Source organism: Algoriella xinjiangensis, assembly GCF_900115015.1.
Classification (GTDB): Bacteria; Bacteroidota; Bacteroidia; order Flavobacteriales; family Weeksellaceae; genus Empedobacter; species Empedobacter xinjiangensis.
Genome location: NZ_FOUZ01000010.1, coordinates 1 through 167,651, shown reverse-complemented (window position 1 = coordinate 167,651; position 167,651 = coordinate 1). Strand labels below are relative to the sequence as shown.

Sequence of the window (167,651 nt, the reverse complement as noted above, 5' to 3'; positions counted from 1 at the left end):
GGTACTGCTATTGCGGGAGAGTAGGTCGTCGCCAGTTTTTATAAAGAGTCTCAAGATTTATTTCTTGAGACTTTTTTTATGGAGTAAAGTCAAGGGAAAGAGATTTAAGACTTATTACTCAAAACTTAACTTGTGTGTTCCTGAAACGAGTTCAGGATGACGGGAGGGAAATAGTAGATGGAGAGATTGTGATAAGATTCTTCGCTACGCTCGGAATGAAAAGGGATTATCTTAGTACTTTTCAATTTGATTAAGAATTGTTTTTGTAACTAATTTATAATCTCGATTAAAATGATGATTTCCGCCTAAATGAATGATATTTTTATGATGATTAATTTTATTGTAAGGATATTTTTCTCCATAATCACTTAAAATAATTGAAAGTTTGATTGGTGGTAATTGATTAATTGCAGGTATTGTTTGCCATTGACCTGAAACACTTTCAAAAATTAGATTTTTATAATAAATTTCAAAATCTGCAGATTCATAGGGATCCAAAAGAATAATATTTTCTATTCTATTCGTTGTGTTTTTTGGTAAATTGTTAATTATAAACGGTAATACATCAGAACCAAATGAGTAGCCGATAAAAATTATTTTTTGATTAGAATGATTTTTAAATATTTTCTCTAAATATTGTGAAATAACTTCAGCTGTATTCTTCGGATCTTGTTTGTTCCAATAATAAACTTTTGAATTTAAAGCATAAATATCATAACCATTTTGATGGAGATTTGTACATATTTTAGATGAAAATGGTCCAATTCCTGCATCACCACTTAAATAAAAAATAATTGGTAAATCATTGTTATTTTTCGTCCATATTTTAAGCGGTAAAGGAGTATTGATATCTACATCATCGCCTTTGGTTCTGATGATATAAAACCCAATTAATAGGATTAAAATTGAAAAAAATATAACCGCTTGTGTTTTCATCTTAAGGTTTCATAATTTTATTTAAGGCTTTCGGAAGCTGCATTAATTCGACATCATTTCCGTAAACAATGTATTTATTAGTCCAGTTATCAGCATATTTTTCTTTAAAATCGCGCATAGTTTGATATTGTTTAAAAGATCCAATTCGATGATATGCAAATTTCATAATTTCTTCGAGAATATTATTCGCTTTTGTAATACCTGCCATTGGTGTCATTCCAATATTTATATGCGATTTTTTTTCATTTTTTGCATGTTCTATCATCGTAATTATTACAGCATCCATACTACCGTTTGGTGCATCAATAGTGCGTCTAATCATGTCATACGTCAATTCATTTGGTGTATAATCAGTAATAATATTAAGGAAAGTTACAATTTTATGTTGTTCATCTTTTAATACAATAACAGTTTGATTTTCTATCAATTCACGATCAAATTTACCCTCTGCAAATACAATTTCTTTTTTCTCAAATTCATTCAGCCATTCGTTGCTAACACGTTCTAATTCATCTAATAATTGTTCTGATAATGGCGCTTTTATTATCTCTGTAGTGTAACCTTTTTTGGTTAAACTATTTAATGCATTTCGCATCGATTTTCGATCTTTCCCTTGTAAATTAAACTTCTCTACGTCAATTATACCTTCTTGTCCAATCAATAAATGTTGTTTTTTTAGTTTTTTAAAATGAATTAAATCTGATTCAGAAACGCGATAATAAGCTGTATTCAAGCCTTTTTGTTGACAATATTTTTCAAATTCTAGAATTACATTTTTTTTATCAGCATCATTTCCAACTACATTTTCTAAAGCAATAGCAAAATTTGAACCGATTCTGTACGAGATAAATGCAGTGTAATTTTCAGAAAAATAGAATGATTTATCGTCTAATAATTTGAAATAATCTAATGCAGAATTTCCAAATTGATTGGTAATATTTTGTGCCTTTTCTATGTTTTGAATATCATTTGTTGAATAATTTTTGGATCTAAAAAATGCTAGAATTAAGAGAATCCATGATATAAATCCAAAGAAATAATTGATGTCTTTAAAATCTTTTGCAAAATGAGTTCTCGGAACTAAATCATTTTCTTTGAATAACAGAAAGTTCTGAAAAGTATAATATAAAGCTTGTTTCCAAGAAAAATCTACTCCAAAATGTCTTTTATCAATAAAATAAAATGACAAAATATTGAAGGTTAATAATGCAACGAATCCAAATATAAAAAAGGAAAAACCTTGTTTTAAACGTTTATAATTTGTTTTTAAATGATATTGATTTCGAGAATAAACCAATAGAATTATCGTAAATAATGCAAAAGTAGCTTCTTCATAATCTAACGCTTTTAGTATATTTCCTAAAAAGGACAGAATTGCAAAAAATAATGCAAAAATCCATGCTGATTTTTAAACCTTTTATCAAATACGAAGAGGTGATAATTAGTGCGACACCAACAAATAATGTCATCAATTTTGATAGATGCATAAACTCGATTGGTAAATATATTTTTTCGAGATGAAGACGATATGCGAGTGGTGGAGTAATTACCGAGACAATATTGATGATTCCTAAACTAAATATCATCAGTGCAGGAAATATGCGTGCAAATAATTTTCGTCCTTTCCATAAAAAACTGATAATTCCTAAAAGTATCGGTAACCAAAATTCGAAAACGCGGTACAATAATGTTATGGCTAATCCTTGGTTTTGTGCGTATCCAAATTGTGTTAAAACATAAATCATTGCAAATTCTACAGCTCCTAAACCTCTTAAAAAAGGTGAAATTATCATTAATAAAACAGATATTGTATACCCAAGTGCAGCAGCTTCGAAGGTTGGATTTAAACCCAAAGCCAATATTGCAATGTAAACGTGTAAAATACCTGTAAACTCAATAAGAATTGATGTTAAAATGGTTAAATAATAATTTTTTTGATCAAAATTTAGTTCAAATATTGGATTAATTTCATAAATAATTGCGGGGAATTTTTTTTCTAAAAACTGATAAAATTTATTTTTTCTCCGAAATGATTGATCAAGAAAATAAATAGATAACAAAACACCACTTAAAATTGCAATAGAAAACCATGCATTATCAAAATTTTTATTAATTAAAATACTATACAATATAATAGGAAGACCAACTAGAAGTACAGTTAACAAGCCAACAAAACCATAAATAGAACTTGCTTGATAAACTTTAGTTTGCTCTAAATTTTTCTTTTTGATTTGATTCGGTAAATACGCTAACGAACTTATACCGCCAGCTGGAAGAAAAATACTAATCAAATTACGTTTTAAAAATAAATTTGTTGCATCCCAAAAAGATAAATGTAATCCGACAGCTTTAAAACTAAAAATATACATATAAGCTTGCAATGCGATAGTGAGAAATGTAATAATCGCTCCAAAAACTAACCAAAGTGGTTTTGCCGCAACAAGATTTGGAATTATCTGCGACATTTCTGCTCGTTCGCTTCTAAAGAAAAAGAAGGCTAAAAACAAAATTAAAATGGCTATAATCTGTTGCCAAGGTAATTTAGAGAAATTGGTTTTGGTTATAAAATTCATAGGTTTATTGGTTGTCTTAGGTTTATGAAATTTAATCTAAAAATTTAAAACAATTATTTTTATATTGTCTAACTATTTAGAAAACAAAAAAATGTTGAGTCAATTATCATTACGAAAAGCGGAAAACGCTGATGCAGATAGAATTTGGGAGATTTTGCAACAAGCAATTAATAAAAGAAAAGAGGAAGGAAGCGATCAGTGGCAAGATGGTTATCCAAATTTGGAAGTTGTGAAGGAAGATATTGCGAATAATTATGGTTATGTAATTCTAGAAAATGAACAACAAATAATTGGTTATGTTGCGATTATTGATGCCGTTGAGCCTGCTTATTTAGAGTTAGAAGGCAAATGGCTGACTGATGGTAAATACGCTGTTGTGCATAGATTAGCTGTTGCGCAAGATGTTGTGATTAAAGGTTTAGGAACTTGGACAATGCAAGAAGCAGAAAAAGTAGCGTTGTCAAAAGATATTAAAAGCATAAAAGTAGATACAAATTTTGATAATATTGGTATGTTACGTGTTTTTGAGAAACTTGGTTATTCGTATTGTGGCGAAGTTTTTTTTAGAGGCGGCGCACGAAAAGCATTCGAAAAAGTTTTAGAATAAATTACGAAAAACATGCAAAATCTACTTTATATTATTTGGGATGTTAACCCAGAAATTGTCAATATTGGTGGTTTTCCACTAAAATATTATGGCTTACTTTTTTGTATTGGCATCATATTATGCTACCAAATTCTGAAGTCGGTTTATAAAAACGAAGGATTATCAAATCAAGCACACGAAGCTCTTTTCTTTTATGGATTTTTCGGTATTTTGATTGGCGCACGTTTAGGACATTGTTTATTTTATGATTTTGAGTACTATAAAAACCATATTTTAGAAATTTTTATACCCTTTCAGCAAGATTTCGAAGGCAATTATCATTTCGTTGGTTACGCTGGTTTAGCTAGTCATGGCGGTGGAATTGGGCTGATATTGATGTTATTAATTTATTCGTTTAAATTCAAAATAAAGTTTCTAAAAGTTTTAGATATTGTTGCAATTGTAACGCCTTTGGGCGGCGCTTTTATTCGATTAGCAAATTTAATGAACTCAGAAATGATCGGTATTCCAACCATAAAACCATGGGCTTTTGTATTTCTGCAAATAGATAATTTACCGCGTCATCCAACACAATTATACGAAGCAATCTCCTATTTTATTATATTTTTTATCGTTTACTTTTTATACCGTAAAAAAATATTTTCTATTGGAACAGGATTCTATTTTGGTTTAACAATTTTATTAATTTTCGTGATGCGTTTCTTGATTGAATTTATAAAAATAGAACAAGTTGATTTTGAACAAGGAATGATAATTAATATGGGACAAATTCTGAGTATTCCTTTTATGATTATTGGATTATTTTTTGTCGTTAAAAATATATTAAACAAGAAATCAACTCATATTTCTACAATTTAATTTCTATGAAATCTATTTTTTCGTTATTCATTTTTTTTAGTTTTTATTCGGGAGTTTTTGCTCAAGATAACACAGATTTACGTCAAAAATTAACCGAAATTATCTCGAAACAAGATGCAGAAATAGGAATTTCATTAAGAATGATAGAGAATAATGATTCGCTAACAATCAATGGAAATTTAAATGCTCCGATGATGAGTGTTTTTAAATTTCATATTGCATTGGCTGTTTTAGATTTGGTTGATAAAGGAAAACTTTCGTTGAATCAGAAAATTTTTGTGCGTAAAACAGATTTACATGCTGATACTTGGAGCCCAATGCGGGACGATTATCCCGAAGGAAATGTTTATTTAACGCTAGATAAAATTCTTCGTTATACTGTTTCGGATAGTGACAATAATGGTTGTGATATTTTGATTGATTTAGTTGGAGGTACAAAAGCTATTCAAGATTATATAGATAAAATAGATGTGAAAGATTTTACAATAAAAGTAAATGAACAACAAATGTCGACTTGGGAAAATTGTTATTTAAATACGACTACACCAATTGCTATGACTGATTTATTGGTTGATTTTTATAAAGGTAAAATCTTAAAAAAGAAATCGACTAAATATTTGATTCAGTTAATGGAACAAAATTCACGAGGTACAACTTGGATGAAAGGTCAGTTACCAAAAAATACAGTGGTAGCGCATCGTACAGGAATTTCTAATCAAAATGACGCAGGTTTACGTGTTGCACATAATGATGTAGGAATTATTACTTTACCAAACGGAAAACATTTTGTTTTATCTATTTTTCAGAAGAATATAAAGAATCAAACACAAGAAATTTCTGCGCAAACAATGGCAGAATTAACAAAAGTGATTTGGGATTATTATCTCAATTAAAATTTTAAGGTTTAGAATAACTAGATTAATAAAAAGATTCCGAATTTGGAATCTTTTTTTATTAATTTGATAATATAGTAAGGGATAAAATGTATAAATTAATATTTAACCCTATTTTATTCTTGATTTTTTCTATAAAAAGTTATAAAATTTATTTTTAACCCTACTTTTGAAAGGGTTAAAAATAAATAAAATGAAAGTAGGGCTTAAATGGAAAGTTTCGTTCTTAATAATGTCACTCGTTGCAATTACAGGATTGTTTTGGCAAACTGATGTAGCTACAAGTCCGATAAAAGATTTTTTAAGCGAAGATAATATTGTGGGCTCTGACGTAGCTTGGATATTAGCTGCAGCAGGATTGGTATTGTTAATGACGCCTGGATTATCTTTTTTTTATGGCGGAATGGTTGGTAAAAAGAACGTGATTTCTACAATGCTACAAAGTTTTATTTCACTTGGAGTTATCTCTATTTTATGGGTAGTTGTTGGTTTTTCGTTGTCATTTGGCGAATCAATTGGTTTTAAGATCAATGGAGAACATTACGGTATTATAGGAAATCCACTTTCATATCCATTTTTTAAAAATGTTAGTGTTTTTCCGCACCATCAAATGGCTTCTACAATTCCATTTGTTTTATTTGCATTGTTTCAAATGAAATTTGCAGTAATAACTCCAGCTTTGGTTACGGGATCTTTTGCAGAAAGAGTTCGATTTATTTCGTATTTATTGTTCATGGTTTTATTCAGTTTATTCATTTACACACCTTTGTGTCACATGGTTTGGCATCCAGAAGGATTATTAAATAAATATTTTGGAGTAAAAGATTTTGCAGGAGGAACTGTTGTACACATGAGCGCAGGTTTTGCCGCATTAGCAGGTGCATTAGTAATCGGAAAAAGAAAAAAAGCAGAACATAAACCTGCAAATATTCCTTTCGTATTATTGGGTACAGGAATGTTGTGGTTCGGATGGTTCGGTTTTAATGCAGGTTCTGCATTAGCAGCTAACGCAACAGCGGCTTTGGCGTTTGGAACAACAACAATTGCATCTGCTTCGGGAATGATGACTTGGATATTTTTTGATCGTATCAATGGTCGAAAAGTATCGGCAATGGGTGCTTGTATTGGCGCGGTAGTTGGCTTAGTAGCAATAACACCTGCATGCGGATTTGTTAGTATTCCCGAAAGTATTTTTATAGGTTTTATAACTGCAATTGTATCAAATAGTTTGATGCATTGGAAACCTTTAAAGAAGATTGACGATACATTAGATGTTTTTGCTTGTCATGGTGTTGGTGGAATTATGGGAATGATTTTAACTGCAATTTTTGCACACGGAGAAAATGCAAGTTTACTTCATGGCGGATTTAATGTGTTTTTTCATCACATGATTGCGTTGGTATTAGTTTCTATTTTCGCTTTTTTTGGATCAATAATAATCTATTTTATTACAGATAAAATTATATCGTTGAGAGTAAGTGAAGAATCTGAAAATGAAGGTTTGGATAGTTCTCAACATGGTGAAAGTTTCAATTGGTGAGATTACTCACTAACCTACTAGACTATAAAAAGAAAGCCGACTATGACAAGTCGGCTTTTATATTTTGATTGATAATTTTTTACGCTTTAACCAATCCTGCTCTTTTTAATAAAGCATCTGGAGTTGGTTTGTGACCTCTAAAATTCTCGTACAATTCCATCGGTTCTATTGTTCCTCCGGAAGATAATAATTTGTGAAATTTTTGAGCTGTTTCTGGATTAAAAATTCCAGTTTCTTTAAAAAACTCAAATGCATCAGCATCCAAAACTTCTGCCCATTTGTACGAGTAATATCCAGAAGAATATCCGCCCTGAAAAATGTGAGAAAACGATGTACTTGTCATATTATTCTCAACCTCGGGATATAATTCCGTTGCTTTGAATGATTCTTTCTCGAAAGCTTGTAAATTATCAATTTCTTTCAGATTATTTGCATGATAAGCCATGTCTAATAATCCTAAACTTAATTGACGAACCGTTTGGTAACCTTCCATATAACTTGACGATTCTTTTACTTTTTCGATTAATTCTTGTGGAATAATTTCGCTTGTTTTATAATGTTTTGCAAACAATTTTAAAGCTTCGGGCTCGTAACAAAAATTTTCATAAAACTGAGAAGGCAATTCAACAAAATCCCAATACACATTAGTTCCTGCTAAACTTTCGTAAACTGTATTTGGCAACATACCATGTAAAGCATGTCCAAATTCGTGGAATAAAGTTGTAACTTCCTGAAAAGTCAGTAAAGAAGGTGTGTCTTTTGTAGGTTTTGTAAAATTACAAACAATAGAAATATGCGGACGCTTTGTAACTCCATTTACGTTAGATGCTTCTCTAAAACTTGTCATCCAAGCACCAGGACGTTTTCCTGCTCTCGGAAAAAAGTCGGCGTATAATAAACTTAAGAAATTTCCATCTTTGTCTAAAACCTCATACGTTATCACTTCATCGTTGTATTTATCAATGGTATTGATTTCTTTAAACGTTATACCATATAATTTTGTAGCGATATCAAAAGCACCTTGTGTTACATTTTCTAATTGAAAATATGGTTTTAATTCTTCTTCAGAAAGATTGAATTTTTTCTGTTTCAATTTCTCTGCATAATACGCATGATCCCAACGTTGCAATGTGTCTATTCCGTCAATTTCTTGTGCAAAATCACTCAATTCTTTGATTTCTTTTTCAGCAAAAGGTTTCGCTTTGACCAATAAATCATTCAAAAAATCTAAAACAGTTTCGGGTGTTTTTGCCATACGTTCTTCTAAAACATAAGCTGCATGCGTTTTATAACCTAAAATTTGAGCACGTTCGTGACGAAGTTTTACAATTTGCTTTACATTTTCTTCGTTGTTAAACTCGTTTTCCTGAAATGCTTTTACACTATTTGCCTTAAATAATTTCTCTCTTAACCCTCTATTTTCCGCATATTGCATAAACGGAATATAACTTGGCGCTTGCAAAGTAATTACCCAACCTTCGCTATTTTTTTGTTCAGCATCAGTTTTTGCTTGTTCAATAGCGTAAGATGGTAAACCTTTCAAATCATTTTCATTGGTAATGATTAATTGATAATTGTTAGTTTCAGCCAAAACATTTTGACCAAATTGCAACGAAAGCATTGACAATTGTTTATCAATTTCTCTTAATTTAGACTTTTCTTCGTCATTTAAATTTGCTCCATTACGAGAAAAACCTTTGTATTTTTTATCTAAAAGATAAGCTTGTTCCGCTGTTAAATTTAATTGCTCTTTTTGATTATATACTTTTTTAATACGCTCAAATAAAGCTTGATTTAATCGTACATCGTTTCCAAATTCAGACAATAATGGCGAAACTTCTTGCGCAATTTGTTGCATTTCGTCATTTGTTTCAGCAGAATTTAAATTGAAGAATATAGCAGAAATTCGACCAAGTTTTTCGCCCGAAAGTTCCATTGCTTCAATCGTATTTTCAAAAGTTGGCGCTTCTGGATTAGAAGTTATAGCGTCAACTTCATCTTTTGCTTCTTTTATAGCCACTATAAATGCAGGTTTATAATCTTCATTTTTTATTTTAGAAAAAGGCGCGCTTTCAAAAGGTGTTTCAAATTTTTCTAACAATGGATTACTCATATATGTTGTATTTTTTAATTAAAATGATTGTTGATTTATTCTCAAAATCTAATCCAAAGGTAACGAAACTGACAAATCGTCAAGAATTTGCTCGAATTAATTTTAACTTATTTTTCGTTATTTTTTACTCAATATTAATTTAGGAATACAGTATATTTATCGTCCAACAAATAGAAATCTTATGAAAAAATTAGTTTTAGCGTGTTTAGTTTTTGGCGCAACTTATCTTAATGCGCAAAATAAAGTATACGAGGGCGATGTTTATCAAGCTGGTGTTGATGAGACTTACAAAGCTGTTTTAACCATTACGAATGACAATCAGTATAAAATTGATTATCCAGATTCTAAATGCAGTGGTGTTTTGAAATTTGTAGAAGAAGATGATTTAGGTTTTCTGAAATTTCAAGAAAATATCACAAAAGGTAAAGAGTTTTGTGTAAATGGTTTAAATGTTTATTTGTACTATATGGATGCAGATAAAACGCAAGTTAATTTTAAAGCTGAAGCAACAGAAGCCGAAGATGATGAAATGAGAACGATTGGTGATTTGTACTTGAAACAAGATTAAAATTTAGTTAATTCTATAAAAATCTACAAAGCGATTTATTCGCAATAATTTTATGTTGACTACATTTGTTTAAAAGAAATAAAAATGAGTGTAGCCATCATATTTAATCAAAAACCGATAGACGATTGGTTTGATAAATTAGCCGAATTATTGCCAGAAACTAAAGTAGAGATTTATCCAGAAATAGAAAATCCGAACGATGTTGAGTTTATTGTAACGTGGAAACCGCACGTTGGTTATGTAAATGAATTTCCGAATCTGAAGGTTGTACAATCTGTTGGTGCGGGAATTGATCATTTGTTGCATACGCCAATTCCGTCTACAATTAACATTACACGAATTGTTGATTCTGCGCTGAAACACGATATGTTTGAGCATGTTTTGACATGTGTTTTAACTTCAATAAAAAATATTTTACCTTATTATAAAGCGCAATTAGAGAAAAATTGGCAGCCAACTTCGTACAAAACAATAGCAGAAACTACAGTAACAATTCTTGGTTTGGGCGAAATTGGAAATGACGTTGCTACAAAATTTGTGAATTTAGGTTTTACGGTGAAAGGTTGGTCGAATTCGTCAAAAAATATAGAAGGAGTTGAATCTTTTTCTGGTTTAAATGAATTAGAAAATGCAATTTCTCAAACAGATTTTATCATTAATATTTTACCATTAACAGCGCAAACTGAAGGTATTTTGAATGAACAGTTTTTTGAATTTTGTTCTGATAATACTGTTTTGATTAACGTTGGTCGTGGAGGACATTTGGTCGAAAATGACTTATTGACTGCAATCAAAAACAATAAAATAAAAGAAGCTTATTTAGACGTTTTTATAGAAGAGCCTTTGTCAGAAAATCATCCATTTTGGACGAATTCTCAAGTTTATGTTACGCCACATATTGCGAGTATGACGAATGCAAACACAGCTTTGGAGCAGGTTGCAGACAATTATAAACGAATGAAGAATGAAGAAACTTTGTTAAATCAAGTTTCCATGGAAAGAGGTTATTAGTATTGTTCTAAAAGACGCAGATAACGGAATAAAAGACGTATTTATTAACAATTAATTGAATATTTTTAAGTAAAATTGTATAGAATTTGATAGCCAAAAAATGAGTGATTATATACAGTTGTATTCGTTAAATGATATTTTAAGAACTTATAGAGAGCAAGTTTCGGATCGACGTTTGGCAATATTTGATATTGGTCCAGAAAATAATTACTATTTCGTACGACATAAACCCTATAAATTTTCGTCGCTTGGCTTGATTTTGATTACAGCTGGAACGTGCGAAATTGCGGTTAATTTAGAACCTAATTTGATTAAGCGTGATGATATTATGGTTGTTTTACCAGGGCAATTATTTGAGATTTTAGAACTTTCAGATGATTTTTCTGTTCAAGCAATTTTTATTGATTCGGAATTGATTATTGAAGCTGGATTTCATGTTAAATCAAATAATTTAGTTGAATTTTTATCGTCAAAGTATCCTAAGATTATTTCACTTGACAAGAAAATTGTACGTGATTTACGATATAATCTAAATAAGATTAGTAAGTATACGATTAAGAACGAAAATATTTTTGCAAAGGATTTGGTTTTACATCATTTTTCTATTTTGATGTACGAATTAGGAAACCATTACAATCAACTTGCAATGGCAAAAAATACGACTAAGGAAGTTAGAAAAGAAGAATTGGCAAAGCAATTTTTATATTTGGTTTCCACGCATTTTAAACGTCAACGCAATGTGCAATTTTATGCAGATGAAATGTTTATTAGTCGTAAACATTTAACCAAAATTATTGTAGAAGTTTTTAATAAATCGCCCAAACAAATTATTGCAGAAGCGATTATTTTAGAGGCAAAAGTATTGCTTAGAAATCCTAAATTTAGTGTTTCGGATGTTGTAACTGACTTAAATTTTGGAGATACATCTGTTTTTAGTAAGTTTTTTAAAAATTATGCGGGTATTTCTCCGAGTACTTTCAAAGGAAATAATTAAAAATCTGATTATCATTAAATATTAAAATAATTCTTCGATGCGTCTTTTTGACAACTTATTCCGTTTATTTAGCTAACCTATTACTTAAACATAGTAGACCTTTGTACTTCAAAATTTATTTAATCAAACCGCTGTTTTTAGAGGTATTCGTTAGATAATTTGATTGAGAAGAATTTTATGGAGGTAGATTTTAATAAAAAAATATATGCGCAAATAACTGCAATTGGTGGTTATGTGCCTGAAAATAAACGTACTAATTCTGATTTAGAGAAAATTACGGAAACTTCGGACGAATGGATTGTTAAGCGAACAGGAATCAAAGAACGTCGTATTTTAGAAGATGGTTTAGCAACTTCGGATATGGCTGTAAGCGCAATTCTTAATCTTATAGAAACTTACCAAAAAGACATACAAGATGTTGATGCTTTAATAGTTGCAACTTCTACGCCTGATATGTTGATGCCTGCAACGGCAAATATTATTTGTGATAAATTAGGGATAGAAAACGTTTGGGCTTTTGATATGAATGCCGCTTGTTCTGGCTTTTTATATGCTTTAGACATGGGGGCTTCGTTGATAGAAACAAAACGTTACAAAAATATTTTGGTAATTGGTGCAGACAAAATCAGTGCGTATGTTAATATTAATGATCGTTCTACAAATATTTTATTTGGAGATGGAGCAGGAGTTGTGTGGCTTGAACCAACAAACGAAGTGGCTATTTTAGATGCATTATTATTGAGCAACGGAACTGGTAAAGAATATTTGAATATTGAAGGTGGTGGATCTCTTCATCCAATTAGCGAGCAATTGTTGTTGGATGAAAAACGTTACATCAAACAAGACGGAAAAGTAGTGTTTAAAAATGCAATTCAATCGATGAGCGATACATGTTTGAATGTTTTAAGCCGAAATGATTATTCTGTAGATGATGTAAATTGGTTGGTTCCACATCAAGCAAATAAACGAATTATTGATGCTGTAGGAAATGAAATTAAAATTGAAGAAGGTAAAACTTTGGTCAATATTGAGCATTACGGAAATACAATTGCAGCAACAATACCACTATGTATTTGGGAAAATACATCAAAACTTAAAAAAGGAGATTTATTGATGTTGACTGCGTTTGGAGCTGGTTTCTCTTGGGGAGCAAGTTTATTACGTTGGACAATTTAATCGATCTAATCATATTTTTGTTCAGTAAGAGCAGCAAGCAATTGTTGCTCTTTTTTTGTGATTACATATCAATTTCGGTATCACAATTTTTACATTTCAACACATTTTTTTGATAAATAGGATAAACCCAAAATAAGAAAGATGTTAAAGTAGATATTAATCCTTTTGTACCTTTCGAAGATTTAAAATTGGTGTAAAAATCGTTACCACCACAAGTAGGACAAATAATTAATTCTTCGTTATCATTGGTATATTTTGTATTATTTATTTCTTCTAAAACAGACAATGCTCTTTCAGAATCAGTTTCTCTAATTTTTAGCTTAACACCACCAATAGCCTGCGCATAAAGCATATTTATACCAACTGAATGTTCATCAAATACAAACGATTCAATATCTTCACTTTCTAATTTTGATCGTAGTATATGTGCTTCAATTGGGCTATCAAAAACTTTAAGTGTAATTAATTCCATATAAATTTTTCTAAAAATGTTAAATAATCTCTGTTTATAGCTTAAATAAAGATAGTTATTTATAACTTAATAATTCAGAAAAATAATGATCTAAAATAAAGAATATGAAGAAAATAATCAATTGTTTTATCTTAATCTTTTTGTTTATGAATAGTTTAAATGCACAAAATTTGAAGACGGTTATCTATCAAGATGGACAACAAAAATTGAACGGAATGATAACTGATCATGTAGCAAAAAATTTATCAGGTGTATTAATTTTACCAGCTTGGAAAGGTATTGATAACGAAGCCAAACAAGCTGCAACAGATTTAGCAAAAGAAGGATATGTTGCTTTTATTGCTGATATTTATGGCGAAGGAAATATACCAACAGACAATGCTTCTGCTGCTAAAATTGCTGGAAAATATAAGTCTGATTTTGGTGCATATCAAAAACGAATTGATTTGGCTTTAAAAGAAATGATAAAAGCTGGTGTTAACCCAAATAAAATTGCAATTATTGGATATTGTTTTGGAGGAACTGGCGCTTTAGAAGCTGCTCGTGCGCAATTACCTGTACAAGGAGTTGTATCTATTCACGGTGGTTTAGCGAAAGATATTTCTCGAAAAAATATTCCTTTAAAAGCAAAAATTTTAATAGAACATCCTGCAAATGATGAATCTGTAAAACAAGAAGATATTGTTAATTTAACCAAAGAAATGGACGAAGGCAAAACCGATTGGCAGTTTATAACGTATGCAAATTCTAAACATACTTTTACAAATCCAGAATCTGCAGATTACAATAAAACAATGGCGGACAGATCTTGGCAACATACCTTATTGTTTCTAAAAGAAGTATTAAAATAAAAAAAAGAGCTTTACAAAAGCTCTTTTCTTATTTTATGAAAAATTGAATCATTTCGAACCAAAAATAGGACGTTATAAATCCAAAAATTATACTAATTCCTATAATCAAATTCGTCAATTTTGTGTTGAGTTTAAACTGTTCCGCAATAATACTTGACGTAACAAGCGTTGGCATTGCAGCTTCAAAAATTGTAATTTTAGCTACGTCGCCTTTTATTCCAATTATCAATGCTAAAAGCATTACGACAGCAGGAGCAATCATCAATTTGTACAACATTGACATAGATATTTGCGACCATAATTTTCTCCAACCATTAAATTTTAATTGTAAACCAACCGAAAATAAAGCCAATGGACCTACGGTTGCGGCAAGTTTGTCAAAAAATGGTTCGGCGGGTGTTAAATCAATAAATTGAGATAAAATTAAAGCGCCAATACATCCTAAAAATGGAGGAAAAGTGAATAATCTTTTCAATATAAATTTAACATCAATTGCTCCAGAACCGTTGCTTCCGCCTTTTAAAGCAGAAATAATTCCGATTGTAGATAAGCATAAAAACATGGTTTGGTCGCAGATAATTGCGATGCTCAAATATTGTTCGCCGTAAAATGCGCTGATTAATGGAAAACCGATGAAAGATGTGTTGCTGTAACCGCTTGCTAATTCTAACGAACGTCTTGAACGTTCGGAATATCCTTTGGCTTTGCTGTAAAATTTCATAAAAAATAAGCTTCCAATTGCTATCAAAAAAGTAGTTGCAACAGGAAAAAGCATTTCTTTTGACCATTCTACTTTTGGTAAATATTTAAAAGAAACTGCGGGTAATGCTAAATATAAAATCCACGTATTGATTCCTTTGTGGGCGTCGGGATGAATTGATTTTGTTGCTTTAAAAATCATTCCAGCAATTATACAAACTGCGATTAGAATAAAATTTACCATTTTGGTCTTATTTTGTGTGCAAAGTTACAACGCAACTGCCATTTTTGTTTAGGATATTCAATTAATATTGTTCGAAAAGTAAAAATAATTAGAATAGATTTTTTGATATCTTAAAATTTGTCAATTCGACATTTTTTCGAATCACTTTTTGAGAATTAACTACATCAAAACCATGCGATATAAAAAATGATTTTGCAGTTATACTAACATCAGCAAATAATTGGTTTTGGTTATTTTTTAGTGCAATTTTCTCTATTTTTACCAATAATTCCGAAGCAATTCCTTTTCGCTGAAAATTATGATGTACGTATAAAAAATCGATATAATTATGATTTTCTAAAGTAATAAAACCAACAATTTTAGTGTTTATTTCGGCGATTAAAACAATTTGATTCTCAAAAATAGAATGCCAACGTGCTTTATTTTCGACCGAAGAAGACCAAACTTCTCGTTGTTTTTCGGAGTAATCATTTTTACAAACAATATGAATGGTATCAAGAAACAACGTTTGCATTTCTACTAAATCATTTTGTGTTCCTTTTCGCAGTTTAATCATAGTTGTTAATCTCTAGTTGTTGATTGTTAAAAGTCAGCTTATATGTGTTATTTTCTACATTTATGATTGCTCGAAAAGGAGCTGATTTTATCTTAATTTCTGTCGGATACCACGTTTTTTTTATGTTATAATTTGGAAGAAGAATTTTACCTTCATCAGAACCATTTGTACCAAATGCGTCAAAATCTCCTTTCCAAAATTTAGAATTCGTTACATTTTCTATTTGTTGATTAATTTCTTCAATTTCTAAAGTCGGTAAACCAATTTCGCTAATTCCTAGAATAGATGAAGCATCAAAAGGTTGATTGCTTTCGTTATCCAAATTAGCGTGAATAATAATTTCTGCAAGATTATTTGATCCATCATAAAAATAAAATGATTTTGCATTCCACGCTTCAAAATTACTAAACACATTGTTATTTTCAGTTTCTAGAATTTCAACTTTATTTTTCATCCAATTATACGCATTTTGCAATTGATTTTTCGGAATCAAAAAACTGTAATGATAAATATTTTCTTGGTCAGAAGTAATAAATTTTAATTTTGTCCAACCAATTTGAACACTAAAATAATTTTCAGAATTTTCAATCAAATCAAGTTCTAAAATTTGAGTAAAAAACTGTTTGTTTTCGTTTAATTTATTGGTTTTTAGTTCTAATTCTATAATTTTCATATCTTTTTTTATTAAATGTAATCGAAAATTAACGTTAGATTTTTAGTTTGTAATTGATTTAAATAATGATACAATAGACGTTTTGATTACAATTCTTCAACTGTTTTATTTTGTGCAGCATAAACGCCAGAAAAACAAAGAATAACGGAAATGAATAATAAAAAATAGAATGAATAAGCCCATTGATTTGTGAGTTCGAATAATTTTCCGAAAATTGGAGGTCCAAAACCTGCTAATAAATAACCGATAGATTGCGACATTCCTGATAATTTGACAGCTGATATTGGCGATTTTGTGCGCATTGAGAAGAAAAGCATAACCAAACTAAATGCTAATCCGTTTGCAATTCCTAATAAAATAGCGGCTAAAACAACAAATTTTATATTGTAAAAATTGAGCAATAAAAATGCGATTATAAAGCATAAACTGATGAAATAAATCAATATTTTTTGATTTTTCATACGCGATGCGATAATTGGACCGACAAAAGTTATGGGCAACATGGCGAACTGAAGGTAAGATAATATCCAACCAGCATCTTCTTTTTTCATTCCATAACTTATCAAAATAATAGGTAGCCACGCAATTATACAATAATAAATTAGCGATTGTAAGCCCATAAAAAAGCTAATACTCCAAGCTATTTTTGACTTATAAATGTTAACTTCAGAAGTGTTAGATGATGTGTTTTTAGAAACAATATTTACCTTTTTTAGCAATTGAAAAATCCAAACAAGTAGTGTAATAAAGACGGGAATAATCCAAATTCCTAGCGAACCTTTCCATCCAATAGTTGTCCATTGTCCAATTTTTATACTAAAACCAGCAGCAAATGCGGCGGTTAAATTCATTCCAACCGAATATACGCCAGTCATCATTCCAACTTTTTTCGGAAATTCTTTTTTGATAAAAGCGGGCATTACAACATTTCCTATACAAATTCCAATTCCAACTAAAGCAGAACCAAAAAATAGAGAAAAAATACTGTCGTTAATTCTTAAATACAAACCAATAATTAGGAGAATTAAAGAAATGAAAACCAATTTTTCTATTCGGTATTTAATGGAAAATTTTCCGATTAAAACAGAAAAAGCTGCAAAAACGAAAAGAGGTATTGCAGTTAAAAAACCAGCTTCCGTTTTAGTTAAATGTAATTGAGAAGCAATTTCATCTAGCACAGGTCCAACCGCTGTTAATGGCGAACGTAAGTTACTTGCAACTAATATTATTCCTAAAACAGAAAGTGTAATACCAATATAATTTGATTTATTTTGAGCTGTATTATTTGTTTCATTTTGCATGATACAAAGATAATTGTGGTTATTTACATAAATTTGTCAATAATTACATTTAAAACGACAAAATGTACAATAGTCAAGAACATTCAATTTTAGATTCAATTCCAAAAAAATATTACGTTTGGTATGAAGATGATTGGAAGCATGAAGATGAATTTCATTCGCATCAACGTGCGCAATTGGCGTATGTAGCAGAAGGTTATCAGCATTTGTTTGTAGATGATGAGGTGTTTTTATTGCCTCAAAATCATGCTGTTTGGATACCGACAAATAAATTACACAAAACAAAAACAACTTTAGAATCAATTCGATTAATGACTATTTTCTTTGAATTGGAAGATGATAAAGAGGATTTTTATAATGAAGTCAGAATTTTTTCTGTGCCAACTGTACTCAAAGAAATGCTTTTTTACGCGAGTAAATGGAGTAAACAAGAAGAAGAAAAATTTGAAGAACAATTGTTTTTGAAAGCAATTTTATACGAAATGCCTTCTTTTTGGACAAGTTCTATGAAATTAGGATTAACTGTACCAAAAGATGATAGATTGTATGCAGTTTGTGTTTTTTTACAAGAAAATTTTTCGTCAACTATTTTGTTTGAAGAATTGGCGCAAAATTATTCGATGTCGTTACGAACAATGGAACGATTATTTAAGAAAGAAACAGGTTTAACGGCAAGTAAATATTTGCAATTAATACGAATAATTAGAAGCATTGAGTTTTTAGGCGAACAGAAGATTACAATTGCCGAAGTGGCTTATAAAGTAGGTTACAAAAGTTTACAAGCTTTTAGCAATAGTTTTTATCAGTTGTTACAAGTTCGCCCAAATGAATTTGTTAATTCAATAAAATCCTGATTATTTGATGCGCATCATTGTAACCAAAGAAGTTGCAGCATGCGTTTCTTTTCCAGAAATTTCGTCAACGGCAAAAATCTCGGTTCTAATTGCACTTATTTTTTTTCCACCTTTCAATACATACGCTTTCGATAGTAAAAAATCGCCAATTGCTGGGCGCAAATAATTTACTTTTAACTCAACCGTTACAACATAACAATCGTCTTCGTAATGGCTAACCGCGGCATAACCAGACGAAACATCAACCAAAGAAGCAATCATCGCACCATTAAACATACCATCTTTTCGCGTCATCATTTCTTGTTTTGGAATTTTAATCGAAACAAAATCGGTCTCAATTTCCATTAACGTAGCGTTATAAAACTTTAATGTTTCTGATCGATTAAAACTTGCTTCGACTAATTGTTTTTTTTCTGGCGTCATTTCGTAAAATTAAATAAAAAGTCTTAAATAGCTGGATTAACTAAATTTAATTCTGAAATAATTTGGTTGTTTTGATAAATAGAAACACTTTTTAAACCTCTATAATAATTGCCTTTATCTATTGTTACAAGATAATTTTTAGACGGAATAATTTTTAAAATTTCTTGATTTGGAAATTGTTGTTGACTATTTTTAAAACAGATAAAAACATCATTTTCTGTTAATTGCGAAATATCTTCTTGTGAAATAACCGTAATTAAATCTTTTGTCAAAAACAACTGATCAAAAATATAATCAAACGTTTTAAACTTTTTATTTTGAAGTTCTTGCGTATTGATTAAAAAACTTTTTAAACGATTAACAATTGGATAAAAATTACCAACTAATGGCGGTTTCGGGATATTGCGCTCAAACAAACAACCGTCTATTAAAGACAAAGGAAGTTTAATATTCAAATCATTTGTTTTTGAATTATACAAATGACGAAAATCTAAATTCCTAATTTTGAATTCTTCAATTATTTGATTTTCTAAATCTTTGTTTACAATAGGCAATTGAAGATTGATGAAATCAACAAATTTTTCATTAGAAATTGGCGCTAAATTTAGTTCAGAAATGTTCTGAGTCATACAATATAGTTAATAGTTAAACAAATATTGTACTTCGAAAATAGGGGAGTTTACGTTTGTTTTGGATGGATTCCCGTATTATTTTACCACCGTGGAGACTACTCTCGGTTGGTATCGCTTCTATTATTATAACGATTCGAAATACAGTGTAAATATAGAATTATTTTTTAAATTCGGAAAATTTTACAAAAAATTAAGATTTATTTAAGTCTTTTCCGAAAAATGTTTTATACATTTGATAGAAGAAAAAATCAAAAAATGAAATTTACGTGTTTATATATGATGTCGATTCGCAAACAGGTTTGGAATATCCAGACGTGGGAAGTCATGTATAATTAAAAGAGATTTTATTTTTTAATTTATTTATTTCCCCGTCGATTTGTTTCGATGGGGATTTTTTTTAGCAATAATCAAGTAGAACAACCAAAAATTTTAAAACAATGCAAAGTTTACAACAATTAACACTTCCGGTATGGCCGCTGGAAGACAACACAATTTTAGAACAAGTTTCAGTAACATTTCAAACATTTGGACTTCCATTAGGAACGGCTCCAGTTATTTTGATTAATCATTCTTTACAAGGAGATTCTGATTGTACGTATCATTGGGAAGGTGTTATGGGAAAAAACAAAGCAATTGATTTAAATGAATATACGGTTATTTGTATTGATATTCCAGGAAATGGTGTTTCCGAAACTATAAAGTACGATTATATACCACGCGACCAAATTACCGCCCGAGATGTTGCGGTGTTGTTTTGGTTGACGTTGTTTGAATTGGAAGTGCAAGAAGTTTTTGCGATTATTGGTGCAGATTTAGGTGGAGGAATTGCGTGGGAAATGGCTTGTTTATTTCCAAATAAAGTGCTAAATATTATTCCGATTGCGGCTAGTCCAAAAACAGATCAATGGTTGATAAAAGAACCAAATGCAAAAAATGAATATTTAAAATCGATTTTTTATTCAATTGATATTTCTAAAAATAGAGGTAATATTTTAGAAGTTTCTCAATTCATCAAATCAAATATTCATGTTATTTATGTAAAAGAAGGCAATGTTTTTAACAAAGCCGAATTAAGAAGATATTACACAAAACTAAATCAGCTTAAAAAATCTGTAAAGTTTTATGAGATAGAACAAATTGAAGACAATGCACTTTTAAAAGAGCAAATAGAGCAAGTTGAGAAAATAGTTGATGGAATTCTCGAGAAGGAATTTATCAATAATGTCGCATAATTTTAAAGCTTCCTATAACTAGGAAGCTTTTTTATTTAGAATAGAAGTACCTTTGCAAAAAATTACCTTTTTATGTTTGTCGCCATTCAACAAAAACTAAATTCGCACCCCGTTTATAACATCAATTTTATATTAATGTGTATGAGCACATTATTATTTGCCGCAAGTTTTAATATGATGATTCCTGAATTACCAGCTTATTTAAGCAGTTTGGGTGGAGCAGAATATAAAGGCTTTATTATCGCGTTGTTTACTTTAACGGCTGGTATTTCTAGACCTTTTAGCGGAAAATTGACCGATAAAATTGGTCGAGTTCCTATTATGGCAATAGGATCAATTGTGTGCTTTGTGTGTGGAATTTTATATCCAGTTTTAACATCTGTTTCAGGATTTTTATTTTTACGATTAATTCATGGTTTTTCAACAGGGTTTAAACCAACAGCAACAGCAGCTTATATTGCCGATATTATTCCGCGCGAACGTTGGGGCGAAGCACTTGGTTTACACGGTATTTGTTTTAGTATAGGAATGGCAATAGGACCAGCATTAGGAAGTACAATTACGTTATATTCGTCAATTAATACCATGTTTTTTACATCATCATTTTTTGCATTAATGTCAATTTTGATTTTGTTTAACATGAAAGAAACTTTAGTTAAGAAAGAAAAATTTAGAGTCGGATTATTAAAAATTTCTAGGAAAGATGTTTTTGCGAAAGAAGCTTTACCAGCAGCTTTAATCACATTTTTATCATATGTTGCGTATGGCGCAATTTTAACTTTAATACCTGATTGGACAGAATATTTAGGCTTTGAAAATAAAGGTGTATTTTTTATTGTTTTTACAATTTCATCGATGTTAGTGCGATTTTTTGCAGGAAAAATTTCAGATCAAAAAGGACGAGTTTTAGTCATAAAAATAGGATTAGCTTTATTGATTGTAGCCTTGATTTTATTAGGAAGCATACAATCAAAATTAGGATTGATTTTAGGTGGTTTGGTGTACGGAATTTCAGGAGGAATTCTTTCGCCTGCGCTTAATGCTTGGACAATAGATTTTAGTAAACCAGACGAACGTGGAAAAGCAATGGCTACGATGTATATTGCGATGGAAGCGGGAATTGGTCTCGGTGCTTTGTGTGCTGGTTGGTATTTTCAGGATTATTTAGATCGTGTTCCGATGGTTATTTATGTTTCGGCATTAATTTGTTTTATTGGAACAATTTATATGTTGAGGTTCAAAAATAAGCCGCAAACAATTTAATTTTAAAAGATGAAAGCAGAACTTTACGAAGTTATACAACATAAAATAGAAGAAAAAATTAACTATTTTAATCATTTGATTGAAGATTTACGTGCGTCAAATAATGATACAAAAAGTAGCATGGGCGATAAATACGAAACTTCGCGCGAAATGATGCAGCAAGAAATTACTCGAATTCAAAACCAATTGAATGATGTTTTGATTCAACAAGATATTTTCTCAAAGCTTAAAATTATTGATAATCCAATTGTAGGTTTGGGCAGTTATGTGGAAACTTCGATGGGTAATTTTTGTATTGCGTGTAGTTTTGGTGAGATAGAAAATAACGGTAAAAAAATATTTATTCTGTCTACACAAACACCTTTAGTTAAAGAATTGATTGGTAAATCAAAAAATGATTTGTTCGAAATAAATAACAAATCATTCCAAATACTTGATGTAAATTAGGTTTTATTATTCAAAAAAAAGATGGAAATAAATAATAAGCAAAGTAGAAGTGAGGAAATAACTGAGAATTATTTTAAATTTTTAGACCAACATATTGCTGATGTTATTTCGGGCAAAACAACTGATTTTCTAGAAATTAATCAAATTGCATCCGAATTGTTTATTTCTCATCAACATCTAACAGATACTATTCAGCAAACAACAAATCATCATCCTTGTTATTTTTATGATTATAAGATAATAGAAAAAGCAAAAGAATTATTGTTAGAGAATGAAAAATCGGTTGCAGAAATTGCCAAAATGTTAACCTATGATCCTTCTAATTTTTCTAAATTTTTCAAGAAATTTGTTGGATTAACTCCAGGACAATTTAAAAAAGAGAATAAAATTTAGCCTTTTCACAAAAAAACCGAAAAGTTCACCATATTATATTTTTTTCTCATTACTATTTTTGTTTTAATTAAATTTATGAATAGTAAAATATTGAAAACCAAATAAAATGGAAAGAAACAACTTAAACGGAAAAGTCGTATTAATAGCTGGAGGTGCTAAAAATTTAGGAGGCTTATTAAGCCGAGATTTTGCAGCAAAAGGTGCTAAAGTAGTTATTCATTACAATAGCGATAGTACAAAAGCAGATGCAGAAAATACATTGGCAGATATTGTAAATTCTGGTGGTGAAGCATTCACATTTCAGGCAGATTTAACAAAAGTAGGTAACATTAAACAACTTTTTGAGGAAGCCAAAAGTAAATTTGGAGGTGTAGATATCGCGATAAATACAGTTGGTATGGTTTTGAAAAAACCATTTCTTGATACGACTGAGGAAGAGTATGATACAATGTTTGATATTAATTCTAAAGTAGCATATTTCTTTATTCAAGAAGCAGGAAAGTCTTTAAATGATAATGGTAAAATTTGTACAATTGTTACTTCTCTTTTAGCTGCTTATACTGGTTTGTATTCTACTTACGCTGGTGCAAAAGCGCCTGTAGAGCATTTTACAAGAATGGCATCTAAAGAATTTGGAGATAGAGGAATATCTGTAACTGGAGTTGCGCCTGGTCCTATGGATACACCATTTTTTTATGGACAAGAAGAACCAGAGGCTGTTGCTTACCATAAATCTGCATCTGCACTTGGCGGTTTAACGGACATTAAAGATATTGCACCTTTGGTTGAGTTTTTAGTGACTGATGGTTGGTGGATTACTGGGCAAACAATATTTGCAAATGGAGGTTATACAACAAGATAAAATAATCTAACATAAATTAAAAAAGGACATCGTTGCGGGATGTCCTTTTTAATTGAAAAGTATGTAAGTATTAGAATTGTGCGGTTTCCGTACTTTCAGCCATAGCTGTAGTAGACGAAGCACCTTGTTGCACGGTATTTTGTACGTAATCGAAGTATTGAGTTCCTACAAATGATTGGTGTTTTACGGCTGCAAAACCTTCATGTTGTAAAGCAAACTCTCTTTCTTGTAATTCAGAGTAACCAGCCATTCCTCTTGCTTTGTAAGCGCGAGATAATTCGAACATAGACGTGTTCATTGCATGGAATCCTGCTAGTGTGATGAATTGAAATTTATAACCCATTTCTGCCAAATCTTCACGATATGTTTCCATTTGAGCAACAGTTAAATGTTTTGCCCAATTAAAAGATGGAGAACAGTTATAAGCTAACATTTGATTTGGATATTTTTCGCGTATTGCTTGTGCAAATTCTCTAGCCATTCCTAAATCTGGATTAGAAGTTTCCATCCAAATTAAATCTGCGTAAGGTGCATAGCTTAATGCACGATCAATACCTTGTTCAATTCCGTTTTTTACATTGTAAAAACCTTCAGAAGTTCTACTTCCAGGTATAATGAAACGTAAATCTCTTTCGTCAATATCAGAAGTAATTAAGTTAGCAGCTTCTGCATCAGTTCTTGCAACCAACAAAGTTGGCGTACCACAAACATCTGCAGCTAAACGTGCAGCAACTAATTTGTTGATCGCTTCTTGTGTTGGTACTAAAACTTTTCCTCCTAAATGACCACATTTTTTGGCAGATGATAATTGATCTTCAAAATGAACACCAGCAGCGCCAGCTTCTATCATTTGTTTCATCAATTCGTAAGCATTTAAATTTCCTCCAAAACCAGCTTCTGCATCAGCAACAATCGGAACCATATAATCAATTTCACCTTGACCAGTTACAGATTGTATTTCGTCTCGACGGCGCAATGCATTATTGATGCGTTTTACAACCATCGGAACCGAATTTGCAGGATATAATGATTGATCTGGATACATTTCTGCTGATAAATTAGCATCTGCAGCAACTTGCCATCCCGAAAGATAAATAGCATTTAAGCCAGCTTGTACTTCTTGTATTGCCTGATTTCCGTTTAATGCTCCTAAACCAGCCATGTATGGTTTGCTGTTTAAGCCTTCCCAAAGTTTTTTAGCGCCTAAAGTTGCCAAAGTGTAATCAATGTCCAAAGAACCTCTCAGTCTAATAACGTCTTCTGCCGTATAAGGACGAGTAACTTCTTTCCAGCGTGGATTAGTTTCCCAATCTTGCTGAATTTTCTGAATTCTGTCTTGGTTGCTCATAATTGTTTTTGTGTTTTGGTTTGAGTATGTGTTGTGTGTGTGTTTTGCTTTGGTTATAGGGCTTTTAAATATACTTATAGGCTTCTAATGTTAAAAATTCGGTAAACTTGTGCGATAAAACTAATTCATCAAAAATTTGAATTGCTTTTTCAAATTTTCCAGATTTGTAGTTTTCTTCTCCAACTAATTCTTTTATTTTGAGAACTTCTTCAGCTCTTATTTTTTTATATTTTTCGGTATTAAACTCGCATCCATTCTCTAAAGTAATGTTTTGATGTAGCCATTGCCAAACTTGTGTTCTCGAGATTTCTGCAGTTGCAGCATCTTCCATTAAATTGTATAATGCAGCCGCGCCTTTACCAGATAACCAACTTTCGATGTATAGAATTCCGACATTTATATTGTCACGAATTCCTTTTTCTGTCACCGTTCCTTTTGGTAATTCTAATAAAGCTTCGGCTGTTGTTACAACATCTTCTCGTTTATTATCAATTTGATTAGGTTGAGGCATGTATTTGTTAAAAATATCCAATGCAACAGAAACCAATGCTGGGTGTGCAACCCAAGTTCCGTCATGTCCATTTTTTACTTCGCGTAATTTATCATTCTTCACTTTCTCAAAAGCAGCATTGTTAGCTTCTTCATCATTTTTGATGGGAATTTGAGCTGCCATTCCGCCAATTGCATGAATGTTACGTTTATGACAACGCTGAATTACAGCCTGCGAATATGCAGCCATAAATGGAGAAGTCATGGTAACTTGAGAGCGATCTGGAACGATAAAATTTGGATGTTTTTTAAATTTCTTGATATAAGAAAATATATAATCCCAACGTCCGCAGTTAAGTCCTGCGATATGTTCTTTTAATTCGTAGATAATTTCATCTAACTGAAAAGAAGCTGTAATCGTTTCAATCAAAACTGTCGCTTTAATTGTTCCTTGCGGAATTCCTAAATAGTCTTGTGCAAAGACAAAAACATCATTCCACCAACGGGCTTCAAGGTGATGTTCTAATTTAGGAAGATAGAAATAAGGCCCACTTTGCTTGGATAGTAACGTGTGTGCATTATGGAAAAAATATAAACCAAAGTCAAATAGTGAGCCTGATATTTCTTGCTTATTGATTACAATATGCTTTTCATTTAAATGCAACCCTCTTGGTCTTACGATCAAGACAGCTGTTTTATTATTTAGTTGGTATGTTTTTCCTTTAGATTCTAAAGAAATTGTACCATTTACTGCGTCTTTTAAATTTTGTTGTCCTTGTAAGTTATTATCCCATGTCGGAGAATTACTATCTTCAAAGTCAGCCATAAATGTTTTAGCGCCAGAATTTAAAGCGTTTATTACCATTTTACGATCAACAGGACCAGTTATTTCAACACGTCTATCTTGTAAATCAGCAGGAATAGGAGCGGCTAGCCAATCACTATTTCTGATTTCTTTCGTTTCTGATAGAAAAGAAGGAAAATTTCCTAAATCAAAAAAGATTTGTCTTTCTTTTCTTTCAGCTAACAATTCAAGACGTTTGTCATTAAATTTTTTGTGCAAAGCAGTCAAAAATTCTACTGCTTCTTTTGTCAAAATGTCCGGATAACTATCCAGTACATGATGTGATAATTTTAATTCACTTGTAATAGTATCCATTTTTTGTGTTTTTGTTGTAATTTTGGTTTTGGTTATCAGCGGAAATTAACTTCCAGCGAACGTTCGCTAAATTATAAAAATTCGTTTACATTTACCAAACATTTTTAAAAAAATTATGCAAGAAGAATATATTAAATTAATTTTTGGATTGAAACTAAAACAAGTTAGAGCTTCTAAAGACTTGTCTTTGTTTAAGTTATCTAAGTTAACGGGGCTTTCAAAATCTTATTTAAATGAGATTGAAAAAGGTAAAAAATATCCAAAAACTGATAAGATTATTTTGCTTGCAGAAGCATTAGAGATACCTTATGATGAAATAGTTTCGTTGAAATTAGATAAAAATTTAGCGCCAATTGCCGAAATTTTACAATCAAATTTGTTGCAAGAAATTCCTTTGGAGCTTTTTGGAATAGAAGAAAGAGATTTGATTGAGATTATTTCGAATGCACCAATGAAAGTAAATGCATTTATTTCGACGTTAATTGAAATTGGAAATAATTACAATTTAACAAAAGAGAGTTTTTATTTGGCTTCGTTGCGCTCTTTTCAAGAAGCAAATGATAATTATTTTCCTGAAATAGAGCAATCGGCTAAAAGTTTTTTAAAAGAATATTTAGTGAATTCGGACGATTCTGTAACGAATGAAACGATGGAAGAAATTCTGAAAGAAGAGTATAATTATACAATTGTTTACAAAGATTTTAAGGATTTAGGTGCAGCAGAATTAGCCAAATTACGTTCGATATATATTAAAGAAAAACATTTGTTGTACATTAATTCGACAACAGATAATGATCAAAAACGATTTATTTTAGCAAAAGAATTGGGTTATAATTATTTAAATTTAACCAAAAGACTTTATACGTTTTCTTGGGCAAGTTTTGAGGAATTCGATCAATTATTAAATAATTTTTATGCGTCGTATTTTGCTGGAGCATTACTTTTGCCAGAAGATAAGTTACTAAAAGATATGCAGAATTTATTTGCATTAGAATCGCATGATTTGTCAAAATTTCAGGAAATATTAGGAAAGTATACCGAATCGCCCGAAACAGTTTATCAACGAATGACGAATTTGTTGCCAAAACATTTTAATATTCGCGATTTATTTTTCTTGCGTTTGTCTACAAAAGTTGGTTCAAATTCTTATAAATTAACAAAAGAATTACATCTTAATCAGCAACAATCGCCGCAAGCAAATGAAACTGAAGAGCATTATTGTCGTCGTTGGGTTTCGTTAAATGTTTTAAAAGAATTAGAAAATCAGAAAGATGATCATCACGAAATTTCGGCTCAAATTTCGATTTATCCGTTCAATAATAATCAAAAATATTATGTGATTTCGTCTGCAACAAAAGATCCGTTTAATCCAAATTATTTGAGAAGTGTAACGATTGGAGTTTTATATAAATCGGCACAACGAAAAATAAAATTTATGAATGATCCTCAAATTCCTGTTCGTGAAGTTGCGGTTACATGCGAAAATTGTGGAATGGAAAATTGCGCTGATCGAGCAGCAAAACCGTCACGTTTCGAGAAAAATATTCGTACTAAACGTTTAAACGTAATTATTAATGATTTTATAAAAGAAGAAAATAAAATTTAAATATAAAAAAAAAGCCGAATCATTGATTCGGCTTTTTTAGTGATATTATTTGTTATTTCAATTCCCAATCAGTTGCAAAAACCGCTTGTAATGCAGCAGTTTCTGTACGAAAACGTTGTTGTCCTAAGCTAATTCCAGTAAAATTATTTTCTTGTGCTAAAAGAATTTCATCTCGAGAAAAATCACCTTCAGGACCAATCATAATCAAAATATGTTGAGGTTTTGTCTGCAATACATTTTCGAAAGGCGTTCGTGTAATATCTGCCTCACAATGTGCAATACATTTGGTGAAATTTGTAAAATCTGTTTTAACAAAATCAGTAAATTTTGTCAAATCATTTACTTTTGGTAAATAGGCTTTTAACGATTGTTTTGTTGCAGATTGCACAATTTTTTCAATACGTTCTAGTTTTATGTTTTTTCGTTCAGAATGAAAACTTTGTAAAAAAGTAATCTCATCAATTCCAATTTCAGTTGCTTTTTCTAAGAAAAATTCTAAACGTTCCATTGTTTTTGTTGGAGCAATCGCAACGTGTAAATAATAATTTTTCTTTTCGAAATCTGTTTTTAAATCAATGATTTTTGCTTCAACAGCTTTTTTAGAAACAGAAACGACTTCGCATTCGGCCATGTTTCCTTTTCCGTCTGTTACATGAATTTTATCGCCTTCATTTCCACGTAAAACTTTTGCAAAATGATGACTTTCTTCTTCGCTTAAGATTGCTGAATCTTGGTTTATTTCTCCAAAAAATAATTTCATTAGATATGGTATTTAGCAACAGATTTTGCTGTATTTTCTGTAAATATTTCGCGGTCGTATTTTAACGATCCAACCATTGCAATCATCGCAGCATTGTCTGTTGTATAAGCAAATTTAGGGATAAAAGTTTTCCAGCCAAATGTAGTTTTTCCTTCTTTTAATCGTTGACGAATTTCCGAATTTGCCGAAACTCCACCTGCTATTGCAATTTGATTAATTCCAGTTTCTTCGGTTGCTTTTTTTACTTTTTCCATCAAAATATTTACGATAGTGTGTTGTATAGAAGCGCATAAATCATCAATATTTTCTTCGATAAAGTTTGGATTGATCTTCACTTCTTTCTGAATAAAATATAAAACGGATGTTTTAAATCCACTAAAACTAAAATTTAAACCGTCAACTCTTGGTTTCGCAAATTTGAATTTTTTAGGATTTCCAATTTTAGATTTTTGATCAATAATTGGACCTGCAGGATAAGGTAAATTTAGAATTTTACCTGCTTTATCAAAAGCTTCTCCAGCAGCGTCATCTATAGTTTCACCCAAAATTTCCATGTCAAAATAATCGTTTATTTTAACAATTTGCGTGTGTCCACCACTAACCGTTAAACATAAAAAAGGAAAAGTAGGTTTTTCATCGTTGGCATCTTCTATAAAATTTGCCAAAATATGTGCTTGCATGTGATTAACTTCAATCAATGGAATATTTAGAGATTGACTGAAAGATTTTGCAAAACTTCCGCCAACTAAAAGAGATCCCATCAATCCTGGACCACGCGTGTACGCAATTGCTTTTAGATTTTCTTTGGTGATATTTGCCTGTTTTAGGGCTTGATCTACTACGGGAACAATATTTTGTTGATGTGCTCTCGATGCTAATTCTGGTACTACGCCACCATATAACTCGTGAATTTTTTGGCTTGCAACAACATTAGAAATGATCTCATTTTCGCAAATGATTGCTGCGCCTGTATCATCACAAGAAGATTCTATGGCTAAAATGTAGTTTTTAACGCTCATAATTCCTTGTAGAATAAAATTTATAACTTATTTTTACACTGCAAATATCGTAAATTTAAACCATTGAAAATAGTCAGACGAATAGGAAGAATTATTTTGCCTTTGTTAATACTTGTTTTAACGCTTGTTTTAACGGTGGTAATTGCAATTCAAATTCCTGCTATTCAGACCAAAATAGCTCATTTCGCCTTAGAAAAATTAAATAAATCGTTGAACACAAAAATGAATGTCAAATCTGTTGATATTGATTTTTTTGGACGTATACATTTGTACGGTGTTACGATAAAAGATGATCATAATTATGATTTTCTGAAAGCTAAAGACTTGCAAACGACCATTAATGTTTGGACTTTGCTGCCAGGAATCAAAAAAGATCACATTGATTTGAGCGAAGTAAAATTAGTACAACCCGAAATTCGTGTAATTACGTATAAAAATGATTCGGTAAGTAATTTCGTGAAATTTATTAATGGTTTTAGTTCTGATAAGCCAAAAGATCCTAAAAAAATATTCAAACTTGATGGTGATTTTTTAATTGAAGAAGGTAAAGTTTCTATCGTTAATCAAAATTCGGGCAATGTTTGGTTAGATGCAAAACAAGTAAATATTGCGGTAAGTAAATTTAAATTGGTTGATTCTGATATCACTGGAAAATTAGAAAATTTTTGCTTCGTAGCCGAACGAAATAAAGAAACATACACAGTTCAGAACTTTACGGGAGATGTACACTATTCTAAAAAAGAAATTAGAGTAGGAAATTTAAATCTTCGTACAAATACATCTGTGCTTAATGGAAATCTTTTGTTGAGTTATAATCAACCGGCAGATATGTCCGATTTTAATAATAAAGTAAATTGGGATGTTTTCTTTGACCGTGGTTCTGTAATTAATTTTAAAGAGATAAGATATTTTACACCACTTTTCGATAAAAATTCTTCGGTTAATGTGTACGGAAAAGTAAACGGAACACTAAATAATTTGACGTTTACTGATTTTGAATTAAACGGTGGCGATAATTATGTTGGTGCATCGCGTTTGCAATTGCAAGATATGATGAATGGTTCTAAGCTTAGATTTAGTACTAAAAACGCAAAAATCAATACATCTTATCAAAAAGTAATTAATCTTTTACCAACGTTTGTTTCGAAGAAAATTCCGAATATGTTATCTCGTTTTGGAAACATGAATTATCGAGGTGATCTTTTGCTTAATCCGACCGATGTTAACATTAGTGGTTATGCCGTAACTGGTTTGGGCGATGCTGATGTACGAGCGCAATTGCGTAATTACAAAACGCCGAAGACCATGATTTATAAAGGAACTTTGGATGCTAAAAACCTTAATTTACGCCAAATTACACAAGCCAAAGATTTAGGTTTTGTAAGTGGTAAATTACGTTTTGATGGTAAAGGAACTGATCTTAAAACTATAAATTTAGATGTAGACGGAACTTTGCGTTATATGGATTTGATGGGAAAACGCTATCAAAATATTACGGTTGATGGTTTGGTTAAAAATTACCAGTTTAATGGTTTATTTGATATCAAAGATCCAAATTTGAATGCAAGCTTAAAGGGTAAAATTAATTTTAGTGGAAAACCGTATGACTTTGATTTTACATCAAATATTAGAAATGTAAACTTAGATTTTCTTGGGTTAACGAAAAACCTAGGAGCAGTAGTTCGCGGTGATGTTGTTGGTGATTTTAGATTGACAAATATCAACGATTTTAATGGAAATGTAGATATTAAAAACCTTTATTTCCGATCTAAAAAAGATACCTTAGAATTGGCTCATGTTAACGTGAATTCTCAGATAAATGGTGCGCATAAAATAATGACAGTCGATGTGCCAGATTATATGCGTGCGACTTTAGATGGACGTTTTAATGTGACTGAAATTGCAAATGTTATCAATAATTCGTTGGTTAATTTGGTGCCATCTTTCCGACACAAAAAAGTTTCGCCAAATCAATCTTTCGCATTTGATGTTTATGTACAACAAAATTTATTAAAATACATTGATCCATCAATTCAAATAGAACCAGAAACGACGATTAAAGGTTTTATTGATGGAAATAAAAATCAATTAGAAGCAAATTTAGATACGCCAGGAATAAAATATGCTGGAATACAATTGTTTCAGTCAAAAGTTAATCTAAATACAATTGCAGAAGTGCCAACGCTTAATGCAAAAATTGATAGTTTAAAAGTGAGTGGTGTAACGCTTAATGCGCTTAATATTAACTCGATTCCGAAAAATGATACGTTGGTTTTAACAACTGATTTTAATATCGGAAAGAAAAACCCGATTCTATTTAATCTAAATTTATTTCATACTGTACAAAATGACAACGATTTAATCTTCGGATTTTCGCCATCAACAATTCAAATTGATTCGACACGATGGACGATTAATCATATGAATGATGCAAACTCTAACCGAATGATTTTTAATAGAGTTAATAATTCATTAAAAGTTGAAGATTTTTCGTTAGAATCGGAAGAGCAATTTCTTAAAATTAGTGGTTTATATAAAAATAAGGAAGATTATGATTTTAATGCAGATTTTAATGATCTTCATTTAGAAAAAATTATTCCAAAAACATTACTTAATAACCTGAAAATTGTAGGTGTTGCAAACGGAAAAGTAAATGTAGTTCGTACCAAAGAAAAGCTAGAACCGACTTTAGAAGCTAAAATTGATAACCTTGGATTAAACGATTTTGAGCTTGGTAATTTAACCCTAAACGGAGGTTATAATGTTGCTGATAAAGTGTTTAATTTTGACATGAGTTTGCAGAAAGAGCAGATAGAATCATTGATTGCGCGAGGTGATATTATCAGTAAACCAACCGGTCCAGAGCTAAATGTTGATGCCAATTTAGATGATTTTCATATTGACTTTTTAGAAGGCTTCTTAAAAACCGTTTTCTCTAACATGCGCGGAACTTTATCGGGCGATGTTCACATTGATGGGCCAGTAGATTTACCAAATCTTAACGGAACTTTAGTGGCAAAAGATCTTGGGTTGAAAGTTAATTTTCTTGGAACTGATTATTTATTTGAAGGCGAAAATGATTTGTTTGTTTCTAAAAAGGGAAGTGGACAAGGAATTATTATGCTTAATGATATTAATTTTAAAGACACAGCGCATAATACAAAAGGAAAAGTGGATGGTGCGATACTTTTCAGAAACTTAAGTAAATGGGGTCTCAATTTACAATTTGACACGGATAATTTGTTGGTAATGAATACAAGTATTCGCGAAAACGAATTGTTTTATGGTAAAATATTTGCGAAAGGAGATGTTTCAATGTTTGGACCAGTAGAAGAATTAGAGATTTCTGGTGATGCGACAGTTGTAGGGAATTCTGAGTTAACAATTAACACAGGAAGTACAACAATTGAAGCCGAAAATCATTTGGTTCGTTTTGTGCCAGATCTTAAAAAGAAAGATGCAAACGGAAAAGACAACGTGCGCGCGCCAAAAGGAATGACGGTTGATGTAAATATAAATGCATATCCAAATGCAATGGTTAACCTAATTTTTGATGCGGCGACTAATGATAAGGCTTCGGCAAGAGGAACTGCAGAAAATCTTCGCTTTTTCTTAAACAATACAGGATTAAGTTTAACGGGTGTATATAATATAGAAAGTGGAACGTACGAGTTTAGACAAATTCCAGTTTTACCAAAAGATTTTAAAATTAAAAAAGGATCATCTGTGCAATTTGCAGGTAATCCATTAGATGCAACAATTAATATTGCGGCTGAGTATCAACGTTCTGTATCTAATGTTGGAGATTATTTAGGAATTGGTTTCTCTCAAATTTATGATGCGATTTTATCGATTAATATATCAGAAACACTTAAAAAACCAATTATTGACTTTGGATTATCTATTCCAAATGCAGGTTCGGATATTAATTCTCAGTTACAATCTAAATTTCGTGCAAATACCGAAGAACAAATGTTGCAGTTTAGCTACATTTTATTGACGGGTAAATTTGGAGATGCATCTGCTGTACAATCAGGTGTAACCAGTACAGCGGCAGATATTGGTCTTTCTACCATTGCAGGTATGTTGTCTTCTATTGCGAGCGATGTTGATATACAGATGGAATACGTTGGTGGGAGCGAGCAATCGCTTACAAATGATAAAATTAGAACGTCAGTTTCTTATCAAATCAATAATCGTTTAAGCGTAAAAGGTTCGTATGGTATTGCGGTTACAAATAACAGAAATGTACAAGAAACTTTTGATGGTAATTTTGATGTAACCTATGATATATCTAGAGTAAATAATGGTTCATTATTATTGAAAGCTTTTACAAAACCAACAACATTTGGTTTACTTCCTGGAATGAATAATAATCTGAATCAAAGTTTTGGTGTAGGAATTATGTACAACAAGAATTTTGACACATTCAGAGGATTTTTAGGATTAGAGGAGCGTCAAAATAAATCAAAAAATAAATCATCAGACTCAAAACAAATCTCGTTAGATTCTGTTCCGACTTATAAAATGCCAAAAGCTGAAGAAAAACGAATAGATTCTATTCGACAAAATTTAAAAGATTCTACAAAGGTTTCATATCAAAAAACTGAGGTTGCAAAACCAAAAAGTGCGCGCAGAGGTTTGGTGAGAATCAGATAAATAAAAAAGAGTTTATTGTGGTTAGACAATAAACTCGCGCAAACAAACAAAAGTGATTAGTTCTTTCTTTTTTGAACTATTATTACAACAAAAGTAAAATATTAAATAAATCATTAAAAAATATTTTGATGTTTGTTTGTATTATTTATATTTTTGCTAAAAATTAATTAGATTTTTTATTAAAATAATAATAATAGTCAAAAACTAAGAAAATGAATTACATAATTGATGATGTTGATAAGAAAATTTTGATGTATTTGATTGACAATACAAGAATGCCATTTACAGAAATAGCAAAAAAAATGAATGTTTCTGCTGGAACAATTCATGTACGTGTCAAAAAATTAGAGGAAGCGGGAATCATCAAAGGAACAACACTGATTACGGATTACGATAAAATGGGGTATCAGTTTGTTGCTTATGTAGGTTTATTGTTAACTAAGACAAATAAAACTCAAAAAGTTATCGACGAGTTGTACAAAATACCAAATGTTACGGTTGTACACGTGGTTTCGGGTAAATATAACATCTTCTGCAAAATTAGAGCAAGAGATACTTCTGATGCAAAAGAGGTTATTTATAAAATTGATCAAATTGATGACGTTTTAAGAACAGAATCGATGATTTCGTTAGAAGAATCATTTAATGATAAAAACAGATTGATGCATTCAATCTTTCACTGAACTTAAATTACGAATTTAATCATTCCACAAAATGACAGACGAAGAAAAAGCAAAATATTTTCAGGTCGCGCTGTGTTCAAGTCTCGTGCTTTTCGGGTTTGATGGAGAGGAGCTGAAAATATTGGTTTATAAAAAACTAAACGATCCTTTTAAAGGAGCATTGGTTTTACCTGGTAAATATATTGCGCCAACTGTAAGTAACGATCAGGCAATTCACGAATTGTTAATAGAGAAAATTGCTTACGACGAACATCAAACATATATAGAACAGTTAAAAGCTTTTACAAAAGTTTTTAGAAACCCATTAGGGCGTGTTGTTAATGTTGCGTATTATGCCTTGGTAAAATTGACGCCGCAAATACAAGAAAAAGTAAAATCGCAAGGAGGCGAATGGTATGCTTACGATAGAGTACCAGATTTAGCTTTTGATCATAATGAAATTGTTCAATACGCAAAAGAGCGTGTAAAGCGTCGTGTAAAGCGTCGCCCAGTTGGATTTAATTTATTAGGAGACGAATTTACAATTGCGCAATTACAAAGTTTATACGAAAAAGCATTGAATAGAGAATTGGATAAACGAAATTTTAGAAAGAAAATTTTTAACTCTAATTTAATTATCGAAACAGGAAATACAACCGATCCTAAGCAACATCGTAAAGTATCAAAACTATACCGTTTTGACGAAGAAAAATACGAAAAATTAAGCTTAAAAGGATACGATTTCCTTTTCTAAAAGAAAGAAGTTATGACAGATCAAATCAATACAAAAAGCGATAAAGAAAGAGAAGATATCTTTGATTCGGATGTTTTAATGTCAGATAATACAAAATCTGAAAAAATAAAACACCAAGGAAATGATAGATCATTCTTGTTCAAATCAATGATTTTTTTAATGATCTTTTTGATTTTGAGTATTCTTTATCGAGGTTACGAATTATTTGTTACCAACGATTATTTGTTTCGACAAATAATGAATGATGATGCACCAGCAATGCCAAAATGGTATCCAATTGCAACTATTGTTTTAGGATTATTAGCTTTAGTAGGTATTTTTATGGTAAATGCGTACAAAAAAGTAGGTGTTTACATGGTTGTAGCAACATTGTTTATTTCTGCAGCAATGCAGCCAGAATTTATGGCAGATGGAACACTTTTTACAATGTTTGCATTGTTTGTGTTTATCGGTTATGGTTTGGCAATTATTTATCCATATTGGTATAAATTCAAGTAATTATAATTATTTATTAAATAGAAAAATGGTTTCGATATTCGAAACCATTTTTTTTATTCTCAATTTCAAAAAGATTAAGCATCAAACCTATTCAACTTGAATATTTTAAGGTTAAATCATTCCCAAATTAACAAAAATAGTCGCTAAACAAAGCGAATATGAAAATTTAACGGCTATATTTGTAAGGTGTGGAAAAAATGTAAATAAAGTACAATATGGATTGTATTTCGGTATTTGATATGCTAAAAATCGGCGTAGGACCTTCAAGTTCGCATACTTTGGGACCTTGGCGCGCCGCAGAAGCTTTTCTAAAAGAATTAGAAGCAGCTTCTATATTTGATAAAATCTCGCGTGTACGTGTAGATTTATATGGATCTTTATCTTTGACAGGTAAAGGACATGCAACTGATTATGCGGTGATGTTGGGATTGAGTGGAGCAGATCCAGAATATATTCCAATTGACGATATTTCATCAATCATTAATACGATTAATGAAAAAGAACAATTAAATTTTGGAAATAAATTTTTAGTGAATTTTAACCCAAAAAGTGACATTGTTTTTAACCGCGAATTTTTACCATTTCATGCAAATGGTTTAACTTTTACAGCTTATTACGAATCAGAAGAATATTCTTCAACATTCTATTCAATAGGAGGAGGTTTTTTTACAAAAGAAGATGATTTGTCTTCTTCTTCAGATATCACGTGCGCTTTTCCGTTTTTGTTTAATACATCAACAGAATTACTTGCATTTTGTGACCAAGAAAATAAGACTATTTCTGAAATCATGTTCGAAAACGAGAAAACAATTCGAACAGAAGACGAAATTAGCTACGAATTAAAACGTATTTGGGAAACAATGTTAGAGTGTATGTACATTGGTTGTCATACAGAAGGCATATTACCAGGAGGTTTGAATGTTAAACGACGTGCATTCGAAATGCATAATAATTTAAAAGGTTCAACACCATATTCAACACCACAAGAATGGATCACTTCTATTCGTAAAACAAAAGTATATTTTCGTCAAATCCTGAAATGGGTTAGTTGTTTTGCTCTTGCTGTAAACGAGGTTAATGCTTCGTTGGGTAGAGTTGTAACTGCACCTACAAACGGAAGTGCTGGTGTAATACCTGCCGTTTTGATGTACTATTTGGTAATCGAAAATCATAAAGGAGGTCAAAAAGAAATCGAACAATTTTTAACAACTGCTGGTGTAATTGGTTCTATATTTAAAAAAGGAGCAACAATTTCGGCAGCAATGGGAGGTTGTCAAGCAGAAATTGGCGTTTCATCTGCAATGGCAGCAGCAGCTTTGTGCGAATTAATGGGCGGATCACCAGCTCAAGTTACAATAGCAGCAGAAATTGCAATGGAGCATCATTTAGGTTTAACATGTGATCCGATTGGTGGTTTGGTACAAATTCCTTGTATTGAGCGTAACGCTATGGGCGCAATAAAAGCTATAAATGCAGCAGAATTGGCATTAGATACAGATCCATTAACTGTAAAAGTGCCCTTAGATAAAGTCGTAAATACGATGTGGGAAACTGCAAAAGATATGAATAATAAGTACAAAGAAACTTCGGAAGGAGGTCTGGCTGTTGCAGTTAACATTGCCGACTGTTAGTAATGTATTTATTATCAATACAATAAATAATTGTATGTGTTTTGTAAGGATTATGAGAATGTGTTGTGTGTTTCAAAAATAATCCTTACATTTGCACAGCCTTTTAGAATTAAGGTACGGATGTTAAAGAATATTCATTTAGGGATTTTTTAGGCTGCTCAGCCATTTAATTTTATTCTTTCATATCTGTTGGTTATAATAATTTAAAAATAAAACCGTGGTATGAAACATTAAATGAATTTCATTATCTCGGTATCGTTATCTAACATGATTACATTCAAAGAATTAGGACTTCAAGAAGATATCCTAACTGCAATTGAGAAAATGGGATTCGTTACCCCATCTCCAATCCAAGAAAAAGCTATTCCTCAAATCCTTACATCTAAACAAGATGTAATTGCATTGGCGCAAACAGGAACAGGAAAAACAGCTGCTTTCGGGCTTCCAATCTTAAATAATTTATCTACAGAATCACAATCGGTACAGGCTATTATCTTATGCCCAACGCGTGAGCTTTGTTTACAAATTGCTAAAGAGATAGAAACGTTTGCTACAGATATGCGTGGAGTACGTGTACAAGCAGTTTACGGTGGTGCTGACATCACAAAACAAATTAGAGGTTTAAAAGATAATCCTCAAATCGTTGTAGGAACACCAGGTCGTACAATGGACTTAATTAAACGTAAAGCATTAAAAATTAATGACATTACGTGGACAGTTTTAGACGAAGCGGACGAAATGTTAAACATGGGATTCCGTGACGAAATCGATTCGATTTTAGAAACTACGCCAGAAGAAAAACAAACATTATTATTCTCAGCTACAATGCCTTCAGAGGTTCGTCGTATAGCTTCAGAATATATGCACGAGCCAGTTGAAATCGCTGTAAGTAAAATAAATACTGCATCTAAAAACATTGAACACCACGTTTACTTAGTGCGTTCATCAGATCGTTATTTAGCTTTAAAGCGTTTAGCTGATTATTATCCAAATATTTACGGTATCGTTTTCTGTAGAACACGTCGCGAAGCGAAAGATGTTGCAGATAAATTGATGCAAGATGGTTATAATGCAGATGCATTACATGGAGATTTATCACAATCACAACGTGATCACGTGATGGATAAATTCCGTAGCCAAAACATTCAAATCTTAGTTGCAACAGATGTTGCTGCTCGTGGAATTGATGTAAACGAATTAACTCACGTTATCAACTACAATTTACCAGATGATCCAGAAGTTTATGTACACCGTTCAGGACGTACAGGACGTGCAGGAAACAAAGGTATATCTATCATTATTTCAGGTGGACGTGAAGCACGTAAAATTAGAGATTTAGAAAAATTAATTGCTTCTAAAATAGATCCTAGAAACGTGCCAACAGGTGAAGAAATTTGCGAAAAACGTTTAATTTCTTTAATCGAAAAAATCGAGAATATCGAAGTTGATGAAGAATTAATTGAGCCATACATGGCAACAGTTAACGAAAAATTAGCAGAAATTGATCGTGATACATTATTAAAACGTTTCTTAACTGTTGAGTTTAATTCTTTCTTAGAATATTACAAAAACACAAAAGATATTACACCAGAAGGTGATCGTGGAGATAGAGGTGAAAGAGGAGATCGTCCTAACCGTCGTGGTGGTCGTGATTTCTCAAGATTCTTTATTAACATCGGTCAAAAACACAACTTACGTGTACCTAATTTAATTGGTTTAATTAACGAACAAACTCGTAACCGTAACATCGAAATCGGAAAAATTGAAATTTTACGTAATTTCTCTTTCTTCGAAGTAGATACACAATTCGAATCGTTAGTATTAGAGACTTTCAAAGATGCTCAACGTGATGGTGTTGATTTAGATGTACAAATTTCTAAACCAGAACCAGGACGTGGTGGAGATCGCGGAGGTAGCCGTGGTGGAGATCGTGGAGGAAACCGTGGTGGTGGAGACCGTGGAGGAAACCGTAGCGGTGGAGGTTTTAGAGAACGCAGAGAAGGAGATCGTGAAAGAAGCGGTGGTTACCGTGGTGGAGATCGTGACAATCGCGGTGGAGACCGTGATAACAGAGGCGGTGGAGATCGTGGAGGTTTCCGCGGTGGAGATCGTGATAGATCTGCAGGATCATCATCTGACCGTGATAGTAGAGGAGGAGATCGTGGTGGTTACCGCGGTGGAGACCGTAACAGAACGGGAAATTCAAGAAGAGGTAGAGATTAATAATTTCTCACTAAATAATATAAAAAAGGATGATTTTGATAAAATCATCCTTTTTTTATTTAATAAAGTATTGTCAAACATATTTTTTATTTATATTTATTTAAAACCACAAATAAATGACAATACAAGAATTATTTAATTCTATTCGATCAGCAATCGAACAAGAGAATTATGAGCAGTTAAAAGCAATTAAAATATTCAAACCTGAAAAATTTAATTGGGTTAGAGATATTTTTGAACCGCACAATGTTGCTCAATTAGGTCATCAAAATGCTTTGATTTGGAAATATAATGACAAAAGAGAAGATTATACTTTTAATGATTTGTCAGAAAAATACAATCAATTTTTAAATTATTTAAGAAAAAATGGAATAAAAGAAGGCGACAAAATGTTTTCTCAAGTTCCATTACTACCAATCACATGGATTGGATATTTAGCCGCAATAAAAGGCGGATTAATCATTATACCAGCCGCTACAACTTTAGAAGCACGTGATTTAGCTTTCAGATTCGAATCTTCTTTTCCCGAAGTTGCATTAGCAGATCAAGTAAATGCACCAAAAATAGATGAAGCTGAATCTAAATTTGATAAAAAAATCAAAATCAAATTAATTACTGAAGGCGAAAGAGAAGGTTGGGTAAACATCAATCAATTATGGAATGAATCGACTGAAGCCGAGGCTGCTGATACGCGACCAGATGATGATTTATTTTACTTTTTTACGTCTGGAACTACCGGAATGCCGAAGGTTGTGGTTCATACACATTTTACTTATCCGGTTGGTGGATTTACAACTTCGTCTTGGGTTTGTATGAAACCAGGCGATTTGCATTACAACATTTCTCAACCTGGTTGGGCAAAATTCTTTTGGAGCAGTTTTTTTGCACCGTGGAATATGGGCGCGACAATATTGGGTTATCATACAGATAAATTTAATTCGAAAGAGCAATTACAAACCATTCAAGATTTAGGAGTAACTACTTTTTGTGCGCCACCAACAGCTTTGCGTGTGTTGATTTTAGAAAATTTAAAACAATATAATTTTAAACTTAGACAATGTGTTGCCGCAGGAGAACCGCTTAATCCAGAAATAATTGATGTTTGGAAAGAAGGAACTGGAATTGTGATTCGCGATGGTTATGGACAATCAGAAACTACAGCTATGATTGCAAATTTACCCAACGATAAAATAAAATATGGATCAATGGGGAAACCTGCTTTTTTGTATGATATTGTGATTGCAGATGATGATGGAAACATTGTACCTGATTGCGAAGAAGGTAATATTTGCGTTGTTCATGATGAAAATACAATAGATGGTGTTTTCAAAACATATCTTATTCAGAAAGATAAAATGGCAAAAGTTTTTAAGCACGGATTATATTATACAGGCGACAAAGCGTACAAGGATGAAGATGGATATGTATGGTTTGTTGGGCGCGATGATGATGTGATAAAAGCATCTGATTTTAGAGTTGGACCTTTTGAAGTAGAAAGTGTTTTATTGGAACATGAAGCTATTATGGAAGCTGCTGTAGTGGCGAGTCCGCATGATTTGAGAAGTAATGCCGTAAAAGCATTTGTTATTTTAGCACCTGGTTTTGAAGCATCGGAAATGTTGGTAAATGATATTTTTAAGTACACAGAAGATCATTTGGCGCGTTATAAAATTCCTAGAATTATACAGTTTGTAGAAAGTTTACCAAAAACTATTTCGGGAAAAATACGTCGTGTAGAATTACGGAATCAAGAGGCGGTCGATAAGAAAAATAAGATACAAATACCAAACGAATATTTTCACGAGAAATATTAGTTTTCACTTAAAATTAAAAAAGCCTCGTAATTAACGAGGCTTTTTCTATTCAAATAATTTATAATTTCTCTTCAATGTATTCCTGAATTTTACTTGTAATTATAGGAACTGCAATCATTATTAATCCTGAAATAAGTATTTTTGTAACACCATTCATTGGATATTTTTCTGAAGCTTTTCCGCCAACCCAATGCAACGCGTTTTCTACTTTAGTAGCTGTAAATGAAGCATCCGACTTTAGATTTGTTACAAGGTTTACCGCCTTGTTAACTAACGAATTGTCATGCTTGTTTTCAGAAATTTTCATTTCCATTCTCAGCTTTTTTTTCGCCATTCTCAAATCTTCAAGATTTTTAATAGCAGACATTTCTTGTTTAATCTTCGTCTTGTTCATCTTCTTCGTCGTCATCGTGGTTAGACATGGCTTCCATTGCATTTTCTATGGCAATGTTTGTTAAAAATAATTTTAATTTTTTTCTAAACAAAACGCATAGAATCATCACCAGCAAATAAATTCCGGTTACAGTTAAGAACCCTAATCCTGTATCATTAAAATAACTTCCTAAAATAAAACCAAATGCTAAACTTCCTAATAATAATAAAAATAGAGCAAAAACTGCTATAATTAGTACATAAATTCCACTTGCTAACATGTTGCTTACAGAATCTATGAGATCATATTTAGTTAATGTGATTCTATTATTAATATAAGATTTTAGGTCGTTAAACATATAGATTGTTTTATTTCAAGAACAAATTTAGTTATAATTTTTAAGGATTATTGATTTAAATTTTAATTAAACTCCAACGTTTTCTTGGAATTCGTCTTTTAAATCTTCTTTTGTTTGATTTGCTTTTGATTTTAAATCTTTACCAGCTTCTTTTGCTTTCGCAACGAATTCGTCTTTTTGTTCAGCTAATTTAGATTTTACTTCTTCTAATTTAACTTCTAATTCTTTTTTCGTTTTTTTAGCTTTTTCAGAAAAATCATTAGCATATTTATCTAATTCTTTTTTGTATTTATCTGCTTCTTTTTTCAGTTTTTTGCGTGTATCTTTTCCAGATTCTGGCGCATATAATAAACCTACTACAGCTCCAATTGCTGTTCCTATTGCTAATCCTGCTAATAATTTAGTTGCATTATTTAATTTACTCATAATAAAGTTTTTTTTGAGATTAAACGTATTTATATTTACACCAATAAAAATACAAAAACAATACCAAAGATTCAAACCCGATTTAAAAATTACAATAAATGTTAGTATTATCAGAAAAATCTCAAAATATGCCTGCATCTCCAATTCGTAAATTGGTTCCTTACGCAGATGCAGCAAAACAAAGAGGTACGAAGGTTTATCATTTAAATATTGGTCAACCAGATATCGAATCGCCAAAAGCGGTTTTAGAAGGATTGAAAAATTTTCCGTCTAATATAATTTCATATACACATTCTGAAGGTACTTTGGAGTATCGTCAGGCATTAGCAGATTATTATAAAAATAGAGGTATAGATTTAACACCAGAAAATTTTATTGCAACTTTAGGTGGATCTGAAGCTTTGTTGTTTATTTTCGGAATTATTGCAAATCCAGGTGATGAAATCATTATTCCAGAACCTTTTTATGCAAATTACAACGGATTTACATGTGAAAACGATGTAAACATTGTTCCTGTTCCTTCTGGAATCGAAAATAATTTTTCGTTACCATCTATCGAAGAATTTGCGAAAAAAATTAGAGACAAAACTCGTGCTATTTTAATTTGTAATCCAGGTAATCCAACTGGATATGTTTATTCGAAAGAAGAATTAATACAATTAAAAGATTTAGTACTAAAACATGATATTTATTTAATTGCAGACGAAGTTTATGCAGAATATTTATATACAGAAGAAGAATTTACATCTGTATTAAGTTTTCCTGAACTAAAAAATAATGTAATTGTAATTGATTCAGAATCGAAACGTTTTTCTTTATGTGGAGCACGTTCTGGAGCATTAATTTCGCGTAACGAAGGTTTCTTAAAAGCAGCAATGTTATTTGCACAAGCGCGTTTAAGTCCTGTAGAAATTTCACAATACATTGCAACATTAGCACACAGAAATGTCGGAACTTATTTTGAAGATTGTCGTACAGAATATTTAAAACGTCGCAATACATTGGTTGCAGGTTTACAACAAATTCCAGGTGTTGTTTGTCCAAATCCAAAAGGAGCATTTTATTGTATGATTCAATTACCAGTAGATAATGCAGAGAAATTTGCAATTTGGTTGTTAGAATCTTTCAGTTCAAATGGAGAAACAGTAATGTTAGCGCCAGGAGCAGGATTTTATTCTACTCCAAATTCAGGAATACAAGAAGTTCGTTTGGCTTATGTTTTAAAAGAAGAAGATTTAGTTCGTTCTGTCGAATTATTGAAAGAAGCTTTAGAGCAATATCCAGGTACAATTAGATAATAACAGATTAAGAAGAAGATGGATATCATCGAAAATTATTCGTTAAAATTATATAACACTTTTGGAATAGAAGCCAAAGCAAAATATTTTGTAGATGTTTCTACGATTAATGATTTGCGCAAAGTGCTTGTATTTCGACGTCAAAAAGATTTACCAATCTTATTTATTGGTGGCGGAAGCAATATGCTTTTTGTAGATAATTTTCCAGGAATTGTTTTAAAATTAAATTTAAAAGGAATCGAAATTCTAAAAGAAGACAACGATTATGTTTATGTAAAATCGCAAGGAAGCGAAAATTGGCATCATTTTGTTGAATGGACTTTAGAACATGATTTCGGAGGATTAGAAAATTTATCTTTAATTCCGGGTAATGTTGGTACCGCTCCGATGCAAAATATTGGCGCTTACGGCGTAGAGGTAAAAGACTATATTGTAGAGGTACAAACGTTAGAATTGGAGACGGGTAACGAAAGAATCTTTACGAATGAAGAATGTCATTTTGGTTACCGCGAATCTATTTTCAAAAACGAATTGAGAGGTAAATACGTTTTGGTTGCGGTTACGTTTAAATTGACAAAGCAAAATCATCAACTTCATGTAGATTATGGCGCAATAAAAACTGAGTTAGATTCGGAGCAGATTATCAATCCAACTATTCAGGATATTAGCCGAGCTGTGATAAAAATTAGAGAAAGTAAATTACCAGATCCTTCTCAAATAGGAAATTCGGGTAGTTTTTTCAAAAATCCAGTTATTTCGAATGATGAGTTTGCTGAGATTGAAAAAAATCATCCACAAATTGCACATTACAAAACAGATAGTGGCATAAAATTAGCCGCAGGTTGGCTAATAGAGCAAGCTGGCTGGAAAGGTAAACGTTTTGGTGATGCGGGTGTTCACGACAAACAAGCTTTGGTTTTAGTGAATTACGGAAATGCAACCGGAAAAGAAATTTATGATTTATCCGAACAAATTATAGAGGATGTAAAAGCCAAATATGGCGTAACTCTGGAACGTGAAGTAAATATTATAAAATAAAAAAATCCCGCTAATTGGCGGGATTTTTTGTAACATATTGTATGATTTTTACAATTTCATCTAAACCATCAGTCAAAGCTGCGGGACCAGGTTGTAAAATTAATTCAGATTTTATTTCGAACAAAAAGTTGTTTTGAACGGCTTTTACTTGATCAAATCCCAAACGTTTTTTTACTTTTTCTGGTTTGAACATTTTTCCACACCACGAACCAATAATAACTTCTGGATTTCGGTCTATTACTTGTTCATCTAACAAAATTCTATCTTTTGCTAACGCTTTATTTTTAAGTTCGGGAAAAGCTAATCTTCCACCAGCTATTTCAATCAAATCATTAACCCAAGCGCTTCCAGAAATAATTGGTTCGTCCCATTCTTCAAAAAAAACAGTTGGTTGATAAGCTAAATTTTGAGCTTCTAATTTTATTTTATGGATACGATTTTGATAGTTTTCAATCAATTCAAATCCTTTTTCTTGGCAACCAATCAAAGATGTAAATTGTACAATCATATTCAGAATTTCTTCGACTGTATGATGATTAAAAATAAAAACGTTAATTCCACGTCGAATTAATTCTGCCGCAATATCAGCTTGTAAATCCGAATATCCAATCACCAAATCTGGTTGCAAAGCAATAATATCTTCAAATTTAGCATCTAAAAAAGTAGAGACTTTAGGCTTTTCTTTTCTGGCTTCGGGCGGACGATATGTAAAACCACTAATTCCGACCAAGCGATGTTGTTCGCCAATTGCGTATAAAATTTCGGTGCCTTCTTCTGTTAAACAAACTATTCGTTGCGGATATCGATGGATAAACATTGCTTATTTTTTTTATAAATATAAGCTTAGAAATTCAATTTCGAAAATGATATAATCAGATGAATGAGCTTTGATGGTATAAAATTTGTGACCTAAATCACAGGTGTATTTTGATAAAAGGACGGAAATTTGCATAAAGAATTTAAGAAAAATGAAAAACATATTTATTATAAACGGAGGTCAGAATTTTGCACATTCTGGCGGAGCATTCAATAAAACATTAACTGGTTGGACAGCAGATTTTTTTACAGCAAATGATTTTGATGTTCGAATATTTAATATAAACAATGAATTTGATGCAATTGCGGAAGTCGAAAACTTTAAGTGGGCAGATATTATTGTTTATAATACGCCGATTTGGTGGTTTCAAGTTCCAAATCGTTTAAAAAAATACATTGATGATGTTTTTACGGCAGGACACCAAAACGGAATGTATGCAAGTGATGGGCGTTCGCGCAAAAATCCTGCAATTAATTACGGTACTGGAGGTTTAATGCAAGGTAAAAAATACATTGTAAATTCTACTTGGAATGCGCCCGACACGGCTTTTACATTGCCTGGAGAGTTTTTTAATGAAACATCTGTAGATGATGGTATTTTATTTGGTTTTCACCACATGAATGCTTTTGTTGGAATGACTAAAATTCAAGGTTTTCACTTTCATGATTTAGAAAAAAATGCGACAGAAGAACGTATTGAGAATTATAGAAAAGAATACACAAAACATCTTGAATCAATTTTTGTAACCGAAGAAAATTTAGTAAAATGATCTATATAACTGCTATTGTAAAAAGTAAATCGGCTTATTTGGACGAAGTAAAATCTGTTTTAGAAAACATGGTTACCGAAACTAGAAAAGAAAAAGCTTGTATAAAATATGACTTGCACCAAGGTATTGAAGATAAAAATCAATTCGTGTTTTATGAAATTTGGGAGAATCAAGAAGGATTAAATCTTCATAATCAGCAACCATATATACAAGAATTTATATCGTTGCCTGCCGATTATTTAGAAGAAAAACCTTTGGTTCTTCTTACACAGAAAATTGAGAAATAAATTATGAAAATAATCGAATAAGAATCGTTTTGAGTTGTATTTTACTTTTAAGTATTAGTATTATTTATGCTCAACAAAAATCTAAACCAATGAAAGATAAAATTTTATTTGTAGTAACAAGTCACGAAGAGAAAGGAAATACGGGAGAAAAAACAGGTTATTTTTTAAGTGAAGTTTCACATCCATGGAAAGTGTTAACGGAAGCTGGATATGAAATAGATTTTGTTAGTCCTAAAGGTGGAAATCCTCCAGTTGATGGATTTGATTTGACAGATGAAGAAAATAAAGAGTTTTGGGAAAACGAATATTATCACAACAAAATTTCTAATACAATGAAGCCATCTGATGTGAAACCAGAGCAATACAAAGCAATTTTTTATGCTGGTGGACACGGTGCAGTTTGGGATTTACCAAATAATGAAGATATAGCAGCAATTGCAACCAAAATTTATGAAAAAAATGGTGTTGTTGCAGCTGTTTGTCATGGTCCAGCCGGATTGTTAAACATCAAATTAAGCAATGGTAAATACTTAATTGATGGTAAAAAAGTAAATGGATTTAGTAATGAAGAAGAAGAAATTGTGAAATTGACGAATGTTGTTCCTTTTCTTTTAGAAGATAAATTAAAATCACAAGGCGGAGTTTATGAAAAATCTGCTCCTTGGGAAATTCATGTTACGGTTGATCAGCGTTTAATAACAGGACAAAATCCGCAATCTGCCAAGGCAGTTGGGGAAGCAATGAAAGTTGCATTGAGTAAATAATTTTTTAAATATATTAATAATAGCGTATTTCATTTCTTAACTTTGAGAAATGGAATACGCTATTTTTTTACGTCAACATATTGAGGATATTGTAGCTTTAACTGATGAAGAATTTCAAACAATATTACCGTATTATTCGCCTGTAGAAGTAAATAAAAAGGAATTACTTATAGAAGCTGGACAAATTATTACGTCCGAATTTTTGGTTGTAAAAGGTTGTTTAAAAGCATTTACAGAGGATGAGCTTGGTAAAGAATATATCATTCAATTTGCAATGGAAAATTGGTGGATTTCGGATTATCCTGCATTAGTAAAAGAAACAAAAGGAAATGTTTGTGTACAAGCTTTAGAAGATTGTTTTGTATTAGAACTTAGTTTTGAAGACCGAAAAAAAATGTGCGAAGCTGTTCCTAAAATGTATATTTTTCATGGTGAAAAAGCATTTTCGGGTTATGTTGCATTACAAAAAAGAGTTTTATCGATGATGAAAAATTCAGCCAAAGAAAAATATGAGTTGTTATTGCATCAATATCCAGCACTTTTTCAGCGTGTTTCTAAAACCATGATTGCCCAATATCTTGGTGTTTCTAGAGAAACATTGAGTAGATTGACAAAGAAATAAATATTTAAATTTTAAAAATTTAAATCATTAAAAAAACGATACAACTTTATCGATTGTATCGTTTTTAAAATTGTTGTTATATAGTTATTTGTGTCCTAAATAAATTTGAAGACCTACAGCCAAACCTAATCCGTTTTGTGCTTCAGCATTTGCTAAATTAGATTTTGAGTAATTGTAACCTAACATACCTTCTAACGCAACATTTCTTGTGATAAAATGTGCATATCCAGCATTTACACCAAATCCAAAAGATGTGTCAGAAACACCACCAGATTTAGCTCCAGTTATACCAACTTCTCCTTGTCCAAAAAAGCGTCCCGTAGAACTTGCTCCTTCAGGGAAATAATAACGAGCAAAAGGCATTAATTTATATTGATAAATATTGTCGTGATCTTTTACCGTTTGTAAACCAAATCCAGTTGTTAAACCAACAGCAAATCCATCAGAAATAAAATATCCAGCTTGTGGGCTCAAGTTAATGTTAAAGTTTTCTCCTTCAAAAGAATATCCTAAAGAACCGATAGAACCACCAACTAACCAATTACCTTCTTTGATTGGCGTAGAACCAACATTTGCAGAAGTTTGAGGAGTTGTAACGTCTTGTCCGAATGCAATCATTGAAAATGGAATCGCAATAATTGCTAAAATAATTTTTTTCATAATGTTTCGATTTAGACTTTATTAAATTCCATAAATTATACCAAAATTTGTTAAAATTTTAAATTTAACAAATTGATTATTAAGTCAATAATTGTTATTCGGAAATTTTTATGATTCACTTTTATTTGTTGAAGCTTCTCTATTATTCATTTGTCCTTTTCAATTTATAGATAAGATTTTATTTTAAAAATGATAAGGAATTATATTTCAGTGGTGTATAATTAGTGTGAATAAGATAAATATGGATTATTTTATCAAAAAGAGTAATAATTCCATATAAATCATTATTTTAGTCGAATATTTTTTTGCCGAAAACCTACTTCAAACGACAATATAATGTACAAGTAACACCATTTATTTAACAGATGAAAAAATTTTTAGGAGCTATAACTCTACTTATAACAATTGGAATTTCAGACTTAAACGCACAATATGCCTCAGAATATGATGGAGGTTTAGTTGTTAAATTAAATCCTGAAGGAAATAAATACATTCGATTCATTTTATGGGGACAAACTTGGTTTCAAGATTATGAAGGTAAAAATGTAAATGACGGTTTTTCTATCAAAAGAGCGCGTGTTTTGGCTTATTCTCAAATTAACGATCGATTTATGATCTTAACGCATTTTGGTGCAAATGGAATTTATGATAACAATCTTTCTCCGATGGGAAAAAGTACAGATGTTACATTTTTTCTGCACGAAATGTTTTTACAATATAAAGTAACAGATAATTTAGCGATTGGTGCTGGAGTGCATAATTTTGGTGGAATTTCGCGAGGAAATGGGCAAGGGTCTATTAATATGTTAACATTAGATAATAATCGTGCAGACTGGTCTACACTTGGATTATCTGATCAATTTACAAACCATTTAGGGATATTTGCAAAAGGTAGAATTGGTAAGTTAAATTATCGTTTAGCATTAAGCGATGCCATTACAAATACATTGGATGGTAATGCAACAACTGAACTGCAAAATGGACAAGAAAAATACTTAGGTAAAGCAATTCTTGGAGAAGGAAAATATGCGATTTCGGGTTATTTTGATTATCAATTCTTGGATCAAGAATCTAATGTTCTTCCGTATCGCGTGGGTACATATTTAGGCGCAAAAAAGGTTTTTAATATTGGTGCTGGTTTCTTTAATCAAAGTAATGCAATTGTCAGAAAAGATAATGCTGAAAACTTAATTGGAGAAGATGTGACACATTTTGCAGTTGATGCTTTTTATGATACACCGATTGGTAAAAATTCATCTATAACGGCTTATGCGAAATATCAAAATTCGGATATGGGCGAAAAATATTTACAAGGAAATGTGGTTGGAGATGGAAATCAATTTTCTGGTCATGTAGGCTATTTATTGCCTAAAAATATAAAAGATGGTGAGTCTAAATTCAGAAATCGTATTCAACCTTATGTTGGATATTCACACCGTGATTTTAAAGGTTTGATAGAGCCTGTAAAAGAATTTAAAGTAGGAGGGAACTGGTATATTGATGGGCAAAATGCTAAAATTTCGGTCGAATATCAACATGCTTTTGATCAATCCAAAAAATCAGATGGTATGTTTACAATACAAGCGATGATATTGTTATAAATAAAAAAAATCCACTCAATTGAGTGGATTTTTTTTATGTTATGATTGATTAAAACTGTTTTATATCTGTACGTTTTCCGTGATAAAATAATATTTTCCAATATTCGTTTTTGGCTTGTTCTTCCCATCGCAAACGATCTTCCATTGCTTTATGTCCATCAACATCATTTTTGAAAGCGGCATGATATTTTAAATAATTTAGTTGAGGTAAATTATCTGCACCATAAAAAACGGTTTCATCGTTATTTTTTATCCAGAAAACTTGTTGAAAAGGAACATGTCCGCCCGTCATTTCAAAATGAATATTTTCTGAAATATCACCTTCATTTTCATTCATCCAAACAATATTTTTAAAGTTTTTTAACTTTTCTAATCGTTCATAATTGTATGAATTATTGGTTTGAGCAATCGCATAATCGTATTCTTTTTGTTGAATATAAATCTGTGCATTCGGAAAATTACATACAAATTCTTCGCCAATCCAAGTTCCTATTCCGTTGATGTGATCTTTGTGTAGATGCGAAATCAAAACCTTTGAAATTGCTGTAGAATTAAGTCCATTTTCTCTTAATTTCTTTATCAAAATTGGTTCACATTCTTCTTCGCCGCCATATCCTGCATCAATCAAAATATTTTCATCACCAATTTGCACCAAAAATGGTCGAACAATTAAATAATAACCTTCCGTTGGTTTACCATCAATTAAATCTGGACTTACATAATGAAAATCTTTTTTTAAACTCACTTCATAAACTCCTTCTAGCAAGGGAATAACTTTCATCTCGAAAAATTTTAACAAAGGTACTCGTTTATATATTTTTTGCATAAAAAAAGGCTTCCAATTGGAAGCCTTTTCTATATAAAATCGATTGATTTTTATTTTAAATAATCAGGATAATATATTACTTTTTTTCTTCTTTTTCGGCTAAACGAGTAGGAACTATCGGAACGAAAAGTGCTTGTTTTATAATCTTTTCTTTTGGTAATTTTTCAATTACATCTGCTTCGTTTCTGTATTTATTTACACCAATTAATTTGATGATTTGCTCATCAAAATCCTTTTGTTCTTTCTTAGCGCTAGAATAAATAAAATCTTGTAACGTTTCATTTTCTAATGCTCTTACAAATCCACCAACATTTTGTATTGTTTTGAACAATTCTAATGCATTTTCAGCCAATTGATTTGTTAAGCTTTCAATGTAAAAAGAACCAGCAGCAGGATCAGAAAATTGATTTAAATAAGACTCTTTTTGCAACAATAATTGTTGTTTTGCAGCTAATTCTAAACCAAAATCAGTTTCATTATTTACTTCGTCATACGAACCTACAAATACAGCGTCGCTTGCACCAAAAACGGCAGCAGACGATTCTAAAGTTGTACGAATAACGTTGTTGTAAATATCTAATTTAGATTTATTTCGATCAGACGTTGTAGTAAATATAAAGGCTTCACTTTCTTTATTATATTGCTCTAAAATCATTTTCCATAAAAAGCGGAAAGCTCTTAATTTTGCAACTTCGAAGAAATAATTACTTCCGACAGCAAATTTAAAATAGATTTTATCGGCAATATCAGCTCCAAAAGTTTCTAAATATTCTACTGCATGCGCCAATGTAATCGCAAGTTGTTGCACGTGATTTGCACCTGCATTTTGGTAAACATCTGCTTGAATTGAAATAACTTTTTCGAAATTTTTTAATTCTAAAACTTCTTTTACCAATTCTTTAGAAGCTGCTTTTGAGTCATTTTGCCATAATCCATTCTGAGCCAAATAACCATAAATATCTAAATCTAAATATTTAAGATTCGGAATATTTTCTAACGATTTTAAATCAGTAGAGCCATCAAATTGAATAAATAAATCTAAGTAATGAGGAAGTTCAATCTTTTCATTAAAACTTTTCTGAGGAATTAAATAACCGTATAAAAAGCTGTAATCTTGGTTGATATTTCCGGTGTATTTTGAGATAATTTTCCAATCTTTTGTACTTCTTGGCAAAGGTTGAATTGCAGAATAATCAACATCATCTTTTGTATACAATGGTTTCACGTTAATGTGATCATTTGTTCCCCAAACCAATGTTTCATTATATTCTAAACCTTTTAGTTCAACCTGAACTTTATTTTTCCATTCTTTGTCAGAAATTATGTCAAAATTCTCAAATAATTTACTCATTGTCCTTTTTTTGTGGCTTTTTTACTTTTTCTTGTTCAATGATAAAAATATCTTCATCATCTTTTTTCAAGAAATGGTTTTCTCTTGCAATTCGCTCTATTTCGGCAGGATTACTGTTAAGTTGATCTAATTTTTCAGTTTCGGTATTTAAATGTTCCTGAAAATAAGATTCATCAACTTCTAAAAGTTGAATTTGTTTATCTAACTCACGGTGTACAAAAAAAGAATTTTGGTCGAAAAAAAACATCCAAACAGCAAATGCAATTGTCAAAATAAAATAACGATTCCACACAAATTTTACAACACGTGTATCCATTATTTTTTTCTTTGGCGTAAGCTCTTCATCCAATATTTCTTCCGACTTATCTTTCATTATACGGTAGTTTTAGAGTTCAATTTTTCTTTAATTACAGTTGATAAAACTTTGATTGCGACAGAATTTTTCTTCTTCATATTCGGAATAATAATGTCTGCATAATTTTTAGAAGGTTCTATAAATTGCTGATGCATAGGTTTTAATGTTTTTTGATAACGTGTTAAAACTTCATCCAAATCACGACCTCTTTCTTGTATATCACGGCGAACACGGCGAATAAGACGCTCGTCAGAATCTGCATGTACAAAGATTTTTACATCAAACAATTCGCGTAAATCTGCATCAGTCAAAACTAAAATACCTTCGACAATAATGACAGATTGTGGATGCGTTAAAATTGTTTCATCTTGACGGCTATGCGTAATAAACGAATAGACAGGTTGCGAAACAGACTCTCCATTTTTTAGAGCAGCAACATGTTCTTTCAATAATTCAAAATCAATTGATCTTGGATGATCAAAATTAATTTTTGAACGTTCTTCAAAAGATAATTCTGGTTGATCTTTATAATAATTATCTTGTGAAATTACGATAACGCTTTCTGCGTTTAAATCACGTAAAATATTATGTACAACCGTTGTCTTTCCAGAACCAGTTCCTCCTGCAATACCAATTACTAGCATGTTCTTTTTCTTGTTTTTCTTATTTTCCTTAATTGATTTCATTGCAAGATCCCTTGAAAAAATTTCTTAAATATACTCGTTTCATATCAGAATCTAAAATAAAAAATTAGCGATTTGCGAATGATTTTTGTTGTGTCAATGTAGTATTATTGGTTGGTTGACTTTTAAGAAAACGAATAATACTCGACCAATTTATAATTGATAGAGTTTTTAATCGATTATTTAGATGTAATACAGACATTTAGTGTTTATTGTACATAAAAAAAGTACTTTACAGTACTTTGCTTTCTTTAAATCGGATGCAAAGGAAAGAAAAAATAATAAAATTTTTATTTTTTTTTATCATTATATTTATACGATTAGAACCATTTACAACAACAGACTATGAATGATTTATTGTCAATTTCAACTATTTTTTCCCTTTTCTTGGGAATTGGTTTGGCAGCTGCCGCAGGTTTCAGGATCTTTTTACCCTTATTTGTTTTAAGTTTAGCTGTAAAACTTGGAGGTAGTTTTATTAATTTAGATGAAAGTTGGTTGTGGATTGGGAGTACACCAGCGCTAATAACGTTAGGTGTTGCAATGTTGGTAGAAATTGGCGCGTATTATATTCCACTTATAGATAATATGCTAGATACGATTGCTGTTCCGTTAGCAGGTGTGGCTGGTACAATTGCGGTGGGAATTACAATGCCCGAAATGAATGAAGTTGCAACATGGGCTTTGGCAATTATTGCTGGAGGAGGAACTGCGGCTGCAATTAGCGGTACTACAGCTGCTGCACGAGCCGTTTCGACGACTACAACGGCAGGAGCTGGAAATTTTTTAGTGAATACAGGAGAAACTTTAAGTTCTACAGTTTTAAGTATCACGGCTATTGTTCTTGCACCATTGGCTTTTATAATTGCTGTTGTTATTTTGTATGGTTGTTACCGAGTTTTTAAGAAAATTAAACGAAAAGGTGACGAATTATTAGCGAGAGAATTATAATTAAATTTAATATAAAACTAAAAAAGACCAACTTAAGTTGGTCTTTTTTTATGAGATATAAATGATTTTAATCGACTTTAAATTGTTGTTTATAAGTTTCAAATGCTTGCATCAAATTTTCTTCGATGGCTTTTGGCATTCTGCGAGTTGCTTCAAATTCGTTTGAAGAAAGCGACTTGAAATGAGAAAGAGTCGGAATTAATTCTATCGAATTAACCAACATTTCAATTTCAATTTCATATTGTCGATAAGCAACCGAATGAAACGTATCATTATTATAAACAGCTACACGTTTTTGTTCAATCAAAAAACCTGCATCGGCTTCTGTGTCTACAAAATGTGTTGTTACACCAATTTCTACACCTTTCGTAATTGCCCATTTTAGCGAATCTAAACCACGTGTTAAAGGTAAAAAACCAGGATGCGTATTGATTATTTTATGATTCTCGACTAACTCATCAGGTAATAAACCTGCGCCAGCTATAATCACATAATCTGCCTGAAAATCGTTTAATTGATTGTTCAAACTATCAGCTGTTGTTAAATCAAAAGCATAATCAAAATTTTGACAAAAATCAATCGGTTCAACTTCTATCGATTTACTTGGACGATGCTGATAGATTGGTTTGAAAGGATTTTCGCGCTGCACAAAAGGCAAAGCAAAAACATGTACATTTTTGTAACCTTTTGCTTTCAATCCATTCAAAACATCTTGCGTTTTACGATGTGGCGTATTGTAAGATATAACAGCAATTTTGGGTTGATTCATTTTCTATTTATTAATTAAATATTTTTTGTGATAATCAACCACATTATCAATCGGTTTACGAATAATATGACCTACTGTTAAGTGATATTGTGCGGCTGCCGAACGTATTACATCTTCGTAAATATGAGCGATAGAACCAATAAAATTTAATTCTGAATGACGTGCTTCTTCGTAAGGTAAAATTTGATATTCAATAAACGAAGACATTGCATCATAAATAATTTTCTGAATAAATGGATCGTTTTTATGTTCAACCACAAATTTATTGAAAGAAGCTAAATACGTATTCGCAAATTTATTTTGATAAACATTTTTGTTTAATTCATCAACGCTCAATTTGTAGTAATCATCAAATGCTTTTGCCAAATGAGGAGGCATTTTTTTAGTAAAAAAAGCTCTTAAAATTCTTTTTCCTAAATCATTTCCAGAACCTTCGTCACCTAAAATATACGCTAATGATTTTGTTTCTTCGCGCATTGTTTCTCCGTCAAAATAACATGAGTTAGAGCCCGTTCCTAGGATACAAACCATTGCTGGTTTTCCCATGTATGACGCATAACAAGCAGCAAGTAAGTCATGATCGATTACAAATTCTGCATTTGTAAAAAAGGCTTGTAATCCTTTTTTTACAACTTCGTGCATTGCTTCGCTAGAAGTTCCTGCTCCGTAAAAAAATACTTTAGTTATATCTTGTACAATTGGTTTAAAATCTTCGTTTTGCTGTAATTCTGTATAAATATCTTCATCAGAAACAAAATAAGGGTTAAAACCTATTGTATTTGTTCTTAAAACTTCATTCAAGTCATCTCCTAAAATAACCCAATCCGTTTTCGTAGAACCGCTATCTGCTATTGCAATCATTTTTTTATAATTGATTTTGTTGAGGAGTGCTAAAATAACATTCTTTTAACAATGAACATAAAAAAATGCCTGAAATTTTCAGGCATTTAACAATGATTTATATTAATGTTCGTGATTTTCATCTACTACATCGATTTCGATAAAAGTTTGCGTTTGGTTTCCAGCTTTATCAATTAAAAATAATCCTAAATGATAATGACCATCTTTTATTCCTTCTGCCGGAATTGTTACTTTATGACTTAATGTGTATTCTTTAGTGCCTGCGGGTATTGCAATTTCCGCGTCATATTCCCAGTTTACATCCGCTGTTTTATGCTGATGTCCGTCCGAAGCCGAATGTATTTCTACTTTAACGGTACTTAATTCAGTTTCATCTTTCAAAATTGCCTCGATTAAAACATCATCACCTAAATGAAAATGTGCATCATCTTTTGGCGAAATCAGATTTATTTCGGGTTTTGTTGTATCTAATGTAGTATCGTCATCAGAACAAGATGAAATAAATAATGCGGCGATTGAAACGAATGTATATTTTAAGATTGAATTTTTCATGTTTTTAAATTTTATAATTTGAATAATAATGATGTTTTTAGATTTGGGTTGATAAATCTGTTGTATCATTATTAGATGGCGGACCACGCGTAAAATTTAGCTCGATTGTAGAAAAAACAATGTTTTCTATACAATTTAGACTTTCCTTTCTCTGAAAATTATCTTCTTCATTTTGTTCGATTTTTGGTTCATCATGCGTATCAATAAAAACATTGTAAAACGTAAAATGATGACATTGATGATGAATAACTTCTTTCTTTTGATAGGAAATAGTTTCCGAATGATCAATTAAAGAAAAGTGAAGTTGGTTAAAAATCTGGATAGAAAAGATGATAAATCCAAAGAATAGTCCAAAAATTGGATTATACTTTTTCATCAATCAACTATTTTCCGAACGGTATTCCTAGCATCACTTGTATATTTCGGGCTTGTTCTGGTAATTGCAAAGCACGATAAAAACTGGTGTGATTGTAGTAATTTTTGTTCAGTAAATTAGAAACTTGAATACTTAAATCTGCTTTAAAATTGTTGAATTTTATTTGCGTTTTTCCGCCAATTCCGACTAAAAAATAAGAAGGTGTAATATCTTCATTTTGTGCAATTTTATCTTGCTCAAAAGTATATTTTCCATTCGCGAAAAAACTGATATTTGTTAAGAATCCAGCAGGTTCTATCACTTTATAATTTAGTTGTCCAAACAAATTATTAGCAGGCGTAAAAGGTAAATAATAACCTAATTTATTATTTTCTGTTAATTGACGATTGTACAAATATTCGTAAACAAGATTTGCATCAAAATTTTCGTTGATTTTTTTACGAACCTCAAATTCAAAACCAGTTAACAAGGCTTTGCTTTGCGTATATTGATAAATTTGACCGCCATGTGGCAAAATAGAAAATTGACCAGATGGTTTTAAGAAAATATAATTGCTAAAATAATATGCGTACGGACTTACCGAAATATCCCAGTCATTTTTATGAAAAACGGTTTTAAAATCAAAAGCAATTCCTTTTTCTACATCCAAATTTTCATCGCCACGTTCGTGTCTAAAACTACCGTGATGAATTCCGTTAGAACCTAGTTCTATAGCTGTTGGTAAACGGAAATTAGTTCCGATATTTAGATTAAAATCCCACAAATCATTTGGCTGAAAAGTTGTTCCAACCATTGCGTTTAAATTGCTGAAATTTCGGTTAATTGTTTTGCTTCTATTGGCGTAATAATCAGCGATACCAGCTGAATTTCCTTTCTCGACTAAATAATCATATAAAAATTGGTCAAAATAACCTTCGGATTTAAATGTAGAATAATCGTAACGTAGACCAGCAGTCACTTTCCAACGGTTATTTTGTTTAAATTCTTCGATTAAAAATCCACTAAAAATATTTCGATCATATTGCGGTAAAAGATAGTTGTATCCTGCAATATTGTTCGTTTGTAATTGTGCTTGCGCACCAATAATTGTTTTAAAATTTTTATTGTGATTATGTTCAAATTTTAATTGCGTGTCATACGTAGATAAATCAAAATCTAACTCGGTATTTGGATTTTTTTCTGGCGCTTGTTGATTTGCATAATGCGTATGAAAAGCGCTCATTTCCTGTCTTCTGTTGTTTTGAAAACTCGTTACAAGCTTAAAAATATCTTTTGTATTTAAACGAAATTCGTTTTCAGAAATAACTTTAAAATGATTTACTTTTTGATACGGAAATTCGATATTTCTATAATTTCCATCATCTTGTAAACGTTCTACAGACGGAATTCCATGAGATCCTGGAAAAAAACCAACCTTTTGATTTACATTAGAAATCGTTAAAATAGAACGAAATTTTTCGCCTACATAACCCGCTTGTATTTCTGCATTTACATCTCGTCCAGCCGTGTTTTTTACACGTTTATTGTAAATTGGCAGATAGCGATTTAAGTAATAAATACGATCTGTTGTTGTGCGATAATCGGCATAATCAGAATAAGAGCCTTTTATTTTATAAAAGAATTTATCGCCACGGGCTTTCAAATTAAATCCGATTCCATAATTATCATTTATAGATTGATAAAGCGCTTTTGTTTCGCCAGAAATCGAATGTTTTGCAGGTAAATTATTGTTATTAATTTTGATAACACCAGCAATAGCTTCGTTTCCGTATTCTAAAGCTGCAGGACCTTTTATTACTTCAATATCTTCTACATTTAGAGCGTCAATTTCTAAACCATGATCGGCTCCCCATTGTTGTCCTTCTTGTTTTACACCGTTTTCTGCAACAATTAATCGGTTAAATCCTAAACCACGAATTATTGGTTTTGAGGTAGAAGATCCGATTCCAGATGCATTAACTCCTGCAATATTTTCGAGGGATTTTGCTAAAGATCCAGCATAATTTTCTTGAATATAAGATTGATCAACGCGCTCTACATTTGCGGTTGTAAAATCGTGATGATGTCCTAAAACAGTCACTTCATCTAAATCAAAAGAGGTGTGAGCTGTTAAATTAAAAACAAAATTTTGTTTGGTATCAAAAGTAATATTTTGAGAAAAAGGTTCGTAGCCTTGTTCGTCAATTTCAATTTGATATTTCCCTTTTTCTAGATTTTCTATTTTAAATTTTCCTTCCGCATCAGAATGATATTCTTGCTTGTCGAAATAAACGGTAGCAAAAGGAATTGGTTTTTGATTTTTATCGGTTACTTGACCTTCAAAAACAGTTTGAGCAAATGCAGTTCCACAAATTAATGTAGCGATAACACTGCATTTTATGTTGATAGACATAAATACAATAATTTAATAACGTTAAAAAAAATAACACGTAGTTTTTCCTGAAATTAAATAGAGTAGGGCGGTGCTCGTAGACTTTTGTGGGTAAGTAAAACTGTTTGTCTTACATGTGTAGTGTATAAAGTTTTATCTTTTTGGATGAAAGATTTCGTCCATTCAAATAATGCTATTTCAGAATTATTTTCGATAAATTGAGAATTAAAATGACAAACTGTACAATTGTGGTCGTGTGCAACTGAATATTTATCTTTTAATTCTTTGTGCTCTTTGTTTAGTGCATGATCCAATATATGCGCAGATTGATACACCGTCATAAACAGTGAAATCGTAAGCATTAGATATTGGATAAATTTTTTCATTCGTTAAACAAAATTATAACTTTTATTTGATTTCTCTTAGTTCCTTCAGATTTTGTTGAAGTTTTCTTAAAAATAGAAAGTAAATTATTCCATAATAAATAGTTCCGATAATTATAATAAATGCAATAGCCGTAATAATCGCAATCCAACCATAAATACTTGCGTTTTCTACAAGTGGTTTTATGTCATTTGCATGTTTTGCAAGGTAAATAGATTGTCCTAATTCGTAATAAAATGGAGCTGAAGATATGATTAAACTTAAAACTGTAAAAAGTATAAAAAGGTTAACCAAGCGACGAAACGAAATAATATTTTTCATTAAATCGACAACAGATTGATTAAGATCTATCTTTTTAAAATAGCGAAAAGCCATTACCAAAAATCCAAACGTGATCACGATTCCTAAAACTGAAGCGATTTCGTAATTATTGATTGTTTTTTGCTCAACAAGCGTTTTAACTTCGTTTGCAAATAAACTTTTACCCGAAATTAAAATATATAAATTGTAACCAATAAAAAGGATAAATTCACAAAATGTGAAAATAAATAACCATTTTATTGTTGTTGATGATTTCTTTTTTAACATTTGAAAAATCTGATTTTGGTCAAATTTTTCTTCTTCCTTGATAGAACCCCAAATTGATTTTAAGTCATCTAACTCCATTATTGTTCCATTTTAGACATTATTTCTTTTAATTTCACTTTAACACGATTCATTTTTACACGTGCATTTACTTCAGAAATTCCTAAAGTTTCTGCGATATCTCTGTAAGGTAAATCTTCTAAAAAAAGTAGTACCAATGCACGTTCTACATCATTCAAAAAACGAATTGCAGCATATAATAGTGTAATACGTTCTTCTAAAACTTCGTCTTTGTCATCGGATTTGATGTGTATAAATTGATCTTCGATATAATCGGTTTCGCGTGTTTTGGTTTTTTTGCGAATTAAGGTAATTGCAGTGTTTAAACCAACGCGATACATCCAAGTGCTAAATTTTGAATCGCCTTTGAATGAGTCGTATGAGCGCCATAATTGTAAAACAATTTCCTGAAATAAATCGTCATGAGAATCCTTGTCATCCGTATAAATACGGCAAACTTTATGAATAATACCCTGATTTTTTTCGACTAATTCGGTAAATATGTTTGCTTTACTATCCAAATTTCTTTTTTGTAATTTATATGTAGTAGAAAAGTACAAAATGTTACAAAAAATAAAAAAATCCTCTTATAAAACTATAAGAGGATTAACCTAACTAACTTAAACCTATGAAAAGTTATTCTACTTTTCTGATGCAAGTTTAACTATTTAAAAAACGATACACAATAGTTTCTTAAAAAAAGTTAAAATTTTTAACGGTTTAAGCTAAGAATCATTCTAAACTAGCTAAAAGTGTTAACGAAATGATATAATTCATTGTGAATAGAGCGCGGTGTTGATTAAATTTGTAGAAATATCTAAAAAATTAAACGTATTGCTTTATGGCAAATGAATCATTACTAAAATCGTCGATTGGTAAGAAGTTCGCGATGGCTTTATCAGCCTTATTTTTAATCGTGTTCTTATTACAACATTTCGTGATTAATGCATTATCAGTTATTAGTCCCGAAGGGTTCAATGAAGTTTCGGCCTTCATGAGTTACAACCCACTTATTCAATATGTAATGCAACCTATCTTATTAATTGGTGTTTGTTACCACTTTATAATGGGGTTTGTATTAGAATTACAAAACAAAAAAGCGCGTGGTCCTGTTGCATACCAAAAGTACAATGGTGCAGCTAACGCAACTTGGATGTCAAGAAACATGGTTATTTCAGGATTAGTAATCTTAGTTTTCTTATTATTACACCTATATGATTTTTGGGTTCCAACTATCGTAGATCATTACATTGCTCCAGCAGCTAATTTTGGTCAAGGGAACTATTTTATGGATCACTTAAATCACGTTTTCACTTTAGAAGGTGCTTTAAGCTTTGTAAGATTAGTAATTTACATTGTTGGTTTCGTATTTTTGTCTTTACACTTACAGCACGGTTTTGCTTCGGCATTCCAATCTATTGGTGCAAAACACAGCAAATACACACCTTTTATTGTAGGTTTCGGAAAATGGTATTCAATTATTATTCCAGCTGGTTTCATCATCATTGCTGTTTACCATTTTTTTGTTAAATAATTAAATAATATCAAGAAATGAGTATATTAGATTCAAGATCTCCAGAAGGAGATATCGCAAAACAATGGAGCGAACACAAAGCACACTTAAACTTAGTTGCTCCTAATAACCGTGATAAAATTGATGTTATTGTTGTTGGTACTGGTTTAGCTGGAGGTTCTGCGGCTGCTACATTAGCAGAATTAGGATACAAAGTAAAAGCATTTTGTTACCAAGATTCTCCACGTCGTGCACACTCTATTGCTGCGCAAGGTGGTATTAATGCTGCAAAAAATTATAAAGGAGATAATGATTCTATCTACCGTTTGTTTTACGATACTATCAAAGGTGGTGATTACCGTGCTCGTGAGTCTAACGTTTACCGTTTAGCAGAAGTTTCTGGTAACATTATCGATCAATGTGTAATGCAAGGTGTTCCTTTTGCACGTGATTATGGTGGATTGTTAGATAACCGTTCTTTTGGTGGAGTACAAGTATCTCGTACTTTCTATGCGAAAGGTCAAACAGGACAACAATTATTATTAGGTGCATATTCAGCAATGAATCACCAAATCCACTTAGGGCATATCCAAATGTATAACCGTCACGAAATGTTAGAATTAGTGATTGTTGATGGAAAAGCTCGTGGAATTATTGCACGTAACTTGGTAACAGGAGAAATAGAAAGACATTCTGCACACGCAGTAGTTATTGCTACTGGAGGTTACGGAAACGTTTACTTCTTATCTTCTAACGCAATGGGATCTAACGTAACAGCTGCATGGAAAATCCACAAGAAAGGAGCTTACTTTGCAAATCCTTGTTATGTTCAAATTCACCCAACGTGTATTCCAATTCACGGAACAAATCAATCAAAATTAACTTTGATGTCAGAATCTTTACGTAACTCGGGTCGTATCTGGGTTCCTAAAAAGAAAGAAGACGCAGAAGCAATTCGTGCTGGTAAGAAAAAAGCAGTTGATATCAAAGAAGAAGATAGAGATTATTACTTAGAAAGACGTTATCCTGCATTTGGTAACTTAGTACCTCGTGACGTTGCATCTCGTGCAGCAAAAGAGCGTTGTGACGCTGGTTACGGTATCGAAGCTAACGAAACAGGAGAAGGAGTTTACTTAGATTTTACAGATGAGATTATGAAAAAAGGTCGCGAAGTAGCTTTTGCTAACGGAGACCAAAATCCATCAGATGTAGTAATCGAGAAATTAGGTAAAAAATGGATTGAAGAGAAATATGGTAACTTATTTCAAATGTATTACAAAATTACAGATGAAAATCCATACGAAAATCCAATGCGTATCTATCCAGCAATTCACTATACAATGGGTGGTGTTTGGGTTGATTATAACTTAATGTCTACAATACCAGGTTGTTTCGTAGCTGGTGAAGCTAACTTCTCTGATCACGGTGCAAACCGTTTAGGAGCCTCAGCATTAATGCAAGGTTTAGCAGATGGTTACTTCGTTTTACCGTACACAATTGCTGATTATTTATCTGCAGATATCCGTACAGGTAAAATTCCTACTGATACTCCAGAATTTGAAACTGCTGAGAAAGCTGTAAAAGAACAAATTCAACATTTCTTAAGCAATAATGGAACTAAAACTGTAGATAGTTTCCACAAACGTTTAGGTATCATTATGTGGAATCAAGTAGGTATGGCGCGTAACGCAGAAGGTTTAAAACAAGCTATTGCAGATATTGCTGCATTACGCGAAGAATTTTACCGTGATGTTAAAGTACCAGGTGATGCTAACGAAATGAATACTGAGTTAGAAAAAGCTGGTCGTGTAGCTGATTTCCTAGAATTAGGACAATTAATGGCTATTGACGCACTTAACCGTAACGAATCTTGTGGTGGTCACTTCCGCGAAGAGTATCAAACAGAAGAAGGAGAAGCTATGCGTGATGATGAAAACTTTACTTATGTTGCTGCATGGGAATATAAAAATGACGACATCAACACAGAAGTGTTACACAAAGAGGAGTTAAATTACAAATATATCGAGCTTAAAACTCGTAGTTATAAATAATAAAATCATTTTGCTTGATGAATTAAAATCAAGCAAAATGTCAAAATATCATATAGAATTATGGCATCATCAAAAACAATCAGCGTAACGCTGAAAATTTGGCGTCAAAAAAACGCTAATGCTCAAGGAAACATGGAAACATATTCCTTAAAAGATGTTTCTACTGATTCTTCTTTCTTAGAAATGCTTGATTTACTAAATGAGCAATTAGTAGAGGAAGGAAAAGAGCCAGTTGCATTCGACCACGATTGTCGTGAAGGTATTTGCGGTATGTGTTCTTTATTTATCAACGGTGAAGCACATGGACCAGATAGAGGAGTTACAACTTGTCAATTACACATGCGTAAGTTCAAGGATGGTGAAACGATTTATATCGAACCATGGAGATCTGCAGCATTCCCAGTAATTAAAGATTTAATTGTAGACCGTTCATCTTTTGACCGTATTCAACAAGCAGGTGCTTACATTTCTGTAAACACATCTGGACTTACTGTAGACGCAAACAACATTCCTGTAAACAAAAAAGATGCTGACGATGCTTTTGATTCAGCAACTTGTATTGGATGTGGAGCTTGTGTAGCAACATGTAAAAATGGATCTGCAATGTTATTTGTTGGAGCTAAAGTTTCTCAATTCGCATTGTTACCACAAGGTCAAATCGAAGGTTCACGTCGTGCACAGAAAATGGTTGCACAAATGGATTTAGAAGGATTTGGAAACTGTACAAACACTGGTGCTTGTGAAGTTGAATGTCCTAAAGGAATTTCTTTAGATAATATCGCACGTATGAATCGTGAGTTTTTATCTGCTAAAATTGTATCACAAGAATAATAAAATATTCTCGTACATATTAAAAGAGAGGCTAATTAGCCTCTCTTTTTTTGTTTTATACAATAAAAAAAGGATTTCAATTGCTTGAAATCCTTCCCAAAGTAAAATTCTTTCATTCGAATAATTCCTTTGTTAATTGTTCTTTTTTTAATTGATATAATTCTAAAAATGAATTATGGATGTTATAATGAAGAACAAATCTTATATAATTATAAACTAAAAGCTCTTGTATATGTTTAGGATAAATTGAAAAATCTATTAAAACTTAAATGTATGATAGTATAAAAGAGCAACATCAATTTAAAAGAACTTCTGGGTAAAAAAGGATTTCAATTACTTGAAATCCTTCCCGAAATTTTTGATAATGATTCTTTAATTTTCACCTTTACATGAAAATTTTTTCGGCTTAAAAATTTCGTTATTTATAACGGAAAACAATTATTAATTTTAAATGTTCTGTTTTAAAACAACTAAACTATTTTAAAGAAGAGAACGAATAATCATTAATTCCTTGTAGTAAAATTAATGACAAAAATCATGTTTTGCAAATTTATATGGATTAATTTTAAAAGTTTAACACATCAATATGGTTTAAGCTTAAATAAAAAATCCAGCTCGTTTGAGCTGGATTTTTAGTTTCATAACACTAGAACTAGGTGTTCTGAGATTATTTTATGTTTTTAAAACTTCTATTAATAAAGTTTGTCAACTCTTTACCTTTTAACAAACCTTGCGATAATTTCGCTAAATCTAAAGCTTGTGTTATTAATTCTGTTTTATCCTCTTTTGACTCTTTTGATAAAATTTCTGAAGCCAAATCTGAATTAGAGTTAACAACAACATTGTACATTTCTGGGAAATTACCCATACCAAACATTCCCGCTCCACCAGAAGCTTGCATGTCTTTCATACGACGCATAAATTCTGATTGCGTGATGATAAATGGCGCATCTGTTGCAGATAAATCTTCTAATTGTACAGTGTACGATTTATTATCGATAGCCGCTGTGATTTCTGTAGATAATTTCGTTTTTTCTTCTTCAGAAAGTTTAGAAATCTTAACATCATCTTTTTCAATTAAATTATTGATATGATCTGCATCAACACGTACAAATGTTACATTTTCTTTTGTTGATTCTAATTTCTGGATCAAGTGAGAAGAAATCGGAGAATCTAATAAAATTACTTCGTAACCCTTTTCTCTCGCAATTTGTATGTATTGATCTTGTCCATCAATATCAGAAGTATAAAGAACAACTAATTTACCGTCTTTGTTGGTTTGATTTGGCGTAATTGTTTCAGTCAATTCATTCCACGTAAAATATTTTCCGTCAACAGTTGGATACAATGCAAATTTGTCAGATTTCTCGAAGAATTTATCTTCCGAAATCATTCCATATTCGATTACAACTTTAATATCATTCCATTTTTGTTCATAATCTTCGCGATTTGTATTGAATAAAGCCGCCATTTTATCTGCAACTTTTTTCGTGATATGCGCAGAAATTTTCTTAACTGCACCATCAGCTTGTAAATACGAACGCGAAACATTTAAAGGAATATCCGGAGAATCTATAACACCGCGTAATAACATCAAGAAATCAGGAACAATTCCTTTTACTTCGTCTGTTACAAACACTTGATTTTGGTATAATTGGATTCTGTCTTTATCAATATTGATGTTGTTTCCTAATTTTGGAAAGAATAAAATTCCTGTTAAATTAAATGGATAATCAACATTTAAATGAATGTGAAACAACGGCTCATCAAATTGCATTGGATACAATTCTCGGTAAAAACTTAGGTAATCTTCGTCTGATAATTCTGATGGAGATTTTGTCCAAGCTGGCGTTGTATTATTGATGATATCGTCAACCTCAATTTCTTCTGGTTTTGCATCTTCTGCAGCGCCTTCTGGTAATGGAAGTGTTTCTTTTTTAGTTCCGAATTTGATCGGAATTGGCATGAATTTATTGTATTTGTTCAATAATTCACGGATTTTCCATTCGTCTAAAAATTCTTTAGAATCTTCTGCGATATGTAAAATAACTTCAGTTCCACGATCTGTTTTGTCCGAATTTTCTAATGTAAATTCTGGCGAACCATCACAAGTCCAATGAACAGCAGGCTCATCTTTAAAAGATTTTGTAATAATCTCAACTTTATCAGCCACCATAAAAGCCGAATAAAAACCTAAACCAAAATGCCCAATAATTCCGTCTGCATCTTTGTGTTGATTAATAAACTCTTCTGCACCCGAAAAAGCAACTTGATTGATGTATTTTTCAACTTCATCAGCTGTCATTCCAAGACCTTGGTCAATAATGTGTAAGGTGTTATTTTCTTTGTTGATTTTTACTTCAATTTTTGGATTCCCGTACTCAACTTTGGCTTCACCAATATTGCATAAATGCTTTAATTTTAATGTAGCATCTGTTCCGTTAGAAACCAATTCGCGCAAAAATATTTCGTGATCGCTGTATAAGAATTTTTTGATTAATGGAAAGATATTCTCAACCGATACATTAATATTTCCTTTATTCATTTTGTATTTTTTTATAATTATGTTTAATATTCTATATTGGATAAATGGAATTCATTTTTGTCTGAATAACATCTGTTCAAATATTTTCAAAAGCCAGACCAAATCACGTTTTATGACATTTTGTCTTGTTTATTTTAAGGTTAGATTAATGATAAATCCTTAATTTACACTCAAAATTTAGGAAAATGAAATTCGGAAAAGTAGAAAATCCTCAATTAGTTGATTTTACATTGCCACAAACCAAAAAAGAATCGTTTGAAGTGTTGAATAAATACAAATCAAACAACGATTTAGCTGTTTTTGTAGGTTGTGCAAAGTGGAATAAACAAGATTTGAAAAATTTTTATCCGCCCAAAACAAAAGATGAATTAACGTATTATTCGACACAATTTAATAGTATCGAAATGAATGCGACATTTTATCGTGCGCCATCAAAAGCAAATGTGGAAACGTGGGCTAGTAAAACACCGAAAGATTTTAAGTTTTTTCCTAAAATTCCGCAAAGTATTAGCCATTATGGACGTTTACAAAATATAACCGATAAATTAAATGAATTTCTAGATGCTGTTGCTTTATTTGAAGATAAATTAGGAATGATTTTTCTACAAATGCACGAAAATTTTGCGCCAAAAGATTTTGATAAATTAGAGAATTTTGTCAATCATTTTCCAAAAGGTTACCCGTTGGCTGTAGAAGTTCGTCATGAAGATTGGTTTTCTAAACCCCAATATTTTGAACAATTAACTAATTTGTTACAAGAAAATCAGGTTTCTAATATTATTGTAGATACGGCTGGTAGAAGAGATATGGTACACATGCGATTGACTTCTGCTGATGCTTTTGTGCGTTTTGTTGGTGCAAATGACGCTTCGGATTATGAACGTTTGGATGAATGGATTTCGGTTATAAAAGATTGGAAAAATGAAGGTTTGCAGAATTTATACTTTTTTATTCATCAAAATATGGAAGTAGAATCACCTTTGTTGGCCACACATTTTATTAAAAATCTAAATAAAGAATTAAATTTAACAATAAGAGGTCCACAAGAAACGTTAACACTATTTTAAATGCATTATAATAAACGGCTTATGAAAAAACATTTATTTTTATTTATTACTTTTTTATTATTCTCTATTTCGTTTGGGCAAGTACAAAATATTGCTGATTTATCGACAGGTATTCTAGAGGAATCAAAAAATGTGCGAGATGAAAATCAAAATTTGATTGGTTATCTTTTCTTATTCAATAAAGGATTAATTAATCAAGATAAATCTGTACAATACGAATATGTATTGTTGGATAATAATTTGAATAAACTAACAAATGGAGATTTTAATTTGCCTAATTTTAAACGATTAAAATTCAAAATTTCGAATTTAGTTTATCATCAACAAAAGCTTTATATAACGTCTGTTTTTTACCATACGACAAAGTTTAGCAGATTTGGACAGAATTTGAAAGTTATTGATATGAAGAATAATGAAGTCATTCAAGATAAATTTTATAGAGATAATCAATTTACTCAAATGTCTGATATAATTAATTTTGAAGAGTTGAAGCCAGATATAACAGTACAATCGAGTATTTTAATTCCTCGGGTTTCAAATAGTAAAATTTACTATATTGATTATAGATCTGTTTATTATATGAATTTATCAAAGTTAAAAAATATAATAATTTATAAACAGGATTTTTCTAAATCATTTCAATATGAAATTGATACAAAAATGGAGAAAGATGGTTATGACTTTAATATAAATGAAATAAAAAATGGAAATATTGTAATTTTTCAGCAAAAAAATAATAAAACTTCAGGTTTTCCTATATTAGGAGTTGATAGACTTATTACATACAGTTTAGAAAACGGAACAATTATTTCTAATATTATTTATAATTTTCCATCAAAAAATGGAGATGAATATTATATTCCTTATACAGAAACTGTTGGTGATAATTTGGCAGTTGTTGGCGATATAAAATTGATGAATGAACAATCAGTTTATAATATTTCGAGTAAACCTTCTTATGGTTTGATTCGTTCTGTTTATGATTCGGTTGGAAAAACTATTACAGAGAAAAAGATTTATTATGCTGATATTTTTAAAGAATATAGTTTTAGAGATGGAAGAGATTCTGACGGTTATAAATTTCATTTGAAAGAATATTTTAACTATAATGATAACTCATATTCAGTACTTTTGGTAAAACAAAAAGGTGATAATATAATGACTTTACCAAGAACGACAGATTATATTCTTGCAAATTTTGATAAAAATGGTATTTATAAAAATCATTTACTTTTAGAAAAAACTAAAGTAAAATATATGGATTCTTATTTGTTTTCTCAAGAAAATAAAGAAGAAAATGAAGTCTTGTTTTTTTATGCAGAAGAATTAAAAGAAAATGGTAAAAAAGAATGGTTTTTAACGATTAATAAACTTAAAAATGGAGAATTATCCCAAGTAAGAATGCCATTTAAAACCGAATCTTCAACGATAAGATTTGGAATAGCAAAGTATGGTTATATTATGATAACCGAATATAATAAAGATGATAAAGAAAGATCAGTTAGGATAGAAAAACTAAATATTTAAATAAAAAGCAACTTTAATTAGTTGCTTTTTTTGTGTAATAATCAGCAATATTTTTTAATTCATCAGTTTTCAAATTCCATAAAAAAGTCAATAATTTTTGATAATTTTCATTCTCAGAATTAGGATCAACTTGCGGTACATATTTATTAAATTTTAATTCTTTTTTAGCTGTATAAAGTTTGTCAAAAACTGTCGCAATATTTTTATCCAAGTCAATTCTTGTAGATAAATTTTGCTTTTCGAACATCAATAAATATAATGCCACTGAAAATTGATCGTTTTGAAAGTAATTTTCATAGTATTGATTGATTTCTTTTTTCTTAATTTTCTCAAATTCTGCTGAAGCTTTTACTTCTTGTTTTAAAAAATCGTCTGCAAAATTCTTTTTTATCCACTTTAACCGATCTTCTAGATTTGGATGAGTTCTGATTGAGTCTTCATCAAGATATTCTTTAAACGTTAAACCATCAAACAATAAATTTTTCTCTAATTTAATTAACTTATCATCAAATTTTTGATTTGGTAAATCGTACAAATGCTTATAAATCGTATCATTCAATACTATTTTATCTGCATTGTCATATTTTTCTAAATTAATTAAAAGTTCTAAATATTGATTTTTAGGATAACCTAAATTAGCGTATAAAATGAATCCTAAACTATCTGCAGAAATTTCATTTTTACGTGATTGTTCTGCCAAATCATACTTTTTACGAATAACTTCATCTTGAGATTTAATTAATTTTAAAAAATCTTTACGTTTTAGAGACTTTATTTCACGTTTAAAATCTTTTACAAATTCAGCATCTTGTTCAATAGACTTTTTAGTATGATTTAATTGATTATGTGCTATTTCGTGGCAAATAACTGCAGCAACTTGAAACTCATTTTCTAAAAAAGATAAAATCCCTGATTCTATTGTGTAAAAATCAAAACCCAATGATGATGCATTTGGTATATTAGATTTTGTGATATAATATTTAGGAGAATTAATTTTATAAGACGAATTTTTTGAAATAATTGTAGAAAAAATATTCTGAATAAATTGAAGATAATCAGTATCAGAAACATATCCATTCTTTGTATATCCCAAAGAAATATTATGTTCTAAAGTTTCAAAATATTCATCAAATTCCTTTTTTTCTTCTCTTGTATTATATTGACTATAATTTGATTTTAATTGTTTAATGTATTTTATATCAGTATCTTTTGTTTGAGAAAAAAGGAATGTAATTGATAAGAAATTAGTAATAAATAGTAAATAATATTTCATGTATATAGTGCAATTAGTAAGTTAAATTTAATGTAAGTTATTTAGTTAAACAATTTTTTAAAAATATAATCACAAATTCTATAAACCTCGTTTGTTTAGCCTAATTTTGTAGGACAAATAAAACAAAAGAACCTTCATAATTATGAAACAATTTACTTCGGTTTATGATGTAGAAAACATCGACGAATTACTAAAAACTGCGTTAGAAATTAAAGCAAATCCATTTGCTCAACAAGAAGTTGGTAAGAATAAAACAATTGGTTTAATCTTTTTTAATCCAAGTTTGCGTACACGTTTAAGTTCTATCAAAGCAGCGTATAATTTAAGTGCAAATGTTTGGGTTTTGAACGCTGGAGCAGATTCTTGGACACTAGAAATGGCTGATGGTGCTGTAATGAATGGTGATACGCAAGAACATATTACAGAAGCAATAAAGGTAATGAGTGCTTATTGTGATGTTTTAGGTGTGCGTACATTTCCTAAATTAGTAGATCGTGATGAAGATTATAACGAAGTAATGTTCAATAAAGTAAAAGGGTTATCATCGGTTCCTGTTGTTTCTTTAGAAAGTGCAACTTTACATCCTTTGCAATCTTTTGCAGATTTAATTACAATTGCAGAGAAATCTGGTTATACTCCAGGTGAAAAATCTGCTAAAAAAGTAAAAGTTGTAATGACTTGGGCGCCGCATCCAAAACGTTTGCCTCAAGCTGTTCCAAACTCTTTTGCACAATGGTTTTCTAAGGTTGATTGGGTAGATTTTACAGTTGTTCAGCCAAAAGGTTACGAGTTAGATGCTAAATTTACAGATGGTGCTACGATTGAGTATGATCAAGAAGAAGCTTTAAAAGATGCTGATTTTGTTTATGCAAAAAACTGGTCTTCTTACGAAAATTACGGAGAAGTTATTCCACAAGACAAAGATTGGCAAGTAACGATGGAAAAAATGGATTTAACGAATAAAGGTAAATTTATGCATTGTCTACCTGTTCGTCGTAACGTTGTTGTAGCGGACGAAGTGTTAGATTCTGATACTTCTATCGTGATTGATGAAGCAACAAATCGTATATTTTCTGCACAAACAGTTTTCCACGAAATATTAAAGAATAAATAATTCTTTCTATTATAAAATTCTAAAACTGCATATTTCGATATGCAGTTTTTTTATGGAACAAAGTGTAGTAAATTGTTAAATAAAAAATATTATTCATCAATTTTACCAATCAAAGCATCAAAAACAACAATTTGAAGAAGTTTATTATTGATGTCAAATTCGTATCTTTGGATAAACGATAAAAAATGGCAGATTATATCAGAATTCATCCCGAAAATCCGCAAGAAAAAGCGATTGATCAAGTGGTTAAAATATTAAAAAACGGAGGTTTAATTATTTATCCTTCGGATACGGTTTATGGATTAGGTTGCGATATTACCAATTTAAAAGCCATGGAAAAATTGGCGCGTATAAAAGGTGTAAAATTAGATAAATCACAATTTTCTATCGTTTGTAATGATTTAAGCCATCTTTCGCACTACACTTTACCAATTGATAATGGAACGTTTAGAATTCTGAAACGCGCATTACCAGGACCATTTACGTTTGTAATGAATGCATCTAAAAATTTACCAGCAGCATATAAAGGTAAAAAAACGGTTGGTATTCGTATTCCAGATCATATTGTTCCTCAAATGATTGTAGAAAAACTTGGAAATCCAATTGCGTCTACATCTATTTATGACGAAGATGAAATTGTAGAATATACTACTGATCCCGAATTAATCTATGAAAAATGGGACAAGTTAGTTGACGCAGTAATTGATAGTGGTTATGGAGATAACGTTGCATCGACAATTGTTGATATGACGGATGGAGTAGAAGTGTTGCGTGAAGGAAAAGGTAATATAGAAGATTATTTATAAGACAATTAAGAAATTTAGACCATGAAAATATTACTTTCACCAGCCAAAATGATGAGTTTAGAAACAAATGCAAAGTGGAAAGCAACTACGCCGCAGTTTCTAAATTATTCGCAAGAGGTAATGGGTGTAATGAAAGAGATGAAGGCAAATGATCTTGAGAAATTGATGAAAATTTCTAGAGATATTGCAGACATGAATGTTGAACGTAATAATGCTTGGAATATAAAACCGAGCGCAAAGCAAGCTATTCCTGCGGCTTTAGCATTTAAAGGCGAAGTTTATCGTGCTTTAAACGCCGAAACATTAGACGAAAATGCAATTGATTATTTAAACAAAAATGCATTTTTACTTTCGGGTTTGTATGGTATTTTGCGTCCTTCGGATAAAATTATGCCTTATCGTTTAGAAATGGGTTCGAAGTTAGATGTAAACGGTTCTAAAAATTTATATGGTTTTTGGAAAGAGATTTTAACACCTTTTGTAAACTCTAAATTGAAAAAAGACGAATTTATTTTGAACTTAGCAAGTAACGAATATGCCAAAGTTTTGAATAGAAAAGAATTAAAAGTTCCGATGATTGATGTTGAATTTCAAGATTATAAAAACGGAGAACTTAAAAAAATAATGATGTATTTTAAACACGCACGTGGCGCAATGGCACGCTATTGTGCAGAAAATAATGTACAAACATTAGACGAAGTAAAAGCATATAATGTAGATAATTATCGTTTAGATGAAAATCTATCTACTCAAGAAACTTTAATATTTACACGTTAATTTATTAAAATTCATAAATTTACAAAGACTGCTGCATAAGTAGTCTTTTCGTCATTTATACCTTAAAATATGACAGCTAATTTTATAGATAAACTACCCTTAAAAATTGTATATTCTTTCAAATCTTTGATTGATGAACTGGAAAACTCCGAATATAATTTTGGAGAGTTTAAAGTGTTTTTGGATTATTTAAAAGAAACAAAACCAGAATTATTGAATGGTGTAGAGACTTTTGAAGAGTTTGAGAAATTAATAAAAGATGTAGAGCCAATTATCGATAAAATTATTCCAAAGCCTTTGATGAAATACAATTTAAAGGCGATAACTTTTCCTTTTTCGGACAAATTTATATTTGCAACAGATCGTTTAAAAGAGTTAATGCATAACAAACATTCTAAACTAAAATTTAGTTATTCGGAGCTTGATTATGATAATATTTACAAGATTTGTTGTTGTTTTATTCTCTCAAAATATTACAATAAAAATTTGTATCTCACTTTGTCAAATCAGCTAGAAATAACAAATGACGAAGGATATAAAACGTATTTAGGAACAGACATTAACCACGATTATTTTACAATTTATCCGACTGATAAAAAGTTTGAATTAACTGAAGATCAAATCGAAGAATTGCTAAATAAATACGAAGATACAGCGCTTTGGATGAAATATATTCCGCTTCAATCTTGGGTTGCAAAAGGGTTTAACTTAGTTTCGTTTTTTGATAATACTACAGAAATTGCTTTATCAAAACTAAAAAGTAAATTATTATCTTATGGCGAACCATTTGATTTAGTGAAACTTGATATCACTTCTGCGCTAAAATCTATTTTTAAAATTGGCGATTTAGAACTTGGTTTTTCGGCGTATAATTCTGAAGCTAGTTTGTTAGAAAATAGCTCGTTGCAGCACATGAATATGAGTTTATTGCTTGATAATAAAAGCAATTTGCAAATGAATGAAATTGCATGTGTTAATCTCGAGAATAAAATTAGTAAGTCAGATTATTACGTAATTTCTAGTGTAGATCCTATGTTAGAGAAATATCCGAACGATAGATTATTGGAAATTGTTTCGGAACAAGGTTATAAAAGTTTGATACTTTATCCGCTTAAAAATGGAAAAGATTGTTTGGGTGTTTTAGAAATAGCATCAAAAAAAGCAGGTGTTTTTAATCGTATCAATGCAAATTTATTGCGAGAATTTACACCACTTTTAGAAGAATCTATTTACCGATATTCTGTCGAATTTGAAAATCAAATTAATGCATATATTCAAACCGAATATACTTCGTTACATCCAAGTGTAGACTGGAAATTTAGAGAAAAAGCGCGCGAACATTTGGTGCATACACATAACAAACCAAAATCGCAAGTTTCTTTTCAGAATGTATATCCAATTTATGGTGAAATTGATGTGAGAAATTCATCGGTTATTCGAAATAATTGCATGCGAATTGATTATAAAAATCAATTGGATTATTTGATACAAATTTGCCAAGAGCTTTTTAATCGTACGTACAAAGATAAATTTTTAGGATATATTGATCATTTGAAAGATTTTTCGGAACGAATTCACAATGTAGATAAAATCTATTTTGAGAGCGAATTGTTTGATTATATCGCAATAAATATTCATCCAGAAATTCCGAAATATGTGAAAGAAGGAGAGAAGTCAATTATTTCTAAATACCTTAAAAAGTTAGATCCTACGACTGGTTTATTTTATATCGAACGTAAAAAATTTGATCAATCTATATCGATGATAAATTCTTTGTTATCAAATAAGTTAGATATTTTTCAACTCGATGCACAAGGAATTTTTCCGCATTATTATGAACGTTTCAAAACTGATGGAATTGATTATAATTTATATGTTGGACGAAGTATTGCGCCACAAAAAAAGTTTAGTTATCAAGAAATTAAGAAAATTAGATTCTGGCAATTGCAAGCAAACATTGCATTAGAGCAGGCTTATAAAAGTATTCGTAAAAAAGTACCGATAAAAATAGATGTTGCTTCGCTGATTTTAGCAACCAATAATACGTTGGATATTATTTTTAAATTAGATGAAAAACGATTTGATGTAAACGGATACAATAATGCTAAATACGAAATAATAAAGAAACGAATTAGTAAAGCATTTATAAAAGATTCAACTGAGCGAATTAATCAACCTGGTAAAATTTGTGTGATTTATACGGAAGATATTTTACGCGAAGAATATTCGGAATATTTTAAATTATTGATTGAACAAAATTATTTAAAAAATGATATTGAATATTTAGAAGTCGATGATTTGCAAGGAATAAATGGTTTATTGGCGATTAGAGCTTCGATAAATTATAAAAAAGAAGTGACAAAATATATTGAATTAAAAGATTAGAAAATGAACAATACAGTTTTACTAAATATCTCTATTGAAACTACACCACAAGAGATTTGGAAAGTTTTGGCAGATGAAAAACATTTTAACGCATGTTTTGAAACCATGAAAATGAATTGTAATGATTGGAAAATTGGAGGAAACATTACATTTGAAACGCCAGCAAAAAATAATATAGAGCACGCAATTATTAATTATTTTAATGAAAACGAGCGTTTAAGTTATGGGTATAAAAAAGAAGAACAAACCAATCAAATAGAGGTGACGTTTAGTTTAAAACCTGCGGGCGATTTTACGTATTTAACAATAGAAGGTAAAAATTTTAGAGACGAATACGAGCGTTCGCATTCGGAAATAAAATGGATTAATATGATGCAAGACATCAAGAAATATGTACAAAAAAAATAACCTTCAAATTGAAGGTTATTTTTTTATTTATTTAGAATCCGAAGTTTAAACCAAAAACGATTCGACCCGGATCTTCTCCTTTAAAATATGATACAGAAGCTGTGATAGACTCGACTCCGTTTATCCAAATTCCACCACCCATAGATGAATGCCATTTGTTAGAATCTTCCCCATCTAACCAAACTCTACCGTAATCTGCACCAACAAAAACGCCTAAACGCATTGGTACAACAGCTGTAAATTTTAGCGCATCAAAACGTAAATCAGATGTTTGTAAAAAGACTTTATCGCCTACAAATCGTCCTAAACGGTAACCTCTCAAATCTTGATCTCCACCTAAATTTGCCATTTGATAAAACTCCATGAAATTTCCCCAAACTGCTTTTCCTTTCAACATAGAAGCAACTGTTAATCTACCATTAGCAGAAATTTTATGTGTAAAGCCTAAGTTTAATTCGGTATAGAAATGATTACGTTCAAATTCTGATAAGTTAGAAATCCATTTTGCATTTGCTAAAAATGTCATTCCTAATTTTGGCAATGAAGCATTATCGTAATTCTTGAAAACATATTTTGCACCAACTTCTCCAAAGCTTTGTCCTTTAAAAACATCTCTATTTATACCAATATTTGGCTCGTTTACAATTCTATCTTTATTATCTTCGATTTTAGCATAACTGTAAATCGCAGAAAAATCTAAACGTCCATTGTTGTTTAAAATCTTGAAAATAGATGGACCAATACTATAACTTTCTAATCGAACACGATTATAATCCATTCCTTTTTGTTCGTCACTATTGATGGTTTCGTTACCTAATCCAAAAAAGTTTGTACTAAAAGTTGGGCTGGTGTAAGCAGCATTCAAATCTAAATTCCATTTACCAAGTGCTTTTACAAAAGTACCTTTGTATTTTGCTTCCCAACCGCTTGTTGCAAAATAATAATTTAATTGCAAATTGTGACGTTGTGAATAAGGTTTACGGTCAAAACCATTAACCGTATAAGTTGGCGAAAGACCAATTTTTATACCATCATCAGGATTGTAACCAACGTTAGGCAACATGGTAAAAAAGTTATATTTTGGTTGCTTATAATCGTAAGCGTTAATCTCGTAATCGTTTACAAAACTTTTTGATGTTAAGAATGTAGATTCAGAAGCATCACTACCATTTGCATAATCATAAACTTTGATTTTACTAGATCGTTTTACTTCATAAATATCATCATCAACACCGCCAATAAGTCGCGTTAAAATGGCATTATTAGGTTTACCATCAACTATAAATTGATCTTTACCATTTAAACCATAAATACGAATTTCTTTGGTTTCTTTCTTCGTAAATTCTTCATCAAGAATTAATGTATTCTCTTTTCCTGAATAAATTTTTATATTAGTTTTTCCTTTAGGTAAACGCGTTACAATAAATTTATCATCTTCGTTTGTACCTTTTAAAATGATTAATTTTCGAAGTGTTTTGTTATATTCTTCCGCAAATTTTTCTAATTTTCCGCGACGCTCAATAATATTATTAATGACTTCTTTATCATAATCTTGCTTAACTTCTTCTGGAATTAATTCGAAAGATTTTTTAATATCTTCATCCGTCAAATGTTCTTGTATATAACGCGCTTCTTTTTTCCATCCATCAAGATCAGAAGATTCTAAAATTGCTAAATCTAACGGATAAGGTTCTCTGTTAAACCACTTTACATTTTTGATGTCATCTTTGTAATCTTGCATGTGACGTAAAGGCGGAATACCCATAATTACCTTGAAAAATAAGCCGTCATATCTCGGGAAAGCTTGATCTCTATCTCGTGGAATTGGTTTATAAATGGTTTGACCTTTGTCTTCATAAATTCCCCAACGCCATTGATCCGAGTGTCTATCCCAATCGCCAACCAACATATCAAACAAACGCGCACGCATATAAGCTTGTTTGTCGACAACAATATTTTTATTTTTTTGAATTGCAGCCAACATATCATCTGTGCTTACAATATCTTTTGGCGTTCCGAAAACACCTTCTTGATAAGCAGACATAGGGCGTTCCTCAATCATATACAATTCATCGCCAAAGTTTTCATTATATTCTTTTAAGGCTTCTTGTTTCGGAACATAATATAATTTTGGAGTAGAATGCATCACGCCAATTGGTTTCATCATATCAGCAACAGCCAACGGATAATAGGGATGTGTTGTGGTATAAAAATCCATCAAAAATTTCTCTGTAAATGAATTTTCAAATTCATCTGCAACATATTTATTTTTGAAAGCAACTTGCTGTATAAATTGCGTAGCGCTTTTCTTTACCGAACGCATATTATACTCTTGACCTTTATTGTCTGTTAATCGTAAACTTTGTGTTTGATGTCCGCCACCCATACGTACGGGCGCTAAACCACCATAAAGTTGACTAAGATTAACTGTATTTGCAGTAATCGTTTGTCCATAAGTTCTGCGATAATGTCGTCCAAAAAAGAATTTATATGGATCAGATTTTCGTGTACTTTCTAATGGATAAACTGAAGTTTCTTTTTTCTTTGGCATTTTTATATCATCATAAACTTGCGCCAAATATTCCTTTTTCTTTTCAGTTACTTGTTTAGAAAGTAATAATTCAGTTCCGTTTTCATTAAAACCATAAAAACTAACTTTAGATGCTCCATTATCGTATAAATCTAAAATAGCAAAGCCATTATCTCCATAAGAAAAATCATTTTTACCAACAGCTTTTGCCGATTCACTTTTAGAACCTGCACCACTAATAATCTGCTTTACATTATCATTTTGGATATATTGTAAATTATGATCGTGTCCAGAAACAACAATTACATTATTTCTGTTTTCGATTAATGTTGCAATGCGCGAAGCCATTTCGCGGTATTTATAATTATTTACATCTTGAGGACTAAGTCCTGTTGTGCTTCTTAATAAATTAATAAATGAACCAATTACTGGCAACGGAATTTTAGAATAATCGCCTAAAGGATAAATTTGTTTTTTAAGATCAAATTGACCACCGTGCGTTCCGTTTGAATATAACGGGTGATGCATTGTTAAAATAGTTGTTCTATTTTGGTATTTATTTAATTGAGACTCTAATTCCTCAAAAAATGCATCGCGTGTCTTTATATCACACTTTTCATTAAGCCCAGGATGTTTGTCCCAATCTTGCAAATACCATTCAGAATCTACCGCAATAATTCCGATACTATCATTTACATTGATTTTATCAATGGGACAACCGTCTTTTGGTAGAAAAGATTTTTTATTTGTAAGTTGTTTTTTGACTAATTTTTCTTGTTCTTTTAGACCTTCTAAACCATTTCGCCAATCGTGATTTCCAGGAATAAATAATGTTTTTCCTTTAAAAGATTTCGCTAAATCAATTTGTAATTGTAGCTTATTTCGGCTAGTTGCATAATCCGATTTTGTAGAATCTGGCTGTATTCCGTTTTCATACACATTGTCTCCTAAAAAGAACAAATATGAAGCAGAATCTGCTTTGCTTAATTCGGTCTTTAAATGCTCCAAAGTTTGCTTTTTCTTTGGATCATCTAAATTTCCTGCATCACCGATTAAATAGATAGATTGAATTTTTTTTCCTTCAACGCTTTGTATTTTCTCGTTTTTTAGATGTTGCCCATATTGTGGATGTTGCGTCGCACAAGATGTCATATACAAACAAGAACCGACTAAAGCCAAAAATGGATAATTCAGTTTTTTAATGTTTTGTGTTGGTAATAATTTCATACATTTAAGCTTTAAAAACTCGTGATGAACCCGGCCTTATCAAAAATAGAAAACTATGTTTTCAATTTATTCAAAGATAATCTTTCTTTGGATTTTACGTATCATAATTTTATGCATACCGTAAAAGTTGTTGAAGCAATTAAAACTTTGTGTATAAATGAACAAATTTCGGTAGATAGACAAGAGCAGTTAATGGTTGCTGGTTGGTTTCACGATACGGGGTATACAAAAATCGTGCTAGGACATGAAAACGAGAGTGTAAAAATAGCAAATGAGTATTTAACTTCTGCTAATTTTCCATCAGATTTTATAGCAAATGTAGAAGCTTACATCTTAGCTACAAAGATAAATTATGCACCAAAAAATATAGAAGAATCGATAATAAAGGATGCTGATAATTTTCATTTAGGACAAGAAGAATATCCGAAGATTTCGGAGCTTTTGAGGGATGAAATTGCAAAAGTATGCAAGAGAGAATTTTCTGATTATGAATGGAATGTAGAGAACAGAAATTTCTTTCTGAATGTGCATCATTTTTATACCGATTCTGCCAAAGATTTATGGCAAAAAGGCAAAGAAAATAATTTGATTTACACACAAAATAAAATCAAAGAAATAGAATTAATTGGTGATGTTCCGAATAAATTTGAGTTAAAAAAGAAGAAAAATGATAAAATGCAACAACCCGATCGTGGTGTTGATACATTGTTTCGTGTAACGCTAAATAATCACACGCGATTAAGCGATATTGCTGATAGTAAAGCCAATATTTTATTATCTGTAAACGCGATTGTTATTTCGATTGCGTTATCTACTTTGATTCCGAAATTGGCAACTCCAAAAAATGAATATCTTTTATTGCCTTCAATTGTTATGTTATTTTCGAGTGTTGTTTCGATTGTTTTTGCAATTTTAGCTACAAAACCGAATGTAACGTATGAAAGTTTTAATGAAGAAGATGTAAAGCTTAAAAAAGTGAATCTTTTGTTCTTCGGAAATTTTTATCAAATGTCATTAGAAGCTTACGAAGAAGCAATGCAAGAATTGATGAAAGATCGCGATTATTTGTACAATTCTTTAACGCGCGATTTATATTTTTTAGGTAAAGTATTAGAACGTAAATACAGGTTATTAAGCATTACGTATACAATTTTTATGATTGGAACTATTTTATCTGTTTTGACATTTTCGTATGCCGTTTTTACCAATACAACTCCGTAATTGAGCAATAAAATATAGAATATAAAAAATAGTCAGAAAGATTTTCTGACTATTTTTTGTTTAGATTAAATCTGAGATTATAATTTTATTCATTTTCATTAAAGCTTCTTGTGCTTTGGGATTCTGAAGTAATTGTCCAATATTTTCGGGGACAATTTGCCAACTTACACCAAACGCATCTTTGCACCAACCACATCTACTTTCTTCACCATTTTTTGTAAAATGATTCCAATAAAAATCAATTTCCTCTTGATTTTTACAAGTAATTGTCAAAGAAATACCTTCAGTAAAAGTAAAATCTTGATCAACGCCACTATCCATCGCCATCATTGTAAAATTATTGGCTACAAATTGTGAATGCTGAATTTGATTTGGTCTAAAATTTTCATCATATTTTAAAATTCCTTCTTGTTTAAAATTAGGAAATATTGCTTCGTAATAATTCAATGCATCCTCGCATTTACCTTGTTGAGGTCCACAAAACATTAATGTCGGAACAATTTTTTGTTGATTCACGTCATTCAATTTTCCTAAATACAATTGCCACGAAACATGGTAACGGTCTATAATCCAACCATAACATTTGCTCCACGGATATTCGTCTAATGACATCAAAACTTTACCATTACGCTGTAAGTTTTTCCAAATATGTTCTATTTCTTCTTGAGTTTCGCAAAGTACCATAAATGAAATAGAAGAATTTGGCTGAAACATATTTCCGCCATTTATTCCAATAAAATTTACACCTGATAAATTTGCTTCAACTACAATTGGAGAAGATTTTTTGATGCTCGAATTTGGAAAAATTGACTGATAATATAAAAATGCTTCTTCAGCATTATTGTCAAACCAAATAGATGGGATTATTGTTTGTTTTTCCATTTTTATTGTTTTTCTAAAACCTCTTTCAAATTCGCTGTACCTTGTTCAAAATCTTTATTCATATCATAAAAAAGACTCATTATATTAAAAGGATAAGGCATTTTTCCATCAATTACCCAATTTACTTTTGTCTCATTTGGCGAAATAGATTCGGTTGAGATGTATGATTTTGCCGCATTTGGATCATTATTAAAAAATAAATCCATATCAACACGTTTACCTTCGTCAATCTTAGTAATTACTTGTTTTCCTTCGCCAACTTTATCTCCTTTCCAAGTATAAATAAAGCCAACTGTACCGTCTGTTCCTTGATAATTTTTCTTAATATTATCTTCTAATCTAAACCAAACGCCATAATTTTCTTGATTTTTTAGATGTTTCACATAATCAAAAACAACTTCATTTGGTTTGTTAATTGTTGTTGTTCCTTCGGCATGAAAATCTTTTGGTAAAATTGCAGCAACAATCAAAATCAGAACAATTAAAGAGATAATTATTCCGAAAAACCATTTTATAAATTTCTTCATATACATTTATTTAGCTGAATGATCAATTTGAAAAATTCCGAAAACATTGTGATCCGAATCTAAAAAATAACCTTGCCAACAACGACCCGGAATTGCAAATTTTGGCATTGCTATTTGACCTCCATTTTGGATAATTTTATCAGCCATTGCATCAAAATTTTCAACTTCCATAGTACAAGTAAATGCATTTGTACCGCAATTTAAAGGAGGAGTTTCTGCTGGACGTTTAAACATTCCGCCTTCAATACCAGAAGTTTCAATGCGATAATATTCAATTGGTAAACCATCTTGCTTGATGAAATTCCAACCAAAAACATTGGTGTAAAATTCAATTGATTTTTGTGGATCATTTGCTTGAATTTCAAAATAAACGATGCTATTCATATTGTGCTTTTTTATAATTAGTTAAGTTCTAAATTAATTAAAAATAAGATTGGTTTTATAAATTGAAGAAAATAAAATTTAGGTTTGAATCGATTAAAAATGTTTAATTTTATTGACCAAAACAAGAGAGATTATGAAAATAGAATTGAAAAGAGTAAATGATGCGTCGCATTATGAAGCAACTGCGCCAAGCTCGTCGGTAAAAGTGAATATTGATGGACCAGAATCGATAGGAGGAGAAGGAAAAGGTGTGCGCCCGATGGAATTGGTTTTGATTGCTTTGGGTAGTTGTAGTGTTTTTGATTTGAATGAAATTTTGAAAAAACAACGTCAAGAAATCGAAGATATTCAAGTTGAAGTTGAAGGAAAAAGACGTGATGAAATTCCAAATATTTTTACAAATATTCATATTACATTCAATATAAAAGGAAATATTGATTTAGAAAAAGCAAATAAAGCAGCAGAATTGGCTGTAAAAAAATATTGTAGTGTACATGATATGCTCGCAAATGGTGGGATAGAAATAACCTACGAGATTAATGTAAATTAGAACTTAAAACCGAGAAATTTTCTCGGTTTTTTTATGCAAAAACATTTAAAAATAGGTATAAATACTTAAAAAACCACATTATTTAATGTAATGTTAAATAAACTTAATATTTTGTTAATATTAATTTAGTTTTAAATCATATCTTAGTCATTATTTTTGTTTTTTATTAATAGATAAAGATTTGAAGAGACTTATATTTTTTATTTACTTATTTTTTTATTTTACACAAAGTTTAGTTGCACAAACGCAATTGGAGAAGGGGGATATTGTGGTGTTGGGAATAAATTACAATTCTCAAGCGAATAATGGAGATCCTGAAAAATCAACTGCCTGTTCTATAAACTCTATTAGCAATTTTATATCTGATTTAATTTATTTAGTTCCTTTAAAAGATATTTCATCAGGAATGAGTTTTATTATTACTGATAATGGTTTTGAGAGAGAGTATAGTAATTATTGGGGAACAACAGAAGGGGTGATAAAATTTGAATTAAAAAATGGGTATAGTTTTAATAAAGGAGAAGTTATAGAATTAAAAATTCCTGGAAATTCTAATTCTTTAAGTTTTTTAAGTGATGCAAATCCAAAATGGAATACGACAATATTACAAGGAGGAGCACCTTTGAATTTAACAAAACAAGATCAATTAATAATTTTTTCTGGCAATACTACTTGGTCTGCTGTATCAACACCACTACATAAAGGTACTTTGACAGGTAATTATTTATATGCTTTTAATACCGTACATAATTGGGTTAAACTTCCTGCACCAAATAATACTGAAACACAAAATTCTGTATTACCTGGATATAATAATACTTCGATTGATATAAACAATATTGCTCAAAATGATTTAAGGAGACATCATTTTACTCCAAATGAGGTAACTAATCCTAAAGAATTTTCTTTTTCCTATTATAATGGTATTCGTACAGCTACATCTAAAAATCAATGGTTAATAAGATTGATGAATCCTAATAATTGGAAAAGAGTTAATAATTGTCTTGAATTTCAAGGCGGGATGGATAAGAATAAAATTGATATTATTGAACAATTAGAAAAAGAATCTTGTGTTGGAATTCCTTTTTCGTTAGAAATAGAATTAGATAATCTTGTGCCTGGACAATCTATTCAAACAAAATATAAATGGTTTCGAACTACATCACTAACTAATACTGGAGTCAATATTGGTAATATGCGAAACCTTCCTAATTATACAGAAAACTCAGTAGGTACATACTATTATTATTGTGAAATAACGTATCAATTAAAATGGAATAATTGTGAAACAAATCAAAGTAATTGTACATCCGCAACTTCAACTAATGTTGTAAAGTCAGGATATATAAAAGCAATAATCAAACCATTACCCAAAATATCACCAATAGAAATGAATTAATAATTTTAAAACAAAAAATATGAAAAATAATTTTACTCTTAAATATATTGCTTTAATTGCTTTTACCTTTGTAGGTATTAAAGCACAAGCTCAGACATATTATGCTGATGGAACTTTACCTTCAAAAATTTTAACAGTGGATACTGATGCCACATTAGGAGGAGCTTTATCTGGTACAGTTGGTTCTTGGTACGCATGGAATCCAAATGCAGGAGCTACAACTACTGCTTCTTATACAGCAGGAGACGATTTAGATGGACCAGGGGCTGATGACTCTAACAAAGCTGACATTACTTGGAATGCAAAATGGCCAGGAGCAACTACTGCTGTCCCAACTGCAGCGGAAATAGCAGAGTTAACAAAAGATTATAAAATTACTGCAGCAGAGTTTAATTCATGTCAAACTACAGCAACAGCTTCTTCAAAAACAGAAATAGATGTGAAATTAGTATTACCAGATGTGTTATTTATTGACGCAGATACAAGTGCATGTAGCGGATCTACAGCTACTATAACTTTATATGGTACACCAAATGCAGTAGTTAACTATACAATTACAAACGGTACAGCTGCTACAGCTTTTGTGACTCTTGATTCAGCAGGTAAAGCAGATGTTACAATTACACCAACAGCAGGAGGAAATGTAACATTTACAATAAGTAGTGTGGTTAATACTTTTACACAACCTGCACCATTAGGAACATCAGTTACTTATACAAATTCAACAATTATTAGTTTTGCAACAGCAACTATAACAGTAGGAGCTTCACCAGTAATATCACCAATTACATTCTAATAACTTTGATAAAATATCTAACATATATTTTTAGTAATAAACTATACATTACAATGCTTCTCGTTTTGGGAAGTGTTGTATCGTATGGACAGCAAAAAATATGTCTTGGTGCAATCAAAACTTATAAAGTTGATGAACTCGAAAATTCGGGCAACGGAACTATTGGATCTACTTATACTTGGAAAGTTGTAGAAAATACATTCGTAGGAAATATAATACCTGATAGAAGTTCGGGGAATATAATAACGATTAATTGGGAAAATACACCAATAGGTATTTATACATTACAAGTTACAGAAACCAATAGTTGTGGAATGTCTACACAAGAAATGACAGTTACAATTACTCAAAATCTAAAAGTAGATTTAGAACCAATTCATTATTTCTGTCCAGATTTTAAAACAATGTCAATCAAAGCTCCAAGTGGATATGACGATTACAAATGGTTTGATGAAAATAATATTGAAGTAGGAGATACAGATACATTAGAAATTTCAAAACCTGGAAAATACAGATTAGAAGTTAAATCTGGCGAATGTACTGCAAGTGCAGAAACCGATGTTGTTCAAGTAGAATTTCCTACATTTATGATTTCAACTGATTTAGATAATTCGATAATTATTGTAAATTCTGGCGGAAATACAGACGTTTATTATCAATTGGAAAGCGAAAATGGTAAAATTATTTTTCCATGGCAAGATTCAAATACATTTAGAAATGTAGCTTCGGGTAAATATATTGTTCGTGTAAAATCGAAAAAAGGAAGTTGTTTAACAAATTTTGAAGCCGAAGCAATGATAATTCCAAATGTAATTACACCAAATAATGATGGAATAAATGATCTTTGGGATTTAAATAAATTCTTGAAAGATTATCCGAATTCGGTTGTTGAAATTTTTGATCGTTTTGGTAAAAAAGTAAAAACGATAAGTCAAGCTGATAATTTTAAATGGGATGGTAGAATTGCTGGTAAACCTGTGCCAACAGACAATTATTGATATGTAATTAAGTTGAATGATAAGCAAACAAAATCAGGATCAATACTAATTAAAAATAAATAGAGTAATTTTAAGTATTTCATATAAACGAAAAAGACCGAACATTTGTTCGGTCTTTTTTGATTTTATATTCTTTTTCAATTAAGCTTCAACTTGAGAAAAAGCATTTTGAAAAGTTGTAATTTTTTCTAAAATAGTATTTTTTAATTCCTCGTTTACGATTTCATTATTTTGGAAATTATCTTGAAAAGATGGAAAAGTAGAATTTGCTACAATTTCTCCACTTGCAAACATTCCGAAATATTTTACCGCAACTTCCATCACATTTCCTCCACCATAAGCGCCTGGAGAAGTACTTAATAATAAGATTTTTTTGTCTTTTAAATAAGGCATTTCAATACGAGAAACCCAATCTAAAATATTTTTTAATGCTACAGAAAAATTACCATTATGCTCTGCTAAACTGATAACTAAACCATCAGCAGCTTTAATTTTTTTGTAAAAATCTTCTGCTAATTCAGGAAAACCATTTTCTAATTGACGATCGATAGAGTAAATTGGCATTTCGAAATCGTTGATATCTACTAAGTCAATTTCTGCGTTTTCTATTTTACCTAAAGTATAATCTAATAATTGTTTGTTGATTGAGTTTTTGCTGTTACTACCTGCAAATGCTAATATTTTCATTTTGATATTTTTAATTTGATAAGGCAAAGTTAAAGCAGAATATTTTTTTAGTTCTTGATATATGTTAGGAAATTAAAAATTATTCAATTTTGATGAATAATTAGAAGATTTATCGCTTTTTATGTAACATCTGCGCATATTCGGTTGGACGAATTCCTGAAACTTTCTGAAAAATATTACTAAAAGAAGATAAAGAATTGTAACCAACTAACATAGCAACTTCGTACATATTATACTTATTTTCGGCAATCAATTCCAATGATTTTGTAATGCGTAATGAACGCAAAAATCGAACATAATTCATTCCTAAACTATCTTTAAATTTTCGAGAAAGCGAGCGCGAACTTATTCCAAAATGTTTAGAAATTTCATCAATTGTATAGTTTTTTTCGATATTTAACATCAAAAACTTGGCAATATCAATCAATTTTTGATCTTTCGGAAAAGGATGCTGAATTGTAATTGGTAATTTATTTGATTCCATTTCAGGTAAAATGGCTTTTATGGCTTTCAGAAAATAATATTTTGCGGTATCTTTTTCTTCAATCACTCCATCCCAAGGTTTGGTGTACAAAAACATTTCGCGCAACAAATCTTCGGCATAATAAATATTAGTTTTGGCGAAAAATTCGTCTTCATTTTCTTCTGTTTTGAAATAAAAATTATATAAATCACCATTTTTACTGTACGTTAAAATAGAATGATCCGTATTTGCAGGAATCCACATAAAACAACGCGCGGGCAAATACCAATGTTTATCGTTGATAAAAATATGAACAATTCCGCCTTCTGCATAAAGTAATTGTGCTTTTTTGTGCTGATGAATCTCTGTTTCTACAGTATCTAGATAGACATGATGCAGATAATATTCAGAGTTATTTTGATCGACTTCTTTTATAAATTTTTGATTCATCTTACGTTGAAGTTTGAATACGAATGAAATGAGTGTATAAATCGTTATTTTAATGAGAAATATACGTTTACAAAATTATTACTTTTGGCTAGAATGAGCAAATTTTTTTCTTATTTTATCGTTTAGCTTAGTTGTCTTTGCGCGTACCTTTGCAGTAATAAATCAACAAAATTTTTATAATTTAAAAACATATATGATATTTAATCTTATTAAATATCAATTGCTTGCGTTTCTTATAATGGTGAGTAGTACTTCTTTTGCCCAAACAAATTTAGACTATAATCAATTAAAATTGAACGAAGCAATTGAAATTGGACTACAAAATAATAAAAAATTGCAAATACGTTCGTTGCAATCAAATGTGGCTGAATTAAATGAACGCGATTTGAAAAATGAGAAACTTCCTGATGTCGATTTTCATACAGGTTTTCATGTTTTGAGTAACATCAATCAATACGAAGGCGGAATTTTTAAATCTTCTACAAAATATGCTACACCGCGTGTAAAATATGATTTTACATTAAAAGCAGAGATTCCAATTTATTTGGGAGGAAAGTTGAAAAATGAAGAAAAGAAAGCTGAAATAGAAACCGAAATTTCGAAGTTAAAAACAAAAAAAGATGAGCGAGAATTGCGCATGCAAATCCTTACAGCTTATTTACAAGTGTTGCATTTGCAAGAACAACAAAATTTGATTTCGGACAAAATGCGCGAAGATTCTGCGAATATTAAACAAACAGAAATTTTCAAGAAAAATGGTTTGGTTACATATAATGAGGTTTTGAGAACGCAGTTGCAATTATCCAATCATAAAATGTCTTTTTCTGAATTAGATAATGAAATTGCGATTGTAGAGCATCAAATAAAAACGTTATTGTCTTTACCAGAATCACAAGAAATGCATGTGCAAACCAATGATTTGTTTACGAATACAGAGCATTTGGGTATTGTAGATCAAATGGTTTTGGAAGCGATGGAAAATAATGAAAGTTTAAAAATTGCAAAAGAAGATCTTGATTTAAAACAATTAGACAAAAAAATAACCAAAGCAAATGTGTTGCCTAAAATAACTGCAGGCGGAGAATATGGTTTAAATTATCCCAATTTTATGTTTTTTCCACCCGAAGAACATTTGTATCGTTTTGGTATGGTTGGCGTAAATATCACTGTTCCGTTAAGTAATTTTTTCAAGAATAAGCAAAAAATGCAAATAGCTGATCAAAAAATAGAAATTGCAAAATTAGAGATTGAAGAGCGCGAAGAGCAAATAACACACGAAGTTTTTACAGCAAAAAAACGATTAGATGAATCTTTAGAAAAAATAAAAATTGCAGAAGAAGCAATTAATCAATCCAAAGAAAATTATCGAATCGTAAAAACAAAATACGCAAACAAATTAAGCTTAATCACAGAATTAATCGATGCAGATAATGCTTATTTAGAAGCACAATCTAACTTAATTTCTTTGCAAATTAATAAACAATTAAAATTCTATCAACTACAATACGTTTTAGGTAACTTATAATAATATGGCGAAACAATTGACAAAAGGAGAAAAACGAATGAACAGAACATTGTCTGTCATTGCATGGTTATTTATTTTGATTGGAGTAGGAGCTTTAGGCTGGTTCTATCTGTTTTCTAGTTCGCATGTTAGTACAAATGATGCGCAAGTAAGACAATATATTACGCCAGTTTCGAGTAAAGTTTCTGGATTTATAAATAAAATTAATTTCGATGAAAATCAATTTGTGCATAAGGGCGACACGTTAGTTGTGATTGATAATCGCGAATTTCAGAATCAAATTGATATTGCGCAAGCTAATTTAGAAAGTACAACACAATCTGTTGCAACTTACGAAACCGCGGTTGATAGCAAAGCAAGTAATGTAAATATTGTAAATGCAAATATAGAAGCTGCTAAAATAGAGGTTTGGCGAACAGAAAAAGATTTTACACGTTTCAAAAATTTAGTTGCAGAAGATGCCGCAACACTTCAACAATTTGAAGAAATTGAAGCAAAATATAAACAAGCAAAAGCAAGTTTATCAGCTTTAGAACAACAACGTAATGCTGTAAATGTAAGTACGTCTGCAGAACAAACAAAAGTTGCGCCAGCAAAAACTCAAATTTTGCAACGCAAAGCACAATTAAACGATGCAAAATTAAGATTAAGCTACACTTACGTTATTGCGCCTTACGACGGTTGGGTTGGTGTAAAAAATATACAAGTTGGTCAATTAATAAAAGAAGGACAAGCTTTGGTGCAAGTTGTATCGAAAGAAAAATGGGTTATTGCCAATTTTAAAGAAACACAATTAGGCGAAATTGATTTGGATAAAACAGTAAAAGTAAAAGCAGATGCTTATGCTACAATTGAATTTGAAGGAAAAATTGAGTCGCTTTCTCCAGCTTCAGGTTCAGAGTTTTCTTTGGTAAAACCTGATAATGCAACGGGAAATTTTGTAAAAATTGAGCAACGTTTTCCAGTCAAAATCATATTAAAAGAGAGTAAAAATAACGAAAAATTACGTTCGGGAATGAATGTGGAAGTATCAGCAGAAAAATTGAAATAATATATGCAAAGTCAAAATTCTATATTCAACAAATGGGTTCCGCAGAAATTAGTTGTGCCAATTTTGGTCATTGCAATATTTCCGCACATGATGTTATTGACAATTTTTAACATGAATAGTACTTTTACAGCTTCTTTTTTAGATTTAGAAGTTGACGATTTACAATTCTTGTTTTCGTTAGCATACGCAACAATTGTTTGTGGATTATTTATTCATGTCAGATTTTTCCATTTTTTCAACATCCGAAGTTATTTGTTGTTTATGACTTGCGTTAGTATTCTCATATTATTTGCGATGACATTAACCAAAAACACACAACTTATTTTGTTGCTTCGTTTTTTACAAGGACCAATTACGTTGTTTGAAGGTTGTATTTTGTTACCGATTATTATGTCGCAAATAAAAAACGATCATGCGCGTATTATTGCATATTCGTGTTTGTATTGCTTTATGTTGACGGGCGATAAATTTGCAACTTCTTTAGTAAAATTTGCGATAGAAAACTACGATCATAACATGATGGTTTATACCATAATGGCAATGCATGTAATTGCGTTATTGGTTTATGTTTTTCTATTTAATCATAACCGTATGTTTCCTAAAAAACCTTTGTATCAATTAAATTTAGGTGGAATTTTTCTGATGTTAATTTCATTAATTTCGGGTGCATTTTTCTTGGTTTATGGAAAAAAATACAATTGGTTCGAGTCAAGCAACATCACAATAGCGTTCTTTTTATGTTTACTTTTTGGTGGATTATTTATTCTCCATCAACGCACATCAAAACGACCTTTGTTTCATTTTGAAGTATTCAAATCAGAACGTGTCATTTTAGGCGTTTTCATCTTTTTTATTTTCTATTTGTTACGTTCTTGCATGAGTAACATTTACCAAGTAATGGGAAGCGTCTGGAAATGGCCTTGGGAATATGTCTTGCAAATACAATATTTTAATGTTGCAGGATCGATTACCGGAATTTGCGTTTCGATGTTTTTATTGATGAAAAAAGTTGATTATCGTTACATTTTTACATTCGGATTTTTTAGTTTATCCATCAGTTTATTGTGGTTTAGTTACTTATTTTTTCCAGATACAAAAGTTGAAGCAATCGCACCACCATTGATGTTAGAAGGTCTTGGACAAGGTCTTATTTTTACGCCATTGGTATTGTATATGATTGGTTCTGTACATCCAAATATTTCTGGAAATGCAGCGTTAATTGGTACAGCGGCTCGTTTTTGGACAACAACTATTGGCTTTGCAATTATGCAAAATGCAGTTTTGTATTTAACTACGAAACATCAATTTTTGATGACGAAAAATTTGGATCAAACAAGTACAATTTTTCAAGAACAATGGAATAACTTGATGGCTAAAAATAGTTCAGGTCATTTAACCAATGATTCGGTTAGTTTATCAATCGGAGTTTTAAAAACCAAATTGTATAATCAAGCTTTGTTGGTAAGTAATATCGAGATTTTTAGAACATTATTTGTAATTGGAATTGTAATGACTTTGTTTGTGTTTCTTTATAAACCTTTTAAAACAGCACTTTTCAGAAAATAAATAGTGATAAATAATACAGTAAAAAGATGTTTTTCGAATAGAGAAGCATCTTTTTGTTTTATGTGTAATTGGTCTAAACTGTAGATTTATAGGTTCGTATTTATAAAGAAATAGATATAACAATAATAGATAAAAGTATTAATTTGTTTTGATTAGAATCAATAAAAAATCTATAATAAAACGTATAAAGCATTGTTGGATATAGAGATGAAAATTTGAATTTCAGCATTGATATTCATTTCATTCAAATTAATTTTCTAGAGATAAGAGTTTTGATTTTTTAGAATTTAAAACGTTTGTAATTTTTGGCGTAAATGAATAAATTATTTTCCTTTTTACTCAATCGCTACATGCAAGCGTGCATGTATATTTGCACCACTTAAAACGATTAGGATTTAAAAGAATTTAACACCAATATGATATTTAATCTAATTAGATATCAATTACTTACAATTTTGTTAGTGATGGGAAGTTTTAGTTTTGCGCAAACAGAATATAATTACCATCAATTAAAACTGAATCAAGCAATTGAAATCGGATTACAAAACAACAAAAAGCTTCAGATTCGTACTTTACAATCAAATGTGTCCGAATTAGTAGAACATGATCTAAAAAATGAAAAACTTCCTGATGTCAATTTTCACACCGGTTTTCATGTATTAAGCAACATCAATCAGTATGAAGACGGATTACTGAAATCATCTACAAAATACAAAGTTCCACGCGAACAATACGATTTTACGTTATCTGCCGAAATCCCAATTTACATGGGAGGAAAGCTGAAAAATGAAGAAAAGAAAGCTGCAATAGAAACAGATATTTCTAAACTTCGTGCCAAAAAAGATGAACGCGAATTGCGCATGCAAATTATCACAGCATATTTACAAGTGTTGCATTTGCAAGAACAACAAAGTTTACTTCTTGACAAAATACACGAAGATTCTATCAATATTAAGCAAGTAAAATCGTTTCAAAATAATGGTTTAGTTACATATAATGAGGTTTTACGTACCGAATTGCAATTGTCTAATCATAAAATGTCGTTTACCGAATTAGCAAATGATGTTGCAATTATAGAACATCAAATTAAAACGCTGATTGCTTTACCAGAAGAGCAAGAATTGCAGATAAACACGACAGATTTGTTTACAAATACTGCTCAAATTGGTTTTGTAGATGAGTTAATTATTGAAGCTTTCGAAAAAAGTGAAAGTCTACAAATCGCAAAGAAAGATTTATACCTAAAAGAAATCGATAAAAAAATAACCAAATCAAATATTTTGCCTCGAATAACTGCAGATGGTGAATATGGTTTAAATTATCCCAATTTTATGTTTTTTCCGCCCGAAGAAAATCTATATCGTTTCGGGAAAGTAGGAATTAACATTGTAATGCCGTTGAGCAATTTGTACAAAAACAAACAAAAAATGTTGATTGCTGATCGTACAATTTCTATAGCAAAATTAGAAATAGAAGAAAAGGAAGAACAACTTTCTCACGATGTTTTTGTAGCAAATAGAAGATTGGAAGAAGCTGTTGAAAAAATAGAAATTGCAAGAGAGGCGATTGCTCAATCCAAAGAAAATTACCGAATTGTGAAAACAAAATACGCCAATAAATTAAGCTTAATCACAGAATTGATTGATGCTGATAATGTGTATTTGGAAGCACAATCAAACTTAATCTCATTAGAAATCAATAAACAATTAAAATACTATCAATTGCAATATGTAATTGGTAATCTATAAAATTATGGCGACAAAGCAAGTGACAAAAGGTGAAATGAGAATGAACAGAACGCTATCTGTTTTAGCTTGGATTTTTATTTTGATTGGATTCGGAACAATGTGTTGGTTTTATTTCTTTTCGAGTTCGCACGTTAGCACAAACGATGCACAGGTAAGACAGTATATTACGCCAGTTTCAAGTAAGGTTTCAGGGTTTATTGATAAAATCAATTTTGAGGAAAATCAATTTGTGCACAAAGGCGATACGTTAGTTGTGATTGATAACCGCGAATTTAAAAATAAGGTTGACATTGCCGAAGCTAATTTAGAAAGTACAGCGCAATCTGTTGCAACTTACGAAACTGCGGTTGATACCAAAGCAAGCAATGTAAATATAATTGATGCAAATATAGAAGCTGCTAAAATAGAGGTTTGGCGAACAGAAAAAGATTATGTACGATTCAGAAATTTAGTAAAAGAAGATGCGGCGACTTTGCAACAATTTGAAGAAGTTGAAGCAAAATATAAACAAGCTAATGCAAGTTTGAGTGCGTTGCAACAAGAACGTCTTTCTGTAAATATTGGTACAAATGCAGAGCAAACAAAAGTTGCGCCAGCCAAAACACAAATTTTACAACGCGAAGCACAACTGAATGACGCAAAATTAACCATGTCTTATATATACGTTATTGCGCCTTATGATGGTTGGGTTGGTACAAAAAATATACAAGTTGGTCAATTGATAAAAGAAGGGCAGGCTTTGGTGCAAGTTGTATCGAAAGAAAAATGGATTGTGGCTAATTTTAAAGAAACACAATTGGGCGAAATCGATGTAAATAAAGATATTAAAATTGTTGCAGACGCTTATTCTGATATTAAATTTATTGGACGAGTAGAATCGTTATCGCCAGCTTCAGGTTCAGAATTTTCGTTGGTGAAACCTGATAATGCAACGGGTAATTTTGTAAAAATTGAGCAACGTTTTCCCGTAAAAATCATTTTGAAAAATACCAAAGATTTGGATAAATTAAGAACAGGAATGAATGTTTCTATCTCAACCGAAAAACTCGAATAGATTGTGGACACTCCAAATTCTATTTTTAACAAATGGGTTCCACATAATATTGTTATTTCAGTTTTATTGATTGCCCTTTTGCCGCATTTAATGATTTTGATGATGTTTAATATGAACAGTACGTTTACAGCATCATTTTTAGATTTAGAGGTTGATGATATTCAGTTTTTATTCTCGTTAGGTTACGGCATGTTTGTGTGCGGATTATTTTTGCACATTCGATTTTTTCATTATTTCAACATTCGAAATTATTTGTTATTGATGACGATGCTAAATATTGTTATTTTATTTATCATGACGCTTTCAATTAATACCCAATTGCTTCTTGTTTTGCGAATTATACAAGGTCCGATTGCAATTTTTGAAGGTTGTATTTTATATCCAATATTAATACATAGTATAAAAGGAAAAAATTCTCGACTTATCACATATTCATTTTTGTATGGATTTATGTTAACGGGAGATAAGTTTACAACGTCTATCGTAAAATTTGCCATAGAAAACTATAATCAAAATATGATTCTTTATACAATTATTGTATTGCATGTTGTGGCTTTATTGATTTATGTTTTCTTTTTAAATCATAATAGGATGTTTCCTAAAGTACCGTTGTATCAACTTAATTTACCAGGCGTTTTTTTGATGATGATTACATTAACAAGTGGTGCGTTTGTGTTGGTTTATGGGAAAAAAAATTATTGGTTTGAATCGCCTTACATCGTAGGCGCATTCATCATTTGTATTGTCTGCGCAGGATTATTTATTCTGCAACAAGTGACATCAAAAAGACCAATTTATCATTTCGAAGTTTTAAAATCGAAAAGAGTAATAGCAGGTGTAATTATGTTCTTCATGTTTTATCTTTTACGATCAAGTATGAGTAATATTTACCAAGTAATGAGTGTCGTTTGGAAATGGCCGTGGGAATATGTGTTAAACATTCAATATTTTAACGTTGCGGGTTCAATATTGGGTTTATTTTCCGCCTACCAAATGGTGAAACGAAATGTAGATTTTCTGACTATTTTTTTGATAGGATTTATAATTTTATCGTCAAGTATGTTATATTTTAGTTACATATTTCTTCCAGATACTAAAGTAGAATATGTTACACCAGCATTATTTTTAGAAGGCGTAGGACAAGGCGTTTTATTTACACCTTTGGTGTTGTATATGCTTAGTTCCGCAAAACCAGAAGTGTACGCAAGTGTTTTACAAACGGGTACAGCTATTCGTTTTTGGACAACAACAATAGGGTATTCTCTTCTGCAAAATGGGTTATTGTATCTTACAACGAAACATCAATTTTATATGACAACTAATTTTGATCAATCTAATTCGGTATATCAAAATCAATTTGAAGCTTTATTTTCTAAAAATAGTATCACTCATTTAAGTGATGAATCGACCAGTTTAACCGTCGGAACATTAAAAGATAAATTAGCCAATCAAGCATTATTAATAAGTAATATTGAAATATTTAGAATTTTATTTGCAATAGGTTTTACAGTCGTTATTGCAATTATTATCTACAAATTATACAGATTTTTTATTTCGCATAAATACACAACATAATTTAATAAAAAAGGATAACCGTTTCGGGCTATCCTTTTTTTGTATTTTAAAATGATTGAGTGTTATTTATTTTACAATTGGTCTTATTAAACCTTCTTGTGCTACGCTACAAATCATTTCACCACAGCGATTAAATAAATTTCCTCTTGTAAATCCTCTTGTGTCATTTGCACTTGGCGATTCTACATTAACCAAAATCCAATCGTGTAAATTTGGCGTTCTATGAAACCAAATTGAATGATCTAAACTTGCCATTTGCGTATTACCAAAATGTGCTTTTGAGGCGTGTGGTTTAATGGCAGTTGATAACAAGTTATAATCAGAGCTATAAGCAATTAATTGTTGAATAATCGGCAAAGGTAAATTATCGGGAACATCATTAAAAGTTAACCAAACATTACTGAAGTTTTCATAATCTTTTTTCTCAAAAGGATTAACAAATTCGACAGGCTTGAAATCAAGTGGACGTTCGGCTAAAACAAAACGCATAATTGATTTTGGTAAAACAGATCCAAATTGTTCTGCAACATCATTCCAACTCATTAATTCTTCTGGAGGCGTTACAATTGGCATTTTTTCTTGATGCTCGTAACCTTCTTGTTTCAATTGAAAAGAAGCAGCCATCACAAAAATCGGTACATTATTTTGCTTTGCAGTTACAACACGTGTGCTAAAACTTCCGCCATCGCGCAAATTTGCAACATCGTATAGTATCGGTTGTTCTAAATCTCCAGGTAAAATAAAGTAAGAATGTAGCGAATGACAAAAACGATCTGTAGGTACGGTTTGATAAGCCGCATGTAAAGCTTGACTTACAACTTGTCCTCCAAAAACGTTTGGACTTCCCATAAAAGAACTTTCTCCTTCGAATAAATTTTCCTCTAATTTTCTTAACGTAATGAGGTCAATTAGTTCTTGTGTTGTTTTCATTTATTTGATTAAAATTTCAAATTATTTAAGAGCTGCACATGTTTTTCTAATGCAGTTTTATATTCATTTTTCATGCGTGTAATTAATTCTGCTGTTGTCGGAATGTCATGAATACCAGAAACACCATGCCCTGCAGACCAAATATCTTTCCAAGCTTTGTGTCCTTCATCTCCAATTAATTCTGCAAAATCTTCTTCTTTTTTCTCATTCAAATCAATTCCAGAATGAATGATACTTGGTTTTAAAAAGTTAGCGTTAACACCTGAAATACCATCTGTATAAACAACATCTTCAAAAGTAGAATCAACCAACATTTCTTTGTAATCTTGCTCCGCAGAACCTTCTTTTGTTGCGATAAATCGTGTTCCGATGTAGGCAAAATCTGCACCCATTGTTTCGGCTGCTAAAATATCGTTTCCGTTATTCATTGCGCCAGCTAAAATTAAACAACCGTTATAAAAAGTACGAATTTCATCAATCAAAGCAAAAGGATTTGCAGTACCGGCATGTCCACCAGCCCCTGCAGCAACAGCAATAATTCCATCAACTCCAGCTTCGGCTGCTTTTTCGGCATGACGTTTTTTAATCACATCATGAAAAACCAAACCACCATAACTATGCACGGCATCTACCAACTCTTTTACAGCGCCCAAAGACGTAATAATTACGGGCACTTTATATTTTATGCATAAAGCCAAATCGGTTTCTAAACGAGGATTTGTACGATTTACAATAAGATTTACTCCAAACGGAGCAGCTTTTTTTCCAGTTTCTTGTTCAAATTGATTTAACTGTGTTGTAATATCAATTAGCATTTGTTCAAAATCTTCAACTTTTCGTCCATTTAAAGAAGGAAAAGTTCCACAAACACCATTTTTACATGCTTCTACAACTAATTCAGTACGAGAAACCAAAAACATTGGCGATGTAATCAAAGGTAAATCTAAACTATTTTTAAACTCTTGTAAAGTCATATATTAAATTTTCTAATGTGGTTATTGATGCAAGATAAGGATAAGGATAAAAATAAAATAGAATTTTAGGAAATAAAAATTCCTTTACAGTTTCTAAATGTAGATGCAAAACATTTGATGTATTTTTGCATTTGTAAAATTTTGAGAATTGGAAATAAGAGAACATTTAAGACGAAATATAGTATTAGCATTACCCGTAATGATTACCCAAATGGGACAGATTTCTGTCAACATTATAGATAATATTATGGTTGGTGGTTTAGGCGGAAAGTATGATAATATACAAGACGATGTACTTGGTAAAACCTCATTAGCAGCTGCTTCTTTGGGAAACTCGTTATTTTTTGCAATTTTAGTTTTCGCATTTGGATTTAGTTTTGCACTTTCACCTTTGATTGCTGCAGAAGATTCGAAAGGAAACAAAACAATGGCGGCAACTTATTTTTCGCATAGTTTGGTGTTAAATATTACATTATCTATCGGTTTATTTTTGTTGATTACATTTCTAAAACCTTTGATGTTTTATATGGGACAACCAGCAGATGTTGTCGAAAAATGTATTCCATATTTAACAATTATGACGTTTTCTATGATTCCGTTAATGATTTTTCAATCATTTCGTCAATTATCAGAAGGTTTATCGCTTACAATTCCAGTTACAATTGCAACAGTTTTGAGTAATGTGATCAATATTACACTAAATTATGGTTGGATTTATGGAAACTGGGGATTTCCTCGTTTAGAAGTTGCTGGTGCGGCTTGGGGAACATTTGTTGCTCGTTTGGTAATGATGATTTTCTTGGTAATTGTATTATGGAATTTTAAGAAAACTAGATCAGTTTTAGAAAAAGTTCAGTTCAAGAATTTTCAGAAATTAATTTTCAAAAAAATAACAAGTATCGGAATTCCAACTGCTTTAACTTCATTCTTCGAAATGAGTGCTTTTTCTTTGGCAGCCTTTGTTTGTGGGTATACATTTACAAATTCTATTGCAGATCAAGAATTAGCAAAAGTTAATTTAGCAGCGCATCAAATTGCCATTAATTTAGCTTCTACAACGTTTATGATGTGTACAGGAATTGGTGTTGCAGCAACTGTAAGAATCGGAAATCAATTAGGTTTAAGAGATTATAAAACATTACGAGAAGCTGGTTGGTCGTGTATTATGATGGTAACGGCATTTATGATTTTGTGTGGAATATTATTTATCACATTCCGTTATCAATTACCAACTATTTATTTAGACAATCAAGACGTTATAAATCTTTCGGCACAATTATTAATCATTGCCTCATTTTTTCAAATGTCAGATGGTATACAACTGGTATTATTAGGCGCATTGAGAGGAATGACGGATGTTAAAATTCCATCTATCCTAACCTTTATTTCATATTGGTTAATCGCCATTCCAATTGGTGTAACATTGGCTTTAGTTTTCGAAATGCGCGCATTCGGAATGTGGATTGGTTTAGGAATAGGATTAACAGCTTCGGCAATATTTTTGCTGATTAGATACAATCAACAAACGAAAAAATTAATTAGAGAAAATCCGCAATCGGATATAATTTTAGAAGATAAATTAAAAAACATATAGAAATGGAATTACCAAAATTTTTATTAGCAGATAACTCTGCAATGCCAGAGAAAATCTTTATTTTACACACAGAATATCCTCGTTTTTTATTAGACGTAGAAACAGACGATATTGAATGGTTTGAAGATATTTCTGAAGAAGAAGATAACGAAGAATTTAATACAGAAATCGCAAATTTAATAGAAGATGCATTAGATTTCTACGATCAAGAAATGGCACAATTAGGAGAAGAAGAGTAATTCTTTTTTGAATAAAACACCATAGTTTTTATTAGTGTAGGATTTACACTAAAATAATTTTTTATGCTTGCATTATAAATTTATTTTTTATATTTTGCAGCAACGAAATTATTCAAAACCATGGAAATAAAACGTTTATTTGATTTTCCTCAAAATCAATTACAAACTAATCCTCGAGAAGATGCATTGGTGTCTAAAGTAAACGGCACTTGGGTTAAAACTTCAACTCAAGAATACGTTGGTATGGCTAATGCATTTAGTCGAGGATTATTAAAATTAGGAATCAAGCCACAAGATAAAATTGCAATTGTTACTTCTTCAAATCGAACTGAATGGAATATTTGCGACATTGGTATTCAACAAGTAGGCGCTATTAGTGTACCACTTTATCCAACATTATCCGAAGAAGATTTTGATTATATACTAAATAATGCAGAATGTAAATTTATTATCGTTTCCGATAAAGGTTTATATGATACAGTTTTTGCTGTAAAAGATAAGGTAGAAACATTGGTCGGAATTTATAGTTTCGATGAAATTCAAGGTGTTCCAAACTACAAAGAAATCTTAGATTTAGGAGAAGATAATTCGACTCAACACGAAGTAGATAATATAAAAGATATTATAAAACCGAGTGATATGGCGACGCTTATTTATACTTCTGGTACAACTGGTCGTCCTAAAGGTGTTGTTTTAACGCACGAAAATATTGTTTCAGATGTATTAATGTCTGTCGATCGTATTCCAGATTTTCCTTCTCACGCCATCGCTTTAAGTTTTTTACCAATAAACCATGTTTTCGAACGTATGTTGATTTATTTGTATCAACATCTAAGCATCGGTATTTGGTATGCCGAAAGCATTGATAAACTTGGTGACAATATGAAGGAAGTAAAACCGCATGTAATGACGGTTGTTCCGCGTTTAGTAGAAAAAGTTTACGACAAAATATACAATACTGGGGCTTCGGCTGGCGGTATGAAAACCAAAATTTTTATGTGGGCGCTTAGTCTTGTAGAAGATTATGATCCGTATAATCCAAAAGGTGGTTTATTTTCATTGAAACATGCAATTGCTTCAAAATTGGTTTTTAGTAAATGGAAAGAAGGTGTTGGTGGAAATTTAGTTTGTATGGTTTCTGGTTCAGCACCATTAGCGGCACGATTAAATCATATTTTTTGGGGAGCAGGAATTCCAATTTTAGAAGGATATGGATTAACAGAAACTTCACCAGTAATTTCGGTTAACTGCATGAAAAAAGATGGTTTTGGAATTGGAACTGTTGGTGCGCCATTAAAAGGTGTTGAAGTAAAAATTGCTGAAGATGGCGAAATCTTAGTAAAAGGACCAAATGTAACAACTGGTTATTACAAAGATCCAGAAAAAACGGCTGAAGCTTTTACGCCAGATGGTTATTTTAGAACGGGTGATATTGGTGTTTTAGAACGTGGTTTATTAAAAATTACGGATCGTAAAAAAGAAATGTTCAAAACTTCTGGAGGTAAATATATTGCGCCGCAAGTAATTGAAAATAAATTTAAACAATCTCGTTTTATAGAGCAAGTTATGGTGGTTGGAGAAGGAGAGAAGATGCCTTGCGCAATCATTCAACCTAATTTTCAAGTACTGAAAGATTATTTGAAAATTAAAAATGTTCCAGAACCAGCTTCAAATAGCGAGTTGATAAAAGAGCCTCAAATTTTAGATATTATCGGAAGAGAAATTGATAAAATGAATCAAGGACTTGGACATTGGGAGCAAATCAAGAAATTTGAATTAACACCTGATGAATGGACAATTGATGATGGTTTATTAACGCCGACGTTAAAATTAAAACGTAAAAATGTATTGGCTAAATACCAAGATTTATACAAGAAATTATACGATAAAAAATAATTTACATAAAAAAAGGAAGTCAATTTTGACTTCCTTTTTTTGATTTTATATTTAGTTGGATTACTATTCTTTTCGTCCACCTAAAGCCATCATTACAAAATAAAGTAATTGTGCTAAAGATCCAATTGCTGCAACAACATAAGTACGTGCTGCCCATTTTAACGAGTCTTTTGCGCCGTCATATTCATTCGGTAAAACCATGTTGCTTCCTTTTAACCACGCCAATGCTCTGTTAGATGCATCGTATTCTACGGGTAAAGTTATAAAAGCAAAAGCAGTTGTAACCGCAAATAAGAAAATTCCGATCCACAATAAAGTTGCATTTTTAGATGAAGCCATTACAATTAAACCTAGCATCAAAATCCATTGATTTAATCGCGATGCTAAACTAACCATCGGAACCATTTTTGATCGAAATTGCAACATATTATAACCAACCGCATGTTGTACTGCGTGCCCAACCTCGTGAGCTGCAACAGCCGCCGCCGCAGCATTTCTTTCGTTGTAAACAACTTCGGATAGATTAACGGTTTTATCTCCCGGATTATAATGATCCGTTAATTGTCCTGGTGTAGAAATAACCTGCACATCATGTATTCCGTTATCGGCAAGCATTTTTTCTGCAATTTCTCTACCACTCATTCCATTCGCTAAAAATACTTTAGAATAATGCCTAAATTTACTTTTCAGTTTGTTACCAACAAACCAACTAATTAGCATGAATAGACCAATAATTATGTAATATCCTGTCATTTTATATGTAAGTTTTAATTTATTATTTTTTTGTTATTAGTAGAATTTCAAAAAGTATTCCAATAACTTATTTAAGACAAAAATACACGAATAGTTAAATTATTGTCAGTTATCTGTCTTTTATCATTAAAAAAAAACAAAAAAACTGACATTTTTGTTTAAAAATATTCCGTTAAAATTGCAAAACTTAGTACATTTGCAGGCTATGAGTATTCATATTAAAGAAGTAAAATCGAAGCATGATTTGGAGGCTTTCATAAAGTTTCCGATGAACTTATATAAGGATAATCAATATTACGTTCCGCCCTTTATTAATGAGGAAAAAGAAACATTAGACGTTTCTAAAAATCCTGTTTTTAAAGATGCAGCTGCGCGTTATTTTTTGGCAGAAAAAGAAGGTGAAATTGTTGGTCGTGTGGCTGCAATTATCAACTGGCAAGAAGTAAATAAGCAAGAAAAAAAGAAAATGCGTTTTGGATGGTTTGATATGATTGATGATATCAACGTTACAAAGGCACTTTTGGCGAAAGTTGAAGAAATTGCAAAGGAAAATAATTTAGAATATTTAGAAGGACCAGTTGGTTTTTCGAATCTAGAGAAAGCAGGAATGTTGACAATGGGATTTGAGAAATTAGCAACAATGGTTGGTTTATATAATTTTCCTTATTACCCTCAACATTTAGAAACCTTAGGTTTTGAAACTGCAAATGAATGGGTGGAGTATGAATTACCTGCACCAAAAATTTTACCAGAAAAGGTAGTTAAGTTTAATACAATAATTCGTGAGCGTTACAAATTAAGAGAATTAAAATTTACCAAAACGGCAGAGATTATTCCTTATGTTGACGAAATGTTTGATTTATTAGACAAAACATACAGCGAATTGGATACTTATGTGCCAATTGCAGATTATCAAATAGAGTATTATAAGAAAAAATATATTCCGTTTATAAATCCAGATTTTGTAAACTGTATTGTAGACGAAAACAATAAAATGATTGCCTTTGCAATTACAATGCCTTCCTATTCTAAAGCGATGCAAAAAGCGAAAGGAAAATTATTTCCGTTTGGTTGGTGGCATTTGATGAAAGCAAGTAAAAATAACGATTCTGCACAATTTTATTTGATTGGAATAGAACCTAAATTTCAAGGAAAAGGAGTTACAGCACTTATTTTTAGTGCAATGTTTGATACTTTTAATCGAAATAATATTGAGTTTTTAGAAACAAATCCAGAATTAGCTGATAACGAAAGTATTCAGGTTTTATGGAAATCTTATTCGCCAGTCAACCATAAACGCCGTAAAACATTTAAAAAATCAATTTAAAATAATGTTCGAAATTCATCAGCTCGAAAAAGAGTATTCAACATTTAGACAAGAAGAATTTGATTCGAAATGGTTAAATTTTGAAGAACTTAATCGATATTTTTTTCTAAAATCAACGCAAAAAGAACAAATAGGAACTTCTTTTTTAGGAAATCCAATTTATAAATTAAGCTTTGGTTCAGGAGAAAAACGTTTGTTAATTTGGTCGCAAATGCACGGAAACGAATCTTCTGGTACGCGCGCCATGTTTGATGTAATTAACTTTTTTGAACAAAAATCTGAATTAGCACAAGCAATTTTAAGTAATTTGACAATTGATTTTATTCCGATGTTGAATCCTGATGGTGCAAATGTTAATACGAGAAGAAATGCAGTTGGAATTGATATTAACCGAGATTTTTTAGCCAAAGAATCAACTGAGATTCATGTTTTATTAAATCAAATAGAGAAAGGAAGTTACCAAACTTTGTTTAATTTACACGATCAACGTACAATTTTTAATGTCGGACAAACTGCTAAACCAGCGACTTTATCTTTTTTAGCACCGTCTTATAATGTAGAGGAAGATGTAAACGAAGTTCGCGAAAAAACGATGGGAATAATACAAGCAATGAATACCGAATTACAAAAAATAATTCCGGGACAAGTTGGGCGTTATACTTCGGAGTTTTATCCGATGTCGACAGGCGATAATTTTACAAAAATGGGTTATCCTTGTGTGTTGTTCGAAGCGGGTCATTTTCCAGATGATTATCAACGTAACGAAACAAGAAAATACAATGCTTTGGCCATTATTGCTGGTTTAAATGCATTGCTTGCAAATGAAAATCTTCCGTTTGATACTTATACTAGTATTCCTCAAAATGGTCAAAAATATTTAGATATTATTCTTCGTCAGGTACAAATTAAAAATGAAGGAAAATCTTCGGTTGTTGATTTGGGAATTTATTTTGAAGATTGTTATAACGAAGAAAAAAATAGTGTTGAGCAACATGCTAAAATTACTGAAATTGGTGATTTGAGAAAATTTATTGGTCATCTAGAAATTGATGCAGAAAATCAAGTTTATCAAGGAGAATTTAAAAATTATCCAAGCTTAGATCAAATTGCAACTTTTATGGTTGGAACAATCAAATTAGAAAATGGACAATTAATCAACTAAAAAGACTTAATTTTAAAACTTCAACTTATTTATATGAAAACATTATTTGCAACAGCTTTTATAGCTATTTTAACACTTACAACAATGAGTTGCGAGCAACAAAAAGTTTTGAATAGAACGATTAAATACGAAAACGGAGAAAAAATATTAACAGGAGAATTTGAACGTTCTGCTTTAGAAAAAAAAGAATTTAAAGACTGGTATCACGCAGAATTTGATTCGTACGAAGTAGAAAAAAGTAAATTAAAAGCCTTAAAAGGTCTTCGTAATTATAGATTGCAAGTTTTTGTTGGGACGTGGTGCAGCGATAGTCAGCGCGAATTACCTCGTTTATATAAAATTTTAGATGATTTAAAATTTCCTCAAAATAGATTAAAAGTTTATGCCGTAAATCATGATAAAAAAAGTTTTTATGGTGAAGAATTAGGCAAAGAAATAACGCATGTACCAACAATTATTGTGTATGATAATGATGGGACAGAAATGGGACGAATTGTAGAGTCGCCAGTTTCGGGTTATTTAGAAGAAGATTTGGCACAAATTGTGAATGGTACGCCATTGACTCCAAATTATTCAAATGACTAATCTAAAAAAAATAATACTTGTTGTAGTTGCTTTTATTTTTGGCGTAATGATTACTTATTTCATTATGAACAAATTTAAAACCGAAAACTATAGCGAACAATCGCACGTAATTGCATACCAAATAGAGCGTATGAATAAAATGATTGTTGCCGAACAAAGCTATTCGGATGTTTACAATCATACCTCAAAAAAATCGTTGCCTGGGTTTGCAGATATTTATTCGGCAGATAAAAAAGTAACGTTATTGGTAAATGCAAAAGCGCAAGCAACGTACGATTTAAAAAAAATGAATATTGAGTTGGATTCGGTTAATAAGAAAATTATTATAAAATCGATTCCACCAGTAGAAATAAAAGTGTATCCAGATGTAAGTTTTTACGATATGGATCAAAGTGTTTTTAATAAGTTTGACAAAGATGATTTAAATGGAATTAAAAAACGTGCGATAGAGCATGTGGAAAAAACCATTGATCAAACAAAATTAAAACAAGAAGCGCATCAGCAACTTATTCAGAATCTTGGGGATTTGTATTTTTTAGCAAAAACCTATGGTTGGAAAATAGAAGATAAAACTGATTACGCAAACGAACTGAATAAATTATACGATTAAAAATAGAAAAAACCTATTCATTTCGAATAGGTTTTTTTATCTAAAAAAAGAATTACGTTTTCATTTTTCAAATAAAATTGAAAATAGTATTTTCGCTAAATATTAAAACAAAAAATGAATTTGCGTAGACTTTTACTTCCATTTTCTGGTTTATATTGGATAGGAACTTCTGTTCGAAACATGTTATACAATATTGGTATGATGCGAACTACGTCATTCAATATTCCAATTATTAACGTTGGTAATTTATCTGTTGGCGGAACGGGTAAATCGCCGCATATTATGTATTTGATTGATTTACTGAAGAATGAAAAATTAGTAAGTTCGTTAAGTAGAGGATATGGGCGTAAAACTAAAGGTTTTTTAATTGCTAATTATTCGACAAAAGTATATGATATTGGAGATGAGCCGTTGCAGTTTTTTCAACGATTTAAAAATCGTGTGTTAATTGCAGTTTGTGAAGACCGTGTTTTTGGTGCAAAAAAATTGATAGATCATTACAATGCAGAAACAATTTTGTTGGATGATGCCTATCAGCATCGTAGTATAAAAGCGGGTTTCAATATTTTATTAACAGATTACAATAATCCATATTATAAAGATTATTTGTTACCAGCTGGTGATTTGCGCGAGAGTAGTAGTGGCGTAAAACGTGCAAATATTATTATTGTAACAAAATGTCCTGATCGTATTTCGGAAGAAAAACACAAGGAAATTTCGAAGAAAATAAAATTGAAATCGCATCAACAATTATTCTTTTCGAAGATTGTTTATGATAACAAGATTATTGGAAAATTAGATACAATAGAAAAATCTACTTGGAAAAATTATAATGTAATTTTGGTAACAGGAATTGCAAAAACAGATGGTTTGGTAAAATTTGCTGAAGAAAATTTTGCAAATGTATTGCATTTAGAATACCCAGATCATCATAATTTTAGTCAAACTGAAATTGAGTATATTTACAAACGATACGAAGATACGGAAGGTAGAAAACGCTTTGATAAAATCGTTTTAACAACGGAAAAAGATTATATGCGTTTGATGGAAGAATCGATGATAAAAGACGATTTATACTACATTCCAATCAGTATTGAAATTAATGATAAAGAAAAATTTAATCAAACTATTTTAGAGTATGTTGGACAGAATTAATGAGGCTGTAAAGTACATCAATAATCTATTACCAGATCAACCAGAATTTGTAATTGTTTTGGGTTCTGGATTAGGAAAATTAGAAGATGAGGTAGAAAACAAAGTTGTTATCGATTATAAAAATATTCCAAACTTTCCGCAAGTAACCGTAGAAGGTCACAAAGGACATTTAGTTTACGGAACTATTTTAGGTAAAAAAGTTTTGATGATGGCTGGTCGTTTTCACTATTACGAAGGTTATTCGATGGACGAAGTAACTTTCCCTATGCGTGTTTTTAACGGATTAGGAATCAAAAAAGTTATTTTATCGAATGCTTCGGGAGGTGTAAATCCAAGTTTTAGCGTTGGTGATATTGTTTTGGTAAGAGATCATATTAATATGATGCCAGAACATCCTTTACGTGGAAAAAATATTGACGAATTAGGACCACGTTTTGTGGATATGTCTAAAGCGTATGATAAAGAAATGTTGAACGAAGCAGTTGATTTTGCAAAAGCAAATGATATTTTAGTTCATCAAGGTGTTTATGTTAGCTTACAAGGACCAACTTTCGAAACGCCATCAGAGTATGGTTTAGTTCGTTTTATTGGTGGAGATTGTGTTGGTATGAGTACTGTGCCAGAGGTTATTGTAGCTCGCCACATGGATATGCGTGTTTTCTGTTTATCTATTATTACAGATTTAGGTGGACCAGAAATTTCTTTTGATGTTTCGCACGAAGATGTTTTAAATGCAGCAAACAATGCAATGCCAAACGTAATTCGCGTTGTAAAAAGTGTAATAGAGAATTGTTAATTCTTAACTTATAATAAACAAAAAAGCCAACTATTTAGTTGGCTTTTTTGTTTCATAAAATCGGTGAATTCGAAAATAAATAAGGTCAAATAACAAACGAATTCACCGATGAGTTTTGAAGTAGCGATTGATTAAATCTCAACTTCTTGTTCAGCATTTTTACAATTGCTATGAACAATATAATCGATTAGTTTTCCATTTTCAAAACACAACATCATATCTTCTTCGTAAATTGATGTGTGTGTAAGTTGGTTAAATTGCAATAATTTTCCGTACGGAATTTTAATGATTCCAGAATACCATTCTGCAAAAATTTCAGTTTCTTTCGGAAAAATATAGTTTAAATCCACTTCGTCCAAATCATCTAAATATCCTTTAAAATTGATTAAAAATAATTCATCATTTCTCAATTCCCATTTCCCATAATATCCACGCCAACATGTTGGTGAAGGCGGTGTAAAATAAGGCGGATGATTTAGTAATTTAAAATAATTGTGCAAAGGTTGTTCGGCAATAATAAATTGTTGATTGTCTATTTGTAAAATTTCTCCTATTTGGGCAGTCATTTTTGTACATGGTTTACTCAAATGTAAAATAGAGTTACCTAATAGAAAAAAAACAATACATCTATTTTATGAAATTACTAAAATTTGTCCGATAAAAATAAAATATATAAAAAATATTATGTCTTAAATTAATAAAAATATAAAATTGATTTATTTTAAGATAATGCGTTCGCCTTGTTTTGGAAAAATATAATTAATTTGATACGGATTATTTTCTAACAATTCTTGTATAATTCTTTGCTCATAATCGCCTTTTGGTTTTATATGCGTTACAATAATTGTTAAATCTTTTAGCTGTTTTGTACCAACTTCTTTTGCTAATTTGCCCATTTCTTCGTTCATTAAATTTGGTGTTAAATGTCCAAATAATAGATTTTCTGGTTGCGAATTAGGAAAAGAAACTTCTAGAAGTAATGTTTTTAATTTTCCTGTTTTTACTTTTGATGCAATAGCTTTCCAAATTGTAGCTAGCTTAGTTGTATTTTCAATTCGATCCGCACCAGTATCTCCAAAATAGATAGCGGCGTTATTATCATTTTCAACCAAAATTGCCGCACTTTTTAGTGGATTCACATGACTTAATTCGTAAATTGTACCTTGTAAATTTGTGTTTTCAATTGCAAATTGTTTTCCAATTTCGGCATATTTGTAACTATATTTATTGATGATTGGCGCTTCTCCTTCACTTCCAAAATTTGCCCAAGCATCATTTGTAAAATATTTATTTTTCAAAACGCTAATCATTTCTGTAATTCCATAAATTGGTTTTTTAGAATCTTCTGGCGAATTAATAATCATACCCGAAAGATGATCTAAATGTCCATGAGAAATAAAATATCCTTTGATATAATCTTTTAAAACGGTTGTATTATCTTCTTGAAACGTTCCTTTTTCAATCGCTTTTTCAATTCCGCTATAAATTGTACCTCCATCCAAAGCTAAATAATCGGTTGTGTTTTCTTCTCCAATTAAATAAGCAGATAAATTACTTTCATTGCTTCCGCCATAAACGCCAAGTGGAACAACTTGTAGATTTTGCGCGAATGAAATAAATGGAATTGTAAGGCAAATATTTAAGAATAATTTTTTCATCACTAATAATTTTTGACAAATTTACAAGAACTCAATTTAAATACTTAATTATTCGTTCTGTTTATGAAAACTTTACTATTTTCACACTTCTATTAAAATTAACGCGTAAAGAACTTTAGAATGAAATCGAAATTATCTACTAAAAGACTTCAAAATTACGCAACACAAATTTTGACAAACAAAGCTACTTATGCAGTTGCATTGGCTCTTTTGGCAACAAATGTGGATGCGCAAAAAAAACCGCTTGATATGACCGTTTTTGATGAATGGCAATCAATCGGAATGAAAGAATTATCGAATAATGGTGCTTGGGTTGCTTACCAAGTAAACGCACAAGAAAGTGACAATTCGCTTAACTTTTTTGGATTAAAAACGGATAAATCACTTAATTTTCATCGTGGTGAAGGAAGTGTTTTTACGTCAGACTCTAAATATGCAATTTTTAAAATTCGACCTTTTTACAAAGATTTAAAATTGGTTCGAATTAAAAAGAAAAAAGAACATGAAATTGCAAAAGATTCAATCGGAATTTTAAATTTAGCAACAAATAAAGTTGAGAAATTACCAAATATAAAATCATTTAAAACACCTAAAAATGGTGGTTCATTTTTAGCTTATTTATTAGAAAAGGAAGAAGTTAAAAAGGATAAAAAAGAAGTTGCTGATTCTGCTAAAACAAAAGAAAAACCATCTAAAACAGCTGGAAAAGATAAAAAAGATCAACCATTAGAATTGGTTTTAAGAAATCTTGCTTCAGGACAAAAGAAATCATTTAAAAATGTGATGAATTATGAGTTTAGCGAAAACGGTAAACAATTAATTTTCTCGACAAAGCAAGCTAAAAAAGATAGTTTAGATAAAACGAAATACGGTGTTTTCTTAGTTAATACAGCAACATTTGCTCAAAAACAATTGGTTGATACAATTGGAGAATTTAAGCAATTTGTTTTTGATGATTCTGCTACTAAAGTTGCTTTTGTAGGAACTTCTGATGATGAGAAAAAAGAAAATAAAACGTATCATCTTTATTATACAACGACTGTAAATCAACAAGAAATCAAAAAAACTGAACTGGTTGGATTGAAAAAAGATTGGCAAGTTTCAGAAAATCGTTTACCAAAATTTAGTAAAGATGGAAATGCTTTATTTTTAGGTTTAGCGCCAAAATTAGCAGAAAAAGACACAACTTTGATTGCAGAAGATCATGCAAAAGTAGATGTTTGGAGTTATAAAGATGATTTTGTTCAGCCGCAACAATTAAAAAATGCTGATCGCGAAAAGAAACGTACTTATTTATCTGTTATCGATTTATCAAATCCAACAAAAATTACGCAATTAGCAGATTTTGATGTTAATCAAGTAGAAATGATTAACGAAGGAAATTCGCTATTTGCTTTAGGAACTTCGGATAATGCGTATCGCGTTTCGGCGCAATGGGATGCAACTAGACGCCGAGATTATTACATTATTAATACAAAAACTGGTCAACGAGAAAATTTAGTTAGTGGTTTGGTTGGTAAAGTGGAGATTTCGCCAAATGGTAAATTCGCGGTATATTATAATGGTGAAACGGCTTTATGGTCGAGCTATAACTTAACGACAAAAGAAACGAAAGTTTTAAATAAAAAGATAAAAGTTAAGTTTTATGACGAAGAAAATGACTCGCCAACAGTTGCGCAAGAATACGGTATTGCTTATTTTACAGATAATGACAACACGGTTTTAATAAAAGATCGTTATGATATTTGGGAATTTGATTTGGCTGGAGATCGTAAACCAGAAAATATGACGAATGGTTTTGGTCGTAAACATAAAATTACATTTGACATCAATCAATTAAATGAGGATGTAAAAACGGTTAATCGTGATTTACCTATATTTTTAGGTGCATTTAATAATGATAATAAGCAATCTGGAGTTTTTCAAACAATTATTTCGAAGTCAAAAAATCCTGAAGAAATTACAATGTCTGATACTTGGGGTGCTCAGAATATGAAAAAAGCACTTAATGCAGACGAATATATTTATACAAAAGAGTCTTTTCAAAATTCCCCCGATGTTTATGTGACATCAAATTTTAAAGACGAGAAAAAAGTTTCTGCAATTAATCCTCAACAAAAAGATTATTCTTGGGGAAAAGGTGAATTGGTAAATTGGAAAACATATTCGGGAAAAGATGCAACGGGTGTTGTGTATAAACCAGAAAATTTTGATCCAACTAAAAAATATCCTGTAATTGTATATTTTTATGAGAAATTATCAGATAATTTAAACCGTTATCAAGCGCCTGCACCAACGCCATCTCGTATCAATCATACATATTTTGTAAGTAATGATTACATAGTTTTTACGCCAGATATTTCTTATACAATTGGATATCCGGGAAAATCTGCTGAAGATTATATTAATTCGGGTGTTGAAGCTTTAAAGAAAAATACGTGGATAAACGGCGATAAAATTGCAATACAAGGGCAAAGTTGGGGTGGTTACCAAGTCGCACATTTAATTACAGTGACTAATATGTACGCCGCAGCTTGGACGGGCGCGCCTGTTGTTAATATGACTTCTGCTTATGGTGGAATTCGTTGGGGAACGGGAATGAGTCGTCAATTTCAGTACGAGCAAACACAAAGTAGAATTGGAAAAACACTTTGGGAAGCGCCAGAATTGTACATCGAAAATTCGCCATTATTTAAAATGCCAAATGTGCAAACGCCAGTCGTAATTATGCATAATGACGAAGATGGAGCTGTGCCTTGGTACCAAGGTATAGAAATGTTTATGGCGCTGCGTCGTTTACAGAAGCCAGTTTGGATGTTAAATTATAATGGAGATGATCACAATTTATTAAAGCGTGCAAATAAAAATGATATTCAGCAACGTCAACAACAATTTTTTGATCATTATTTAAAAGATAAACCAGCTCCGAAATGGATGACAGAAGGAGTTCCGGCAACAATGAAAGGAATTGATTGGGGATTTGATTTAGATAAATCAAAAGACAAATAATTCTTAACAATAAAAAGAAGCGTACAATTTAGTCCGCTTTTTTTGTGCATTAAATCATGTTATACAACACTATTATAGTGTTAAATTTACATACCAATTTGATTAACTAACTGAAAATATATAAATTAAACAATTAATTGCGCTGAATATGAATAATCGACAAATTGTTTACCTGCACGGATTAAATAGTTCTGCAAAATCCAATAAGTTCAAATCTATCTTACAAATTTATCCATCGGCTGTTTGTGTTGAGTGGAAAACGGATGATAATATTTCTGCAATTCTAAACGATGCGTACGAAGATTTGAAGGGAATTATAAAAGATTTGACTATAATAGGAAGTTCTACCGGCGGCAATTTTGGTTGGCAATTACAGCGGAAATTAAAAGAAAATGGAAAATCGAGCAAGTTAATTTTATTAAATCCTTTGATTGATGTTTCGTTTAAATACGAAGATAATTTTCCGGAAAACTTAGCTAAATATTTGGTTGATATGAATCGTTTTGAGAATACTAAAGTATTTTTAGGCGTTCATGATGAAGTTTTGGATGTTACAAAATCAATTGATTTTTTTGAAGTTCAGCAAAATATATTTCCCGATCAAATTGAGATTATTGAAATAGATGACGATCATCGTATCAAGAATTTCGACTCATTGTTAACGTTAATTTAATTTACGGTTTACAATTATTTAATTTAATTCTTTGATTTTTGCACCCACAACAAACACATTAACAAAACATGAGACAAATTCTAACTTTACTGTTTATTGTATTTTCTTTTAATGCATACGCACAGACAAAAGATACAGTTGAAACGAAGAAGAAAACTGTTCAAGAATTTAAGAATATGATGTCGCCGTATTACAGTTATGGTAACGGATTGGGAATTACTTCGCCCGATAGCTTATATCAAGTAAATATTCGTTTTCGTATGCAAAATCGCGTAAGTTATATACACGACGATGGAGAAGAAGACAAAATTGATGGTCAAATTCGTCGTTTACGTTTGCGTTTTGATGGTTATATTGGTAATCCAAAGTTTGGATATTCGATGCAATTATCATTTGCAGCAGGCGATGTAGGTAAGGCAGAAGAAGGAAAAAATACAAATATTATTCGTGACGCCATGATTTTTTATTATCCTAACAAACATTGGAGTTTAGGATTTGGTCAAACAAAATTACCAGGAAACCGTCAGCGAGTTAATTCGTCTGGAGCTTTGCAATTAACGGATCGATCGATTAATAATGCAGATTTTAATATTGACCGCGATTTTGGGGTTCAGGTTTTATACAATAAAAAGAATAAGGAAAAATTTTCTTACATTTTACGTGGTGCAATTTCGACTGGTGAAGGTAGAAACTGGACAAATTTTAATGATACAGGTTTAGCCTATACGGGTAAAGCAGAATTATTTCCGCTTGGAGAATTTACAGATGGTGGTAGTAATTATGAAGGAGATTTAGCGCACGAACAAAAACCGAAATTGATGATTTCTGGTGCGTATAGTTACAATGACAGAGCGCATAGAACGCAAGGAATGTTGGGCGATGATATTGCAGGAAAAGGAACGGCGAATATACAATCGTTGTTTTTAGATGCAATGTTAAAATACCAAGGTTGGAGTTTGATGTACGCTTATATGAACAGAAATTCGGATAAAACGATGTTTTATAATCCAACAGATGTAACAGATTTTAATTACGTTTATGATGGTCACGGAATGGATTTTCAAGGTTCATACACGTTTCCAAAACATTGGGAAGTTATTGGTAGATTTTCTAAGCAAAAAGTAGATAAAGAGATTTTTGAGTTTACGCCAAATGCAAATCAATATAGTTTAGGATTAACAAAATATATTTGGGAGCACGCATTTAAACTACAAGCAGAGTTTACATACGAGCAACAAAAATTTTATAATTTAGAGAAGAAAAATAATTGGTATGCACGTTTTCAAATTGAAATCGGAATATAATTAAATTAAAAAAAGTCAACTGTAAAGTTGACTTTTTTTAATTTAATTGATCTCAATCATAAATTTTTCTTTCGGATTACGAACTTTTTTCATTTTCGCATTCCAATCATTTTCTTCGTCACGATAACCAATCGGTAAAAGTAAAATACTTTTTAATCCGTACTTTTCTAAGTCTAATAATTTATCTAATTCCTTTGGTTTAAAACCTTCCATTGGTGTGCAATCTACTTTTAATTCGGCAGCTTGCGCTATCGAAAAACCAAATGCAATATAGGTTTGATAGGAAGCATGAATAAAATTTTCTTCTTCCGTATTATTCAAAAACATCTTTTTTAAAGTGTCTGTATAATTAGTCAAAAAACCAGCTTCTAACTCACGTTCTTTTGTAATTTGCGTGTAAACTTCGTCTATACGTTCTTCTGTATAATTGTCCCACGCCGCAAAAATTAATAAATGTGAACAATCTGTAATAGCTTGTTGATTATAAGCAATTGGTAGAATTTTATTTTTTAAATCTTGATTTTTTATAACGATTACTCGAAATTGTTGCAAACCAGATGAAGTAGGAGCCAAGCGCGCAGCTTCTACTATTTTCTCAACATTTTCTTGTGAAACTTTTTTTGATGGATCGTATTTTTTTGTAGCATATCGCCACTTTAAATCGTCTATAAATGACATTTTGTTATTTATTTAAATTTGTTCTAAATTACGAATTATCAAACGATTTAGAACATGATTTTTACTAGAAAAATCTAATTGATGTATAAAATAAATTTATGGTTTAACTTTTGATAAGAACTTTCAGATTAAGTTAACAGATTACATTTTTAACTTATTAAGAATAGTATTTATATTTGCAAATCAAATACCAACTAATGCAGGCCAAGAAGAAGAAAAGTCTTAACAGAAATGTAGAATTCGGGACAAAAAATGTTAAGTTTAAAGATGTTGTAATTGTTGCAGCAATAATTTTTATTGTTGTTTTAATTATTTTACAAGTGATGAATTAAGCTAATCAGAATAATATAAAAAATAAAAATTCCACTCAATTGAGTGGAATTTTTGGTTTAGAAAAATATGTATAGGTTGATTTTTAAAATTTTTCGCAAATCATTGTATAACTATATTCTGTAGCAGACATTGTTCTTGCTAAATAAGTTACTCTGTATAAATTATCGTCATTAGGATAACTTAAATATATTTCATCTAATTTGTTGGTTTTGTATGTAGAATCTATTGATACAAAACTATTATCTACAGGTATAGACAATGTTTTATTTGTAGCTATACTACCACTAAATGTATTAGAAGAACTATTTTCTTTACCAATAATATTATAGTAAACCGGAGTGACTGTTGTATTTGCGGTTTTTAATTTTATTTGCGGAATAGGATTACGAAAAACATCTGCAAATCTTAAAAGAAACTTACCACAAGGTACTTGTATATCTGGATCTGGAGATGAAGAAAAGTAAAGTTTTTTAGTTTCAACAATCAGTTCGTCCATTTTTGCAATAACATCAGCTTTTTTCCAAGAATCAACATTTCCTTCACTATTTATGACAAGAACTTTATCATAAATATTATCATTTGCTTTATATTCTGTTTTTTGTAAACGTAAATTTCCGTTAACATCTAACATTCTCGTTGGTTCTTCTGTATTGATACCAACCTGAGAAAAAGAAGTCGCAGAAATTAGTATAAAAAGAATTTTATATAAATTTTTCATAAGATTAATCAATTGATTGAATGTAGAATTTTTCGCAAATAAGACTATTAATATAAGTGGTAGAATTATTAAAGAATCTAGAAACTGTAAAACGGTATAAATTGTTTTCCCCTGGTAAAACAATAGTATATATACGTACAGTATTACCGCTATTTAGATTTGAAGTATCAAGTTGATTATACGCCTCAGTACCACGAGATTTTGTAAAGGTTATACCATCATCTGCATAGGTGTAGGCTGTACCTGTATACTTTTTTTGACCATATTTTAATGTAATAGATTCTGCATTATTATTCACAAAAACATCAGTCGAATTTAAATGTATAAATGATAAAATATCAGTGTTTACAGACGATTTATCTAGATAAATAGTTAAATCTCCACAACTACATTTTTTTGTTTTATCAGCATCTCCTCTATAAATTATCTTTTTTACCTCTACATTATTTGATGAACTTTGTAATAAGGATGGAAATGAAATTTTATCTACTTGACCATTAACTTTTGTTACTACATCTGCTTGATTTTTTTCATCATCTTTTGCGCTTAATAAGTAGCGATAACTTTCGTCAGTATTATCTGTTTTATCATCTAATTGACGAATTCTTAAATCACCATTTATATCAAGCATTCTGCTAGGTGTTTCTGTTCCAATTCCGACTTGAGAAAAGCCAATAATAGGGAATAAAACAAGTATGAATTTTATAAGTTGTTTCTTGTTCATTTTTTAAAATTTTTCACATGCAGACACAAAACTCCATGTATTTTCTTTATTAACAGTATGATTTACTCTATAAATAGTTAAACGATAAAATGATGGATCTTTTGGATATTGGAAGTACATTACATTTTGTTCAAAATCAGCTAAATTAGCAGAAGCGAACTCTTTTGGAGAATTCCAATTTGTTGTTGTAAATTTAAAAGCAGTTGTATTACTCGATGAGGTACCTTGATAAAACTGAAATCCACTACCAGTCCAGTTTTGCTCCATACTCATATAAATATCAATATTTTCTGAGGGTTTTTCAGTTAAATTAAAACGGATTTTAGAATCTGATTCGGAGCTAAAAGAGAATTGAAACTTTCCACACGTAATCACTTTGGTATCAATACCTAACTGTACATTGTTAGAGTAGATATTATTAATTACTTCTTTATTACTTGTAAATTCATCAGTTGCAGGTAATAAATCTTTTTTATAAATATAATCAACATTACCATCTGCATTTGTAACTAATACTTTTGTGTATTGTCCATTATCAGATTCATCACTAATTTCTCTAATTTTTAAATTTCCATTAATATCTAATGCTCGCGTAGGAGTATTTGTATCAATACCAACTTGTGCATTGGAGTTTTGTGATAATACCAAGCAAGTTAATATTATACCTTTTTTTATCATTTTACTATCTTTTAAAATTAATTAAAGACAAATAAAATTTTCATAAGAATGAATAATAATTCAAATAATAGTTGGTGGATATAGTACAAAATGTACTAAACTTAGGAAGACAGAAAGTGATAATTTATTATTCATAATCATGAATAAATAGGTGCTGTAAATGTAGATGTTTTTATCCGATATAGAAAAATCAGAGCGACTGAAATATATCATTTTGTAAAGTTGTAGAAATACTATAATAACCAATAAATCTACTCAATTGAGTAGATTTATTGGTTTAAAAGATATGTTTGTTTGATTTTAAAATTTTTCGCAAATCATAGAATAACTAAATTCTGTATCAGACATTGTTCTTGCTAAATAAGTAATTCTGTAAATATTATTATCACCAGGATAACTTAAATATATTTCATCTAATTTATTGATAGAATATGTATCATCAATCGAAATAAAGTTATTACTTGTGTTTATTGATAAGGTTTGATTTGTATTTAAAGTATTATTTGGTGAGAAACTATTTCCCGAACTATTCTGCTTTGTAATAATATTATAATAAATAGTTGTAGCAGTTGTATTCGGGGTTTTCAATTTTATTTGAGGGATAGTATTATTATTCGCATCACCCGAAAATCGCATAACAAATTTACCACATGGTACTTGTATATTAGGATCTGGGGATATAGAAGAATAGAATTTTTTAGTTTCGACAATAAGATCACTCACCTTATTCATTATATCCACTTTATCCCAAGCATCCACATTTCCGTCATCATTAATAACAAGAACTTTAGTATAATTAGGGTCATTTATTTTATATTCAGTATTCTGTAGACGTTCATTTCCATTTACATCTAATGTTCTGGTAGGTTGTTCTGTATTTATACCAACTTGAGAAAAAGTTAAAGTTGAGATAAGTACAAATACAATATTGTATAAATTTTTCATAGGATTAATCAATTTGTTGAACGTAGAATTTTTCGCAAATTAGACTATTGATATAGGTTGTAGGATTAGTCAAAAATCTAGAAACAGTTAAACGATATAAATTATTTCCGCCTGGTAATATAATCGTATAAATACGGATTGTATTACCATCAAATTTTAAATCATCAAGTTTATTATATGGTTCAATTCCTCCAGTTTTGTCGAAAGTAATATTATGGTTATCATAAATATAACTTGTATCAATATATTTTTTTTGTCCATAATTTAATCCAAAACTATCTGTGTGTTATTATTATCAAAAATGCTTAGATAATTTAAACGTACAAATGGATAAATTTGTTGACTAGTTGCTGCGGATTGATCCAAAAAAATACTTAAAATTCCACAACTACATTCTTGTGTTTTATCTACATCACCTTGATAGATAACTCTTTTAACCTCCAAATTATTTGAAGAACTTTGCAATAAAGATGTAAAAGAAACTTTACCTAACTCACCATGTTTACTGATAATATTATTTGATGCATCTTTATCATCGTCTTTTGCACTTAATAAATGATTATAGCTTGCATCACCGCTTGTAGTTTTATTATCTAATTCACGTATTCTTAAATTACCATTAATATCTAGTGTTCTGGTTGGTGTTTCTGTTCCGATTCCGACTTGAGAAAAGCTTAAAATAGGGTATAGGAAAAGTATATATAATATAATTTTTTTCATTTTTTTATTGTTTAAAATTTTTCACAAGCAGAGACAAAACTCCAAGTTGATCCATTATTAATTGTATGTTTTACTTTGTAAACAGTTAAACGATAAAAATCCGGATCATTTGGATATTGAAAGTACATTATATTTTGTTCGAAGTCTGCCAATCCAGCTTCAGCAAACGGTTGTGCTGTGCTCCAGTTGCTTGTAGTAAAAATAAAAGGATTTATATTAGATTTTGAAGTTCCTTGATAAAATTGGAATCCATTTGGATCGTAATTTTGTTCCATACTCATGTATATACTTACATTTTGGGTAGGAGCTTGTACTAAATTAAACTGAATTTTGGAATTACTGTCGCCATTAAAAGAAAATTCAAATTTACCACATGTGATTTTTTTTGAAGGAATACCAGCTGACGTGGTATTCATATAGATATTATTTATAACCACTTTATCACTTGTAAATTCATCACTAACAGGTAATAAGTCTTTTTTATAAATAAAATCTATGTTACCATCATTATCAGTAACTAAAATTTTTGAATATTCCCCATTTTCTGATTCATCAACAGTTTCTCTAATTTTTAGATGTCCATTGATATCCAATGATCGTGTGGGTGTGTTTGTATTGACGCCTACTTGGGCGTAGGAGGTGATTGAAAATATCAATCCAGTAAAAAGTAAGGTTTTTGTTATCATTTTTTAATCAATTTTATTTTAATAAAATATCATAAATGCTATTCTTAATAATAACAGTGGTAGAGGCTATGTTAGTATTTATAAAAAGCATCTAAAATTTTAGATACTTTATGTTATATAAAGTGAACAAATATATATACTTAAATTTATTTTTGAAAGAAATAAATTTCTAAAAATTTAAAATACAATAAATTAAGTACTTGTTGTCGGATATTTAAATGTTTTATAGTAAAATAAAAAATCCACTCAATTGAGTGGATTTTTTTACTTTTATTTCTTTTCGATAGAAACTAATCTCGAATCTTCTCTACAAACATCAAAAGCAAATTCATAATTTTTTGTATTGTCTTTGCTTGTGTAATTTGCGATGTATTCTCGACATGGCACTTTATCTTTTTGAGAACGATCAAAATCAATTTTACTTCTCTTAAATAATTCCTTTTTTAAGAAAACTGTATCTAAATTCTCTTGTTTCAAAAAAGCTTGCGCTTCTGGCGAAAATGATAATCTTTTAGAGTAAGCTTCATCTAAAACTCTTGCGTTTGGAAAGTAATTGCATGAAAAAGCTCTAGGACCGAATGCCATCGCAACGAAGACCATTCCAATTCCTACACCCAACAAATACTTCATAAATCTTTGCGAAAACGTCATATAATCAATAAATTAATGTCGTGAAATGGTAAATCAAACCAATCACCTAAATTCTTTTTAACAATTCTACCTTTGTACAAATATACACCATTTCTTACAGTTTTATCCGTTTGCACCACATTTGCGAAACCAGATTCTTCGGAAATTTGTAATAAATATGATAAAAAATAATTGCTTAACGCTTTGGTAGACGTACGTGCAACGCGAGAAGTGATATTAGAAACGGCATAATGAATAATATCATTCTTTATAATGATAGGATGATCGTGTGTCGTTAATTCAGAAGTTTCAAAACATCCACCCTGATCAATACTTACATCAATTATAACAGCACCTTGTTTCATATTTAGCACCATATCTTCTGTCACAACACAAGGCGTTCTTGTTTCGCCACGCAAAGCACCAATTGCTAAATCGCAACGTCGCAACGCTTTTCCTAATTCTTTAGGATCGATGGTTGAGGTAGAAACGCGTTGACCAATATTTTGTTGCAAACGTCTTAATCGAGAAAGTGAATTGTCAAAAACACGAACCGAAGCGCCTAAACCTAAAGCTGTTCGTGTTGCATTTTCGGCAACTGTTCCAGCTCCAAGAATTACAACTTCTGTAGGACGAACGCCTGTAACACCACCCATTAAAATTCCGTTTCCACCATGTGCAGACGACATCAACTCGCTTGCGACTAAAATAGCAGTTGTACCTGCAATTTCGCTTAATAAACGCACAACAGGCAAATGATTTTGCTCGTCTTTGATAAACTCAAAACCAACAGCATCTACACGTTTTTGTGTTAATTTCTGAAAATATTCTCGCTTCAATGTATTTGTCGGAACAGATGAAATAATTAATGTGTTTGGTTTTATCCAATCAATTTCATCTAAAGTTAGTGGTCCAACTTTTAAAATAACAGGTTTTTCGAAAACACTTTGTGTATTATAAGCAATTTGCGCACCTGCTTCCGAATATTCTTTATCGCTATAATTTGCACCTTCTCCAGCTCCAGTTTCTATGGTTACTAAATGACCATTATTAACTAAAATTTCGACTGCATCTGGAGAAAGACAAATTCTTTTTTCTTGATTATTTGTTTCTTTTGGAATCCCAATATCAAATCGTGCTTTTTTATGAGGAATCTCTAATCGCTCGGGTTGAGGAATTAAATCTTCCTGAGAAAAAGGCGTGAAAATATTTTTTCCGTCCATAGTTTAATTGAAATTTATATGACGCGTACCTTCAATATTTTCTATTGTTATGGTATGATGTTCGTCTGGTATAAAGTTAGCAATTTTATTTGGCCATTCCATTAAACAATATTGATTTGAGAATAAATAATCCTCAATTCCAAAATCTAAAGCTTCTTCTTCATGATTTAGACGATAAAAATCAAAATGATATACTTTTCCGTTGTCGGTATCATATTCGTTTACAATAGAAAAAGTTGGACTTGATACTTCGTCATTTGTGCCTAAAACTTTTACAAATTCTTTGATAAAAGTTGTTTTTCCGGCGCCCATTTCTCCTTCGAAAGTGATTAATTTGTGCTGTAGTTGACTGAAAATTTCTTTTGCAACTTCTGGTATTTCGTCTAAAGTATGAATGATAAATTCCATCTAATTTTTTGGTGTTAAAACAACCATCGGAATAATTATTTCTTCTAAAGAAATACCACCATGTTGATAGGTATTCTTGTAATAATTAACAAAATGATTGTAATTTTTTGGATACGTTAAAAATAAATTTTCTTTTGCAAAGATATACTTTGACGTAACATTTACCTTGGGTAAAAAGAATTTTTCTGGTTGATCGATTGCTAAAACTGCTTTTGGATCGTATTGCAATTGCTTTCCTAATTTGTAACGTAAATTTGTACTTGCTTCTTTATCACCAATCACTTTTGTAGGTTCTTTTACGTAAATTGTTCCGTGATCGGTTGTTACAATAATTTTCATTTTTTCGTGCGCCGCTTTTTTTACAATTTCCATTAAGTACGAATTCTCAAACCAATGTTTTGTAATAGAACGATACGTTTTATCGTCACGAATCATTTCGGCAACAATTTTATTGTCCGTTTTTGCATGCGAAAGAATGTCAATAAAATTATAGACAATTACATTTAAGTTATTGTTTTTGTAGTTATTAAAATCATCTGCAATTTTTTTCTCGAAATCTGAATTTAATATTTTGAAATAATTATACGATAAATCGCCTAAACCATAACGTTTTAATTGTTCGCCAAGCAAATCTTTTTCGTACATATTTTTATTTCCTTCGTCGGTATCATTTAACCAATATTGAGGATATTTTTTCTCGATTTCTAAAGGCATCAAACCTGCAAAAAATGCATTACGCGCATATTGTGTAGCAGTTGGTAAAATACTAAAATATAGATTTTCTTGTACCGAATTATAGTAACGATTAAAAATTGGCTCAATCACTTTCCATTGATCGTAACGTAAATTATCAACCATAATCAACAACACATTATCTTCTTTAGAAAGATGCGGACGAACCAATTGATTAAAAATTGTGTGCGATAATATTGGGCGATCATCTTCGTCGTGCAACCAATCTTCGTAATTACGTTCTATAAACTTAAAGAAAGCTGCATTTGCTTCGCTTTTTTGATTTTCTATGATTTGAGATAAAGCTGTATCTTCAATGTTTTCTAATTCTAATTCCCAGAAAACTAATTTTTTATAAATCTCTTGCCAATCTTCGTGATCGCGCGCATTCATCATATCCATTGTGATATTTCTGAATTCTTGCTGGTAATTAATAACCGTTTTTTCTGAAATAAGTTTAGAACTGTCTAAAATCTTTTTCAAACTCAATAAAATTTGATTTGGATTAACGGGTTTAATCAGATAATCTGCAATATGAGAACCAATTGCGTCTTCCATAATATGTTCTTCTTCACTTTTAGTAACCATAATTACCGGAAGATTTGGACGTAATTCTTTAATTTTTGGTAAAGCTTCTAAACCGCTTAAACCTGGCATATTTTCGTCAATTAATACGGCAGAAAAATTTTCTTTCTCAATTTCGTCTAAGGCATCAGTTGCATTATTAATCATCGTCGTTTCGTAGCCTTTTTTCTCTAAAAAAAGTTGGTGTGGTTTTAATAAATCGATTTCATCGTCTATCCATAAAATTTTTATAGCCATATCTGTATTTTTATTTCGTTGTAATTGATTTTTTATTTTCTTACTATTTCCAAATATAGAGATAACGGAAGTGTTAAAATCTAAATTGTTTGTTAAACTAAAACTTTAGAAATGCTAAATATTTAAACGGTTAAATAGCATAAATCTGTCCAAAAAATCATTCAGATTGAAAATATTTTTATCAAATTGATGATTTATAGCCAAGACGTGTTGATGATTGACTATATTTTATATCTTTGTTAATAAATTTTTACGTTTGAATTCATTAAACAATAATAAGTTAAAGGTAATAAATGATCCAGTACATGGATTTGTAACAATACCTAACGAACTTATTTATCAAATTATTCAACATCCCTATTTTCAACGTTTACGACGCATTTCTCAAACAGGTTTAACAGAATTAGTTTATCCTGGCGCTCGACATTCTAGGTTTCATCATGCATTAGGTTGTATGCATTTAATGCAAAAAGCCTTGAATATTTTGAAACGAAAAAGTGTAGATATTACGATTGAAGAAGAAAATGGTGCTTTAATCGCTATTCTTTTACATGATTTAGGTCATGGTCCTTTCTCACATTCATTAGAACATTCTATTATTAATGGTTTACATCACGAAGAAGTTTCGCTTCGGTTGATGGAAGAATTAAATCAAATTTTTGAGAATAAACTTTCAGTTGCCATTCAGATTTTTAAAGGAGAATATCATAAAAAATTTCTTTCTCAATTGGTATCTAGTCAATTAGATGTCGATCGAATGGATTATTTAAAACGTGATAGCTTTTATACTGGTGTTGTAGAAGGAAATATTAATCCAGAACGCATCATTTCGATGATGAATGTCTCGCAAAATGAATTAGTTATAGAGGCAAAAGGAATTTCGTCTGTCGAAAAATTTTTGATGGCGCGTATGTTTATGTACATGCAAGTGTATATGCACAAGAAGTCGTTTACAGCAGAAAATTTCTTGATTAGTGTGCTAAAAAGAGCAAAAGAATTGGTGAAAGGCGGCGAAAAATTATTTGCAACATCTGCATTCAATTATTTTTTAGAAGACAACGAAAAAGGAAACTTATCGCGCAAAGGATTAGAAATTTTTACACGATTAGATGATAGCGATGTTTTATCTTCGATAAAAGAATGGCAGTTTCATGATGACTTGATATTGAGTAAATTATCAAGAAGTATTATTGAACGCGAATTACCAAAATCGTTTTTGATGGACAAAGAATTAACCGAGGCAGAATTGTTTGTAGAAAAAGAACGTGTAAAAGAGTTTTTGAAGATTGATGACGCAAGTTATTTTGTAGAACAAACAACAATAAAAATAATACCGTACGATAAATCAAAAAATCCAATTAAAATTTTATTTAAAAGCGGAGAAGTAAAAGAAATTTCTTGCTCAGACAAAAGCTTATTAACGCAGTTTTTGCAACAAGAAATCACAAAATATCATTACCATAGTATAAAATGAGAAAAAAGAATTTGACAAAAAAGTTAAATAACTTAAATATTCATTTTAAAAATTTAAGAATAATTATTAGTTTTGCAGACTATGAAATTTAAAGCTGCAGAGATTGCGCAATTATTGCAAGGAACCGTAAAAGGAGATGCAAATGTAGAAGTTTCGACATTGTCGAAAATAGAAGAAGGAACAGAAGGTACGATTTCGTTTTTAGCAAATCCGAAGTACGAGCAATTTATCTATACAACAAAAGCATCTATTGTTATTGTAAGTAAAGATTTTGTGGCGACTGATTATATCTCATCTACATTAATTGTTGTAGAAGATGCTTATAAAGCATTTACGCAATTGTTGCAACATTATAATACAATCAAAAATAATAAAGTTGGAATAGAAGAATTTGCAAAAGTAAATTCGACAGCTCAACTTGGAGATAATGTATATATTGGAAGTTTTTCTTATATTGGAGCAAATGTTTCAATCGGAAATAATGTAAAAATATATCCAAATGTAACAATCGGTGATTATGCTAAAATTGGTGATAATACCGTTTTATATTCTGGTGCACAAGTATATAACGAGTGCGAAATCGGAAAAAACTGTATCATTCATTCAAATGTTGTAATTGGAGCAGATGGCTTTGGTTTTGCACCAAATGCAGACGGTTCTTTTGAAAAAATTCCTCAAATAGGAAACGTTTTAATCGAAGATAATGTAGAAATTGGCGCAGGATCTACAATAGATAGAGCGACAATGGGATCAACAATAATCCGAAAAGGAGTAAAGTTAGATAACCAAATACAAATTGCACATAATGTACAAATAGGAGAGAATACTGTAATTGCTTCACAAACAGGAGTTGCAGGCTCAACTAAAATTGGACGTAATTGTATGATAGGAGGACAAGTAGGTATTGCGGGACATTTGACAATAGGCGACTATGTGCAAATACAAGCCCAAAGCGGTATCAACGGAAATGTAGAGAGTAAAACACAATTGTATGGTTCGCCAGCAATTGATGCAGCGAGTTTTAGAAAGTCGTATGTGTATTTTAGAAAGTTTCCAGAAATTGTGAAACGTATCGATAAGTTAGAACAAGAAAACAAACAAAAGTAAAAGTTAATGTCTGATAAACAAAAAACTTTAGCGAAAGAAGCTATTCTAAAAGGAGTTGGATTACATACTGGTAAACATGTTACTTTAACATTTAAACCAGCAGATCCAGATGTTGGATTTGTATTTGTACGAACAGATTTAGAAGGGCAACCTCAAGTAGAAGCTGATGCACAATACGTTGTTAGCACTGCAAGAGGAACAACTTTAGAGAAAAAAGGAGTTAAAATACATACAACCGAGCATGTTTTGGCAGCTTTGGTTGGAATGGATATAGACAACTGTTATATTGAAATAGATAATGCAGAACCACCAATTATGGATGGTTCTTCTAAATTTTTTGTCGAAGCAATAGAAAATGCTGGTATTGTAGAACAAGACAAAGACAGAGAATATTATCGTATCAAAGAAATTGTAACGTATGTAGATCCAGAAACGGGATCAGAAATTACGGCAATTCCTTCGGATGATTATCAAGTAACTGCAATGGTAGATTTCGGGACAAAAGTTTTGGGAACTCAAAACGCAACTTTATCATCAATCAAAAACTTTAAGCAAGATATTTCTCCAGCACGAACTTTTTGTTTTTTACATGAGTTAGAGCAATTATTAGAAGCTGGTTTAGTAAAAGGTGGCGATTTAGACAATGCAATTGTTTATGTTGACAAAGAAATTACACCAGAAACAAAAGAAAAATTATGCAAAGCTTTTAATCGCGATGATGTGTCTATACGTCCAAACGGAATTTTAGACCATTTGACATTGCATTATCCAAACGAAGCAGCTCGTCACAAATTATTAGATGTGGTGGGAGATTTAGCTTTGGTTGGTAAAAAATTGAAAGCAAAAATTATTGCGACAAAACCAGGACATCATACAAATACTAATTTTGCAAAAAAATTAAGTAAACAAATCAAATTAGCACAACGTAACAAGGTGCCCGAATTTGATTTAACTGTAGATCCTGTTTACGATATCAATCAAATCATGAAATTGTTGCCACATCGTCCACCATTTTTATTGATTGATAAAGTATTAACAAAAACACCAACAGGATTGATTGGTGTAAAAAATGTAACAATGAATGAACCATTCTTTGTAGGACATTTTCCAAAAGAACCAGTTATGCCAGGCGTTTTGCAAATAGAAGCAATGGCACAATTAGGTGGACTTTTGATATTAGGTGAATTAGAAAATCCGCAAGAATATTCGACATATTTCATGAAGATTGAAAATGCTAAATTTAAACGCAAAATTGTTCCAGGAGATACAATTGTATTTAAATTAGAGTTGATAGAACCTATACGAAGAGGAATTGTACATATGCAAGGAATTGGTTATGTAAACAATTCTATCGCTGTTGAGGCAGAAATGATGGCAGTTATTACAAAAGAATAATTAAAGAAATGGAAGTTATGAATCATCCGATGGCATACGTTCATCCAACTGCGATTTTAGGTGAAAACGTTACAATCAGCCCTTTTGCATCTGTTTATGAAGATGTAGAAATTGGCGATGGTACTTGGATTGGTCCCAATGTAACAATAATGCCAGGATCACGTATTGGTAAAAATTGTAAAATTTATCCAGGTACGGTTATTTCTGGTGACCCGCAAGACTTGAAGTACGAAGGAGAAAAAACGTTAACTTATATCGGAGATAATACAACGATAAGAGAATGCGTTACAGTAAATAAAGGAACAAATGCTTTAGGTTATACAAAAATCGGAGACAATTGTTTGATTATGGCAACTGCACATATTGCACACGATTGTGTGGTAGGTAATAATGTAGTTATTGTAAATGCGGTAGGTTTAGCTGGACATATAGAGGTAGGAGATTACGCTTTTATTGGTGGTTATAGTGCCGTGCATCAATTTACAAAAATTGGTGAACACGCTTTTATAGCAGGTGCAACACAAATTCGTAAAGACGTTCCGCCTTATGTAAAAGCAGCAAAAAATCCTGTAGCTTATGCAGGTGTAAATGCAATTGGATTAAGAAGAAAAGGATTTACTTCAGAGGAAATCTACGAAATACAAGGTATTTACAGAATTTTATATCAACAAAAAAACAATGTATCTCAAGCTGTAGAACAAATCTTAGAAAAATTTCCAGATTCGCATTATCGCGAAATCATCTTGAATTTTATTAATACAAGTGATCGTGGAATTATGAAAGGTTATAGCTCGGGTGTTTAATCAAAATAACAAATAAAATAAATGGCAACAACTTCTGATATCAGAAAAGGTCTATGTATCGTTTATAATAATGATACGTATAAAATTATCGAATTTTTACACGTAAAACCAGGTAAAGGTCCTGCTTTTGTTCGTACAAAATTAAAATCTTTGACAAACGGAAAAGTATTAGATAATACATTTTCTGCAGGTCATAAAATTGAAGAAGTTCGTGTAGAAACACGTAACTACCAATATTTATACGAAGATGATAATGGATTCCATTTCATGAATAATGACGATTTTTCTCAAGTTTATTTAAACAAAGATTTGATTGAAAACGCACAATTTATGAAAGCTGGTGACGAAGTAAAAATCTTATTCCGTGCTTCAGACGAAACTGCTTTGGCAGCTGAGTTACCAAACACGGTAATTATGGAGATTACATACACAGAGCCAGGTCTTAAAGGTGATACTGCTACAAATGCTACAAAACCTGCAACAACAGAAACAGGTGCTGAAATTCGTGTTCCTTTATTTATCAACGAAGGTGATAAAGTAAAAATTAACACAGAAGACGGTTCGTACGTTGAAAGAGTAAAATAATATTTTCTAGAATATATTTTAAAAATCCCTCTGAATAAGAGGGATTTTTTTGTTTATTAATTTTAGAAATGGAATAAAATTAAACTAAATATGTATTTTAGCATTAAGACACTCAATAAATGAAAATCAAGACCAAAAAAAACTTTAAGAAATTAGTTATTTATAGCTTTCTATTTGCGCTAATTTGTCTTTTGTTTACAACGTATGCAAATTATAAAATAGAGCATTCTACAGCAGAATATGTAACTTCGGATGTGCAGAAATTACCAAAAACTAAAGTTGCTGTGGTTTTAGGAACTGCGCCTAATTTGGTTGGTGGTTATCAAAATTATTACTTTGTTTATAGAATTGATGCGGCTGCAGAGTTGTATAAATCAGGAAAAGTAACTCATTTTATTTTGAGTGGAGATCATGGTCGAAAAAATTACAACGAACCCGAAATGATGAAATTAGCTTTGATAGAAAAAGGTGTTCCAGCCAATGTAATTTATTTGGATTATGCAGGTTTCAGAACGTTAGATTCGATGATACGCGCAAAAGAAATTTTTGGTCAAAATGAATTTATTGTTGTTTCACAAGAATTTCATAATCAACGCGCAGTTTACATTGCAAGACAAAATGGAATAAATGCTTACGGTTATAATGCGAAAGATGTAAACAAACAAGCTGGTTTGAAAACCAATATTCGTGAATATTTTGCTCGTGCAAAAGTTTTTATTGATGATTGGTTTGGAGTGAATCCAAAATTTTTAGGAGAAAAAATTGAGATTATATGAAAGCAAAAATCCGAACAATTGTTCGGATTTTTTATTATTTCAAACTGCTAAAATAACCTCTTAAAATTGTGTCATTTGTAGCATTTCTTGTATCAATTTCTAATATTTTTGGTCGATTACTTTCAGCATAAAAATCACCGAAAGAATTTTCTAAATCAGTTAAATTATTAACAACTTGATAGTCAAAATCAAACATTTTAGCTAAATGTTCGCCAGTGTGATGATGTTTTGTAACAAAATAATCTTCGACAACATCGGTTTCTGACGGACCAGGAATAAATTTAAAAATATTTCCTCCGCCATTGTTAATCAAAATAATTCTGAAGTTTTTTGGCATATTTACATTCCACAAAGCATTCGAATCATATAAAAAAGAAATATCTCCCGTGATTAATACAGTATCTTGTCCCGAAGCCAAACACGCGCCAATAGCGGTAGAAGTAGAGCCATCAATTCCGCTTGTACCACGATTACAAAAAACAGGATTCGACGGATTGTGATCAAACAATAAACCGTATCTAATTACTGTAGAATTACCATATTGTATTTGCCAATTTTCGGGATAATTACGAATAATAGAATCAAAAGCTTTTAAATCACAAAACGGAATCATATTGATATAGTTGTTGTGTTTGATGTTATTTGCTTCGCGAATTGTATTCCAAGTTGTGTAATAATCAGACTCTTTTGGATTGATAAACGGAACAAATTGCTCTAAAAATAATTCGGGTTTTGTCTCAATTTTATCTGTTAATGCTTGGAAAGTGTCTGGTTGCCAATATTCGTCCAAATGCCAATGTTGCGTTGGTTTGTGATCGCGCAAGAATTTTTTAATCTTTTTAGAAACCACATTTTGTCCAATCGTCAATAAAATATCAGGTTTTAAAGCTTCTAATTCTTCATCAGAATACGGAAAAATAACTTGGTCAATTTTATTAAAAAATCGTGTATCGTGTATATTTGATGTCACTTCATCTAAAATAACCACAGAATCATCTTGCGCCAATTGTTTTAAATACTGATCAAATGTAGCATCGGGATGATGAAGACCAACCAAAATCAATTTTTTAGAAGAAGAATTCCAGCGTTTCATGTAATCAATTACATTAATTTCTGGATAAACTTTTTCATCAATTGTAATCTGATCAATTTCGATAGAAGATTCGGTTACAGATTCATACAAAGGCTCAGAAAATGGCATGTTGATGTGTATTGGCGCCGATTTATGTATACAATCAATCAACGCATATTTTGTCATCAACATATTTCGTGTTAAATCGTCTGTTTCTTCGCTTTCAGATAATTGAACGTTGTGAACAGAATGTTTTTCGAAAATATTATGTTGACGTATTGTTTGTCCATCAAAATTATCAACTAAATGCTCGGGACGATCAGCAGAAAGCACAATAATAGGCACATTCTGAAAAAAAGCTTCGGTAATTGCGGGATAGTAATTTGCAGTTGCCGAACCAGAAGTACAACACACAACAACGGGTTTCTGAATTTGTTGTGCCATTCCTAAAGCCACAAAACCAGCCGAACGTTCGTCTATTACACTATACGTTTTGAAACGTTTGTCGTTTGCAAATTGCATGGTCAAAGCTCCATTTCTAGAGCCAGGTGAAAGTACAATATGATCAATTCCGAAAGCTAAAAGAGTTTCAGCAATTAATTGAACATTTAATTTATTTGATATTTTTCTCAACGTAGTTGTCTTAAATTATAAAAGGCTTTGAATAGCAAATTTACTAAACAAAACCTTTATAAAAATATGATATTTTTAAGATTTAAGTATGTAAACCACCGTCAACACTTAAAACTTGTCCTGTTACATAACTTGATAAATCCGAAGCTAAATATAAACATGCATTTGCAACGTCTTCTGGCTGTCCACCACGTTTTAATGGAATACCATTGCGCCATTCTTCTACAACTTTTTGGTCTAAAACTTCTGTCATTTCAGTTTCAATAAATCCTGGTGCAATTGCGTTACAACGGATGTTACGTGATCCTAATTCTAAAGCTACAGATTTAGAAAAACCAATTAAACCAGCTTTTGATGCCGCATAATTTGCTTGTCCTGCATTTCCTTTAATTCCAACAATAGAAGACATGTTAACGATAGATCCAGAACGTTGTTTCATCATTGGTTTAATAACTGCTTTAGTTAAATTGAAAGCCGAATTTAAATTTGTTTGAATTACATTTTCGAAATCCTCAACAGACATTCTCATCAATAAGCCATCTTTTGTAATTCCTGCATTATTGATCACAATATCAATTTGTCCAAATTCTGCAATTACATCTTCCACTAATTTTTGAGCAGCGTCAAAATTAGAAGCATCAGATTGATAACCTTTTACTTTTCCGAATTGACCTAATTCTTCTTCTAAAGCTTTTGCTTTTTCTACAGAAGAAGCATAAGTAAAGGCAACGTTAGCGCCATTTTTTACAAAAACTTCCGCAATACTTTTTCCGATACCGCGAGTTGCGCCTGTTACGATTGCTGTTTTACCTTGCAATAAATTCATGTTTATTGGTATTTATTTTGCTCAAAAATACAAATTTTTGTTAAAGGTAAAAAATGTTAAAATTTTGTTTATAGATATTATTTAACAAATAGTGGTATTATAATTGGAAATATTGATAATGTTAACCAATAAAAAAATAAAAAACATGAAGAATTTATTAAAATTATTAGCCGTTACGGTTTTTGCATTATTTGTATTTACAGCTTGTAATGATGACGATGATCCAGCGAACAACGATTTTTTTGCAGGAACATATAAAGGAAAAATTACTTATGTAGACGGTAGCAATACACTTACAGCTGATAATGGAAGTGTATTTGTAACTAAAATTGCAAGTGGAACAAAGTATAATTTTGCTTTTTCGGATAAAATTCCTGATTTAAATGGTATCGAATTCGAGAAAAAAGGAGACAATACATTAGTAAGTATTGGTGCTTCAGAAGCTTCTTACATTAGAATTGATGATAAAAAATTAACAATTCTATATACAAAAGATGGTAAAACTTGGACAGCTAACGCGTCAAGATAAGTAGAATGAAAATAACTTTAAGGCGCATAAAGCGCCTTTTTTTGTGCAATAAATTTGTCTATATATTGTTATGTATAAATAACTTTTGCTTTATGAAAAACATAATTGTTATTGCTTCGCTATTTATATTTTTGTTTTCGTGTAATAACGAGGATGATGTTTCAAATACAATTTATAAAGATAAATATGAGCGATATATTGTTTATAAAGATTCTATAAATGATACGATAAAAGGAAATGGAGTAGTGCGTGTTTCGCAGAAAAATAATGTATATAAATTTGATTTCGAAGGAACTTCTAAAGCAATAAAATCTTTAGAGAATATAGAAATGGAAATGACTGGCGGTAATACGTTGCGAAATGTAGATTGGACGCCAAGTAAAATAATTATGATGACGAAAGATAGTTTGAATATTTCGTATCAAATAAAAAACGAAACGTGGTTTGTGAGTGGGTTAAAGAAAGATTCAATAAAAAAATAAATAAAAAAAGACGCTAATTAAGCGTCTTTTTTGTGTTATATTTTGAATAGATTATAATCCGAAAGCAGTTTTAACTTGCTCTACGAAATCTAATTTTTCCCATGTAAATAATTCTACTTCAACATTTACAACTTCTTGTCCGTTAGCAGATTCAAAACGTTTTGAAACAGTTTGAGGCTGACGACCTAAGTGTCCGTAAGATGCAGTTTCTTTATAAATAGGATTTCTTAATTTTAATCTTTGCTCAATTGCGTAAGGTTTCATGTCAAACAATTCAGAAACTTTCTTAGAGATTTCTCCCTCAGTCAAATTAACTTTTTCTGTTCCAAATGTTTTTACTAATAATGAAACTGGAGCCGCAACACCAATTGCATAAGAAACTTGTACTAAAACTTCGTCTGCAACACCTGCTGCTACTAAGTTTTTCGCAATATGACGCGCTGCATAAGCTGCAGAACGGTCTACTTTAGATGGGTCTTTTCCTGAGAACGCACCACCACCGTGAGCACCTTTTCCACCGTAAGTATCTACAATAATTTTACGACCAGTTAAACCCGTATCTCCGTGAGGTCCTCCAATTACGAATTTTCCTGTTGGGTTGATATGGTATTTAATATCTGCTGTAAATAAATCTTGAATATGAACTGGTAATTGTACTTTAACACGAGGAATTAAAATGTTGATTAAATCGTTTGTGATTTTATCACGCATTGCAGTTTCATTTGCAAAATCATCATGTTGTGTAGAAATAACAATTGTATCAATACGAACTGGTTTGTTGTCATTATCGTATTCGATAGTTACTTGAGATTTAGCATCTGGACGTAAATATGGTAATAATTCGATTTCATTTTTACGAATATCAGCTAATTCTTTTAAAATACGGTGAGATAAATCTAACGCTAAAGGCATATAGTTTTCTGTCTCACTTGTTGCATAACCAAACATCATACCTTGGTCACCAGCACCTTGCTCTTCGTCAGAAGTACGGTCAACACCTTGATTGATATCAGGAGATTGTTCGTGAATTGCTGATAAAATTCCACAAGAATTTGCATCAAACATATATTCACTTTTCGTATAGCCAATTTCTTGAATTGTTTCTCTTGCAACACGTTGTAAATCGATATAAGCATTAGATTTTACTTCTCCTGCTAATACAACTTGACCTGTAGTTACCAATGTTTCACAAGCAACTTTACTTTTTGCGTCAAAAGCTAAAAAGTGGTCTAAAATAGAATCAGAAATTTGATCAGCAATTTTATCTGGATGTCCTTCAGATACTGATTCTGATGTAAATAAGTATGACATTATTGTTGTTTTTTTAATAAATTAAAAAATAGAGAAGGAATCAACTGAAGTCCTGTTTTAGCAATTGTTTTATGAGGTTGCAATCAGTCAAATCTTTCCTCTTTGATTTTCGAGAACAAATATACAATGAATAATATGAATAAGAAAAGTATTTTTAGATTAAATATTATTCATTGTGTTGAGTAGATTCTTTTTACGAAAGGTTCTAATAAAATTTGAAGTAATTATTAAATACTTATTAATTAAGACGATATAGAATAAATATTGGCTTTTTTAATAAAAACATCAATAATTTTCTATTTTATCGCGTAATTTAAAATTAATTTAGATAAATATTCAAAATAAAGTTCTTACTTTGGAAAAAAATTAATTATTGATGAAATTTGATACTCTCGACCAACAACTACTAATGTATCTACAAGAAAATAGTAAGATTACGTACAAAGAATTGTCCGATAAACTTAACTTGTCTTCTACAGCAATACATGAACGAATTAAAAAACTTGAAAAAGCTGGTATTATAGAAAAATACGTGGCTTTAGTAAATAGAAGATTAATAAACAGAGAATTACTTGTTTTTAGTCACATCAAACTCCAACAACATTCGCAAGAAAACATTAGAAAATTTGAGACTGAAATTCAAACTCTAAAAGAAGTTCAATCTTGTTTTCATGTAAGTGGTGATTATGATTATATCGTGAAAATGTCTTTTGAAAATATGGACGAATACCGAAATTTTATGGTCAATAAATTAACAACAATCAATGTGATTGGCAGTACACACAGTACTTTTGTTATTGGAGATGTAAAAGATGATACAGCGTATCAATTGTTATAAAAAAATAAAAGAAAGGCTTTCATTTGAAAGCCTTTTTTGTAATTTTATGGTAAAATAAAGAAGATGAATAAGGAAGTAGCAGTTTTAGGCGCCGGGTGTTATTGGTGCGTTGAGGGGATTTATAATCTTATAAATGGAGTAGATAAAGCAGTTTCTGGATTTACGGGTGGCGATGTAGAAAACCCAACGTATAGACAAGTTTGTGATACAGATACAAAACATGCAGAAGTTGTGGAAATTACATTTGATCCATCTATTATTTCGTACAAAGAATTATTAGAGATTTTTTGGAACATTCACAATCCAACACAATTAAATCGTCAAGGAAATGATGTAGGAACGCAATATCGTTCGAGTATTTTTTATACTTCAGAAGAGCAAAAAGTTCAGGCAGAAGAATCTTTAAAAGAACACGAAGAACAAGGTTTGTACGAAGATAAATTTGTAACAACAATAGAACCTTTTGATAAATTTTGGGCAGCCGAAGATAATCACCAAGGTTATTACAACGAAAATCCAGATCAACCTTATTGTTCAGCAGTAGTTGGACCAAAGATTTCTAAATTTAAATCTAAATTTAAGCAGATTTTAAAATAAAAAAAAGCATCCAATTTGGATGCTTTTTTTGTTTCTATTCTTTACCTTTTTTACGGGATTTTTGTTTTTGTTGACCACGGTTTTTAGGTTTAGATTTTGGTGGTTTACGTTTTGTAGGACCTCCTAAATTAACCTTTTTATTCTTATCTTTTTTCTCGTGAAATGCAGCTCCACGCTCTTCAACTTTTACAGTTGTTAGCATTTTCATTTTTACAACATCCTTCTCAAACTCACGTTTTACAGGATTTATAGCAACTTCTTCTATAGGAAAAGCTTGTTGTAAAATATCTTTTTCCATCAAAGCTTCAATCGCTTCAATAGAATCAGCTTCTTTTTCAGAAAAATATGAGATAGAATCTCCCGTTTTATCCGCACGACCTGTACGTCCAATTCGGTGAATGTATTGCTCTGGAACTTCTGGAATTTCGAAGTTTATAACGTGTGTAATATCTGGAATATCCAAACCACGCGCCATAATATCAGTTGTAATAATACCTCTTAATTCATCATTACTAAAAGATTCCATTGTGCGTAAACGGAAATTTTGTGATTTATTTGAGTGAATTACACCAAATTCATCCGGATAAATTTCGTCTAAATGTGCAAAAATTAAATCAGCATGTTTTTTATTGTTTGCAAAAATCAATACTTTTTCAAAACTTGCTTTATCATTTAAATGATGCGTTAACAAGTTTAGCTTTGTATTAAAGTTTTCAACTGGAATCGCAATTTGTTTAATTTTTTCTAATGGTGTTCCCGAACGCGCCAACGAAATTTCAAGTGGATCTTTAAAATATTCGACCAACATATCATCTACTTGATCTGTCATTGTTGCAGAAAATAAAATGTTTTGACGTTTATCGCTCATCATCGTAAATAAATGCGATAACTGTGCTTTAAAACCTAAACTTAACATTTCGTCAAATTCATCAACCACTAATCTTTTTGCTTCCTTAAAAGAAAGTACGTTATCTATGGCTAAATCTAATATACGACCTGGTGTACCAACTAAAATATCTACACCTTTGTAAACCGCAAGTTTTTGCGTATTGATGTTTACACCACCATATATTCCCAAAATACGAACATTGATAAATTCCGCTAAATTTTGTAAAATATCTGTAACCTGAACCACTAATTCGCGAGTAGGAACAAGAATAACTATTTTTGGTTGATGTGTTTTAGAATATTGATATGTTTTAAGTAAAGGCAAAAGATAAGCCAATGTTTTACCCGTACCAGTTTGTGCAATTCCCATTATATCTCGCCCAGAAAGAATCGGTTTAAACGTTTTTTCTTGTATGGGTGTAGGCGTTGTAATATTCATCTTTTCTAAAGACGAATACAATTGTTTTGTTAATTCGAAATCCGCGAATGTAGCTTTCATTCTGCAAAGATATGTTTTCTAATTGAATTCTTAAAAACTCAATTATCAATCCGTTCAAATTCGTTGAAACTTTGTACTTTTGCAGTTCGATTAATAAACAGGTAAAAATGAATTTAAAACAACACATCACGCAAAACGTTTTAGACGCGATCCAAAATGTCTATCAAATTACTCCAGAATCTGTTGAAATACAATTTACAAGGAAAGAATTTGAAGGTGATTATACATTAGTTGTTTTCCCATTAATTAGAACTTTAAAAGGTAAACCAGAAGACATCGGAACAAAAATCGGTGAAAATTTGGTCGAAAATAATAAAATTACAGCATTCAATGTTGTAAAAGGATTCTTAAATATGAGTTTAAATATGGTTGATTTCTTACAAGATTTCAATCAAAATGCTCAAAATAAAAATTACGGAACTGTAAAAGTGGATGAAAATTCTCGATTAGTAATGGTCGAATATTCATCTCCAAATACAAATAAACCTTTGCATTTAGGACATGTACGTAACAATTTATTAGGTTTTGCAGTTTCTCAAATTATAGAAGCGGCTGGTAATAATGTGATTAAAACTCAAATTATTAATGACCGTGGAATTCATATTTGCAAATCGATGATTGCTTGGGAAAAATTTGGAAACGGAGAAACACCCGAATCTACTCAAATGAAAGGCGATCATTTGGTTGGTAAATATTATGTAGAATTTGATAAACATTATCGTGGCGAAATAAAAGAATTAGTTGCTGCTGGTAAATCGGAAGATGAAGCCAAAAAAGAAGCGCCAATTTTTTTAGAAGCACAAGAAATGTTGCGTCAATGGGAAGCACAAGATCCAGAAGTTATTGCTTTATGGAATAAAATGAACGGATGGGTTTACGAAGGTTTCGCAAAAACATACAAACGTCTTGGTGTAGAATTTGACGAATATTTATACGAATCTAACACTTATATTTTAGGAAAAGATTTGGTTGAAGAAGGTTTAAACAAAGGTGTTTTCTACAAAAGAGAAGACGGTTCTGTTTGGATTGATTTAACAGAAGATGGTTTGGACGAAAAATTAGTTTTACGTTCTGACGGAACTTCAGTTTATATGACGCAAGATTTAGGAACTGCGGTAGAACGTTTCAAAAACAATCCATCTTTAGAAGAATTAACGTATGTTGTAGGTAATGAGCAAGATTATCACTTCAAAGTTTTATTCTTAATCCTAAAAAAATTAGGTTATTCTTGGGCTGCAGCTTTGCATCATTTATCTTACGGAATGGTAGATTTACCAGAAGGTAAAATGAAATCGCGCGAAGGTACAGTTGTAGATGCCGACGAATTAATGGATGATGTTTACAATACGGCAAAAGAAATTTCTGAAGAATTAGGAAAATTAGACGGTTTATCTGACGAAGAAAAAGCAGATTTATACGAAACAATTGCAATGGGCGCTTTAAAATATTATATTTTGAAAGTTGATCCGAAGAAACGTATTTTATTTGATCCAAAAGAATCGGTAGATTTTAACGGAAATACAGGTCCATTTATTCAATATACTTTTGCTCGTATTCAATCTTTATTAAGAAAAGAATCGCCAAAAGAGTTTGATTTTGGAGCGATTGAATTAAATGCAGCAGAAAAAGAAATTATTCGTGCATTAAATGATTTTGAAGAAACAATTGCAAAAGCTTCTACAGAAATGAGTCCAGCTTTGATTGCAAATTATGTTTACGAAATTGTAAAATTATTTAACTCATTCTATCAAAATAACCCAATTTTGAAAAATGAAGACGAAAACGTTAAAAATTTCCGTTTATTTTTATCACAATGGGTAGCTAACACAATTCAATCTTCACTAAGATTATTAGGAATCGGTGTACCAGAAAGAATGTAATTATAAAATATAAATCTTAATAAATGCCTCATCAAAGTAGTGATGAGGTATTTTTTTAATCATTGTTTATGAAAATAGGAGATTTACTAAAAAAACAAAATCCGAACGATAAATTTAATTTAAAACGTTTTCATGATGCACAAAGTTTTGTGTATGATGAGATTTTGATGGAAGTGCATGCAGGTAAAAAACAATCAAATTGGATGGTTTTTATGTTTCCGCAAGTTTTGGGTTTAGGATCGAGTGATTCTTCAAAAGAATTTGCCATCTCATCTAAAGAAGAAGCACGTGCTTTTGTAAAAGATGAGGAATTATGGCATAATTATTTAGAAGTTTTAACTGTGCTTTTGGCGCGACATAAAGGGACAATACCGCAATTAATTTTTGGTAAAAATGATGCAATGAAATTAAAATCGAGCTTGACTTTATTTTGTTTCATTATGCCAAAAGAGAAGGTTATTAGAGATGTTATTAAACATTTTTATGCGGACCAAATGGATAAAAAAACACTAACGCTAATCAAAGGATTTAGTAAATAGAATAAAAAAACCACTCAAATTGAGTGGTTTTTTATTTGATTATAATGTGAAATTATTTTTTGATAATTTTCTTTGTAACATCTTTTCCATCAATTGTAGTTTTTAAGATATAAGTACCTTTTGACAACGATGAAACATTGATTTGTTTTTGATCAGAATCTAAAACTTTTTGTCCAGCCATGTTATATAAAACAGAAGAAGAAACTTTTCCTTTTGTTTCGATATTAATAACGTCTGTTGTTGGATTTGGATAAACTTCAAATTTAACTGTGTTAACTTCTGAAGTTCCTAATTTAGGTAATGCAATCATAAATGAAACCACTCCAGAATCCGTTTTACCTAAACCTACGATTTTAGTTCCATCATTTGAGATACCTAATGGTAAAGCAAATGTAATTCCTAAATCATCGTATCCTAAGCTTTTTACATATTCGTTAAGTTCTACACGTCCAGTTTTTTCTGTCCAGATAAAACCTTCACCAGCTGCTGCTGGTCCAGGCCATGTTCTATAAAATCCTAAGATAACAGAACCGTCTCCATTAATTGCTGTAGAAAAACCATTAAAAAACATACTTCTGTTTGGATGGTCAATTATTTCTACACCAGTTTCCTTGCTCCATCGCATAGCTGCATCGTCTACTGTTGCTCCAATAATCCATTTACCATCACCAGAAACACCTCCTAACTCTAAAACATTATCTCCATTTTTATCAAGAACATATTCTTGTTTTCCATTTTCCCAATATACTCCCCATCGGTCAAAATCATCATCTTGCCAACCAGCAATAACATTACCATTGTCACTAACACCGTTTGCTCTAGAGTAATTATCATTATATGTAGAACCTAAGTCAACCATACCTGTTGCTTCAGACCATTTTACACCATGATAACTTTCTGCATCTGTAGCTCCTAGACCAACAATATACTTACCATCTGGAGACATTCCCCAAACAGAAGTAGTTTCGTTATCCATAACACCACCAATACCACCTAAATATTTCCAAACTTTAGTTTCTACATTATAAGTAGCCATTTGATTGATACCATCAGCAGGATTCATAACCATAACAGCAATCATTTTACCATCCGCAGTTACAAGTGGCGAACCACCATTTGCTGTATCAGCAGCTAATTCTCCTAATAATTGTATTCCTAATTCAGGCGTCCAGTAAAAATTATTGTCAACTGTACTTAGCGTTACAACTTTTCCATCATCAGATACACCGTGAGCAGTTTCACCATTTCCTACAACATATACTTGTGCACTAGCATAATTAGATCCAACAAGTAACGCTGTTAAAAATGCTAGATTTTTAAGTTTAGAGTAAACTTTTTTCATAATAAATAATTCTGTGTTAATTAATTTGAAGTTAAAATTAGCTTTATTAATTTGAGATTATGTGGTTTTAAAATAACTACATATTGTTTTCTGAATTTTTAAAATATAATTAAATGAAAAACAATTATTTATTCGATTTAATTAATACTTGTTTTTAAGGAAATTCTTTGAATTAATTCAAGTAATATTTCAAATTTTTTAAATAGATTAAAACAAAAACGTCGGAAATTAATTTCCGACGTTTAGAGAATTTGTTATTCTAAATTATTTTTTGATAATTTTCTTTGTGCTTTCATTTCCATCAATTATTGTTTTTAGGATATAAGTTCCTTTTGGTAATGATGAAACGTTGATTTGGTTTTGGTCAGAAGTTAAAACCTTTTGTCCTGTGATGTTGTATAGGATAGAAGATGATAGTTTTCCTTTTGTTTCGATATTAATAACGTCTGTTGTTGGATTTGGATAGACATTATAACTTGATTTAGTAACTTCATTTGTACTTAATTGTGGGATAGAAATCATAAAAGAAACAGCTTCTTCAGTTGTTCTACCAACACCTACAATTTTAGTTCCGTCTTTAGAAATTGCATATGGTAAAGAGAATGTGATTCCTAAATCATCTAAACCTAAGCTTTTTACATATTCATTAAGATCAATTCTACCTGTTTTTTCTGTCCAGATAAATCCATCACCCATCATTGCTGGGCCAGGAAATTCTCTGTAAAACCCTACAACTACACTTCCGTCATTATTAGTAGCCGTTGCAGCACCACTAAAAAATTGATCAGCATTTGGATGTGTTATCAATTGAACACCAGTTTCTTCGCTCCATCTCATTGCATATTCAAAATGAGAGCCAACTAACCATTTTCCGTCTCCAGATACCGAGCTAATTTCACTAACCGAATCTCCATATTGATCTTTTATTAATTGTTGAACGCCATTTTTCCATAAAGCTCCCCATCTACCTCCAGATTTATCATCTTGCCAACCTGCAATCATGGTTCCATCTTCGCTTGTAGAGTTTGCTCTTGATGCCATGTTTGGAGTTGTAGATCCTAAATCAACTAATCCTGTTTCTTTTGTCCATTTAACTGCATGTCCGTATCCATTTGCAGCACTAGCTATTCCTACAATTACAGATCCATCCGCATTCATTCCCCAAACGCTACTTGTATCACTATCTACTATTTTTCCTAGTCCTCCTAAGTAGTTCCATTCGTCTTTTTCTAAGTTATAAGTAGCTATTTGGCCAATCCCCGTTTTTGGATCTACAACATTTGTAGAGATTAATTTTCCATCTGCAGTAACAGTAGAAACACCTCCATTGTAACTTCCAGGTACAATTTCTCCCAATTGTTGTACACCTTTGTCTTTTGTCCAATAAAAGTTATTATCTATACCAAAAAGTACGACTACATTTCCATCATTTGATACGCTTGTTGCATATTCGCCTCCACCAATAACATAAACCTGCGCATTTGTTTCGGTACTAGCAAACATGATTGCGCCAAAGGCTAAACCAACCAGTTTCAAGTAAATTTTCTTCATTTTATAATTTGTGTTAATTAATTGAATGATAAATTTATAGCTATTTCTTCTTGATTCTTAATTGTTTTAGTTTACGGGATATTGTTTCTGTTTTTTAAAAGCACAAAACATTGTTAATCAGTGTTTTATTAGCTTTTCTAATTCTAGTGATTTAAAGTAAATTCGTTGTATTAAGTTGTAGTAAATTTTATTTATCTTTCTATTTATTAATGATTTAAAGATAAATAGAAGGACTATTTTTTGAAGGAAGTAAAATTTATATCTGAAAAATTTGTTAAGACATCAACTTGATTATTTCTTAAACTGAAATGGGATAGTTGTTTTTCCATCAGTTATTTCTGCCATTAAAAGATTTTTATCCATCCAATATTTAATAACTTTTGGAAAATCATTTTGTTGATTTTCTACAGAAAATTTATTTTCACCAAATTCAATCAAAGTAAAATCGGTAGAAGATGTTTCGTGATTCATTTTTACTTTATAAAACCATTTGTCATTTTCTTTGATTAAAGTTGTGTATTCTTGCCAAATTGTATCATTATTTTTTAGCGTAAAACTATGTCCAAGATAAGTTGTATGATTTTCTTTTTTCCAATTCTCGAAAGTCATTTTTCCTGCTTTTTCATTGGTACGAGTCCAATTTCCAATTAAAAAGTCAAAATTTTGTTGATTGCTTTTACAAGCCGAAAAAATAATAAAACAGAAAAGGATATAAATAATATTTTTCATTAGTTGGATTTTAAAGAAGTTTAAATTTAATGAAAAAATCTATAGATAATTAAAAACCATTTAGCTAAATGTCAACTAAATGGTTTTAAATTTATGTATTTAATAAACGATATTCCCGTTGTAAACCAACGATTTTACGTCCGAAATTCGAGATACAGCTTCTGCCGAACAACTTGCATCTACAAAAACTAAATTTGCTTGATCGTTAACTTTTGGCCATTGTTGTTTTCCATTATCATCTAAAGGAAGCACATTTACAGTTGCTAATTTTAGTGCGCGAGACAGTAAAAACTCTGTTGAATAACCATATAATTGCGCCATTAAATTTGTTTTTTGTAGAACACTTCCTGATCCAAACGTATTCCAATGATCCACAATACTATCGTTACCCGTCATAACTTCTACATTATATTTGTATAAAGTAGGGATTGGCATAATCAAACCGCCAAACGGAATTGTAGAAACAATACCAACTTTTGCATTGGCCAATTTTTCTGCAATTTCTTCTTGTTTTGGTTTTTCTAATTTTCCTAAAACAAAAGCATGACTAACATAAGTTTTTTCTTTTAATACAGGATTTTCATTCACTTTATCAATCAAATATTCAATCGTTTTTAGACCAGATTCTCCAGATTCGTGCAAATGTATATCAATTCCTTTTTTATTATCTAAGGCCAATTGAACTGTAAAATCCATTGTTTTTTCGATTGCTCCATCAATAGAAAATGGATCAACTCCTCCAATAAAATCAATATCCATTTTAGCAGCTTCTTGTAAATAAGGGACAGAATCTGTATAATAAACACCATGTTGTGGAAAAGCGACTAATTCAGTTCCAAAACTATTTTTCTTATTATCAATTGCTTTCTGAAGATTTTTTAGTGCATCTAATTTTGCAGTTGGATCAATATTTACATGACTGCGCGCAAAATAAGTTCCTTTTGATTGTAAAAGTTCAATTAATTTTTCGGCTTTCTCCGTCGAATTTTTTAATATTTCAGGTAAAATCTGTTGCTCTAAAGCAATCATTCCTTTTACGCCGCCTTTTCTTTTACGAACTGCTTGCCATTTATCACCATAAAAAGTTTTGTCCAAATGAATGTGCATATCTTTAAAAGCAGGCAACATCAAATAACTTTTTGCATCAATTGCATTAGAATTTGGTTCGTTTACAGAAATTTTACTGATTTTACCATTTTCTATTTCAATACAAAATAAACCAGTTTTTGTTGCGATTACTTCACCTTCTTCATACTCGAATCCAGTTTCTAATTTTACATTTTTGAATTTCATTTTTTTAAAAGAACTTGTATTTATCGAATCAACAAGTGTTGATGCAGTTGCAATACTCGGCATTAAACTTAAACCTGCCATTGCTAAAGCAGAATTTTTGATAAAATCTTTTCGAGATATATGATTTGAGTTATCCATGTTTTGAATGTTTAAAGCAAAAATAAGCGCATTAAACCGAATAATATTGTACGTTTTATAACACTACTTGTAAAATTTATTAGTTTTTGAATCAATTTTAAAATAATATAAACCAAAATCAGAAAAAAACTTCGAGAATATATCAGTAAAAATAGTTAAGGTATAATTCTTGTATTGGAAAACTGTCCATTAATTTTGCAGAATGCAACTATCAAAGAAGTACAATTTTTTTCAATACATCAAAAGGTTTTTTAATTTTTTCCAGAATCTGTTAAATCTATTAAAATTAGTTTTATCAGAAAGACAATTTTTGTATTTATCATGTATTTTAGTTGCAATTTCATCTGCTTTGGCGGTAATCGTTTTAAAAACTTTTGCCCATAGTGTTTTAGAATTTACACTACATGTAAGTAGTCTTTTAAAACTTCCTTATGTGACTAGTATTCTACCAATTATCGGTATTTTATTAACTGTATTGGTTGTTCAAAAATTTTTAGACGGATCAATAGAAAAAGGAACGGCCCAAATTATGATTGCAGTTGCTAAAAAATCGGGTATAATGCCTAAAAAGCAAATGTATGCGCAAATTATAACAAGTTCGTTAACCGTTGGTATGGGGGGTTCTGCGGGTTTAGAATCGCCAATTACAATAACGGGTGCAGCATTTGGTTCTAATTATGCACAATATTATCGTTTTAAATACAAAGACAGAACTTTGTTATTGGCTTGTGGTGTTGCAGCGGGTATTGCAACGGCTTTTAATGCACCAATTGCGGGAGTTTTGTTTGCGATAGAAGTTATTTTGGCAGATATGAGTGTTACTGCTTTTATTCCATTGTTGTTATCATCAGCAACTGGCGCTTTAATTGCTAATCTTACGCTAAATAAGAGCATGTTACTTTCTTTTCGATATGCGCTTGGTTTTGATTATCACAATACAATTTTTTATATTTTATTAGGAATTTTAGCAGGTTTTGTATCGGTTTATCATGCAAGATTATTTCGGAAAATTGAACATAAAATCGGTAGTTTTTCCAAAAATGTTTATTGGCGAGCAATTGTAGGATCTGGTCTTTTAGCTATATTGATATTCTTTTTTCCTACATTATTTGGAGAAGGTTTTGATGGAATAAAATATCTAGCAAACGACGAAGCTGGTTTTATTTTAAACAATTCATTATTAGAGTCTTTTAAAACAAATCAATGGGTTATTTTAGGATTTGTAACTGTAACTATGTTAATAAAATCCATAGCAACAGGTTTAACATTGGGTAGTGGAGGAAATGGAGGAAATTTTGCGCCATCACTTTTTGTCGGATCTTATTTAGGTTACGTAGTTGCAAAATTTATAAATTTATTAGGTTTTAAAGAAGTGCCAGTAGGTAATTTTACAGTGGTAGGAATGGCTGCATTATTAAGCGGATTATTTCATGCACCGCTAACGGCAATTTTCTTAATTGCAGAAATTACGGGTGGTTATGGTTTAATTATTCCATTAATGTTAGTTTCGTCAATTAGTTTTGCTATTGCAAAACGTTACGATAAATATTCGATGGATATATATACAATAGCCGATAAAGGAATGGTTTTTACATCAGACAAAGATCAAAATTTACTGAATAAAATTGATTTGTTTGAGATTTACATTAAAAATATAAAAACATTAAATCTAGATAATTCGATTGCTGATATAAAAGAAATTTTTTCAACCACAACACAATATTTTATTCCAGTTCTTAACGAAGATCAAACGATAAATGGTATAATTGATTTGGATTATGTTCGACCATTTATTTTTAAAGATGCTGCGTCGGATAAAAGTTATGCTGAATGTATTACGCAAGCACCAACTTTATCTGTTTTTGCAAATGCAACAAAAGTGATAAAATTGATGGAAGAAAAGAAAACGGATTACGTTTTATTGACCAAAGAAAATAAATTTATGGGTTATGTAACCGAAAGTTTGTTGCTAGAACATTACCGCGATAACCTGAAAAAATTACGAATAGAGTAGGTTAGTCATCAACAGAATTTTCTTGAAATAAAGTATCATAATTCTCATATTTTTTCTTCAAACGTTGTTTTGCTTTTTTTACGGCATCTAATGTAATTCCTAATAAATGAGCAATTTCTGTGTTGTTTAAACCAAGTTTTTGTAAAAAAATGATTCTTAAATTAGAATTGGTCAGATTTGGAAAATTGGTTGTCAAAAAGTTGTAATAATCGGCTTGTTCTTTAATAAACAATTCTTTAAAATTATTCCAATTTTCTTCGGTCATCAAATGTGAAGATAATAATTTGTGTAATTCTCCTTTTTTAGCTTCAATATGATGGCTATTTGAATTCTGAATTTGATTGATTTCTTTATTTAAAGTATCAATTTGTTGGTTTTTTTCAGACAAATATGCTTTGTAATCTTCTAATGTTTTTGTGGTATAATTTAGCTTATTTTCTGATTTTAATTTTTCTAATTGAAGCGATAAAACTTTGTTTTCGTAATCAGAATTTTTAATCTTCATTTTTCGTCTAAAAGCAACAAAAACGAGTAAAATAGCAAAAGCTAACAAAGAAATGATAATAATTAAAGCATTTTTTAATAATTTACTTTTCTCTAATTTTTGTTGTTCAGCTTCAAATTTATAATCAAAATTCTTTTTCTGAATGTCCCAATTTATTTGATCAATAATCGTTTTTCCGTCTGTTTTTTCTAAATGAGATTCAATATCGCTTAATTTTCGTCTTAACCTTAATTCTTCTTGCGAATCATTTTCTTTTATTGCAATTTCTAGAAGTGTTGTATTAATTTCTAATTCGAAACTTTTTAAATAATCTTTTGTCGAAGCATATTCTTCAGCCAATTTAATTGTTTTTTTAGCTGCTGCAACATCATTTTGATTTAAATAAATTTTCCCCAAACGTATATTTGCAAACATTACATTTCTTTCGTCTTTTTCTTTTTCAGAAATCTCAATATCAGTTTTTAGGTAATCAATTGCTTTATCAAAATCTTTATTGTGACAATAAATCAAGGCTAAATCTCCCAATGCTTTTGCATATCTTATTTGATCGTTATTTTTTTGTGCAGATATTTTCGTTAATTCAAAATAATGTTTAGCGTTGTTGTAATTTTTATTTTCGTAATACAGCGTGCCTAAACCGTTTAAAATATTTCCATATTCTTTATCAAAATTATTGGTGTATTCTAAAGCTAGTTTTAAATAATTTTTGCTTTTTTCGACATCACCAACATTTCCAAAAAAATAGGCATTCAGTTTATAGACATTACTTTTCTGAATAATTTTTGAACGATCTGTTGTATCTAAAAGGCGCGAAGCATACATAAAATGAGGAAAAGCTTTTTGATATTCGCTATATTTATAATAGTAAAAACCAAATTTTGTATGAAGCCAAATTAGTAAACCAGGATTTTCTAGTTCTTTCACTATTTTATTCGCTTTCGCATACAATTGATTACTTTTTGGGTTTACTTTATCAAACTGCTCCGAATATATTTCGGCTAAATAAATAAAATAAATTGCATCAATATTTTTTTTAAGATAAGAATTTGAAGTGCTATTTAATTTCTCAAAATTGTTTTTTAAAACTACAGAATCATTTACTTCTTTATTTTGGTTGATGACATATTCTAACATAATCATGTCTTCTTCTGTATTTTTTTGACTAAAAGAAGTAACGAAAATGAATGCTAAAATTGAAATTAAAAAGTAAATATAAGTTTTGAGCATATATTTTTTTTCAAATATAGAGCAATTTTAACGATTAACTTTAAATTATTATCGGAATATTATTAGTAAAAAATAAAGTGTATTTGTTTGTTTATTAGTTGTTTGTGAAATGTCCACCCCGATGTCCACCCCATAAATTTGATTTTTTTTTGAAGTTGTAATAATTTTGACTCAGTAAAATAAAAGATTACTAAACAACTAATAACTATTACAACTAATACACTCTCGTAACTACCTAAACCTATTTATAAGTTAAATTACTCAATTTAATTTTCATTCTCTAAAGGAAAGCCTTCTTTTAGAGAATTTCTTTTTGTGTTAAATTTTAACTGATTTTTCTTCGTAATTTAGTAGAATAATAGAAAGAAATGGAGAGACTAAAAAAAACAAACTATTCAGTTTTAGATTTAGCTTATGTGAGAGAAGGAGAAACATTAAACGAAACTTTTAAAAATACGTTAGATTCAGCACGATTTGTTGATGAATTAGGTTTTTCTCGCTATTGGTTATCAGAACATCACAATATGCAAAATGTTGCCAGCGCTGCAACATCGCTTTTAATAGGATATGTAGCAGGCGGAACTTCGCGAATCAAAGTTGGTTCGGGTGGTATAATGTTACCCAATCATACGGCTTTATCCATTGCCGAACAATTTGGAACTTTGGAGGCTTTATATCCAAATCGTATAGATTTAGGATTGGGACGCGCACCAGGAACCGATCAATTAACAGCAGCTATACTTCGTCGTGGTGATAATTTTATGAATTATAATTTTGAGGAAGAGATAGAAAGTTTGCAAACTTTTTTTAGTGAAGAAAACAAAGACAGTAAAGTTCGTGCTTTTCCAGGAGAAGGCGCAAATGTGCCAATTTATATATTAGGATCAAGTACAGATTCTGCTTTTTTAGCTGCAAAATTAGGATTGCCTTATGCATTTGCAGGACATTTTGCACCACAACAATTTCATCAAGCTGTGGAAATTTATCGTTCGCAATTTCAACCATCAAAGTATCTGGATAAGCCATATACCATTGCGTGCGTCAATATTATTGCGGCAGATACAGACGAACAAGCACATTATTTGTCGATGTCGATGTACCAAGGTTTTTTAAATATTATTACAGATAAACGCCAACCAATTGTAGCGCCAGAAAACACAAATTTAGAATTGGCTTCGCCCGAACAAAAATATATGTTGAAAGGCATGACGGCTTTATCGTTTATTGGCTGTAAAAATACATTGACGCAAAGTTTTCAGGAATTTATTTTTGAATCGAAGGTGAACGAAATTATGGCTTCGTCAAATATTTTTGATCAAAAAGCGAAACGAAGAAACTATAAAATCATTAGCGAAATTTTTGGAAACTAATTGATTAAATCATTAAAATACAAAAACGTTTAGAGAATTATTTTCTAAACGTTTTTTTGTAACCAAAATATTTACGTCTTTCAGCAAGATTCAATCGTTTAAATTTTTTGATTAAACCTAAAAACTTATCTTTGTCACTACTAAAAAAATCATATAAAATTATGTACTCATTTGATAAATTTCACGAATTAGTTGCGCAAACAATCGATGAAAATCCATTTTCTAAATCGCCAAACGAATTATACGAACCGATGGATTATATTTTAAATATCGGAGGTAAACGCATTCGTCCAATTATCGTTTTGTTAGGTACAGATTTATTTGGAGGTGATATTAAAAAAGCTTTAAAACCATCATTAGCAATAGAATTTTTTCATAATTTCTCGTTAATGCATGATGATATTATGGATAATGCGTCGTTAAGAAGAAGTAAACCAACGGTTCACGAAAAATTTGGAACTAATACGGCAATTCTTTCTGGTGATGCAATGTTGATAAAAGCGTATCAATTTTTAGAAGATTTAGAGCCCGAATTATTCAAAAAAACAACACAATTATTTTCTAAAACAGCTTTAGAAGTTTGCGAAGGACAACAATATGATGTGAATTACGAAACGAAAGTAAATGTTTCGTACGAAGATTATATTAAAATGATTTCTTTAAAAACGGGAGTTTTATTAGGAACTGCTCTAAAATTAGGTGCTTTAGTTGGTGATGCTTCGGAGAAAGATTCGGATGCGTTGTATCAATATGGTTTAAATCTTGGAATTGCATATCAATTAAAAGATGATTATTTAGATGTTTTCGGAAGTTTAGAACATTTAGGTAAAAAACATGCGGGTGATATTTTTGAGAACAAGAAAACCATACTTTATATTTCTGCATTAGAAGCAGCAAACGAAGAAGAAAAAGAAGAATTATTATATTGGTATAGCTCTAATACAGACAATGTCGATAAAATATATGCAGTAGAAAATTTATTTAGAAAATTAAATGTAAACCGCAAATTATCAATGTTAATTAGAGAATATACAAATAAAGCGCACAGTTTCTTAGATCAAATTGATGTTCCAGAAGAACGTAAAAGTCATTTAAGAGAATTGAGCGAATTTTTAATTGATCGTCAAGGATAAGATGAATTTCAGGACAGAATTAACAATTAATCAAAGCGATTTTTTGATCAATCATCATCAAAAAATTGTCAGTTTCGGTTCGTGTTTCGCGGAAGAAATGGCTGATCGTTTGCTTAATTTAAAATTTAATGTTCTTGCAAATCCATTCGGAATTTTATTTCATCCTTTGGCTATAGAAAATGCTTTGCAGCGTATACAAGCCAAAACTTTGTATGTTGAAGAGGAGATTTCTAATTTAGACGAACTATTTTTTAATTGGGATCATCATTCAAGTTTTAATTCTATTTCGGCAGAAGAAACACTAGAAAACGTGAATAATGCTTTGGTAAAAGCACATGATTTTCTTACAAATGCAGATGTCGTTTTTATTACACTTGGTACGTCTTGGGTGTATAAAATAAAGGAACTTAATTTGGTTGTTGCAAATTGTCATAAAGTGCCAGCAAAGCATTTTGACAAGGTTTTATTAACGGAACAACAAATAAAAACATCCTTGCACAATTCGTTGGACATGATTACAGAAATGGCACCAAATGCCAAAATAATTGTAACGGTAAGTCCGGTTCGTCATTTAAAAGACGGAATGATTGAAAATAATGTAAGCAAAGCTAAATTATTGAGTGCTTTATACGAAGTAACAATGAATTTTGACCAAGTAAATTATTTTCCGTCGTACGAATTGATGATGGATGATTTACGTGATTATCGTTTTTATGCCGACGATTTATTGCATCCAAATAAACAAGCGGTAAATTATATTTGGGAAAAATTTGCTTCGGCATATTTTACACCAGAAACACAACAAATAAATAAACAAATCGAAAAAATTACTACGGCAATCAATCATCGTCCATTTAACGAAGAATCGATTTCGCATCAAAAATTTATTTCGAATTGTATAAAACAAATGCAAGATTTGGTAAAAGCTAATCCAAATTTGGATTATCAGCAAGAAATCGAACATTTCAAATCAAAATTAAATCATGTTAATTGATACACATACACATTTATATTCGGAGCAATTTGAAAATGATATAGATGAGGTAATTGCAAGAGCGATAAATAACGGTGTTGAACGTTTTTATTTGCCTGCAATAGACAAAAGTTATACGGACAAAATGTTAGCTTTAGAAGCAAATTATCCAAACGAAATGTTTGCGATGATGGGTTTGCATCCATGTTCGGTAAATCCTGATACAATTTCAGAAGAACTAAATCATGTAAAAGAATGGATTGATAAACGTCCATTTAAAGCGATTGGTGAAATTGGAATTGATTTGTATTGGGAAAAAGACCATTTGCAGACGCAACAAGATGCTTTTAAAACACAAATAGAGTGGGCAAAAGAAAAAAATCTTCCAATTGTGATTCATTGTCGCGATGCTTTTAACGAAGTTTTTGATGTTTTGGAAGAAGTAAAAGATGAGAAACTTTTCGGAATTTTTCATTGTTTTTCGGGAACAAAAGAAGATGCACAACGCGCGATAGATTTTAATCTTAAACTAGGAATTGGTGGAGTTGTAACCTTCAAAAATGGTAAAATTGATCAATTTTTAGGAGAATTTGATATCAAAAACATCGTTTTAGAGACAGATTCGCCATATTTAGCTCCAGTTCCGTTTAGAGGAAAACGAAACGAAAGTAGTTATTTAACATACGTTTGCGATAAATTGGTAGATGTTTATCATCTTTCACCAAAAGAAATTGCAGCAATTACAACAAAAAATGCATTAGACATTTTTGAACGTTAGGATAAATCAGAATAGAAAAATTATATTTGCAAAAGAAAACCTTTGGATAAAATGAAATACAAAAGAATATTACTAAAATTGAGTGGAGAGGCATTAATGGGAGATTTACAATATGGTATTGATCCAAGTATGCTGAAACAATATGCACAACAGATAAAAGAAGTAGCAGAATTAGGTTGCGAAGTGGCAATTGTAATTGGTGGTGGTAATATTTTTAGAGGAGTTCAGGGTGTTGCTTCTGGTATGGATCGCGTACAAGGTGATTATATGGGAATGTTAGCAACTGTAATTAACAGTATGGCTTTGCAAGGTGCTTTAGAAGATGCTGGCGTTAATACGCGTTTACAAACGGCTATTCGTATGGAGCAAATCGCAGAACCATTTATCAAAAGAAGAGCAACTCGTCATTTAGAAAAAGGTAGAGTGGTTATTTTTGGTGCAGGTACAGGAAATCCTTATTTTACAACAGATACAGCAGCCGTTTTAAGAGCAATTGAAACACAAGCAGATGTTATTTTAAAAGGAACTCGTGTTGATGGTATTTATACTGCTGATCCAGAAAAAAATCCAGACGCAGAAAAATTTGAAACAATTTCTTATCAAGAAGTTTACGATAAAAACTTAAAAGTAATGGATATGACAGCTTTTACTTTGAGTGAAGAGAATAATTTACCTATTATTGTATTTGATATGAATACACAAGGTAACTTAAGAAAATTAATATTAGGAGAAAACGTAGGAACTCTAGTAACAAATAATTAAATCCCAAAATGGAAGAATTAGATTTAATCTTAGAAACAGCTAAAGAGCAAATGCAAGGCACTGTGGATCACCTAGAAGTTGCATTTGACAAATTAAGAGCAGGTAAAGCATCTCCTGCAATGTTAAATTCAGTTCGTGTTGATTATTACGGAAGTTTAACACCGTTAAGTCAAATTGCAAATGTTAATACACCAGACGCAATGACGATAAGTGTTCAACCATGGGAAAAGAATTTAATCTACGAGATTGAGAAAGCAATTATCAATGCGAATTTAGGTTTTGCACCTTCTAACAACGGAGATACAATCATTATCAGTATTCCACCGGTTACAGAAGAACGTCGTAAAGAGTTAGTAAAAATGGCAAAAGCAGATATGGAGCATGCAAAAGTATCTCTTCGTAATGCACGTAAAGACGCCAATACAGCACTTAAAAACGTAAAAGAAGCTTCAGAAGATATGGTAAAAGACTACGAAACACGCGTTCAAGGTTTAACAGATAAATATTCTAAAAAATTAGAAGAAGCTTTAACTAAAAAAGAAGGAGAAATCATGAAAGTGTAATCTTTCAAAAAAATATATTTTTTAAGGCAGCGTTTCGCTGCTTTTTTTATTTATTTGCATAATTAATTTCTAAAAATGAAAAAGTATCTATTCTTTTTAAACTTCTGTATTTCACTTGCCACATTCGCTCAAATTAAAGTAAGAGTTTATGATGCGCAAGACGAATTTCGTTTAACGGGAGCCAATATCTACGACGATACAAAACAATTTCTTGGTCAAACGGACGAAGTAGGAGAATTGGATATTAACGATTCAATTCATTTTATAGACATTATTAAAAATGGCTATTTTTCTGAAACAATACAAACGGAAGGTAAAAAGTTGGTCGAAATTATGATGAAACCTTCTTACATTGCTTTGGATGAGGTTACATTTACAGCAAACGATTCTGTTGGTCGAAATATAATTATCAAAGCCATTAAAAATCAATCCAAAAATTCTATCCGAAATGGTGGAAATATTTTCCTAAAATCCTATACAAAATTTTGGAGTACAGTAAATAACGATTCAATTCCGTATATCATTCAACCCAAAAATCACAAAGATTCGGTTTCTAATCAATGGAAAAAATTGATAGAAAATAGTCATTTATTTTTTGGAGAACGTGCAATGGATCACAAAATTTCGAAAAGATTAGGCTTAAAAAATATTGTACAATCTTCTCGTATTTCCGGAATTCGTTCGCCTTTGTACGAATATCTTGCGATGCAGCCGATTGCTTTTAATTACGATCAAGATAAAATTAATTTTTTCTTCAAAGGAATTATAAATCCAGTTAGCCGCGAAGGTTTATCGCATTATCGTTATGGTTTTAAAGAAGATATTCTTATGGATGATCGTCAAGTAGCGATTGTTAGTTTTTTTCCGTCAGTAAAAACAGATAAAAGACAAATAAAAGGAACACTTTGGTTTGATGATAAAACGAATGCTTTAATCAAATTTGAAGCAGAAAATACAAGCTCAAATTATGTTGCAGAGTTAGAAGCAGATTGGAAATTGAATAACGGAACTTGGATTCCGAATCAACAAAAATACCGAATGGAAGCTGGTAATTTTAAGTTTACAGAAAAATTAGCAGGCGATGATTTTATTGATAAAAAAGAAAAAATTTGGATCAATTTAGAAACAACTTTCAAAGACATTCAAAATCCAGCACATTTCAAAAGAAAAGAATTTTTAGGCTACGAAGACGAAATTGCGTACAGTAATTTAAACGAAAATAAATGGGACAATGTAATGCAAAATTACAGAGATTCTACTTTATCAAACAAAGAAAGACACACTTACGAGGCAATTGACAGTCTTGGACAAAAATATAAGTTAGATCGCCAAATGAAATTGATGCGAATCATTAATTCTGGCGGAAAATTATCTTTAGGAAAAGTTGATTTAGATTTGACAAAGATATTGGCTTTTAATGATTACGAAGGTTTTAGATTAGGTGCAGCATTTAACACCAACGAAAATTGGAGCGAAAAATATTCGTTAAACGCTTATTCTGCTTATGGTTTTAAAGACGAAACATTTAAGTTTGGTTTTGGTGGAGATTATTTTGTGAATAAACCATATTCAGGGCGTTTGTTTGCCAAATATTCGCAAGATGTTTCCGCTTCTGGTAAAACACCAATTGTTTTACAATCTAATTATACGCGTTTAATAAACGGTGCTTTTAGCAATATTTATAACCAAGAATATTTTTCTTACAAAAAATATTCGGCTGGATATGAACAAGATATTTTCAAAAATGTAACGTTTAATGTTTCATTAAATTACGAAAAACAACACGCAGAATTTGATTATACTTATGAAAATTTTGACGGTTGGTACGATTTGTATAATACGCAAATAGCTATTCGTTATGCGCCAAAAGACAAATTTATTCGCACACCTTATGGTAAAGTAACGGTGAATAGTGGTAAATCTGTGTTTTATGCAACGCTAAAAAAATATTGGGATGTTTTTGATTCTGGTTATGAACCAATTCGTTTAAATGTTTCTTATTTTGATGTTTTTGATACGCGCGTTGGTAAAACAAATTTCAATATCAACGGTGGTTGGGTTGAAGGAAAAATGCCTTTGATGAATTTATTTGAAGGTCAGGGAAATGCAAAACGAAACGATTTTGCAAACTTTGGAGTAGGTGGAGTTACGAACTTTGAGACTATGCGTCCAGGAGAATTTTATTCGGACAGATTTGTTTCTTTTCAAGTGAAACATATTTTTGCAGGTGTAAAAGTTGGTCAAAAAATTATTTTTCCACAATTTGTGTATCGCGGAGTTTTAGGTGATTTAAAAAATAAGGAAGATCATCAAAATTTAAACTTCAAAACGCTAAATAATTATTACCACGAAACAGGTGTCGAAGTAAATAATATTTTATTCAAATCATTTGGATTTGGTGCTTTTTATCGTTTAGGCGCTTATTCGGAAGATAAATTTCAAGATAATTTTTATTTGAAGTTAACCGTAAATCTTAACTTTTTATAAAGTTTAAAAAATAAACTAAAATTAAAAATCCTTTACCGTTTCATTGAAATTGTAAAGGATTTTTGATTTTGTGTAAATTTATTCGCAAAAATTGTGCCTATAATTTTTATAAGATAGAATATTAACTAAATTTGTAAGGATAAATTAAAAAATTATGCAATCGTACGGAATTAAAGCCTTATTAGAAAAAGGCAAAGATTTGTTACTACAAGAAGTAGTTGTAAATGGATGGGTAAGATCATTCAGAAGTAATCGTTTCATCGCTTTAAATGACGGTTCAACTATAAATAATATTCAGATAGTAGTAAATTTTGAGAATTTTGACGAGTCAATTATAAAACAAATTTCTACAGCAGCTTCGTTAAGAATTAAAGGTGAAGTTGTAGAAAGTGAAGGCGCTGGACAAGATATTGAAATTGTAGCTAAAGAAATTAAAATTTTAGGAACTGCACCTTCAGAAGAGTTAAAAGGAACTATTTTACAGCCAAAGCAACATAGTTTAGAAATTCTACGCGAGCAGGCTCATTTACGTTTTCGTACCAACATGTTTGGTGCAATTATGCGTGTTCGTAACTCGTTAATGTTCGGTATTCACAAGTATTTTAACGAAAACGGATTTGTTTACATCAATACACCAATTGTTACAGGATCTGACGCCGAAGGTGCTGGAGAAATGTTTCATGTAACAAATCTTGATTTAGAAAATTTACCTAAAAACGAAGAAGGAAAAGTAGATTATACACAAGACTTTTTTGGTAAAGCAACTAACTTAACGGTTTCGGGACAATTAGAAGGAGAAACTGCAGCAATGGGATTGGGTAAAATTTATACATTTGGACCAACTTTCCGTGCAGAAAACTCGAACACTTCTCGTCACTTAGCCGAGTTTTGGATGATAGAGCCAGAAATTGCTTTCTTTAATCTTGATCAAAATATGGATTTAGCAGAAGATTTCATGAAATATGTGATTTCTTATGCAATGGAAAACTGTAAAGATGATTTAAAATTCTTAGCAGAACGTTTTGATAAAGAACAAAAACAAAAACCAGAAGCAGAACGTTCAGAATTAGGATTAATGGAACGTTTGGAGTATGTTTTAAATAATAAATTTATTCGTTTAAGCTATACAGAAGCAATTGATATCTTAAAAGAATCTAAACCAAATAAAAAAGGTAAATTTAAATATCCAATTGAAGGTTGGGGAACAGATTTACAATCGGAACACGAACGTTATTTAGTAGAAAAACACTTTAAAACACCCGTTATTTTATTTGATTATCCAGCAGAAATCAAAGCATTTTACATGCGTATGAATGATGATGGAAAAACAGTAAGAGCAATGGACGTTTTATTCCCAGGAATTGGAGAAATAATTGGAGGTTCTCAACGTGAAGAGCGTTTAGATGTTTTAGACGAAAAAATGGCGAAATTCGGAATTGATCCAGAAGAATTATGGTGGTACCGCGACACAAGACGTTTCGGAACTGTGCCTCATTCTGGTTTCGGTTTAGGATTAGAGCGTTTAGTATTATTTGTAACAGGAATGGGAAATATACGCGACGTAATTCCTTTCCCAAGAACGCCTAATAACGCAGAATTTTAATCAAAATATTTGTTCGGATTTACGCTTAAATTTTGTATATTTAAGGTAAATCCGTTTTTTTATAAGCCATAAAAACCATACTATGTTAAAGCAGGAATTAAATTTTAAATTACAACAAAAACTATCACCACAACAAATCCAATTAATGAAGTTGGTTCAACTTCCTACGGTTGCTTTTGAACAACGCGTGAAGGAAGAGTTGGAAGAAAACCCTGCTTTGGATGATCAATCTTCTGAATATGATGACGAATATGGTAATGAGCAGGATGAATGGGATAATCAGAATGATGAATATGGTGATGAGCAAGTTATAGATACCGGAGATATCAATATTGATGATTATTTGAGCGATGATGATGTACCAAACTACAAAACATACACAAATAATTACAGTGATGATGACGAAGATAAATCTGTACCTTATGCGCAAGGCGAAAGTTTTATCGAGTATTTGAGAGGACAATTAAACACCTATAGATTAACAGAACAACAATTTCAGATTGCCGAATTTATACTTGGTAATATTGATGATGACGGTTATATGCGCCGCGAAGTAAAATCGTTGGTAGATGATTTGGCTTTTACGCAAAACATTTATGTATCGCCAGAAGAAGTTGAAAATTTGTTGGTTAATTACATTCAACATATGGATCCGGTAGGTGTAGGCGCAAGAAATTTGCAAGAATGTCTATTGATTCAATTAGAAAATAAAGTTGTAACAGAAGCAGTAGAATTAGCCGAAAAACTAATTTCCGAATCATTTGATGCTTTTACTAAAAAACATTATTCAAAATTAATGGCAAAGTATGACGTTAATGATGACGAATTACGCGCTGCCATTTCTGAAATAGAAAAATTAAATCCGAAACCAGGAAAATCATTCTCTTCTAGTAGTAAAATTGTCGAACAAATTACACCCGATTTTACGATTAATATTAATGATGGAGAGTTAGAATTATTGCTAAACGGACGAAATGTACCCGAACTTAAAATTTCGAATGCATTTGCCGAGATGTTAGATACTTACAAAAAAACGGAGAAAAAATCGAACGATCAAAAAGAAGCCGTTATGTTTGTAAAGCAGAAATTAGATTCTGCAAAATGGTTTATAGATGCGGTTCAACAACGTCGTAACACATTGTTGTATACGATGGAAGCGATTATGAAATTTCAGAGAGAATATTTTTTGACTGGAGATGAAACGAAAATAAAACCAATGATTTTGAAAGATATTTCGGATCGTATTGGTATGGATATTTCTACCGTTTCTCGTGTTGCAAATTCTAAATATGTAACAACGCCTTATGGTACATTTTTAATCAAAGATTTATTCTCAGAATCATTAACTAACGAAGATGGTGAAGAAGTTTCTACACGCGAAATAAAGCGTATTTTACAAGATGTAATTGCAGACGAAGACAAACGAAAACCTTTGACAGACGAAAGATTAACAGAAATCTTAAAAGAAAAAGGTTATCCAATTGCACGTCGTACAATTGCTAAATACCGAGAACAATTAAACATTCCAGTCGCGAGATTGAGAAAAGAAATATAACAAAAAAGAGCTTTTTATAAAGCTCTTTTTTTATTGTTTGCCCAAGATTTAATCCATTTAAAATAATCTTCTTTGTAAAAATCATTATTCAATCGAGTAATAATTTCCTCTTGTTTTTTAGGATTAAAATCATCATCTGTAACAGAAAATGTTAAAAATAAATCTTGATTTGTTGTTTTTCTAAAGAAATCCTCGTTCTTCAAATCTTCTAAAACTTCAATACATTTTTCGTTAATTTTATTCTGAAATTGATAAAACCAATCTTCATCATCATCGTGTAAATCAACTGCTTTTTTACACAAATCATTTATTTCTTTAAATAAAATTTCTGCGCCTTTGTACTCAAATTTCCATTCAGAAGGTTCGTATTTATAGTAATTAAAATCATCTTCATCAGCAATTTGGCTTAAAAACTCGACTGAGTTTGCAGACGGATGAATTGCGATTGTAGAATCGTTATTGCATAAAGCAAAAGAGTAAATTTCTTGTGTAGGATTTTGAGTATAAATTTCTAAAAAGGCTTGTTTGGTTGATTGCGCTATTTTGTTCTTTAATTCATTAAAATCCATTCATTTTTTAATTAAAATTAATATTTATAAAATTTCTTGAAAAGTAGTGAAAAAGTTTAAAATATTCATTATTTATTTTTTATAGTCAATTAAAAAATAATAGTAATCGGTGTAACATTTTAAAAAAATAGACGTCTATTAAAAAACACCACTAATATGAATAAATATTTTTTCCCACTACTATTTTGCGCGACAACCATCCTTTTTGCGCAACAACAATACAAAGGAACGTTGCAATACGCAGATCAGCAGCCAATTGCTTTAGCTGATGTAATTATTTTGAAAGATGGAAAAATAATTGATGAAATTTCTACGGACGAAAAAGGAGTTTTTACAGTAACTTTAGCCAACGGAACGTACACAATTAGAGTAGAGGAAGTTGGTGTTTTGCTGCATTCGCAAGAAATTGTGCTTGATAATAACCAAGATTTAGGATTAATAATTGTTCAGAAAGCAGAAAATGTTTCGTTGAAAGAAACGGTTGTTAAAAGTCAAAAAAAGTTAATTGAAAAGCAAGTTGACCGAATCATTTTTAATGCTGATTTAGCGGAAGGAGCAAAGGGTGGAGATGCATTAGATTTGCTTAAATTGGCGCCTCGTGTAAAAGTAGATAATGATGTTGTTTCGATTATTGGGAAAAGTAATTTACGGATTATGGTGGATGATCGTTTGTTAGAAATGTCGGGCGAACAGCTTACAAATTACTTAAAAACTTTGCGCGCTGATGATATCGAAAAGATTGAAATAATAACGAATCCGCCCGCTAAATATCAAGCAACAGGAAATAGTGGAATTTTAAATATTGTATTAAAATCTGGAAAGAAAAATTCGTGGAACGGAACTTTAAATTCTTCATTTAATCATTATAATAAACCTTTTTTGAGCAATAGCGCATCTTTCAATTACAGAAAAAATAAATGGACCGTTTTATCTAATATTTTTCAAGGTTTTGGACGTTTTGAAAGTGATGGTCGTTCTGATATTTATTTTACGAATAAAAACGAATTATGGTCAGAATTAGAAAGAAATCAAGGAAAACATAAGAATTTAGGTGGAAAATTAGGTTTAGATTATAAAATTTCTGATAAAATAACAACTGGTTTTACTGCAGATTTTTACAAAGGAAATAACGATAATTTTGGTCAAACAAATACACCGCGAAAAACAATTGATACCAATGAGTTGTTGAGTTATATTTTAAATGATAGAAAAGGGACAAATGGCGATGTAAATTACAACACACTTAATTATCATTTTATTTATAAAATGGATACGATTGGTAAAAAATTGACCGTAGATTTTGATTGGGTTAATTTTAAAAATAAAACAACAAGTGTTTCATCAAACCGATTTTATGACGCCGAAAATCAAATTATAGATTCATTGTATCAAGGAAATAGAAGTTTATCTGACCAAAAAGCAAATAATTATAGTTTAAATGTTGACATGGAACATCCGATTAATAAATGGAAATTTAATTATGGTGGACGTTACAGTTGGACAAAAAATAACAGTAATAATTTGTTTTATAACACAAGTTCTGGAACACCAATTTACGATGCTAAACAAAGTAATGGATTTTATTATGACGAAAATATTTTAGCATTTTATGCTTCTGTAGATAAAGAAATATCAGAGAAATGGTCTGCAAAAGTTGGTTTAAGATATGAAAATACAGATGCTACGGGATTTTCGCCTCAAGAAAATCAACATGATAAATATAAGTATGATGGTTTTTTTCCGACTGCTTATTTAATGTATAAAGCAGCGGAAAATCATACACTTTCGGTAAATGTTGGTCGCCGAATTGATCGTCCTGCAATGGGACAATTAAATCCATTTCGTACCATTTATTCGCCTTATTCGTTTGCACAAGGAAATCCAAATTTAAAACCTTCGTATTCGTACAATTATGAATTAGAATATGCTTACAAAGATTTGGCAATTACGACCTTGTATTACCGTAAATCTACTGATGAAATTGATCAAGTTATTGTGGTTGATCCAATTCATACAACGCAAAATTGGATGCCTTACAATTATGTAAATTCTGAAAGTTATGGTTTAAGTGAAAATATAAATTTCAAATTATTGAAATGGTGGAAAGTAAATGCCGGAATTGATATTTATTATAAAAAATCAAAAGGAATTATTCCAGAATTTAATTACACATTAGATGGTTTTAATGGTGAATTTAGATTGACCAATAACTTAGAATTAAATAAAGCTAAAACCTTATTGTTTAATCATACAACAACTTTTAAAACTGCAGGAAATAATGGCTTAAATAAAAGCCGTGCTACCTCGTGGACAGCATTGGGTATTAGAACATTATTTTTAGATAAAAAGTTAGAATTATCGTTTAATGTAAATAATGTTTTTAAGAACAGAGCTTGGCAAGATACAAGTTATAGCAATGATACAAAAACAGTTTATACAGGACAATCTGTGCGTTTTTATCGTATTGGATTAACGTATAATTTCGGAAAATCATTTAATATAGAACAATCAAAAAGTAGTTCGGAGAAAAATAGATTATAAAAAAATAAAGCTCAATTTGAGCTTTATTTTTTTTCCATTTTATAGAATAAAAGTATGATAAAACTAATAGCAAATGAAACGCCCATTGCTAGGGCAGAGGATTTCATTCCGCCCGAATATTCGATTAATAAACCGTAAATAACTAAACCTAAAAATAAAGCAAACTTTTCGAAAACATCGTAAAAACTAAAATAGGTTGTTGTATCTTCTGTTTCGGGTAATAATTTAGCGTAAGTAGAGCGTGATAATGCTTGTAAACCTCCCATAACAAGCCCAACCATACCGGCCATTATATAAAATTGAGTTTTTACATTTGGGTCATTTTTATCAATCAAATATCCAATAATACACGTAATTATCCAGATAAAAATACCGATTAAAATAGTTTTTTTGTTACCAATTTTTCCCGAAAGATAAGAGAAAATCCATGCACCTATAACGGCTTCTATCTGAATTAATAAAATAGTCATGATTAATTCACCATCTTCCATTCCTATTTCTGAACTTCCGAACATGGCAGCCATCAAGAAAATAGTTTGCATAGCCAAACTATAAAAGAAAAATCCACCCAAAAATATACGGATGTTTTTGTATTGATTTAAATCTTTGAACGTGTGTTTTAAACTTTTAAAACTTGATTCGATAATATTCTTTGGAATTTCTCGGTCAAATTTATGATTTGGTAATTTACTTAATGCAATTTGTCCAAATGCAAGCCACCAAATTCCTGTCGCCAAAAAGCTAATTCGGGTATATAAACCGACTTTGTCTTCTGGCGCACTCATTATAAATACTAAACAAATAGATAATAAAACAACAGATCCGATGTAGCCAAACATATAACCGTAAGCGGAAATTTTGTCCATTTTATCGTCCGAAACTATTTCTGGTAAATAGGAGTTGTAAAAAACTAAACTTCCCCAAAAACCGATACTTCCCGTGATATTTAATAACAAAGCTAGCCAAACTAAATTGGTCGATGTAAAGAAAAACATTCCAATACAAGAAAAAGCACCTAAATAGCAGAAAAATCGTAAAAATTTGATTTTATTTCCAATAACATCAGCAATTGATGACAAAACGGGAGATAAAACGATCACAAAAAAGAATGCAATTGCTAACGAAAAATTGAAAGCAGATTCGGGCAATAATCCTAAAAACTTTATAGGAACGTGATTATCGTCTCTCGTCATAGACGAAAAATAAACGGGAAAAATCGCAGATGCAATTACCAGCGAAAAAACGGAGTTTGCCCAATCATAAGAGATCCATGCTCTTGTTAATTTAGGATTATCTTTTTGTATCATATCAGTATTATAGTAAAAAGCTTGTATTGTGGTTTAAACTTAAGAAAAATAAATATAATGTCAATCCTGTCCTAAATAAAAAATCAACATAGAAAATTGGACCATTTCATTGAGTTTCCGCCTTGAAATGGTTGTTTTTCAAAATAGAACCCCTT

General features: G+C 30.8%; 155 protein-coding genes and 1 riboswitch. Of the genes, 88 read left to right on the top strand and 67 right to left on the bottom strand.

Annotation, left to right across the window (positions count from 1 at the left end):
* Positions 1–231: 231 nt before the first annotated feature.
* The 3 genes from BM072_RS11015 to BM072_RS15525 form a co-directional block, all read right to left on the bottom strand.
* On the bottom strand, positions 232–936 hold the full coding sequence (locus BM072_RS11015; RefSeq protein WP_092908721.1) for an AcvB/VirJ family lysyl-phosphatidylglycerol hydrolase: 705 nt from the start codon (positions 934–936) through the stop codon (positions 232–234).
* 1 nt (position 937) lies between these two features.
* Positions 938–2,125: a bifunctional lysylphosphatidylglycerol flippase/synthetase MprF gene (locus BM072_RS15530; protein ID WP_221405173.1), complete on the bottom strand. Its 1,188-nt coding sequence runs from the start codon at positions 2,123–2,125 to the stop codon at positions 938–940.
* Positions 2,126–2,267: 142 nt separating this feature from the next.
* A complete protein-coding gene (locus BM072_RS15525; RefSeq protein WP_221405172.1) occupies positions 2,268–3,509 on the bottom strand; it encodes a flippase-like domain-containing protein in 1,242 nt (413 codons plus the stop codon).
* A 91-nt stretch (positions 3,510–3,600) separates the two neighbouring features.
* On the opposite strand from BM072_RS15525, the gene BM072_RS11005 reads away from it, so the two are divergent.
* The 4 genes from BM072_RS11005 (at position 3,601) to BM072_RS10990 (ending at position 7,407) form a co-directional block, all read left to right on the top strand.
* Positions 3,601–4,116: a GNAT family N-acetyltransferase gene (locus BM072_RS11005; RefSeq protein WP_092908720.1), complete on the top strand. Its 516-nt coding sequence runs from the start codon at positions 3,601–3,603 to the stop codon at positions 4,114–4,116.
* Positions 4,117–4,128: 12 nt separating this feature from the next.
* The gene (lgt, locus tag BM072_RS11000) at positions 4,129–4,974 is read left to right on the top strand and encodes a prolipoprotein diacylglyceryl transferase (RefSeq protein ID WP_092908719.1); all 846 of its coding nucleotides are present in this window, start codon (positions 4,129–4,131) and stop codon (positions 4,972–4,974) included.
* A 5-nt stretch (positions 4,975–4,979) separates the two neighbouring features.
* Entirely contained in the window at positions 4,980–5,867 is an 888-nt protein-coding gene (gene bla / locus BM072_RS10995) for a class A beta-lactamase, subclass A2 (protein WP_245752143.1), read from the top strand.
* 193 nt (positions 5,868–6,060) lie between these two features.
* The gene (locus BM072_RS10990; RefSeq protein ID WP_092908717.1) at positions 6,061–7,407 is read left to right on the top strand and encodes an ammonium transporter; all 1,347 of its coding nucleotides are present in this window, start codon (positions 6,061–6,063) and stop codon (positions 7,405–7,407) included.
* A gap of 79 nt (positions 7,408–7,486) precedes the next feature.
* Here the strand turns inward: BM072_RS10990 and BM072_RS10985 are convergent, their stop codons facing one another.
* Positions 7,487–9,520 carry a M3 family metallopeptidase gene (locus BM072_RS10985; protein WP_092908716.1) on the bottom strand — a complete coding sequence of 678 codons (2,034 nt, stop codon included), beginning with the start codon at positions 9,518–9,520 and terminating at the stop codon, positions 7,487–7,489.
* 181 nt (positions 9,521–9,701) lie between these two features.
* Here BM072_RS10985 and BM072_RS10980 point away from each other — a divergent pair, with 181 nt between their 5' ends.
* The 4 genes from BM072_RS10980 to BM072_RS10965 all read left to right on the top strand — a co-directional run bounded on the left by BM072_RS10980 (position 9,702) and on the right by BM072_RS10965 (position 13,269).
* The gene (locus BM072_RS10980) at positions 9,702–10,088 is read left to right on the top strand and encodes a hypothetical protein (protein WP_092908715.1); all 387 of its coding nucleotides are present in this window, start codon (positions 9,702–9,704) and stop codon (positions 10,086–10,088) included.
* 84 nt (positions 10,089–10,172) lie between these two features.
* The gene (locus BM072_RS10975; protein WP_092908714.1) at positions 10,173–11,099 is read left to right on the top strand and encodes a 2-hydroxyacid dehydrogenase; all 927 of its coding nucleotides are present in this window, start codon (positions 10,173–10,175) and stop codon (positions 11,097–11,099) included.
* Positions 11,100–11,199: 100 nt separating this feature from the next.
* Positions 11,200–12,093 carry a helix-turn-helix domain-containing protein gene (locus BM072_RS10970; protein WP_092908713.1) on the top strand — a complete coding sequence of 298 codons (894 nt, stop codon included), beginning with the start codon at positions 11,200–11,202 and terminating at the stop codon, positions 12,091–12,093.
* 177 nt (positions 12,094–12,270) lie between these two features.
* On the top strand, positions 12,271–13,269 hold the full coding sequence (locus BM072_RS10965; protein WP_092908712.1) for a beta-ketoacyl-ACP synthase III: 999 nt from the start codon (positions 12,271–12,273) through the stop codon (positions 13,267–13,269).
* Between the two features lie 61 nt (positions 13,270–13,330).
* Here BM072_RS10965 and BM072_RS10960 read toward each other — a convergent pair whose 3' ends face one another.
* A complete protein-coding gene (locus tag BM072_RS10960) occupies positions 13,331–13,741 on the bottom strand; it encodes a putative signal transducing protein (protein WP_092908711.1) in 411 nt (136 codons plus the stop codon).
* A gap of 104 nt (positions 13,742–13,845) precedes the next feature.
* Here BM072_RS10960 and BM072_RS10955 point away from each other — a divergent pair, with 104 nt between their 5' ends.
* Positions 13,846–14,592, top strand: a complete 747-nt coding sequence (locus tag BM072_RS10955; protein WP_245752141.1) for a dienelactone hydrolase family protein — start codon at positions 13,846–13,848, stop codon at positions 14,590–14,592.
* Between the two features lie 28 nt (positions 14,593–14,620).
* On the opposite strand, the gene BM072_RS10950 is transcribed toward BM072_RS10955, so the two are convergent.
* The 4 genes from BM072_RS10950 to BM072_RS10935 all read right to left on the bottom strand — a co-directional run bounded on the left by BM072_RS10950 (position 14,621) and on the right by BM072_RS10935 (position 18,065).
* The gene (locus BM072_RS10950; RefSeq protein ID WP_092908709.1) at positions 14,621–15,535 is read right to left on the bottom strand and encodes an AEC family transporter; all 915 of its coding nucleotides are present in this window, start codon (positions 15,533–15,535) and stop codon (positions 14,621–14,623) included.
* A gap of 88 nt (positions 15,536–15,623) precedes the next feature.
* Positions 15,624–16,091, bottom strand: a complete 468-nt coding sequence (locus BM072_RS10945) for a GNAT family N-acetyltransferase (RefSeq protein WP_092908708.1) — start codon at positions 16,089–16,091, stop codon at positions 15,624–15,626.
* Positions 16,084–16,764 (bottom strand): VOC family protein, encoded by a 681-nt coding sequence (locus BM072_RS10940; RefSeq protein WP_092908707.1) that lies wholly within the window; start codon positions 16,762–16,764, stop codon positions 16,084–16,086. The genes BM072_RS10945 and BM072_RS10940 overlap by 8 nt, the downstream gene beginning before the upstream one ends.
* Before the next feature lie 86 nt (positions 16,765–16,850).
* The gene (locus tag BM072_RS10935; RefSeq protein WP_092908706.1) at positions 16,851–18,065 is read right to left on the bottom strand and encodes a CynX/NimT family MFS transporter; all 1,215 of its coding nucleotides are present in this window, start codon (positions 18,063–18,065) and stop codon (positions 16,851–16,853) included.
* 62 nt (positions 18,066–18,127) lie between these two features.
* Between BM072_RS10935 and BM072_RS10930 the strand changes: the two genes are divergently transcribed.
* Positions 18,128–18,919, top strand: coding sequence for an AraC family transcriptional regulator (locus BM072_RS10930; protein WP_092908705.1), 792 nt, complete (start codon positions 18,128–18,130; stop codon positions 18,917–18,919).
* Here BM072_RS10930 and BM072_RS10925 read toward each other — a convergent pair whose 3' ends face one another.
* Positions 18,920–19,342, bottom strand: coding sequence for a PaaI family thioesterase (locus tag BM072_RS10925; RefSeq protein ID WP_092908704.1), 423 nt, complete (start codon positions 19,340–19,342; stop codon positions 18,920–18,922).
* Between the two features lie 23 nt (positions 19,343–19,365).
* Positions 19,366–19,971 (bottom strand): hypothetical protein, encoded by a 606-nt coding sequence (locus BM072_RS10920; protein WP_092908703.1) that lies wholly within the window; start codon positions 19,969–19,971, stop codon positions 19,366–19,368.
* Positions 19,972–20,018: 47 nt separating this feature from the next.
* A riboswitch (SAM-I-IV-variant riboswitch) is annotated at positions 20,019–20,121 on the bottom strand.
* A 290-nt stretch (positions 20,122–20,411) separates the two neighbouring features.
* Between BM072_RS10920 and BM072_RS10915 the strand changes: the two genes are divergently transcribed.
* The 5 genes from BM072_RS10915 (at position 20,412) to BM072_RS10895 (ending at position 24,171) form a co-directional block, all read left to right on the top strand.
* A complete protein-coding gene (locus tag BM072_RS10915) occupies positions 20,412–21,206 on the top strand; it encodes an alpha/beta fold hydrolase (protein WP_092908702.1) in 795 nt (264 codons plus the stop codon).
* Between the two features lie 72 nt (positions 21,207–21,278).
* On the top strand, positions 21,279–22,469 hold the full coding sequence (locus tag BM072_RS10910; protein WP_092908701.1) for an MFS transporter: 1,191 nt from the start codon (positions 21,279–21,281) through the stop codon (positions 22,467–22,469).
* A gap of 9 nt (positions 22,470–22,478) precedes the next feature.
* The gene (locus BM072_RS10905) at positions 22,479–22,916 is read left to right on the top strand and encodes a hypothetical protein (protein WP_092908700.1); all 438 of its coding nucleotides are present in this window, start codon (positions 22,479–22,481) and stop codon (positions 22,914–22,916) included.
* Between the two features lie 21 nt (positions 22,917–22,937).
* On the top strand, positions 22,938–23,309 hold the full coding sequence (locus tag BM072_RS10900; protein WP_092908699.1) for a helix-turn-helix domain-containing protein: 372 nt from the start codon (positions 22,938–22,940) through the stop codon (positions 23,307–23,309).
* Between the two features lie 106 nt (positions 23,310–23,415).
* A complete protein-coding gene (locus tag BM072_RS10895; protein WP_092908698.1) occupies positions 23,416–24,171 on the top strand; it encodes an SDR family oxidoreductase in 756 nt (251 codons plus the stop codon).
* Between the two features lie 70 nt (positions 24,172–24,241).
* Here the strand turns inward: BM072_RS10895 and aceA are convergent, their stop codons facing one another.
* Together aceA and aceB are read right to left on the bottom strand one after the other, a co-directional pair.
* Positions 24,242–25,519, bottom strand: coding sequence for an isocitrate lyase (gene aceA, locus BM072_RS10890; protein ID WP_177190309.1), 1,278 nt, complete (start codon positions 25,517–25,519; stop codon positions 24,242–24,244).
* A gap of 64 nt (positions 25,520–25,583) precedes the next feature.
* On the bottom strand, positions 25,584–27,167 hold the full coding sequence (aceB, locus tag BM072_RS10885) for a malate synthase A (protein WP_092908696.1): 1,584 nt from the start codon (positions 27,165–27,167) through the stop codon (positions 25,584–25,586).
* Positions 27,168–27,282: 115 nt separating this feature from the next.
* Between aceB and BM072_RS10880 the strand changes: the two genes are divergently transcribed.
* Positions 27,283–28,773 (top strand): helix-turn-helix domain-containing protein, encoded by a 1,491-nt coding sequence (locus tag BM072_RS10880; protein WP_092908695.1) that lies wholly within the window; start codon positions 27,283–27,285, stop codon positions 28,771–28,773.
* A 52-nt stretch (positions 28,774–28,825) separates the two neighbouring features.
* Here the strand turns inward: BM072_RS10880 and BM072_RS10875 are convergent, their stop codons facing one another.
* Together BM072_RS10875 and tsaD are read right to left on the bottom strand one after the other, a co-directional pair.
* On the bottom strand, positions 28,826–29,533 hold the full coding sequence (locus BM072_RS10875; RefSeq protein WP_092908694.1) for an RsmE family RNA methyltransferase: 708 nt from the start codon (positions 29,531–29,533) through the stop codon (positions 28,826–28,828).
* On the bottom strand, positions 29,533–30,552 hold the full coding sequence (gene tsaD, locus BM072_RS10870) for a tRNA (adenosine(37)-N6)-threonylcarbamoyltransferase complex transferase subunit TsaD (protein ID WP_092908693.1): 1,020 nt from the start codon (positions 30,550–30,552) through the stop codon (positions 29,533–29,535). The genes BM072_RS10875 and tsaD overlap by 1 nt, the downstream gene beginning before the upstream one ends.
* Before the next feature lie 63 nt (positions 30,553–30,615).
* Between tsaD and BM072_RS10865 the strand changes: the two genes are divergently transcribed.
* The 7 genes from BM072_RS10865 to BM072_RS10835 all read left to right on the top strand — a co-directional run bounded on the left by BM072_RS10865 (position 30,616) and on the right by BM072_RS10835 (position 42,793).
* Positions 30,616–35,211, top strand: a complete 4,596-nt coding sequence (locus tag BM072_RS10865; protein ID WP_143080487.1) for a translocation/assembly module TamB domain-containing protein — start codon at positions 30,616–30,618, stop codon at positions 35,209–35,211.
* Between the two features lie 212 nt (positions 35,212–35,423).
* The gene (locus BM072_RS10860) at positions 35,424–35,894 is read left to right on the top strand and encodes an Lrp/AsnC family transcriptional regulator (protein WP_019974505.1); all 471 of its coding nucleotides are present in this window, start codon (positions 35,424–35,426) and stop codon (positions 35,892–35,894) included.
* Positions 35,895–35,925: 31 nt separating this feature from the next.
* Positions 35,926–36,627: an NUDIX hydrolase gene (locus BM072_RS10855; RefSeq protein ID WP_092908691.1), complete on the top strand. Its 702-nt coding sequence runs from the start codon at positions 35,926–35,928 to the stop codon at positions 36,625–36,627.
* Between the two features lie 12 nt (positions 36,628–36,639).
* A complete protein-coding gene (locus BM072_RS10850; RefSeq protein ID WP_092908690.1) occupies positions 36,640–37,125 on the top strand; it encodes a hypothetical protein in 486 nt (161 codons plus the stop codon).
* Positions 37,126–37,340: 215 nt separating this feature from the next.
* The gene (locus BM072_RS10845; RefSeq protein WP_092908689.1) at positions 37,341–38,756 is read left to right on the top strand and encodes an L-serine ammonia-lyase; all 1,416 of its coding nucleotides are present in this window, start codon (positions 37,341–37,343) and stop codon (positions 38,754–38,756) included.
* A 234-nt stretch (positions 38,757–38,990) separates the two neighbouring features.
* The gene (locus BM072_RS10840; protein WP_245752139.1) at positions 38,991–40,979 is read left to right on the top strand and encodes a DEAD/DEAH box helicase; all 1,989 of its coding nucleotides are present in this window, start codon (positions 38,991–38,993) and stop codon (positions 40,977–40,979) included.
* 116 nt (positions 40,980–41,095) lie between these two features.
* Positions 41,096–42,793, top strand: a complete 1,698-nt coding sequence (locus BM072_RS10835) for an AMP-binding protein (RefSeq protein ID WP_245752137.1) — start codon at positions 41,096–41,098, stop codon at positions 42,791–42,793.
* 58 nt (positions 42,794–42,851) lie between these two features.
* Here BM072_RS10835 and BM072_RS10830 read toward each other — a convergent pair whose 3' ends face one another.
* The 3 genes from BM072_RS10830 to BM072_RS10820 all read right to left on the bottom strand — a co-directional run bounded on the left by BM072_RS10830 (position 42,852) and on the right by BM072_RS10820 (position 43,950).
* The gene (locus BM072_RS10830; protein ID WP_125112918.1) at positions 42,852–43,187 is read right to left on the bottom strand and encodes a hypothetical protein; all 336 of its coding nucleotides are present in this window, start codon (positions 43,185–43,187) and stop codon (positions 42,852–42,854) included.
* The gene (locus BM072_RS10825) at positions 43,168–43,524 is read right to left on the bottom strand and encodes a phage holin family protein (protein ID WP_092908687.1); all 357 of its coding nucleotides are present in this window, start codon (positions 43,522–43,524) and stop codon (positions 43,168–43,170) included. Before BM072_RS10825 ends, BM072_RS10830 begins: the two co-directional genes overlap by 20 nt.
* A 66-nt stretch (positions 43,525–43,590) precedes the next feature.
* Complete coding sequence (locus BM072_RS10820) at positions 43,591–43,950, bottom strand: YtxH domain-containing protein (protein WP_092908686.1); 360 nt, start codon at positions 43,948–43,950, stop codon at positions 43,591–43,593.
* 98 nt (positions 43,951–44,048) lie between these two features.
* Between BM072_RS10820 and BM072_RS10815 the strand changes: the two genes are divergently transcribed.
* Entirely contained in the window at positions 44,049–45,248 is a 1,200-nt protein-coding gene (locus tag BM072_RS10815; protein ID WP_092908685.1) for a pyridoxal phosphate-dependent aminotransferase, read from the top strand.
* Between the two features lie 18 nt (positions 45,249–45,266).
* Positions 45,267–46,286: a UDP-N-acetylmuramate dehydrogenase gene (gene murB / locus BM072_RS10810; protein WP_092908684.1), complete on the top strand. Its 1,020-nt coding sequence runs from the start codon at positions 45,267–45,269 to the stop codon at positions 46,284–46,286.
* 10 nt (positions 46,287–46,296) lie between these two features.
* Here the strand turns inward: murB and BM072_RS10805 are convergent, their stop codons facing one another.
* Positions 46,297–47,103, bottom strand: a complete 807-nt coding sequence (locus BM072_RS10805) for a cobalamin-binding protein (protein WP_092908683.1) — start codon at positions 47,101–47,103, stop codon at positions 46,297–46,299.
* 151 nt (positions 47,104–47,254) lie between these two features.
* Between BM072_RS10805 and BM072_RS10800 the strand changes: the two genes are divergently transcribed.
* The 4 genes from BM072_RS10800 to BM072_RS10785 all read left to right on the top strand — a co-directional run bounded on the left by BM072_RS10800 (position 47,255) and on the right by BM072_RS10785 (position 49,545).
* Positions 47,255–47,872: an NAD(P)H-dependent oxidoreductase gene (locus BM072_RS10800; RefSeq protein WP_092908682.1), complete on the top strand. Its 618-nt coding sequence runs from the start codon at positions 47,255–47,257 to the stop codon at positions 47,870–47,872.
* On the top strand, positions 47,869–48,159 hold the full coding sequence (locus BM072_RS10795) for a putative quinol monooxygenase (protein ID WP_092908681.1): 291 nt from the start codon (positions 47,869–47,871) through the stop codon (positions 48,157–48,159). Before BM072_RS10800 ends, BM072_RS10795 begins: the two co-directional genes overlap by 4 nt.
* Positions 48,160–48,248: 89 nt before the next feature.
* Entirely contained in the window at positions 48,249–48,923 is a 675-nt protein-coding gene (locus BM072_RS10790; RefSeq protein WP_092908680.1) for a type 1 glutamine amidotransferase domain-containing protein, read from the top strand.
* A gap of 49 nt (positions 48,924–48,972) precedes the next feature.
* Positions 48,973–49,545 carry a Crp/Fnr family transcriptional regulator gene (locus BM072_RS10785; RefSeq protein WP_092908679.1) on the top strand — a complete coding sequence of 191 codons (573 nt, stop codon included), beginning with the start codon at positions 48,973–48,975 and terminating at the stop codon, positions 49,543–49,545.
* An 84-nt stretch (positions 49,546–49,629) separates the two neighbouring features.
* On the opposite strand, the gene BM072_RS10780 is transcribed toward BM072_RS10785, so the two are convergent.
* A complete protein-coding gene (locus BM072_RS10780; RefSeq protein WP_092908678.1) occupies positions 49,630–50,205 on the bottom strand; it encodes an outer membrane beta-barrel protein in 576 nt (191 codons plus the stop codon).
* A gap of 365 nt (positions 50,206–50,570) precedes the next feature.
* On the opposite strand from BM072_RS10780, the gene BM072_RS10775 reads away from it, so the two are divergent.
* On the top strand, positions 50,571–51,806 hold the full coding sequence (locus BM072_RS10775; RefSeq protein WP_092908677.1) for a hypothetical protein: 1,236 nt from the start codon (positions 50,571–50,573) through the stop codon (positions 51,804–51,806).
* Between the two features lie 49 nt (positions 51,807–51,855).
* On the opposite strand, the gene BM072_RS10770 is transcribed toward BM072_RS10775, so the two are convergent.
* From BM072_RS10770 to udk, 4 genes are all read right to left on the bottom strand, one after another.
* Positions 51,856–52,587: an MBL fold metallo-hydrolase gene (locus tag BM072_RS10770; protein ID WP_177190308.1), complete on the bottom strand. Its 732-nt coding sequence runs from the start codon at positions 52,585–52,587 to the stop codon at positions 51,856–51,858.
* A 121-nt stretch (positions 52,588–52,708) separates the two neighbouring features.
* The gene (locus tag BM072_RS10765) at positions 52,709–53,983 is read right to left on the bottom strand and encodes a methylmalonyl-CoA mutase family protein (protein ID WP_092908675.1); all 1,275 of its coding nucleotides are present in this window, start codon (positions 53,981–53,983) and stop codon (positions 52,709–52,711) included.
* A complete protein-coding gene (locus BM072_RS10760) occupies positions 53,976–54,356 on the bottom strand; it encodes an FtsB family cell division protein (RefSeq protein WP_092908674.1) in 381 nt (126 codons plus the stop codon). The genes BM072_RS10765 and BM072_RS10760 overlap by 8 nt, the downstream gene beginning before the upstream one ends.
* Complete coding sequence (gene udk, locus BM072_RS10755; RefSeq protein ID WP_092908673.1) at positions 54,356–55,024, bottom strand: uridine kinase; 669 nt, start codon at positions 55,022–55,024, stop codon at positions 54,356–54,358. The genes BM072_RS10760 and udk overlap by 1 nt, the downstream gene beginning before the upstream one ends.
* Positions 55,025–55,366: 342 nt before the next feature.
* Between udk and BM072_RS10750 the strand changes: the two genes are divergently transcribed.
* A complete protein-coding gene (locus BM072_RS10750; protein ID WP_092908672.1) occupies positions 55,367–55,972 on the top strand; it encodes a DUF4126 domain-containing protein in 606 nt (201 codons plus the stop codon).
* A gap of 67 nt (positions 55,973–56,039) precedes the next feature.
* Here BM072_RS10750 and BM072_RS10745 read toward each other — a convergent pair whose 3' ends face one another.
* The 8 genes from BM072_RS10745 to BM072_RS10710 all read right to left on the bottom strand — a co-directional run bounded on the left by BM072_RS10745 (position 56,040) and on the right by BM072_RS10710 (position 62,451).
* Entirely contained in the window at positions 56,040–56,741 is a 702-nt protein-coding gene (locus tag BM072_RS10745) for a formyltransferase family protein (RefSeq protein ID WP_092908671.1), read from the bottom strand.
* Positions 56,742–56,744: 3 nt separating this feature from the next.
* A complete protein-coding gene (locus tag BM072_RS10740; protein WP_092908670.1) occupies positions 56,745–57,602 on the bottom strand; it encodes a BadF/BadG/BcrA/BcrD ATPase family protein in 858 nt (285 codons plus the stop codon).
* 102 nt (positions 57,603–57,704) lie between these two features.
* On the bottom strand, positions 57,705–58,154 hold the full coding sequence (locus BM072_RS10735) for a DUF4625 domain-containing protein (RefSeq protein ID WP_177190307.1): 450 nt from the start codon (positions 58,152–58,154) through the stop codon (positions 57,705–57,707).
* A gap of 37 nt (positions 58,155–58,191) precedes the next feature.
* Positions 58,192–58,530 carry a hypothetical protein gene (locus BM072_RS10730; protein WP_092908668.1) on the bottom strand — a complete coding sequence of 113 codons (339 nt, stop codon included), beginning with the start codon at positions 58,528–58,530 and terminating at the stop codon, positions 58,192–58,194.
* Between the two features lie 7 nt (positions 58,531–58,537).
* Positions 58,538–60,922 (bottom strand): TonB-dependent receptor, encoded by a 2,385-nt coding sequence (locus BM072_RS10725; RefSeq protein ID WP_092908667.1) that lies wholly within the window; start codon positions 60,920–60,922, stop codon positions 58,538–58,540.
* Between the two features lie 53 nt (positions 60,923–60,975).
* A complete protein-coding gene (locus BM072_RS10720; RefSeq protein WP_092908666.1) occupies positions 60,976–61,287 on the bottom strand; it encodes a hypothetical protein in 312 nt (103 codons plus the stop codon).
* 22 nt (positions 61,288–61,309) lie between these two features.
* Positions 61,310–61,951, bottom strand: a complete 642-nt coding sequence (locus tag BM072_RS10715; RefSeq protein ID WP_092908665.1) for a hypothetical protein — start codon at positions 61,949–61,951, stop codon at positions 61,310–61,312.
* On the bottom strand, positions 61,951–62,451 hold the full coding sequence (locus tag BM072_RS10710) for an RNA polymerase sigma factor (protein WP_092908726.1): 501 nt from the start codon (positions 62,449–62,451) through the stop codon (positions 61,951–61,953). Before BM072_RS10710 ends, BM072_RS10715 begins: the two co-directional genes overlap by 1 nt.
* Positions 62,452–62,771: 320 nt before the next feature.
* Here BM072_RS10710 and BM072_RS10705 point away from each other — a divergent pair, with 320 nt between their 5' ends.
* Genes BM072_RS10705 through BM072_RS10695 form a run of 3 tightly spaced genes read left to right on the top strand, consistent with a single transcriptional unit; the run spans position 62,772 to position 66,325 of the window.
* Positions 62,772–63,464, top strand: a complete 693-nt coding sequence (locus tag BM072_RS10705; protein WP_092908664.1) for a succinate dehydrogenase cytochrome b subunit — start codon at positions 62,772–62,774, stop codon at positions 63,462–63,464.
* Between the two features lie 17 nt (positions 63,465–63,481).
* Positions 63,482–65,494 carry a fumarate reductase/succinate dehydrogenase flavoprotein subunit gene (locus tag BM072_RS10700; protein ID WP_092908663.1) on the top strand — a complete coding sequence of 671 codons (2,013 nt, stop codon included), beginning with the start codon at positions 63,482–63,484 and terminating at the stop codon, positions 65,492–65,494.
* A 60-nt stretch (positions 65,495–65,554) separates the two neighbouring features.
* Positions 65,555–66,325 (top strand): succinate dehydrogenase/fumarate reductase iron-sulfur subunit, encoded by a 771-nt coding sequence (locus BM072_RS10695; protein ID WP_092908662.1) that lies wholly within the window; start codon positions 65,555–65,557, stop codon positions 66,323–66,325.
* A 667-nt stretch (positions 66,326–66,992) separates the two neighbouring features.
* On the opposite strand, the gene htpG is transcribed toward BM072_RS10695, so the two are convergent.
* Positions 66,993–68,870, bottom strand: a complete 1,878-nt coding sequence (htpG, locus tag BM072_RS10690; RefSeq protein WP_092908661.1) for a molecular chaperone HtpG — start codon at positions 68,868–68,870, stop codon at positions 66,993–66,995.
* 185 nt (positions 68,871–69,055) lie between these two features.
* Between htpG and BM072_RS10685 the strand changes: the two genes are divergently transcribed.
* The gene (locus BM072_RS10685; protein ID WP_092908660.1) at positions 69,056–69,937 is read left to right on the top strand and encodes a DUF72 domain-containing protein; all 882 of its coding nucleotides are present in this window, start codon (positions 69,056–69,058) and stop codon (positions 69,935–69,937) included.
* Between the two features lie 21 nt (positions 69,938–69,958).
* The gene (locus tag BM072_RS10680) at positions 69,959–71,464 is read left to right on the top strand and encodes a DUF6770 family protein (RefSeq protein WP_092908659.1); all 1,506 of its coding nucleotides are present in this window, start codon (positions 69,959–69,961) and stop codon (positions 71,462–71,464) included.
* Between the two features lie 13 nt (positions 71,465–71,477).
* On the opposite strand, the gene BM072_RS10675 is transcribed toward BM072_RS10680, so the two are convergent.
* On the bottom strand, positions 71,478–72,737 hold the full coding sequence (locus tag BM072_RS10675; protein ID WP_092908658.1) for a M48 family metalloprotease: 1,260 nt from the start codon (positions 72,735–72,737) through the stop codon (positions 71,478–71,480).
* A gap of 142 nt (positions 72,738–72,879) precedes the next feature.
* On the opposite strand from BM072_RS10675, the gene BM072_RS10670 reads away from it, so the two are divergent.
* The 5 genes from BM072_RS10670 to BM072_RS10650 all read left to right on the top strand — a co-directional run bounded on the left by BM072_RS10670 (position 72,880) and on the right by BM072_RS10650 (position 78,227).
* Positions 72,880–73,851, top strand: coding sequence for an N-acetylornithine carbamoyltransferase (locus BM072_RS10670; RefSeq protein WP_092908657.1), 972 nt, complete (start codon positions 72,880–72,882; stop codon positions 73,849–73,851).
* Between the two features lie 185 nt (positions 73,852–74,036).
* Complete coding sequence (locus BM072_RS10665; RefSeq protein ID WP_092908656.1) at positions 74,037–74,657, top strand: L-threonylcarbamoyladenylate synthase; 621 nt, start codon at positions 74,037–74,039, stop codon at positions 74,655–74,657.
* Positions 74,658–74,678: 21 nt separating this feature from the next.
* Positions 74,679–75,434, top strand: coding sequence for a peroxide stress protein YaaA (yaaA, locus tag BM072_RS10660; RefSeq protein ID WP_092908655.1), 756 nt, complete (start codon positions 74,679–74,681; stop codon positions 75,432–75,434).
* A gap of 69 nt (positions 75,435–75,503) precedes the next feature.
* Positions 75,504–77,819, top strand: a complete 2,316-nt coding sequence (locus tag BM072_RS10655; protein WP_092908654.1) for a hypothetical protein — start codon at positions 75,504–75,506, stop codon at positions 77,817–77,819.
* A gap of 3 nt (positions 77,820–77,822) precedes the next feature.
* Entirely contained in the window at positions 77,823–78,227 is a 405-nt protein-coding gene (locus BM072_RS10650) for an SRPBCC family protein (RefSeq protein WP_092908653.1), read from the top strand.
* Between the two features lie 31 nt (positions 78,228–78,258).
* Here the strand turns inward: BM072_RS10650 and BM072_RS10645 are convergent, their stop codons facing one another.
* The gene (locus tag BM072_RS10645) at positions 78,259–81,984 is read right to left on the bottom strand and encodes a metallophosphoesterase (RefSeq protein ID WP_092908652.1); all 3,726 of its coding nucleotides are present in this window, start codon (positions 81,982–81,984) and stop codon (positions 78,259–78,261) included.
* A 24-nt stretch (positions 81,985–82,008) separates the two neighbouring features.
* Between BM072_RS10645 and BM072_RS10640 the strand changes: the two genes are divergently transcribed.
* A complete protein-coding gene (locus BM072_RS10640) occupies positions 82,009–83,205 on the top strand; it encodes a Pycsar system effector family protein (RefSeq protein WP_092908651.1) in 1,197 nt (398 codons plus the stop codon).
* A 60-nt stretch (positions 83,206–83,265) separates the two neighbouring features.
* On the opposite strand, the gene BM072_RS10635 is transcribed toward BM072_RS10640, so the two are convergent.
* The 3 genes from BM072_RS10635 to BM072_RS10625 are packed head-to-tail and all read right to left on the bottom strand — an operon-like array spanning position 83,266 to position 84,998.
* The gene (locus BM072_RS10635; protein WP_092908650.1) at positions 83,266–84,087 is read right to left on the bottom strand and encodes a VOC family protein; all 822 of its coding nucleotides are present in this window, start codon (positions 84,085–84,087) and stop codon (positions 83,266–83,268) included.
* Positions 84,088–84,089: 2 nt separating this feature from the next.
* Positions 84,090–84,614 carry an SRPBCC family protein gene (locus BM072_RS10630; RefSeq protein ID WP_177190306.1) on the bottom strand — a complete coding sequence of 175 codons (525 nt, stop codon included), beginning with the start codon at positions 84,612–84,614 and terminating at the stop codon, positions 84,090–84,092.
* A 6-nt stretch (positions 84,615–84,620) separates the two neighbouring features.
* A complete protein-coding gene (locus BM072_RS10625; protein WP_092908648.1) occupies positions 84,621–84,998 on the bottom strand; it encodes a VOC family protein in 378 nt (125 codons plus the stop codon).
* A 133-nt stretch (positions 84,999–85,131) separates the two neighbouring features.
* On the opposite strand from BM072_RS10625, the gene BM072_RS10620 reads away from it, so the two are divergent.
* The 4 genes from BM072_RS10620 (at position 85,132) to BM072_RS10605 (ending at position 88,741) form a co-directional block, all read left to right on the top strand.
* Positions 85,132–85,548: an OsmC family protein gene (locus BM072_RS10620; protein WP_092908647.1), complete on the top strand. Its 417-nt coding sequence runs from the start codon at positions 85,132–85,134 to the stop codon at positions 85,546–85,548.
* A 250-nt stretch (positions 85,549–85,798) separates the two neighbouring features.
* Positions 85,799–86,947: a hypothetical protein gene (locus BM072_RS10615; protein WP_143080486.1), complete on the top strand. Its 1,149-nt coding sequence runs from the start codon at positions 85,799–85,801 to the stop codon at positions 86,945–86,947.
* Between the two features lie 19 nt (positions 86,948–86,966).
* The gene (locus tag BM072_RS10610; RefSeq protein ID WP_092908645.1) at positions 86,967–87,743 is read left to right on the top strand and encodes a hypothetical protein; all 777 of its coding nucleotides are present in this window, start codon (positions 86,967–86,969) and stop codon (positions 87,741–87,743) included.
* Positions 87,744–87,796: 53 nt separating this feature from the next.
* A complete protein-coding gene (locus tag BM072_RS10605; RefSeq protein ID WP_092908644.1) occupies positions 87,797–88,741 on the top strand; it encodes a T9SS type B sorting domain-containing protein in 945 nt (314 codons plus the stop codon).
* A gap of 141 nt (positions 88,742–88,882) precedes the next feature.
* On the opposite strand, the gene BM072_RS10600 is transcribed toward BM072_RS10605, so the two are convergent.
* The gene (locus tag BM072_RS10600; protein ID WP_092908643.1) at positions 88,883–89,428 is read right to left on the bottom strand and encodes an NADPH-dependent FMN reductase; all 546 of its coding nucleotides are present in this window, start codon (positions 89,426–89,428) and stop codon (positions 88,883–88,885) included.
* A 109-nt stretch (positions 89,429–89,537) separates the two neighbouring features.
* Positions 89,538–90,341: an AraC family transcriptional regulator gene (locus BM072_RS10595; protein WP_092908642.1), complete on the bottom strand. Its 804-nt coding sequence runs from the start codon at positions 90,339–90,341 to the stop codon at positions 89,538–89,540.
* 193 nt (positions 90,342–90,534) lie between these two features.
* On the opposite strand from BM072_RS10595, the gene BM072_RS10590 reads away from it, so the two are divergent.
* The 6 genes from BM072_RS10590 (at position 90,535) to BM072_RS10565 (ending at position 98,860) form a co-directional block, all read left to right on the top strand.
* The gene (locus BM072_RS10590) at positions 90,535–91,866 is read left to right on the top strand and encodes a TolC family protein (RefSeq protein WP_245752135.1); all 1,332 of its coding nucleotides are present in this window, start codon (positions 90,535–90,537) and stop codon (positions 91,864–91,866) included.
* A gap of 4 nt (positions 91,867–91,870) precedes the next feature.
* Entirely contained in the window at positions 91,871–92,917 is a 1,047-nt protein-coding gene (locus BM072_RS10585) for an HlyD family secretion protein (RefSeq protein ID WP_092908640.1), read from the top strand.
* A 3-nt stretch (positions 92,918–92,920) separates the two neighbouring features.
* Positions 92,921–94,483, top strand: coding sequence for an efflux MFS transporter permease (locus BM072_RS10580; RefSeq protein ID WP_092908639.1), 1,563 nt, complete (start codon positions 92,921–92,923; stop codon positions 94,481–94,483).
* Between the two features lie 416 nt (positions 94,484–94,899).
* Positions 94,900–96,231 (top strand): TolC family protein, encoded by a 1,332-nt coding sequence (locus tag BM072_RS10575; protein ID WP_245752133.1) that lies wholly within the window; start codon positions 94,900–94,902, stop codon positions 96,229–96,231.
* Between the two features lie 4 nt (positions 96,232–96,235).
* Positions 96,236–97,285: an HlyD family secretion protein gene (locus tag BM072_RS10570; protein WP_092908638.1), complete on the top strand. Its 1,050-nt coding sequence runs from the start codon at positions 96,236–96,238 to the stop codon at positions 97,283–97,285.
* 3 nt (positions 97,286–97,288) lie between these two features.
* Positions 97,289–98,860, top strand: coding sequence for a hypothetical protein (locus tag BM072_RS10565; RefSeq protein ID WP_125112923.1), 1,572 nt, complete (start codon positions 97,289–97,291; stop codon positions 98,858–98,860).
* A gap of 66 nt (positions 98,861–98,926) precedes the next feature.
* Here the strand turns inward: BM072_RS10565 and BM072_RS10560 are convergent, their stop codons facing one another.
* Together BM072_RS10560 and BM072_RS10555 are read right to left on the bottom strand one after the other, a co-directional pair.
* Positions 98,927–99,790 carry an acyl-CoA thioesterase gene (locus BM072_RS10560; protein WP_092908636.1) on the bottom strand — a complete coding sequence of 288 codons (864 nt, stop codon included), beginning with the start codon at positions 99,788–99,790 and terminating at the stop codon, positions 98,927–98,929.
* Positions 99,791–99,798: 8 nt separating this feature from the next.
* The gene (locus BM072_RS10555; protein ID WP_092908635.1) at positions 99,799–100,764 is read right to left on the bottom strand and encodes an NAD(P)H-dependent flavin oxidoreductase; all 966 of its coding nucleotides are present in this window, start codon (positions 100,762–100,764) and stop codon (positions 99,799–99,801) included.
* Between the two features lie 148 nt (positions 100,765–100,912).
* On the opposite strand from BM072_RS10555, the gene BM072_RS10550 reads away from it, so the two are divergent.
* The 3 genes from BM072_RS10550 (at position 100,913) to BM072_RS10540 (ending at position 104,493) form a co-directional block, all read left to right on the top strand.
* The gene (locus tag BM072_RS10550) at positions 100,913–102,358 is read left to right on the top strand and encodes an MATE family efflux transporter (protein WP_092908634.1); all 1,446 of its coding nucleotides are present in this window, start codon (positions 100,913–100,915) and stop codon (positions 102,356–102,358) included.
* A 2-nt stretch (positions 102,359–102,360) separates the two neighbouring features.
* On the top strand, positions 102,361–102,597 hold the full coding sequence (locus tag BM072_RS10545; RefSeq protein ID WP_092908633.1) for a hypothetical protein: 237 nt from the start codon (positions 102,361–102,363) through the stop codon (positions 102,595–102,597).
* A gap of 120 nt (positions 102,598–102,717) precedes the next feature.
* Positions 102,718–104,493: an AMP-dependent synthetase/ligase gene (locus BM072_RS10540; RefSeq protein ID WP_092908632.1), complete on the top strand. Its 1,776-nt coding sequence runs from the start codon at positions 102,718–102,720 to the stop codon at positions 104,491–104,493.
* A 63-nt stretch (positions 104,494–104,556) separates the two neighbouring features.
* Here the strand turns inward: BM072_RS10540 and BM072_RS10535 are convergent, their stop codons facing one another.
* Positions 104,557–105,246 carry a zinc metallopeptidase gene (locus BM072_RS10535; protein ID WP_092908631.1) on the bottom strand — a complete coding sequence of 230 codons (690 nt, stop codon included), beginning with the start codon at positions 105,244–105,246 and terminating at the stop codon, positions 104,557–104,559.
* Positions 105,247–105,451: 205 nt separating this feature from the next.
* Here BM072_RS10535 and BM072_RS10530 point away from each other — a divergent pair, with 205 nt between their 5' ends.
* The 6 genes from BM072_RS10530 to BM072_RS10505 all read left to right on the top strand — a co-directional run bounded on the left by BM072_RS10530 (position 105,452) and on the right by BM072_RS10505 (position 110,881).
* On the top strand, positions 105,452–106,573 hold the full coding sequence (locus tag BM072_RS10530) for a GNAT family protein (RefSeq protein WP_092908630.1): 1,122 nt from the start codon (positions 105,452–105,454) through the stop codon (positions 106,571–106,573).
* Positions 106,574–106,577: 4 nt separating this feature from the next.
* Positions 106,578–107,735: a M14 family zinc carboxypeptidase gene (locus BM072_RS10525; protein ID WP_092908629.1), complete on the top strand. Its 1,158-nt coding sequence runs from the start codon at positions 106,578–106,580 to the stop codon at positions 107,733–107,735.
* 33 nt (positions 107,736–107,768) lie between these two features.
* Positions 107,769–108,320 (top strand): TlpA family protein disulfide reductase, encoded by a 552-nt coding sequence (locus tag BM072_RS10520; RefSeq protein ID WP_092908628.1) that lies wholly within the window; start codon positions 107,769–107,771, stop codon positions 108,318–108,320.
* A complete protein-coding gene (locus tag BM072_RS10515; protein ID WP_092908627.1) occupies positions 108,313–108,930 on the top strand; it encodes a DUF4230 domain-containing protein in 618 nt (205 codons plus the stop codon). The genes BM072_RS10520 and BM072_RS10515 overlap by 8 nt, the downstream gene beginning before the upstream one ends.
* Positions 108,931–109,044: 114 nt before the next feature.
* Positions 109,045–110,085, top strand: coding sequence for a tetraacyldisaccharide 4'-kinase (lpxK, locus tag BM072_RS10510; protein ID WP_092908626.1), 1,041 nt, complete (start codon positions 109,045–109,047; stop codon positions 110,083–110,085).
* Positions 110,069–110,881 carry a purine-nucleoside phosphorylase gene (locus tag BM072_RS10505; protein WP_092908625.1) on the top strand — a complete coding sequence of 271 codons (813 nt, stop codon included), beginning with the start codon at positions 110,069–110,071 and terminating at the stop codon, positions 110,879–110,881. Before lpxK ends, BM072_RS10505 begins: the two co-directional genes overlap by 17 nt.
* 131 nt (positions 110,882–111,012) lie before the next feature.
* Here the strand turns inward: BM072_RS10505 and BM072_RS10500 are convergent, their stop codons facing one another.
* Positions 111,013–111,447: a hypothetical protein gene (locus BM072_RS10500; protein WP_092908624.1), complete on the bottom strand. Its 435-nt coding sequence runs from the start codon at positions 111,445–111,447 to the stop codon at positions 111,013–111,015.
* Positions 111,448–111,597: 150 nt separating this feature from the next.
* The gene (locus BM072_RS10495) at positions 111,598–112,539 is read right to left on the bottom strand and encodes an MBL fold metallo-hydrolase (RefSeq protein ID WP_092908623.1); all 942 of its coding nucleotides are present in this window, start codon (positions 112,537–112,539) and stop codon (positions 111,598–111,600) included.
* A 120-nt stretch (positions 112,540–112,659) separates the two neighbouring features.
* On the opposite strand from BM072_RS10495, the gene BM072_RS10490 reads away from it, so the two are divergent.
* The 3 genes from BM072_RS10490 (at position 112,660) to BM072_RS10480 (ending at position 117,525) form a co-directional block, all read left to right on the top strand.
* Positions 112,660–115,548, top strand: coding sequence for an alpha/beta hydrolase family protein (locus tag BM072_RS10490; RefSeq protein ID WP_092908622.1), 2,889 nt, complete (start codon positions 112,660–112,662; stop codon positions 115,546–115,548).
* 148 nt (positions 115,549–115,696) lie between these two features.
* Positions 115,697–116,221, top strand: a complete 525-nt coding sequence (locus BM072_RS10485) for a YqiA/YcfP family alpha/beta fold hydrolase (RefSeq protein ID WP_092908621.1) — start codon at positions 115,697–115,699, stop codon at positions 116,219–116,221.
* A 68-nt stretch (positions 116,222–116,289) separates the two neighbouring features.
* Entirely contained in the window at positions 116,290–117,525 is a 1,236-nt protein-coding gene (locus BM072_RS10480; RefSeq protein ID WP_092908620.1) for a porin, read from the top strand.
* 42 nt (positions 117,526–117,567) lie between these two features.
* On the opposite strand, the gene BM072_RS10475 is transcribed toward BM072_RS10480, so the two are convergent.
* Positions 117,568–118,203, bottom strand: coding sequence for an NAD(P)H-dependent oxidoreductase (locus tag BM072_RS10475; RefSeq protein WP_092908619.1), 636 nt, complete (start codon positions 118,201–118,203; stop codon positions 117,568–117,570).
* A gap of 197 nt (positions 118,204–118,400) precedes the next feature.
* On the opposite strand from BM072_RS10475, the gene BM072_RS15595 reads away from it, so the two are divergent.
* Entirely contained in the window at positions 118,401–118,535 is a 135-nt protein-coding gene (locus tag BM072_RS15595; RefSeq protein ID WP_260562306.1) for a hypothetical protein, read from the top strand.
* An 83-nt stretch (positions 118,536–118,618) separates the two neighbouring features.
* On the opposite strand, the gene BM072_RS10470 is transcribed toward BM072_RS15595, so the two are convergent.
* The 10 genes from BM072_RS10470 to porX all read right to left on the bottom strand — a co-directional run bounded on the left by BM072_RS10470 (position 118,619) and on the right by porX (position 126,822).
* Complete coding sequence (locus tag BM072_RS10470) at positions 118,619–119,254, bottom strand: hypothetical protein (protein ID WP_125112925.1); 636 nt, start codon at positions 119,252–119,254, stop codon at positions 118,619–118,621.
* A gap of 4 nt (positions 119,255–119,258) precedes the next feature.
* Entirely contained in the window at positions 119,259–119,978 is a 720-nt protein-coding gene (locus tag BM072_RS10465; protein WP_092908617.1) for a hypothetical protein, read from the bottom strand.
* Between the two features lie 3 nt (positions 119,979–119,981).
* Entirely contained in the window at positions 119,982–120,656 is a 675-nt protein-coding gene (locus BM072_RS10460) for a hypothetical protein (protein ID WP_092908616.1), read from the bottom strand.
* 300 nt (positions 120,657–120,956) lie between these two features.
* Positions 120,957–121,601, bottom strand: coding sequence for a hypothetical protein (locus BM072_RS10455; RefSeq protein WP_092908615.1), 645 nt, complete (start codon positions 121,599–121,601; stop codon positions 120,957–120,959).
* 264 nt (positions 121,602–121,865) lie between these two features.
* Positions 121,866–122,321 (bottom strand): hypothetical protein, encoded by a 456-nt coding sequence (locus BM072_RS10450; RefSeq protein ID WP_092908614.1) that lies wholly within the window; start codon positions 122,319–122,321, stop codon positions 121,866–121,868.
* 11 nt (positions 122,322–122,332) lie between these two features.
* Complete coding sequence (locus tag BM072_RS10445; protein WP_092908613.1) at positions 122,333–123,007, bottom strand: hypothetical protein; 675 nt, start codon at positions 123,005–123,007, stop codon at positions 122,333–122,335.
* Between the two features lie 270 nt (positions 123,008–123,277).
* Entirely contained in the window at positions 123,278–123,637 is a 360-nt protein-coding gene (locus BM072_RS10440) for a DUF4258 domain-containing protein (protein WP_125112927.1), read from the bottom strand.
* Between the two features lie 17 nt (positions 123,638–123,654).
* The gene (locus BM072_RS10435; RefSeq protein WP_092908611.1) at positions 123,655–124,860 is read right to left on the bottom strand and encodes an alanine dehydrogenase; all 1,206 of its coding nucleotides are present in this window, start codon (positions 124,858–124,860) and stop codon (positions 123,655–123,657) included.
* A gap of 3 nt (positions 124,861–124,863) precedes the next feature.
* Positions 124,864–125,268, bottom strand: a complete 405-nt coding sequence (gene tsaE / locus BM072_RS10430) for a tRNA (adenosine(37)-N6)-threonylcarbamoyltransferase complex ATPase subunit type 1 TsaE (RefSeq protein ID WP_092908610.1) — start codon at positions 125,266–125,268, stop codon at positions 124,864–124,866.
* Positions 125,269–126,822 carry a T9SS response regulator signal transducer PorX gene (gene porX, locus BM072_RS10425; RefSeq protein ID WP_092908609.1) on the bottom strand — a complete coding sequence of 518 codons (1,554 nt, stop codon included), beginning with the start codon at positions 126,820–126,822 and terminating at the stop codon, positions 125,269–125,271.
* Between the two features lie 256 nt (positions 126,823–127,078).
* On the opposite strand from porX, the gene BM072_RS10420 reads away from it, so the two are divergent.
* The 6 genes from BM072_RS10420 to BM072_RS10395 all read left to right on the top strand — a co-directional run bounded on the left by BM072_RS10420 (position 127,079) and on the right by BM072_RS10395 (position 132,962).
* Positions 127,079–128,296 carry an HD domain-containing protein gene (locus tag BM072_RS10420; protein WP_092908724.1) on the top strand — a complete coding sequence of 406 codons (1,218 nt, stop codon included), beginning with the start codon at positions 127,079–127,081 and terminating at the stop codon, positions 128,294–128,296.
* An 81-nt stretch (positions 128,297–128,377) separates the two neighbouring features.
* Complete coding sequence (gene lpxD / locus BM072_RS10415; RefSeq protein WP_092908608.1) at positions 128,378–129,403, top strand: UDP-3-O-(3-hydroxymyristoyl)glucosamine N-acyltransferase; 1,026 nt, start codon at positions 128,378–128,380, stop codon at positions 129,401–129,403.
* 6 nt (positions 129,404–129,409) lie between these two features.
* A complete protein-coding gene (locus tag BM072_RS10410) occupies positions 129,410–130,798 on the top strand; it encodes a bifunctional UDP-3-O-[3-hydroxymyristoyl] N-acetylglucosamine deacetylase/3-hydroxyacyl-ACP dehydratase (RefSeq protein WP_092908607.1) in 1,389 nt (462 codons plus the stop codon).
* 17 nt (positions 130,799–130,815) lie between these two features.
* Entirely contained in the window at positions 130,816–131,601 is a 786-nt protein-coding gene (lpxA, locus tag BM072_RS10405; RefSeq protein ID WP_092908723.1) for an acyl-ACP--UDP-N-acetylglucosamine O-acyltransferase, read from the top strand.
* Positions 131,602–131,622: 21 nt separating this feature from the next.
* On the top strand, positions 131,623–132,186 hold the full coding sequence (gene efp / locus BM072_RS10400; RefSeq protein WP_092908606.1) for an elongation factor P: 564 nt from the start codon (positions 131,623–131,625) through the stop codon (positions 132,184–132,186).
* Between the two features lie 119 nt (positions 132,187–132,305).
* Entirely contained in the window at positions 132,306–132,962 is a 657-nt protein-coding gene (locus BM072_RS10395; protein ID WP_092908605.1) for a SanA/YdcF family protein, read from the top strand.
* A 34-nt stretch (positions 132,963–132,996) separates the two neighbouring features.
* On the opposite strand, the gene menD is transcribed toward BM072_RS10395, so the two are convergent.
* Both menD and fabG read right to left on the bottom strand, forming a co-directional pair.
* A complete protein-coding gene (gene menD, locus BM072_RS10390) occupies positions 132,997–134,667 on the bottom strand; it encodes a 2-succinyl-5-enolpyruvyl-6-hydroxy-3-cyclohexene-1-carboxylic-acid synthase (RefSeq protein WP_092908604.1) in 1,671 nt (556 codons plus the stop codon).
* Between the two features lie 82 nt (positions 134,668–134,749).
* Positions 134,750–135,493 carry a 3-oxoacyl-[acyl-carrier-protein] reductase gene (gene fabG, locus BM072_RS10385; RefSeq protein WP_092908603.1) on the bottom strand — a complete coding sequence of 248 codons (744 nt, stop codon included), beginning with the start codon at positions 135,491–135,493 and terminating at the stop codon, positions 134,750–134,752.
* A 145-nt stretch (positions 135,494–135,638) separates the two neighbouring features.
* Here fabG and BM072_RS10380 point away from each other — a divergent pair, with 145 nt between their 5' ends.
* Together BM072_RS10380 and BM072_RS10375 are read left to right on the top strand one after the other, a co-directional pair.
* Positions 135,639–136,022 carry a hypothetical protein gene (locus BM072_RS10380; protein ID WP_092908722.1) on the top strand — a complete coding sequence of 128 codons (384 nt, stop codon included), beginning with the start codon at positions 135,639–135,641 and terminating at the stop codon, positions 136,020–136,022.
* Positions 136,023–136,114: 92 nt separating this feature from the next.
* Entirely contained in the window at positions 136,115–136,504 is a 390-nt protein-coding gene (locus tag BM072_RS10375) for a hypothetical protein (RefSeq protein ID WP_092908602.1), read from the top strand.
* A gap of 51 nt (positions 136,505–136,555) precedes the next feature.
* Here BM072_RS10375 and metK read toward each other — a convergent pair whose 3' ends face one another.
* Positions 136,556–137,815, bottom strand: coding sequence for a methionine adenosyltransferase (metK, locus tag BM072_RS10370; protein WP_092908601.1), 1,260 nt, complete (start codon positions 137,813–137,815; stop codon positions 136,556–136,558).
* A gap of 376 nt (positions 137,816–138,191) precedes the next feature.
* On the opposite strand from metK, the gene BM072_RS10365 reads away from it, so the two are divergent.
* On the top strand, positions 138,192–138,653 hold the full coding sequence (locus tag BM072_RS10365) for an Lrp/AsnC family transcriptional regulator (protein ID WP_092908600.1): 462 nt from the start codon (positions 138,192–138,194) through the stop codon (positions 138,651–138,653).
* A 63-nt stretch (positions 138,654–138,716) separates the two neighbouring features.
* Positions 138,717–139,250, top strand: a complete 534-nt coding sequence (msrA, locus tag BM072_RS10360) for a peptide-methionine (S)-S-oxide reductase MsrA (protein ID WP_092908599.1) — start codon at positions 138,717–138,719, stop codon at positions 139,248–139,250.
* Positions 139,251–139,284: 34 nt separating this feature from the next.
* Here msrA and BM072_RS10355 read toward each other — a convergent pair whose 3' ends face one another.
* Positions 139,285–140,637, bottom strand: coding sequence for a DEAD/DEAH box helicase (locus BM072_RS10355; protein WP_092908598.1), 1,353 nt, complete (start codon positions 140,635–140,637; stop codon positions 139,285–139,287).
* A 107-nt stretch (positions 140,638–140,744) separates the two neighbouring features.
* Between BM072_RS10355 and argS the strand changes: the two genes are divergently transcribed.
* Together argS and BM072_RS10345 are read left to right on the top strand one after the other, a co-directional pair.
* Entirely contained in the window at positions 140,745–142,517 is a 1,773-nt protein-coding gene (gene argS, locus BM072_RS10350) for an arginine--tRNA ligase (protein ID WP_092908597.1), read from the top strand.
* 68 nt (positions 142,518–142,585) lie between these two features.
* Entirely contained in the window at positions 142,586–143,056 is a 471-nt protein-coding gene (locus BM072_RS10345) for a DUF1810 domain-containing protein (RefSeq protein WP_092908596.1), read from the top strand.
* A 52-nt stretch (positions 143,057–143,108) separates the two neighbouring features.
* Here the strand turns inward: BM072_RS10345 and BM072_RS10340 are convergent, their stop codons facing one another.
* From BM072_RS10340 to BM072_RS10325, 4 genes are all read right to left on the bottom strand, one after another.
* Positions 143,109–144,398: a T9SS type A sorting domain-containing protein gene (locus tag BM072_RS10340; protein WP_092908595.1), complete on the bottom strand. Its 1,290-nt coding sequence runs from the start codon at positions 144,396–144,398 to the stop codon at positions 143,109–143,111.
* A 264-nt stretch (positions 144,399–144,662) separates the two neighbouring features.
* Positions 144,663–145,949: a T9SS type A sorting domain-containing protein gene (locus BM072_RS10335; protein WP_092908594.1), complete on the bottom strand. Its 1,287-nt coding sequence runs from the start codon at positions 145,947–145,949 to the stop codon at positions 144,663–144,665.
* 291 nt (positions 145,950–146,240) lie between these two features.
* On the bottom strand, positions 146,241–146,678 hold the full coding sequence (locus BM072_RS10330) for a DUF6265 family protein (protein WP_092908593.1): 438 nt from the start codon (positions 146,676–146,678) through the stop codon (positions 146,241–146,243).
* A gap of 99 nt (positions 146,679–146,777) precedes the next feature.
* Positions 146,778–147,971 carry an amidohydrolase gene (locus BM072_RS10325; RefSeq protein WP_420836347.1) on the bottom strand — a complete coding sequence of 398 codons (1,194 nt, stop codon included), beginning with the start codon at positions 147,969–147,971 and terminating at the stop codon, positions 146,778–146,780.
* Between the two features lie 340 nt (positions 147,972–148,311).
* Between BM072_RS10325 and BM072_RS10320 the strand changes: the two genes are divergently transcribed.
* A complete protein-coding gene (locus BM072_RS10320) occupies positions 148,312–150,123 on the top strand; it encodes a chloride channel protein (protein ID WP_092908591.1) in 1,812 nt (603 codons plus the stop codon).
* A 1-nt stretch (position 150,124) separates the two neighbouring features.
* Here the strand turns inward: BM072_RS10320 and BM072_RS10315 are convergent, their stop codons facing one another.
* Entirely contained in the window at positions 150,125–151,855 is a 1,731-nt protein-coding gene (locus BM072_RS10315) for a tetratricopeptide repeat protein (protein ID WP_092908590.1), read from the bottom strand.
* A 368-nt stretch (positions 151,856–152,223) separates the two neighbouring features.
* Here BM072_RS10315 and BM072_RS10310 point away from each other — a divergent pair, with 368 nt between their 5' ends.
* The 9 genes from BM072_RS10310 (at position 152,224) to rpoN (ending at position 163,079) form a co-directional block, all read left to right on the top strand.
* The gene (locus BM072_RS10310) at positions 152,224–153,225 is read left to right on the top strand and encodes an LLM class flavin-dependent oxidoreductase (RefSeq protein WP_092908589.1); all 1,002 of its coding nucleotides are present in this window, start codon (positions 152,224–152,226) and stop codon (positions 153,223–153,225) included.
* Between the two features lie 161 nt (positions 153,226–153,386).
* Positions 153,387–154,358: a polyprenyl synthetase family protein gene (locus BM072_RS10305; protein WP_092908588.1), complete on the top strand. Its 972-nt coding sequence runs from the start codon at positions 153,387–153,389 to the stop codon at positions 154,356–154,358.
* Between the two features lies 1 nt (position 154,359).
* Positions 154,360–155,352: a GSCFA domain-containing protein gene (locus BM072_RS10300; RefSeq protein ID WP_092908587.1), complete on the top strand. Its 993-nt coding sequence runs from the start codon at positions 154,360–154,362 to the stop codon at positions 155,350–155,352.
* Positions 155,342–156,109, top strand: coding sequence for a TatD family hydrolase (locus tag BM072_RS10295; protein ID WP_092908586.1), 768 nt, complete (start codon positions 155,342–155,344; stop codon positions 156,107–156,109). Before BM072_RS10300 ends, BM072_RS10295 begins: the two co-directional genes overlap by 11 nt.
* Before the next feature lie 51 nt (positions 156,110–156,160).
* The gene (pyrH, locus tag BM072_RS10290; protein WP_092908585.1) at positions 156,161–156,871 is read left to right on the top strand and encodes a UMP kinase; all 711 of its coding nucleotides are present in this window, start codon (positions 156,161–156,163) and stop codon (positions 156,869–156,871) included.
* A gap of 8 nt (positions 156,872–156,879) precedes the next feature.
* On the top strand, positions 156,880–157,434 hold the full coding sequence (gene frr / locus BM072_RS10285; protein WP_092908584.1) for a ribosome recycling factor: 555 nt from the start codon (positions 156,880–156,882) through the stop codon (positions 157,432–157,434).
* Between the two features lie 75 nt (positions 157,435–157,509).
* A complete protein-coding gene (locus tag BM072_RS10280) occupies positions 157,510–159,921 on the top strand; it encodes a hypothetical protein (RefSeq protein ID WP_092908583.1) in 2,412 nt (803 codons plus the stop codon).
* A 154-nt stretch (positions 159,922–160,075) separates the two neighbouring features.
* The gene (gene asnS, locus BM072_RS10275) at positions 160,076–161,524 is read left to right on the top strand and encodes an asparagine--tRNA ligase (RefSeq protein ID WP_092908582.1); all 1,449 of its coding nucleotides are present in this window, start codon (positions 160,076–160,078) and stop codon (positions 161,522–161,524) included.
* A gap of 82 nt (positions 161,525–161,606) precedes the next feature.
* A complete protein-coding gene (gene rpoN, locus BM072_RS10270) occupies positions 161,607–163,079 on the top strand; it encodes an RNA polymerase factor sigma-54 (RefSeq protein WP_092908581.1) in 1,473 nt (490 codons plus the stop codon).
* Positions 163,080–163,093: 14 nt separating this feature from the next.
* On the opposite strand, the gene BM072_RS10265 is transcribed toward rpoN, so the two are convergent.
* The gene (locus tag BM072_RS10265; protein WP_092908580.1) at positions 163,094–163,648 is read right to left on the bottom strand and encodes a DUF4303 domain-containing protein; all 555 of its coding nucleotides are present in this window, start codon (positions 163,646–163,648) and stop codon (positions 163,094–163,096) included.
* 156 nt (positions 163,649–163,804) lie between these two features.
* Here BM072_RS10265 and BM072_RS10260 point away from each other — a divergent pair, with 156 nt between their 5' ends.
* Positions 163,805–166,189: an outer membrane beta-barrel family protein gene (locus tag BM072_RS10260; protein ID WP_092908579.1), complete on the top strand. Its 2,385-nt coding sequence runs from the start codon at positions 163,805–163,807 to the stop codon at positions 166,187–166,189.
* 23 nt (positions 166,190–166,212) lie between these two features.
* Here the strand turns inward: BM072_RS10260 and BM072_RS10255 are convergent, their stop codons facing one another.
* Positions 166,213–167,496 carry an MFS transporter gene (locus BM072_RS10255; RefSeq protein WP_092908578.1) on the bottom strand — a complete coding sequence of 428 codons (1,284 nt, stop codon included), beginning with the start codon at positions 167,494–167,496 and terminating at the stop codon, positions 166,213–166,215.
* Between the last annotated feature and the right edge of the window lie 155 nt (positions 167,497–167,651).

What these genes read in the sequence shown, in the direction of transcription:
- BM072_RS10930 (WP_092908705.1), top strand. Translation starts at nt 18,128, where the DNA reads ATGTACAATAGTCAAGAACATTCAATTTTAGATTCAATTCCAAAAAAA.
- fabG (WP_092908603.1), bottom strand. Translation starts at nt 135,493, where the DNA reads ATGAATTTATTGCAAGGTAAAACAGCAATCGTAACAGGCGCAACTCGC.
- BM072_RS10560 (WP_092908636.1), bottom strand. Translation starts at nt 99,790, where the DNA reads ATGAAAACAACACAAGAACTAATTGACCTCATTACGTTAAGAAAATTA.
- BM072_RS10375 (WP_092908602.1), top strand. Translation starts at nt 136,115, where the DNA reads ATGAAAAACATAATTGTTATTGCTTCGCTATTTATATTTTTGTTTTCG.
- BM072_RS10950 (WP_092908709.1), bottom strand. Translation starts at nt 15,535, where the DNA reads ATGGTAAATTTTATTCTAATCGCAGTTTGTATAATTGCTGGAATGATT.
- lgt (WP_092908719.1), top strand. Translation starts at nt 4,129, where the DNA reads ATGCAAAATCTACTTTATATTATTTGGGATGTTAACCCAGAAATTGTC.
- porX (WP_092908609.1), bottom strand. Translation starts at nt 126,822, where the DNA reads ATGGCTATAAAAATTTTATGGATAGACGATGAAATCGATTTATTAAAA.
- BM072_RS10255 (WP_092908578.1), bottom strand. Translation starts at nt 167,496, where the DNA reads ATGATACAAAAAGATAATCCTAAATTAACAAGAGCATGGATCTCTTAT.
- BM072_RS10620 (WP_092908647.1), top strand. Translation starts at nt 85,132, where the DNA reads ATGAAAATAGAATTGAAAAGAGTAAATGATGCGTCGCATTATGAAGCA.
- BM072_RS10900 (WP_092908699.1), top strand. Translation starts at nt 22,938, where the DNA reads ATGGAAATAAATAATAAGCAAAGTAGAAGTGAGGAAATAACTGAGAAT.
- BM072_RS10725 (WP_092908667.1), bottom strand. Translation starts at nt 60,922, where the DNA reads ATGTCTATCAACATAAAATGCAGTGTTATCGCTACATTAATTTGTGGA.
- msrA (WP_092908599.1), top strand. Translation starts at nt 138,717, where the DNA reads ATGAATAAGGAAGTAGCAGTTTTAGGCGCCGGGTGTTATTGGTGCGTT.
- BM072_RS10670 (WP_092908657.1), top strand. Translation starts at nt 72,880, where the DNA reads ATGAAACAATTTACTTCGGTTTATGATGTAGAAAACATCGACGAATTA.
- BM072_RS10330 (WP_092908593.1), bottom strand. Translation starts at nt 146,678, where the DNA reads ATGAAAAATATTATTTATATCCTTTTCTGTTTTATTATTTTTTCGGCT.
- BM072_RS10835 (WP_245752137.1), top strand. Translation starts at nt 41,096, where the DNA reads ATGACAATACAAGAATTATTTAATTCTATTCGATCAGCAATCGAACAA.
- BM072_RS10940 (WP_092908707.1), bottom strand. Translation starts at nt 16,764, where the DNA reads ATGAAAATTATAGAATTAGAACTAAAAACCAATAAATTAAACGAAAAC.
- BM072_RS10380 (WP_092908722.1), top strand. Translation starts at nt 135,639, where the DNA reads ATGAAGAATTTATTAAAATTATTAGCCGTTACGGTTTTTGCATTATTT.
- lpxK (WP_092908626.1), top strand. Translation starts at nt 109,045, where the DNA reads ATGAATTTGCGTAGACTTTTACTTCCATTTTCTGGTTTATATTGGATA.
- asnS (WP_092908582.1), top strand. Translation starts at nt 160,076, where the DNA reads ATGCAATCGTACGGAATTAAAGCCTTATTAGAAAAAGGCAAAGATTTG.
- yaaA (WP_092908655.1), top strand. Translation starts at nt 74,679, where the DNA reads ATGAAAATATTACTTTCACCAGCCAAAATGATGAGTTTAGAAACAAAT.
- BM072_RS10320 (WP_092908591.1), top strand. Translation starts at nt 148,312, where the DNA reads ATGCAACTATCAAAGAAGTACAATTTTTTTCAATACATCAAAAGGTTT.
- BM072_RS10555 (WP_092908635.1), bottom strand. Translation starts at nt 100,764, where the DNA reads ATGACTTTACAAGAGTTTAAAAATAGTTTAGATTTACCTTTGATTACA.
- BM072_RS10465 (WP_092908617.1), bottom strand. Translation starts at nt 119,978, where the DNA reads ATGAACAAGAAACAACTTATAAAATTCATACTTGTTTTATTCCCTATT.
- BM072_RS10655 (WP_092908654.1), top strand. Translation starts at nt 75,504, where the DNA reads ATGACAGCTAATTTTATAGATAAACTACCCTTAAAAATTGTATATTCT.
- BM072_RS10860 (WP_019974505.1), top strand. Translation starts at nt 35,424, where the DNA reads ATGAATTACATAATTGATGATGTTGATAAGAAAATTTTGATGTATTTG.
- BM072_RS10820 (WP_092908686.1), bottom strand. Translation starts at nt 43,950, where the DNA reads ATGAGTAAATTAAATAATGCAACTAAATTATTAGCAGGATTAGCAATA.
- BM072_RS10435 (WP_092908611.1), bottom strand. Translation starts at nt 124,860, where the DNA reads ATGGACGGAAAAAATATTTTCACGCCTTTTTCTCAGGAAGATTTAATT.
- BM072_RS10680 (WP_092908659.1), top strand. Translation starts at nt 69,959, where the DNA reads ATGAAAAAACATTTATTTTTATTTATTACTTTTTTATTATTCTCTATT.
- BM072_RS10855 (WP_092908691.1), top strand. Translation starts at nt 35,926, where the DNA reads ATGACAGACGAAGAAAAAGCAAAATATTTTCAGGTCGCGCTGTGTTCA.
- BM072_RS10905 (WP_092908700.1), top strand. Translation starts at nt 22,479, where the DNA reads ATGAAAGCAGAACTTTACGAAGTTATACAACATAAAATAGAAGAAAAA.
- BM072_RS10645 (WP_092908652.1), bottom strand. Translation starts at nt 81,984, where the DNA reads ATGAAATTATTACCAACACAAAACATTAAAAAACTGAATTATCCATTT.
- metK (WP_092908601.1), bottom strand. Translation starts at nt 137,815, where the DNA reads ATGTCATACTTATTTACATCAGAATCAGTATCTGAAGGACATCCAGAT.
- BM072_RS10685 (WP_092908660.1), top strand. Translation starts at nt 69,056, where the DNA reads ATGAAATTCGGAAAAGTAGAAAATCCTCAATTAGTTGATTTTACATTG.
- BM072_RS10455 (WP_092908615.1), bottom strand. Translation starts at nt 121,601, where the DNA reads ATGAAAAATTTATACAATATTGTATTTGTACTTATCTCAACTTTAACT.
- BM072_RS10775 (WP_092908677.1), top strand. Translation starts at nt 50,571, where the DNA reads ATGAAAAAATTTTTAGGAGCTATAACTCTACTTATAACAATTGGAATT.
- BM072_RS10745 (WP_092908671.1), bottom strand. Translation starts at nt 56,741, where the DNA reads ATGAATCAACCCAAAATTGCTGTTATATCTTACAATACGCCACATCGT.
- BM072_RS10650 (WP_092908653.1), top strand. Translation starts at nt 77,823, where the DNA reads ATGAACAATACAGTTTTACTAAATATCTCTATTGAAACTACACCACAA.
- BM072_RS10300 (WP_092908587.1), top strand. Translation starts at nt 154,360, where the DNA reads ATGAATTTCAGGACAGAATTAACAATTAATCAAAGCGATTTTTTGATC.
- BM072_RS10965 (WP_092908712.1), top strand. Translation starts at nt 12,271, where the DNA reads ATGGAGGTAGATTTTAATAAAAAAATATATGCGCAAATAACTGCAATT.
- BM072_RS10770 (WP_177190308.1), bottom strand. Translation starts at nt 52,587, where the DNA reads ATGAAAGTTATTCCCTTGCTAGAAGGAGTTTATGAAGTGAGTTTAAAA.
- pyrH (WP_092908585.1), top strand. Translation starts at nt 156,161, where the DNA reads ATGAAATACAAAAGAATATTACTAAAATTGAGTGGAGAGGCATTAATG.
- BM072_RS10665 (WP_092908656.1), top strand. Translation starts at nt 74,037, where the DNA reads ATGGCAGATTATATCAGAATTCATCCCGAAAATCCGCAAGAAAAAGCG.
- BM072_RS10460 (WP_092908616.1), bottom strand. Translation starts at nt 120,656, where the DNA reads ATGATAAAAAAAGGTATAATATTAACTTGCTTGGTATTATCACAAAAC.
- BM072_RS11005 (WP_092908720.1), top strand. Translation starts at nt 3,601, where the DNA reads ATGTTGAGTCAATTATCATTACGAAAAGCGGAAAACGCTGATGCAGAT.
- tsaD (WP_092908693.1), bottom strand. Translation starts at nt 30,552, where the DNA reads ATGAGCGTTAAAAACTACATTTTAGCCATAGAATCTTCTTGTGATGAT.
- BM072_RS11015 (WP_092908721.1), bottom strand. Translation starts at nt 936, where the DNA reads ATGAAAACACAAGCGGTTATATTTTTTTCAATTTTAATCCTATTAATT.
- BM072_RS10310 (WP_092908589.1), top strand. Translation starts at nt 152,224, where the DNA reads ATGGAGAGACTAAAAAAAACAAACTATTCAGTTTTAGATTTAGCTTAT.
- BM072_RS10635 (WP_092908650.1), bottom strand. Translation starts at nt 84,087, where the DNA reads ATGGAAAAACAAACAATAATCCCATCTATTTGGTTTGACAATAATGCT.
- frr (WP_092908584.1), top strand. Translation starts at nt 156,880, where the DNA reads ATGGAAGAATTAGATTTAATCTTAGAAACAGCTAAAGAGCAAATGCAA.
- BM072_RS10610 (WP_092908645.1), top strand. Translation starts at nt 86,967, where the DNA reads ATGAAAAATAATTTTACTCTTAAATATATTGCTTTAATTGCTTTTACC.
- BM072_RS10575 (WP_245752133.1), top strand. Translation starts at nt 94,900, where the DNA reads ATGATATTTAATCTAATTAGATATCAATTACTTACAATTTTGTTAGTG.
- BM072_RS10720 (WP_092908666.1), bottom strand. Translation starts at nt 61,287, where the DNA reads ATGAAAAAATTTATCCAATATCTAATGCTTACGATTTCACTGTTTATG.
- BM072_RS10715 (WP_092908665.1), bottom strand. Translation starts at nt 61,951, where the DNA reads ATGGAGTTAGATGACTTAAAATCAATTTGGGGTTCTATCAAGGAAGAA.
- BM072_RS10785 (WP_092908679.1), top strand. Translation starts at nt 48,973, where the DNA reads ATGGAATACGCTATTTTTTTACGTCAACATATTGAGGATATTGTAGCT.
- BM072_RS10675 (WP_092908658.1), bottom strand. Translation starts at nt 72,737, where the DNA reads ATGAAATATTATTTACTATTTATTACTAATTTCTTATCAATTACATTC.
- BM072_RS10935 (WP_092908706.1), bottom strand. Translation starts at nt 18,065, where the DNA reads ATGCAAAATGAAACAAATAATACAGCTCAAAATAAATCAAATTATATT.
- BM072_RS10365 (WP_092908600.1), top strand. Translation starts at nt 138,192, where the DNA reads ATGAAATTTGATACTCTCGACCAACAACTACTAATGTATCTACAAGAA.
- BM072_RS10915 (WP_092908702.1), top strand. Translation starts at nt 20,412, where the DNA reads ATGCAAAGTTTACAACAATTAACACTTCCGGTATGGCCGCTGGAAGAC.
- BM072_RS10570 (WP_092908638.1), top strand. Translation starts at nt 96,236, where the DNA reads ATGGCGACAAAGCAAGTGACAAAAGGTGAAATGAGAATGAACAGAACG.
- bla (WP_245752143.1), top strand. Translation starts at nt 4,980, where the DNA reads ATGAAATCTATTTTTTCGTTATTCATTTTTTTTAGTTTTTATTCGGGA.
- BM072_RS10535 (WP_092908631.1), bottom strand. Translation starts at nt 105,246, where the DNA reads ATGACAGGATATTACATAATTATTGGTCTATTCATGCTAATTAGTTGG.
- BM072_RS10750 (WP_092908672.1), top strand. Translation starts at nt 55,367, where the DNA reads ATGAATGATTTATTGTCAATTTCAACTATTTTTTCCCTTTTCTTGGGA.
- BM072_RS10920 (WP_092908703.1), bottom strand. Translation starts at nt 19,971, where the DNA reads ATGACTCAGAACATTTCTGAACTAAATTTAGCGCCAATTTCTAATGAA.
- murB (WP_092908684.1), top strand. Translation starts at nt 45,267, where the DNA reads ATGGATATCATCGAAAATTATTCGTTAAAATTATATAACACTTTTGGA.
- BM072_RS10280 (WP_092908583.1), top strand. Translation starts at nt 157,510, where the DNA reads ATGAAAAAGTATCTATTCTTTTTAAACTTCTGTATTTCACTTGCCACA.
- BM072_RS10880 (WP_092908695.1), top strand. Translation starts at nt 27,283, where the DNA reads ATGCAAGAAGAATATATTAAATTAATTTTTGGATTGAAACTAAAACAA.
- BM072_RS10975 (WP_092908714.1), top strand. Translation starts at nt 10,173, where the DNA reads ATGAGTGTAGCCATCATATTTAATCAAAAACCGATAGACGATTGGTTT.
- lpxA (WP_092908723.1), top strand. Translation starts at nt 130,816, where the DNA reads ATGAATCATCCGATGGCATACGTTCATCCAACTGCGATTTTAGGTGAA.
- BM072_RS10515 (WP_092908627.1), top strand. Translation starts at nt 108,313, where the DNA reads ATGACTAATCTAAAAAAAATAATACTTGTTGTAGTTGCTTTTATTTTT.
- BM072_RS10700 (WP_092908663.1), top strand. Translation starts at nt 63,482, where the DNA reads ATGAGTATATTAGATTCAAGATCTCCAGAAGGAGATATCGCAAAACAA.
- BM072_RS10780 (WP_092908678.1), bottom strand. Translation starts at nt 50,205, where the DNA reads ATGAAAAAAATTATTTTAGCAATTATTGCGATTCCATTTTCAATGATT.
- BM072_RS10850 (WP_092908690.1), top strand. Translation starts at nt 36,640, where the DNA reads ATGACAGATCAAATCAATACAAAAAGCGATAAAGAAAGAGAAGATATC.
- BM072_RS10765 (WP_092908675.1), bottom strand. Translation starts at nt 53,983, where the DNA reads ATGAGTAAATTATTTGAGAATTTTGACATAATTTCTGACAAAGAATGG.
- BM072_RS10910 (WP_092908701.1), top strand. Translation starts at nt 21,279, where the DNA reads ATGTTTGTCGCCATTCAACAAAAACTAAATTCGCACCCCGTTTATAAC.
- BM072_RS10395 (WP_092908605.1), top strand. Translation starts at nt 132,306, where the DNA reads ATGAAAATCAAGACCAAAAAAAACTTTAAGAAATTAGTTATTTATAGC.
- BM072_RS10485 (WP_092908621.1), top strand. Translation starts at nt 115,697, where the DNA reads ATGAATAATCGACAAATTGTTTACCTGCACGGATTAAATAGTTCTGCA.
- BM072_RS10600 (WP_092908643.1), bottom strand. Translation starts at nt 89,428, where the DNA reads ATGAAAATATTAGCATTTGCAGGTAGTAACAGCAAAAACTCAATCAAC.
- BM072_RS15595 (WP_260562306.1), top strand. Translation starts at nt 118,401, where the DNA reads ATGCAGGCCAAGAAGAAGAAAAGTCTTAACAGAAATGTAGAATTCGGG.
- BM072_RS10470 (WP_125112925.1), bottom strand. Translation starts at nt 119,254, where the DNA reads ATGAAAAATTTATATAAAATTCTTTTTATACTAATTTCTGCGACTTCT.
- BM072_RS10845 (WP_092908689.1), top strand. Translation starts at nt 37,341, where the DNA reads ATGGATTGTATTTCGGTATTTGATATGCTAAAAATCGGCGTAGGACCT.
- BM072_RS10625 (WP_092908648.1), bottom strand. Translation starts at nt 84,998, where the DNA reads ATGAATAGCATCGTTTATTTTGAAATTCAAGCAAATGATCCACAAAAA.
- BM072_RS10955 (WP_245752141.1), top strand. Translation starts at nt 13,846, where the DNA reads ATGAAGAAAATAATCAATTGTTTTATCTTAATCTTTTTGTTTATGAAT.
- BM072_RS10450 (WP_092908614.1), bottom strand. Translation starts at nt 122,321, where the DNA reads ATGAAAAAAATTATATTATATATACTTTTCCTATACCCTATTTTAAGC.
- BM072_RS10925 (WP_092908704.1), bottom strand. Translation starts at nt 19,342, where the DNA reads ATGACGCCAGAAAAAAAACAATTAGTCGAAGCAAGTTTTAATCGATCA.
- BM072_RS10760 (WP_092908674.1), bottom strand. Translation starts at nt 54,356, where the DNA reads ATGAAAGATAAGTCGGAAGAAATATTGGATGAAGAGCTTACGCCAAAG.
- BM072_RS10630 (WP_177190306.1), bottom strand. Translation starts at nt 84,614, where the DNA reads ATGAAGAAATTTATAAAATGGTTTTTCGGAATAATTATCTCTTTAATT.
- BM072_RS10840 (WP_245752139.1), top strand. Translation starts at nt 38,991, where the DNA reads ATGAATTTCATTATCTCGGTATCGTTATCTAACATGATTACATTCAAA.
- BM072_RS10980 (WP_092908715.1), top strand. Translation starts at nt 9,702, where the DNA reads ATGAAAAAATTAGTTTTAGCGTGTTTAGTTTTTGGCGCAACTTATCTT.
- BM072_RS10830 (WP_125112918.1), bottom strand. Translation starts at nt 43,187, where the DNA reads ATGAACAAGACGAAGATTAAACAAGAAATGTCTGCTATTAAAAATCTT.
- BM072_RS10580 (WP_092908639.1), top strand. Translation starts at nt 92,921, where the DNA reads ATGCAAAGTCAAAATTCTATATTCAACAAATGGGTTCCGCAGAAATTA.
- BM072_RS10445 (WP_092908613.1), bottom strand. Translation starts at nt 123,007, where the DNA reads ATGATAACAAAAACCTTACTTTTTACTGGATTGATATTTTCAATCACC.
- efp (WP_092908606.1), top strand. Translation starts at nt 131,623, where the DNA reads ATGGCAACAACTTCTGATATCAGAAAAGGTCTATGTATCGTTTATAAT.
- BM072_RS10990 (WP_092908717.1), top strand. Translation starts at nt 6,061, where the DNA reads ATGAAAGTAGGGCTTAAATGGAAAGTTTCGTTCTTAATAATGTCACTC.
- BM072_RS10440 (WP_125112927.1), bottom strand. Translation starts at nt 123,637, where the DNA reads ATGAAGTATTTGTTGGGTGTAGGAATTGGAATGGTCTTCGTTGCGATG.
- BM072_RS10805 (WP_092908683.1), bottom strand. Translation starts at nt 47,103, where the DNA reads ATGTTTATCCATCGATATCCGCAACGAATAGTTTGTTTAACAGAAGAA.
- BM072_RS10265 (WP_092908580.1), bottom strand. Translation starts at nt 163,648, where the DNA reads ATGGATTTTAATGAATTAAAGAACAAAATAGCGCAATCAACCAAACAA.
- BM072_RS10305 (WP_092908588.1), top strand. Translation starts at nt 153,387, where the DNA reads ATGTACTCATTTGATAAATTTCACGAATTAGTTGCGCAAACAATCGAT.
- BM072_RS10730 (WP_092908668.1), bottom strand. Translation starts at nt 58,530, where the DNA reads ATGAAAAAGTATAATCCAATTTTTGGACTATTCTTTGGATTTATCATC.
- BM072_RS10475 (WP_092908619.1), bottom strand. Translation starts at nt 118,203, where the DNA reads ATGTCATTTATAGACGATTTAAAGTGGCGATATGCTACAAAAAAATAC.
- BM072_RS10705 (WP_092908664.1), top strand. Translation starts at nt 62,772, where the DNA reads ATGGCAAATGAATCATTACTAAAATCGTCGATTGGTAAGAAGTTCGCG.
- BM072_RS10480 (WP_092908620.1), top strand. Translation starts at nt 116,290, where the DNA reads ATGAGACAAATTCTAACTTTACTGTTTATTGTATTTTCTTTTAATGCA.
- BM072_RS10315 (WP_092908590.1), bottom strand. Translation starts at nt 151,855, where the DNA reads ATGCTCAAAACTTATATTTACTTTTTAATTTCAATTTTAGCATTCATT.
- BM072_RS10790 (WP_092908680.1), top strand. Translation starts at nt 48,249, where the DNA reads ATGAAAGATAAAATTTTATTTGTAGTAACAAGTCACGAAGAGAAAGGA.
- BM072_RS10295 (WP_092908586.1), top strand. Translation starts at nt 155,342, where the DNA reads ATGTTAATTGATACACATACACATTTATATTCGGAGCAATTTGAAAAT.
- BM072_RS15525 (WP_221405172.1), bottom strand. Translation starts at nt 3,509, where the DNA reads ATGAATTTTATAACCAAAACCAATTTCTCTAAATTACCTTGGCAACAG.
- argS (WP_092908597.1), top strand. Translation starts at nt 140,745, where the DNA reads ATGAATTTAAAACAACACATCACGCAAAACGTTTTAGACGCGATCCAA.
- BM072_RS10875 (WP_092908694.1), bottom strand. Translation starts at nt 29,533, where the DNA reads ATGAAATTATTTTTTGGAGAAATAAACCAAGATTCAGCAATCTTAAGC.
- lpxD (WP_092908608.1), top strand. Translation starts at nt 128,378, where the DNA reads ATGAAATTTAAAGCTGCAGAGATTGCGCAATTATTGCAAGGAACCGTA.
- BM072_RS10325 (WP_420836347.1), bottom strand. Translation starts at nt 147,971, where the DNA reads ATGAAATTCAAAAATGTAAAATTAGAAACTGGATTCGAGTATGAAGAA.
- BM072_RS10595 (WP_092908642.1), bottom strand. Translation starts at nt 90,341, where the DNA reads ATGAATCAAAAATTTATAAAAGAAGTCGATCAAAATAACTCTGAATAT.
- BM072_RS10410 (WP_092908607.1), top strand. Translation starts at nt 129,410, where the DNA reads ATGTCTGATAAACAAAAAACTTTAGCGAAAGAAGCTATTCTAAAAGGA.
- BM072_RS10605 (WP_092908644.1), top strand. Translation starts at nt 87,797, where the DNA reads ATGCTTCTCGTTTTGGGAAGTGTTGTATCGTATGGACAGCAAAAAATA.
- BM072_RS10345 (WP_092908596.1), top strand. Translation starts at nt 142,586, where the DNA reads ATGAAAATAGGAGATTTACTAAAAAAACAAAATCCGAACGATAAATTT.
- BM072_RS10545 (WP_092908633.1), top strand. Translation starts at nt 102,361, where the DNA reads ATGGAATTACCAAAATTTTTATTAGCAGATAACTCTGCAATGCCAGAG.
- aceB (WP_092908696.1), bottom strand. Translation starts at nt 27,167, where the DNA reads ATGGATACTATTACAAGTGAATTAAAATTATCACATCATGTACTGGAT.
- BM072_RS10735 (WP_177190307.1), bottom strand. Translation starts at nt 58,154, where the DNA reads ATGAAAAATTCAATCTTAAAATATACATTCGTTTCAATCGCCGCATTA.
- BM072_RS10695 (WP_092908662.1), top strand. Translation starts at nt 65,555, where the DNA reads ATGGCATCATCAAAAACAATCAGCGTAACGCTGAAAATTTGGCGTCAA.
- BM072_RS10490 (WP_092908622.1), top strand. Translation starts at nt 112,660, where the DNA reads ATGAAATCGAAATTATCTACTAAAAGACTTCAAAATTACGCAACACAA.
- BM072_RS10825 (WP_092908687.1), bottom strand. Translation starts at nt 43,524, where the DNA reads ATGTTTAACGACCTAAAATCTTATATTAATAATAGAATCACATTAACT.
- BM072_RS10795 (WP_092908681.1), top strand. Translation starts at nt 47,869, where the DNA reads ATGATCTATATAACTGCTATTGTAAAAAGTAAATCGGCTTATTTGGAC.
- BM072_RS10590 (WP_245752135.1), top strand. Translation starts at nt 90,535, where the DNA reads ATGATATTTAATCTTATTAAATATCAATTGCTTGCGTTTCTTATAATG.
- BM072_RS10525 (WP_092908629.1), top strand. Translation starts at nt 106,578, where the DNA reads ATGTTCGAAATTCATCAGCTCGAAAAAGAGTATTCAACATTTAGACAA.
- BM072_RS10520 (WP_092908628.1), top strand. Translation starts at nt 107,769, where the DNA reads ATGAAAACATTATTTGCAACAGCTTTTATAGCTATTTTAACACTTACA.
- BM072_RS10945 (WP_092908708.1), bottom strand. Translation starts at nt 16,091, where the DNA reads ATGATTAAACTGCGAAAAGGAACACAAAATGATTTAGTAGAAATGCAA.
- udk (WP_092908673.1), bottom strand. Translation starts at nt 55,024, where the DNA reads ATGAAATCAATTAAGGAAAATAAGAAAAACAAGAAAAAGAACATGCTA.
- BM072_RS10585 (WP_092908640.1), top strand. Translation starts at nt 91,871, where the DNA reads ATGGCGAAACAATTGACAAAAGGAGAAAAACGAATGAACAGAACATTG.
- BM072_RS10970 (WP_092908713.1), top strand. Translation starts at nt 11,200, where the DNA reads ATGAGTGATTATATACAGTTGTATTCGTTAAATGATATTTTAAGAACT.
- BM072_RS10500 (WP_092908624.1), bottom strand. Translation starts at nt 111,447, where the DNA reads ATGACTGCCCAAATAGGAGAAATTTTACAAATAGACAATCAACAATTT.
- BM072_RS10540 (WP_092908632.1), top strand. Translation starts at nt 102,718, where the DNA reads ATGGAAATAAAACGTTTATTTGATTTTCCTCAAAATCAATTACAAACT.
- BM072_RS10530 (WP_092908630.1), top strand. Translation starts at nt 105,452, where the DNA reads ATGAGTATTCATATTAAAGAAGTAAAATCGAAGCATGATTTGGAGGCT.
- aceA (WP_177190309.1), bottom strand. Translation starts at nt 25,519, where the DNA reads ATGAGCAACCAAGACAGAATTCAGAAAATTCAGCAAGATTGGGAAACT.
- BM072_RS10340 (WP_092908595.1), bottom strand. Translation starts at nt 144,398, where the DNA reads ATGAAAAAAGTTTACTCTAAACTTAAAAATCTAGCATTTTTAACAGCG.
- tsaE (WP_092908610.1), bottom strand. Translation starts at nt 125,268, where the DNA reads ATGGAATTTATCATTCATACTTTAGACGAAATACCAGAAGTTGCAAAA.
- htpG (WP_092908661.1), bottom strand. Translation starts at nt 68,870, where the DNA reads ATGAATAAAGGAAATATTAATGTATCGGTTGAGAATATCTTTCCATTA.
- BM072_RS10640 (WP_092908651.1), top strand. Translation starts at nt 82,009, where the DNA reads ATGAACCCGGCCTTATCAAAAATAGAAAACTATGTTTTCAATTTATTC.
- BM072_RS10960 (WP_092908711.1), bottom strand. Translation starts at nt 13,741, where the DNA reads ATGGAATTAATTACACTTAAAGTTTTTGATAGCCCAATTGAAGCACAT.
- BM072_RS10335 (WP_092908594.1), bottom strand. Translation starts at nt 145,949, where the DNA reads ATGAAGAAAATTTACTTGAAACTGGTTGGTTTAGCCTTTGGCGCAATC.
- BM072_RS10800 (WP_092908682.1), top strand. Translation starts at nt 47,255, where the DNA reads ATGAAAAACATATTTATTATAAACGGAGGTCAGAATTTTGCACATTCT.
- BM072_RS10260 (WP_092908579.1), top strand. Translation starts at nt 163,805, where the DNA reads ATGAATAAATATTTTTTCCCACTACTATTTTGCGCGACAACCATCCTT.
- BM072_RS10495 (WP_092908623.1), bottom strand. Translation starts at nt 112,539, where the DNA reads ATGAAAAAATTATTCTTAAATATTTGCCTTACAATTCCATTTATTTCA.
- rpoN (WP_092908581.1), top strand. Translation starts at nt 161,607, where the DNA reads ATGTTAAAGCAGGAATTAAATTTTAAATTACAACAAAAACTATCACCA.
- BM072_RS10505 (WP_092908625.1), top strand. Translation starts at nt 110,069, where the DNA reads ATGTTGGACAGAATTAATGAGGCTGTAAAGTACATCAATAATCTATTA.
- BM072_RS10815 (WP_092908685.1), top strand. Translation starts at nt 44,049, where the DNA reads ATGTTAGTATTATCAGAAAAATCTCAAAATATGCCTGCATCTCCAATT.
- BM072_RS10355 (WP_092908598.1), bottom strand. Translation starts at nt 140,637, where the DNA reads ATGAAAGCTACATTCGCGGATTTCGAATTAACAAAACAATTGTATTCG.
- BM072_RS10895 (WP_092908698.1), top strand. Translation starts at nt 23,416, where the DNA reads ATGGAAAGAAACAACTTAAACGGAAAAGTCGTATTAATAGCTGGAGGT.
- BM072_RS10985 (WP_092908716.1), bottom strand. Translation starts at nt 9,520, where the DNA reads ATGAGTAATCCATTGTTAGAAAAATTTGAAACACCTTTTGAAAGCGCG.
- BM072_RS10740 (WP_092908670.1), bottom strand. Translation starts at nt 57,602, where the DNA reads ATGATTGCAATAGCAGATAGCGGTTCTACGAAAACGGATTGGGTTATT.